The organism is Flavobacterium sp. LHD-85 (assembly GCF_030929595.1).
Lineage (GTDB): Bacteria > Bacteroidota > Bacteroidia > Flavobacteriales > Flavobacteriaceae > Flavobacterium.
On sequence record NZ_JAVFVR010000001.1, the window covers coordinates 346,029 to 576,714 of the forward strand.

Sequence of the window (230,686 nt, forward strand, 5' to 3'; positions counted from 1 at the left end):
AATTGTATACCAATTGGGATTTGGATGAAAAAGAATTTGATGTGAATTCTGTTTTAATTAAAGGCTTCAATCAAAACAAACTAGATAGCATTGTCGAAAATATACAACCAAAAACACAGACATACAAAGAATTACTAAAAGCGCTTGAAATCATCAATACATTTCCCGATGATAATGTAAAAACTATTGAATCTGCCGATAAAATTGTTTTAAACGATACCAATCCCGCTTTAACAAACATTAAAAAAAGACTTTTGTACTGGAACGATATGACAGGAAGAGACAGTCTTTCTAATATTTACAACCACAAAACTTTTGAAGCCGTTAAAAGATTCCAAGAAAGGCACGGTTTAACTTCAGACGGAGTTATCGGGACCGGAACTATTCGTGCTTTAAATTATTCTAAAAAAGATAGAAAAAAACAGATAATTGCCAATTTGGAGCGATGGAGATGGTATCCGTCAGAATTGGCCGAAAACTATTTCATTATAAACATTCCCGATTACAGCTTAAATGTTGTCGAAAGTAAAGACACAACTTTAGTTAGAAATATTGTGGTAGGAACAAGCAAAAGAAAAACACCTATTATCACTTCTTTTTTAAAAACGGTTGTTTTTAATCCGACATGGACTGTCCCTCCAACGATTCTGAAAGAAGATGTCGTTCCTGCAATGAAAAGAAACCGAAATTATTTGGCCAATAAGAATATCACTATTTACGATACTGCCGGAAAGGTAGTTTCTCCAATGGCATGGAATGAAAACAAACCAAACAACTATCGTTATGTACAAAGCCCTGGCTATGATAATTCGTTGGGATTAATGAAAATTTTATTCCCAAATCATCACAGTGTCTATCTTCACGATACAAATCATCGTAATATTTTTGGTCGCAATAACCGTTCTATGAGTTCTGGATGTGTGCGTGTTGAGAATCCAATGGAACTTGCCCAACACATACTGGATGTTGACGGGAACTGGCCACAAGACAGAATTGACACTATTATTGCGAGTAAAACAACAATGAGTTTCAAAATCACCAAAAAGTACGCTTTATATCAGTGGTATTGGACCGCATGGAGCAAAAAAAATCAGCTCATTTTCAGAGCTGATATTTATGATCTAGATTCAGATTTATATGCGCAATTAAGAAATTAGCCTCTCTTCCATCGTAAAGCTTCTTGATGGATGATAGATATATAAACATGATTTGTCTTTTATTAATTGAATAATTTCATTTGTCAATTCAACTGGAACTGCCGGACAGCCCTGGCTTCTGCCTAATCTTTTATGATCTCTAATAAAAGATTCAGAAACGTAGTCTGCGCCATGCATTACAACGCCTCTTTCGCGAGCATTGTCATTTACACCATTCTCTAATCCATCCAAACGCAAAGAAGCACCATGTTTCCCTTGATAAATTTCGCCCGTTGCATAAAATCCTAAACTACTTTTAAATGATGAATTAAGGTTTGAAAATGCTGAAGCAAATTCTTCTCCAGTATTTCTTCCGTGAGCCACAAGAGAATTAAACAAAATAGTATTACTAGTTAAATCAATCACCCACAAACGTTTTGTGTTTGATGACAAACCAAAATCAATTAGTGTTAGAATATTTTTCTTGACCACTCCTCTTTCTTTCAACAGATAAAATCCTTTTAAAGCTTCAGAAAAAGTTTTAAGCTCAGGCATTTTAAAATTGTTTGAATTTAATGAGTTATAAACGCTCTCGATTTTAGAATCTACTGTAACCTTTTCGACTTTAGCAATCGTCTTTACAGTGGCATTTTTTTTCAGATCGGATGTGTTTTTTGAATCTTTTCCAAAAGACAATAGTAAAAACACAAATAACGGATAAATTTTGTAAATCATTGAATTTCTTTAGGTTAAACAAAAAATTTGGGTATCGCAAAAATATAAAAAAATCATACCTTGCAAAATACGAGCCTGATTTTCAAGGCTTTTTTGCTTAAACTTTAACATTATTAACATAAATTTACTTTTTATGTAAGATTTTTTCTTATGCTAAAAATCACAACCTTATTACCCGTTTTCTTAAAAAAAGAAAAACAAAACGAAAATTTTTGAATATTAAACGGCTGCAAGCAGAACAAATTGAACCTATCATTTCTATAAAAGAATGATTGTTAAGCATGAAAACATATATTTCTACAAGTGTAAAATGTTTTATCAGCCATAATGCCGTCAAAAATAAAGTCGAAAAGAGAGCTTAGCGTGAATTAATTTTAAAAAATAAAGGCTTCTTCAATTAAATCAATATTTTTTTTTATAGTTCATTTTATTAAATATAAATGTAACAATTCTCAGTTTTCAAACTTTAGAAATGCCTTATATTTGTAGAAAACAAAAATGCAATGAACAAAAAAGTTATCCTTATGATTTTAGACGGTTGGGGAAAATCTCCTGACCCTAAAGTATCTGCAATAGACAATGCAAATGTTCCTTTTATAAACAGTCTTTACAAAAATTACCCAAGCGCTCAACTTAGAACTGACGGATTAAATGTTGGTCTTCCTGAAGGGCAAATGGGAAATAGCGAAGTTGGACACATGAATCTTGGCGCAGGAAGAATTGTATACCAAGATTTAGCCAAAATAAATTTAGCTGTAGAACACAAAACTTTAGCAAAAGAGCAAGTCCTTATTGACGCTTTTACTTATGCTAAAGACAACAATAAAAAAGTACACTTTTTAGGATTAGTTTCAGACGGTGGTGTTCACTCACATACTTCTCACCTTCGCGGATTAATCGATGCTTCTCAAGAATACGGTTTAGATCAGGTTTATATTCACGCTTTTACAGACGGCCGTGACGTTGATCCAAAATCTGGAGCGAAATATATTCATGATCTTGAAGATTATATTAAAGACACTCCTGTAAAAATTGCTTCTATCGTTGGGCGTTATTATGCAATGGACCGTGATAAAAGATGGGAACGTGTAAAACTAGCTTACGATCTTGTAGTAAATGGTGTTGGAACTCCATCAACAAATGCCGTTGCAAGCGTACTTTCAAGCTATGAAAAAGATGTTACTGACGAATTTATCGAGCCTGTTGTTATCGTTGATGAAAATGCAAAACCTCTTGCTACAATTGTAGAAGGTGATGTTGTAATCTTCTTTAACTTTAGAACTGATAGAGGCCGTGAACTTACTGAAGCACTTTCTCAGCAAGATTTCCACGAGCAGAACATGCACAAACTAAACCTATATTATGTAACATTGACAAATTACGACGAAACGTACCAAAACGTAAAAGTAGTTTACAATAAAGATAATATTACCGAAACGCTTGGTGAGGTTTTAGAAAAAGCAGGTAAAAAACAAATCAGAATTGCTGAAACTGAGAAATATCCGCACGTAACTTTCTTCTTCTCTGGAGGTAGAGAGACTCCTTTTGAAGGTGAATCTAGAATTTTGAGAAATTCGCCAAAAGTAGCAACTTACGATTTAAAACCTGAAATGAGCGCTTACGAATTGGCGGATGCTCTTGTTCCAGAATTAAACAAAGGCGAAGTTGATTTTGTTTGTTTAAACTTTGCAAACGGAGACATGGTTGGACACACCGGAATTATGGAAGCTGCAATTAAAGCTTGTGAAGCTGTCGACGCTTGCGCGAAAAAAGTAATCGACGCTGCTCTTGCTAACGATTACACTACAATCGTTATTGCAGATCACGGAAACTGCGAAACAATGATTAATCCTGACGGTTCTCCAAATACTGCACACACAACAAACCCAGTGCCGATTATTTTGGTTGACAAAGAATTAAAAAACATTCAAGATGGTGTTTTAGGTGATATTGCTCCTACTATTTTAGAATTGATGGGCGTTCAGCAACCAAATGCAATGACTTGTCATTCACTTCTATAATTTTCACCATATAAGTTATATAAGTTCATTAAATAGAACTTAAAAAAAATCTCGCAAAGACGCTAAGTCGCAAAGAATATTAAACTTTGCGTCTCTGCGACTTTGCGAGAACTATTTTACACCAGAATCTAAAGCTTGAAAAAAGCTCACTTGCTTTTTACCTTCTTATATGATTTTTCTTTTCTATAAGAAAACAGGACTAATTTATATTTACTTATATCACTTATATGGTTCAAAAAACAAAATGATAAATCTGCTCCACGCCATAAATCACAAGACCAATAACCCCACCAACTAAAGTCCCGTTGATTCTGATATATTGAAGATCTTTACCTATTTCTAGTTCTAATTTTTCAGAAACCTCTTTCCCATCCCAACTTTTTACGGTTGACGAAATCAAATCTCCAATTACTTTTTTGTTGTTTAAAAGGACCGATAATAAATCATTTTTTATAAAAGTGTTAATTTTATCAATCATAGCAGGATCTTCTTTAATTCCGTTTCCGAAAGTTTGAATTAAATTTGAAATGCTATTTTTTATTGAAGAATCATCGCCTTTATTCAAATCATTTGTGATGGACAATTTTATTTCATCCCAAATCCCGTTGATATAATCCTGAACCTCTTTTTTTCCAACAAAACCCAAAATCATATCGTTGATTTTGACTCTCATCTCTTCAGAGTTTTTTACTTTTTCCAGAAAGTTAAAAATATACTCATCAATTTTTAAACGCACCGCACTTTCAGGTTTTTTGGCTTCATTTAGAAAATCCTGCAAGCCATTAAAAACACCTTCTGTTATGCTTTTATCAGCCAAGCCAAAACTTAATAGTGGTGTCGAAGCTTTAACTTTTTGCCTAATTAAATCTTTATTGTTAGCTAATTCAGTGCTCATTACTTCTAGAAGATTCGTTAGCATCTGATTTTTTAAATTCCCTTTTTGCAAAGGTTCTAGTGCCAATGCCACCCAATCTCCAAAATTAATTTCCTCTATTTTTTCTTTAAATTGAACCTGAATAAATCTTTTGACATCTTCGTCTTTAATAGTTCGTAAAATCCCCGGAATGATATTTACTGCAACAACATCAGCTATTTTATTGGCATTTTCTTCGTGTGAAATCCAATCTGAAGCTTTAACTGCAAAATTAAATTCGTCCAATTTAACCTCCATTTTTTCGCGATCTAGAAATTCCTCAGAAACAAAATTTCCTAGATTCTCTCCAATTTCATTTTTCTTGGTCGGAATAATTGCCGTATGCCAAATCGGAATTCCCATTGGGTGGCGAAAAAGTGCCACAACAGCAAACCAATCGGCTATTCCGCCTACCATTGCAGCTTCGCTAAAAGCCTGCAGCATCGGAATTTTAAAATAAATAGCAATTAAAAACAATAGCACTGCAATACCCAAAAGTCCTAAAGCATTTCGCTTCATTTTCTTAAGAGCTTTTACTTTGGCAATATCTCGATCTATAATAGTCTCCATAATTATAAGCGTTTGTATTACTAATTTACGGCTTTTTTCTGGAGATATTAGTTTTGCCACGAATTCCACCAATTTTCACTAATTGCTTTTGCTTTAAAATTTTGACCAAATCATTCGTGCAAATTCGCGAAATTCGTGGCTAAAAATTTTGCGCAAAAAATGAGATAAAAGTTGTATTTTTGCCAACTGAAAATGGAAAAAATATGATTATCCAAAAAACTAGAGAGGAAATCGAATTGATGCGCGAAAGTGCTTTAATCGTATCAAAAACATTAGGAATGATTGCTTCTGAAATTAAAGAAGGAGTTACAACATTATATCTTGACAAATTAGCAGAAGAATTTATTCGTGATCACGGTGCAGTTCCAAGTTTCCTGGGATTGTACGATTTCCCGAATTCGCTTTGCATGAGTCCAAACGCTCAGGTTGTTCATGGTATTCCTAACAATACACCTCTTAAAAATGGTGACGTTATTTCGGTTGACTGCGGGGCTTTTAAAAATGGTTTCCACGGAGATCATGCATACAGTTTCGAAATTGGAGAAGTTGCACCTGAAGTTAAAAAACTTTTACGTGTTACTAAAGAATCTCTTTACGTTGGAATTAGAGAATTTAGAGCAGGAAATCGTGTAGAAGATGTTGGAAATGCTATTCAAAAATATACTGAAGCTCACGGTTACGGAGTAGTTCGTGAATTGGTTGGACATGGTGTTGGGCAAAAAATGCACGAAGAACCAGAAATGCCAAACTACGGAAAACGCGGACGCGGAAAGCTTTTTGTTGAAGGAATGGTTGTAGCAATCGAACCTATGATTAATATGGGAACCAGAAACATAAAACAGCTTAAAGATGGCTGGACAATCTTGACTGCTGACGGAAAACCTAGCGCACATTTTGAGCACGACGTAGCTTTAATTGATGGAAAACCTGAATTATTATCGACTTTTAAGTACATCTACAAAGCTCTTGGAATCGAGAGTAACGAAGAAGATGAATTCAGACAAGTGCCTTTGGTGTTATAACACAAATTTCACGAATTAACACGAAATATATTTTGTCGAAATTTCACAGAAATGAAAAAATGAAGAATGAGTGATTTGTATTTAAAAGAAGAATCCTATAAAATTATTGGGATTTGTATGGAAGTCCATAAAATTCTAGGAAAAGGACATAGTGAAAAGGTTTATGGTGATGCTTTAGAATATGAATTTAAACGAAATGAAATTCCTTATAATCGAGAATTAAGATATAATATCACTTATAAAGACATTATATTACCGAGTTACTATTTTGCAGATTTTGTAATTTTTGATGAAATTATTTTAGAACTTAAAGCAATTACATCATTGACAACAAGTGAGATAAAACAAACATTAAATTATTTGGCTGCATCAAAAAACAAACTTGGTTTATTAGTCAATTTTGGAGAAGACAGCCTTAAGTACAAAAGAATAATATTATAACCCAAATCAAAGTTCGTGAAATTTCACCACAACGATAATTCGTGGCAATCTGTGAAATTCGTGTTCAAATTTATTTAACTGTGAAAAAACTTTTCAAATTAGTTTTAAATACAATCCCGCGTCCAATATTAATTCGTTTGAGTTATGTGGCGCGTCCAATTTTAGCTTTCTCTTTAAAAGGAGATAAATTTACAGATCCAATTGACGGAAAAAGCTTTAAATCGTTTTTGCCTTACGGATACGGAAAACAGCGTAATAATGTACTTTCTCCAAGCACACTTTCTCTAGAGAGACACCGTTTACTTTGGCTGTATTTAAACGATCAGACTGATTTTTTTACAGCACCAAAAAAAGTATTGCATTTTGCTCCGGAACAAGCTTTCTACAAGAGATTTCGCAAGCAAAAAAACTTAGATTACACTACAACTGATTTGCTTTCGCCTTTGGCAGATGTAAAAGCAGATATCTGCAATTTGCCTTTCAAAGACAATGAATATGACGTTATTTTATGCAATCACGTTTTAGAGCATATTCCAGATGACACAAAAGCAATGCAGGAATTATACAGAGTTTTAAAACCTGGCGGAATGGCAATTTTACAGATTCCTCAGGATTTATCTCGCGAAGTTACTTTTGCTGATGATTCGATTACAGACCAGAAAGAACGCGCAAAAATCTTCGGACAATACGATCATGTTCGTGTTTACGGACGCGATTATTTCGATAAATTAAGAAGCATTGGATTTATTGTAATTGAAGAAGATTACACCAATAAAATTGCACCAGAATTGGTTGAAAAATACTGTTTAGCAAAAGGCGAGATTATTCCGCTTTGCTTTAAACAGGAAAACTAACTTTTTCACCATATAAGTGATATAAGTTCATCTAAAAGGAGTTTTCAGAATAGTAATAATTTGAAAACTCCTTTTATTTTTTTTGCCAAAATCTAAATTACAAGCCTAACCAAATCCCTAAACCTTGGAACCTACAAAATCCTTTCAGTTCTGCTTTGATATCAGTTTTGAAAAAAATCTCAATGCCTATATCCCAACAGCGTATATTGTCGAAAATACAAGCGAAATCAAATATCTTGACAAAAAAGCAACCAAAGGCGTGCTTGAGAGTTTTGGCGTTGATCATGAAACTTTAGATCACAATTCAAAAAAGATTCTTGCTATTTGCGAATCTTTAAAACCTGAGTTTGTATTTAAAAAATTTAGCGCAAAAGTAAAATCAGCGAAGACGATTGCTGATTTACAGAAAGACTCGAAAATTGATTTTGCCATTCGTCAGCATTTAAAAATTAATTTAAGTCCGTTTTACAGTCTAATTGTTCAAGAACAATACCCACTATCTCTTAATTTAGGACCAGAAAAGGATTTTTATCGTTCAAGAGTCAGCATCGATCCTCTAGATTTTGAACCGCAGATTCAATTCGACAAACATTCTGAAGGAATCACTTATACCCTATCATTAAAAGAAAATGAAACTACATTTCTACCAATGGATAATAAAGTTGAGATTCTTTCTGATGAACCAGGCTGGCTGATTGTCAATAAAAAACTAGGACAATTAAAAGAGCTGAACGGTAAAAAACTAACCCCTTTTTTAAAGAAAAAATCAATCGAGATTCCTTCAAAATTGGTCGATGATTATTTTAAAAATTTCATTCCGGAAATTGCTAAAAAAATTGACATTGAAGCCAATGGTTTTGAAATCGAACTTCGAGATCAAATTGCTTCCTGTACAATTCAGCCTATATTTGATTTCTTTAAAAACTGTTATTATCTCAATCTTTATTTTGATTATAACGGATATATTTTTGACGGAAGCAAAACTAAAAAAACACATTCGTTTGTAGATTTTAGCGTAGCAAACGAGCCACGAATAATTCAGTTTAAACGAAGTGCTGGTGAAAATTTATACATCGAAAAACTTTCCGAAATTGGTTTAGAAATAATCAAAAATGAATTGTTTGGATTAAATTCTGATGTTGAAAGTACAGATCCTTATATCAATATTCAATTGATTATCGATAATAAAGAAAAACTGAAGGAGCTTGGTTTCAAAATTGAAAATCTAAAACTGGAAAGCAAAGAAATCATCACTGAAAGCCATACCATTTCTGCTTCTAAAGAAACAACTGGAGATTGGTTTGATATTAAAATCATCATCACGGTTGGAAATTATAAAATCAATTTCAGTGAGATTATTCCAAACATAAAAAGCAAAGAAAGACTTTTTGCATTGCCTGATGGAAACTACTTTTTGATTCCGCTAGAATGGTTTAGTAAATATGGTTCTTTGGCGAAATTGGCTAAAGCAGAAAATGGCGTATTGCTTTTACGTAAAAGCAACTTTACGGCTCTTGACGGAATTTCAGAAATTGACAGTGATTTAGATCAAATTCATCAAGCTGAATTTACAGCTTCAGATTTAATAAAGGCAACTTTAAGACCGTATCAAGTTGATGGAGTAAAATGGCTATTAGGGCATTTCAATTCCAACATGGGCGCATGTCTGGCTGATGATATGGGACTTGGAAAAACCTTGCAAACTTTATCCGTTTTGGTTTCGGTGCAAGAACAATTAGGTTTTACCACCAAAACTACCAATTTTGATTTATTTGCCAACGAAACCACTATAGAAAGGGAACCTCTTAAAGCTTTGATTGTTCTTCCTTCCTCGTTAGTTTTTAACTGGTTTAATGAAGCCGGAAAGTTTACACCTCACTTTTCGAAAATGCAATATGTTGGAAATGACAGAAAATCATTAGCAAGCAGAATCAATTCAACCGATTTGATTTTTACAAGTTACAGCATCATTCACAGAGATATTTCTATTTTAGAAAAATACGATTTCCGTTATTTGATTTTGGACGAAAGCCAATACATCAAAAACAAAAATTCTAAGATTTTTAAAGCCATAAATAAAATAAGCACCGGACATAAAATCGCTTTGAGCGGTACACCGATCGAAAATTCGCTTGACGATTTATGGTCACAAATGCAGTTTATCAATCCGGAGATTTTAGGAAGTTATGCTTTTTTCATGGAAAATTTTAAAAATCCGATTGAGAAGAAACAGAATGAAGAAGTTTTATCCGAATTAAAAAACCTCATCGCTCCCTATATTTTAAGAAGAACCAAAGAGCAGGTTTTAAAAGATCTTCCTGAATTGACAGAGCAGATTTATTATTGCGATATGGATCCTGAACAGGAAAAACTATACGAAAAAGAAAAATCTAAAGCTCGTAATTTCTTGCTCAAAACAGACGGATCTCCAGACAAAATCAGCATTATCAATACTTTGATGAAATTGCGCCAATTGAGTAATCACCCAAAAATGGTCGATCAGGAATCTGAAATTGATTCTGGAAAATTCATTGCCGTTACTAATTATCTTGAAAATTTAGTCAAAGCAAAACAGAAAGTAATTATTTTCAGTTCATTTGTTACCAATTTGAATTTCTATACTGATTGGTGTAAAGAAAACAAAATCGAGTTTTGTGAAATTACTGGAGAAACGCCTGCAGACAAAAGAGAACAGCAAGTGAAGATATTTCAGGAAAAAGAAAATCCGCTGTTATTCTTTATTTCACTAAAAGCTGGCGGAGTTGGTTTGAATATTACAAAAGCTTCTTATGTTTTATTCTTAGATCCTTGGTGGAATCCTTTTGCCGAAAAACAAGGTGTTGGCCGAGCACATAGAATTGGGCAAATGAATAAAGTAAACGTAATTCGATTTATTTCGAAAAACACAGTTGAGGAAAAAATCATCAAACTGCAGGAAAACAAAAAATTATTGTCTGACTCACTTTTAGAAGAAAGTTATATTAATGATGAAATTGAAGGTAACTTAGAGTATATTTTGGGCTCTTAATTGTTAAACCCAATAGATTGGCATCTTTTTCGTTGTATAAAATTGTTATATTTACAAATCTTACAACGAAATACGATGCCAAAATTTTTATATACAAGCTTTATTTTCCTTTTTATTTTCACTTTAGCGAAAGCTCAAGAAAAAGAAATTGACCCTCCTTACAATATCAAAACTGTCTCTTTTATTCAGAATGGCAGTAATGTTGCACCAATTTTCGAATTAGGTTCTCCATTTACCTTTCAATTTGATGATTTGTTTGGTAATGAAGCCAATTACTACTTCGAAGTTATCCATTGCGATTATAACTGGTTTCCAACAGATATTCCAAAAACAGATTATATTTTCGGAATGGATAACCAAAGAATTACAGATTTTTCTAATTCGTTCAATACACTGCAGGTATATACGCATTATAGACTTTCTTTCCCCAATCAGTTTACGCAGCTACTGAAGATTTCTGGCAATTACATGCTACGAATTTTAAATGAAGATAGAGAACTCGTTTTCTCAAGAAAATTTATTTTGCATGAAAATCATTGTACCGTTGGAATACAAGTAAAAAGGAGTCGTAATCTGAGTAATATTGATTACAAGCAGAACTTAGATTTTGCTATTTTATCCAATGATATTGCGTTTCAAACTCCATTGCAAAATGTAAAAGTGCTTTTACTGCAAAACGGAAATTTTCATACCGAGATAAAAAATATTGTTCCTCAATATACTATTGGCAATCAGCTAGTTTATAAATATGATAAAGAAACCCAGTTTTGGGGCGGAAATGAGTTTTTGTATTTTGAAAACAAAGACATTAGAGCTGCCAGTAATAATGTAGCCAAAATAGGCTCAAGCAATGACATTTACAATGCGTTTTTGTACACCAATGCCGCAAGAGGAAATCAGATTTATACTAATTATGAAGATGTAAACGGAAATTTTGTTGTTAAGAACATCAACGGTTCCAACAATGATATTGAAGCCGATTATGCTTGGGTTTATTTTACCCTTTCTGCTCCTGCTTTTAGAATGAACAAAGACATTTATATTTCAGGAATGTTTAACAATTACAGTCTTTCTCCAGAATACAAAATGGATTACAATAACGACAAAGGAGTTTTTGAAAAAGCCATTATGATCAAGCAAGGTTTTACTAATTTTCAGTATACCGTTGCAGATAAAAAAGGCGTAGTTGATTTTGAAAATGCCATTGACGGAAACTTTTATCAGACTGAAAACGAGTACACCATCTTGGTGTATTACAAAGAAGCAACCGATCGTTATCAGCGTGTTATTGGAAAAGGAAATGCAAACTCTATCAATATAGTCAATTAAAACAATGTTAAGGTTTTAGTTTAAACGATTTTTTTTCGTAGCTTTGCCTCTATAACACTCACATATATACGGCGTTAGTATGGTTTCTCAAATTACACGAGGCATAAAAATATCTGTTTTGACTAGTTTTGAAGGTACATACTTCAAAAACTACAAGATTCATTTTGCTTTTAGCTACGTAGTTACCATCGAAAATCATAGTAAAGATTCTGTACAATTAACTTCTCGCCATTGGGAAATTTTTGATTCTTTAAACGATTTAGAAGTTGTAGATGGTGAAGGTGTAATTGGTAAAAAACCAGTTTTAAAACCTGGTGAAAACCATACTTACAGTTCTGGCTGTTTATTATCGTCTCCTTACGGCGCAATGAAAGGTCATTTCAACATGATCAATTTTACTACTACAAAAACATTCAAAGTAATTGTTCCTACTTTTAGAATGTGTGCTCCTTTTGCATTAAATTAAGATATAGTTTACAACTATTGCTTTTATCGTTATCTTAATCATAAAATTGTCAATTTATTAATTTATCCTTTGTACTTTTGTGCAGCATTAGATTATTCGTAACAAAACAAATCGTCTAACTTTAAATTGTCTAATTCACAAAATTTTAAATAACATGCTTAAAGGATTTTTTCATGTACCAAAAGCGGTAAACGAGCCTGTAAAGAGCTACGCACCAAACTCACCAGAAAAAGCTGCTGTACAGGCTGCTTATACCACAATGTGGAATTCTCAAATTGACGTTCCTTTATATATTGGAAACGAAGAAATTAGAACTGGAAATACAAGAAACATTACAGCTCCACACGATCACAAACACGTTGTTGGAAAATACCATTTAGCTGAAAAACAACATATCGAAAAAGCAATTGCAAATGCACTTGAATCAAGAAAAGCATGGGCAAACTTAGCATGGGAACAGCGTGCTGCAATTTTCTTAAAAGCTGCTGAACTTATCGCTGGACCATACAGAGCTCGCATTAACGCTGCTACAATGATTGGTCAGTCTAAAAATATTCACCAAGCAGAAATTGATGCTTCTTGCGAATTAATCGACTTTTTACGTTACAATGTTGAGTTTATGACTCAAATCTACAACGATCAGCCAAAATCTGATTCTTCAGTTTGGAACCGTGTAGAATACAGACCTCTTGAAGGTTTTGTTTACGCAATTACTCCTTTCAACTTTACTGCAATCGCTGCAAACCTTCCTGCAAGTGCTGCAATGATGGGTAACGTTGTGGTTTGGAAACCAAGTGATAGCCAAGTGTTTTCTACAAAAATTATCTTAGAAGTTTTCAAAGAAGCTGGAGTTCCTGATGGAGTTATCAACGTAGTTTTTGGAGATGCTTTAATGATTACAGATACTGTTTTAGCTAGCCGTGATTTTGCTGGTGTTCACTTTACAGGATCAACTCATGTATTTAAAGATATTTGGGCTAAAATTGGTGCAAACATTCACAATTACAAAACATACCCAAGAATTGTTGGTGAAACAGGAGGTAAAGATTTTATCATCGCTCACCCAAGCGCAAATGTAAAACAAGTAGTTACAGGAATTACTCGTGGAGCTTTCGAATTCCAAGGACAAAAATGTTCTGCAGCTTCTAGAGCTTATATTCCACAAAGTTTATGGCCAGCTGTAAAAGAACAGTTAGTTGCTGATGTAAAATCTATGAAAATGGGGTCTCCAGAAGATTTTGGAAATTTCATTACAGCAGTAATCCACGAAGGTTCTTTTGATAAATTAGCAAGTTATATTGACCAAGCTAAAAAAGATGCTGACGCTGAAATTATCGTTGGAGGAAACTATGATAAATCTGTAGGTTACTTTATTGAGCCAACAGTTATTGTAACTACAAATCCTAAATATACTACAATGGAAACTGAGTTGTTCGGACCAGTTATCACTATTTATGTTTACGAAGATGCGAAATGGGAAGAAACTCTTGAATTAGTTGACACTACATCTGAGTACGCTTTAACAGGAGCTGTATTTAGCCAAGATCGTTACGCTATTGAAGTAGCTACTACTAAATTGCAAAACTCTGCTGGTAACTTCTACATCAATGACAAACCAACTGGAGCTGTTGTAGGAATGCAACCATTTGGTGGAGCAAGAGCTTCTGGAACTAACGATAAAGCAGGTTCTGCATTGAACTTATTACGTTGGGCTTCTCCAAGAACTATCAAAGAAACATTTGTAACTCCTGAAGATTACAGATATCCTTTCTTAGGTTAATCTAATTTAAAAGTTATAAATCTGACTATATATAAAAGGCCAATCCTCTTTGAAGATTGGCTTTTTGCTTTTAATTACAATAGTATTTTAAATATTTTGTAATACTTTTCTTATTTATTTAAAAATCAATACTTTAAAAGTTTTAAATACCTTATTTTGATACTTTTAAAACTTTTTTTTCCCATTCAAAAAAACTCATCCTCCTACTTTTGTTCCGATATTAAAAGTTGCAATAAATTAACAGCATAAGTATGAGAAATTTAAACAATGTTCCTAAAGTTATTATGGAATCTAGAAGTATTGGACATCCCATTGATTATAAATGGACAAAAAAGAAAATAAATAATCTTTTAGATCCTATAGAAGGAAATGAAGACCTTGAAGAAGCCTTAATGCAAATAAATCATAAAGGTTCTATAGGTCTAACGGCGGCATTACTAGAATGGGTTTACTGGCGTTTTACAGGTTATACTCAAACAACTAATGACACGCAAAAACGTATTGAAGCACTTTGGTGCTCTATTAGCAATCGTGAGCAAACAAATCCTTTATTATTTGATACCGATTTTGAAGTACCCGCAACTGGCTCTGTAAATGGTGCGCTTTGGATTGCATTAATGAATGTGAGACTGATAGATGTAAGATATCGTAAAGGTTCTTACTTTTTGCAAAATGACCTTGTAGGATTGGTATTATTGGCACGTCATATTACGCCAAAAAAGAAAAACTTCGACAATTGGTTTGCCCACACCATCATCAACTTAACTCGCTCACATCCTAATCCATACAAAAATGATGCTTTAGATGAAACTGATGAAGCCATATACAACTCTTCAAACGAGCCTGTAATTTGCAGAGAGTTTTTCTTCGATGAAAAATTCAAATACTCTGCGGAAGCTTCAGAAGATGCTATTCATGCTTTTATTGATAATTTAGATTGTAAAGCAAACAGCTTTATAAATCTTCCTAAAAAGGCTTCATAATTTTAAACTTTAGCATTGTTCAAAAAAATAACCCGAGTAGAATTTTCCAATCGGGTTATTTATTATTTAAGGTTTAAATTTTAAAGGAAGATGAACCACTTTCTTTGTTTCAAAAAATTCGTCATCGAATATTTCTGCCAAATCATACAAAGTCGCATTAGGAAAATCTTTTAGTTCTTCTGTTAGATCACCCCCTTTTAAATATAGTATTCCATTTTTCAACATGTGTTTATGCTGTTTCTTGATTTTGTCTTTAATCCACGAAACAAAATCCGGCATATTGGTCACGGCACGGCTTACAATAAAGTCGAAATCACCCTTTACCAATTCAGCGCGTTTTTGTTCTGCTTTTACGTTCTTTAGCTCAAGTGCATCAACAACGCCTTGAACCACTTTTATTTTTTTTGTTATAACATCAATCAAATAAAAACGGGTTTCAGGAAAAAGAATTGCTAACGGAATACCAGGAAATCCACCGCCTGTTCCAACATCCAAAACTGTTGCTCCAGGCTCGAATTTCATGATTTTAGCAATTCCTAATGAATGTAAAATGTGTTTTGTATATAATGAATCAATGTCTTTGCGCGAAATAACATTGATTTTTTCATTCCAATCGTGGTATAAAAAGTCTAATTTTTGAAACTGTTCGATTTGAAGATCGGTCAAATTGGGAAAATATTTCAATATCTCATCCATTGCTGTAAATTTTTAACAAAAGTACTACTTTACGATTGAAATATTTAACTCAATTTTGCAAATTGAGAATTTATAATAATTACCTTTGAAACCTATTTAAATTAATTATGAATAACACGGCTCCAACTTTTGCACGGCAAGACAATTTAAAGTTTTTTAGAACGCTTAACTCTCGCGTTAACAATTACTTTAAAGAAAATAATATCAAGAAAACCGGAAACTGGAAGTTACACTTAAAAGCTGTTATTCTATTTGCTGTTTTTCTAACTCCATATTTTTTAATTCTTACTCTCGAAATGCCATTTTGGCTAATGCTATTATTATCTGTTGTAATGGGCGTAGGAATGGCTGGTGTTGGAATGAACGTAATGCACGATGGTAACCATGGTTCCTACTCTACTAAAAGTTGGATCAATAAATTTATGGGTGGTACAATCTACGTTTTGGCCGGAAATGTCTACAACTGGCAAGTACAGCATAATGTATTGCATCATACTTATACTAATATTCCAGGGCATGACGAGGATTTAGATGCAGGAAGGATTATTCGTTTTACAGAACATGCTGAATGGCATCGTTTTCACCGTTTTCAACATTACTACTCTGTTTTCTTATACGGTTTACTGACTTTCAATTGGGCTTTAACAACCGACTTTAAGCAGATGAGAAACTATTTAAAGAGAAAACTATCTTATGGTGAGCCAAAAAATCCAAAAATTTTATGGACAACACTTATCATTACTAAAATGATTTATGTTTCAATCTGGATTGTTTTACCAATTGTAATTGGAATTACTTGGTGGAAAGTACTTGTTGGCTTTTTTGCAATGCACTACACAGCCGGATTAATCTTAAGTATAGTTTTTCAATTAGCACACGTAGTTGACCATACTACAAATCCAACTCCAAATGATTTAGGAGAAATGGATAATACTTGGGCGATTCACCAATTGTACACCACAACTAACTTTGCTCCTAAAAATGCAATTGTAAACTGGTATACTGGCGGATTGAATCATCAAATCGAACATCATATTTTTCCAAATATCAGTCATATTCATTATGGTAAAATTGCAAAAATCGTAAAAGAAACAGCAAAAGAATGCAACTTGCCTTATTACGAATACAAAACAATGCGAAGTGCCGTTGTTGCTCACTTTAAGCATTTACGCAATTTAGGAATGAAACCTGAATTATCAGTTTAGAAACTAGAAAAAAATCTATTAATAATTAACCTTCCTTAATTGACAGCAAATTAAGGACATCAAAAATTTTATAATGAATCATATTCTTTCGGACAGAATCAACAACCTTGCGACATCGCAAACTTTAGCAATGGCCGCTTTGGCAAGAGAATTAAAAGCACAAGGAAAAGACATTATCAGCTTAAGTTTAGGGGAACCTGACTTCAACACACCAGACTTCATTAAAGAAGCAGTAATAAAAGCAGTAAACGAAAATTATAGCACTTATTCTCCAGTAGAAGGTTACTTAGAATTAAGAGAAGCAATTTGCAGAAAATTCAAAAGAGACAATAATTTAGAGTACAAACCAACTCAAATCGTAGTTTCTACAGGAGCAAAACAATCATTATACAACATTGCACAAGTAATGTTAAACGAGGGTGACGAAGTTATTTTACCAGCACCTTACTGGGTTTCTTATTTCGAAATCGTAAAACTTTCTGGCGGAGTTCCAGTTGAAGTTCCAACTTCAGTTGAAACAGATTTCAAAATGACACCAGAGCAATTAGAAGCGGCAATCACACCAAAAACAAAAATGATGTGGTTCTCTTCTCCATGTAATCCTTCAGGATCTGTTTACAGCAGAGAAGAATTAACAGCATTAGCAAAAGTTCTAGAAAAACACCCAAATATTTATGTAGTTTCAGATGAAATTTATGAGCACATCAATTTCTCGGGAACTTTCTGCAGCATTGGTTCAATCCCAGGAATGTTAGAAAAAACAATCACTGTAAACGGAGTTGCAAAAGCATTTGCTATGACAGGATACAGAATTGGTTATATCGGAGCTCCTGAATTTATTGCAAAAGCATGTACAAAAATTCAAGGACAAGTAACTTCTGGAGCAAATTCTGTGGCTCAACGCGCTACAATCACTGCAGTAGATGCTGATCCAAGCGTTTTAAACCACATGGTTGAGGCTTTCCACGGACGTAGAGATTTAGTGGTTGGATTATTAAAAGAAATTCCTGGAGTAAAAATCAACGTTCCAGAAGGTGCATTCTATGTATTCCCAGACGTTTCATCTTTCTTCGGAAAAACTTTAAAAGGACACGAAATTAAAGATGCAAATGACGTTTCTATGTATCTTTTAGCTGAAGCTAATGTTGCAACAGTAACTGGAGACGCTTTCGGAAATCCAAACTGTATTCGTTTCTCTTATGCAACAAGCAACGATATTTTAAAAGAAGCATTACGCAGAATCAAAGAAGCTTTGACTGCATAAAAATATTCGAAAGTTTATTAAAACGGCTTAAGGTTCAAAAGTTTCATCACTTTTATACTTTAAGCTGTTTTTTTTATGAAGTTATTTTGGGCATGAGCCTGTCCCGATAGCTATCGGGAGGCTATCAGCTACAAGTCCTCGCACTTCCTTCGTCAGGCTGTGGGCTTTCCACTTCTATCCCTCACGCAAACCGTAAACGAGAAAAATTCGTTTTCAAAAGAAAACAATATCTGGTTCAATTGCCTCCCGCTTCAGCTGGAGGTTATAATTAAACTTCTATATAGGCTTTAGCCAAACTATGCATTCGGCTAAAGCCACTTACTTGATTCATTTTACTTCCTCCAGCTAAAGCTGGAGGCAATTGAAACAAAAAACAGTTTCAAAATTCCCATTCTACAATATTATAAAACCACGATTGTAATTCTGTAAAACAAAGCACTTAATAAATTGCAAACTTTGTAACATATTAATTTCAAAAATTATATGTCATGATACATACGGAAGAAACCACACATGAAACCATTAAAACTCTTGAAGGATTAATTTCAATTCTTGAAGATGGAAAACTAGGATATACAGATGCAGCCGAACATGTAGAAAATCCAGCCATGAAAACCGACTTTCTTGAATATGCCCGCGAGCGAGCCTTATTTATTATAGAACTGCAAAATCTAATCAACAAACTAGGAAAATCTACAGACACTTCTGGTGGTGGACCGCTTGGAGCCCTACACCGCGCTTGGATTGATATTAAATCGGCATTTACTGGCGGCGACACAGAATCTATTATAAATGCTTGTATTACAGGTGAAGAAGCTGCTGTTGAAAAATACAAAAAAGCACTCGAAGAAAATCATTTAGAACACGATCAAGTGTATATCATTTCAAAACAATTAAACAGTATTCAAAATACTTTATCACAAATTAAAATGAGAGCAAATTAATCGATCGATTCATGCTTTTTTTTTGAAAACTGCTCGGTCTTCGGATCGGGTGGTTTTTTTGTTTGAAAGATTAGCACAAAACCATTTTCCTGGCGTCAGGAAAATGGCAAACCAATTATAGTATAATTAAACCAGAATTAACAACTATCGCTTATCATCATTCCATATTAAGTTAACAATTTCAAAAAAATCGCTTCATCACTAGCAAACTCAAATAATTTATTAGACCTTTGCACACTTTTTTTCGGGAATACCACAAAAGTCTAAAGTTTTAGAAATGAAGAAGAAAATCGAAATATTAGCTCCTGCTAGAGATTTAATTGGAGGAATCGCTGCCATAAATAGTGGTGGCGATGCTGTATATATTGGTGCACCACAATTTGGAGCACGTTCTAATGCCAACAACTCTATTGAAGATGTTGCTGAACTCGTAAAATACGCGCACTTATTTAACGCACAGGTTTTTGTAGTTATGAATACCATTTTGTACGACAATGAATTAGAAACTTGTCGTGCTATGATTTGGGAACTATACGATATTGGCGTAGATGCTTTGATTATCCAAGACATGGCGATTATGGAAATGGACTTGCCTCCTATCGTACTTCACGCCAGTACACAAGCCAATAATCGTGATGCCGATAAAATTAAATTCTTAAAAGACGCTGGTATTAAACGTGTAGTTTTAGCACGTGAATTAAACCTGCATCAAATTAAAACAATATACGACGAAGCTGATGTTGAATTAGAGTTTTTCGTAACTGGAGCTTTATGTGTTTCATTTAGCGGAAACTGTTATATGAGCGTCGCTAACGGAGAACGTAGCGCCAACCGTGGTTCTTGTGCACAAAACTGCCGTTTACCTTATAACTTAATCGACGGAAACGGAGATACTTTAATCAGAAACAGCCACTTGCTTTCGATTAAAGATTTAGACGTTTCAGATCAGATTCCAAATTTAATTGAAGCGGGAATCGTTTCTTTCAAAATTGAAGGAAGATTAAAAGACGTTGCTTATGTTAAAAACAACGTATCTTATCTACGTCAAAAATTAGACAGCTATCTAGAAGGAAGCGATAAATACATCAAAGCTTCTTCTGGAAAATGCACCTATACTTTCGATTCTACTTTAAGCAGAACTTTCAATCGTGGTTATACTGATTATTTCGTAAACGAAAGACACAGCTCAATTGGTTCTTGGGAAAGCCCAAAATCAAAAGGTCAATATATCGGTAAATTAATTAGAACTGTTGGAAACGCTTACGAAATCGAAAACGGCGAATTATTAAACAACGGTGACGGACTTTGTTTCATCAACGAAAATAACGAAGCTGACGGAATCTACGTAAACAAAGCCGAAAACGGAAAAGTTTATCCAAACGTTTTAAAAGAAATCAAAGACGGAACTTTCATCTATAGAAATAACGACGCCGCTTTCATCAAAATTGTAGAGAGAGAAGACAGTGCGATCCGTAAAATCGGAACTACTTTATTACTTACCGAAAACGAGAACGGTTTTGAGTTAATCGCAACCGACGAAGACGGAAACGTAAGTACAGTAAAATTAGAGCATCCGAAAGAAAAAACGAAAACAGGCGAATCAATCGAAGAAAACATCAAAGTTCAATTGGCAAAAACAGGTTTTACACCTTACAGCGCCGATGAAATCAATGTTATGTTCTCTGAGAACTGGTTCCTTCCTATTTCAAAAATCAACGAAATGAGAAGAAATGTTTTCGAACAATTATCAGAAATTCGTTTGGCAAATTACGTTCGTGAAGAGCACCAATTAGTTAAAACATCACATCCATATCCAGAAACCAAATTGGATTTCATGTACAATGTTTCGAACAAAACCGCTCGTAAATTCTACGAACGTCACGGTGTTACTGAAATCGAAAAAGCTTTCGAATTGCAATGGGATCCAGGAAAATCTCGTGTAATGACAACCAAATATTGCATTAAATACGAATTGAAAAAATGCCCGATTCACCAAAAAGATATAGTGGGCGTTAAAGTAAAAGAACCTTTAGTTTTAAAACAGGGCGAATTGGAATACAAACTAAAATTCAACTGCAAACCCTGCGAAATGGAAATCTGGGAAAAAGATGCCGAATTTGAAATTGAAGAAGATCATTTTCACTAAAAAAGTTTAAGCGCAAAGAATTACGCAAAGGTTCGCAAAGATTATTTTAAAATCTTTGCGAACCTTTTTATTTTGGGCGTGTCCCTCCGGGTCGGGCTATCGGCTACAAGTCCTCGCACTTCCTTCGTCAGGCTCCGGGCTTTCCACTTCTATCCCTCACGCAAACGGTTTTATAAGAGAGTTTTCGTTTTTCCAGTATTCATATACACACAATCTTGTCATTTCGAGGAACGAGAAATCTTCGCAAGTAACTCCGTTCCAATAAGCCAATCTTTATAGAGCTACTCGTGGAGATTTCTCGTTCCTCGAAATGACAAACTGTGTGGTTACTTTGTCTTAAAACTAAAATCTAGTACAAAATTAAATCTCCTGAATCTGCAAAATCTGCGTAAAAAATTCTCTGCGCCTTTTTTTAACTTTAAAACAAAAACTTAGCGCTCTTTGCGTTCCCGATAGCTATCGGGATTGCGAACTTTGCGGTTAAAAGCTTTTTCCCTACATTTACTACTCAAACAATACACTACTCCAAAATGAAAATACTACTCCTCGGTTCAGGCGAATTGGGTAAAGAATTTGTTATTGCCGCACAACGAATCGGACAAACCATAATTGCAGTTGATAGTTACGAAAACGCACCAGCAATGCAAGTCGCACACGGCTTTGAAGTAATCAATATGCTCGACGGCGAAGCACTTGACCGAATCGTAGCCAAACACCAACCTGATTTTATTGTTCCCGAAATAGAAGCCATTCGTACTGAACGTTTTTACGATTACGAAAAACAAGGAATTACCGTAGTTCCTTCAGCGAAAGCGGCCAACTTCACCATGAATCGTAAAGCTATTCGTGATTTAGCCGCAAAAGAACTTGGTTTGAGAACTGCAAAATACGAATACGCAACATCTGCAGAAGAACTTCAAAAAGCGGTTCAGGCAGTTGGAATTCCATGCGTAGTAAAACCTTTAATGTCTTCGTCTGGAAAAGGGCAATCGACTATCAAAACAGAAAATGATATCGAAAAAGCGTGGCAATATGCCGTTGCAGGTTCGCGTGGTGATGTTATCGAAGTTATTGTAGAAGCTTTTGTAAATTTCCATTCTGAAATTACACTTTTAACGATTACTCAAAATAACAATCCAACTTTGTTTTGCGCTCCAATTGGACACAGACAAGAACGTGGCGATTATCAGGAAAGCTGGCAGCCTGCTTTGGTTTCAGAAAAAGATTTGTATGAAGCTCAAGATATGGCCGAAAAAATTACTGAAGCACTTGGCGGTGCTGGACTTTTTGGCGTTGAATTTTTCCTAACAAATGAAGGCGTTTATTTCTCTGAACTTTCTCCTCGTCCTCATGATACCGGAATGGTAACTTTGGCTGGAACTCAGAATTTCAACGAATTCGAATTACATTTAAGAGCCATTTTAAGTCTTCCAATTTTCGAAATTACTTTAGAAAAAGCTGGAGCAAGTGCTGTAATTTTGGCATCAGAAGATTCTGCAAACCCAACTTTTACTGGAATCGAAAAAGTAGCCGCTTTACCAAAAACCGATTTCAGAATTTTCGGAAAACCGACATCAAGACCTTACCGCAGAATGGGAGTTGTTTTAAGCCATGATACACTTTCGACTCCAATTAACGAAGTAACAGAACGCGCCAAAGAAACAACAAAATTAATAATTGTAAATTCGTAGAATTAAATTAAAAATTTTCTTTAACACATAGAAACATAGATTTTAATTCTAATAAAAAAGGGAAAAGAAAAAACAAGTTTTCACACATAGCTATGTGCATTGAAACAAGTGAAACGCCTTTATATACAAAGCAGAACTATGATTCTATGTGTTTACATACACACAACAAATTAACTATAAATTCTTAACTATGAAAAATATACTTTTAGCGACTTTCCTTTTTATTGGAATCGCAGTACAAGCGCAAGACAAAAAGAAATTTGACAAACCAACAGTCGTTGAAGCTTCATGCGGAGAATGTCAATTTGGAATGAAAGGCAAAAGCTGTGATCTTGCCGTTCGTATTGATGGAAAATCATATTTCGTTGACGGAACAACAATTCACGATCACGGTGATGCTCACGCTGAAAAAGGTTTCTGCAACGCAATCAGCAAGGCTTTAGTTACGGGAGAGATCAAAGGAGACAGATTCAAAGCAACTTCATTTACTTTAATCGACGATAAAAAATAATGGCATTAATTCTAGAAAATATTGCTAAACACGTTTCTCTGACACCAGAAGAACAAGCGCTTTTTTTATCCAAACTCGAAACCAACACTTACAAAGCCAAAACGGTTTTATTAAACGCTGGTGAAGTCTGCAAACATTCCTATTTTGTAAATTCAGGTATTTTAAGAAGTTTCAACATCAACGATAATATTGTAGAACATGTACTTTCTTTTGCTTGCGAAGGCTGGTGGATGAGTGATATGTACAGTTATTTTTCGCAAAAACCAGGACAACTTTTTATTGAAGTTTTAGAAGAAGCTGAAGTGGTTTCTTTATCCAAAGAAAATCAGGAGCAATTGTATCTTGAAATTCCGAAACTGGAACGTTTTTTCAGAATCTTAATTGAAAACTCTTTAGTAGCAAATCAGCAACGATTAATGGACAACTTGAGTTTGCCTGCGGAAGAGCGTTTTGAAAAATTTACTAAAAAATACGGAACATTGGTTCACAAAGTTCCTCAAAAACAAATCGCTTCTTTCATTGGGGTAACACCAGAATTCTTTAGCAAAATGAAAGCTCGTCTTTTAAAGAAATAAAGTTTTTTTGCCACAGATTTCACAGATTAAAGTGATTTTTTTTCGCCACGAATTTCACAAATTTTCACGAATTTTATTTCAATTTAATTTGTGAAATTCGTGGCGACATTTTTTTAATCCTTTCAATCTGTGAAATCTGCGGCTAAAAAAAACACGGCTCAAAAATGAACCGTGCATAGTGAATTAAAATTGCTCAACCTCAGTAGAATGTTCCATTGCGGTTATAGCTGATTTTCCTAACATCACCGTATTTTGAACAGCATCGAAATATGAAGTTCCTACGAAAGCCTGATGTTTTACGGCTCTGAATCCGTTTTTCTGCAAAGCGAATTCACGTTCCTGCAATTCAGAGTATCCTGCCATTCCTCGTTCTTTGTAGGCTTTAGACAATTCGAACATGCTCGTATTCAAAGCGTGAAATCCTGCTAAAGTGATGAATTGAAAACTATATCCCATTGCAGCTAAATCTTCTCTGAACGTTTCCATTTCGGCAACTGATAATTTTGCTGCCCAATTGAAAGACGGAGAACAATTATACGCCAGCATTTTATCTGGGAATTCTTTTTTCATTGCTTTTGCAAACTTTCTCGCATAATCCAAATCCGGATTACTGGTTTCCATCCAAATTAAATCGGCATAAGGCGCGTAGCTTAAACCTCTAGCAATTCCTTGGTCGATTCCGTTTTTTACATAGAAGAAACCTTCCGCTGTTTTTTCTCCCGTTAGAAATTTTCTATCTCTTGGATCTGCATCGCTTGTCAATAAATTAGCTGCATCAGCATCTGTTCTTGCCACAATTAAAGTAGAAACACCCATAACATCTGAAGCCAATCTAGCCGCAATCAATTTGTTAATGGCTTCTTGAGTTGGCACCAAAACTTTTCCGCCTAAGTGCCCACATTTTTTAGCAGAACTTAATTGATCTTCAAAATGAACTCCAGAAGCTCCGGCTTCAATCATTGATTTCATTAGTTCGAAAGCATTTAGGTTTCCGCCAAAACCTGCTTCGGCATCGGCTACAATTGGAACTAAATAATCTTTTTTATCTTCAATATTATTTACAGTCTGAATCTGATCGGCACGTAATAAAGCGTTGTTGATCTTTTTTACCACCATCGGAACGCTATTTACCGGATAAAGCGATTGATCAGGATACATTTCTCCCGCCAGATTTGCATCAGCAGCAACCTGCCAGCCGCTTAAGTAAATTGCTTCTAAACCCGCATCGACTTCCTGAATCGCCTGATTTCCAGTCAATGCTCCCAAACCTGCAACATAATCCTGACTTTTTAACTTTCTCCATAATTTCTCTGCACCCATTTTTGCAATAGAATGCTCTATTTTATAAGACCCTTGAAGCGTTACTACTTCACTCGCAGTGTATGGACGCTCTACTCCTTTCCATCTCGGGTTCGTAATCCAATCGTTAATCAATTCCTGAATTCTGTCTTCTGTTGTTTTCATAAATGATATAGTTAAGTTGGTTAGTAAGTAAATTAGTGTTATGTGATTTCCTGGAAGGTCTTTTTTTGACCTTGTAGGTATTTGCATTCTCGATCAAAATACCTACAAGGTTTTCAAAACCTTGCAGGAATTCAAATCAATTCTTTTATAAATACTTATAGCAAGGAATAGTTAGGAAATCCACAAAATGCAGGTTCACAACCAGTCTTTCCAGTAATTTTTCGGCTAATGGAAATTGCTGTTTTTCGTGATTTTCTTCTCCTAACTCTTCTTTAATTTTTCGGCATTCATCTAAAGCCAATTCATGATAATACGCTAAGTCCAATTTTCGTCCGTTATCCAAAATCACTTTATTCTGAAGCCATTGCCACAATTGCGATCTCGAAATTTCAGCTGTTGCCGCATCTTCCATCAAATTATGAAGCGCTGCTGCGCCTTGTCCGTTCAACCATGAAGCCAAATATAAAACCGCAACATTGATGTTTTTTCGAACGCCATTTTCTGTGATTAATCCAATTGGCGGTTCGATTAAATCGGCTTCTGTAATTTTTCGATGTTCTCTTTTAATATGAATCTGATTTGGAGTTGGCATTCCTTTATCAAAAACTTCTTTTGCAATGGTAACCAAATCTGGATGCGCCACCCAGGTTCCATCATGACCATTTCGAACTTCGCGTTCTTTATCGGTTTTTACTTTCGCGAAAGCGATAGCATTTGCTTCTTCATTATTACGAATCGGAATCTGCGCTGCCATTCCACCGATAGCATGAATTCCTCTTTTATGGCATCTTTGGATAACCAAATTTGAATACGCATTCATAAAAGGCGAAGTCATATTTACCTGATCGCGATCTGGAACTATGAACTTTGGATTTTTTCTGAACTTTTTAATGTAAGAGAAAATATAATCCCAGCGTCCGCAGTTCAAACCAACAATGTGCTCTTTCAATTCGTAAATGATTTCATCCAACTGAAAACTTGCTGTTATGGTTTCAATTAAAACCGTCACTTTTATAGTTCCGCGTTTCAGATTCAGATAATCTTCAGTAAAATCAATTACATTATTCCACCAGCGTGCTTCCAGATAATGTTCCAATTTCGGAATGTAGAAATAAGGCCCCGAATTGTTTTCTAAAAGTTTTTTATGATTATGAAAAACATACAAACCAAAATCTACCAAAGAACCCGAAACTTCTTTTCCTTCAATCAAAACATGTTTTTCAGGCAGATGCAAACCTCTCGGGCGAACAATCAGTGTTCCAATTTTTTCGTTTAAATGATACGATTTCTGCTTCACCAAATCGGTAAACGTGATGGTTCTGTTTACAGCATCTATTAAATTCATTTGTCCATCCATCAGGTTTTGCCAAGTTGGCGAAGTGCTGTCTTCAAAATCGGCCATAAAAGTTTTGGCACCAGAATTCAGAGCATTGATAATCATTTTGCGGTCAACTGGTCCAGTAATTTCAACTCTTCTATCCTGTAAATCTTTCGGAATTTCTCCAGCTGTCCAATTACTTTCTCTGATGCTTTTGGTTTCCGGAATAAAAACCGGCATGATTCCCTGATCAAAAGTGACTTGTTTCTGTTCTCTCTGTAAAAGCAATAATTTTCTTTGCGATTCAAACTTTTTGTGCAATTCGATAATAAACGCAGTCGCTTCTTCGGTCCAGATTTTTGGATAAGCAAGCTTTTTGTCGGCTAGGAATTCTATAGCCATTTCAGTGATCTCTAATTGGTTTTTCATAGCTGCAGATTTTATTTTTTAATTTTAAAAAACAGATTCTCTGTTTATTATTTTCATTTCATCAAAACGACTCAATCATAACTAATTCATAATTAACAAGTTTCAACGATACAATGTTATAAAAAAGTTTTTTACAAAACAAGCGAACGTTCGCTAAATTTTAAAAATATTTTTTTTTGCGATTATTTTTAGATTACTTACATTTGGATTATGGATATCGAAAAAGACTATATAAAGCTGATTTTTGGGCTAAAAATGAAACAAGTTCGTACACAAAAAAACTTGTCTCTTTTTGGTTTGGCCAAACTGACTAATCTTTCAAAATCGTACTTAAACGAGATTGAAAAGGGAAAAAAATATCCAAAAACAGATAAAATTTTGCTTTTATGCGAACATTTGGACGTGCCTTACGACCAAATGGTATCTTTAAAACTCGATAATAACCTCGCTCCTATTGGCGAAATCTTGAAATCTGGAATTTTAAAAGAGATTCCACTAGAGCTTTTCGGAATTCAGGAGGCAGATTTAATTGATATTATTGCGAATGCTCCAGCCAAAGTCAATGCGTTTATTAGTACCATAATCGAAATTGCACAACATTATAATTTAAGCCGTGAGAGTTTCTTTTTAGCTGCTTTGCGTTCGTATCAGGAAGCGCACAGCAATTATTTTGAAGATTTAGAAGAAAAAGTAATCGCATTTTCGAAGTCATTTCAGATTAATCTGGATTCCAAAATCAGCGTTGAAGAATTGGAAGCGATTTTAAAAGAAGAATACGAATACAATATCAAAGAAATCGCTTTTACAGATCAGGAAGCTTTGGGCGATTTACGTTCTATTTATGTTCCGAAAAGCAAAACTTTATTGCTTTCAACCGAACTTGATGCTCCTCAGAAAGCATTTATTTTAGCTAAAGAAATAGCTTATAATTACCTAAAAATTTCCGATCGCTTGCTAACTTTCAGCTGGATTAAGTTTGAAAATTTCGATCAGGTTCTACATAATTTTTACGCTTCTTATTTTGCCGGTGCTTTATTATTGCCAAGAAAATTAGTGGTCGATAAAATCAATTCTTTTTTAGAAAATGAAAATCCAAAACCGGAAGAGTTTGTTCAATTAATTGAAAGTTTTGAAGTCTCTCCAGAATCTTTTTATCAAAGATTGACCAATTTATTGCCAAAAGATTTTCAGTTGAAGAATCTTTTCTTCCTAAGATTATCACATAAAATCGGTTCTGATTTTTATCAGATAAATAAAGAATTACACATTACGCATCAACAGGAACCGCACGCCAACGAAACCAACGAGCATTATTGCAGAAGATGGGTTTCGGTAAAAACAATTGACGAAGCTATCAAACAAAATAAATCTCACTTTCTTGATGCACAAATATCCAGTTATGCCAATAGCGGCAACGAATATTTAGTTTTTTCATCGGCTACAAAAGATCCTTTTTTGCATGATACCATTAGAAGTATTTCTGTTGGAATTTTGATTAATCCAACCATGAAAAAGAAATTCAAGCTCATTGACGGAAAACCTTTGGTAAAACGAATTGTTGGTGTAACTTGCGAAACTTGTGCAGTTAAAGATTGTCTGGAAAGAGCCGCTCCGCCAATTGTTTTAGAAAGAAAGAAACGCCACGAGAATACGGATGCAGTAGTACAGCAGTTTATGAATCAATATAGCTAGAATGCCATGAAATATTTTGCCTTAATAATCACTTTGTTTTTCATCAACTTCAACCAGAAAACGGATAAACTTACTGGCCGTTACAATTATATGATTGAAGATGAAGGCGCTTATATTCTGAAAGATAAAATTACTTTTAAGGATAGCGTTTTTGCGTTTGATAACAAGTATCTGCCGAAAGGGAGAATTTCTTATGGCAATGCGATATTATTGGATAATTTCATTAATACTGATTTGATTATCAGCATTCCAAAAGATCAAATCGAAAAAGACACTATTCCTTTTTTTATGCATGATAAGAAAAATTCTTCTTCAAATTATCTTGATGAAGTGGTTGGGAAAGGGAAATTGGTTAGGATTAAATAACTACTCCTGCCATTATTAGTTCTTATTTGTCATTCCGAGGTAAAACCTTTGAACCTCTGTACCTTTGTGCCTTTCAACCTTCTTGTAAAAATGAAACTTCTAAAATAGCCCCGATAGAAGTGGAAATCCTTTTGTGGTGGGGTTCACCACAAAAGATTGCAACGGATAGCGGGACTAAACGTCTTTTGAAAACAATACTTCCGCTCCTGAAAAAAACCTTTGGACCTCTGCAACTCTGACCCTTTGCACCTCAAAAAACCTTTCTTAACCTAGATTAAGTGCTTTTCCTTTACATCGACCGTATCTTTGTACTATAAAAATAACAAAAGGACAAAATCATGGAAAATATAGTATTGCACAAAGCAGACACAAGAGGAAACGCAAATCACGGATGGTTGAACGCTTATCATAGCTTTAGTTTTGCGAGCTGGTATAATCCGGACAGAATTCAGTTTGGAGCACTTCGTGTTTTGAATGATGATACGATTGCAGCCGGAATGGGTTTTGGAACGCATCCTCATGATAATATGGAAATTATTACAATCCCGCTTGAAGGTGATTTGGCCCACAAAGACAGCATGGGAAATACTGAAATCATCAAAAATGGAGATATTCAGGTGATGAGTGCTGGAACTGGAATTCAGCATAGTGAGTTTAATCCAAATGCAGATCAGCAGACTAAGTTATTACAGATTTGGTTGTTTCCAAACAAAAGAAATGTTACGCCACGCTATCAGCAGATTACTATGGATGTTGCCGACAGACATAACAAATTGTCTCAGGTTTTATCTCCAAATGCAGATGATGAAGGAGTTTGGATTCAGCAAGATGCTTGGTTTAATATGGGGAATTTCGATTCTGGAGTTACTGCTGAATATAAAATCAAAAAAGAAGGAAACGGAGTTTATGCTTTCATTTTAAAAGGAAATGTTACCATCAACGGTCAGGAATTAAACTCTCGTGATGCGGTTGGAATTTCAGGAACTGATACTTTGAATATTAAAGCCAATACAGATGCTGAATTTTTATTAATGGACATTCCAATGAATTATTAATTCAAACAAAAACAATTAACACCAGCACTTTGAAACGATAATAAACCTGTAAATCAGATTATTATCGTTTCTTTTTTTATTCCATTTCAGAAAAGAAAGACTAACTTTATAAGTAAAAAAAATTGGTCTGACTTTAAAATTAAACTAACTCTTAAAATTTTAAACCATGAATCCAAATAACCTCACTAAAGAATACACAAACGGAGAAGTCACGATTGTATGGCAATCTGGAAAGTGTATTCATTCGGCAAATTGTGTCAAAAACAATCCAGATGTCTTTCGTCCAAAAGAAAAACCGTGGATTACTCCAGAGAAATCTACAACTGAGAAAATTATTTCGACTGTAAACAAATGTCCTTCGGGGGCATTGACATTTTACATGAATAACAAAAGCTAAGCTTTACGCATTAGTTTTTTGCCACAGATTAAAGTGATTTTTTTGCCACAAATTGCACAAATTTTCACAAATTTTGATTCAATTTATTTCGTGGAAATCTGTGCAATTGCTTCGCCGATTCGCTATCGCTCGGGGCGTGGCAATATATTTTTTAATCTGTTTGATCTGTGGCAAAACCATTACATTTTTTATTTCTTAATCTAGGTTAAGTGCTCCAGGACAACTGTCACCGTAACTTTGTCCTATCAAAATGAAACAAATTAATTATTTAAAAAAATAAAATTATGGCAACTACAAAATGGTCAATTGACCCAACTCACTCAGAAATTGGTTTTAAAGTTAAACACATGATGTTTACTAATGTTTCAGGAAAATTTGGAACTTATGACGCTACTGCATCCACAGAAGGTGAAAGTTTTGATAATGCAGATTTCAGTTTTTCTGCCGATATCTCTTCAATCGACACTGCAAACGCAGATCGTGATGGACATTTAAGAAGCGGCGATTTCTTTGATGCAGAGAATAATCCAAAATTAACTTTCAAATCTTCTGCTTTCAAAAAAATTAATGATGGCGAATTTGAATTAACTGGAGATTTAGACATTAAAGGTGTTTCAAAAACAGTGAAATTCCCAGTTGAATTTAGCGGAATCATGACTGATCCTTGGGGAAATACAAAAGTAGGTTTAAGCATAGAAGGAAAAATTAATCGTAAAGATTGGGGTTTAAACTGGAACTCGGCTCTTGAAACAGGGGGTGTTTTAGTAGGAGAAGAAGTTCGTTTGAACATTGAATTACAATTTGTAAAACAAGCCTAATCTATTTGGTTTTAGATTTAATTGGTTGGTTATTGAAGCCCTGCATTTTGCAGGGCTTTTTGTTTGCCACGAATTATACGAATTTCCACAATTTTTTTCTCGCAAAGCCGAAATTTGCCACAGATTTAAAGGATTTCCATAGATTAGAAATCCAAATAATCTTTTTAATCTGTGGCTAAAAAATAATTCGTGGAAATTCGTGTAATTAGTGGCAAACCTCAAAATTCATCTTACTGTGTTTCTAAATTCTGTTGGCGACATTCCTGTTTGTTTTTTGAAGAAACGAGAGAAATAGGAATAATCTTCGTAGCCAACCTTAAAGGCAACTTCGTTTACGGCTAATTGCTTGTCGATCAACATTCTTTTGATTTCCAGAATTACTCTGTCAGTAATGACTTCTGTGGCTGTTTTTTGGAGAATTTCATTGCAGATTCTGTTTAAGTGTTTCAGCGTGATATTTAGTTTTTCTGCATAAAACGAAGGCAGTCTTTGCGTTTTGTAATATTCTTCTAAAAGCGATTCAAACTTATTGATTTTGATATTGTATGAATGCGTTTGATGCGAATAGGTTTCTCCATATTTTCTCGCCACTTCAATGTGAATACAATCCAATAAATTCAATAATTTATCTAATTGGTATTTATTATTTTGAATGTTTTCCTGAATCAATAAATCAAAATAAGGTTGGATTTTTGGAATTTCTTTTTCTTCAAAAACCATTTCAGGTCGGTTTTGAATGGAATGATAAAAATTATAATCGTTTATCTTTTTTTGGCCGAAATACAGATTATATAATTCCTGTGAAAAGATAATTACAAAACCTTCTATGTCTTCAGATAAATTCCAATGGTGCATTTGTCCTGGCTGCAGCACAAACAAGCTTCCTCTTTTGATTTCAAACTGATCAAAATCGACTTCATGTAAGCCAGAACCTTTTGTAAAAAACACCATTAAATACGAATCATGGCGGTGCGGTTCTTCGACAAAACTGTGATTTTTTAGATGTTCCGTAAAAGTATTCACATAAAAATCACGATGAATATCGTTACAGCTGAAATTCTGAACACTATAAATGGGATATTTCTTCATAACAAATGTCTTTATTGTGCTACAATAAGCGAAGATACTAAAAAGACTTTTATAATGCCATAAATTACCTTTGTACAAACAAAAATCAACACTATCATGTCAAGCGCATTAACTCATATTTTAAAAAACGAATGTCCTGTTTGTCATAAAGGAAAAGTTTTTACAGATAAAAATATCTTTCTAAATTTCAGTTTTCCAAAAATGAATGAATACTGCAGTCATTGCAATTATAAATTCCAAAAAGAGCCTGGCTATTTCTTTGGCGCCATGTATGTAAACTACGGATTAACAGTCGCTCAAGGAATTGCAACATATTGTATTGCTCAGTATTTTTTCGAAACAAACTTCGATTTAAGAATCCTTCCTATTATTGCTGTTGTAATTACTTTGCTTACTCCTTTTAATCTTAGATTTTCAAGATTAGCATGGATTTATATGTTTAAGGGGTATACGAGCTAAAAAAATAGTACTTTTGCCTTTCAATTGAAACTAATTTTCAATCCAAAAAATAAAAAACAAATTAGACAAATGAAAGCATACGTATTTCCGGGTCAAGGAGCGCAATTCACAGGAATGGGTAAAGACCTTTATGAAAATTCGGCTTTAGCCAAAGAATTATTCGAAAAAGCAAATGAAATTCTAGGTTTCAGAATTACAGATATCATGTTTGAAGGCACTGCCGAAGAACTAAAAGAAACTAAAGTAACGCAGCCAGCTGTATTTTTACACTCTGTTATTTTAGCTAAAACTTTAGAAGATTTCAAACCGGAAATGGTTGCAGGGCATTCATTAGGAGAATTCTCTGCTTTGGTTGCTAACGGAACTTTATCTTTTGAAGATGGTCTTAAATTAGTTTCTCAACGCGCTTTGGCAATGCAAAAAGCTTGCGAAATTACACCATCTACAATGGCTGCTGTTTTAGGTTTGGCTGATAATATTGTCGAAGAAGTTTGTGCTTCTATCGACGGAGTTGTGGTTGCAGCTAACTATAACTGCCCAGGGCAATTAGTAATTTCTGGTGAAACTACTGCTGTTGAAAAAGCTTGTGAAGCTATGAAAGCTGCTGGAGCAAAACGTGCTTTAATTTTACCTGTAGGAGGAGCTTTTCACTCTCCAATGATGGAACCAGCAAGAGAAGAATTGGCAGCTGCAATTGAAGCAACTACTTTTTCTAATCCGATTTGTCCAGTATATCAAAACGTTACTGCAAATGCAGTTTCTGATGCTAATGAAATTAAAAAGAACTTAATCATTCAATTGACTGCTCCTGTAAGATGGACACAATCTGTACAGCAAATGATCGCTGACGGTGCTACTTTGTTTACTGAAGTTGGTCCTGGAAAAGTTTTAACTGGTTTGATTAATAAAATTGATAAAGAAGCAGCTGTTGCTAACGCTTAATTAGTGTTCAGTCTCAGTGACAGTTTTCAGTTAAAACTATACACATAAAAAAGCTCTGAAAAATAGATTTTTCAGAGCTTTTTGTCATTTCGACGAAGGAGAAATGACATACTAAAAGAAAAATAAAAAAGATATATGCTTTTAGAATTTACATTATAAAGTTTTCTTTTCTTTCTTCTTGTAATTCACAATAAAAACCCCAAGAATAATTAAAGCTGTAGCAATAATAAAATCAATCGTAATTACTTCATCCAAAAGCAACCAGCCCAAGAAAACAGCTATTATTGTATTAATATAGGACAGAATAGAAACTTGAACCGCTGTAACATGTTTTAGTGCATAATTATAACAAAAGAAAGCAATTACAGATCCAAATATTGATAAATACAAAGCCGCAAAAATGCTTTTTGAACTCCACGAGTTAAAATCTGGATTTGGCGAGAATATTGAAGCCAAGACCAACTGAATACAAGATGCAATTGTAAATTGGTAAAATAAATTGAGCGTTATATTTTTCGATTTATTAGCATGCGTTTTGGTATAAATTGTTCCAGCAGCCCAAGCCAAAATTGCAAATCCCATAAAAATCATTCCAGTTCTGTAATTAACATCTAAAAATGATCCTAGTCCATCTTTAAAGATAAAAACTACTCCCAAGAACCCGATAATTACACCTATAAACCCCTTTAAACTCATTTTTTGCAATCCAAACAAAATACTGCCCAAGAAAATAAGAATTGGAGTCAGGGCATTTATAACCGATGCTAGTCCGCTTGGAATATTCTGCTCAGCAATTGTTGTAAAACCATTAGCAATCACAAGCATTAAAACCGAGGCAATAAGCTGTTGCTTAAAATTTCCCCATCCAATCCATTTTAATTCCTTTTTGAACAATAAAATGGTCATCATAATCAATCCCGCCAATCCTTGACGAATTGAAGTTACAAACCAAGGCGGGATAGTCTCAACTGCAACACGAATTCCTAAAAAAGTTGTACCCCAAATAATTCCAACTGCTGCAAGAGCAAAAATTAATTTATAATCTAAACTTTGTTTCATAATAATTAATAGCTAAAAAAAATCCCAAACTATATTGCTATAATCTGGGATTTTAAAAATTTATAATTTTATTAAAAAATTACTTATTCCTCACTTTTTGTTCCCATTTCCAAGCACTTGCCATTGCTTCGTCCAAACTTAGTTCAGCCTTCCATCCTAAGACATTATTTGCCTTATCTGTATTTGCATAAGCTTCAGTAATATCACCTTCGCGACGAGGCATCATCTTATAAGGCAGATTTTTACCGCTGACTTTTTCAAAACTATGAATGACTTCAAGAACAGAACTTCCTTTTCCTGTTCCTAAATTAAAGGTTTCTACTTTTGCTAAATTCTTTTTGTTTAACAAACGCTGTAAAGCAATTACGTGCGCTTTCGCCAAATCTACTACGTGAATGTAATCACGAACAGCAGTCCCGTCTGTTGTTGGATAATCGTTTCCAAAAACCGATAATTCCTGACGCAAACCGACTCCCGTTTGGGTAATAAACGGAACTAAATTTTGAGGAACTCCCAATGGCAATTCACCAATCTGTACAGATTCGTGCGCTCCAACTGGATTAAAGTAGCGTAATAAAATAGCGCTGATATTGGTAACTTTAGCAGTGTCTGTAATAATTTCTTCTCCGATCTGTTTTGTATTTCCATAAGGAGACATTGCAGTTTGCACTGGAGCATCTTCTGTAATCGGCATTTTTTCGGCTTGGCCGTAAACCGTACAAGAAGAACTGAAGATAAAACTTGCTTCGGGTTTTTGCTGTAACTCCTGTAAAAGATAAACCAAACTGCTAATGTTGTTTTCATAGTACAACAAAGGCTGTTCAACACTTTCACCAACCGCTTTTGAAGCCGCAAAATGAATCACACCAGTAACATCATGATGCTTTTTAAAAAAATCCCTAACGGCGCTTTTTTCTCTTAAATCAATTTTTTCGAATAAAGGCGTTTTTCCTGTAATCGCTGTAATCCCTTTTAAAACATCTTCTGAAGAGTTTGAAAGATTATCAATTATCACAACTTCGAAGCCTTCATTTTGCAATTCGACTACGGTGTGAGAACCAATAAACCCTAATCCTCCTGTTACTAATACTTTCATTTTGTGGTTGTTTTCTTGTGGTTATTTTAGTTTAAAGCTTTTTTTATTTGTTCAAAAATTCTAAAACAGAATCTGTAATAAATTTAATTTGTTCGTCATCAAGTTCAGTATGCATTGGTAAAGCAATAACTTCCTGCACTAATTGGTTTGTAACAGGGAATTGCTCCTCTTTGTAACGCGGATCTAAATATGCTTTTTGAGAATGCAATGGGATTGGATAATAAATCGCACATGGAATTCCTTTATCTAATAAATGCTGCATTAAAGCGTTTCTATCTGCGTCTAAAATTCTTAAAACATATTGATGAAAAACGTGATCATTTTCGTTTGCATCAAAATCTGGCGTAATAATTTTTGCATTTCCTGCAAAAGCCGCGTTGTATTTAGTTGCAGCCAAACGACGTGCTTTATTATATTCATCCAAAAGAGGCAGTTTTGCATTCAAAACTCCCGCCTGAATACTGTCTAAACGTGAATTTACCCCCACAACATCGTGGTGGTAACGCTCATACATTCCGTGATTTACGATTCCACGAATAATATGCGCCAATTTATCGTCATTTGTAAAAATCGCTCCTCCATCTCCATAACAACCCAAGTTCTTAGAAGGGAAAAATGAAGTTGCCGCAACGTGACCAATTGTCCCCACTTTTACTTTTGATCCAGATTTCGAAATATAATCTGCTCCAATTGCTTGTGCGTTATCTTCGATTACATATAAATTGTATTCTGCTGCAATTTCCATAATCGCGTCCATATTAGCCGCACGTCCAAATAAATGAACTGGAACAATCGCTTTTGTTTTTGGCGTAATTGCTTTTTTCACTGCATCAATATCGATATTCATATTATGCAAATCAACATCAACCAAAACTGGAGTTAATTGCAATAAAGCAATAACCTCAACAGTTGCAGCAAAAGTAAAATCGGCAGTAATAACTTCGTCTCCTGGTTTCAAATCTAATCCCATCATCGCAATCTGCAACGCATCTGTACCATTCGCGCACGGAATCACATGTTTGGCTCCTAAATAGTCTTCAAGATTTTTTTGAAACTGATGTACTAAAGGTCCGTTGATGTAAGTATTTGTATCTAAAACTTCTTGAATTGAAGCATCTACAGTAGATTTTATTTTCTCGTATTGACTCTTTAAGTCAACCATTTGTATTTTTTTCATTTTCGAATAATATTTAAAAAATTAAAGACTCTATTTTTAACAGAAATCTCTAAAAGGAGGAACAAAAATAGTTATTAATAGCTTCAAACCAATGAAAATAGTCGAAAGAAATGTAATTTAGCTGCAAAAAAAATTACATGCTTTTTTTATACAATCTAACCATTTACATCGCAGGATTTTTCTTAAAAATCATAGCGTTATTTAGTCCGAAAATTAAGCTTTTTGTTGAAGGCAGAAAAAATGTATTTTCAATATTAGAAGAAAAAATTAAAGCAGACGATAAAACCATCTGGTTTCATTCGGCATCCCTAGGCGAATACGAACAAGGGCTTCCCGTAATTGAAAAAATCAAAGAAAAATATCCATCTCATAAAATTGTTGTAACCTTTTTTTCACCATCTGGATACGAAGTGCGTAAAAATAACACAGTTGCCGATGTGACCATTTATTTACCGCTTGACACTAAAAAGAACGCGAAAAGATTTTTAAAGCTGGTTCATCCTGAACTTGCGTTTTTCATTAAATATGAATTTTGGCTAAACTATTTAAAGGAATTAGAAAAAAGCAAAACACCAACTTATCTTATTTCAGGAATTTTCAGAGACAATCAGATGTTTTTTAAATGGTATGGCGGTTTCTACAGAAAAGCGCTAAATGCCTTCACTTATTCCTTTGTTCAGAATGAAAGTTCAAAACAAAAAATTGAATCACTTGGTTTTAAAAATGTAGTTGTTTCTGGCGACACCCGTTTTGATCGTGTAAATGCCATTTTAGCAAGAGACAATCGCTTAGATTTTATTGAGAATTTTAAAAACAATCAGCCAACAATTGTCGTTGGAAGCTCATGGCCTAAAGATGAAGTATTAATTGCAGAATATATCAATCAAGCTCCTGAAAATGTAAAATTCATTATTGCTCCACATAATATTAAGCCAGATCAAATTTCAGATCTTTTGTCGAAAATCACAAAATCGACCATTTTATTCTCAGAAAAAGAAAACAAAGACCTCTCAACCTACAATGTCTTTATAATTGATACAATCGGAATCCTTACTAAGATTTATAGTTACGGAACCATAGCATATGTCGGAGGCGGATTTGGAAATCCTGGGATACACAATATATTAGAGCCTGCTACTTTTGGAATCCCAATCGTAATTGGACCTAATTATTCTAATTTTGCAGAAGCAATTGATTTAGTGAATATTGGCGGATGCATACCAATTTCAACAAACGCGGAACTTAAAGAAATTTTTGACCGATTACTAAACGACAAAAGCTTTTTGGCTGAAAAAAGTGAAATCTGCAGATTATTTATCCAAAATAACAAAGGAGCTACTGAAACAATTATGAAACGCATTTCATAATCTTTTGTAGTAGCAAAAAGTGCTAAATTCTAAAAAACAACAACAAGAGTTCTATTTTTGCTTTTAAAAGATTCTAGCAAATAGTCTTAAAAAACAAAACAAACCATTAGCCAGAGAAATAAAACAGCCTAATTTTGTAAAGATTCTTCAATAAAAAATTATTTCACCAATAAATTAGATAATTTAAGAAAAATTTATAATTTTGGCATATTCTTTGATAAATAAGATAAACGTGAGCAAGGAAAATATTTTAAAAAAAAAGTGAAAAAATATTTTACATATTAAAAAATTTATATCTTTGCCACGAATTAATAATTAACCTTTTATAATAAAGTAAGATGAAAAAAGTATTTTTAAGTTTAGCTGTTGTTGCTGTATTAACTGTTGTATCTTGTAAAAAAGCTGACGCTGCTGCTGAAGCTCCTGCTGTAGATTCTGCTGCTGTTGCTGTTGATTCAGCTGCTGCTGTTGTTGATTCTGCTGCTGCAACTGTTGATTCTGCTGCTGCTAAAGTTGATTCTGCTGCTGCTAAAGTAGAAGAAGTAAAAAAATAATTAGAACCTAAGTTCTAACGATTTTAAAACCATCTTTTTAGATGGTTTTTTTTTATGATTAATTTTTCCATTAATCTACAAGCAATAAAAAAAAGCGTTCATAAATTATGAACGCTTTTTTTTTATTCAGCAGCTTCTTCTATTTCCTCCTCAAGCTCTTCATCTCCAAAAATCGATTCACTCGAAGAAAAATCCAAAATCTCCGACCTCGAAGAATAAGTAACAATTTCTTTTATCCCTTTCTGCAAAAGCAATTCTGTACTGTATTTTCGACTCGTAGCAAAATGAACCTCCCCAAGCATCAGCTTAAAGAAATACTTCCCACCAGAACCTTTAAACTTCAAAAATTTAGCAAGACCAACATTCGCTTTAAACTTCTCAATATCCTCTTCACACTCAAACCTCAATTCATAACTCAAACTCGTAAAGATCACCTTTCCCTTCCGAGAAGTAAACGTAAACTTATATTCATCATTAAACCGCTTGCTAATTACAAAAGCACCCATTTATAAATTTTAGATTTTAGATTGATTTTTTTTGAGATCCTAAGCCGCTAAGCTTCTAAGATACTGAGATTTTTCCTTAGAAACTCAAAAACTTAAATTTTCCCCATAAAAAAAGCCTCTTCAAAAGAAGAGGCTTTAGTACTCAGAGCGGGACTTGAACCCGCACGAACATTGCTGTTCACTGGATTTTAAGTCCAGCGTGTCTACCAATTTCACCATCCGAGCATTGTATGGTTTTTGAGCGAAAAACGGGGCTCGAACCCGCGACCTCGACCTTGGCAAGGTCGCGCTCTACCAACTGAGCTATTTTCGCATTTTCAAATTCTGTTTAAGAACTGCAACACTTGTTTTGTTTCGTATTGCGAGTGCAAATTTAGGACATTTATTCAATTACACAAGCGTTTTTTAAAAAAAAAATCGACTTATTTTATAACCTTCTGATAACCTAAAGTTTAAATTTGAAAAAATTTTGAATTTTATTTTTTTACCAGCATTCTTTTGATCTCATTCAGCTTCATCAACGCTTCTACTGGTGTAATTGCATTAATATCGAGATTAAGAATCTCTTCTTTTATCTCTTCCAACAAAGGATCATCCAGATTAAAGAAACTCATCTGCATTTCTTCATTTGCCGATTTTATTCCGTTTAAAGCATCGCTCGAATGATTCTTTTCCAATTTCTTTAAAAGTTTTTGAGCTTTCGTAATAACCAGCTGAGGCATTCCGGCCATTTTTGCCACGTGAATTCCAAAACTATGCGCGCTACCTCCTTTTACCAGCTTTCTAACAAAAAGAACGGTATCTTTTAACTCTTTTACTGCCACATTGAAATTTTGGATTCTCGGCATCGATTCCGTCATTTCATTCAACTCATGATAATGTGTTGCAAAAAGTGTTTTTGCTCTTCCTGGATGCTCGTGCAAGAATTCAGCAATGGCCCAAGCAATCGAGATTCCGTCATAAGTACTGGTTCCTCTTCCAATCTCATCCAACAACACCAAACTTCTATCTGACAGATTATTCAAAATAGAAGCCGTTTCGTTCATTTCGACCATAAAAGTAGATTCTCCCATTGAGATATTATCTGAAGCTCCAACTCTGGTAAAAATCTTATCTACAATTCCCATTCTAACACTATCAGCAGGAACAAAACTCCCCATTTGAGCCAAAAGCACAATTAGAGCCGTTTGCCTTAAAATCGCCGATTTACCCGACATGTTGGGTCCGGTAATCATAATAATCTGCTGCGTTTCTCTATCCAAGAAAACATCATTGGCAATATATGGCGTTCCAACTGGCAATTGTTTTTCAATTACAGGGTGTCTTCCGTTTTTGATATCCAATTCGAAAGTATCATCTATTTCAGGCTGTACGTATTGGTTTTCGACAGCCATTTGCGTAAACGAACATAAACAATCCAATTGCGCAACCAAATATGCATTCATTTGAACAGGCTTGATGTAAGTAGAAATCCATGCAACTAATTGCTCAAAAAGCTCGCTTTCTATTTTATAGATTTTTTCTTCAGCTCCTAAGATTTTGGCTTCATATTCTTTTAATTCTTCGGTAATATATCGCTCTGCATTTACCAAAGTCTGCTTACGAATCCATTCTTCTGGAACTTTATCTTTATGCGTATTTCTAACTTCAATATAGTATCCGAAAACATTGTTAAAAGAAATCTTCAACGAAGAAATCCCTGTTCTTTCAGATTCACGTTTTTCAATTCCTTCTAAAAACTCTTTTCCTGAAGTCGAAATCGCACGCAATTCGTCCAGTTCTTCATTTATTCCTGAAGCTATTGCATTTCCTTTCGAAATGGCAACTGGCGCATCTTGATTTAAAGTTGTTTTAATTTTTTCGCGAAGCAAATCACAAGCATGCAAACTGTCTCCGATTACTTTAACAGCTTCCTGAGGACTTTCCAACGCAAGGGTTTTAATTGGAATAATGGCATCCAAAGATTCCTTTAAATATACAATTTCACGAGGAGACACTTTTCCTGCAGCAATTTTAGAAATCAAACGTTCTAAATCTGAAATCTGTTTAATCTGATATTGAATATTATGCAGAATTTCAGGATTTGACTTTAAATATGCCACTACTTCATGACGGCTTTTTACTTTGTTTGCGTCTTTTAAAGGCAAAGCCAGCCATCTTTTCAACAGACGCCCTCCCATTGGAGAAAGTGTTTTATCAATAACATCCAAAAGCGTAACTGCATTTGGATTATAGCTATGATACAATTCTAAGTTTCGAATAGTAAAACGATCCATCCAAACATAAGCATCTTCTGCAATACGCTGAATTGCCGTAATATGCTGCACACGATTATGCTGCGTTTCTGACAAATAATACAAAATTGCTCCAGAAGCAATAATTCCTTCTTTTAGTTCCTCAACTCCAAATCCTTTTAAGGAATTCGTTTGGAAATGCTTTGTTAATGTTTCTAAAGCATAATCTTCTTTGTATATCCAATCTTCTAGATAGAAACTATGAAAATCTTCTCCAAAAGCAGTTTTAAAATCATTTTTATTATTCTTTGGAACCAAAACCTCACTTGGATTAAAGTTCTGCAATAATTTATCGATGTATTCTGCATTTCCTTGAGCTGTTAAAAACTCTCCTGTTGAAACGTCCAAAAATGAAATTCCGATATTTTTATTAGCAAAATAAACAGATGCTAAGAAGTTATTAGATTTTGACTGCAAAACCTCATCGTTCAAAGAAACTCCTGGAGTTACAAGCTCCGTTACTCCTCTTTTTACGATTGTTTTGGTCATTTTCGGATCTTCCAACTGATCGCAGATCGCCACACGAAGTCCGGCTTTTACCAATTTTGGCAAATAAGTATTTACAGAATGATGCGGAAACCCAGCCAATGCTGTTTCAGTATCAGACCCTGCTCCTCTTTTAGTTAATGTTATCCCTAAAATCTTAGAAGCTCTAATGGCGTCTTCTCCAAAGGTTTCATAAAAATCTCCTACTCTGAAAAGCAGACATGCATCAGGATATTTAGCCTTGATTTCGTTGTACTGTTTCATTAAAGGTGTTTCTTTCACCACTTTCTCTTTAGCTGCCAAATTATTATATTTTAAATGAAAAAATTAAGACAGCGAATTTATGATTTTTTGACGGCATATCGAAAACTTCAAAAATTAAAATATTTTAAGTTTTTTTTAGTTTACGGTTGGAGAATTTTATATAGCTTTGTTTATCATTTAAAAAAAGACCCTTAAAGATGAAAAAAATAATTTTATTCGCTATGTTAGCTGTTGCTGGTATCACAGTTACTAATGCACAAACAACTAAAAAAGCTAAAGCTGCTAAAGTTGCAAAAGTTGAAGGAGCTGGAATGGTTTTCGAAAACGAAACTATCGATTACGGAACAATTGCACACAATGCTGACGGAAAACGTGAATTCGTTTTTGTAAACAACGGAACAAAACCGTTAATCATTACTAACGCTCAAGGATCTTGCGGATGTACAGTTCCAACTTCTCCAAAAGAACCAATTGCTCCAGGAGCTAAAGGTGTTATTGGTGTAAAATATGCTACTGACAGAGTTGGTGCTTTTACAAAAACTGTAACTATTTCTTCTAACGCTGAAGGACAACCAACAAAAATCCTTACTATTAAAGGTACTGTTTTACCAGATCCAGTAAAAAGCTAATCTGAAAAACATTTAAAATAATCAAAAAGCTTCCTTACCTTTGGAAGCTTTTTTTATGACTAGAATTTAAAACAATGAGAAAACTCGAAAACAGCGAACTAGACCGTAAATCGATTGAAGATTTTAAAAAATCGGAGAAAACCCCTTTAATATTAGTTTTAGACGATATTCGAAGTCTCCACAATATTGGTTCTGTTTTTAGAACAGCTGATGCGTTTTTGATTGAAAAAATAATTTTATGCGGTATTACTGCAACTCCTCCAAACAAAGAAATTCATAAAACTGCTCTTGGCGCAACTGAAACTGTAACATGGGAACATCATGAGAATGTTTTGGAAGTGATTGAAAATTTGAAGAAAGAAAATGTTTTGACTATGGCTATTGAGCAAGTTGAAAGTGCGATTTTTCTTCAGGATTTCAAAATTGAAAAGAACCAGAAATATGCTTTGGTTTTTGGAAATGAGGTTTATGGCGTATCGCAGGAAGCTGTTGCAATCTGTGATGGATGTATTGAAATTCCTCAGTTGGGAACAAAACACTCTCTTAATATTTCTGTAAGTGCCGGAATTGTTGTCTGGGATTTATTTCAAAAAATAAACTGGCCTGAATAAAAATTTATTTTTTTATTCTCAATTAATTGATATTTTTAGCGAATGAAGAATATCAAATTAGCACTCTTTTTCTTTTTATTTTCCGTTTTAAGTTTTAATTTTTCTAATGCAAATGAAAATATAAAAACTTTTAACAAAAAGAATGAATACTTCTCAAAACCAAGTATAAATTCAAAAATAAAAAAACAAAAGAAAAGCAGTTTCGTAATTGACCCTCCAAAACTTATTGCGCACGGAGATCAATTTTATTGCCCACAGACATCAATCAACATTGTAACTGACTTTAGAATTGATCATGACATTGCCGAAAACGGAACACAAGTACTTTATATTCAAATTTCGTCTGGATATTCAAATGGATTTGACCGATTAGAGCTAACAAACCCAACCTTGCATTCTAATATTGTAAGCAGTTGGGACGCTACTTCGGGAAAACTAAGATTGTCAGGAACAACTGCTTCTGAAATTTCTTATGCCGATTTTGTGTCAGCGGTAAAAGATGTTGTCTTTACTAACTCTTCTGCAACAGCTAGCGGAACAAGAACATTTTCTATTACAATTGGACAAGCTAATTATTTGCCTTCTACCGGACATTATTATCTCTTTATTCCAAATATAGGGGTTACTTGGACAAATGCAAGAGATTTAGCCACTTCAAGCACTTACTACGGTCTTCAAGGCTACTTAGCTACCATTTTATCTGCCGATGAAGCCAAACTAATTGGCGAGCAAGCTTCTGGAACTGGTTGGATTGGAGGAAGTGATGCCGAAACAGAAGGTGTCTGGAAATGGGTTACTGGCCCAGAAACCGGAACTGTTTTTTGGAACGGAAATTCAAATGGCTCGACTCCAAATTATGCTTTTTGGAACACAGGCGAACCCAACCAGCAAGGTGATGAAGATTATGCGCACATTACTCAGCCGGGTGTTGGAATACGAGGCTCTTGGAATGATTTATCAAATACAGGTTCACTTACACCTGGAGATGCTTATCAGCCAAAAGGATATATTGTAGAATATGGTGGAATGTCAGGCGAAGCTCCGCTAGAAATTGCTGCTAGCACCAAAATCACAATTCCTATAGCAACTCCTGCTATTGACCCAACCCCAGTTTGTGATTCGGGAAGTTTTACTTTTAATGCAACGGCAACTGCTGGAGCAACAATTAGGTGGTTTGATGCTGCTGTTGGCGGAAATTTATTAGCAACAGGTTCAACTTATACCACAACCACAATAGCCACAACTACAACTTATTATGTTGATGCCGGCTGCGAATCCAATCGCAAGTCAGTAAAAGCAACTGTAAATACAACTCCCGCAACTCCAATAGCAGAAAAAGACACTTATACTAATTGTGGTGCGGGATCTTTAACAATTAAAGCAACTTCAAATATTGGAACAATAAACTGGTTTACTTCTCCAACTGACGGAACAAGTGTTTTTACAGGAACAACTTTTACAACTCCAACAATTTCCTCCAATACATCCTACTATGCCGAGGCATCAAATAATGGATGCACAAATACAACTAGAACCCCTATAAACATTGTAATTAACACACCTCCTGCTGTTACAGATGAAACTTTGCCTTTGTGCCAGTTCCAATCTATTACATTAGATGCAGGAATTTCTGGAATGAGTTATTTATGGTCAAATGCTAACGAATCTACTCAACAAATTACAGTTAGCAAAGGAGGCAAATATACCGTCGTTGTTACGAGCCCCGAAAACTGTTCGAGCACAAAAACAATTATGGTCGAAGAACATATGATTCCTCAAATTGCGCGTATTGATGTTGAAGGAACAAGAGCCATAATTTATCCTGCAAAAGCAGAAAATTATTTTGAGTATTCTGTTGACGGTGTTAATTATCAAGATTCAACTGTTTTTTACGATGTTCCTGGCGGATTGCAAACTGCTTATGCGCGAGAAAAAAATGGATGCGGTGGAACTACTAAACAATTTGTCGTACTTGTTTTTCCTGCTTTTTTTACTCCAAACAATGATACTTACAACGATGTCTGGGAAGTAACCGGAATGGAGAATTATCCTCAGGCTGTAGTTACGATTTTTGATCGCTACGGAAAGCTAATAGCACAATTAAGCCGTTTTAAAATGAGCTGGGACGGCACTTTAAACCAAGTTGCGCTTCCTGCTTCTGATTATTGGTACGCTTTAAAAGTAGATGATTCAATGCCCGTTTTAAAAGGACATTTTACATTAAAAAGATGATTTTTAATTAGTCAATGTGCCAATTTGATAATTAGATAATTTGAAACGATAAATTCAGAAAATTATCTAATTGTCTCATTTTCTAATTATCTAATTGCCCCATTTCAATTAAGCTTCTTCTTAATTTCATTTAAAATATAAAGATAATCTTCGTGTTTTTTCACAAAATCACGGTCAGAAACATCAATGATTAAAACATTCAAATCGGTTTGGGATTTCATGTATTCTAAATAACCATTATTGATTTTTTCTAAATACGCAGCTTCAATATTCTGTTCATAAACTCGTCCGCGTTTTTTGATATTTTGAAGAAGACGATCTGTATTTTGATATAAATAAATATACAAATCTGGTTTTGGCATTTCTTTGTAAATAATATCGAATAGATTTCTGTACAAACGATATTCATCTTCAGCAAGCGTAATTTTTGCAAAAATCAGTGATTTAAAAATATGATAATCTGCAACTATAAAATCTTTGAACAAATCAAACTGCGCCAGATCATCGGCTAACTGCTGATAACGATCGGCAAGAAATGACATTTCTAAAGGAAATGCATATCGGTTTTGATCTTTATAAAACTTTGGCAAAAACGGATTATCAGCAAATCTTTCTAAAACCATTTTTCCGTTAAAATCTTCTGCAATTTTATGCACAAGAGTTGTTTTTCCTGCTCCGATATTTCCTTCAAAAGCCACATAATTAAACTGATTTAGCAGAATTTCACTAATCGGACTTTTCAAATCCTGAACAACTGTGCATACACTCTCATCTGGAGTAATTGCAATCAATTCCGAAACTGTTTTCTGCAAAATCGGGTGTTTCCAATTTAGCTTTAAATCCTGCATTGGCAGCAAAACAAAATTCCTATTTTGCATTAGCGGATGCGGAACCTGAAGTTTTTCGGTATCAATTATTTCAGTATCAAAAGCAATCAAATCAACATCTATAATTCTCGACTGATATCCTTCTTGATTCAAACGGATTCTTCCCAGTTCTTTTTCGACTTTTAAAATCTGATTGAGTATTTTTTGTGCAGATGAATTAGTATGCAAAAGAAGCGCACAATTATAAAAAGCATCACTTTCAAAACCCCATGCAGGAGTTTCATAAAGTTTTGAAACCTGTATAACAGTCCCCACATTTTGGTGTATTAAATCAATACATTTCTGAATGTTTTCTAGTCTGCTGCCTTGGTTGCTGCCTATCGATAAAACGACTTGATGCTGTAATTTCATAATTAATGCAAATTAACTAAAACTATTTTAGAATTAACCAATATATTTGTGAAACGACGTCTCAAATCTAATCCTAAATTTAGATGTCTAATTTGTAACATTTTGCCCTTTTTCGCTACTTATTAAAAAAATATACATATGAAGTTTTTAGGAAATGTAATTGCCACAGTAATTGGTATTTTTGTATTTATTATGCTCTTCTTTTTTGGAGTAATTTTTATTGGAGCCATTTTTGGCGGAGACGACAGTGTTTCTGTCAAATCGGATTCGGTTATTGAATTAAATTTAAAAGAAATTAAAAATGATTACGCGGGGAAATATAAAGATCCTTGGGTAACTGTCTTTTCAGACAAAAAAGGCATCGGATTGACCGATGTTATCAATGCCATTGAAGCGGCAAAAACAGACGACAATATTAAAGGTATTTCGATCTTAAATGATGAATCTTCTCTTGGTCTTGCACAATATAAAGATTTAAGAAATGCTCTAGAAAGCTTTAAAAAATCTGGAAAATTTGTCTGGGCTTACGCTAACACTTATTCGCAAAAAGAATATTATTTAAATTCTGTTGCCAACACCATTTATTTAAACCCTGCTGGAGATCTTGATTTTAAAGGTCTTTCTTCTGAAATTATGTTCTTTAAAGATTTTCAGGATAAGTCAGGAATTCGTATGGAAGTCATTCGTCACGGAAAATATAAAAGTGCCGTTGAACCTTTCTTAGAAAACAAAATGAGTGATGCTAACAGAGAGCAAATCACTGCGCTTTTAAACTCCATCTGGGCAACTGTTTCTACTGATATTTCAAAAAGCAGAAATATTCCGTTGCCTAAATTAAACGAAATTGCAAACGGACTCCTAGCAAGAACTCCTGAAATGGCCAAACAACAGCATTTGGTTGATATTATTGCTTACGAAGATGTTTATCATGATGCTATCAGAAAAGCGCTAAAAGTAGATAAAGACGAAGATTACAATAAAATTTCAATCTCAGATTATACTCAAAACAATGTTACAACAGCATTAGCTAATAGTGCAACAGATCAGATTGCTATTATTTACGCTCAAGGCGAAATTGGAAGTGGTGAAGGAGATGTAAATACTATTGGTGAAGGTTCAATGCGCCGTTCTTTACAAGAAGCAAGAAAAAATGATGACGTTAAGGCAATTGTTCTTAGAATTGATAGTCCTGGCGGAAGCGCATTAACCTCTGATTTAATTTGGAGAGAAATAGAAATTACGAAAAAAGTAAAACCTGTTGTGGTTTCTATGGGTAATTATGCCGCTTCTGGCGGCTATTATATTGCGTGTAACGCCAATAAAATATTTGCTGAAAATAACACTATCACAGGATCTATTGGAGTTTTCGGAATGCTGCCAAACTTTAGCCCATTGGCTAACAAATTAGGAATTAACTCTGAACAGGTTAAAACGCATGAGAATTCGGCAAACTACAGTCCGTTTTTACCAGTCGATGAAAAATTCAAAGCTTTTACCTTAGAAGGAGTTGAAAAAATCTACAACACTTTTGTAAGCCACGTTGCCGAAGGCCGTAAAATGACTTTTGAACAAGTTGATGCTATTGCCCAAGGTAGAGTTTGGTCTGGAACTGAAGCGTTAAAAATTGGTTTAGTTGATAAAATAGGCGGATTGAATGATGCAATTGCCGAAGCAGCTAGAATCGCTAAAGTAAAAAATTACAGTACTCAAAATTATCCTGAATACGAAAAAACCTTAAACGATCTTTTAGGCAATCTTCCTTTTGCAAAATCAAAAGAGGCATTTATAAAAGAAGAAATCGGAGAAGAAAACTACCTTCTTATCGAACAGGTGAAAAAATTCCAAAAACAAAAAGGAATACAAGCGATATTGCCTTACGGAATCAATATTTATTAATTCGGATTAAAAGATGAATAAAGTAATTCTTTTTCTAACGGTTTTGTTTTGGAGTTTCTTAAACGCCCAAACCAAAAAAGAAATCACGTTTAAGGAAACGCCAGCGATTTTAAAGATCAATAACGATCAAATTTTTGGTACATTGACAACGCCAGACTTGACCAAAAAAATTCCAGTTGCTTTAATCATTGCAGGTTCTGGCCCAACGGACAGAAACGGAAATAATCCGATGATGAAAAACAATTCGTTGAAAATGCTTGCAGAGGCTTTGGCTAAAAACGGAATTGCATCATTACGTTACGACAAAAGAGCTATTGGAGAAAGTAAAGCTGCTGGAGGATCTGAAAGCAGTCTGGTTTTTGAAAATTACATTCAAGACGCAAAAAGCTGGATTAATTATTTAAAACAGGATAAACGTTTTTCTAAAATAATTATAATTGGTCACAGCGAAGGCTCTTTGATTGGAATGGTTGCCAGTGCAAAAGCAGATAAATTTATTTCGATCGCAGGTGCAGGCGAACCAGCAGATCAGATTTTAAAAACGCAGATTGGCGCAAAGTCAATGAAACCGCTTAACGATTTAACCTTCCCTATTATTGATAGTTTAAAAAACGGATTTGAAGTAAAAAAAGTCGATCCAATGCTGAATTCACTTTTCAGACCAAGCATTCAGCCTTATCTTATTTCTTGGTTCAAATACAATCCGCAGACCGAAATACAAAAGCTTACTATTCCTGTTTTAATAGTACAGGGAAATAATGATATTCAGATTGCAGTAAAAGATGCCGAAAATTTAAAACAGGCAAACAAAAATGCAGACTTGCAGATTATTGACAAGATGAATCACATCATGAAAATTGTTGATGGTGGCCAAGAGGCCAATTTAGCCAGTTACAATAATGAGACCCTTCCTATTTCAGAAGTCTTAATTGAGAAAATAGTTTCATTTATTCAGAAATAATAAAATAAACACCCTAAAAAATCCGTTTTGAAAATAGTTCTCAACGGATTTTTTTTATTTAACAATTTTAATAATTTTCTTACATAATTAAGAAAACTTTATCTTTAAACTCTAGTAAAAAAAACTATTTTTGCAGGAGTCGATTTTAAAATGTAAACCCTCAAATCTATTTATATGCTAAAAAAAGTTTTAAAAATAAGTGCCATAGTTCTTGTGGTATTTGTTGCTGCATTATTTGCCATTCCGTTTTTGTTTAAAGACCAAATCAAAGCTAAAATTGTTGAAGCTATCAATGAAAGTGTTGATGCCAAAGTCAGTTTTACAGATGCCGATTTAAGTTTATTTAAGAATTTTCCAAACGCAACAGTTGGAATCGAGAAATTAGTTATCATCAACAAAGCCCCTTTTGAAGGCGATACTTTGGTTTCGCTTGGAGAATTGAATTTAAAAATGAGTATTAAAGAGCTTTTCAAAGGAAAAGAAGAGCCTTTAAGCATTCAGGGAATTAGTTCTACAAATGGATTAGTAAATATTATCTTCAACAAAGATGGTGTCGGAAACTTCGATATTGCTCTAAAAGACAAAAAAGAAGATAAAAAAGAGGACGCAAGCAAACCACTTGCATTGAAAATTCAAAACTATAAAATTGAGAATTTTACTTTTAGATACATCGATCAAGGTTCTAAAATTAAAATGGTAATTGACAGTTTAAATCACGAAGGAACTGGAGATTTTACCAATTCAAAACTTGATTTAACTACAAAATCTACAGCAAAAGTTTCATTGGACATGGATAAAATAAATTACATGAAAAATGTGAAACTAACTTTAGATGCTGTTCTTGGAATTGATTTAGAAAAAAGCAAATATACTTTCAAAGAAAATAAAGCTTTAATCAATCAGTTGCCATTAGAATTTGATGGATTCATTCAAATGGCTGAGAAAGCTCAGATTTATGATTTAAAGTTTAAAACTCCTACTTCATCGTTTACCAATTTCTTAGGTTTAATTCCTTCGGCTTACGCTGCTGGCTTAGACGGCGTAAAAACAACTGGAGATTTTACTGTAAATGGTTTTGCAAAAGGTGAATTGACAGACACAACTGTTCCTAAATTCAATATTGAAATTGCATCAAACAACGGCTCTTTCCAATATCCTAACCTTCCAAAATCGGTTCAAAATATTGTAATTGACACAAAAATCATTAACGAAACTGGAATTTTAAATGATACTTATGTAAACCTAGATAAGTTATCTTTTAGAATTGATCAAGATGTTTTCAACGCTAAAGCGAATATCAAAAACATTACTGTAAATCCTATTATTGATGCGGCTTTAAAAGGAACAATCAACTTGGCTAATCTTTCAAAAGCGTATCCTATTAAAATGGATAAACCATTGGCAGGTATTTTAAAAGCAGACGTTACTACCAATTTTGATATGGCTTCTGTAGAAAAAAGCCAATACCAAAACATCAAAAATGCTGGTACAATGAGTTTGTCTGGATTTAAATATACTGACGAAAACAATAAATCGATGAACATCAGCACGGCGCTGGTTGAATTCAATCCGAGCAGAATTAACTTAAAACAGTTTGATGCTACGACTGGAAAAAGTGATATCAGCATTAATGGAGTTTTAGAAAATTTCTACGGTTTTATGTTTAAAAAACAAGAGCTGAAAGGAAACTTCAATATGAGTTCAAACCAATTGGCTGTTGATGATTTTATGACTGCTGGCGAACCTGCTAAAGAGGAAACAAAAACTCCAGCAAAACCTGCTGATGCAATGAAGATTCCTGCTTTCTTAAATTGTACATTAAATGCAAAAGCAACAACGGTTTTATATGATAATCTAAAACTAAAAGACGTTTCTGGAAGATTGCTTATTAAAGATGAAAAAGCAACTCTAGAAAACTTTAAAACAAATATTTTCGGAGGATCTATTGGCCTTAATGGAGCAGTTTCTACAAAAGAAAAAGTACCTACGTTTGATATGAATTTAGGATTTAATCAAGTTGATATTGCACAGACTTTTACGCAATTGGAAATGATGAAAAAAATCGCTCCAATTGCTGGAATCATTAATGGAAAATTAAATTCAACTATCAAACTGAATGGTAATTTGGATGCAAAAGAATTGACTCCAGACCTTAAATCGATTTCAGGAGATTTAATCGGACAATTACTGTCTACTACAGTAAACTCGAAAAACTCTACTTTGCTTACTGCATTAAGTTCGAATGTTAAGTTTCTTGATTTAAATAAAGTGAACTTGAATGACATTAAAGCTGCTTTAACTTTTGATAATGGAAAAGTAAATGTTAAACCTTTTGATATTAAATACCAAGATATTAAAGTAACTGTTGGAGGAACTCATGGTTTCGATCAAACGATGAACTACAATTTAAAATTTGATGTTCCTGCCAAATATTTAGGAACTGAAGCCAATAATTTAATTTCAAAAATGTCTCCTGCTGATGCGGCAAAACTGGATAATATTCCAATCAATGCTTCTTTGACTGGTAATTTTTCAAATCCTAAAATCAGTACAGATATGAAAACTGCTGTAAATAATTTAACAACACAATTGGTAAATCAGCAGAAAGAAAAACTGACTCAAAAAGGGACTTCAGCCCTTACCGATTTGATCAACAAAAACACTAAAGCAAAAGATACGACTCAGGCTGCTAAAACTGAAAAAGAGCAGAAAACTCAAGAAGTAACTAAAAAAGCAAGTGATTTATTGAATGGATTGTTTAAGAAGAAGAATCCTTAAAAAGGTCCTGAGATGCTAAGGTTCTAAGGCGCTAAGCTTTTCTAAAGCTAAAAAAACTTAGAACCTCAGCACCTTAGCATCTTAAAAAACAAGAAAATCCTGTTCGAATGAACAGGATTTTCTTGTTTTTATATAGCTCTTGAATAACTACTTAACCTGCCGTTATTCAAAATTGAATGTATTGTTTTTATGTATTGTTTCTTCGTATAAAGATTTACATCTATACCAAGACTGCAATTATCATAAGGTTCATATTTTTTTAAATTAGATACCGAAAACAGTCCGATCGTTGGTGTATGTACCGAACTCGATAAATGCATAATTCCACTATCTGCACCAATAAACAAATCAGCATTTGCAATAACTGATCCTATCTCGCGAATATCTTTACTATAAAATGTTGGCGCTTTGAATCCAATTTGAGAAACATTTTCTACAGGCAGAATTTCAACAATATTATAGTCTTTATATTCTGCAGTCAGTTGAGAATAGAATTTTTCCCACCATTCTTCTGACAAGCATTTTGTTCCTGTTGCGTAAGTAAAAATGCAAATTGTTTTCTTATCGTTATTCGTCAGTTCGCCTAGTATTTTTCTGCCCTCTACAACTTCCGAAGCAGTTAATTTAAGATCTAAAGGAGCAATTATTTTATTACTATTTGTTGGCATTCTCAGTTTTGACAAATAGTTTCGAAAATTATAAACAGGATACTTTGCAATATGTTCAAAATCATTTTTTTGATTTGCCAATTCTTCACTTGAATCTCCGAAAAACTTGTATTTGGCATTTGAAAACTGAACCGCCAATCGTCCAGAAGAGGAGTTTTGATCAACATTAATTGCTAAATCGTAATGTGCTTTTTTTAATGAAATCCAAACCTTTGAGTATTCCACTAAACTTTTAAATGGTTTTTTAGGCAAATGTATTATTTTATCAACGACATCGTACTTTTCAAAAATAATTGGAGCTAATGTACCTTTTACAAATAAATCAATTTTACAATTTGGAAACATTTCTGACACTTCCTGAACGAGTGGTGTAATCAATAAAAGATTTCCTAACCGTCCATTTGGTCTGCAAATAAGAACTCTTTTGATTTCATTCTTATCGACCAAAATAAAATCGTCCTGCATCTTTGCTTTTCCAACATTCTTGGTCAGATTACGCATTATGCTACGTCTGTGTACATTTATTTTACTTAAAATACTCATTTATGGAATAATTTATAAATTATAAATCTTGATTATATTTTAGAAATAGCGACAGACTCAAATCTACCTCCTTTTCTTTTCTAAAAATAAATTCTTCCAATAAGCATTTGTTACAAAATTGTAATCAAATGTATCAATATTTACATCTCTTCGTTTTTGGAATTGTGTTAAAATTACAACAAATAATAACGTAATTAACAAATTAATAGACAGTTACACAAAAAATATCGACAATTCCCCGATAAACCTAGACGTTTATTGTAACAACATAACCTTCAGAACCACGAACATTAAAAACCGTTCCGTTCTCGAATAACAAATACTGACCTTTAATTCCTGTTAGTTTTCCGCTGAAAGAAGGAGTTTTATCTAAGTTTAAACTATTCACTTTTATAGGATAGTTTAAAACAGGATATTGGAGTTCGTAAACATCGTTTTTTTCAGCATAAAAATAATCTTTGACTTCTTCAGGAATGAGACTTTCTATTTTGGCTTTTTCAGCAATCAAATCAAAACTTTCAACAGAGTTTTGCAGCATTTTTCTCCAATTGGTTTTGTCTGTATAATGATCTTTTAAAGCAACTTCGGTTATTCCTGCCAAATATCGATTCGGCACCTCAACAATTGCAATAGCTTGAGAAGCACCTTGATCGATCCAACGCGTTGGAACCTGTGATTTACGTGTTACACCAACTTTTATTTCGCATGCAGAAGCCAAATATACAATGTGTGGCTGAAGTTGTGCTTTAGATTCATATTCCAAATCTCTATCTGCAATTCCTAAATGTGCAGTGCTCAATTCTGGTCTCATAATCCAATCTCCAACAGCCGGACTCGAATAAAAGCATTCGTAACAAAAACCTTGTCGGTATATTTTTTTCTTTTTACCGCAATTCAAGCATTGGAAACCTACAAAATTGATTTCAATTTCTTTATCTAATAATTGATTCACGTTTAAGAAACTATCTTCGAAAACCAAATAATATTGAATTGGGCTTCCAAGTTCAGTTTGCATTTTTGTCAGTACGCCTTGATATTGCATTCGCTTTTTTATTTATAATTGCTGATTCAGATTTATCAAAAGATTTAAAATTTTTGTGTTAAAATTCGACTTATTAGCTAGAATCTTTACCTTAAATCGGATTGTTTATTACAAAAAAATATTATTTTTGATATGAAGACAAAGTTACTATTTGTCTCTCGATATTCAAATTTTAAGTTTTTTGTTTTACACAGATTGTAAGATTTAAAACCTAAAATCAGTTAACTAAAAAACAGATCCATGCCTTTATCTATTATCAATTCGTTTGCATCTTGGGTCCTTAAACAAAGGATTCATCAAATAGAACTTTTTTTAAAATACCCAAATGAAGTTCAGGAAGAATTATTGCATAACTTATTGACGGCTTCTGAAAATACAGTTATTGGAAAAAAATATGAATTTTCGAGTATTAATTCTTATCAGACATTTGCAGAAAGAGTTCCGATTGCTACTTATGAGGAATTGCAGCCGCTAATTGAGCGTACTCGTTTGGGCGAACAAAATGTTTTTTGGGAAACGCCAATTAAATGGTTTGCCAAATCGAGTGGTACCACAAATGCAAAAAGTAAATTTATTCCTGTAAGTAACGAAGCTCTTGAAGATTGCCATTATAAAGGAAGTAAAGATCTTTTGTGTCTTTATTTGAATAATAATGAAGATTCTGAATTGTTTTTAGGAAAAAGTCTTCGTTTAGGAGGAAGCTCTCAGATTTACGAAAACAACAATACTTTCTTTGGTGATTTATCTGCAATTTTGATTGAAAACATGCCTATTTGGGCTGAATTCAGCAGTACGCCAAGCAGCAAAACTTCGCTAATGAGCGAATGGGAAACTAAAATTGCTGCCATTATCAACGAAACTAAAAATGAAAATGTAACCAGTTTTGCTGGAGTACCTTCTTGGATGCTGGTTTTAATGAATAAGGTTTTAGAAAATACTGGAAAACAAAGTTTATTAGAACTTTGGCCAAATCTGGAAGTTTACTTTCACGGAGGCGTAAGTTTTTCTCCTTATAGAGAACAATATAAAAAATTATTGCCAAGCAAGGATTTTAGATATTACGAAATATACAATGCTTCTGAAGGCTTTTTTGCGATTCAGGATTTGAATAATTCGAGCGATTTATTGTTAATGCTGGATTACGGTATTTTCTACGAATTTATTCCAATGGATACTTTTGGCACTCCAAACCAAAAAGTGGTTCGTCTGGCTGATGTCGAATTGCATAAAAATTACGCCATAGTTATTACTACAAATTCTGGTTTGTGGCGTTATTTAATTGGCGATACGGTTCGTTTTACTTCTTTAAATCCGTACAGAATTAGAGTAACGGGAAGAACCAAACATCATATTAATGTTTTTGGCGAAGAATTAATGGTTGAAAATACTGATCAAGCTATTGCAAAAGCTTGTCAGGTGACTCAAACTGAAGTTATCGATTATACGGTTGCTCCTATTTTTATGCATGATAAAGAAAAAGGTGCTCACGAATGGATGATCGAATTCAAGAAAAATCCTGCCGATGTGGGACTTTTCCAAAAAGTGCTGGATGAAACCTTGCAAACCCTAAATTCAGATTACGAAGCGAAACGCTACAACAACATGACCTTAAATCCTTTGGTGGTTAATGTTGCCCGCGAAAATCTTTTTTACGATTGGCTGAAAGAAAGGGATAAACTTGGTGGTCAGCATAAGATTCCGAGACTTTCGAATCAGAGAGATTATTTGGAACAATTGAAAGAAATGTGCTAAAAACAACTTATAAAATGAAAGACACAAAATTCAGCGAAATGACCACTGAAGAACTGATTAAAAATCAGAAGACATTAAAAACCGTGAATACCATTTTTTGCGTTGTTCTTTTTATGCTGTTCATTCTTAACATATTCATTATTTTCATGAAAGGTTTTAGCGCCATGAATATTGTTCCGATTGCTTTATTGCCTATTCTTTTCTTGAATCTTAAGAGTTTAAAGGAACTGAAAAAGGAATTGGAATCTCGTGGATAAAATAAGCGAAACTAGAATTGGATTAAGCAAAAGAAAAATGACTTTAGCTTTTATAGCTTCCGCAATCTTTGTAATATTAGGAATTCAGTTTATTATAAATTCAGAAAAGTATGTTTCACCTATCTGCAGAAATATTGAATTTATAAAAATTGCTGGTTTTGCTTCGTTATCTTTCTTCGGAATATGTTTGATTTATATTTTTTTCAAAATCTTTGATACAAAACCTGGCTTAATAATTAATGAAATTGGAATTACCGACAATTCCCATTATGGCAGTGTTGGATTAATTGATTGGTCAAAAATCGAAGGGATAAGAATTCAACAAGTTATGTCTACTAAATTTTTATTAATTGATGTTTCAAATCCAAAAGAGTTTATTGAAAAGAGCTCTCGTTTCAAAGGATCATTAATGAAAGCTAACTTAAGAATGTATGGAACACCTCTCTCTATTACTTCTAATAGTTTAAATTATAATTTTGATGATCTTGAGAAATTACTGCACGAAGAATGGAACAAATATAAATCACGATAATTCCACTAAACCCGCATGAGGGATAGAAGTGGAAATCCTTTTTGTTTTTTCTTTAAAAACAAAAAGATTGCAGCGGATAGCCCGACCCGCCTTTTTCTGGCGGGGCATGCCCAAATAAAAAAACCTCAGCTCTTTATTTAAAAGGACTGAGGTTTTGTTTTTCTATTTTGATTGTCGAGTTACTTGCGGAGATCCCTCGTTCCTCGGGATGACAAAAAATGGACGAATTTACTTTGTCAGGCTGAGCGAAGTCGAAGCCCTTTTCTACATAAAGCCCTTCGACTTCGCTCAGGGTGACAACTTGTAGATTACATCATATCAATATATCTGTCGTGATATCCTAAAAGATATAAAACACCATCAAGACCCAAACTTGAAATGGAAGTTGAAGCACTTTCTTTAACTTTTGGTTTGGCATGGAAAGCAATTCCTAGACCCGCTAAGTTTAGCATTGGCAAATCGTTGGCTCCGTCTCCAACCGCGATTGTCTGATTGATGTGAATTCCTTCTTTTTCGGCGATTGCTTTTAGATATTCTGCTTTTTTCTGACCGTCTACAATATCACCCAGATATTTTCCTGTTAGTTTACCATCTTTTATTTCTAATTGATTGGCGTGAACGTAGTCTATTCCTAATTCTTTTTGAAGGTATTCTCCAAAATAAGTAAATCCTCCTGAAAGAATTGCAGTTTTATAGCCGTAGTATTTTAAGGCTTTCATCAAACGGTGTGCTCCTTGTGTTATTGGCAGATTAATAGCAACATTCTGCAAAACTTCTTCGCTTAAACCTTCTAGAAGTGCCATACGTTTCTTGAAACTTTCGTTGAAATCAATTTCACCGTTCATAGCCGATTCCGTTATGGCACGAACCTGATCTCCTACACCATTCAATTCTGCTAATTCATCGATTACTTCAGTTTGAATTAAAGTCGAATCCATATCGAAACAAACCAAACGGCGGTTTCTTCTGTAAATATTATCTTCCTGGAAAGAGATATCAACATTTAGCGTTCTAGAGATTTCCATAAAACTCGCCGTCATGATAATCTTGTTTACAATTTCGCCCGTTACCGACAATTGAATACAAGAACGCGGATATTCTTCTTTTTCTACAACAGAAGTTCTTCCTGTTAATCTAATAATAGAATCAATATTTAAGTTTTGATCTGACAATATTTGAGTTACCGCAGACAATTGTGATGCTGCTAGTTTTTCGCCCAAAATGTTGATGATGTAACGCTGTTTTGATTGTGATTTTACCCACGTTTCATAATCTTCGATAGAAATCGGAATAAATTTTACTTTGATTTCCAATTCGTATGCTTTAAACAAAAGATCCTTTAAAACGGGTGCAGATGAAGATCCCGCAGCAATTTCGAACAAAATTCCTAAAGAAAGGGTATCATGAATATCGGCCTGTCCGATATCTAAAATATTGGCATCGTATGTTGCCAATACAGCTGTTAATCCTGCTGTAACTCCAATTTTATCGTGTCCTGAAACTTTTAATAAAATTATTTCTTTATCTTCTGCTGCCATTTTCTTTCTTAGTTTTGAAGCGACAAAAATCGGCAATCTCGCGTTGATAAAAAAGAATAATCATTGTTTTTTTGAAATGAAAAAGCACATTTTCATGTGCTTTTTCGAGTAATTTAACATTTCTGTTTTATTATTAAAATAACGTAACTTTTTGATTATTTCATTGGTTCATTTTTATCAAAACTTACCATCCAGTTTACGCCAAACTTATCTTTGAACATTCCAAAATAAGATCCCCAGAAAGTATTATCCATTGGCATTTCCACTTTTCCTCCAGCCGAAAGTCCGTTGAAAATTCTATCTGCTTCTTCTGTACTTTCTGTGTTGATCGAAATAGAGAAATTATCTCCAAAACCTACGTCGCCATATCTTGGATGACTGTCGCTTCCCATTAAAACAGTGCTTCCAATTGGAAGTGATACATGCATAATTCTATTTAAAACTTCTTCAGAAAGCACTTCGCCTTCTTCTGCAGGAGCATCTTTAAATTTTCCTATAAAAGTAAAATCTCCGCCAAAAACCGATTTATAAAACAGGAACGCTTCTTCGCATGTTCCATTAAACATTAAGTATGGATTTATTGCTGCCATTTTTTCAATTATTAATTGTTAATTATAAATTGTTAATTCAAAACCAAGTCTTTATTCTTGTCCGCTTCTTTTATGTTTTCTACTTCTCAGACAACTCTTTAATCATGTCCATTCCTTTTGGAAAGGCCTCTTTGAAATAGTCAATATGTTTTTCGATTACATCAACTTCTACATGAAGATCAACCACATCACCTTTTTGATCTAAACGATAGGTTTCCATTGCTCCAATCCACTTTTCTGTTTCTTCATTTGGTGGAACTTCTTTATGATCTTTCAGTTCACCCATATGTTTAAAAGCCATGTATTCGTTTGGAATTTTGGTTTCAATTAAACTATTCATTCCTTCTCCACCTGGTCCTAAAAAATAAATTTTATCGCCTTCGTTCCAACTCGTTTCAACGTAACTTCCTTCGCAAAAAGCACTTGTCCACTTTCTGTAAGTTTCGTCGTCCCATAAGACTTTCCAAATTTTTTCTTTGGGAGCCTTTATATCGATATTAAAAACTAATTTTTCCATATTAATCTGGTAATTTACTAAAGTCCATAAATAAAACATTCCAACGATGACCATCCAAATCGGCAAAACCGCAACCGTACATCCATCCTTGGTTTTCTGCAGGAGGAGCAAAAACATTTCCGCCAGCTTCTTTGACTTTTTCAGCTAGCTCATCAACTTCTTCCCTGCTTTCTGCATCTATCGAAATCAAAACTTCTGAACTCGATTTAGTATCAGTAAGAGTATTTTGAGAAAAACTAGAAAAAAGCATTTCTTCAAAAAGCATTATTACAAAATGTCCTTCACCTACAATCATGCACGTCGAGCTTGGCGTGTCATGCTGTTCATTAAACGAAAAACCAATTTTCCAGAAAAAGTCTTTCGCTTTAGCTACATCCTTTACAGGAAGATTCAACCATATTTGTTTTGTCATTTTTTGTTTTTTTTTGTTGGGTTAGATATTTATTTTTTTTTTAAACCATATAAATAATGTAAGCTAATTTAAGTTTGTAATCGTTTGAATCTTTGTCACTTTGAATCTTTGAACCTAAAATTAATTAGCTTCAATGTAACTTTTAAAATTATCCAAAATTGCCTGCCAGCCAGCGCGCTGCATTTCTTCTGGATTTTGTGTTTCTGGGTCAAAACTTTCAATTATCTCAACACCATCTGCCGTTTCTGTAAAAGTAATTTCAACTTTTCTTCCGTCTCCCATAACATACGAAAGCGCTTGGTTTGGCTTTACTAAAGTAAATTCGCCTTCAAAGTCAAAACTCATGCTTCCGTCTTTTGCAGCCATAGTCGATTTGAATCTTCCACCCTCTCTCAAATCAGCTTCTGCGTAAGGCGTGTGCCAATCTGGAGAAGCAAAGCTCCATTTTGTAATGTGTTCTGGAGTATTCCAAAAATTCCAAACTTTATCAAGAGATGCATTTACGGTGTTTTTAATTGTTATCATTTTTGCAGTTTTTAAATAATTTATTTTGTTTGATCTGTTTCCCATTAATTATTACATATTTTCTGGAATCTGGCTTTCATCCATAAAGAAAACTTCCCAATGATGTCCATCTACATCTAGAAAAGTTCTTTGGTACATCCAGCCGTAATCTTGAGATTGCTGGTAATCTGTTCCACCGGCCTTGACCGCCTTCTCCACCATTTCATCTACTTGCTCCCTTGTTTCTACAGAAAGCGCCATAAGAGCTTCACTGGTTGTGGTAGAATCACAAATTTGCTTTTTAGTAAATGTTTGATAAAACTCTTTTATCAAAAGCATTACAAAGATGCTTTCGCTTATAACGATGCAAGCTCCCTTATCATTAGTAAATTTAGGATTGGTTGGAAAGCCAAGTTCGTTAAAAAAAGATATTGCGCGATTTAAATCTTTTACAGCAAGATTTAAGAAGATTTTTGTTTTCATATCTATAAAATTACGAATTAATTAAAACAAATTTAATTTTTTAAGATTACTTAAAATGTCAATAAAAGCCATTTTTAGGGGCATTTGAGACAATTTGCTTATTTTTGTATGATACTGTAATTCCAAAAAATCAAAATATCATGAGCACGAAACTAGGTTTAATCATACCTCACGATTATAAATTACTAAGCATCGCAGCAATATTAGAGGTATTCGAAACCACGAATAAACTTACTTTGGGAACAGAAAAACCATTTGAAATTATGATTTTTCAGTCGCAAGGACAAACTGATCAAGGAAATCTTTTTGGATATAAAAGCAACGCTATTGAAACTTCAGATAACATTCTCGACTTAATTTTAATTCCCGCTTTTACTACCGATAATATGAGCGAGATGATTAAAAAGAATAAAAGTTTTATTCCGTGGTTGCAAAAACAGCATCGAGCCGGAGCCGAATTGGCCAGCTTTTGTACGGGAGCATTTTTATTTGCGGCCTCAGGTCTACTAAACGAGAAATTAGCTACGACACATGTTGATGCCTGTAGCGCATTTACCAAAGCTTTTCCGATGGTAAAATTAAAACCTGAAGAAACCCTTACTGCCGACGGAAGTTTATACACCAGCGGAGGATCGACCTCAACTTTTCATTTGTTGATTCTTTTGGTTCAAAAATTCTGTGGAAACGAAATGGCTGTTAAGATTGCTAAAATATTTTCTATCGATTTAAACCGATACAAACAAAGCTATTTTAGCACTTTCAGACCAAATCATTTGCACAATGACACTTTAGTCGCAATGCTCCAACAAAAGATTGAAAGCCAATATCATTCTATAGAAAAGCTAGAAGAAATTACTAAAGATATTCCAACAAGTACCCGAAACATGACACGCCGTTTTAAACAAGTGACAGGGATTCCTCCGATTGAATATTTACAGAATATCAGAGTCGAAAGTTCGAAGAAATATTTAGAAGAAACTCAACTTTCAATTTCAGAAATTATTGAAAAAACAGGTTATAATGATCCGAAAGCTTTTAGAAAGGTTTTTTATAAAATGGTAGGTATGAAACCAATTGAATATCGCGAGAAATTTAGAGTGCAGTAATTTTTACTGTAGAGACGCACTGCAGTGCGTCTCTACACTTTAAGACTTAACAATCCAAAGAAGTATTTTTTTATTGGCTTTCAAAAGTTTATCGATTTCTCTCATGCTCTCGTTTGAAACCGCAGGACAACCCCAACCCTCTGGCGTTCCTTCAGGATAAACTTCATCATCTGACACCTCTTCCCAAGAATGCAAAACAATGGCACGTTTTTGTGCATTAAAATTGCTTTTTTCTTTTCCTTGCAAAACATAATTTACCTTTATTCCCCACTGACTTATACCACGATCCAAAACAACATACTTTCCAACCGAAGAACAATGTGAATCAAATTCGTTACTCATCTTTGCATTATCTTTAGAATAAGTTCCTCCCCATTGATTATCTCCGCAACCATGACTTACCAAATAGGATTTCGAAACTTCTTTCTTTTTAAAATCGTAAACAAAAAATCGTTTATAGCCAGAATGCAATCCAAGGTCAATCAAAATAAATTTCTCTTGATTTAAATTATTGACTTTACAATAGTATGCTGCTTCTTTATAATAATTACTGTAATTAACTTCAACACGAGGTTTTTCCAATGAAGCCACTTCACTTTTATGCTTAGTTTCAGAAACAACTATTCTTTTGCCCTCTTTATTGCAAGAAAAAACAAAAGCCAAACAAATTATAAAAAGCATTTTCTTCATATCAAATATTTACTCAAAAGCACAAACGAAAATAAGATTAAAAAAGTGTATAAAAAAAAACCTGCTCAAAAATGAGCAGGTTCTATAATTGAACTTTGTCAAAGTTTTAAACTTTGACAAAGTTATTTGATTACTTTAAGAAGCAATTTCCATACGCTTCAACAAGTTTTTACTTAGCGTATGTTCTGCATATTCTTTATCGATTGTCAAACTAATATCGTCAGATGTTGGCAGTTCATACATCGCATCTGTCAAGATAGCTTCGCATAAAGAACGCAATCCACGAGCACCTAATTTATATTCCAAAGCTTTATCTACAATAAAATCTAAAGCTTCATCTGTAATTGTAAATTCAACATCATCCATCAAGAATAATTTCTGATATTGTTTGATCAATGCATTTTTAGGCTGTGTTAAAATGGCACGAAGCGTTGCTTTATCCAAAGGATCCATGTGCGTTAAAACTGGTAAACGTCCAATAATCTCAGGAATCAAACCAAAATCTTTAATGTCTTTTGGAATGATATATTGCAATAAATTGTCTTTATCGATATTGTCAGTGTTTTTAGAAGTTGAATAACCAACTGCCTGACGGTTTAAACGTTTAGAAATAATACGCTCTACTCCATCAAAAGCTCCACCAGCAATAAATAAGATATTTTGAGTATTTACCTCAACAAATTTTTGGTCTGGGTGTTTACGTCCTCCTTTTGGCGGTACATTTACAACTGTCCCTTCTAATAACTTCAATAATGCCTGCTGAACACCTTCGCCAGAAACGTCACGTGTGATTGACGGGTTATCGCTTTTGCGAGCGATTTTATCAATTTCGTCAATAAATACGATTCCTCTTTCTGCTTTAGCAACGTCGTAATCTGCAGCTTGAAGCAAGCGAGTCAAAATACTTTCAACGTCTTCTCCAACGTAACCAGCTTCTGTTAATACTGTTGCATCAACAATAGCCAACGGAACATCTAACATTTTAGCAATAGTTTTTGCCACCAATGTTTTTCCTGTTCCTGTCTGACCCACCATGATGATGTTGCTTTTTTCAATCTCTACTTCATCGTCTAGTTGCTGTTGCATTAAACGCTTGTAGTGATTGTAAACCGCAACCGACATTACTTTTTTTGTCTGATCCTGTCCAATAACATATTGATCTAGGAAAGCTCTAATTTCTTTTGGTTTCTTCAAAATTAAGTCACCAACTAGTTTTGCGCTTCCGCTAGATTTTAATTCTTCTAAAACAATTCCGTGTGCCTGTTCAATACACTTATCACAAATATGCGCATTGATTCCAGCTATTAATAAATTAGTTTCTGGCTTCTTTCTTCCACAAAACGAACATTCTAATACTACTTTTGCCATTCTTTATTTAAGTTACTAAGCTGCAAAGATACTAAGTTTCTAAGCTTTTTAATTTAATAAAAACTTAAAAACTTAATCCTTTGCAGCTTAAGTCTTTATTTTTTGTTTCAAGTTTCAAGTTTCAAGTTTCAGGTTTCAAGTTGGCGCGTTATTTACGGAACTTGAAACCTGAAACTTGAAACAATTTAAACTTTAAAAATTATCCTCTTCTCAATACTTCGTCAATCATTCCGTACTCTTTTGCTTCGTCTGCTTTCATCCAGTAATCACGCTCACTGTCTTTGTGCACTTTATCAAAAGTTTGCCCTGAATGGTGCGAAATAATGTTATATAATTCATCTTTTAATTTCAACATCTCACGTAAGTTGATTTCCATATCTGTTGCAACTCCTTGTGCTCCTCCAGATGGCTGGTGAATCATTACTCTTGAGTGAGGCAACGCAGAACGCTTTCCGGCTGCTCCTGCACATAATAGAACTGCTCCCATAGAAGCTGCCATTCCTGTACAAATTGTTGCTACATCTGGTTTGATGTATTGCATAGTATCATAAATTCCTAAACCTGCATAAACACTTCCTCCTGGAGAGTTTAAATAAATTTGAATATCTTTTGATGCATCAGCGCTTTCTAAAAACAACAACTGAGCCTGAACGATATTAGCGATTTGGTCGTCGATACCTGTTCCTAAAAAGATAATTCGGTCCATCATTAATCTTGAGAAAACGTCCAATTGAGAAATGTTCAATTGACGCTCTTCGATAATATATGGAGTCATGTTTGTTGGTGTCATCGCAGCTACGATTTTATCGTAATACATTGCGTTTACTCCTTGGTGCTTTGTAGCAAATTTCTTGAATTCTTTACCGTAGTTCATATTTTTAGTTTAAAGTTGAAAAGTCTAAAGTCAGAAATTGACTTAAACGGATAAAACAAAGTTCGTACCTTTTTATAAAGGATGCCAATTTGTCTTCTTTTTTTAAGATGCTAAGATTTTAAGGCACTAAGATCCTAAGTTTTTTTTACTAAGAAACGTTTGCCGATTTAAAATCTAAAACAAAAAAAGAACGCCAATAGAAGAAAAACTTCCATTGACGTTCAAATATAATTATTTTTATCTTTCAGTTTCTGTAATAAAATCTTAATTTTTAAAAAGTATACTTCTTAGCTTTCGACTTTAGAACTTTTGCCTTTCAGACTTAAATTTATTCTCCGTAAGATGCAGCGATAAATTCTTCGTAAGTAACCTCTTTAGTTGTTGGGTTAGCTTTTTCTTTGAAGATATTTAACATTTTAGATGCTACAACTTGCTCAGAAAGTCTTTTCACTTCCTCTTGGTTAGATAGAACTCTAGCCACGATTCCTTGAACTTCCTCGTCAGTTGGGTTTGTTTGTCCAAATTGAGCCATTTGCTGTCTGATAGCGTTTGATGTAAACTCTTTCAAATCTTCAAATGTAATTTGGATATTGCTTTGAGCTAAAGCTTTTCCTTCGATTAATTGGAAACGTAAACCTTTTTCAGATCTTGCGTATTCAACTTCTGCTTCTTCTGGAGTTAATTTTTTCTCTCCTACAGTTTGCAACCATTTTTTCAAGAATTCAGCTGGCAAATCGAATTTTGTGTTTTCGATTAAGAAATCTTGAACGTCTAATAATAATTTTTGCTCTGATTGCTGTGCGAATTGTGCTTCAGCATCTTCTTTAATTTTAGCTTTTAAATCTTCTAAAGAAGCTACTTTTCCTTCACCAAAAAGTTTATCAAACAATTCTTGGTTTAACTCAGCTGGCTCAGAACCATTGATTGCTGAAATAGTAAAGTTTACTTCAACATCTAAACCGTGAACACCTTCGTGACCTACTTTTAAGTAATCCATTAATTGGTGATCGTCATCAAATAAGCCTTTTGTGCTTACTGTAACAACATCTCCAACTTTTTTACCTACAAATTGTTTTCCAGCTTTTTTGCTAAAAGCGCTAACTGAAATTGTAGTTGTATTGTTAATTCCGTTTTCTTCACTTGAGAAAGTTCCAGTTAAATCTGAATCAGCTTCAACTTTATCTTGAGGGATTGCTTTTCCGAATTGTTTTTGGATACGCTCTACTTGTCCGTCGATTAATTTATCATCAGCAGTAACGATATATTTTACGATATCATTTTTAGCTTCTAAATTAATTTCGAAGTTTGGCACTAAACCAATTTCGTATTCGAAAGTTAATTCTTCAGCATCCCAGTTAAAATTTTCGTTTACTTTAGCAAGAGGAGTTCCTAAAAGATTTAATCTTTCAGATTGAATATAACGCTCTAAAGCCAAATCAACTACTTTTTTGATCTCTTCCTGCTTAATAGCTTTTCCGTATTGTTTTTCAACAAGATCTTTAGGCACTGCCCCTTTTCTAAATCCTTTTACTTGCGCTAAAGGCATTTTTTCGTTAATTCTTTTTGCTACTTGACCTTTATAATCCATATGAACAACGTTCATAACGATTGTCTCGTTTACAGCGTCTATTGCTACTCTTTTAATATCCATCTTCTTCTTTAATTTACATAATAAAATTGGGTTGCAAAATTATAAAATTTTTGCAACCCAACCAAGTTTTTAATCTATTGTATTTGAAGCAGTTTTAATCTGCTACATTGTTTTATTTATCGTCTCCCAATATTTTATAAGTAAGAGATTGAAGTATAGACAAAATAATACTGAATATTAAGGCTGTCCAGAATGTATCGACTACAAAACCTCCAACAATTTTTGTGCACAATAAAATAATTACAGCATTTATGACTAATAAAAACAACCCGAGTGTAACAAATGTTACTGGTAGAGTCAGCAATACTAAAATTGGTTTAATAAAGATATTCAGTAATCCTAAAACCACTGCAACAATTACAGCCGTACCAAAACTAGCAACATGCACGCCGGTTAAAATGTTAGACAATAATAAAACCAAGGCAGCCGTAACAAGGAGTCTAAGTAATAATTTCATAGTTCTTCAGGTTTAAAATTTATTTAAAAGTACTAAAAATTCTTATCAAAAACGACTACTCTTTTAAAAACGTAGCAGTCAATTCGAAAAACATCTTCGGATTTTCAGCATGAAGCCAATGCCCAGCATTTGGAATAGTTTCCAGTTTTAAATCTGGAAAATGCTTGCGAATTTCATCCATATCGGCATCTTGAATGTAACCAGAATTTCCGCCTCTAATAAATAATGTGGGTTTATTAAAAACCAAATGATCTGCCAAAGGTTTTCCAATTGCGTCGAGATTATTATTAAACGCTTCAAGATTAAATCTAAAGGCTAATTGTCCAGGTTCTCTCCAATATAGATTTTTCAACAAAAACTGACGTGTTCCAAAATCTGGAACATATTGAGACACTATCTCTTCTACATCATTTCGGCTTGGTTTTACCGAAAAATCAACAGCATTTAATCCTGCCAAAATATCTTGATGATGCTGCTTATAGAATCTCGGGCCAATATCTGCCACAATTAATTTATCTACAATTTCTGGATGTGTTGTTGCAAAAAGCATTGCCACTTTTCCTCCCATTGAATGCCCTAGAATATCAATTCTGGTTAGATTATTCGCCTGACAATATTCATAAACATCCTGAACCATCGCTTCGTAACTCCATTCGTCCGAATGAAAACTACGACCGTGGTTTCTTAAATCTAAAATATGAACTTGAAATCCGGCTTCTACGTATTGCCCCGCAAGTGTTTTCCAGTTGTCAGACATTCCGAGAAATCCGTGCATGATGACAAATGGCTTCCCTTCGCCTTCTATTTTTGAATAAAGCATATTTTTGTTTTTTCCTTTTAAAGAATTATTTCAATTTATTCAGATACATATTGACAGTATTATCTAGACCTAGATAAAGTGCCTCCGAAATTAAAGCATGCCCAATAGAAACTTCCAATAAACCAGGAATATTTTGTTTGAAAAATTTAATATTATCCAAACTCAAATCGTGCCCAGCATTGATTCCTAAACTCAATTCGTTTGCCAACAGTGCAGCTTTTGTGTAAGGTTCAATTCCTTTTTCGTTTCCTAAACTATATTGGTGTGCAAAAGATTCAGTATATAATTCAATTCTGTCAGTTCCTGTTTTTTTTGCTCCTTCAATCATTTCTAAAATTGGATCAACAAAAATCGAAGTTCTGATTCCGTTTCTTTGAAATTCCTGAATTACTTCAGTTAAATATTCTTGATTTTTAATTGTATCCCAACCTGCAGACGAAGTTATTGCACCAATTGCATCTGGAACCAATGTCACCTGATCTGGTTTGCATTCTAAAACTAAATCAATAAAATTATGTTGCGGATTCCCTTCAATATTATATTCCGTTGTAACGACTGCTTTTAAATCGCGTGCATCTTGATAACGAATATGACGCTCATCTGGACGCGGGTGAATTGTAATTCCTTGTCCGCCAAATCGCTGAATATCTGCAGCTACTTTTAATAAATCGGGAACATTTCCGCCACGAGCATTTCGAAGCGTTGCTATTTTATTGATATTAACACTTAATTTTGTCATATAAATAGATATTAATTCTAGTAATCTTATATTTGTTACGACAAAAATACAAAGTAAAACAGAGTGGTTTTCGGTATTTTTTGATTATTTTGCATCAAATATCCTCAATTGATTTATGACAGAAATTACAAACTATATCACAAACGATTTCAGAGCGATTGACAGTCAGGAAACGATAGCCTCGATCCAGGACTTTTTTGTCGATGTAAATTTTTCTCATTTTCCGATTCTAGAAGACGGTGTTTTTATTGGAAGCATCTCTTCTGATGATGTTGAAACATTTGACATTGATAAAAAAGCTATTGACTACAAATATACTTTAGAACGTTTTTTTGCCAGAAAATCAATGATCTGGCTGGATGTTCTAGAAGTTTTTGCCAAAAACCACACCAACCTTCTCCCAATTCTTGATGAAAACAATAACTACATCGGTTATTACGAAATGGAAGACATTATGAAGTTTTTTCAAGAAACTCCATTCTTAAAAGAACCTGGTGCGATTATTATTGTTCAAAAAGGACTTTTGGACTATTCTATGAGTGAGGTGACTCAAATTGTAGAAAGCAATAACGGAAAAGTTTTAGGCTGTTTTGTTTCTGAAGCTGATACCGAAAATGTTCAAATCACTGTAAAAATTGGTTTAGGAGCAATCAATGAAATTATTCAGACTTATAGAAGATACGGTTATGAAATTATTTCAGAACATCAGGAAGACACCTATATTAACAGTTTAAAAGAGCGATCAGATTATTTAGACAAATACCTTAATATATAAGTTATGAATGTGCCAATGAGAAAATTAGTTAATTAGATAATTTTCGCATTTCCCAATTATCTAATTGCCACATTGACAAATTCTCTAATTTAACAACGAATGAAAATAGCCATTTACGGACAATATTATCAGAACAGCACTGAACCTATTATAAAAGACATTTTCAATTTCTTTAATGCCAACAATGTCGAAATGGTAATTGAAGAAAATTTCTTGAACATGCTTTATGAAAAACAACTTGTAAAAAAAGAATACAAAACTTTTTCTCCAAGCACTGCTTTAGACAATAGTTTCGAAATGCTTATTAGTATTGGAGGCGACGGTACAATTTTAAGAGCCGCTGCTTTTGTTCGTAATTCAGGAGTTCCTTTGTTAGGTATAAATGCCGGAAGACTTGGTTTTCTTGCCAAAGTTCAAAAGGAAAACATCGATATTCTACTTCAATATGTTATTGATCAAAACTATACAACTTCAGAACGCACTTTATTAGGAATTACATGCGAACCTTATAATGAAGCATTCAAAGAACTTAACTTCGCCATGAACGAAGTTACTGTGAGCAGAAAAGATACAACATCGATGATCACGGTAGAAACTTATTTGAACAACGAATATCTAAATTCATATTGGGCTGATGGATTAATCATTTCAACACCAACAGGCTCTACAGGTTATTCTTTAAGCTGTGGCGGGCCAATTTTAACGCCAGATGTCAAAAGCTTAGTTATTACTCCAATTGCCCCTCATAATTTAACCGCCAGACCTCTTGTTATTCCTGACGATACCGAAATTACATTGCGAGTAACAGGAAGAGAAGATCAATATTTGGTTTCCTTAGATTCAAGAATTTCTTCGGTGAAAAACGAATCGATTATAAAAATTAAAAAAACAGATTACAAAATTAAAATGGTTGAAATACCAGGAGAAACTTTCTTAAAAACTTTAAGAAACAAACTGCTCTGGGGAGAAGATAAAAGAAATTAAACTCTTTTCTGATTCTTCACTATACGATAATACCACATTTTCTCGTTCTGCATGTAGTGAATCATCATTAAATTGCTCAAAATCACAACATAAAATGAAAAAAGAGCACATTTAACTAAAGGAACTTTGATTCGTATTGATAATTATTATATTTGCACGCAATTTTGAATTAAATGAAGAAAATTTTTAATTTATTGTTATGTTTTTTCCCCTTTATTACACTTAATGCTCAGATCAATGAGCTCGGTGTTTTTCTTGGCGGAAGCAACTTTGTAGGCGATGTTGGAAAAACAACTTATATTGCCCCAGAAAAACTAACCTTTGGAGTTCTTTACAAGTGGAACAGGAGTCCGAGACATTCATGGCGTTTCTCTTATATGCAGTCAAATGTTAGCGGAAATGATTTTAAATCTGATGAGACAGGCAGAAATCAAAGAGGTTATCGTTTTGACAACAATATAAAAGAACTTTCTGCTGGTTTAGAATTCAATTTTTTCGACTTTAATCTGCATGAAGATCGCACAAAGATAACACCGTATGTGTTTACCGGCCTAAGTTACTTTTTCTACGACAACTTATACAGATACACTACAAGCCCTAATACCGTATACGCACAAAAAAACCAAAGCACAGCAGCCATACCTATTATATTAGGTATAAAATCAAATATAACACCGCGTTTCATTTTAGCAGCTGAAGTTGGCGCACGTTATACCTTTACAGATAATATAGACGGAAGCAATCCAAATACAAGCAATCCAAATATCATGAAGTTTGGAAATTTAAATAATAATGACTGGTATATTTTTTCTGGTATGACTTTAACGTATACCTTTGGAAAAAAACCATGCTATTGCGCATACTAAAAAATGAATTTAATAGAATCAATAGATCACACAAACTTACCTAAACACCTAGCCATTATTATGGACGGTAACGGACGTTGGGCAAAACAACAAGGTTTTTTGCGCGCGTTTGGCCACGAAAATGGAACAAAATCTGTAAAAGAAATAATCAAAACCTCAGCTAAGCTTGGAATTGAGTATCTAACTTTATATGCTTTTTCTACAGAAAACTGGAATCGCCCAAAACTTGAGGTTCAGGCGTTAATGAAAATATTGATCAATTCATTAAAAAAAGAACTAGTAACCCTTCAAGAGAACAATATTCGCCTTAATGCAATTGGAAATCTTGACAAATTACCAAAAACAGCCCAAAAAGAACTTTTGGATGTTATGGATAAAACTAAAAACAATACTCGCTTAACCCTTACGCTTGCTTTAAGTTATGGCTCTAGAGAAGAATTGGTAAATGCCGTAAAGTCAATTAGTGATAAAGTTAAAAATAATATAATTTCAATAGACACTATTGACGATTCAATTATAAATGAGCATCTTTACACGCAAAATTTACCAGACGTAGATTTGTTAATACGAACAAGTGGAGAACATAGAATAAGTAATTTTTTGCTATGGCAGATTGCCTATGCAGAATTGTATTTTACTAATGTCTTATGGCCAGACTTTAAAGACCAAGATTTATATGAGGCTATTATTAGTTATCAAAAAAGAGAACGTAGATTTGGAAAAACCAGTGAACAAATTAAATAATTTTTTAGTGTTGCAAAAAAAAATACAAATAGTCCTTACCCTTTTACTTTTGGGTAGTTTTTCACAAATTAAAGCACAAGAAAGAGTTCCTTTTGATCAAGGAAAAAAATATATTCTAGCTAAAGTTTCTGTTGTTGGTAAAATAAGCTTCAATGAGCAGACTGTTGTAACCTTTTCTGGACTTCAAAAAGGTCAAGAAATCACCGTTCCTGGAGAAGAAATCAGTAGCGCAATTAAAAAATTAGGTAAACTAGGTTTATTTGACGAAATCGCTTTCTATGTTAATAAAGTAGAAAACGATAGTATTTATTTAGATTTAGATATCGTTGAACTTCCTAAATTAAATGAAGTTAAAATCGTTGGTGTCAAGAAAAGCAAAGTAGAAGGCTTGATTAAAGATAACAATCTGACTAAGAACAAAATCGTAAACGAAAACTTAATCACTACGACAAAAAATTACATTGAAAATAAATACAAAAAAGAAGGTTATTATAACACAAAAGTTACTATAACAAATACTCCAGACACTATCAATGGACATCAAGTAAATATGCTTGTAAGGATAGATAAAGGAGATAAGGTAAAAATAAGCAGCATTGACTTCATTGGCAACAAACAACTTACAGACAATCAGTTGCGTGCCGCAATGAAAGACACTAAACAGAAAAATTTCATTCGTGTATTTAAAGCTTCTAAATTTATTCCAGAAAAATACAAAACTGACTTAGAAAAAGTAATCGCAGCCTATAAAGAAAAAGGATACCGTGATGCCCGTATTATTTACGATTCTGTACAATACAGCAAGCAAAAAAATGCACTTGCAATCAAGATAAATGTAGAAGAAGGAAACAAATATTACTTTGGTAATATCAAATTCTTAGGTAACACTGTTTATTCAGATCAGCTTTTAAGCCGTTATTTAGGAATTAAAAAAGGGGAAACTTATAATGGAGTTTTACTAGAAAAAAGAATAGCTGATAAGACAAAACCAGACGCAGAAGATATTACGAATTTATACCAAAATAACGGTTATTTATTTTCAAACATCAATGCTGTAGAGGTAAAAACAGTTAACGATACGATCGATTTTGAGATTAGAGTTACTGAGGGTCCTATCGCCTATTTCAACAAAATTACTGTTGTTGGAAACGACAAAACAAATGACCATGTTATTTACCGTGAGTTAAGAACAAAACCAGGTGAAAAATACAGTAAAGAGCAATTAGTTAGAACTATTCGTGAGATTGGTCAATTGGGTTTCTTTGATCCAGAAGCAATTGATCCTAAATTTAAGAATGTAGATGCTGGAGCTGGAACGGTTGATATCGAATACAATGTAGTTGAAAAAGGATCTAGCCAAGTTGAACTTCAAGGAGGTTATGGCGGTGGAGGTTTCATTGGTACATTAGGACTTTCGTTTAACAACTTCTCGGCACGAAAGATATTTGATAAGGAAGCTTACAAGCCTTTACCAATGGGAGATGGACAAAAAGTTGCTCTTCGTTTACAAGGAAGTACTTATTTCCAAACCTATAGTTTATCTTTCTCAGAACCTTGGTTTGGAGGAAAGAAACCAGTGCAGTTTAGTTCATCTATTTCATACAGTAAGCAATTTCTTAACAATTACATCACTAGAACTGTTGATAAAAGCAAAAGTTTTAATATTTTTACAGTCCAAGTTGGTTTAGCAAAAAGATTAACCGTGCCAGATGACTACTTCGTGTTATCACAATCTGTAAGTTATCAGCACTATGACTTGAATAATTATAACACAGGTTTGTTTACTTTTGGTAATGGTGCATCAAGAAACTTAGCGTATACTATTGGACTTTCAAGAAGTAATAAAGGGGTAAACCCAATATTCCCTACTTATGGTTCTGAATTTAGTATTACGGCAAAAGTTACCCCTCCATACTCATTATTTAATGGTATTGATTATGGTGATTTACAAAACCAAAAAGATTACAAAACACAATATACTGGAACATCAGGAAGTGGTGTAGATGGAAAACCGCTTAACAATGGCGATTATGTTAAAACAGAAACTGTAAACGGTCAAACTGGCTATGTAAGTGTTGGTTCTGATTTCGCAAGTGCCGATACGGATGTAGCAAAAGTCGATCAGAAAAAGTACAACTGGTTAGAATATTATAAAGTAAAATTTAAGGGAGACTGGTATACTAAAGTTTATGGAAAACTAGTATTGAGAACTCTAACTGAGTTTGGTTTCTTAGGAGCTTACAATCAAGAAAGAGGTGTAATTCCGTTTGAGCGCTTTTACTTAGGAGGTGATGGTATGGCTAACTACTCAATGGATGGTAGAGAGACTATTCAATTAAGAGGTTATCCAAACAACTCTTTGACTCCTGTAAACGCAAATGGTGATGCAATTGGAGCAACGATTTACAACAAATTCTCTATGGAATTACGTTACCCAATTACATTAAAAGCATCGGCTTCTATTTTTGCATTAACGTTCTTAGAAGCAGGTTCATCATATCCGACGTTTAAAGATTACAACCCATTCGACTTAAGTCGTTCTGCTGGTGCTGGTTTACGTGTATTCATGCCTGCATTTGGATTATTGGGTATTGACTTTGGTTACGGATTTGACGCTCTTCCAGGACAAACAAAAGCTAATGGTTGGGAAACACACTTTATCATTGGACAACAATTTTAGTGAAATAACGTTTGGTTAAAAATCATCAAATAAAGTTATGTTATGAGAAAACAATTTTTATTTATATTTTTAGCCTTGATTGTAGCAAATACAAGTCAGGCACAAGGAAAGACGACTCGAATTGGCTACATCGATATGGAGTATATTTTAGAAAATGTTTCCGATTATAAAGAAGCCAAATCACAATTAGAGCAAAAAGCTCAAAAGTGGAAGCAAGAAGTAGAGGCTAAAAAATTAAATATAAATAATTTGAAGGAAAGCTTGAAAACAGAAAAAGCTTTACTTACAAAAGAATTAATAGAAGAAAGAGAAACCGAAATTAAGTTTCTTGAACAAGAAATGATGGATTATCAGCAGAAACAATTTGGGTCTGATGGAAATCTAATGAGACAAAAAGCAGCTTTAGCAAAGCCTATACAAGATCAGGTTTTTACTGCCGTACAAGATATAGCAGAAGCAAAAAATTATGATTTTGTTTTTGATAAATCATCAGATCTTACCATGCTTTTTAGCAATAAAAGATTTGATATTAGCGATCAGGTTTTAAGAATTTTAAACCGTACTGAAAAACGTGAACAGCTGACCAAAAAACAATTGAAAGAGCAAGAGGCTAAAGAAAATATTGAAAATGCAATTGACGAAAATCCAGCGATGGCCGACCGCCAAAAAGCACTTGATGAGAAAAGAGCAGCGAGAGAAAAGCTAATTCAAGACAGAAAATTAGAGCAAGAAGCTAAGAGAAAAGAATACGAAGACAGAAGAAAAGCTTTACAAGAAGAAAGAGAAGCGAAAAAAAATGGCACGGTTTCTGGAACAGCTACACCAACAGCCGTTCCTGCTGCAACTACGACAACGAGTGGTGATGCCAAAACAAACTCGACTGCAAAAACTGCAACACCTGCTGCCACTGGAGAAACAACTCCTACTGAACAGCCTGCAATGACAAAAGCAGAAGAGAGACAATTACTCTACGAACAACGTAAAAAAGAATTGGAAGAAAGAAGAAAGAAAATTTTAGAAGAAAGAGAAGCGGCTAAAAAAGCAAAAGAAGCCCAAACGCAAAAAACAAATACGACCAATAATTAATTAATATTTTAAAAATGATGAAACAAATCAAAACTTTACTAATTGCTGCAATTCTTATTTTAGGAGCAAGTAACACAATGAACGCGCAAGCGAAGGTAGCTCATGTTGATGTAAGCGAGATCATGTCTAAAATGCCTGCTATGCTAGATGCTCAAAATCAACTGCAAAAATTAAGTGGTACATATGATGCTGAATACAAAAAAATGGTTGACGAATATCAAGTAAAAATCAAAAAGTACGAAGCTGAAGCTGCAACTGTAACTGATGCTGTAAACGGTGAGCGTTCTAAAGAGGTTCAAGATATGCAAAAAAGAATTGTTGATTACAGAGACAATGCTCAAAAAGAATTACAACAAAAAGAAACTGATATCGTAAAACCTTTAATGGAAAAAGTTAGAGCTTCTATCCAAAAAGTTGGAAAAGCTAAAGGTTTCCAATACGTTTTAGACGGTTCTACTTTATTATTAGCTGATGGTCCAAACATCACTGCTGATGTTAAAAAAGATTTAGGATTCTAAGAAATTAAATCTCGATAATTAAACTGCTCAATTTATTCAATTTGAGCAGTTTTTTTTTACAAAAAATTAAAACCAATCTTTGGTATTATTTCAAGATTTCACTTAACTTAGAATATCGAATTTTTATTAAAAAATATTAAATTTGCTTTATGACAAACAATAATCCTATAGGCGTTTTTGATTCTGGTATTGGCGGGACTTCCATTTGGAGCGCCATCCACGAACTTCTTCCAAATGAAAAAACCATTTATCTGGCTGATAATAAAAATGCGCCTTACGGCCAAAGAAGCAAAGAAGAGATTGTTGCATTAAGCAAAAAAAATGTAGAATTTTTACTAGAGAATAACTGCAAACTTATTGTTGTGGCCTGCAATACGGCTACAACAAATGCTATAGTAGAACTTCGTGCAGATTACGATGTTCCGTTTGTTGGAATTGAGCCTGCCATCAAACCAGCAGCAAACAATTCTCAAACTCAGGTGATTGGAATTTTAGCGACAAAAGGCACTCTTAATAGTGAGTTGTTTAATAAAACTGCTGAGATGTTTCATAACACCAAAATCATTGAGCAGGTTGGACACGGACTTGTACAGCTTATTGAAGACGGTAATTTGTACTCGCCAGAAATGACACAATTGTTAGAGTCATATCTGCAGCCTATGATTGAAGCTAATATTGATTACTTGGTTTTAGGATGCAGCCACTACCCTTACCTAATTCCTCAGATAAAAAAAATTCTCCCAGATCATATTAAAATAATAGATTCAGGAGAAGCTGTTGCGCGCCAAACTAAAAATCTACTTAAAGACAAAGTTGGCTTTTCAGAAAGTACAGATATTGATCCTGTATTTTATGTTAATTCTGATCCTAAAGTTTTAGAATCAATTTTAGAATATAAATATCCCGTAATCAAAAAAGACTTTTAAATTATTACTCAAACTTCCGCTTGACGAACCAAATTCCGTCCAACGATAGATTGAGTGATATTTTATGATAGTTTTCTTTTATTAAATCATTTGCGATTCTGCCTTTCTGTCCATAAGAATAGGAAATATTAAGTGACGAAAATGTGTTATCAATTGGCAGATTTAGTCCAATAGAAATAGATGCACTATTTACACGCTGCTTATCGACTTCAAGATAGCCATTGTCAAAGTTTAAACCAGCTGCATACCCGACTCTATCCCAATATCTTCTAACATTCTTACTGGCACTATAGGTGAATCCTAGCGCAAAACGATCTTGATTTACAAATTCGCCATACAGATCAGACTGATTGGTATTCTTCCAGAAGCTTTTTTCATAATCTAAAGTCACATTTACATTGTTTTTAAATCGCTTGCTGGCTCCAAAACCTATTTCTAAAGGCATATAATAATCGTCAGCATCTGAAGCCTTGTCGGTTTCTATAGAAGATTCTACCTCATCTGCAATACTTGTTACAGATTGTACTTTGGAAGCGTTTATTCTTGTAGGAACTTTGAAAGTTGTTCCAATTGTAAATGTAGAATCTATTTTAAACTGAGCTCCTAATGTTGCACGAAGGCCTCTATAATCTGTTTGCTTATGAATGGTAGTAATAGCATTCGAAATTAAAAAAGCTCGATCATCAACTGTGTTACCAAAAAGTACCGTTCCGGTTGCTCCCAGTGTCAGTTTTTTTCCAAATCTATACCCGTATGAAAAATCCAGGTTATTCAAACCTCCAGATCCTTGTGCCGTTACATAATAATATTCTTGACTATCGGCAATTGGAAGTTTTAAATTTGAGATTTTAAATACCGAACTTGAATATGGTCGAAGTGCCAAGCTAAAACCCGAATTTTTAGTAACGGGAAAAGCAAAAGCTAAATGAGAAAACTGAAAATTATTTCGTTTTTCTGTACGAGTATTACTTTGATAAGTTGTAGCAATAGCTTTTCCTCCAATATCAAAAAGAAAATGATTTTGATACATAAATCCTAAAGAGGCTGGATTTAAATTATTGATAAAAGTATCTGAAGGCAAAGCAATTCCTGAACCGCCAATTGAAGGCAGATAACCAAAATCTGAGTCATACAAACTTCCAACACCATAGAGTGAATATGGAGAACTTGAAATACTTTGAGAAAACGAAGTCAGCGACATTAAAAGGAAGCAACTCCATAAAACAATTTTATTTTTCATTTAGTAAGAGATGTAATAAATTTTCAGCTGGATTTTATTGTTCAAGTGCTTTTGATCACCTAACACTATTCGGTTAACAGACTGTGCAATTCCCGGCAAGGTGAGAATAAGTGATGATCTCGAATCGGATTGCTTTAGCATTTCTTTCTGCAGAAAAGTTCCCACAGAAATGTAATAGCCAACATTTTCATTAAACTCATCGCTCTTCTGATTCAGTTTCCCATAGACCGAAGTACCCGCTGCGTTCACTAGAGTGCCACTTATTCGATTCAAATTATCACCCACATAAACAGTGAGAGAATCTGCCAAAGGATATTTCTCTGAATAAGAATTATTGACAGGTTTCAAAATTAATTCGGCATCGACAATTGCCCCATTCGCTGAAATATTTTTAAACTGTTTAATATTCGGAAAATCGACTCGACAAGCCACTCCAGTTCCAGACTGGATGTAACCTTGATTATTTGTTAAAATACTGGATAATTTACTAGACGAAACGGGAAGATTTTGAAGAATAGTCCCTGTTTTATCCGACGAAATAGAGTTAAATTGTTTAGTAGCATCTAAAATTTGAAAATCGAGTATGTAGGACACCTCTTCAACATCGGCCTGATATTTTGAGTAATACATTCGGACCTTACTTGTTGACACGCTAAAACCAATAGCACTTGAGGAATTTGATGTTTCGGGCACAAGCACCAATCCTTTCAAATACTCTGTAAAACTATCGTAATCTGTAATTTCCCTTTTTTTTATTTTTTGAAAAAGTGCCTCTCCAAATTCCTTGCTCATTTTAACATTAATAGAATCTTTATGAAGGGGGCTTGGTCTGTATGAAATTGTCCCTAAACTTTCGGGATTGTAACTCAAGGTTGAATTGTTATAGAAATTATCATCTTCACTATTTGGTTTAACCTTTTGAATTAATCTATGTATATTAAACGTCTGCACCTTTGTTGTATCTCCATAGTAATAACGATCGTATTTAAGAATCATAGAAATAGAGTCAAACACATAATTTACCGACTCTGTATCTGAACCCACACTAGACAAAGCATAATTACTAGTAGAAAGCTGAAAGTAACTATCTGATTTTACTTTCCCAAAAATAGGATCATCGTAATTCCCAATTAATATTCTGCCTCTATTTGAAGTCGCCAGTGAGTCAAAATTGATAGTTGACATTTCTACGGTCACAGTATCTATCATGATTACTTTATTGCTTAACGCGAGATAATCTGATCCAACAGTAAATTCTCCAGTGTCGGTGTCTGTACCACATGAAAATAAGGTAAGTACAAAAAGCAGTATCAATATAAACTTGTGCATAATTAATTTTTTGGGCAAATATAAATTGCCTGCTTTGGCAACACATCATAACATATACTATCACGCTCTTTTAAGCTACAAATTCTACAAAACAATCTATAATCTGAATTCTGCTACCAAATTTTAATTCGACGCGAAAAACAGCGGTTTTGTCTATCAAAACACGTCATATATATATCTTCTTTTTTTAAAGGGGTTCATCCATCTAATTTTGAGCCAATAAAATAAATAATGAAAGTAAGGTTTTTAGTTTGTTCTCTTTTTTTGATTTCATTTTTAGGTTTAAAAGCTCAGGAAAATTTTAACGCTGCTGTTAATTTTAAAACTGAACCAACTGAAAAGATAAATTTTAGCGAAACAAACATTGCTGTTTTTTATCAGAAGAAACTGGGAGCAAAAAGCAAAATAGCAAATACGTTAGAATACTCTAACCTGAAGGTGAATTACGAATTCAATGCCTATAATATGTATGCAGATGAGGATAAATTCAACCAAGTTCAAAACAAGTTTGAGTATTCGTCTGAAATAACAGAAAAAACAAAATGGCAACTTTCTATTATTCCGACAGCAAATTTTCAGAGCAAATTGGATTTTTCAGATGTCACTCTTTTAGGAAGTTTAGAAATCAGCCAACAGCTTAGTTCCAAACTAAATATAATAATCGGAGCTGGCAGAACATCCATTTTTGGAGCGCCAAAATTTACGCCGATTGTTGTTTTTGATTACAAAATGAATGACAAAACCAATTTTAAAATCGGATTCCCAGATTCTAGAATTTCTTATTCTAATAATGATCGAAACAAATTTAGTCTGACAAATAGTTTCAATGGCAGCTTTTATCATTTAGACAAAAAAAACACAGATAGCAATGCCGAAAAAGCTGTTTTATCGCAAATGACATCGGCTTTGGAATATGAAAGAAATGTTGGGAGCAATTGGTTTTTAAATTTTAAAGCTGGTTACGATTTCGATAAAAAATACAATTTAATAGATAGCAGTAACCATAAAATATACGACTACAATAGCGGAAATGGGTACGTTTTAGGAATAGGGATCAAATACAAACAATAAATATTAAATACACTATGATTAATCTAAAAAAAGTAATTTTATTCGCAGCGCTTTTTTCGAGCCTCTTTTTTATAAGCTGCAGCAATGACGATGACGATGATGATTTGGTAGGAAACTGGATTAAAAAATCAGCCTTTGACGGCCCTGCAAGATCTAGTGCCACAAGTTTCGTTATCGGAGATTATGCTTATGTTGTTGGGGGATATACTGGCGATGTTTATTTAAAAGATCTTTGGGTTTACAACTCAAACGGAGATTACTGGGAACAGAAAGCAGATTTTGGAGGTATAGGAAGAAGTTCTGCCTCTAGTTTTGCACTAAACGAAAAAGGTTATGTCGGTCTTGGTTATGATGGAACAAACAAACTGAAAGACTTTTATCAGTATGATCCTTCTGCAAACAGCTGGACACAAAAAACCGATTTTGCAGGAACTGCGCGTTATGCTGCTGTAGGTTTTCAGGTTGGCGGAAAAGCGTATTTTGGAACAGGTTATGACGGAAACTATTTAAAAGATTTTTATCAGTACGATGACCAAGCCAATACTTGGACTCTAGTAAATGGTTTTAGCGGAAACAAAAGACGTAACGCAACCGTTTTTACAATTGCAGACAAAGCTTACTTAGTAACTGGCGTAAACAACGGTGTTTATCAGGAAGATTTCTGGGAATTTGACCCATCAACAGATGTTTGGACAAGAAAACGTGATATCGATAAAGATACTGATGACGATTATAGCTACAATGACGATTATGCTATTGTACGTTCTAATGCTTCAAGTTTCTCTATGAATGGTTTAGGGTATGTTGTAGGAGGTGAAAATGTAAAAACAGTTTGGGAATACAATCCGTCAACTGATTTATGGACAGAAAGAACTCCAATGGAAGGCGCTACAAGAACAGATGCTGTTGGTTTCTCAATAAATAACCGCGGATTCTATATGTTAGGAAGAGTTGGCTCTACTTACTTTGACGATGCTTGGGAATTTAAACCATTGGACGAACAAAGCGACGATGATAATTAATATTAAAAAATTCTTCTGGAATAATATCCAGAAGAATTTAATAGCTTTTATGCTTCTTTTTCTTTTTACTGCATGTTCAAAAAAAGAAACTTTAACAACCGCGTCTTTTAAAACAAATTCTGGATGGGGATATACAATAGCTTACAAAGAAAAAGTTTTAATTAAGCAGTCAATTATACCAGTAATAAGTAACACGAAAAGCTTTGAAACAGAAAGCGATGCCCTAAAAGTTGCTGATTTTGTGAAACAGAAACTTCAACAAAACTTATCTCCAACGGTAACCAAAAATGAATTAATTTTATTAAAAATAAAATTGTAAATGCAGATCGATACCATTAAAAATACAGGCTACAACAAAATACTATTCCATTTTATGATATGGATTTTCTTTATTTTGACTTCTCTAATTCAATTTTACGAAAGTCCATTTAAGCTCGACAACGATTTTTATGCCCAATGGCTTTCAGGAATTTTATTGTTTTATCTGAACTATTTTTATTTGGTTCCAAATTACTTGCTGCAAAAAAAATATTGGCTATATGGTGCATTTGCCATCGGTCTGATTGTTCTATTTATGGTAATAAGATTCAATTATTTTATTCCCGAATTTAGGCATTTAAGACCTGAAAAAATGATACATTCTGAAACCATTATTCGTGACCCCCATTTTTTTCCGAGAGATGGCAAGATGCATCACAGAATAGAAATGAGACAGCCCCTTTTCTTTAAAATTGCGCCATCATTTTTCTATATTTTGATTATTACAATCTCTGCCATTATTCGAACATTGACTGAGTTTTATAATAATCAGCAAAACAAACTGATTGCCGAAACCCATAGAACAAATACAGAATTAATCTATCTGCGTAAACAGACCAATCCGCATTTTTTGTTTAATTCCTTAAACAGTATTTACTCCTTGGCACACAAAAAATCTGATTTGGTCCCTGATGCCATCGTAACCTTGTCTGAACTTATGCGCTATATGCTATATGAAACAGACAACAAAACGGTGGCTTTAGAAAAAGAAGTCAATTATATTCAGAATTATATCGAATTGCAAAAACTGCGATTAAATAATATTGAAGACATTGTGATTAATGTGCACGGAGATACCAAAAATAAGTTTATTGAGCCTTTACTATTAATTTCTTTTGTAGAAAATGCTTTTAAATACGGAACCGATTATAAGGGCGCCGCGCATGTAAAAATCAAGATTCTGATTACAGATCACAACCTTGACTTTTGGATCGAAAATACAATTGAAAACTATGTGAAAGATCCTGAAAACTCAGGAATCGGATTAGTAAATATCCAAAGCCGTCTTGATCTTCTTTACTCAAACGCGCACGAACTAACCATTACTCAAGATAATGAGTATTACCGAGTTCATTTAAATTTAAAGTTAGACGAAATTAAAACCGCAATACACTAAAGAAAACTGATTATGGACAGAAAAAAATTCATCCGAAATGGTATTTTGGGCATTGCTTCATTGGCAACAGCCTCAAAATTTTTAGAATCTTGTTCTAAAAGTGACAACGACGAAACCGACACAAGCAATTCTGGAGACGGGAGCTGCACGGTTTCTCCTTCAGAAACAAAAGGGCCATTCCCAATTAAAACGCCAAGTCAGCTGGTTTTAGAAAACATCAAATCTGACCGAGTTGGAATTGCGTTATTGATTAATTTAAAAATTGAAAACAAGAATAATAATTGCGAACCTCTTTCTGGAGTTTTAGTCGATATCTGGCATTGTGACAAAGATGGAAATTATTCTGAATATGGCGGTACGCAAATGCAGCAGACCGATTATACTTCTGTTCATTTCCTGAGAGGAAGACAAACTTCAAATGCAAGTGGAGAAGTTTCTTTTATTTCAATTTATCCAGGCTGGTACCAAGGAAGAGCGCCGCATGTACATGTGGAAGTTTTATCTAGTACGGGAGCTTCATTATTAGTGACACAGATTGCTTTTCCTGAAACAATTTCAAGTCAGGTATATTCAAGCACCAACTATGCAGCACACGGACAAGCAGATACTGCAAATACAAAAGACAATGTTTTTGCCGATAGCTTATCTGATGAACTCGCTACAATTACAGGAAACCTAACAGATGGTTATACGCTAACAAAAACGATAACCGTTAACGCATAATTTTGATTTGTAAAAACCAGTATTTTATGAAAATTTTAAAACTTAATTTACTGGTTTCAAAGTACTTTTGACTGCGAAATAAATTTAAAAAACTAATTCAGAAAAGATGAAATGTGTAATTATTGATGACGAACCTTTAGCTGTAGAATTATTGCAGGATTTTGTCAAAAAAGTAGATACCCTTGAGCTCGTAAACACTTTCAACAATGCTATCGATGCTGTTTCATTTATCAACCAGAATAATGTTGATTTGGTTTTTCTGGATATTCAGATGCCTCATTTTTCTGGAATTGATTTTTTAAATACAATAGAAAAAAAGCCTCTGGTTATATTTACAACTGCTTATTCTGATTATGCTGTAGAAGGATTTAATCTTGGTGCGGTCGATTACTTGGTGAAGCCAATTCCGTTTCATAGATTTTTAAAAGCTGTAGTAAGAGCACAGCAAGTTTTACAGCCTGTGGCAAATCCTGCAATTGCAGAAAACAATAATGCTCCTGAAATTGACCAGGACTTTATGTTTGTTAGAGCTGAATATGAAAATGTAAAATTGAATTTTGCTGATATTCTTTTTATTGAAGGCCTTAAAGATTATGTCAAAATTTACACCACAGACAATAAATTTACGCTGACCTTAATTAGTTTAATAAAACTTGAAAATCTGCTTTCTAGCAAAGGTTTTGCGAGAATTCATAGATCGTATATTATCAATATCAAACACGTAAAATCGATTCAGAAAAACAAGGTCTTAATAAGCGATAAAAGAATTCCAATCAGCGAAAGCTACAAAAATACTTTCTTCGAAAAAATCAACCTCTAGTTTTTCTAAACTCCAAAAAAAGAAAATTCCAAATTCCAAAAGTCAAACCTTGGAATTTGGAATTTTTTTATTTTTTTTTTAACTTATTCTTCGTTTTTGAACCAGCTTGAATACATCACGTAATTATTCGAAATACGTTCTATTTCGCCTGCAAAATCAGACTGATCAATATCTTTTACTTTTTTGGCAGGAACACCAGCATAAATGCTTCCTGAAGTCACAACCGTATTTTGGGTCACTACTGCTCCGGCAGCAATGATAGCATTGCTTTCTACTACGCAATTATCCATTACAATGGCTCCCATCCCGATTAAAACATTATCATGAATCGTACAGCCGTGCACAATCGCATTATGCCCGATTGAAACGTTATTTCCTATAATTGTTGGATGTTTTTGATATGTGCAGTGAATTACAGCGCCATCTTGAATATTTACCTTATTTCCAATTTTAATAAAGTGAACATCTCCCCTCACAACAGCATTAAACCAAACGCTGCAAGATTCTCCAAAAGTAACATCTCCTACAATAGTAGCATTTTCGGCAACATAACAATCCTCTGGAATAAGAGGCGATTTTCCGTTTACAGATTTAATAAGCATAATAATAATTTTAGTTAACTGCAGGACAATTACAGTCGTAACGTTCTTTTTTGCAGAATAAATTAACTCCTAAAGTAATTTGATGAAAGCCGCCTGTGTCAAACTTAACATCTCCCATGAGCTGAGTATAAGTATAAGCAAACATAAAGTTCTTGAAATTAACCCCAACAATTGGTGTAAAGTATTGCATATTTTGAGATGACACTCCACTTCCAGAAACATATTGCGCACCATCAAAACCTCTTCTATAAGATAAAGCCGCCCATAGACTTCCAAAATCCATGCTTTTGTAGGCTTTCATATTCAAATCAAGCGTTTTTGCTTTTGTCTGATCAAACAGCTGAAAAAGAATAGAAGGCTCCCAAGTCCAACTGCTGTTTTTTCCAAACACATAGCCAGCACTAAATAAAAACTTTCTAAGATTATCACTTTCGTAATCTGTATATAGTTCTCTTCTAGTTTCTAACAGTCCTTGAACTGTTGCATGCGCATAGAAATCCAAATAATTATACGAAGCTCCAATATCAAGATTAAAATATGAATCTTTCTGAATTGATCCAAATACAATTGGATCAAAAGTCCCTCCAAATTTTGTTTCGTCCAGTTGGCTTTGTATTAAACCTCCACTAATACCAAAAGACAACTGATTTAAATCTAGTTCATCTCTCGAAAACATAATATGATGTGCGTAAGTCAATTTTACACCTTTTTGAGAATGATATCCGTTTTTATCATTAAACAGAATTATACCAGCTCCAGAACGTTCCCCGATTCTTCCGTTAAAACTTAAAGTCTGCAGTGATGGAGCTTCTTCTTCTCCAAACCACTGTTTTCTGGCTGTCAATCTTATTTTAGCACAGTTGGCCGCACCCGCCATCGAAGGATGAATTAGATAATAATTATCAGACAAATAATCAGAATAAACAGGTATTCCCTCCTGAGAATAAGAGTAAAAAGCAGTAATGAGAAAAATTAATAAAACCTTGATTTTTAATTTCATAAAGACAATATTGTTTCAATATAATTTTTACTCTTGCAATTTAACACGATTTATTTGAAAAGAGTCTTAATTATTTCATTAAAAAATCAAATATAGCCATTAGTAGAAAATAACTTTAGTAAATTTGCGAAAAATATATTACCATGACTAAAATCACTATAAAAGAGACTCAAAATCCAACTATTTTAAAGTTTGAATTTGAGGATTTCATTACTCAGAATCAAAACTTTGAGTTCAAAAATATCGATGAGGCACAAGCTTCTCCTCTAGCACAACAATTATTCTATTTACCGTTTGTTAAAACAGTTTATATCTCTGGAAATTTTATCGCTATTGAAAGATATAGCATTGTTGATTGGGATGATGTAAAAGATGCGGTTGCAGAACAAATAAGTGCTTTTGTTGACAAAGGTGGTGTTATCATTAAAATTGATGAAACAAAACCAAAAAAGCAGCCTATTACAGTATACGGAGAAACAACTCCAAATCCTTCTGCATTGAAATTCGTTGTAAGCAGAATGCTTACTCGCAATGCTGTAGAATACAAAAATATTGATCAGACTGCTTCTTCTCCATTAGCTCAAGAATTATTCAAATTCCCTTATGTGAAAGAAATTTTTATTGATGAAAATTATATTTCTGTAACAAAATATGAAATCAATAACTGGGACGAAATCACTCTAGAATTAAGAACTTTTATTAAACAATTTATAGAAAACGGAGGAACTGTTTTAGATGAAAGTTTAATTGAAACTAAAGCCAAAACTGAAGCAACAAAAGATGAGGCTTTTGATAAATTGGATGTGACTTCTCAGCAAATCATTAACATTCTAGAAGAATATGTAAAACCAGCAGTAGCTGCCGATGGTGGAAACATTGCTTTCGAATCTTATAATGAAGATGACAAAACGGTAAAAGTATTATTGCAAGGCGCTTGCAGCGGTTGCCCTTCTTCTACATTTACTCTAAAAAGCGGTATCGAAAATATGCTGAAAAGCATGCTTAATGATGATGCGATAAAAGTAGAAGCATCAAATGCATAATCTGGCAAAACTTATTATACAAAGCGTCTCAATGAGACGCTTTTTTTATTATTAATTACTAATTTTCAATTATTTAGCATTAAAAACACAAGTAATTCTATAAAATTAATTAATATTGTATTCTTAACCAATTAATTAAAAACCATGGGATTATCTTCATTTTTTAAAAATTTGTTTGGCTCAACCAAAGAGTCTGTAACTGAATTGGCAAATAACGCCGAAGAGACTTTTGAACAAGCAAAAGAAGCTGCAGCACCTTATATTGAGAAAGCTGAGGCTTTTGCAGAAGAAACAATTGAAAAAGTAAAAGAAGTTTCGGAACCTATTATTGACCGTGCTTCAGAATATGCTGAAAAAGCAAAAGAAACTGTCAGCGAATATGCAGATAAAGCATCTGAAGCTATAAATGATGTTGTAGATTCTGTTAAAGAAAAAACAGCTCCTCTGGCTTCTGAAACCCCAAAAACTATTTCTGAAACAGTTGTCGATTCAGGCGAAAAAACCGTTGCCGAAGTAGAAGAGTTAGCCGACGACGACACTGAGAAAGCATAAAAGCATTTTTAGGATAATACAAATATTTTTATATTTGCACTACTAATATACCTTCTCATTTGAGAAGGTTTTTTATTTTAAAATCATGAATCTTAGTCCAGAACAAGTCAGTAAATACGTTAGTCGATTTATTGACATCTTAGTTGATTATTCGCCAAAACTGATTTCCGCATTTTTAATCTTATTTGTTGGTTTATATGCCATCAGACTGATTAATCGAATCATTAGAAAAATAATGATTCAGCGAAATCTTGATCCGACGCTTACCAAATTCTTATCCGATATTTTATTATGGGCGTTGCGAATATTATTATTTGTAACCTTTATTTCTAAATTAGGAATAGAAACTTCTTCGTTTGTAGCTATTTTAGGGGCAATGGGTCTTGCTGTTGGTTTATCATTGCAAGGATCACTCTCTAATTTTGCCGGCGGAATGCTTATTATTGTTTTCAAACCTTTTAAGGTTGGAGATACAATAGAAGCGCAAGGCGTTATTGCAACAGTTCTTGAAATACAGATTTTTGTAACCAAAATGCTAACGGCAAATAACCAAACGGTATTTGTTCCGAATGGGTCTTTGTCTAACGGAAACATAATCAATTACTCGATGCAGGGAGAAAGAAGAGCCGATTTAACTTTTGCAATTTCTTACGATTCTGACATTAAAAAGGCTAAAGAAATTCTTTTAGATGTTCTAAACAAAAATCCTAAAGTATTAAAGAACCCTGCTCCAGAAGTTTTTGTAAAAAATCTATCGGCAAGTTCTATTGATTTTGCGGTTCGCCCTTGGGCAAAAAATGCTAATTATGGAGTTGTTTTCTCTGAAACATTAGAAAATTGCAAAATAGCATTGGATGAAGCTGGAATTGCAATTCAGCCATATACCATACAGAAATAGCATATTAACTCGTTCGGATATAGAATAAAAAAACTTTATCCAGAGTAAAATCTAATTTAATCTGCTAAAATCTTATCAAATCTGCGTGAAATGCTTTTACGCAGATTTTTTTTCATGCAGATTTAAAAAGATTTTAGCAGATGCAAACAGATTAAATTTAAACATGAGTTAATTTCTTAGTCTTGTTTCTTTGGAGGAGCAATCATAAAATCTTTTAAATAATAAGGTTCAAAATAAGCGACATCTACAGTGTCGCTTTTTTGATACTTATCAAAACTGATTTTGCTCATGGCTTGCGCAGAAGGATATTTTATGTTTTCCAAAAACACAAAATTGTCTTTAGTTAAAACTGGTTTACATTTTTCAGCACAATCGCCAACAAAGTAAAGTTTGTCTGTATATTCCTGAAATGAATTTTCGTCAATGATTTCGGCTTTAATCTCTCTTTCCAGTGTTAAATCTGAATTAAAAATGGCACTGTAAACTTCCATACGGCGTGCATCCAACATTGGTATAATTTTTCCGTCTGTAACTCCTGCTTGCGATGCTAAAGTCTGCAAGGTATCTACAGCAATCAGCGGAATATTTAAAGCATAACACAAACCTTTTGCCGCCGAAACGCCAATTCTCAAACCTGTATACGATCCTGGCCCTTGACTAACTGCAACAGCTTTTAAATCCTGCGCCGTTATTCCTGCTTTTGTGATTACTTCTTCAATAAAAACATGAAGTTTTTCTGCATGCGAATATCCTTCATCTGCCAATTCACTGCAAACAATGGTCTGACCATCTTTTGCAATTGATACTGAACAATTTTTAGTTGCTGTTTCGATATTGAGAATAAAAGACAAAGTATTAAATTTTAAAATTAATGATTTGATGTCAGGCTGAGCGGAGTCGAAGTCTTTCTTGCTTTAAAGCCTTCGACTCCGCTCAGGATGACAATATGCTTAAATATTTTTTATTTCTTTGGAGCTTCAGCTTTTTTAAGTTTTACCTTATCTCCAGAGTTTAGTTCTTTAGAAACGGTTGTATATGGCCCTGTAATAACAACATCGCCAGGTTTTAGTCCAGACGTTACTTCTATATTAGTATCGTCCTGAATTCCAGTTTTAATGATTCGAATTTTAGCTTTATCTCCAACTTTTACAAAAACGCATTCGAATTTTTTATCGCTTTTTGGAGCTGCTTTTTTATCTTCATTTGGATCTTCAACCTTAAATTCTTTCACAGCCGTAGTATCCGATTTTACTACAACAGAACTAATTGGCACTGCCAAAACATTATTTTTTGTTGTTGTAATAATATCAACCGTAGCCGTCATTCCAGGTCTAAAAGGAGAATAGGCACTTGGTTTTCCTTCCAACAAATCTTGATAGGATTCTTTCAGAATACGAACCTTAACTTTAAAATTTGTTACCTGATCTGAAGTCAAAGTTGTACTTGCAGAATTAGAAATACTGGTTACAACTCCCTTAAATTTTTTCTTCAAATAGGCATCAACTTCAACATTTGCTTCATCTCCTATTTTAATTTTTACAATGTCATTTTCGTTTACATCAACTTCAACTTCCATATTGTTAAGGTTGGCCACACGCAAAAGCTCCGTTCCAGCCATTTGCTGTGTTCCTAAAACTCTTTCTCCCAACTCTACATTTAATACCGAAATGGTTCCATCAGCAGGAGAATAAATTGTTGTACGCCCTAAGTTGTCTCGGGCTTCTGTTACAGATGCCGAAGCACTTTGAACATTGTAATAAGCACTTTGTTTTGTTGCTTTTGCAACTTCAAAAGTCGAAATGGCTTTATCCCAATCCGATTTTGAGATCACGCCTTTATCATACAATATTTTATTTCGTTCGTAATTTGCTTTTGCCTCTTTAAAACTAGCGTCAGATTGAGTTAGGCTTGCTTTTGTTCCGGCTAAATTTGCAACAGATCTTTCTAATCCTGAGGTATATAAATCGGGATTTATTTTTACTAATAAATCGCCTTTTTTAACCACTTGTCCCTCTTTTACATTAAGTGAAATAATCTCGCCCGAAACCATCGAAGCAATTTTAACCTCAATTTCGGGCTGGATTTTTCCTGTTGCAGAAACCGTTTCAACAATTGTTGACGCTGTTACTTTTGCAATTTCTACCTCCGTTCCTTCGTCTTTATTTCCTATTATTCCACCATTTTTAAGAGCCACTAAAGCAATGATGAGTATTAACACACCGCCAACTAAGAAATAAACTGTTTTTTTTGACATAATAAATTATTTTGTAATAATTGGAACAATTGGAATTCCGAAATAAAACTCTAATATTTTAATTTTAAACATGTAATCATATTTTGTTCTAATAACATCAGACTGCGCATTAGTCAACAATGTTTGAGCTTGTGTGAAATCAAATGAATTCATTAAACCTACATCGTATTTTTCTTTTGCATAATTGTAAGCCTGCTGTCTCGCTTCTAAAGTTACAGTAGAAGATTCGTAAGTATTTAAAGCCCCTCTTGCATCGGTAAATGCCGTATAAACGTTACGTTGCAAATCTAAACTTTTTTGCTCTAAATCTATTTTAGATTTTTCTAAACTTACTTTATTACGCTCTACATTATTTCTAACTGAGAATCCATTAAAGATAGGAACAGAAAGCTGAAATCCAAAAGATTGTCCTTTATTATCACTAAACTGGTCCATTATTGGATCTGCTTTACCCAAAACTGGCGTATAATTATCCTGAAGAACTGGCTGATTTGTTCCCTGAACATATCCAATCTGCGAAGTTGGGTTTGCTAGATTTGGTGTAGTACCTCTTATAACATCACTGTAACTTGCTCTAGTATTAAAGTTGTAGAAAGCACTTAAAGTTGGCTGAAAAGCTCCTTTTGCAATGGCAACATTTTTTTCAGCGATTTCAAGATTGGTTTGTGCTAATTTTAACTCTGTTCTAGTTTCTTTAGCTTTATTATAGATTTCAATTGGACTCTGAGCTAGAATATTATTTTCATCGGCTACATTAGTATCATCAACAACATCAAAATCTGCAAACTCTTTTAATTGTAAAAGCTGTGCTAAGCTCAATTTAGAAATCAGTAAATTGTTTTCAGAAACGGCAATATTTTGTTTGTCTGTTGCAACAGTAGCTTTCAAATCAAACAAATCTCCACGCGGAATAGTTCCTGCATTTACCATTTCTTCAGAACGAGCAAATCTTTTCTCATCGATTGCCAACTGTTCTTTTTTAACTTTTAAATCTTCTTTATTAGATAATATTTGCAAAAATGCACTAGCCACATTTAAAGAAATATCTTCCTGCATTTTTAACAGCTGATATTGAGAAGAAATGATTGTTAATTTCGCTTTTCTCATGGTATTTTGATTCTGCAGACCTTTGTAAATATCTACACCAGCACTCAAACCAACTGAAGAATATTGTGTCGTTTGATTACGCAAAATACCTGTTGTAACATCCTGGTTCAAACCAACGTTCCAAGAGTGAGAAGCATTTCCGTTTACAGAAGGCAGGTAATTGCCCAATGCTGCTTTTTTGTCTATAGAAGCATTTTTTAAATCCAATTCTGATTGTTTAATCGTGATATTGTTTTCAAGTGCGTATCTAACACATTCTTCTAAAGTCCATTTCTTTGTTTGCGCCTGTCCAGCCAATCCGAAACCGAATAACATTGCAAAAACCAGACTACTATATTTGTTTATTTTCATATACTTTTAATGAAAGCGCAGTAAACCGAACTACGCAAATTTAACATTTTTAAAACCAAAAAAATCCTTAAACACTCAAATTAAATTATTTTTTCTCTCCTTCATTAATCAAGCCTTGATTCCAGATTTTAATTTTATCTGTATCATTTACACCACTTTTAACTTGAACGTAGATTCCGTCGCTAACCCCAAGAACCAAATCTCTTCTTTGAAATTTCTGAGGAGCCGTTTCAACTTCTACATAAGGCTTTTGTGTTTTTTTGTCAAATTGAACCAAAGATTCTTTTATTGCTAGAACTTTCTCTGCTTTTTCTAAAATAATAGAAGCATTTGCACTTAAACCAGCTCTAATAAAAGTATCGTCTCTGTTGATCATTTGCGCTTTTATTTCAAATTGAATTGCACCGTTTTCTGTAACTCCTTTTGGAGCAATATAATTTAAAACTGCATCAAACTTTTTGTTTTCGATTGCACCAATTGTAATCTCAATTGGCATTTTTTCTTTGATTTTTCCAACTTCAGATTCATCAATTTTTCCAATAAAAATCATTCTTCCAACATCGGCAACACTTGCAATTGTAGTTCCTTCATTAAAGTTATTACTTTCGATAACTTGGTTACCTACTTTTACTGGAACGTCTAATACCATTCCGTTAACTGTAGAACGAATTAATGTGTTAGCATAATTTCCTAAAGATGAAGTTGTTCCTGTCTTAACGATATCTAAACCTTGTTTTGCCGCTAAATAGTTTTGTTTTGCTTGATTGTACGATAGCAAAGCAGCATCATAATCATTTGCAGAAATTACATCTTTTTCAAATAATGTTTTCTGTCTTTTATAGATTTTTTCTTGATTATCTAATGCTATTTTTGCAGTCTGTACTTGATTTTGAGAACTGCTTACATTCGAAACATTTGCTACAACTCTAATTTTAGCAATCATATCACCAGCTTTGATTTTTTCTCCAGCTTTGATGTACACTTCTTCAATAATACCTGAGATATTTGGTTTGATTAGAACCTCTTCATCAGGCTGAATATTACCTGTCGCAATTGTATTTTTTACGATGGTCTTAATTTCTGCTTTTTCCGTTTTAAATACAATCGGCGATTCTTGATTTTTAGCGTACAAATAGTAAAGCGCGCCAAAAAAAACAATTGCGATAAATATTAAAATGGTAACGGTTACTCCTTTTTTCATTTGTTTTTGGTTTAATCGATTTATTTTGATTGATAATTTATTCTGTTCTTAATGCATCTACAGGTTTTACATTGATTGCGGTCTGTGCTGGGATAAATCCTGCAAGCAAACCAGATCCGACCAATATAATTAAAGCCACAAATACAACTCCCAAATCTACGGTTGGATTTGCAAACATAGTATTTTGATCGGGAGGCATCGAGTCTAATGCCATATTTAAAACCGCAATAATTCCTGTGGCAACAGCAATTCCTAGCATACCAGAAATAATAGTTAAAAATATAGACTCAGTTAATATTTGACTTCTAATTGCTCCAGGTGTTGCACCTAAAGCTCTTCTAATTCCGATTTCTTTGGTACGTTCTTTAACCACAATCAGCATGATATTCGAAATTCCAATTACACCAGAAATCAAAACTAATGTTCCTACGAAATACGCAATTACTTTCAAAATATTAAATAAGCTTTGCACTTTATTAAACTGCTCGTACAAATCAAAATTTCCAACCGCTCTCTCATCTGTCGGATTTATGGAATGTAATGATTTTATGATCTCTAAAATTTTAGGCTTTAAATCGGTTATAGAAGTTTCATCTTTTGCGGTAAGCGCCATCCATCCCACTTTATCGCCATAATTAAATGCTTGCTGAAAAGTTGTAAACGGAATAAAAATATTCTTCTGTTCTTGTTCTGCATTTCCTCCTTGCTGTTTGGATTTATAAACCCCAACCACCATAAAATTAATGCTGTTAATTTTGATATAAGTTCCAACAGCTTCCTCTTCTTTACCATAAAGTTCGCTGATAACACCTTTACCAATTACACAAACTTTTCTTCTCTGCTCGATATCCTGCTGATTTACAAATCTTCCTTTAATGATATCCATGGGCTGCTGTTTAATCAGCTCTGGGTAATCTCCATAAATTGTAAATGCTGAAGTTTTAGTGCCTCTTACTACATTATTTGTTCCATTAAAATCACCTAACTGATTTCTTGGCGATACATATAATAAATCTGGCAGTGCCGCTTTTAAAGCTGTTACATCACTGTTTCTAAAGTCATAACGTCTTGTTTTTGGCAAACCTTTATAAGCCTTAGAAGTAGTTTGACTCCACATAAACATGGTATTGGTTGCAATTCCATCAAAACCTTTTTTAATACCATTTTCCAAACCATTACCTGCAGCAAGTAAAATCACCAAGATAAAAATACCCCAGAAAACACCAAAAGCTGTCAGGATAGTCCTGAAAGGATTGGCGGTTAAGGCCTGTAAAATCTCGTCCCAATTATCTTTTTTAAACATAATTATTCGTCTCTAAGTGCTACAATAGGTTTAATTTTGGCTGCTCTGTAAGCGGGGAAAAATCCTGCCATTGCTCCCGCAAAGACAAGTAATACCAAAGTAGTTAAAGCAACACTAAAATCTACTTCAGGATTTCTGAAATACTCACTCTGAACCATTGGCCCAACAAACTCCAATAAAGCAAGACTAGCCAATAATCCGACAAAACCTGCAATGGTCGTGATAAAGATCGATTCGTGAAGAATCATCGTGATAATTGAAAAAGGAGAGGCTCCAAGAGCTTTTCTAATCCCAATTTCTTTTGTTCGTTCTTTTACAATAATAAGCATGATATTACTTACCCCAACAACTCCGGCAATAATAGTACAGATACCTACCCACCAGAAAAAGAGTCTAATATATAAGTTTAAATCGTAAAACTGTTTGGCATCTTTAACCGAATTGTAAACCCCTACACCGCCATCATCTTCAGGAGCCACGACATTTTTACTCTTTAATAAGTCTTTTAAATCTTGTGTAAACTTCTCAGACTGAGCCAATGCTTCGTCATAATCTTGTGTCTTTTTTAATGTAAAAAACAAGTTGCTGATTTTATCGCCTCCGCCAAATGTTTTCTGAACCGTAGTCAAAGGCAAATAAGCGCGAGTCTCTTCTCTTTCTCCTCCAGGATCTGTAAAAACACCGACTACTTTAAAGTTAATATTGTTAATTAGGATTTCTTCTCCTATCGCCTCTTTATCTTTAAGAAGATCGGTTTTCAATTTCATCCCAATAACAGCCACTTTTGCGTTACTTTCTAAATCCTTGGCATTGATATAACGGCCTTGCACTATGGTTAAATTTTCGATTCCGCCATAATCTGGATTTACACCTCTAAACTGATAACTTCCCGATTCTTTACCATAAGCAAAAGCCTGCCCCCAGTAATTATTTGTTGAAGCTCTTAGATCTAACTTGTCTTCAAATTTCTGCACCGATTGATTGTAATCGCTATTGCGAAATTGAATCTGTCTTCCTGGATTTAGTCCTTTATATTCTTTGGTAGTTGTTCCAGACCAAACCTCAATAATTCCAGCTGCATCACGCTCAAATTGTTTTTCAATTCCGTTCTGAAGACCTTTACCTGCACCAAGCAGAATTACCAAAATAAAGATTCCAGAAGCCACAGAAACTCCTGTTAAGAATGTTCTTAAACGGTTTTTAGAAATGGCTTCAAATATTTCCTGCCAGCGTTCAATATTAAACATAAGACGAAGCTCTAACTTGTTCTACTTTTTTATCATCGATAATTAATCCATCTTTTAGGACCACATTTCTTTTGCACATTGCGGCAATATCAGGTTCGTGTGTAACAATTAAAATTGTTTTTCCCTCATCATTAATTCCTTGAATAAGCTCCATAACTTCATAGGAAGTTTTAGTATCCAAAGCTCCCGTTGGCTCATCGGCAAGCAAAACCTTCGGATTTGACGCCAATGCTCTTGCAATAGCCACACGCTGTTTCTGACCTCCAGAAAGTTCGTTTGGCAAGTGGTGAACGTGAGAACCTAAACCTACTTTCTCTAAATATTTCATTGCAATATCATAACGCTCTTTTCTTTTAACTCCCTGATAATACAATGGCATTGCAACATTGTCTAAAGCCGTTTTGTAATTGATTAAGTTAAAAGACTGAAAAACAAAACCTAAAAACTTATTACGGTATTTTGAAGCAATTGTTTCGTTTAGCTTTTTTATGGGCGTTTTATCTAAAATATAACTTCCAGAATCGGCTTCATCCAGAATTCCCAAAATATTAAGAAGTGTAGATTTACCCGAACCAGATGACCCCATGATCGCGACCAATTCTCCTTCTTCAATATTAAAATTAATGCCTTTTAATACATGTAATTCTGAACTTCCCATCTTATAGGATTTATGTAAATCTTTAATTTCGATCATGGTATTGTTAAATTTTTTAGACAATAATAACGTTTTTATTAAGTAATTTATGATAACAAAAAGTTAATAATTTGGATTGCATACTTAGTATAAGACTCCCTTTTTTAGTTATTGTTACACTTTTTTTCAGAAAATATGATTGTTTTTATAATTTTACCTTGTCTAAAAATTCATACTAAAATGAAACTAACTTCTATTATTTCAATTTTTTCGGTGCTTGCCGTATTAACAAGCTGCTCTTCAACTTCAAAATTAGAAACTTTAAAACCCGAACCAGACGATGCTAGTCCGTTAGTATATGACAGCAGTCCTTCGTTTATCAATCTTCCGATTACAATAAAATTAAAAGATATTGAAAATCAGACTAACACTCTCCTAAATGGACTAATCTATGAAGACACCAATATCGAAGATGACGATATTGAAATGAAAATCTGGAAGCAGGCTCCAATTAAAATTCAAAATGATCCGTCAAATCCCGATAAACGAATAAGAACCATTCTACCGCTTAAAGCGAATATCAAATACCGAATTGGAACAAAAAAATTGGGTGTAGAATTATACGATGTAAGAGAATTTAACCTTAACGGAGTTATAACTTTATCTAGCGAAGCAGTTTTGACCAATTGGAAACTAACTACAAAAACCGAATTCAAATCTCTAAATTGGAACGAAAGCCCAACAATGACCGTATTTGGTAAAAATATGCCAATTACTTATTTAATAAATCCAGCTATTTCTATTTTTAAAAGCAAACTTGAGAAGGAAATCGATGGTGCAATTGAAAAATCAATGGATTTCAAACCAAACGTACTCCAAGCGGTTGAAAAAATATGCACTCCTTTTAAAATGAGCGATACTTATGAAAGTTGGCTTCGCATTGTTCCAATTGAAATTTACTCTACTAATGCCAAACTAAAAAACGATTCATTCTTGCTTGATATGGGCATGAAATGCAACATGGAAACCATTGTAGGCAAACAGCCAGAATCAAAATACAACGCGAATAAAATCGCTCTAAAACCAGTTGCCAAAATTCCAAACCAGATCTCTGCTAATATTGCTGCGATTTCAAGCTACGTAGACGCCTCTAAGATTATGACTAATAATTTTGCCGGTCAAGAGTTTGGTTCTGGCAGCAAAAAAGTAACTGTAAAAAATGTTTCTATTTGGCATAAAGACGGCAAAATGGTTATTGCATTAGATGTCCTTGGGTCTGTTAATGGAACACTTTATTTAAATGGTTTTCCATCATACAATGCACAGACAAAAGAAATTTATTTTGAAAAGCTAGATTATGTTTTGGACACTAAAAGCAAATTGATGCGCACAGCAAACTGGCTAGCACAAGGATTTATTTTAAGAAAAATGGAAGAAAGCTGCCGCTATTCGATTCAGCCTAATTTGGAAGAAGGCAAAAAAAGCATGGCAGGTTATTTAAAGAATTACACACCAATGCCTGGTGTATTTGTTAACGGAAAAATGGAAGACATTCAGTTTGATAAAATACAGCTAACCAATCAAGCGATTATAGCTTTCATCAAAATAAATGGGACGGTTAATGTTTCAGTTAACGGACTTAAATAAAATAAAATAAAGAAAAAAAGCAGTGTAAATTACACTGCTTTTTTCTTTTTAGAATACATTCGATAAATCAAATATCCTATTATTAATACAAGTAAATATGGAATTACCATTAAATAAACAATCCCATCATTTACTGCTTCGGCCTTTTTAGTATTAGAATCTCCCGATAATGCCGCGCGGCACATGGCACACTGAGCATTCGCTGAAACTCCAATTAAAAAAATACAAATCCCAAATACTATAACTTGGAATTTGGATTTTAAAATTTGAATATTATTTTTTTTAGTGTGCATAATAAGGAGATATCATTAAATAAACAACCACTCCCGTTACTGCAACATACAACCAAAGAGGAAAAGTGATTTTAGCTATTTTTCTATGTCTGTCAAAACGTTTTGCAAGCGCTCTAACATACGTAATCAACACAAGGGGAATAATTGCTATTGACAATAAAATATGTGTTATCAGAATAAAGAAATACACATAACGCAACGCTCCTTCTCCTCCATATTTTGTAGAATCTGAAGTCATATGATACGCTACATACATAACTAAAAACGCAACCGATAATGCAATAGCAAAAGTCATTAATCTTTCGTGCAATTTTTGATTCCCTTTTTTAATAGCTAAAACAGCCAAAACTAACACAACAGCTGTAATACCATTTGTAGTTGCATAAATTGGAGGTAAAAATGATAAAGGTTCGACATCGACACCAAAATCTTTTAATTTAACTCCAAACAAAATTGCCACAACAACAGGAATTATTATTGAAACTGCAATAATGAACTTACTGAATTTTTTCTCTAAAGTATTATCTTCCATTTTTATTCTTCTAATAAAATTTTAATGTCTTGCTGAATATCTCTTACACCTTTTTTATCTAAACCATCGTAGTAGATACTCGGATTTCCAAACTCATCTTTTCTGCAGCGAATGTTCCCATCTTTATCAATTAAAGCAAACAAACCAGAATGCTCAAATCCGCCGCTTACTTTATCATTTTCTCCTGCGTAAAGATTAAATCCTTTATTAGACAAATCCATAATTACGTTTCTATCTCCAGTCAAGAAATTCCAATTAGAAGATTTTACTCCAAGCAATTTTGCATGATCTTTTAAAACTTGTGGAGTATCGTGTTTCGGATCGATTGTAATTGAAACAATTCCAAAGTTCGGATTTCCAAAAAAAGTCTTTTCTATCTCCAGCATACTCATGTTCATCTTTGGACAAATTGAAGGACAAATTGTAAAGAAGAATTCCAAAACATATACTTTTCCTTTGTACGTTTCATTAGAAACTTTTACATTGTCTTGATTCGTCAACTCAAATTTTGGAGCTGGACCAATAGTCAAAAGCTTCGCATCTTTTGAGGATTTTACTCCTACATTATCCAAACGATTTCCTTTTACAACGTCGCCGTTTTTAACCCTATCAACAATTTTAGGAATGGCGTAAATCCCAAAAATTAGAATAACAAAAGAGATTCCGATATATGATTTGTTCTTAAACATTATAAATGATTTTAAAGTTGCTTTGTAGCGTTATGGTTCTTCTTTAAAGCTGCACGGTATTCGTAAAGAATAATCTTGAAGTCATCTAGCATTTCATTGCTTAATTCAGACGGATGAAAAGTATCGTAACCTTCTTTATATTCTTTCGGATCTTTTCTACCTCTCAGATTACGCTCCTTATCGATGATATAAACATTAGAAGTTCCAAGATTCTGATTTAGCTTTACTTTTAAATGCAGTCCGTCATAAAATTTCTGAATTTCTTCTTTTGAAGCAAAAACAAAGTTCCAGTTTTTCACATCTGTAAAAGGAGATAAAGCATCAACAATTTTTTGCGCTTCTTTTTCAGTTCCAGTAGGACATAGAACTACAAACTGAAGATCTTCAAAACCGTTGTAACGCTTATAGATCTTTTCGTTTAGATTAAAATAATTACCTCTATTTTCTAGAATGTTTGTACCCGAAAAACCAAGTACAGTAATTTTTTTATCAAGGGATATTTTTTTTCCGTTTAATGAATTCCAATTTCCAAAATCGGCTACTTTGGGTGTTATTACAGGAAGAGTCGTAAAACTATTTACACCAGAAGCAAAGAATAAATACGCTACAATTGGCAATACAAAAAGTACAAAGAGAACTATATTTTTTTTCATTGTATTAACGGAGAATTATTGAGGTACAAAAATAAAAAAATCCCGATGTTATCGGGACTCTTTTCGAATTAATATCATGTTAAAAATTCCATTTAATAGTAGAATCTTTAAAAACCCCATAAATATAATGTCCTTCTGTTAACAGAATAAACAATAAATATAAAACTAGGAAGATAACAGGAGAAACTACAGACCATCTAAGGCTGCTTTTTTCACCTTCCATGTGCATAAATGCCCATACAATATAATATGCTTTGAAGATTGTTAGGATGTAGAAAATCCAGTTTAACAAATTCAAACCGATAAAATGAGTAAATTCTAATGATGCAGGTTTGTAGATACCCAAGATAACTTCTACTGTAGTTACTACTGAAAGTAATGCGAAAACAAACCAGATTCTTTTTGTATTTGATACGTGCTCGTGTGACATAATAATTAAATGCTAAAAATTAAACTAGGTAGAAAACTGTAAATACAAATACCCAAACTAAATCTACGAAGTGCCAGTATAAACCAACTTTCTCTACCATTTCGTAGCTTCTTCTCTTCTCGTAAGTACCTAATAATACATTAAAGAAAATAATGATATTGATAATAACTCCAGAGAATACGTGGAATCCGTGGAAACCTGTAATAAAGAAGAAGAAATCAGCAAATAATTTATTACCGTACTCGTTTCTGATCAAGTTAGCACCTTCTACTACATATTTAGCATTAGCTAAATGTTTTTCAGATTCTTCTCTTGATAAAACAGTCTTTTTCTTTTTATCTGTAAGTTTTTCCGTTCTGATTAAAATTTCAGGGTGGGCTTTGAAACCAGCCTGAACTTCAGCAACTGTATAAGTTGGAAGAGATTGAGCATCTTCCATAAACCAAGTTGAGTGGCTTCTTGTTAAAGCTTCTCTTTGTTCTGGCAATTTAACAGCAAAATCAGCCAAAGCTACTCTTTTACCATCTTTATCCACAAATTGAAGTAAACTACCTCCAGCAGTTTCAACTGCACCATATTCTCCTTTAATGAAGTTTTTCCATTCCCAAGCTTGAGAACCAACGAAAATTAAACCTCCAATAATAGTTAAGAACATATAGATTGCAACTTTTGTCTTTTTCAATTGGTGTCCTGCATCAACAGCCAATACCATTGTTACAGAAGAAAAGATCAAAATAAAAGTCATTAAAGCTACATAATACATTGGAGCCGCAACACCATGCATAAATGGGAAGTGAGTGAACACTTCATCAGCCAAAGGCCAAGTTTCAATAAATTTAAATCTAGAAAAACCATAAGCTCCTAGAAATCCAGAGAATGTTAAGGCATCTGATACGATAAAAAACCACATCATCATTTTACCATAACTTGCTCCTAAAGGCTCATTGTGACCGCCTCCCCAAGTTTTTTCGTCGTTGTTTGCAGTAGTAACTGTCGCTCCCATAAAAGATATTCGTTAAAAAGTTCCCAAATTTACGTTTTTTTCTTATTTAAAGAAATATAAAAATAAAAATAAATATACCCATAATAAATCCAAAAAGTGCCAATACATCGCACCTAGCTCTATCCCAAGAGTTTGAGTCGAATTGTATTTTTGTTTAAAATGATTATAAATTATAATTAAAAGTGAAATTAATCCGCCAGCCAAGTGCAACAAGTGTGTAACTGTCACCACATATAGAAAAGTTGTAGTAATTGAACTACCTTCCCCAGTAAAGTAATACCCTTCTGCAACGATTTGTCCAAATCCTTTGAATTGTAATACCACAAATAAAACTCCTAATGCTAAAGTTCCAAGAAGCAACCCTGTAACTGCGCTTCTATTGTCTTTCTGAATAGCTTTTTTTGCCAGGTGAAAAGTAATACTGCAAGCAATAATTACTGCTGTACTCCAATAGAAGGCCGAAGGAAGTTCAAAATTCTTCAACCAGTCTGCTCTTGATTTACTTACTACAAATGCACTTGTCAAACCAGCAAACATCATGGTCATACTAACCATTGCGAAAAGCAGAATCAGTTTTGCTGATTTTGATTTTCTTACTTGTTCTTCATTTGTTTTTAATGTCATTTCCATAACTATCTTAAAAATTTATCTACTATAAATACAATCTGCAAAAGTGAGATATAAGAAACACTCACCAACATTAATGTTCTCGCAGCCTTTGGAGTTCTCAGCTTATACAAACGAACTGCATAAAAAAGCATCCAAATCCCCAATAAAAACACCAAAACTGCTGCAATCGGAGAAATAAATAATTGCCCTGTAAAACCTAATGCAGGTAATAATGATGCTATAATAAGCCAAACTGTATACAATATAATTTGTAAAGCTGTTCCTTTATCTTTTTTACCTGTCGGAAGCATAAAGATTCCTGCCTTCTCATAGTCTTCATACAAAAACCATCCAATAGACCAAAAGTGTGGAAACTGCCAAAAAAATTGAATCAAAAATAAAGTACCTGCTTCAATACCAAATTCGCCTGTCGCCGCTACCCAACCTAGCATAAACGGAATTGCCCCAGGAAAAGCTCCAACAAAAACAGATAACGAGGTAACTGTTTTTAATGGCGTATAAACACTTGTGTATAAGAATATCGAAATCGCAGCAAACATTGCTGACTTTGCGTTTATTGTATAAAGAAGTGCAATACCTATAATAGTAAGTAGACTTGCTACTAACAAAGCTACTTTAGGAGACATACGCCCTGAAGGAACTGGACGATTTTTGGTACGATCCATTAGAGAATCGATATCTTTTTCGATTACTTGATTAAAAGCGTTTGATGCTCCAACCATACAGTAACCTCCAACTGCCAAAACAGCCAAAACACTCCATTTAAAAGGATGATCAGAATCTACTCCTAATAAATATCCAGCAATAGAAGAGAACAACACACTAATAGCCAAACCAGCTTTAGTAATCTCTTTAAAATCTAGAAATATTGATTTGATTGATAATGTATTTTTTGCAGCGTTCAATACCGTTGTATTTTGTGTATTTTTTTTGAGTGGTGCAAATGTACAAATTAGATTGTAGAATATTAACCTATAAAAATAGATTTTTTTCAATAAAACCTTTACAAATTAAGATCTCAGCATTCTTTAACACTATTATTTCGAAAAATCTTATTAAAAAGACTAGTAATCAAAATACCAATTAAAAATATCTGAGCGTAAACCAATACTAAACCAAGTCGTACTTTGCTTAAAAGTTGTTGCTGTTTCTTGGGTAGGATCAAAATTTCTGTAGATTAAACTTCCAAACAACTTCAGATTTGTCATCGGATTAATCAAATATCCTCCTTGAACATCAGCAATAAAAACATTTGTTTTATTTCCTTGGCCGATTTTCACACCTGTATCATAAGGGCGTTTTACGTCATAACTTTTATAAATATTCCCTCCATAGTTATAAGAGTCTTCTGCAGTATCAAAATCTAAACCTCTCGTCCCAACTGTCAGCTTAGCATCGGCAAGCCAACGTCCTTTGTGATATCTTGCAATTGCGATAAGTTCATTAAAATTCCCTCCCCACTGATGTCCAACACTCTGATTGTTGTGCCCGTAATTTGTAATAACAGCACTATGTGAGTACACATATGGACGTACACGATTATACTCAATCTGCACCAATAAATCTTTCACATTAAATGCATTGAAATATTTTGCTCCGAACTGAAAGCCAAATTTGTTTTTCCAGCTTTGATTTCCTGCTCCAACATCAGAAACAGAAAACTCGTCAATCAAAAATTGCGAATACAGATTTATGCTATTATTCCATTTGTATTTTCCTGTAATTCCTAAAAGCGCATTTCCGCTTTTAGATGAAGAACCAAATTCTACCGCTCTGTAAAAAATAATCGGATTCACGAAATTAGCATCAAAACCTCTGTTGTTCGTATTTGTCCAAACTACAGATTCAAAAAAACCTAAGTTTACTCTATTCGAAACATTCCAGCTCAAATAATGATTGGCCATAAATTTTGTTGCATAAGTTCTTTCGGCAGTTACTTCTGGACGAACATCTTTCATCCACATGTATGTATTGGTATATTTAATTTTCCAGAATTTGGTATTAAGTTTAAAATATGGGTACGGACTTGCTCCATCGCTTTCCAACAAAGAACGATAACCATCACCAATAAAATTTCTTCCGTAACCTAATTGAAAATCAAATATTTTTCCTGGAGCAAAAGTAATATTCGCTTCCGCTAAAGGAAAATCGTAAGCATCTGTCTTGAATCTTTTCGCAATTCCAATTCCTGGAATTATCGCAGGATTTCCTCCAGATGGCTTAATCGATTCTGCATAATCATTGAAATATCCAGCAAACCTTCCCTGACTTTCAAAAAATGTAGTCGTAAAGTTAATTTGTTTTCCTAAACCTCCTCTAAAATTAAGAGCTCTGGTATTTACATATGTATAAGATGCATCAAGATCTGAAGCTTTACCCATTTGTAAATCTACAATTGGGTTTAAGGCAAACCAATAATCTTCTCCCTGAATCTGAACAAGGTTTTCATTCCACCATTTTCTTCCTAACCAAGTTGAAGTTTTTTTCTGCAACGATTCATTTACTGCTCTTAAATTATAATATTTTGAAACCTCAGCATAAGTATAAGGCTTAGAAGCCGTGTGATTATTACTTCCTACTTGATTCATTTCTGCATCAAATTGTGAATAATAACTGTGAGAAAATGGAATATTTAAATGACTTTCGAATTCTGGATTATTGTATTTTTTATATACAATGCTATCCAATTCTGTCACTGGTTTTGCTGTTTGCTTTACAATTTCTGCCGCGGCTAAAGCTTCTGATTCAAGCTGTGCTGCGCTTTTTAATGGAATATCAATAGAAATCGTATATTTTGAATACGTTGGTTTTCCGTTATAAGTTGAAGGTTTTATTTTTGGAAATGTCCCGAATACTCTTTTAGCTTCTTCAGACAATTCTTCTGTTTCCGCAGAAACGTAAATCACCTTAAATTCTCCTTCGGCATTTACTTCAAAAAGTAATTTTACTGCCCCTTTGTAATTGCTCTGTTTTAATTTTTCAGGAATTTGAAAATTGTTAAATACAAAATCCTGAACTTCTTTATAAAAACAGGTTTCTAATTTTTTACCATCTAGATTTTCGCAGTTAGGAAAAACAGGAAACATTTCTGCTGTAAAACCAGGCTGAACTGAAGAATTACCATTTTGCTGCGCAGAAACAATAAAGAACGAAGAAATTAAAACAAGGGACAAAAAAAACTTATTCACTTAAAATTGGGGTATTTATTTAATATTGATTTGGGGAAATTTCTCCATTGGCAATTGCTTTTGCGGCCGAAGTACCGATACGCTTTACTCCTAAACGAATCATTTCTGCAGCTTCTTCAAATGATCGAACTCCTCCTGCTGCTTTTACTGAAAGCGGCGAAGCATTTTCGAGCATAATAATTATTGCTGAAACTGTTGCTCCATTCGGAAGACCGTTCTCTGTTTTATAAAAACCTGTAGAAGATTTCACAAAAACAGATTCAAAATCATCTTCTTTAAAATTAGAAACCACAACATGTTTTATTAAAGAAGATAACTGAATAATTTCTTTATCTGTTAAGGCAGCAACTTCGATAATCCATTTTACTGTTTTATCATTTGCCAATCCTATCTGTGTCCCAATTAAGATTTCTTTTTTTACTAAATCGAGATCACCGTTTTTGAATGCCTCATAATTACAAACAAAATCTAAATCATCTGCACCGTTAGCAATAGCTTCATTTGCTTCCTTAATTTTGGTTTCTAAACTTGACTTCCCTTCAGGAAAATCAATTACAGTTCCAACCAACAAAACAGAATTGGCCTCTACAATCATTTTTTTTGCCAGAGCAACATGTTCTGGACGAATCATAATCAACTTAAAACCTTCTTGGATTGCTTCGGCAATTGCATTTTTAACCACAACAGTATTTTCCGCTTCCGAAAGACCCGCTTGCGATGCAGTTTTTAAATATGTAGAATCTAAATATTGCTTTACATTCATTTTGTTTGAAGTTGCAGAAAACCAGCACAAAAGTACATTTTAAATTGAAAAAACACAGCTTTTTAAGCGCTTGATTTTCTTGTAATAAAAAACCCACCGAAGTGGGTTTTCTAAATTATATTTTATCGATTTGCTTTTTAAATCCAATTGCAGAAAAAACTGCAACAAAGGCTCCAAGTGCATTTGCCAAAATATCTGTGACATCTGCATTTCTTGTTACCGTCAGAGCATTTTGAAGGATTTCAATTGTAATTCCAAAAAAAACAGAAAATATAAAAGAAATTAAATACGCTTTATATTCGTCTGAATCTTTTCCTTTTAATTCTTTTTTGAAAAACAAAATCCAAGAAATTGTAAATCCAAAATGAAAACAGAAATGTACAATTTTATCAATACTTGGAAAATTAACCGCTGGTATATTACTAGAATCTGTTAAACAAAAATAAGTAATGATTCCCGAGCAGATAATTGCCCAAATTAATAAGAGTTGTTTAGGCACCGATTAAATCTTTATAAGCTTGATCAGATAATAGAGAATCAATTTCTGAAGCATCAGCAATTTTTATTTTAATCATCCATCCAGCTCCATAAGGATCTGAATTTACAGTTTCAGGAGCACTTTCTAAATCATCATTAAAAGCGATAATTTCACCTGTTAATGGCAAGAATAAATCAGAAACTGTTTTTACAGCTTCAACAGTTCCAAAAACCTCATCTTTATCTAGTGTCTGGTCTAAAGTTTCTACTTCAACATACACGATATCTCCTAACTCTTTTTGTGCAAAATGAGTAATTCCTACTGTTGCAACATCTCCTTCAATGCTAACCCATTCGTGATCTTTTGTGTACTTTAAATTTGCTGGTATGCTCATAATAGTTGTGTTTGAAAATTGATTGTTTAAAATTTAAGCCACAAATGTAATAATCTTCTAATAAAATCTAGTTTAGAAACTCAAATTTAATTTCCGAAATTATAACGAAGTGTGAAACCTGATCTTATATTCGTTAAAGGGAAAGAAGTTGAAATAACTGCTTTCGAGAACGAATGATCATAATAAAATATTGCTGTTAAGTTTTTACTAAAAGCGTAATCGGCTGTTAATTTTAAAGTCCAGATGTTCTGACCTGCAGCCAACTGATTATTATCATAATCTAAATAGCGAACTAAAGTTTCGTTATTTCTATATGAAAAATCGGCTTTTATGTTAATATCACTTTTAATAATTCCTGTTGGGTTGTCTGCTAATCTAGATGAAATAATTACGTCTTTAAAACGATATCCTACTCCTACAACATATTCTACTCCTCTAACCTCTGTCAATAAATTATTGTCAAAACTCATAGACAAAGCACGATCTTTTTTAACCTCAGTCAATATACGGAATGAGTTTTTCAACTCAAAATCAACTCTAAGCAGAGGGCTAAACTGCTCTACTAAGTTAACATTTGACATAATCGTTTTATTAAAGAAGTTTGTATTTACATCCTGCCCTGTTGGATTTTCTAAATAATCAAAGTTAGATCTAAACTGGCTGATAGTATAAGACGCCCTATAATTATGCTGTAATGAAAAACGTCTAAAATGATCTTTAAAATACTTATAACGCATTAAACCATTATACTTCACATTCCAGTTTGGAATAGGGAAACTTCTAAAAATACCTGTTGAACTCTTCGACGCATCTGCTCCTGTATATGCCGCCATAAACGAAGGCAATAAAACAGCCTGATTGCTTTTTGAGAAACCAATTGGATATCCTTCATTGGCAACATATATTTTATAATTAGGATCTGTTTCAGCTGGAATAGGATTATTCGCATCTCCATATCTAGGAATCACTGCTCCTGCCCCATAGTGATCTTCAGCCAAACGGTTTGCTATGACTAAACGATTGCTTCTAAAATCATCAAATGCAGCTGACTCAGTTTCTGTACTTGTTGAGAAAGACGTTTTAATTAATACCGTTGAAATAGAAAACATTCCATAAGTATATGGCGACAAAGACACATACTCATTTGTAATCGGGTCAACGCTATATTGCTCTGATGAATTCTCAGAATAAGCACGATCCATAGCCAAATCGATTTTCAAATCTGGCAATAAATCTACGTTTGCCGTTACTTTCAACAGTTTGTTGCTTACTTGCGTAAAGTTCTGATTGAAATTCTGGTAACTCGTCAGCCATCCATTTTTAGCCGCTTCGAAACGTACATCATCTTGGCTACCAAACACAAATCCTAACGAAGGTTTTGATGTTCCAAAGAAACCAACACCTGGAATATAACCCGGTAAAACTGTACCATTATTTTTGGTATAGTTAATCTGAACGTTTTTAATACTTGTCAAAACTCCAATTAAACCATCATAAAAAGGATTACTGCTTGTAACTGGTTTAGCCGTGTTTACAATTTTCTCACCTGGTTTTGGAGGCGCCGCAGGTTTTGCTGATTTTGCTGGTTTTGAACCTGGTGTCAGACCTAAATATTTATACAGTGTATTCATATTTAATGTCGTCGATAGCGTATTCGAATTGGCATTTTGAACCGTATTTCCTAAATCCCATAGCGTTTTCGTTCCATCTGGATTTTCTTCTTGATACTGAGACATTGCCGTAGATGATCTCTGCCAGTTATAATCGGCTGTATACGAATAAGTCGCTTTTACAAAACTAAATATTGGAATTTTATTAATTGGAATATCATAATTCAGAACTAATTGTTGTAAATGCTGATTTGGTATACCAGTATCAAAATAATCATCCCAAATATTAAAATCTTCTTTTGGAGTATTATCGTCGTTCAAAAAGTTTCTTACGATATTATTAGACGCTGCCGTATAGTTTAATTTTAAAGATTTTGTCAAATTAAATCCAAAACCATATTGATAATTAAAAGCAAAGTTTCTTCTGTAAAGAGGATCTAAACCGATACCCTCTACATCAACTTGTCTGTATTGCTGGCGATTACTTTGTCTTAAAATATTAGTATTAAACGAAACATTTGAAGGAAGATAATTAATATTAAAGTCGCTTAACAGTTTCCAATAATCACTTGTTTTCATGAATTTGGTCTGCTTAAACGGAACTACTTCTTTCGGCTGAAAAGTATAAGCATAATTAACCGAAGTATTAGATTGCTCATCTTCATAGCTTTCAACTTCGTAGTCATGTCGTTCTACCTGATTATACGATTGAGAGAATGTAAAGTTTTCTACATCATAAACGTGCGGCTTCTGTTCTGGCGCTCTATCCTTTCTTACCCCAATAAAATTGATACTTTTACGCTTGGTATAATCTACTGCTCGCGTTCTGATATTATCTTTTTCTGCTGGATCTGTCGTTTCAGCTATTAACTGATCTAATTTTATATCCTGATTAAACGGATCATATTCTGGCGTAATAACTTCTTCTCCGATAGCATAATTGAACGGAAGATTAATACCCCATTTTGGAGGCAAAAGTTTTCCTAAATTTATGTTCGTAACTATGTTATACTGCTGAATATCTTCACGGTCTCTTTCGTTTGCTCCCTGCTCCAAAGAACCAAAACCAATCGTGCTCTTTTTACCAGATGCAGACAATGTCATTAAATCGGCCATATTGGTATCTACATTTAGTAATGCAGCCATACCGCCCTTGTTTTCTAAGTCTGACATACGAAGCTCATTAAACCAAACTTCCCCCATAATATCTTTATGGTTTGCCGCACTTTTTACTCCGACCATTAAATTTCGAACTAAACCAAAATTCGGATTTCCTTTAATACCTAAAGTTAATTTACCATCTTGGTCACCGCCTTCTATATCAGGATCTCGGTCTGGATAATAGACACCATTAATATCTCTTTTTGGCGAGTTAATATCGATATTCATTCCTAAGATTTTCATTCTTGTCAATAAAGACAGGGCCAAATCAATATTATTCTCTTCAAGCCAAACCTGATCGGGACTAATTGTACAAGACCCGCCTGTTCTTGTAACTTTTAAAGGAATCTCAACTTGATAAAAGTTTTGCGTAAAGTCGTTACCAAAACGAATAAATCCGATCATCTCATCATCTAAAAGCTGAGTTTCATTTGGAAGCGATTCCGCGTGAAGGAACATTTTCAGTTTTTTGTACTGACGCATATCAACACTTACATTTTTGAAAACTGCTCTTGAATCTTGATATTCTAATCCAGAACCTCCTATTCGAACTGCTAAAGACTGCTCATTTTGGTTAATGATTGTATTGTTATTGTACAATTGTTCTCTTTGAACTCCTGGCGGAATAACATAGTTTACAGGGCATTTTGTACCATTTTCTTGAATATTTACAGCTGCAACATCAAATTGGGTTCCGTCATCATCAGGATTTGTATCGTTAGCATCTAGTGTTCCTGTGTACTTTCTCCATTCACCTCTAACCAAATCTAAAGCTCCAAAACGAACTGTCATTTGCTCATTAAACCCAGTCATAAACATACGCATGAAACGAATCGATCTAAAATCGCTAATATTCCCGATCGTATTTTGCGGTTTTGAAACAGGAATTTTAAACTGAATCCATCTTGCATTGGTTGAACCTCCATTTGGAAGTTCTACATTTTGAACTTCTCTAATATCTGTGATATAATTTTCTCCAACCTGCATGCCTGGTCGTACATCAATACTATACTCATAATATGCATTGATTGTACTCATGGTATTGTCGCGATTGATATCTTCAACGTCTGGAAGAGTTGTAGAACCACGGTTTGGATCATCAACACTTACAGCAGAGTTCCCTTCTGTTCCGTTGTACTTTTTATAGCGGTCTAAAACTCCTCCCTCTGTATTTAAGAAGTACTTATAGTTATCTGCAGCAGGATCTTCTTCTCCAGCATAATTGTTATAAACAGATGCCTCTTTTGCGTCTGGCAAACCATCTAAACCAACATCCTGATTTTTACGATTGTCTGGATTGGTGTCGAATGCATAAATCAATGATTGAGATGCAGGCACATCTCCCCAAATTGGTTGCGGATTCACCATTACCTGATCTGGTCCTAAACCATTTTCATATTGTTTTCTTCCGTCTTTCAGCACATCTTCAGAAACCTCCCCTAAATTGAAATAAATTTTCCCACTATTAGCACCTTGAGCTTGTCCAGTACCAACATAAGGGTCAAGTACCCAAAACTGAATGTATTCGACATTTCCTTGCTCAAAGTTTGTGGAATTTAAAGCACGCATAATCCCTCCAAAATTACTTGACGGGCTGCTGGCTCCAAAATTAGGATTATTATTGTATGGCCCTCTATCTGATGGATAATACGTTAAATCTAATGTATTAATAACCTGAATCTGTCCCTGTGCAATATCTGTATTTGGATAAAGCTCTTTACTGTAAATTCTTCTTGTTGTATTTAATGAAAGATCATCATTTGAAATTCCAGACGGTTTTGAAGTAAAGAAAATTGGATCAATAGTGTACCAAGATAATTTAGCTCGCTTATAACCATACTCTAACGTATTGGAGTTGGCATTAAAAGTATTGTCTGTAGCAGAATTAATAAATGGTGTTGAAGCTAAACTCCATGCATACGCAGATCTCATATCGATTGTAGTCTGAGTACCTTCAAAATCATCAATATAAATAGTAGCTTCTCCTTCAAAATCACTTGCTTTTGGAGCATCTGGTTTCAAAAATGCAATTTCCCCGCGAATAGAAAGATTCGAGGGAACATCTGTATCTATATTTGGCAATTTATTAGCTAATCTTGTCAAAAATGGAACTTCTGTAGAATAGTTTCCGTTGAAACCAAAAATACTGTTATTAACAGATTCTTGCCCGTAGCTTGATTTTTGAGTAAAAGGACGTTCTGTCATTTTTAAGAAAGTACCTCCAACAACAAATTTATCTGAAATTTTATGTTCAACATTGAATCCCATGAATCTTCTTGTCTGCTGCCCAAAAATTGAATTGTTTTCTAATGAAACTTCAATTGGCGTGTTAGACGCTTGAAGCGAAGGATCTAATATCTGTACTCTTCCTAATTGATAATCTACGCTATAATCAATACCTTCTACCAAAACACGTCCTGCAGCAGTTACAACAACAGATCCTTGCGGAACATTGAAAGCACCGATAGGAATACCATTACTTCCAGAAGATTTATATTTTCCTCTTAATAAGAATTTGTTTTTATCACTATCCTGCAATGCACCTGCCTGAGTATTCTTATACATATTCCTAAATACATATTTCTTCTGGTTCGGATTATATGTAGTTGGATCATTATAGTTTTCTCCCGAATTGGTGTTTAATTTTCTAAATAAAAGCTCACCAAAAGGCTCTTTTGTTGTAAAAATAATTCGTGCGTTTTGCACATCAACAGTTACTCCAGGAACATAATCAAAGAAACCATCTCCACCTTTTTGTGGGTCATTGTTATAATTTAACTGATCTAAGTTAAACACATTTAACAATGGTGTCTTTGTAATATAATAATTGCTTGGATCAGGATTTACAGGATCATCATCTGGGAAAAGAGTTCCTTGAACCGGCGTAATGTAATTGATTGGCGAAGGGTCTGTATAAAGAATGTTAAGCCTGAAATCTTCTTGTTTGATCTGATAAGCCTGCGGAATCTGATACACGTTTTTCATCATCAAGTTCCAAACTGGATTCTGCACGTTTGTCAAACTACTTTTCAGCATTTTTAAAACCAAACTCTGCGTTACAATTGCCTGATTGGCATTGTTGTTTCCTGTAACTACAGTTGCATCTACACCATCACTTCCGAACTCCCCTACTTGATAAGTTTTTCCTCCAACAGTATATTCAAATGCAACTGCCAGAATTTCGTCATTGGCCAAACGCTGTTGCAACGAAATATAACCTAACTGTGCATTAAAAGTAAATTCGTTTGCAGTTAACTTTCTAGCATTTTCAAGAACAGAATAATCGGTTCCTTCGTTTACGTTGGTATTATTAAATCCAGATTTTGCTGTTACAATCTCTCGAATATTAGAATTTAGGTAACTTCCTGCTTTTCCAATTGATGCTGGATCGTACTTATTATTCGTGTTGTCAGTTGGAGAGTCAATAGGATTATTAAAGAAACCTGTTGGATCTGTAATTACAACCACTTGGTTGTCTGGCACGCCAGACACCTGACCTTCTCCTAAATCCTGAAGCGCGATAATATTTCTTAAGTTGTTGTTTGATGTCGTTACTCTATTCTGCTTATTTGTTACCCATACTTCGATTCTCGTAACTTGAACACGGCTGTCAATTAATGGGTAATTTTTAAGAGAAGCATCATACTTATTTCTAAAGTATTGCGATAAGAAGAAATGTCGGTCATTATCATAATCTAATGCGAATAAATCAAAGTTCTGCACCGTACCTCCACCTTCTGCGACTATACTTTTGGTTTGCGATTTTTGTTCTGAGAAAACTCCGGTAACTGTTGTCTTACCAAATTGCAATTGCGCTTTGACACCAAACAAACTTTGCGCACCTCGAATTAAAGTACTATTTAATGGCATGCTCACATTACCAACCTCAACTTTCTGAACAATATCGTCTTCTGAAGGTGTGTAAGCTAGTTTAAATAAATTCTGAAAAGCAAACGTTGATTGTGTATCGTAATTGGCATTTACTTCAAGACGGGTTCCTATTTTCCCCATCAAACTCATACTGATTCTTTGATCAAAATCAAAAGTTAGACTGGATCTATTTCTTGGTGAAAAGGAAGGATTATCTTGTTTAGTATAACGCATACCCAAGTCCATTTCTACTGATCCTGTGGGCTTTACATCTATAGTATTACTTCCAAAAATACTTTCAAATAAACTCGAGTTGATATAATATCTTGGCAATAAATCTTTTTTGGCTGCTTCGGCTCCAGCTTTTTTGCCATCAATGGCATCAGATTTTTTTCTAAAATAATCTCTTCTAGATTCTTTTAGAACTAAATCTTCGTATTCTTTTGGAGTTAAAATTAAAGGATAATTGATTGAGAAACCATCTACCGAATTAGTATAGATATAACGATCTGTAATAGGATCATATCTATATGCCGAAAGTATGCTCGGAGGGTCTTCGAGCTCAATCTTACCTACTGAAAATTGAGTTTTAGTTGTATCTTGTGCTGCCGGTGTAACCTGTGCGCGCAAAACATTACCGCAGAGCAATACTAGCAACAAAATACAAATTTTACGCATAGAATTCTTTTATATAAAATGAAATTTATAAGCTTTTTAAAGCCTTTTTGATAATTGTTTCAGCAGTAGCTTCAGGATCTTCTTTTACAATTCTGTCTACCACTTTTTCAGAAGCTTTTCTCACAAAACCTAGAACTTCTAGAGCAGATAACGCTTCATCTCGGTTTCTATTGTTTTGAACAGCAAAAACTTCATCAATATTGTACAATTTAACAACTTTTTCCTTTAAATCAAGTATAACCCTTTGTGCTGTTTTGTTTCCAATCCCTTTGATAGATTGGATTATACCTACATCTCCAGATGCAATGGCATTTATAATTTGCTTTGGCTCTATAGACGAAAGCATTGTTCTTGCGATTCCGGCTCCGATTCCTGAAACAGAAATCAGCATTCTAAAAATTTCTCGCTCCGATTTTTCGGCAAAACCATATAAAGTATGCGCATCTTCTTTGATTTGAAGATGCGTATACAATTTTATATTTTCAGAATTTGGAATTAAAGAGAAAGTATGCAGCGATATATTCACCTGATAACCAACTCCTCCACAATCAATTACAACCTCTGTAGGATTCTTTTCTACTAATCTCCCCTGCAAATGTGCTATCATAAATATAGTTTATCAGTATCAAATATAACAAAAATGCCATAAAACTACGACAAATTTGTTCAATCCTTTGTAAGAACGTTTATTGTGCTATTTTATTCTTTTTGCTTTCTTTTTCCTGTGCATCAATAACAGCAATTGCTGCCATGTTAACCATTTCTTCTACACTTGCTCCTAATTGGAAAATGTGAACTGGTTTGCCCATACCCATCATAATTGGCCCAATTGAATTTACCTTATACAATTCTTTCAACAATTTATAAGTGATATTTGCCGATTCTAAATTAGGAAAAATTAATGTATTTACTTTCTTTCCTGCTAATTTAGAGAAAGGGAATTTTTCTTGAAGCATTTCTGGATTTAAAGCAAAATCTGCTTGAATTTCTCCATCAACAATTAGTTCTGGATGGTTTTTGTGTAAGTAAGCTACGGCTTCTCTAACTTTTGATGCGCTCTCACTTGTTGAAGAACCGAAGTTTGAGAATGAAACCATTGCAATAACCGGCTCAATTCCGAACATTTTTGCAGTTTTTGCCGTCATAATCGCAATATTAATCAAATCTTGTGCAGATGGATTAATGTTGATTGCAGTGTCTGATAAAAACATTGGCCCACGAGAAGTAAGCATCATGTTTGCAGTTGCAATAAGTGAAGCATTTTGTGCTTTTGGAATTAACTGCATCATAGGTTTCACAACAGAAGGATAGCTTCTTGAGTGTCCTGTTACCAATGCATCTGCTTCTCCTTCATTAACCATCATTGCTGCGAAGTAGTTTCTCTCGCGCATGAATTTTTCGGCATCTAGTTTAGAAACGCCTCTTCTTCCTCTTGCTTCCCAGAATGATTTTGCAAATCTGTTACGTCTTTCTGCTTCTTCATCTGTTTTAGGATCAATGATTTCAAGATCTGCATCGAAACCTAATTCTTGTTTCAATTCTAAAATCACCTCTTTGTTTCCTAATAAAATCGGGAATCCAATTCCGTCTTCGTAAACAATTTGAGCTGCTTTTAAAACGTTTAATTGATCTGCTTCTGCAAAAACAATTCTTTTAGGATCTAACTTAGCACGGTTTGTAATCAAACGCACCATTTTGTTATCGTTACCCATACGTTCGCGAAGCACATCTTCGTAAGCTGCCCAATCTGTAATAGGATTTTTTGCCACTCCAGATTCCATTGCCGCTCTTGCAACAGCAGGCGCTACAACAGTAATCAATCTAGGATCAAATGGTTTAGGAATGATATATTCTTGTCCAAAACCAAGTTTTGTTGCGCCATACGCCACGTTTACTTGTTCTGGAACTGGTTCTTTTGCCAAAATAGCTAAAGCTTTTACAGCCGCCATTTTCATTTCTTCGTTGATTTTTGTCGCTCTCACGTCTAGCGCTCCTCTAAAGATATAAGGGAAACCTAATACGTTATTTACCTGATTAGGAAAATCTGAACGTCCCGTAGCCATAATAACATCTTTACGAGTTTCAACGGCCAAATTATAGTCGATTTCCGGATTTGGATTTGCCATTGCAAAAACAATCGGGTTATCTGACATTGTCAATAACATTTCTGGAGACAAAATATCTCCTGAAGACAATCCGATGAAAACATCTGCACCTTTTACGGCTTCGTCTAAAGGAATTTTAGCACCATCAATTGCATATTTTAATTGTAAATCTGATAATGCTGGGTTGTCTTTTGTTAAAAGTCCTTTACTGTTGTACATTAAAATGTTTTCTACTTTTACTCCAAGTGAAACATATAAATCTGTACACGCAATTGCAGCAGATCCTGCACCAGAAACTACCATTTTTACATCTTCAGCTTTTTTACCTGCCAATTCAAGTGCATTGATTAAAGCTGCAGAAGAGATAATTGCTGTTCCGTGCTGGTCATCGTGCATAACTGGAATATCCAATTCCTCAATCAATCTTCTTTCTATTTCAAAAGATTCTGGAGCTTTAATATCTTCAAGATTGATGCCTCCAAAAGTTGGAGCAATATTTTTTACAGTCTGAATAAATTCTTCAACATTTTCAGTATCAATTTCGATATCAAAAACGTCAATGTCTGAGAAAATTTTAAATAACAAACCTTTTCCTTCCATTACAGGTTTTCCTGCTTCTGGACCAATATTTCCAAGTCCTAAAACAGCTGTCCCGTTTGAAATTACGGCTACTAAATTTCCTTTTGCTGTATATTTATAAACGTCCTCTTTGTTTGCTGCGATTTCTAAACATGGTTCTGCAACTCCTGGCGAATAGGCCAATGATAAGTCTCTCTGGGTTGCATATTTTTTTGTTGGAACTACCTGAATTTTTCCTGGAGTTGGTTCTGCGTGATACAGTAACGCTTCTCTTCTTTTACTCTCTTTGTTCATTATTTTTAGCTTTTATTCTAGCTTACAAAGATATAAGTCTTGTTTTAAAATGGCGTGTTTTTAGCGTTTTCTTTTCCTAAAATCTATTTGGATAAATAAAAAAAGCCCAATAGAATTGGACTCATTTTAAATTTTTATCGTTTTTAGGTGTGCTTTATTGAGAAATATAAGAATTCAAATGATTGATTGTATCTTTCTGAATTTCTATAATTGCCTTCACTACATCGCTTATAGAAATGACTCCAACCACATTTCCGTCTTCTAAAACAGGCAGGTGTCTAATTCTTTTTTCGCTCATAAGTTCCATACAATCTTCAAGATTATCTGAAAGTTTTACTGTATAAACATGACTTTCCATAATCTCATGAACAAAAGTTTCTTTTGAAGATTTATCTTTCAGTACAATTTTTCGGGCGTAATCCCTCTCCGACAATATTCCTTTTAAAACATTATCATCCATAACTAAAATTGCCCCAATGTTTTTTTCTCCCATCACTTTTAACGCATCATAAACCGTTAAATTGGAGAAAATAGAATAAACATTTCTTCCTTTTGTTTTAAGTATTTGATCTACAGTCATAATGAAAAATTTTTAGGATTATAAAGTTAAAACAAAAACAAACACGATCTACAACGAAATCGATTTTTTAAACCATAACAAATTCATTTTAAACATAATACACAAAAATTTATGTTTTCAAAATTATAGTGTAAAAAATGAAATTGTTTAGAATTGTTTTTTGAGAAAATTTAGATTTTTTAACGTTCTGATGCACAGACAATAAAATATAAATTACATATTTATAATTGATTTTTATTAACCGATGAAATGTCCCTACAGGACATAATGAACACGGATAATCATTTGCGTTCTACCGATCAATCACTCCTAGCGGAGTGGTTTTTCAACCATTATATATAATTCGAGGCCACTCCGTTAGGAGTGACTGATCGGTAGAAAAAAAAATAATCACACCCAAACCATTATCCCGTAGGGATTATTTCTAAACAAAAAACCCCTTTTCTACAATGTAGAAAAGGGGTTTTGTAATTTATAAAGAAACGATTTTTACATCGCAACAATAATAAACTCGCTTCGTCTATTTTGCATGTGCTGTTTTTCTGTACATTTTACGCCATCAGCACATTTGTTTACTAATTGCGTTTCGCCATAACCTTTTGCAGTTAGTCTATCTTCGCTAATTCCTTTTTGAATAAGCCAATTTTTAGTTGACTGTGCTCTTTTTTCTGAAAGAATCTGATTGCTTTCTGAAGAAGAACGGCTATCGGTATGCGAACGAATATCAAGTTTCATGGTTGGATATTCATTTAAAAGATTGACCACTTTCATTAATTGCGGTTCTGATGTTTTCTTGATTGTTGCTTTACCCAAATCAAAGAAATTCATAGGCAGATTCAACAGTTTTGCAATATCTGCCCCTACTCGTATAGAACCTATTTTTACAGGACTTATTACGGTTTTCTTGATAGCTACAGTTTTTGCTACAAGAGGTTTAAACACTTTATTTAATGAAATAAATTGAGTAGTTTCTCCTTTTTCTCTAAGAATCGTTACAGCAACTTCTTTGGCATTATAATCGTCCTTAGCAGTTCTGATCGTGTATTTTTTACCACATCTTAAATCCGGAAAAATATAATTTCCTTTTTCGTCTGTAGTGATTGTTCCAACTGGATCAAATTTTTCGTTAAACAAAGTCAGAGAAGTATTGGCCAATATCTCATTTGTTTCCGCATCGGTTACTGTTCCAGATAAATTTTGTTCGCAGACTAATCTTCTAGTTTCTGTAAATCTGTAAATATCATCTAAACCTAGTCCGTTTTCTCTGTTTGAAGAAAAATAACCGCTTCTGCTTTTACTGTCAATACTAAAAGCAAAATCGTCTTGTTTACTATTTACTGGTTCGCCCACATTTAAAACTTCATCATAACTCCCGTTTGCTTTTATACGAGAAGCAAAAATATCCAGACCGCCTAAACCTGGACGTCCGTCTGATGCAAAATACAATTCATTATCTCCAGAAATGAAAGGAAAAGTTTCCCTTGCTTCTGTATTGATAGCAGGCCCTAAATTTTCTGGCGTACCAAAAGTTCCGTCTTCATTAATTGCAACTTTATAGATATCAGACTGACCCAACGTTCCTGGCATATCTGATGCAAAATATAATGTTTTTTCGTCAACACTTAAAGCTGGATGCGCCGTGCTGTATTGATCACTATTAAATGGAAGTTCTTTTATATTCTGCCATATATTATCAATAAGTTCTGCTTTGTATAATTTAAGAAGCGTTACGTTTTTATCATTGCTTCTTCTTTTACCGTCTGTAAAATTATTTCGTGTAAAATACATCGTGCGACCGTCTTTTGTAAAAATCGGACTTGACTCATTGAAATTATCTTTTTTTCTTTTTACTAAAAGTTCAGGTTTTCCAACGCTTCCGTCTGGCATTAAATCGGCTGTATACAATCTAGAAAACGATCTGTTTGTCCATTGAAAATTAGCTTTCACCACTCCTCCCGTATCGCGTGCAGAAGTAAAAACAATTTTGTTGTTGTAAACAACGCTTCCGTAATCTGAATATCTAGAATTGACTCCGGCATCGGCAATTTGGAATCGTCCTGAGTTTTCTTTGATATCTTCTAAATAGTTTTTATCACTTCTGATTAAATCTGCTCTTTTCTCTGCAGTTGCCTTTTGATTGAATTTCTGTAAAATCTCATCAGACTTGCGATAATCTCCTGCTGATTTTAATGATTGTGCATATCGATATAAATATTCAGCTTCTTGATTTTCATTTATTACAAATAATTGTTCGTACCATTTTAATGCGCTTTTTAGTTCTCCATTAAAATAATATGAATTTGCCAAACGCTGAATTATTCCTTGATCGGTGGTTTGGTCACTTACCAAAGTCTCGTAAACTTTTATTGCATCCGCGTAAGCGTACTCTTCATATTTTTTATCTGCATATTTTATGTTCATGTTTGTAAATGGGTTTTGCGCATTCACATTTGAAATAAAACTAGACAGTAAAAAGATCAAAATTAATTTTATAGCTTTCATAGGTTGTATTAAAAGAATCTTGGGGATATCATTTTATTGTAATTATTAAAGAATTCGAATCTTAAGAAAATCTCGTGAGATCCAGAATTGTATTTTCTTAATTGCGTCGTTTCATGGTCGTAACCATAACCTATATACATTCCTTTTGTCACTTGAAATCCTGCCATTGCACTCACAGAGGCGCTCCAACGGTAAGCAAGTCCCAAAACAAATTTGTCATTAAACATGAAATTTCCTGAAACGTCAACTTGCAAGGGCGCTCCTTCTACCATTTTTGCCATTAAAGCAGGTTTGAATTTGATGTATTCTAAGCGATCCAGATTAAATACATAACCTGCTATTAAATAATAATTGATTTTCTCTTTGAAAATAGCCACATCATCTGAATCATAACGATTTGTTTCTATAAAATTAGGAACCGATAATCCGATGTAAGCTCTGTCTGAATGATAATAAATTCCAGCTCCAACATTTGGTGAAAATTTATTTTTTAGATTCTGAAATTGCGGATCGTCCTGATCTTCATAACTCAATTTATTAATATCGATATTAAAAAGATTGGCTGTTCCTTTTATACCAAAAGATAAATTCCATGATTCTGAAGTTGGAATTGTATACGACAAATCTGCTGAAAGAGTATTTTCTACCGTAGGTCCAATTTTATCATTTACTAAAGAAACCCCAAGTCCTAAATCACTATTTTTTAAAGGTGTATTAACCGAAAAAGTACTCGTTTCTGGCGCTCCGTCTAATCCAATCCATTGTGTACGATACAAACCAAAAACGCTTAAAGCTCCACGTGAACCTGCATACGCTGGATTGACTTCGATTGTATTGTACATGTACTGTGTGTACTGCGCGTCTTGCTGCGCATTTGACACAATCGAAAAAAACATAAAAACTAAAATTAATTTTTTCATTTATGAAGTTTTAGAACGGCTTAGGGTTAACTAAGCCGTATTCCATTTTATTTATTAAGGTATAAGTAACCAGATTCTTGGTGAGACTTCTGAGCGCTGTCTTTGTATTTTAAGATATAGAAATACGTTCCAACTGGAAGACCGTCTGTTTGTTTGATCGTAGAACGTCCGTTAGAATATCCGACAAAAACTCGATCATTATTGTTATACTGATCAATACTGAAAACCAAAACTCCCCAACGGTTATAAATTTCAACTGTATTGTCTGGATAACATTCTATTCCTCTTATATAGAATCTTGCATTCTTATTGTCTCCATTTGGAGAGAAAGCATTCATTACTTTAATAGAACATCCGTTCAAGTCTAAGACTGTTGGACTATCTCCGCTGTTGCTTGCATCGTCTGACTGATCTTCAACTACAACTCCTCTCACACTGCTTCCTTTAACCGTTGCCTGATTGCTCACACTTCCTCGATTAATATCTTCTTGAGTGATTTTATAAACCGCTACAAAATTCGTTTCGTTAGATTCGTTTACGCCCAAATTAATCGCTTGGCCTGAAACTACTACTCCTGGCAATGGATCGTTTATTGTGATTCCAACAAGAGGCACATTTCCTGTATTGGTTACTGTAAATTTGTACGTAATGGTTTCTCCTGCATTTGCAAAACCGCTCTTGTTTTCGTCATTGAAAACTGCGGTTTTGACAACCGAAATTGCTGGCACTTCAACAAAAACATTTAATGTAGCCGTAGAACAATTTGACGAATTTGCTTTTTCGCAAACCTGATAAGTCAACGGATAATTTCCTCCTGGTGTGTTTGGCTTAACATTTACTGTTCCGTCAGCATTCCATTCAAAATAAGGACTTTCTGTTACAGGTTTAATTATAACATCAGCAGGATTTATTGTCTGTCCGTTTATCAAATCATTTTCTAAAACATTTACAAATTCTAATGAACCATTAATTCCGTCGGCACTAACATCATTATCATTGTTTAACGTAATTTGATTTTCTGTTGGCGGGGCTGGGTCTACAACATTGTCAACTGTAATCTTAATTACCGCCTGACTGCAATTTGATGTATTTGCAGCTTCACAAATCTGATAAGTCAATTCGTAAACTCCATCTGCCGTATTTGCTGCAATGTTGATTGAACCGTCTGCGTTCAAGGTGATATTTGGATGTTCAACTGGAACCGATAAAACAACATCTGAAGGCTTCAATTTTACTCCGTTTAACAAATCATTTTCAAAAATATTAATCGTCGCATCTACTCCTTTTTTCACATTTATAGGCCCTGCTTCGTCATTATTTGCTTTTATGCTAAATGTTGGACGCGCATTACAATCTGGCGTTGCTGGCGGATAAGCAACAGAAACTGTAACCGTTGGATTTAATGAGAATTCCATTTTCACTCCATTTCTGGTAGCTTCAAATCCGTCTGCTCCTTCTGCCCAAATTCCGTTATTTAAAATCCATCCTGGCCAATCTGTTCCGTTTTGGTTACTGTCAATTTCTGCTCCAGGCCATAAAATATTTCCGCTTAATGGCAGATTTGTCTGAGTTGCCACAACACTATTATTGCTGTCAATCCATCTAACAGTTAATAGATTATTTGTTGTGAAATTGTCTGGTGTAACTGTATAATTAACATAAGGAACATTATTCGAACAGTAGCTATTTGCTTTTACTGTCATTTTTGGTTCTGTTACGGTAACTTTTACAACATTAGAATCACAATTATTTGGATTTAATTTCTCGCAGATTGTGTATGTCAATTCATATTCTCCAGCAGGTGCATTAGGTGCTAGTACAACATTTCCGTCTATATCAACAGTTAAATATCCTTTTGGATCTGCTTGAGTTACTTTAAGATCAACATCTGATGGCACTAATTTATTTCCATCTTTAGTATCATTCTCAAAAACGTTAATTACTTTCTGTGGAACGTTTACTCCAACTGCTGATGGCACCAAATCTTCATTCGCTACAAGATTTCCTCCTGTAACTTTTACTACGGTAATTACCGAATCACAATTTGTTGGATTTGTGTTTTCACAGATTTTATATTCTACCTTATAATCAGCTGCCGGCGTATTTGGCGCAACAGTAATAGTGTAATCTGAATTTAAAGTAAGTCCTGAAGGAAGCGTTCCGACGATTTCAAACTTAACTTCTCCTGCTGCTGTTCCAACCACAATTGGACTTCCGTTTAATTTATCATTTGCAATTAACGAAATAGTTTTCCCTCCGATATTTCCGTTTATCGAAACGATTATGTCTTCAACCGCATCAATTACTGGAGTTCCAACTGTCACTTTCACAGTATTTGAACTGCAATTGTCTGGATTTAATTTCTCACAGATTTCATACGTTAATTCATAATCTCCTGCTGGAGGATTAGCTCCTAAAACAATGTTTCCGTCTGCATCTACAGTTAGATATCCTTTTGGATCTGCCGCCGTAGTTTTCAGCGTAACATCTGAAGGGTTTAATGGCTGAGCATTTTTAGTGTCATTATCAAAAACATTTTTGCCTAATGTCTGAGAAACATTCGATCCTAAGACTGAAGGAATAACATCTTCGTTTGCCACAAGGTTTCCTGCTGTTACTGGTACAGTTGTAATAACTGAATCACAGTTTAGCGGATTCGTGTTTTCGCAGATTTTATATTCTACATTATAGTTTCCTTTTGGCGTGTTTGGCGCAACTGTAATCGTATAGTCTGAATTCAGCGTCAATCCTGCTGGAAGCGTTCCGATAATTTCAAACTTAACTTCTCCTGCTGCTGTTCCAACAACAATTGCATTTCCATTCAATTTATCATTTGCAGTTAATGCTATTGTTGTTCCTCCGATATTTCCGTTTATCGAAGCGATTATGTCTTCAACCGCATCAATTACTGGAGTTCCAACTGTCACTTTCACAGTATTTGAACTGCAATTGTCTGGATTTAATTTCTCACAGATTTCATACGTTAATTCATAATCTCCTGCTGGAGGATTAGCTCCTAAAACAATGTTTCCGTCTGCATCTACAGTCAAATATCCTTTTGGATCTGCCGCCGTAGTTTTCAGCGTAACATCTGAAGGGTTTAATGGCTGAGCATTTTTAGTGTCATTATCAAAAACATTTTTGCCTAATGTCTGAGAAACATTCGATCCTAAAACTGAAGGAATAATATCTTCGTTTGCCACAAGGTTTCCTGCTGTTACTGGTACAGTAATAGTTACTGAATCGCAGTTTAGCGGATTCGTGTTTTCGCAGATTTTATACTCTACCTTATAATTTCCTTTTGGAGTATTTGGCGCAACACTTATTGTATAATCCGAATTCAGCGTCAATCCTGAAGGAAGCGTTCCGACGATTTCAAACTTAACTTCTCCTGCTGCTGTTCCAACAGCAACTGGACTTCCGTTTAATTTATCATTTGCAATTAACGAAATAGTTGTTCCTCCGATATTTCCGTTTATTGGAGTTATCAAATCTTCAACCGCATCAATTATTGGAGTTCCAACTGTCACTTTCACAGTATTTGAACTGCAATTGTCTGGATTTAATTTCTCACAGATTTCATACGTTAATTCATAATCTCCTGCTGGAGGATTCGCTCCTAAAACAATGTTTCCATTTGCATCTACAGTCAAATATCCTTTCGGATCTGCCGTCGTAGTTTTCAGCGTAACATCTGAAGGGTTTAATGGCTGAGCATTTTTAGTGTCATTATCAAAAACATTTTTGCCTAATGTCTGAGAAACATTCGATCCTAAAACTGAAGGAATAACATCTTCGTTTGCCACAAGGTTTCCTGCTGTTACTGGTACAGTAATAGTTACTGAATCGCAGTTTAGCGGATTAGTGTTTTCGCAGATTTTATACTCTACCTTATAATCTCCTTTTGGAGTATTTGGTGCAACACTTATTGTATAATCCGAATTCAGCGTCAATCCTGAAAGAAGCGTTCCGACGATTTCAAACTTAACTTCTCCTGCTGCTGTTCCAACAACAATTGCATTTCCATTCAATTTATCATTTGCAGTTAATGCTATTGTTGTTCCTCCGATATTTCCGTTTATCGAAGCGATTATGTCTTCAACCGCATCAATTACTGGAGTTCCAACTGTCACTTTCACAGTATTTGAACTGCAATTGTCTGGATTTAATTTCTCGCAGATTTCATACGTTAATTCATAATCTCCTGCTGGAGGATTAGCTCCTAAAACAATGTTTCCATTTGCATCTACAGTCAAATATCCTTTCGGATCTGCCGTCGTAGTTTTCAGCGTAACATCTGAAGGGTTTAATGGCTGAGCATTTTTAGTGTCATTATCAAAAACATTTTTGCCTAATGTCTGAGAAACATTCGATCCTAAAACTGAAGGAATAACATCTTCGTTTGCCACAAGGTTTCCTGCTGTTACTGGTACAGTAATAGTTACTGAATCGCAGTTTGCAGGAACCGCACCTACTTCACATATTGTATATTCTACTTCATAATCTCCTTTTGGAGTTCCCGAAGCTACTGTTATAGTTCCATTTGCATTTAATGTTAATCCTGATGGTAAAGTGCCAACAATATTAATTGTCACTTCTCCTGAATTGATTCCAATTATTGCTTTGTTTCCGTTTAGTGTATCGTTTCCTATTAGAGATACTGTTGTTCCGCCAATGTTTCCATTAATTGGAGTAATAATATCTAATACCGCATCAATTCTATTTACAACTTTAACCTCTGCAATCGCTGTCTTGCAGTTTGAAGGATTCGCATCTTTCTCACAGATTTCGTATGTAATGCTGTAGGTTCCGCTTGGCGTGTTGGTTGCAAGAGTTACATCTCCGTTTGCATCAACGCTTAATGGACCGTCGCTGTCAATTGTAACAACCGTGTTTCCAGATGTAACATATACTCCGTCTAAAGTATCGTTTGTTTTTACATTTCCGATAATTACAGCTGCCAATCCAGAAGATTTTGTTCCGAAATCATCTTTTACTGCTACTAAATCATTTACAATTTCAACTTTAACCGTAGCTGTATTGCAATTTCCACTATTAGCAATTTCACAAATTGAATAATCAAAAGTATAAGTACCAGTTGGCGTATTCGGTTTTACTGAAACAGCACCATTTGCAGTATTGAAAATTAACACTGAAGGTACACTACCATTTACTGTAACATCAACATCTCCTCTATTTACTTTATTACAATTTAAAGCATCATTATCAAAAACATTAGTAATAACTACTCCTCCAGCTACTCCATTTGATGAAGAAACACTATCATCATTTGCTCTAATTTCAACAATTACTTTAACGATTTGCGTGCAAGTCTCTGTATTTCCTCCTGCATCTGTTGCTGTCCATGTCACCGTAGTGTTTCCCACTGGGAAACTTGAAGGTGCATCATTCGTCACTGTTATAGTTCCAGAGCAATTATCCGATACTACCGGAGAACCTAAAGCAACTCCAGTTGCAGTGCATGAATTCGCATCTGCTGAAACTGAAACTGCCAACGGACAAGTAATTGATGGCTTTTGAGTGTCTTTAATAACAACTTTTTGAGTCGCAGTTTCTACGTTTCCATTTCCATCGCTAAAGCTCCAGTTGATTGTATAAGTTCCCTGAGTGTTATATGTCAATGGATCTGCCGTTGTTCCAGTCACCGTTCCTGCACAGTTGTCTGTGGTTGTCGGAGCTGTTGCTGTTCCAGCGCATTCTCCTGTAATATCTGCCAAAACAGGTTTTACAGGCTTCTGCGTGTCCTTAATGATTACTTTTTGAGTCGCAGTTTCTACGTTTCCGTTCCCGTCGCTAAAGCTCCAGTTGATTGTATAAGTTCCCTGAGTATTATAGGTCAATGGATCTGCCGTTGTTCCCGTAACTGTTCCTTCGCAATTATCCGTCGTTGTCGGAGCTGTTGCTGTTGCAGAACATTCTCCCGTAATATCTGCCAAAACAGGCTTTACAGGTTTCTGCGTGTCCTTAATGATTACTTTTTGAGTTGCTGTTTCTACGTTTCCGTTACCATCGCTAAAACTCCAGTTGATTGTATAAGTTCCCTGAGCATTATATGTCAATGGATCTGCCGTTGTTCCAGTCACCGTTCCTTCGCAATTATCCGTCGTTGTCGGAGCTGTTGCTGTTGCAGAACATTCTCCTGTAATATCTGCCAAAACAGGTTTTACAGGTTTCTCCGTGTCTTTAACAATTACTTTTTGAGTTGCCGTTTCTACGTTTCCGTTACCATCGCTAAAACTCCAGTTGATTGTATAAGTTCCCTGAGCATTATAAGTCAGCGGATCTGCCGTTGTTCCCGTAACCGTTCCTGCACAGTTGTCTGTGGTTGTCGGAGCTGTTGCTGTTGCAGAACATTCTGCTGTAATATCTGCCAAAACAGGTTTTACAGGTTTCTGTGTGTCCTTAATGATTACTTTTTGAGTTGCCGTTTCTACGTTTCCGTTCCCGTCGCTAAAACTCCAGTTGATTGTATAAGTTCCCTGAGCATTATAAGTCAGCGAATCTGATGTTGTTCCTGTAACTGTTCCTTCGCAATTATCCGTCGTTGTCGGAGCTGTTGCTGTTGCAGAACATTCTCCTGTAATATCTGCCAAAACAGGTTTTACAGGTTTCTCCGTGTCTTTAACAATTACTTTTTGAGTTGCGGTTTCTACGTTTCCGTTACCATCGCTAAAACTCCAGTTGATTGTATAAGTTCCCTGAGCATTATATGTCAATGGATCTGCCGTTGTTCCAGTCACCGTTCCTTCGCAATTATCCGTCGTTGTTGGAGCTGTTACTGTTGCAGAACATTCTGCTGTAATATCTGCCAAAACAGGTTTTACAGGTTTCTGTGTGTCCTTAATGATTACTTTCTGAGTCGCCGTTTCTACGTTTCCGTTACCGTCGTTAAAGCTCCAGTTAATCGTATACGTTCCCTGAGCATTATAAGTCAGCGGATCTGCCGTTGTTCCCGTAACCGTTCCTTCGCAATTATCCGTCGTTGCCGGAGCTGTTGCTGTTGCAGAACATTCTCCTGTAATATCTGCCAAAACAGGTTTTACAGGTTTCTGTGTGTCTTTAACAATTACTTTTTGAGTTGCCGTTTCTACGTTTCCGTTACCGTCGCTAAAGCTCCAGTTAATCGTGTAGGATCCCTGAGCATTATAAGTCAGCGGATCTGCCGTTGTTCCAGTCACAGTTCCTGCACAGTTGTCTGTGGTAGTCGGAGCTGTTGCTGTTGCAGTGCATTCTCCTGTAATATCTGCCAAAACAGGTTTTACAGGTTTTTCTGAATCACTAACTTTTACTGTAGAAGCCTCAGAAGTAGATTCACATCCAGAAGAATTCCTAACTTTTACTTTATAATCTCCATCAGAATTTACAACTAACGTAGAAGAAATTTGACTAGGAATCGCAACATTATTTTTATACCATACATAAGTTGGTGAACTGGCATTTGAATTCGCTGTCAAAGTCGTAGTTGAGCATGCGGTTAAATTTCCAGATATAGTCGCTGTAGGTAACGCATTTGTCGTTACTGTATGAGTAGTCGTTACTGGCCCATTACATCCTGCAGCACTTGCTGTAATTGTAGTTGTTCCCGACCATCCAGCAACATAAGTTACTGCTCCTGTAGTAGAATTTATAGTATTCCCTCCTGCGCTACTAGCAGAATCTAGATTATATGTAATGCCTGTTGAATTTGATGCTGTCGTAGTTTTTGTTATTGTTTCAGCTCCTTGACAGCGAGTCGATGTTGCTGCTGAAAATGGAGCAATTGTTACATTTGGTGACAAGCTAACCGTTCCTTGAATTGTTTTTTCTGTACAAGGTGCAGTGTGACCAACCGTGGTAATTGTGTAAGTGCCTCCTGCGGTTGGATTTCCAGAAATTGTCACTGTTTTTGCATTAGTATCAACTGCTGCAGATAATCCTGTTGGCAAGTTAGATACTGTAGCATTTGTAGCGCTTCCTCCAAAAGTATATACTGCATTTGGAACTGATGCTCCAGAACAAACTGTTGGATTTTGAGTACCACTTGTAAATGCAATACTTGAAGCGGTATTTATAACTGCCGCAACAGCAATTCTAGACGTTGATGTACAGCCTGACGATGCTACTGCTCCTACATAGTAAGTCGTAGTAGCTGTTAAAGCAGGAGTATTAAAAGTCGTTCCTGTTCCTAATACAGTCGAGCTTGTAGGATCAGCATACCAATTAATAGTCACTCCAGTTGATGCTGTTGCAGTTAATCTCACTGATCCAGAACCACATATCGAACCTTCTGTTGTCGAATTTATTGTTGGTACTGTATTTATTGTTGCTTTAACTTCAGTTCTTGTTGGTGTAGTACAACCATTTTCTGTTGCGTCAACATAATAAAAAGTTGATGCTGATAAACTTGGCGTCGTAAAACTTTCGCCTGTTCCTAATGATGTTCCTCCTGTTGCCGCTGCATACCAATTAATAGTACCAGCTGATGCTGTAGCCTCCAAAGTTACTTCTCCTGCACCACATCGTGAGTTAGAAGTAATTGTTGTAATTGTTGGTTTTGCATTAACAACAAAATTAACTGCCGCTCTACAATTTGAATTACCTGAACAAGCAGCATAATACGTTTTTGTTGTTGCTGTAGCTGTACTTGTCAATCCAGATCCTGTAACTCCCACTGGATTAAAAGAAGTACCTGTATAAATTGATGAACCACCTGTAGATGTAGTATACCATTCTATCTCACCTATAGTATAACTTACAGTTATTTGAATATAATCGACAGATGCTGTAACAGTATTGCTATTCGATTTGCTAATATTTGCAGATAAAGCAATTCCAAAACCCAAATTATTAATATCTTCAGGCGTCCAAGCTGTAGTCCATAAATCTGTCCCGCCTCCATAATTAAAAATCGCTGTACTACTTGTTGACCAAACTTCTGCACTTTTTTTATTTTCGCCTACAATTGAATTTGCTTTAATTAAACGAACAACATTATCTAATACATTATTATTGTTACTATTTCTATTAGCATAACGACCAATTACTACTTCAATTCCTTTAATCTTAGCATTTGCTGGAATCGAAAATTTAAAATCTGTCGCCATAAGATATTTAGTAGTTGTATTACTGCTGCTACTTGCAGAGGCAATACCTGAACCAATTGAATTAGCACCTGTAGGATTTGACCAATCTAAAGATCCTGATCCTGTTCCTGAAACATTGCTTACGGTTCCAAATAGTGGTCCAACACTACTAGAAGTCGCACATGGAGAAGAAGCAGTCAATGATCCTGATTCACCTTGACAAATAGTAACACCTGTAGTCGTTGGTGCTCCAGCAACAGCATTAATAACAATACCAGTATTAGGAGCAGAAGTACAACCTTCTGCATTTGTCGTTGTTACCGAATAGGTACCTGGAACCAATCCAGAAAAAATACCATTTGTATTATTTATCGCAGCAGAGACAGGATTTGTTCCCTTTAATGTATAACTTATTCCTGAGCCATTTGCAGGAGTATTAACTGTAATTACTCCTGTAGGAGCAGTACAAGTTGCTTGCGTAACACTCACTGTTGGAGCAGCAGGCAATGCTAAGATTGAAATATCATCAACGGTAGTAGCCGTTCCATCAAAATTTACACCTGGAACATTTGATTGGCCTGTACCTTCGTACGTTTTATTTGCACTACCATAAGCATTTGTAAATGCTGTTATTCGTCTAGTAGAATTAGCAGTTGTTCGTGTTGGATCAAGATATAGAGCTTGAGCATTTGCACTATAAGTTCCTGCAGCCATCGAAGTGGCTACTTTTCCAACTAAAGTTATGGTAACAATTCCATTTTGTGCAATATTAAATCCTCCAAATACAGGATTATTAGCTGTGGCTGTAGCCGAATTAGCTAAAGTTCCTGCTGGTCCTGTAGCTCCAATAGAATAGGTTGCAGTAGCCGAATCAAACTCGATACCAGTTGGAAAACTAAAATCTAACATCACTCCAGCAGCATTTCCTGCTCCAGTGTTTCTTATATAAATTTCATAAGAAACTTTTTCATCAATAGCATTACAAATTGCTGTAGTAGACAACGTTTTTACGTTAGTCTCAAGAACAGGGAAACAATTCGCATTAACCTGTAAATTTGGTGGTATGTCATTAACTTTAAAAGTGGATACATAACCAACTGTTCCTGCTACGGCTTCATGATTATTTCCTTTTCCAGCATTAGACTTACCTGCCGCACCACCAAGTACACTTGTTGTAATAGTTACTGTACTTGAAACATTATGACAGATAATTCCACCACCACCACCACCGCCTGGTCCGTGTTCATTATTATCATCATTTTCTGTATTTCCTCCATCACCTCCATTTGCATCTATTTTAATATCTGCGGTGCTATTATTCGAAACATTCAACAAAACTGTTCCTCCGGCACCACCACCACCAGCACCATCGGGTGAACCAGAATAAGCTCCAGGAGCTCCCTTTCCTCCGTTTGCGTAAATAGTACCTTTTCCTAAAACATTACCGGCATTAATAAGTATAATTGCCCCTCCAACGCCACCTTTTACACCAGATGATGCATTATTTGCGTCGCCGGCTCCACCACCGCCTCCCATAATAAGCCTTGGAAATGCTGTAGTTGTAACATAAGATTTTGAACCAGGTCTTCCTCCTCCTGTGAGGGCAGGATAAAGATCTCCACCACCACCTTGCCATCCCGCGCCACCAAGACCACCAAATCCACCATTACCACCGCCTCCACCGCCGGTATTATGGTCATTACCTCCTCCTCCAGCGTTGGCTGCTGCGCCTCTGCCAGAAGATCCTGCAGGCAATCCTTCTGTTGCATTAACTACTTGATTAAAACCATCCCACATATATTTGGGCGTCCCTGCTATTCCTTCACCTTTTCCAGAGATTTTATTATCAGTATAAAGTCCCACATAAGTAGTAGAATTGTTTACTCCAGAATCTGCTCTTGGGCTATATCCTCCTCTAAACCCTCGTGCACTACCATCTATCGTATATCCTGCAAAATTGAATGTTCCGGAAACATTAAATGCAATAACACCTCCAGCCACTCCATTAAAAGGAGGTGTTGTTATATTGGCGGTAAGGGTCAAGTTAGAGTATTGAGGTACTCTAACGACTTGAAATGTTCGTTTTCCTCTTGTTGCAGTTGCATCTGAATTATAAAAAGTATTTAAGATACCTCCGTTCGTGCCAGCGCCTTTAAAAGTTAAGTTCCCTCCAGTTAAGGGTACATTATTTGTTGCGATTACATACTCAAAAACACCACTATTCCCTAGTGATGTAAACCCAGTACCCCCCAAATTATCTGGACCACTATTTGTCGTACCCGAACCATAACTATTTGAATTTGTATAATTTATAGTCGCATCCTGCATTTGAATAATCAGAATTAAATCTCCTGCAGAAATTGCCGTTGTACCAAAATTATTTGAGTACTGATCTGTTGCTGGTACGCCTGCCAGTAAAATAGACTGGGCTCCTGTATTTAATGTAATATTTCCTGCAATTGGGTAATACGTGTTAACAGAAGTTGAGACCGCAACAGGTCCGTCAACTCCAGGAGTTCCGCAAACTTGTGCAAATGAAAACGTTGGTAATGTGGCAAATAAGATAAAAAAGATTAGTCTAGAAAATCCAGACTTACAAAAAGTAAAGTTACGCATAGACGACTTGTGTTTGTGGAACAGAAATTTCGGACACTAAAAAACGGATGATCATTTTTAGCATATAGGAGAGATACGTGAAAAAAAATAAATTGGATTTTGAAAAACTTGAAAAAGTTTTTCTGAGACTTACACAAAAAAAAGATATTATGTAGACCATGACATTGCATTAAAAAGACTAAAAAAGTCTCTTTGGTTTTAAATTAAATAGATTTGGAAAGTGCGAAAGTATATCGCGGAATCAAATCGAACCTTATTATTCCGACAAAGTGCACATAAACTCGTCAAACAACAGTTTTTAACAATTGTTCATCGCTTAAAAATCAAAATTCTATAAATATTTGATAATGAAAGGACTGAATTTTCTTAAATAATTACGATAATTCAAAATTCTTACAGAATTTATTGACAAATAAGTAATTAAACGTAAGAAATAAAAAAGACAAAAAACAAAGTGCATTTTCAATAAAAACACTGAAAATGAACAACATAACAAAAACACTAAAATAGTAAGTGCTATTGCAAAAATTTGATATTACGCTTTAAGCCATCAAATTTGGTTCTTTTAATAGGGGAATTTTTAAAAACTGTTCGAAAAGTTTCCTCTGTAATCTCTAACCAGTCTTTTTTTGTAAAAGAAAGCAAGTCTGGATTCGGATTAAATAAAGGTTCTGAATGCGGTTTTGAAAATCGATTCCATGGACAAACATCTTGGCAGGTATCACAGCCAAACATCCATTCATCAAATTTTCCTTTCATTTCTTCAGGAAGATTTTCTTTTAATTCGATGGTGTAATAAGAAATGCATTTACTTCCATCAACAATGTAGGGAGCTACAATTGCTTGTGTGGGACAGGCATCAATACAGGCAGTACAAGAACCACAATGATCTGTAACAGCATGATCGTATTCTAATTCTAAATCAATAATAAGCTCGGCTATAAAGTAAAAAGAGCCAACTCTTTGAGTAATCAAATTACTATTTTTTCCTATCCAGCCCAAACCGCTTTTAGCCGCCCAAGCTTTATCTAGTACCGGTGCCGAATCAACAAAAGCACGTCCGGAAACTTCACCTATATTTTCTTGAATAGAATGAAGAAGTTCTTTTAGCTTGTCTTTAATTACAAAATGATAATCTTGTCCGTAAGCATATTTCGAAATCTTAAAGCTTTCATCATTTTGAAAAGAATCTGGATAATAATTCAGTAAAAGTGATACAACGCTTTTACCGTCATCAACCAATAAAGTGGGATCTAATCGTTTGTCAAAATGGTTTTCCATATAAGCCATTTGGCCATTCCGATTATTCTTTAACCAATTTTCAAGTCGAGGAGCTTCTTCCTCCAAAAAACCTGCTTTGGAAATACCACAAGAAAGAAAACCAAGTCTTTTGGCCTCTTCTTTTATAAACTTCGAATATTTTTCTTTAGAATTAATCATCATCTTTCAGAAAAAACAACTTCAATACCAACAGGCTTTAAGGTAATTAACGGATTAAAATTGACCGTATTTCGTACTGAAACAACCTTATATTTTTTAACTATATAGGAAATCGCTAAGCACATTTCGTAAACGGCAAAACCAGCACCAATGCACATTCTTGGTCCCGCTCCAAAGGGATAAAAATATTGCATAGAATGTTTTTTCTGCTCCCCTAAAAAACGATCTGGATTGAATTTATCTGGATTATCCCAATATTTTGGATTTCGATGTAATTCATAAAAAGAAACACCAATAAGTGTATCTTTTTTGATATTAAATTTCCCTAAAGCATCATCTTCAACATTTTGTCGGTCTGTAATCCAAGCAGGCGGATATAAACGCATTGATTCATTCAAAACCGCATTTATATAAGTCATTTTTTGGAGTTGCTCTACAACATTCTCACTTTCCGATTCAACTTTAAGAATTTCTTCAAATACCTTTTGCTGGACATCTAAATGGCTTCCCAATAATTGCAATGTAAAAGTCAAAGCATTTGCAGTAGTTTCATGTCCCGCTATAAAGAGAATTTTTATTTCATCTATCAATTGTTCAACAGACATGCCCTCGCCTGTATCTTCATAACGAGTTTCTAAAAGCATGTTCAGTAAATCATTAACTTCACTTTGAGAAGTAACTCTTTCTTCTATAATACCTCTAATAATTGCATTGTTTTCCTCTGCCAATTGAAGATGCTTTTTTACCTGGCCACTAATCGAAAACCACCATGCTTTATGTGGCAATCTAATTTCTTTAATTAGAAAATTCTGAACCGCTTCAATAATATATTTTATCCTATCTAACTTTTCCTCTTCAATAGAAAATTGAAATAATGATTTTGCGACAACATTAAATGCTACTTCACTCATCATAGGAAAAAGATCAACTTTCTTATCTATAACAATTTCTTTTAGCTCAGAAACAATAGTTAGTTTCATGTTTTCAACCAACTGATTCATCTTTTGCTTATGAAAAGCAGGCTGAATAAGTCTTCTTTGTTTAAGCCAAAATTCCCCATCAACCGTTAGAAGACCTTTTCCTAAATACTTAGAAAGATAAACAGATTGGAATTTAGACTTATAATAATTCTTTTGATTTTTTTGCAGTATATATTGAGCAACATCATTATCTCTTGATAAAATAATATGTCTTGATTTTCCAATTCGTATAGAAAAAGAGTCTCCAAAACGCTCAAAATATTTTTGATGATACGGTATAGGGTTTCTACGAACTCCTTCCGCATCCACAAAAAATCTCAAAATAGAAAGCTTTGGCGGATAATTATATTTTTTACTTATAGACATTACTATCAGTGTTAAAACAATTCTCCTTGATTATTTGTATTAACTTTTCCAAGATGTTTATAAGCTTTATCTGTAACTTCTCTTCCTCGAGGGGTTCTCATTATAAATCCTTCCTGAATTAAAAAGGGCTCATAAACTTCTTCTATGGTTTCACTGCTTTCACTAACCGCCGTTGCCAAAGTCGAAAGTCCAACTGGACCACCTTTGAATTTATTGATAATGGTCAGCAATATTTTATTATCCATTTCATCTAGACCATGAGCATCTACATTAAGTGCTTTTAAGGCATATCTCGAAATTTCTATATCAATCCTTCCATTTCCCTTAATCTGGGCAAAATCACGAACTCGTCTTAATAAAGCATTTGCAATACGAGGAGTTCCACGGCTTCTTCCAGCAATTTCAATCGCCGCTTCTAAGTCAATAGGCATTTTTAAAATAGAAGCACTTCTTTCAACAATAGTAGTTAAAAGTTCAGTGGTGTAATACTGTAAACGCGAAGATATTCCGAAACGTGCACGCATAGGAGCAGTTAATAATCCTGATCGAGTTGTTGCACCAATCAAAGTAAAAGGATTCAAATTAATTTGAACCGTTCTAGCGTTCGGTCCCGATTCAATCATAATATCAATTTTGAAATCTTCCATTGCAGAGTACAAATACTCTTCAACAACCGGACTCAATCTATGGATTTCATCAATGAACAAAACATCTCTTTCGTCTAAGTTTGTCAGCAAACCAGCCAAATCACCAGGTTTATCCAATACAGGGCCAGAAGTAATTTTAATACCAACTTGTAATTCATTAGCCAATATATTTGCTAGAGTAGTTTTTCCTAGACCAGGAGGGCCATGAAAAAGAGCATGATCGAGCGCCTCGCCACGTTGGTTTGCGGCAGCAACAAAGACTTTTAAATTTTCCAAAACTTGATCTTGCCCTGCAAAATCATCAAATGACAGCGGGCGCAATCTTTTTTCAAGATCTAACTCTTCTGAGTTATATCCTTTAGTAGTAGGATCGAGATTTTCATTCATCCCACAAAGATATATAAACTAATCAGTTTGTAAAACAGTTAATCAGGACGATTAAAATTTTAACTATACAAAAAAGGCTGTCATTTCTGACAGCCTTTGATTATTTTTAGTGGTGTAGAACTTCTTCACCTTCTTTCATTGGTACATTTTGAGGAACAAAATCTACATCGTGATTAGGGTTACTGTAGTCATACGGCCAACGATATACATGAGGAATTTCTCCTGGCCAGTTTCCGTGGATATGTTCAACTGGTGTAGTCCACTCTAATGTTGTAGATTTCCATGGGTTTTGAACTGCTTTCTTACCGTAGAAAATACTGCTAAAGAAGTTATATAAGAATACTAATTGAAATGCACCTCCAACAAGAGCAAATGTTGTAATTAAAACATTCACATTTTGCAAATCATCAAATAATGGGAAGTTTGTATTAGTATAGTAACGTCTTGGTAAACCAGCTAATCCGATAAAGTGCATTGGGAAGAAAACTCCATAAGCACAAACTGCAGTTACCCAAAAGTGAATATAACCTAAGTTTTTATTTAACATTCTTCCGTACATTTTAGGGAACCAGTGGTAAATACCAGCAAACATTCCGTAAAGTGCAGAGATACCCATTACTAAGTGAAAGTGAGCAATTACGAAGTAAGTATCGTGAACGTTAATATCTAAAGTACTATCTCCTAAAATGATTCCTGTTAAACCTCCAGTGATGAAAGTAGAAACCATTCCGATAGAGAATAACATCGCTGGGTTGAATTGTAAGTTACCTTTCCATAAAGTTGTAATCCAGTTAAACGCTTTTACAGCAGATGGAATTGCAATCAATAAAGTTGTAAAAGTAAATACAGATCCTAAGAAAGGATTCATACCAGAAATAAACATGTGGTGACCCCAAACGATAGTTGATAAGAATGCAATTGCAAGAACTGACATAATCATCGCTCTGTATCCGAAGATTGGTTTACGAGAGTTCGTAGCCATAATTTCTGAAACAAGACCCATTGCTGGTAAGATTACGATGTAAACCTCAGGGTGACCTAAGAACCAGAATAAGTGCTCAAACAATACAGGAGAACCTCCTTGGTAGTGTAAAACTTCACCAGCAATATAGATATCAGATAAGAAGAATGAAGTACCGAAACTTCTATCAAAAATCAATAATAAAGCTGCTGATAATAAAACTGGGAACGAAATAACACCAATAATAGCTGTTACGAAAAACGTCCAAATTGTAAGTGGAAGTCTAGTCATAGACATTCCTTTTGTTCTTAAGTTAAGTACAGTAACAATGTAATTTAAAGATCCCATCAATGAAGATGCGATGAAAATAGCCATAGATACTAACCATAATGTCATACCTGTTCCTGATCCAGGAATTGCTTGTGGCAATGCACTCAAAGGAGGGTAAATTGTCCATCCTGCAGATGCTGGTCCAGCTTCAACAAATAAAGAACATAACATTACAACTGCTGATAAAAAGAACAACCAGTATGAAATCATATTCATAAATCCAGATGCCATATCTCTTGCTCCAATTTGAAGCGGAATCAATAAGTTACTAAATGTTCCACTTAAACCTGCCGTCAGTACAAAGAATACCATGATGGTACCGTGAATTGTAACTAAAGCCAGATAAATATCATTTGCCATTACACCATCTGGTGCAAATTTATCTCCTAATAAAACATTAAATATTTTGAAAGACTCTTCTGGCCACGCTAACTGCATTCTAAAAAGCAAGGACATTGCAATCCCAATTACTCCCATAACAATACCAGTAATCAAGTATTGTTTAGCAATCATTTTGTGATCAATACTAAAAATATATTTAGTAATGAACGTGTCTTTATGATGATGTTCGTGCTCGTGATCGTGTCCGTGATCGTGACCGTGCGCTTCTGCTGACATATATTTGTACTTTAAATTTTCTTAATAATATTATTTCAATGCAACTTTAGCTACAGCTGCTTTAACAGTATCAACAACAGCTTTAACAGTGTCAATTACTTTTGCAGTAGAATCTGTAGTTGGAGCAGTTCCTTCAGCTGGTTTTTCAGCAGCCTTTGCAGCAGCGATATCCTGAGCCAAAGTAGTTTTCTCACTTAACCATTTTTTATAGTCTTCAGGAGAATCTACAACAACTTTCATTTGCATATTATAGTGAGATGCTCCACAGATTTTATTACATAATAATAAATAATCAAATGTGTAAGGATCTAAAGCTGTACCACCTTTTGCAACTAACTCCTTGCTTTTTTCAGCTCTAAGTTTGTTGATGTTAGCAACTTTTTCAACCATAAATGGTAATTCTCTATATTCCGCAGTAGTATAAGTTGGAACGAAAGCAAATTCAGTAACCATACCAGGAACACAGTTCATTTGTGCTCTAAAGTGAGGAAAGTAAGCAGAGTGCAATACATCCTGAGAACGCATTTTAAAGTGAACTTTCTTACCTTTAGGGATATGTAATTCAGAAACTACGATATCATCTTGAGCATTAGGATCTGACATATCAACTCCTAATGTATTTACTCCTTCGATTAAACGAACGTTAGCTTTTCCTAAAACATTGTCTTGTCCAGCATATCTTGCCGTCCATTTAAACTGTTGAGCATATAATTCGATTTCGATTACATCTTCATCTTTATCAACGAACATGATATTATTCCAAGCGTATAATCCGTAAAGAATTAAACAAGCCAAAACAACAGAAGGAATAATACTCCAGATAGCCTCTAGTTTATTACTATCAGCAAAGAATAATGCTTTTTTCTCTTTGTTACCTTTATATTTAAAAGAAAACCAGTATAATAAACCTTGTGTAATTACTTGAACTGTAAAAATTAAAACCCAAGTAATGTTCATTAAATTATCTACTAAACCACCATGCTCAGAAGCAGGGGTATGAAGTGCCAAATTACCCCATTTTAGTAAACCATAAATCGTAAATATATAAATGAAAGCTAAAAAGCCAAACATAATATATCCCTGAACGTTATTGTCATTATCTGATGCAACTTGAGAATCGTCCGAAGAAGCTCCTACTTGAGTAAGATCAAATATCTTCGTCAATTGCCATAATGCAACTGCTAATAAAACTAAAACTATAATTACCAACAAACTTGTCATCTGTTTACTTCTTTAAATATTAATAATGAAAATGTTTACTTTCTTCGATGAAAGGATTTCTTTTTGCAAGCAAAGGAGATTTAGTTAATGCAGTAAATACAACAAATATAAATAGACCTAAGAAGAAAAGAATCGATGCAATTTCAGGAACTCCAATAAACCATTTGTCTCCTACTGTACCAGGCATAATCATATTAAAGAAATCAACATAATGACCTAATAATATCACAATACCAGCCATTACAACAACCCAGTTAAGACGTTTAAAGTCAGTATTGATTAATATTAATAATGGGAAAACAAAGTTCATAACAACCGCTCCAAAGAAAGGAAGGTTATATAACTGAATTCTTGTTACAAAATAAGTTACCTCTTCTGGAATGTTAGCATACCAAATCAACATGAATTGAGAGAACCATAAATAAGTCCAGAATACACTAATACCAAACATGAACTTAGCTAAATCATGGATATGACTTGTATTTACATACTCTAAATATCCTTTTGATTTTAAATAAATTGTTACTAATGCAATAGTTGTAATACCACTTACGAAGAAAGAAGCAAATACATACCAAGCAAACAATGTACTAAACCAGTGTGGATCAAATGACATAATCCAATCCCAAGCCATGATAGACTCAGACACAATGAAGAATACTAAGAATCCAGCAGAAGCTTTGAAGTTCTTTTTGTAGTAAAGATCATCATTTGCCTCATCTTGCTCTAAACAGTTCTTTCTTGAATAGTAACGGTATAAGTTCCATCCTAATAAAAAGATAGCCGCTCTTACGATCCAGAAAGGAAAGTTTAAATAGCCAGATTTACCCGCAATAATTGCGTCATAGTTAGGACTTCCAGGTTTATCAACCCCTTCAGCTAACCAAACAAAGATATGGTTGAAGTGCAATCCACATAATACTAAAAGTATAAAGAAGATAACAGAACCAGCTGGTAAATAAGCTGTGATACCTTGCATAACTCTAAACAAAACTGGAGACCAACCTGCTTGAGCAACTTGTTGGATAGCATAGAAAGCTAAAACCCCCATTGAAAGCAGTAAAAAGAAAATACAAGCTACATATACAGCAGACCAAGGCTTATTTTGCAATTGGTGCAATACGTGCTCTAAATGTTTTTCGTGCTCATTTGCACCAGAAACTTCAGCATGTGCAGCTCCTTTGTGAGCGTCATGTGCAGCTTCAGCAGCTTCATGATGACCTGCTTCTTTGTGAGATGCCTCCGCTTTTTCTTCATGTGCAGCACCATGCGAACCATGTTCATCTGCAGCTAGTATTTTTTCAACTTCTTGAATATCTTTTGGTGCACTTAAAAAACCATACCCAATTCCTAATAAACCAACGGCCATTAAGATGATAGAAAAAGTTTTTAATTTACTTGAAAATGTATACATATCTATTACGATCAGTTTGTTCAACAATTATAATTGGCTTTTTAGTTTCAGAACATAGTCAGCAACTAACCAACGTTCGTGAGCACTTAATTGATTTGCATGTGAACCCATTGCATTTAAACCATAAGTCTCAACATGAAAAATACTTCCTTCAGTGATCTCTCTGTCTTTATAGCTAGGTACTCCAAGAAATTTTTCTCTCTCAACCAATTTACCTTTACCGTTTCCAGTTGCACCATGGCAGCTGATACAGTAAATTTCGAAAAGTTCTTTCCCTTTTCCAGAGTTTTTCTCTTCTTCTGTCAATGGTGATTTTAGATTAGCTTTTGCTAATTCATAACCAGCCGTTGAATTTTCATATTCATAAGGTTCAAAACCTCTATTGATAGTTCCTGCAACAGGAAGCTGTCCTTCTTTTCCTCCCTTAAATATTTTTGCTTCTGAATATGGCTCGTAAGCAACAGACTCATACATATTTGGGAAATACTGATAGTTCGGTGCCGAATTATTGTGGCAAGATGAAACTAAAATAGTTATACCAACTAAAAGTGTTATTTTATATATCCTTTTCATAGCTACAATTAATTCTTTTCTATTACTTTAACTTCAACAGCTCCAGTTCCTTCAAAGAAAGAAACTAACTCAGCTTCGTTATCATTTACAGCAACCTCCATTAAAAAGTGGTCATCAGTTGTTCTTACATCTGGGTTTTCAGCTTCTTTAAAAGGCCATAATCTACTTCTCATGTAAAAAGTAATTACCATTAAGTGAGCTGCAAAGAATACAGTCATCTCAAACATAATTGGCACGAAAGATGGCATATTTTGGATGAAACTAAAACTTGGTTTACCTCCAATATCCTGCGGCCAGTCATGAATCATGATGTACCCCATCATAGTTGTTGCAACAGAAATACCAACACATCCATATAAAAAAGCACATATTGCTAATCTTGTTGGTGCTAATCCCATGGCTTTATCCAATCCGTGAACCGGGAATGGAGTAAAAACCTCTTCAATATGATGATGAGCAGCTCTAGTTTTCTTTACTGCACTCATCAAAACGTCATCGTCATTATAAATGGCGTATATAACTTTATTACTCATGATGTGAATCTTTACTGTTTGCTCTTTCTCTAATGTAATTATCTCCTGTTCCTTTCAAAATTGTTTTAACCTCTGCCTGAGCAATTACAGGGAATGTTCTAGAGTATAATAAAAACAATACGAAGAAGAAACCAATTGTTCCAATGAAAATTCCAATATCAACAAATGTTGGTGAGAACATTGTCCAAGAAGATGGAAGGTAATCTCTATGTAAAGAAGTAACAATAATTACGAATCTTTCAAACCACATACCGATGTTTACTACAATCGAAATGATAAATGAGAACATGATACTAGTTCTTAATTTTTTGAACCACATGAACTGAGGAGAGAACACGTTACATGTCATCATTGACCAATATGCCCACCAGTAAGGCCCAGTAGCTCTGTTTAAGAATGCATATTGCTCATATTCTACACCTGAATACCAAGCTACGAATAACTCAGTGATGTAAGCAACACCAACGATAGATCCAGTAATCATGATAATGATGTTCATTAACTCAATATGCTGTAACGTGATGTATGCTTCAAGGTTAGATACTTTTCTCATAACGATAAGCAATGTGTTTACCATCGCGAATCCAGAGAAAACCGCTCCAGCAACGAAGTATGGAGGGAAAATTGTTGTATGCCATCCAGGAATTACAGAAGTAGCAAAGTCCATAGATACAATCGTGTGTACAGAAAGTACAAGTGGAGTAGCTAAACCAGCTAATACTAAAGATACTTCTTCAAAACGCTGCCAGTCTTTTGCTCTACCGCTCCATCCAAAACTTAGGATAGAATAAACTCTTTTATTAAATGGTGTGATAGCTCTATCACGAAGCATTGCAAAGTCAGGTAATAAACCAGTCCACCAGAAAACTAATGATACCGAAAGATACGTTGAAATCGCGAATACGTCCCAAAGTAAAGGTGAGTTAAAGTTTACCCATAATGATCCAAATTGGTTTGGTATAGGTAATACCCAGTATGCTAACCATGGACGCCCCATGTGAATAATTGGGAAAAGACCTGCTTGAACTACTGAGAAAATAGTCATAGCTTCAGCAGAACGGTTGATGGCCATTCTCCAACGTTGACGGAAAAGTAATAATACCGCAGAAATTAATGTTCCGGCGTGACCAATACCAACCCACCAAACGAAGTTAGTAATATCCCAAGCCCAGCCAACTGTTTTATTTAATCCCCATGTTCCGATACCGGTAGATACGGTGTAAATTATACAACCTAACCCCCAAAGGAAGGCTATTAATGCGATTGAAAATACAATCCACCATTGCTTGTTTGCAGGCCCCTCAACAGGTGCAGCTACATCTACAGTTACATCGTGATAAGATTTATCACCAATAACTAAAGGTTTTCTAATGGGTGCTTCGTAGTGAGACGACATAATCCTTTATATTGTTTCTTAATTAATAATTTTACTAAGTATTTCTAACTTTAACATGGTAAACCACATTAGGTTTTGTACCTACATGCTCTAATAAGTGGTATGATCTTTCGTCAGCAGCTAATTTAGCAACTTTACTTTCTTTATCATTTACATCACCAAATATCATCGCTCCTGAAGAACAAGCACTAGAACAAGCTGTTTGGAATTCACCATCTCTAACTGGACGGCCTTCATTTTTAGCTTTTAATTTAGTTGCTTGTGTCATTTGGATACACATAGAACATTTCTCCATAACACCACGAGAACGTACGTTAACGTCTGGATTAAGAACCATACGTCCTAAATCATCGTTCATATGATAATCGAACTCGCTGTTTTTGTTGTATAAGAACCAGTTAAAACGACGTACTTTATATGGACAGTTGTTTGCACAGTAACGAGTACCAACACATCTGTTGTAAGCCATATGGTTTTGGCCTTCACGACCGTGAGAAGTTGCTGCAACAGGACAAACTGTCTCACAAGGTGCGTGGTTACAGTGTTGACACATTACAGGTTGGAATGCAACTTGAGGATTATCTCCTGCTTTTTCCATTTCATTAAATGTAGATAATGAACTAGATAAACCAGCAATTCCTTCTTTTCTTTCATTATCACCTTCAAAAGTACTTTCAGAAGAGTAGTATCTATCGATACGTAACCAGTGCATATCACGGCTTCTTCTTACCTCTGCTTTACCTACAACAGGAACGTTGTTTTCAGCGTGACAAGCGATAACGCAAGCTCCACATCCAGTACAAGCATTTAAGTCAATTGAAAGGTTGAAGTGGTGACCAGTTGTACGATCAAATGATTCCCAAAGATCTACAGTAGTAGCCTCAACTTCTTGGTGATCTAAAGATACCATTGGTTTTTCGTTCCAATGTTCAGCATCTTTAGTATTGAATATTTCTAAAGTAGTTTCTTTAATAATATCTCCTCTACCCATTAAAGTTTTCTGACCTTGTACACAAGCAAACTCATGTACTCCTCCAGCTTTAGCAATAGATACTGATTGAACATTATTGAAACCTTTATATAAAGCGTAAGCATTTAAACCTACTTGCATTTCTTCTTTAAGAGCTGCTTTACGTCCATATCCAAGAGCTAGACCTAAAGTACCAACTGCTTGACCAGGCTGAACGATAACTGGAACATTCTCTAATTTTGTTCCATCAACAGTAATAGTAGCATAACTACCATTTAAACCTCCGTTTGCAACAATTTCGTTTGATAAACCAAGTTTTTTAGCATCTGCATTAGAAACTGTTACATAGTTATCCCAAGAAACTCTTGTGATTGGATCTGGAAACTCTTGCAACCAAGGGTTGTTAGCGTGTTGTCCGTCTCCTAATCCTGTTTTAGTATATAATACTAATTCAAAATCACCAGCAGATTTAGATTTTGCAACAGCATTTGCAGCAGTAGCAGCATCAATAGCTCCTCCAGATAATGCTGAAGTTCCTAAAACAGCAACACCATCGTGTAAAACTTTATTCCAAGAAGCACCTGCAGTGTAAGCTCCAGAATTTGCTTTTAAATAGTCATAATAAGTACCAGCAGCACCGTTTACTGACAATAAAACATCTTGAAATTGTTTTGTATTAAAAATAGGACGGATTGTAGGCTGAGTTAAGCTATATGTTCCACTTGTAAGCTCAAGATCTCCCCAAGATTCTAAATAGTGAGGAGCTGGTGCAGCAATTGAAACAATTGACGCAGTTTCATCTTCTTTTAATGAAAAAGCAACTGATGTTTTAACTTTTTTCAATCCAGATACAAAAGAAGCTGAATCAGCTAAAGTATAAACTGGGTTAACTCCGCTCATAATTAAAGTGTGAACACTTCCAGCATTCAAATCTTTAATTAACTGTGCAACTGCAGCATTAGAACCTTTTCTAATTTGTCTTGCTCCGGCAGTACTAAAAGCTTCACTAGCCAATACTTGATTGATAGCTAAAACTAATAATTGAGCATTTTTATCTTCAATTCCAGATACTAAAACTCCTTTTGAACCAGCAGCTTTAAGTTGTTGTGCAGCTTTTACTACTTCAGTTTTAAAGTTTCCTTCTAAAGCAACAGGAATAGAAGCACCTACAACAATATTATAAATTTGAACTAAAGCTTGCTTTTGAGCAGCTACAGTCATTGGAACACGCTTATCAGCAGCAGCTCCAGATAATGTCATGTTTGATTCAAACTGAAAGTGGCGAGACATTTTTCCGTTTTGAGGAATACGTCCTTGCGCATATCCAGTATCATATCCTCCACCTTGCCAATCTCCTAAGAAATCAGCTCCAACAGAAACAATTAAAGAAGCTTTTGAAAAATCATAATCAACTAAAGCTCTTTGACCGTAAACAGCTTCAAAAGCATCTAATGCTTCAGATGAAGAAACTGCATCATATACAACGTGCTTAGCGTTTGGATTTTTTGCAATAAACTCTCCAATTAATTTTTCTGTAGATGGACTCGCTAAAGTATTAGTTAATAATACTACTTGACCACCTTTAGCTTTAGCATCTGCTAAACTAGATTTGATTTTCAAATCTACAGCTGACCAAGAAGAATTTTGACCGTCTACTTTTGGCTCTTTCAAACGAGCGCTATCATACAGACCTAAGATAGATGCATGAATTCTAGCATTCGCAGAAAATTTAGCTCCAGCAATTGTATTGTTTTCAATTTTAATTGGACGACCCTCACGAGTTTTCACCAAAAGATTAGCAAAATCAAATCCATCAAAAACTGTAGTTGCATAATAATCCGCAACACCAGGGATGATTTGCTCTGGTTGCAATACATAAGGGATAGACTTGTGAACCGGACCTTCGCAAGCAGCTAATGTTACAGCCGCTGTACTAAACCCTACGTACTTTAAAAAGTCACGACGTGAAGTTCCTGATGTAGCTAAAGCCTCAGCATTACCTAAAAACTCATCAGTAGGAATTTCTTCAACAAATTCGTTATTTCTAAGCGCCTCAACAATAGAGCTATTTTCTAGCTCCTCAACACTTTTCCAGTATTTTTTGTTTGATGACATTGTATATATATATTAAAATCTTAATAAATCGATTAATAGTGGCATTTACCACACTCTAAACCTCCCATTTGCGCTGCAGTTAATTTCTCTACACCGTATTTTTTAGAAAGTTCAGCATGAATTTTGTCATAGTAAGCATTACCTTCCATCTTAACATCAGTTTTTCTATGGCAATCAACACACCATCCCATTGTTAATTTAGAGTATTGCTTCATGATTTCAAATTCTTGTACTGGTCCGTGACAAGTTTGACATTCAATACCAGCAACAGTAACGTGTTGTGAGTGGTTGAAGTAAACGAAATCAGGCAAGTTGTGAATACGAACCCATTTTACAGGCATTGTTTTTCCAGTATAAGCTTGTTTAGTCTTATCCCATCCAACAGCATCATATAATTTTTGGATTTGAGCATCATAGAATGCTTTGCTGTACTCAGGAGTAGCAGTAGTTTCAGCAACCTCTGAAATATTTTTATGACAGTTCATACAAACATTTAAAGAAGGAATACCAGCTGTTTTACTTACACGAGCAGCAGAGTGGCAATATTTACAATTGATTTCGTTATCGCCAGCGTGAATTTTGTGAGAGTAGTGAATTGGCTGAATTGGCTCATAATTTTGATCCACACCTACTTGCATTAAGTATCCGTACACAAAATAACCACTAGCCAAAAGCAAGAAGATTGCAGTTACCAAAACCAAGAACTGGTTTCTAGCGAAAGCTTTCCAGATTGGAAGTCTTTCTTCTTTTGGAGCAACCTCAATACCGTTTTTATTTGCAACTTTAGTTAAAACCTTGTTTACCATAAACAACATCACAACTAAAATAGCCATTACAAGAGCAAGAGCTCCTAAAATAATGTTATTTGAAATAGCACCACCTTCTACGTTAGTTCCAGGAGGAGTTGCAGCACCTCCTGCAACCGCAGCTGGTTCAGCCTTAGGCTCAGAAGTATAAGCTAAAATATTATCAATATCTCCTTCAGACAATTGAGGAAACGAAGTCATTACAGCTTTGTTATTTTCCTCAAAAAGTTTAACAGCAACAGCATCACCTGACTTAATCATGTCAGAACTGTTATGCACCCACTTGTAAATCCAAGCTTTGTCATGCTTATCAGCAACTCCCCTTAAAGCAGGACCAGTTGATTTAGCATCTAATTTGTGACATGCAGCGCAATTTGCATTAAAAAGTTCTTTCCCTTTTACTGGATCACCGCCTCCTGCAGCTGGAGCAGCCGCAGCAGCCTCAGGCGCCGCCGGAGCAGGAGCATCTTGAGCAAATGAAGTTAGGGAGAAAATTAACGTTAGCGATAAGCCAAGCAGCAATTTTCTTGAGATCGAATTATGGTTACCCACCTTTTTCATATAGTATAAATAATTGTCTACTAATTTTTGGTATGATTTTTTCTGTACTAAATCCAGCAAAAACCTATACCCTCTTTTAAAACTTGCACAAAAATACGACTTATGAGCTATTCTCAAAACCTTAAAATAGTCTTAATTATCAATTTATATCAATTCTAAATAATATTAAAATTTCACACTCAAACTTTAAATAGTATTTTTGCATAAAAACCATCACATTATGAGAATTTTAAGTCCTTCTAAAAGCCTTTTATTAACAATTACAACGATTGCTTTTGCACACAATATTAATGCTCAAGACCAAAATTTAACACTGAATCAAGATCCTAAATTTGAGCAGCTACTGAATGAAAAGCGCAAAATTAACACGTCAATAAATACAAACGATACTTACAGAATCCAAATCTTTAGCGGTAAAAGCGATGAAGCAAAAAAAACGTTATCGGATTTCAAAAGAGAAAACTCAAACATTGACGGAACCATTATTTTTAGCACCCCTAATTATAAAGTAATTGTCGGAAATTTTAAAACCAGAATAGAAGCCGAAAGAAATTTGGCAGAAATCAAAAAAAGATACAAAAGCGTCTTTTTACTTAAACCTGGAAAATAATTCATACAGATACAAAAAAAGCGAGATTTTTACATCTCGCTTTTTTTGTATCTATTTCAGAATTACAACTTTTAAATCTAATTTACCACTTTGATCCCAGCCGCTAGAAAACGTATTTCTTCTTTTGGCATTTTAATCGCATCTATTTCTGCCTTTCCTTTCTTAGCATCTTTTGCATAATGTTTAAGCTCTTCAACCGATGTTATTTTCTTTTCGGCATTTCCTTCTAAAACTACATTTTTACCTTTTAACTCAGTAGGCACAAAAAAAGCGTAATCTTTCATTTTCACAAAGAAAGATGAACCATCTTCCGTTTTAAGAGTTATCCAGCATCCTCTTTTCTCACAAACATCCGCCACTTCACCTTTTACTGCAATTGCTTCTAGCTTTTTAGCAATATCTAATTCGCTTTCAAGTTTTTCAACAGAAATCGCATTATTTAAAACAATTTCCGAGACATCTGCTCCATAATAATCACCTACTAAAGCATTCCCTTTTGGCGGAGCAGGTTTCTCAACACTCTCTTGAGAAAAAGATACTGTTGAAAAACTTATAAAAACCCAGATCGCATATATTAAAACTCTTTTCATATTTACATCATTTACACTCAAAAATAATATTAAAATCCGAAAATACCTATTCAAATCCACTACCACTTCAGTTCATTCTGAATTCGAATCTAAAATCTGCCGTAGCTCTTTTTCAACACTATTCCAATCAGCCAAAAAATTTGAATTAGCCCAAAGACAATCAACAGCCGCCTGTCCCATAACCCTGCCCATCTTTACATCACTATCCCAATGCGCATTACAAACAACACGACTCTCACCAAAATCATATCCACGCTTCAAGATCTCCTTCTCTTTCTCCGGAAAAAGCTTAATTAAAACCAATGACCATGCCCAACCAACTGCAGCATGACCTGAAGGAAACGACCCCACTTTGTACAATATATTTTCCTGATCCGGAGTGCATGTTTTTTGATTATTAACCATAAACGGACGCTCGCGCTTATAATGATTTTTTGCTGCATAAGTAGACAATCCTGCATCTGTCATAACTCTTCGCATCAGTATATAAAGCTTAGGAGTTTTTGACTCACTAATCGCTATACCTATAATTGGTTCAAATGATTTAACCGCAAAAGGAAAAGACAGATCTGCATCTCTTGCTGCTTGTAAAAAACGCTCATCATCTTTAGATTCCAAAGCCTTTCTTGCATATTCTAAATCAGATTCAAAAAGACTTGAGTTGTGTTCTGGAGGTGGGGATAACAAAAGAAGACTGTTTGGCATTTCTGATTCAGACAAATACCCCTCTAACAAAGCAGGCATTATTTCTCTTAACTGCTGAACATTAGTAAAATTACTAACAGGATTCTCTGATTTAAAACTCCTGCCAAAAATTGCATTCACAATATGATTTATCCTTATCCTCATATCAGTACAAATATTTTTACCCAACAATATTCTTTCACATACAGTTAATATTTAAAAAAAAGAAAATTATTACGCAAAGAAACAAATAACCTACTAACCAAACCGTCGTTAAATCTTTTATTTAGGTTTCATATTACAAAATGAAACACATTTATAAAAATTGTTCTCTTGATCGCGGAATCAATACATTTAAAACTAAAACAAAAAAAGTCCCAATTTTCATTGGGACTTTTAAACATATGAATTGAATTTTATTTCAATTTCTTCTTGATTGCTACTTCGTGGTAAGCTTCGATAACGTCATTAATTTCGATATCATTAAATCCTTTTATTTGGATACCACAATCGTAACCTTTAGTCACTTCTTTCACATCGTCTTTGAAACGCTTCAAGGCAACTAATTCACCTGTATGAACAACAACTCCATCTCTAATAACTCTAATTTTAGAAGTTCTCAAGATTTTACCATCAGTAACCATACATCCAGCAATTGAACCCACTTTAGAAATTTTAAAAATCTCTCGAATTTCAGCATTACCTAAAACTTCTTCTTTCATTTCTGGCGCTAACATTCCTTCCATCGCATCTTTCAAGTCATCGATAGCAGCGTAAATGATAGAATAGTAACGGATATCAATTTCTTCTTTATCAGCAAGCTGTCTTGCATTTCCTGCTGGACGAACGTTAAATCCGATAATGATTGCATCTGATGCAGAAGCCAAGTTAACATCGGTCTCCGTAATTGCACCAACACCTTTATGGATAATATTGATCTGAACCTCTTCTGTAGAAAGTTTAGAGAACGAATCTGATAATGCTTCAACAGAACCATCCACGTCTCCTTTAAGAATTACGTTCAATTCTTTAAACTGACCAAGAGCGATACGACGTCCAATCTCATCAAGTGTAATATGTCTTTGAGTACGAACTGACTGCTCACGCATTAATTGAGAACGTTTAGATGCAATTTGTTTTGCTTCTTTTTCATCTTCAAAAACGTTGAACTTGTCACCCGCCGTTGGAGCTCCATCTAAACCTAAAACAGATACTGGAGTCGAAGGACCAGCACTTAAAATAGTATGCCCTCTTTCATCATGCATTGCTTTTACTTTACCATGGTGTTTACCAGCCAACATATAATCTCCAATTTTCAAAGTACCTTGCTGCACTAAAATCGTAGACACATATCCTTTTCCTTTATCTAAGTAAGCTTCAACAACAGTTCCTTGAGCCGCTTTATTTGGATTAGCTTTTAAATCTAAGATCTCTGCTTCCAATAAAACTTTCTCTAGCAATTCTTTAACCCCTGTTCCGACTTTTGCAGAAATATCATGTGATTGAATTTTTCCACCCCAATCTTCAACAAGTAAATTCATACCAGCCAAACGCTCTTTAATTTTATCAACATTCGCGTTTGGTTTATCAATTTTATTGATTGCAAATATAATTGGCACTCCCGCAGCTTGTGCGTGAGAAATTGCTTCTTTTGTTTGTGGCATGATATCATCATCTGCCGCAACTACGATAATAGCGATATCGGTAACTTGAGCTCCACGTGCACGCATCGCGGTAAACGCCTCGTGACCCGGAGTATCTAGGAATGCAATTTTTTGTCCGTTATCCAAAGTAACTCCATACGCTCCAATGTGCTGAGTAATACCTCCAGACTCACCAGCAATTACATTTTCTTTACGGATATAATCCAGTAAAGATGTTTTACCGTGGTCAACGTGACCCATTACTGTCACAATTGGCGCTCTTGTTACTAAGTCTTCTTCTCTATCTTCTACAACTTCTATTGCTTCTTCGATATCTACTGTAATGAATTCAACGTCGTAACCAAACTCATCTGCTACAATAGTTAATGTTTCAGCATCTAGACGCTGGTTCATGGTAACCATGATACCAAGAGACATACAAGTTCCAATTACTTTAGTAATCGGCACATCCATCATGATTGCAATTTCACCTACAGTAACGAACTCCGTAACTTTAATTGTTTTACTTCCTTCGTCAAGAGCTCTTTGCTCATCATCAGATTTCTGACGGTGCGTTTCTCTTTTATCTCTTCTATATTTAGCCGCTTTAGATTTTCCTCCCTTACCTTGAAGTTTTTCAAGAGTTTCTCTAATTTGGTTTTTTACTTCTTCTTCTGTTGGCTCAACTTTAGCCACAATTGCAGGACGGTTTCCTTTTACAAAACCAGGTCTTTGGCTTCTGTTAGCATTAAAACCTCCGCCATTGTTACCTTGAGCTGGTTTGTTATTTGGATTTGGCGTTCCAGGCGCATTACCTGTAGCAGGTTTTGGCGCACCAGGGGTACCCGGCTTTGGACCAATTCTTTTACGCTTGTTTTTATTTGCGTTATTATTATTGCCAACTCCAGGAGCTCCAGGTTTATTCTGAGCCGCTTTAGGATCTTCTTTCTTTTTCTTAGGCTTATTAAATTGAGATAAATCAATTGTCTGACCTGTAAGAGTTGTTCCAGTAAGCTTTTGATATTGAGTCGTAATAGTTTCCTCTGAAGTTGTTGGATCAGTAGACACGATAGGCTCCTGAGCAACTTTAGATTCTGCTTTAACTTCTTTTTTCTCAGTAATAATAGGTTCTTCTTTTTTAACTTCAGAAACAGGAGTTGAAACAACTGGTTCAGATTTTACTGTTTCATTTTGAACAGGCTTTTCTGGCTGCACAGGCGCAGCAACAACTTTTGGTTCTTCAACCTTAGCCGTTTCCTCAGAAGGAGTAATCGCAGGCTTTTTTGGATTTAAGTCAATTTTACCAACTTGTACAGGTCCCGAAACAACCGCTCTCGCTTTAATTATTTCTTGCTGTTTTTGACGCTCTTCTTCTTGTCTGCGTTTGTCTTCAATTTCTTTCTCACGCTCTACACGCAATGCTTCTTTTTCCTTTCTTTTCTCTTCTCCAACCTCTTTAGAAGCCTCCTTGTTCCCCTTATCGCCCGCAAATTGGCTTTGAAGGATATTAAATTCGCTATCAGAAATTTTTGCATTTGGATTTGCATCAATAGCAATTCCCTTATCTTTTAGATAATCCACAGCTCTTTCTAACGAAATATTTAATTCCCTTAAAACCTTGTTTATTCTTATTACTCTCTCTTCAGACATATAACCTTTTTATTATTACCTTTTTCGTTGTGTTGTTAGAGCAGACGCAAGCTATTGCTTAATTATCAAACTCTTCTTTTAGTATCTTCATAACATCTAGAATAGTCTCCTCTTCTAAGTCTGTTCTTCTTACTAAATCTTCTACGTCGTGTTTCAAGATACTTTTTGCAGTATCTAAACCGATTTTTGCAAACTCTTCAATTACCCACTCTTCGATCTCATCTGAGAACTCTGTTAATTCAACATCGTCTTCATCTGCAACAGTACCGGCAACATCTCCTTCACGAATAACATCTAGCTCATAACCTGTCAACTGACCTGCTAATTTGATATTGTGACCACCTCTACCAATTGCTTTAGAAACCTCTTCTAATTTCAAGAACACTTCAGCTCGTTTGTTATCTTCATCAATTTTGATTGAAGAAACCTTAGCAGGGCTTAAAGCTCTTGTTATAAATAATTGAATATTGTTTGTATAATTGATTACATCAATATTTTCATTTCCTAATTCGCGAACAATTCCGTGAATACGAGAACCTTTCATTCCCACACAAGCTCCAACTGGATCAATTCTATCATCATAAGAATCAACAGCTACTTTTGCTTTTTCACCAGGAATACGCACTACGTTTTTAACTGTAATTAAACCGTCAAAAACTTCTGGAATTTCCTGCTCAAATAATTTTTCTAAAAACTTCTCTGAAGTTCTAGACATAATAATCTGAGGTTTGTTTCCTTTTAATTCAACGCTTTCAATAATTCCACGAACATTATCTCCTTTACGGAAGAAATCTGATGGAATTTGTTTTTCTTTTGGAAGCACAATTTCATTTCCTTCATCATCAACCAAGATAACTACTCTAGGACGTACGTGGTGCACTTCGGCTGTATAAATATCCCCGATAATATCTTTAAACTGTTTGTATAAGTTTGTATTATCGTGTTCATGAATTTTAGATATAAGATTCTGACGAAGCGCTAAGATAGCTCTTCTTCCTAAATCAATCAACTTTACTTCTTCAGAAACCTCTTCACCAATTTCAAAATCCGCCTCAATTTTTCTTGCTTCAGTCAATGTAATTTCCTCATTTTCAAAATCAAGATCCTCATCAGCAACAATTACTCTTCTTCTCCAAATTTCCATATCTCCTTTATCAGGATTAATAATGATATCGAAATTTTCATCTGAACCGTATTTTTTCTTTAATGCATTTCTAAATACGTCCTCTAAAATTGCCATAAGCGTTACACGATCAATAAGTTTATTGTCTTTAAACTCTGAGAATGAATCGATTAATGCTAAATTTTCCATGCGAATTTTTTAATTAAAATTAAAATGTTACCGTAACAACTGCCTCTTTAATTTCTGTATAAGGTATTTGTTGCTCTTTTTGAACTGTTTCTTTTCCTTTTCCTACTTTTTTCGGTTCTCTTGCTTTCCAAGACAAAATTATAAAAACATCATTAGCTTCTACTAATTCTGCTTCTATTTTTTCCGTATTTGTGGTAACAATCAACGTTCTACCAACATTTTTCTTGTATTGTCTTATCATTTTAAGAGGAGTTCCTACTCCAACCGATGCTACTTCTAGTGAAAAATCCTGCTCTTCACGATCTAGATTATTCTCGATTGCACGACTAATGTCAATACAGTCTTGTAGCGCAACTCCATTATCTCCGTCTAAACCAACACTAATTTTAAAAGAATCCGAAACTGCCAAATCAACCAAAAAGACTGATGGTTTTTCCAGAAGAGCTTCTGTAATTAATCCGTTTACTTTTTCTTTAAATGTCATAATTTTATAAAAAGAGGGGACACTTAGTCCCCTCATTATTTAGATTTTAATAAATAACAGTGCAAATATAGTGTTTTTTTTATAAATCAAATAAATTGATTGCTCTAAAATAATTCCGTATCTTTATTACAGCATTAAAACATAGAATTATTCATATTTTTTAACCCTCAAAATCATGAAACGAATTTTAGTACCTACCGACTTCTCAGAACATGCAGAAGACGCTTTAAGAGTTGCCGCTCAAATCGCAAAAAAGAACAATTCTGAACTCATTCTTCTTCATATGCTCGAATTGCCACAGCAATCAAACGATGCTATAATGGGCGGAACCAGCATTCCTGAAACCATGCTTTTTATGAAGAAAGCAAACGAAACACTAGACGAAGTTGCCTCTAGAGATTATCTAGAAGGAATTCCGGTAACTGAAATTGTAAAAATGGACAAACCCATACACGGAATCACACAAATAAGCAAAGATTACGACGTTGACCTAATTATCATGGGCTCTCATGGTTCTTCTGGCGTTGAAGAACTCTTAATAGGCTCCAACACAGAAAAAGTAGTTAGAAACTCAGAAATCCCTGTTTTAGTCATCAAAAAAAATATTCCAAATTTTAATGCTTCTGATATTGTTTTTGCTTCTGATTTTTCTGATGAAGCAAAAAAACCATTCGAAAAACTTTTAAACTTCACCAAGTTATTTGATTCGAAACTGCATTTGGTTACGATTTGCACGCCCAACAGTTTCAAACCAACTCACGTGAGCGAAGAAGCAATGAATGATTTTGTAGAAGAATTTGATATATCCAATTACACAACTCAAATTTACAACGACACCAATATTGAAAAAGGAATTATAAATTTCTCCAATAGAATAAACGCCGATGTTATCGGAATGTGCACACACGGCAGAACTGGTTTTGCTCATTTCTTTAACGGAAGCATTAGCGAAGGCTTGGTTAATCACGCCGTTAAGCCCGTTATAACATTAAAAATCTAACATATTTTTCTTTCTTATTAAAGCTTCTCCAACGAGAAGCTTTTTTTTTACGCAAAAAAGTGAACTTCTCAACAAAGTTTAACTGAGCTTTTCAACAAAACCGCAAATCCATTTAATGCAGAAATTTGTCAAATAAAAATTCATTAAAAACAACAATATGAAAACAATAGACAAAATTTACATTAATGGAGAATTTGTTACTCCTAAGGGAACAGAATATTTCGACCTTATTAGCCCAACAACAAATAAAAAATTAGGACAAGTTCGTCTAGGAAACACAGAAGACACTCAAAATGCAATTGAAGCAGCCAAAAATGCATTCAAAACTTTTTCAAAAACAACAGCCACAGAAAGAACCCAATATCTCAAAAATATTAAATCTTCTGTTGAAAAAAGAAAAGACGACTTTATCAATGTAATGATCGAAGAATACGGAGGCACATTTCAGTTTGCATCAGTAAGTTATGAATACATGCTAAAAGGATTCGATTCAGCAATCAATCTACTAAACAGCTACGATTTTATCAAAACAATGGGACAATCTGAAGTTCAAATGACTCCAATCGGCGTTGTTGGAATCATAATCCCATGGAATTCCAGCAACGGATTTATTTCTAGCAAACTAGCAACAGCAATTGTTGCGGGATGCACAACCGTTATAAAACCTAGCGAAATGAGCGCGCAACAAACGCAATTAATAACAGAATGCTTACATGACGCGCAACTCCCAAAAGGAATAGTAAACATCGTAAATGGATTAGGAGAAATTGTTGGCGCAGAAATAAGCAGAAACCCAGATATCGCCAAAATATCTTTTACAGGATCTACAAACGTTGGAAAAATCATTTCAAAAGAAGCCGTCAATACCATGAAAAGAATCACTCTTGAACTTGGCGGAAAATCTCCAAACATTATTCTAGACGACGCTGACCTCTCAAAAGCCATTCCGCTTGCGCTTGGAGCAGCATTTATGAATAGCGGACAAGCGTGTATTGCCGGAACTAGATTATTAATTCCAGAAGACAAACTGGAAGAAGTAAAATCTCTTATCAAAGAAACAATCCCAAACTTCATTGTCGGCGACCCAAAAAATCCAAATACTGCAGTCGGACCAATGGTTAGCGAAAAACAATTTAACCGTGTTCAAGATTACATCCAGATAGGAATTAGCGAAGGCGCAGAAATACTAATTGGCGGACTTGGAAAGCCAGAAGGGTTAGAAAACGGAAATTTCGTCAAACCAACAATCTTTACTAACGTAAATAATCAAATGCGCATTGCAAAAGAAGAAATATTTGGGCCTGTTTTATCTGTCATTACTTATAAAACAGAAGAGGAAGCAATCGAAATTGCAAATGACACCACTTATGGATTACAAGCATACGTAAGTTCATCAGATTCAAAAAGAGCCTACAATGTCGCTTCTCAAATTAATGCTGGCCGCGTACAAGTTAATGGAATTGGCCACGACCCAATGGCTCCTTTTGGCGGATTTAAACAATCTGGAATTGGACGTGAATTTGGAACACTTGGCCTTGAAGCTTATTTAGAGCCAAGAGCATTAATTCAGCCAAAATAATCAACATCAATCTGGAAATCTTTATGCATAAAGATTTCCAGATCTTTTAGTATTTTTACAATATGAGCATAAAACAAAATACAAAGCCAAAAATCCTCTACTCGTGCTATTACTCACGCAGTCGAGAAGGCGAGCATTTTATACCTGAACATGTTTTTAGCTATCAGATTTCTGGCGAAATGATCGCTTCAGACAGCAAAAACACTTTTCACACCAAACCAGGAGATTTTCGCTTTAGCAGAAGAAATCATCTAGCGAAGTTTACCAAGATTCCGCCAGAAGGAGGAGAATTCAAAACCATTTCTCTTTTTTTGGATCAGGAAATTTTAAGAGAAATCAGCAAGGAGTACAATTTGAAAGCCGATAAAAAAGCCGATACAGACGCCATGTTTTCATTGGCTCCCAACCCACTCTACAAATCTTTCATGGAATCGCTATTATCTTACCTTGAAGTTGAAGAAGAAAACAACGAAACTTTATTCAATTTAAAAATCAAAGAAGCTATTCACCTTTTATTAAAAGTAAATCCAGAATTAAAAGACATTTTATTCGATTTTAACGAGCCAGGAAAAATTGACTTAGAAGCATTTATGAACAAAAACTTTCATTTCAATGTTCAAATGCAACGATTTGCTTATCTAACAGGGAGAAGTCTCGCTACATTTAAAAGAGATTTTCAAAAAATATTTCAGCAAACGCCTGGGAAATGGCTTCTAAACAAAAGACTTCAAGAAGCATATTATTTAATCAGCCAAGGAAATCCGCCATCAGAAGTATATATCGGCGTTGGATTTGAAGATCTTTCGCATTTTTCTTTTTCATTTAAAAAGAAATTCGGAATCGTTCCTTCTTCTTTAAATCATAAATAGACCTTCAATAGGTTTTCCACAATAAGCCTCCCGTGGTTGAAACCACGGGCTATATTTAAAACAAGACACATAAAGCTTTCGAACTCTGCATTCTTTAAAAAAACTTAGCGAACTTTGCGAACACCTTAGCGCACCTTGCGGTTAAAAAAACATTCCAAATTTAAAGCATAAAAAAAGCCTCTCATTTCTGAGAGGCTTCTCTGTTGGTCTACTAGGACTCGAACCTAGAAAGACGGCACCAAAAACCGTAGTGTTACCATTACACCATAGACCAGCAGTGCGGTTAAGCGGGTGCAAAATTAAAACTTTATTTAATTTATGCAAATTTTAAACAAAACTTTTTTCAAATAAAAAAGCCTCTCATTTTTGAGAGACTTTTTCTGTTGGTCTACTAGGACTCGAACCTAGAAAGACGGCACCAAAAACCGTAGTGTTACCATTACACCATAGACCAGCAGTGCGGTTAAGCGAGTGCAAATTTAAGTCTTTATTTAGTTTGTGCAAACTTTTTGGGCAAAAAAAATCATTTTTTTTGATTTTTTTCACATTCAAATCCACCTCAAAAACAAAAACTACTCATATCCAACACATTACTTCCCTCTTATAGTTTTGTAGAATTTTTTGTTAATGCTCGTTTCTTTAAGTAAAAAAACATTTTCTTTGTAGGATAGAAAAACATTCAAATTTTTAACACCTAAATATGGCACAATTCAATTTCAATAAATGGAATACAATTATTGGTTGGTTTGCATTTGCAATCGCTTTAATCACTTACACCTTAACAGTAGAACCTACAATGAGCTTTTGGGATTGCGGAGAATATATTGCTACCGCAGCTAAACTTGAAGTAGGTCACCCACCAGGAGCTCCACTTTTCCAGATGATGGGTGCATTTTTTGCCATGTTTGCAATAGATGCTCAACATGTGGCTCTAATGGTCAACATGATGTCTGTTTTTTCTAGCGCATTTACCATATTATTTATGTTCTGGTCATCGTCTATGATTTTGAAAAAGATCGTAGGTCGTTTTGCTGAAATTGATCAAAACAATTCGATTGTTATTCTAGGAAGTTCTTTTGTAGGCGCTTTGGCTTACACTTTCTCTGATAGCTTTTGGTTTAATGCCGTAGAAGCCGAAGTTTATGCAATGGCTTCTTTATTAATTGCCTTGCTTTTCTGGCTTGGTTTAAGATGGGAGCAAGACATGGACAAACCAAAAGGAAACAAATGGCTTCTAATTATTTCGTTAGTTATTGGTCTTTCATTTGGGGTTCACTTTATGGCTCTTTTAACTATTCCTTCTATTGGATTCTTGTACTATTTCAAACACTACGAAAAAGTTACCATCAAAAACTTTTTAATTGCCAATGTAGTTGTTATTGGAATTTTATTATTCATTTTTAAATTGCTTTTGCCTTTAACGATGGCATTTTTCGGGAAAACCGAGATTTTCATGGTTAACAGCATGGGACTTCCATTTAACTCAGGAACTATCTTTGTAGCATTATTATTTATTGCTTTCTTCTATTTTGGATTAAAATATACTAGACAAAAAGGTTTAATATTCTACAACACTATTATATTGTGTATATTATTTATCCTAATTGGTTTCTCAACTTGGTTAATGCTTCCTGTTCGTGCAAACGCCAATACGGTTATTAATGAAAACAAACCATCAGATGCTACTGAGGTTTTGGCATATTATAATCGTGAGCAATATGGTGTAAATCCTTTATTTTATGGACCTCAATACACTGAACTTTTTGCTGGTCTTGATGCTAAAACTCCTTATTTAGACAAAAAACCAAACTACGAAAGAGACTATAAAACAGGTAAATATATTATTACCAATAATTATAAAAACGCAGAACAAAATTCTGACGACAACCAAAAAGCTGTTTTACCAAGAATGTGGAGTACAGAAACAGCTCACATTCAAAACTATATCAACTTTACAAATCCTCCAAAGTTCCGAATCAATCCTAATTATAATTATGATGAAGATTTGGCAAAATACGGAATCGATGCAAGCCAATTGAGCGAAGATGAATACAACAAAGCTACAGCTCAATTGCGTAACGAAGTTGAAAAAACAGTTTCTGAGTTTAGAAAAGCTTATGCTCAAAAACAAATCGACAACGAAGGTTACGTAAAATTCTTAAGAAGCTACGGAGAATATTTACTTATCGAAAAACCAACGACAGCTGACAATTTCAGTTTTATGTTTGAATATCAATTTGGTTACATGTACTGGAGATATTTGATGTGGAATTTTGTTGGCCGTCAAAATGATGTTCAAGGTAAATACGATAATTTGGACGGAAACTGGATCAGCGGTATCAAAGCTTTAGATTCTGTACATTTAGGTTCTCAAGACAATCTGCCAACAGATGTTTTAAACAACAAAGGCCGTAATGCTTATTATTTCCTTCCTTTTATTTTAGGATTAATTGGTATTATGTACCACGCAAACAAAGACTTGAAGAGTTTCTATGTTCTTTTGGCTTTATTTTTATTTACAGGAATTGCACTAAAAATATACTTAAATGAAAGACCTTTTGAACCTCGTGAAAGAGATTATGCTCTTGTAGGTTCCTTCTATGTCTTTGCCATCTGGATTGGATTTGGCGTTTACTCGCTCTACGAAAGCCTTCAGAAATACCTAGCTCCAAAAATTGCCGGACCAGTTCTGATTGCAGGAAGTTTATTGGCGGCGCCTGTTTTAATGGCTGCTCAAAACTGGGATGATCATGATAGATCTGGAAAATACACTGCTGTTGCAATGGCAAAAGCTTATTTAAGTTCTTGTGATAAAGATGCAATCTTATTTACTATTGGAGATAATGACACTTTCCCTCTTTGGTATGCACAAGAAATTGAGCATTATAGAACCGATGTGAAGATTGTAAATACAAGTTTATTTATGACAGATTGGTATATCGATCAGATGAAAGCGAAGTCTTATGAATCGAATCCGTTGCCTATTTCTTTTGTACATAGCCAATATGTAGGAGATAATTTAGATTATACAGCTTACATCCAGAAAATTGATACTCGTTGGAATATTAAAGATTTCATCGATTTCATCAAAAATCCTAAATCTACTGTTGGTTTACAAAACGGACAAACAATCCATTTCTACCCAACAAACAAGATTAGAGTAAACGTGGATAAAAACACTATTATCCAAAATAAAGTAGTTAATCCTAAATATTACGATTCTATTGTTCCTTACTTAGATATTGACATCAAAGGAAGCGCATTGTACAAAAACCGTTTAATGATGCTTGATATCTTAGCAAACAACAATTGGAAGAGACCAATTTACTTTAGTGGTGGTGCTTTTGATGATGAAGATTATTTATGGTTAAAAGATTATCTGCAATTGGATGGAATGGTGTATAAATTGGTTCCAATAAAAAATACGCCTTCTAAAGATGGCGGACCATTAGACATGGGACAAATCGATGCAGATAAAATGTACGATATTGTAATGAAATGGGATTGGGGTAATAGCAATGGAAACATCTATCACGACCCTGAAACAAGAAGAAATAGTATTACATACAGAACCAATCTTTCGAGATTAATGAACCAGCTTATTGCTGAAGGCAAAATTGACAAAGCTAAAAACGTAATCAATTTAGCCATGACCAAAATGCCTTTAGACCAATATGGTTATTATTCATTGGTTGAAGCTTTTGCTGATGGTTATTATAAAGTTGGCGAAAAAGCTAAAGCACAAGATCTTTTAAACAAATTGGTTCAGAAATATAAAGAGAATCTAAACTATTACAGTACATTGACTCCTTCTGACCAAACAGATTTAGCGGTAGATATTATTACAGATATCGAGCGTTACAGAAGCTTATTGCATGTAATGGATGATAACAAAGACACTGCTTTTTACAACCAGCACAAAACCACATTTAATACTTACGTAAATGTTTTTGAACGTTTTGGCCGTGAAAAAGAGTAAATAATATACGAAAATCTTACTTATTAAAAAAATGCAGCGCTGTTTGATAAATAGCGCTGCATTTTTTAATTTTATACTTATAATACAATTTTAATTCAAAATGAGCTTCTATTGGGTAAAAACTAACGCATTTATAAAAAAGGTGTTTTCTAAATATTGCTGGGACATTCCTAACAACGAAAAGAAAATATACCTCACTTTTGATGACGGCCCTACTCCAGAAATTACAGATTGGGTTTTATCTGAATTAAAAAAATTTGATGCAAAAGCTACTTTTTTCTGCATCGGAAAAAATATTAAAGCCAACCTCTCTTTATTTGAAAAGTTAATTACCGACGGTCATTCAATTGGCAACCACACCATGAACCATGTGAATGGATGGAAAATCCATACGAATGAATATATCGAAAATGTAAAAAACTGCGCCGCTGTTTTAGATGAGCAAGAGAAAGCGCCACACCGCTTATTGTTTCGTCCTCCTTATGGAAAAATCAAAAAAGCACAATCTAAAATCCTTAGAAGTTTAGGATATAAAATAGTAATGTGGGATGTTTTAAGTGCCGATTTCGATCAAAGCATTACTCCAGAAAAATGTCTTGAAAATGTAACCAAAAATGTAAAATCTGGCAGCGTAATTGTTTTCCATGACAGTATTAAAGCTTCTCCAAATTTAAGATTTGCTTTGCCTCGTACACTGCATTTTTTAAAAGAAAACGGGTATAAGTTTGATATTATTCACTAAATAACATCAATAAAGAGAAGTTATTTAGACGTTAAATTGTTCCTGGACAATTCCGATTATAGTATTGGCATCAAGCTCTCCAGATTGCCTCCAGATCATTTGCCCTTCTTTGTAAATCATTAAAGTTGGAAGTCCTTTAATACGAAGCGCTTCTGCTAGTTCCTGATTTTTATCTACATCAATTTTGATTACTTTGGCTTTATCGCCAAGCGCAGCAGCTACGTCCTTAATAACAGGATGCATAGATACTGAAGATTCATTCCAATCTGTGTAAAAATCAATTAACACTGGAACTTGGGCATTTATTAGTTCTCCAAATTTTGACATAAAACCAAAAAATTAAGTTTTTTAAATCTCTTAAAAGAAATAAATATTATACAAATGTAGCATTTTTAACGAATTAACCGACATTACGGCCTTTTTTTAGTTCAATAACTGTTATTTCAGGCATAATTCCAACTCGTCCAGGATAGGCGTGAAAACCAAATCCGCGGTTAACATAAACGTATCTTCCGACGTTTTCGTACAAACCTGCCCATTGTTTATAAATGTATTGTGCCAAACTCCATTTAAAATAACCTGGAATCTCAATTCCGAACTGCATACCGTGCGTATGGCCTGCAAAAGTCAAATGAAAGTTCTTTGGATGGTCTTTAATTTCAGCATCCCAATGGCTTGGGTCATGGCTCATTAAAACTTTAAAATCGTCTTGATGCACATTTTCAGAAGCTTTATTCAAATCGCCTGCTTTCTTAAAATTCACCCCCCAGTTTTCTACTCCAATCAAAGCGATTTTGTCATCGCCTTTTTGAATATAAGCATGTTCGTTCAGCATTAATTTGAAACCAATCTGACCATACAAATTTTTAATTGCCTTAAAGTTTTCATCCTTTTCTTTTTCAGAAGGCCAAGTCACATATTCACCGTAATCGTGATTCCCCAAAACGGCAAACTTTCCATATTTATAATCTTTAATACGGGCAAAGGTTTCCAGCCAAGGATGCATTTCTTTAGCATGCGTATTTACAATATCTCCTGTAAATAAAATCAAGTCTGATTCTTGTGCATTGATCAGATCAATGGCATAATTTATTTTCTCTGGATTATCAAAACTTCCGCTGTGAACATCAGAAATCTGTGTGATTTTAAAACCGTCAAAAGCATCTGGAAGATCAGGAAAAAATATCGTTTGTTTGATTACTTTGAAATTATACTTCCCTTCAAAAATTCCGTAAATAATAGAAAGAAATGGAATTGCTGCTAAACCTAAAGCGATCTGACTCACAAATTTTCGTCTGTCTGGCATCATTTCTTTTCGAGGGGTATTGTAAACAAAATAATTTAAGATGCTTGCTCCAATTCTAAAAATATCCTCACCAAACATGATTAGTGTAAGCACAATTTTAGGCACATATACTGCCAACATCAATCCTGTAGTAAACATAAATTGCCTAGTCTGACCAACAGAGCGATCAACTTGCGAAAAAGAATATATGATAAAGATTAAGACCAGTAAGCTTATAACTTGATAACTAATCAAAACCCAACGTGTTTTGATTAAAGTTCGAAAAGCCTGATATGAATAGAACTCAACAAATAATAAAAGAGCACATAGAATTACAAAACGAAAAATCATTTAATATATAGTTTTAAACAAAGTAACAAAGAATGAAAATTCTATTTCTTTTTATTATAAAAAATTTAACGCTGTTAAAATAAAAAAGCTGAAAGATCACTCTTTCAGCTTTAACCTACCAACCTTTAAAACTATTTAATCTTAAGACTTAAAATCTTATATTATTTTGCTTTTGGAGTTTCTGTTTTTGCAGCTTCTGCTTTTTTCTCACCTTTAGCTTTTTTGTTTGCTTTTTTATCTTGTTTTTCAGTTTTCACTTCTTTTGATTTTGCTGTTGCTGGAGTTGTTTGTGCACTTGCCATTGCAACTGTTCCTAAAACTGCTACTGTTAAAATTGCTAATTTTTTCATGACTTTAAATTTTTATGATTTATTATTTCATTATTTATAAGTCAAAGGTATATCCACAAAATGAAGACAAAATGAAGAAAAAGTCTTACAGAAAAGTTTAACTTTTAATTGTGATTTTGAAACCATAATTTAAAAGAAGTGCCTTCTCCAACTGCAGATTCTACAGTAATTTCTATATGATGGAAGGAAGCAATACTTTTTGCAATTGCAAGCCCTAAGCCCTGCCCTTCCTGGTCGGAACTTATTCTGGTAAAACGGCTGAATATTTTTTCTAGCTGCGATTCATCCATTCCAATACCAGAATCTCTTACCAAAATAAAATAATGATCATCATCGTAACCGTCTTCAACAATAATCTTTCCTTGCGATTTATTATATTTTATGGCATTGGTAACCAAATTATAAATCAGAATATGAATTAAGGTTTTGTTTCCTGTGAAAACAAAAGTGTTTTGCATTCTATTTTGAAATTGAATTTCTTTATCGTCTATACGATCCTGAAGGTCTTCCTGCAAATCAGAAACGATTTCGCGAAGATTAATCTCTTCATTCAACTCATATTGATTGTTATCTATTCTGGAAATCAGCAATAAATTATTGATAATTTTTTTCAGCATATCTAACGTCTTTAAAGAACCTGCAATTTTATCGACTGCGTTATCATCTAAAGATTCATTTTGAAGCAAATTTTCAAGTTTGTTCTTAAGCAGTGCAATTGGCGTTAAAAGTTCGTGCGAAACATTAGAAATAAACTGCTTTTCTTTTTTAAAAACTTCGGCAATACGGTCCATCATTTGGTTTAAAACAAAATCCAATTCCCTAAAATCTCTTGAAGCCGCTTTTATCGGAGTATGATCAAATGTTTCTGGTTCGTTTACCCGCCTGATTTTAGTATCAATAATTTTATAAAATGGCTTTAAAAGATATTCGATATAAAAAGTGTCGGCCAAAAAAGTAATAAAAAGAATGACCACAAAAACAATTATAATGAAAAGCCTAATTACAAAAGTTAAATCGTTTACCTCGCTTAAACTGCTTCCAATTTCAAGCTGATAATCTTCGCCTTCGTAAGTAAAATGATGTTGTAATATTCTGTACTCGCTTTCTTCGTTTTCAATCTTACGATATTCATTTGTAAAAGTTGTTTTCTTTTGATGTGGTCTTATTGGCACTCTAGAAAGCACTAGAAACTCACTGTGAAGTGTCGAAAACTCAGAAAAAGTCTCTGTTGTATCATCTGGATTTTCTATAAAATCATTGATTTCCTCTTGATTAAGATGCTCAATAAACTTTTTCTTTTTCTCCAGCAGACTATTATTAATATGATGATACACCACATTTTCTACCAAAATAGGAAGCATCAGCCATAAAATCAAAATGACCAGCAGTCTGGTCATGGCATTAAAAATGGCTAATTGATGTTTTATTTTCACAAGAATAATTTTATTCGTTTATACGATACCCCACATTTCGAACCGTCTCAAACCAATCTATAGAAGTATGTTTATCTAATTTTTTGCGAAGATTTCGAACATGAACATCTATAAAATTGGAATCTGAATTCACCTCCAATATATCTCCCCAAATATGCTCGGTCAATTGCAATCTTGTAATAACACGGTTTTTGTTGAGAACCAAATACTGAAAAATATCAAATTCTTTTTTGGTAAGGCTTAACGGAATTTCATTAAAACTCACTTTATAATCCTGAAGCTGCAATAAAAAGCCGTGAATACTTAAATTGTTTAAAGTAAAACCGTGAATCCTGCGAATTACAGCAAACAGTCTTGCTGCTAGTTCTGTTAGAGCAAACGGTTTTGTGAGATAATCATCGGCTCCAAGATGAAGCCCGTTAATTCTGTCATCCAATTCTCCGCGTGCTGTAAGTACTATTACCGCAATCTTTGATTTTGTTTTTCGAATCGTCTGCAAAACCTCAAAACCATCACCATCAGGCAAACCCAAATCCAACAACATGGCATCATAATCATTACTTCCGAATTCTTCCAAAGCATCGGCACAATTATTTGCAATTTTACAGATATAACCTGCTTTGCACAGAAAATCATAAACTTCTACAGCAAGTTCTTTATTATCTTCAACAATTAAAACATTCATAAACAAGGCATTTAAGCACAACTAAAATTAATCAATTATCAAAAGTCCAGCTGCACATTATTAAAAAATTAACGAATGAAAAAAGCTGACAAATTTCTTCATCAGCTTCTTCAATCGCATTCTCATAATCATTATTCCTGTTTTGCCTTCGTTACAATGCTTCGAAAACAAAACGAGAGCAATTTTTATTTTTTAGCTTTTGGGGTTTCTGGTTTAGTCGCTTCTGTTTTTGGAGCTTCAGCTTTTACTGATTTTGCTTTTTTATCAGATTTGTGTTTAGGATGTTTGGTTGCTTTTACTTCTTTTGCAGGAGCATCTTTACCATCTTTTGCAGGAAATGCGTGAACCATTGCACTTGTTCCTAAAACTGCCACTAGTAACATTAATAAATTTCTCATGATTTCTAAGATTTAAGAATTAATACCTTTTATTTTACAGATCAAAATTACCTTCGCAACATGAAGAGAAAATGAAGAAATCCCTGAATAAAAAATTTTAACTTGATATTAACGCTTTGCAGATTTTTACCATATAAGTTATATAAGTTCATTTAAAAATTCTGCGTCAATACTATTTATCATAACGATTAGACGCAATGCGATGTGTCTAATCGTTATGCATATTGCTAAAATGAACTTATATAACTTATATGGTAAAATTTTTCATTTTTGACAATTTTTGAGAACTCAATTGTTTATTTTTACAGACTAATATTTTTAATATGTCAACTCAAAAACGCCTTTTTCTTCTAGATGCTTATGCATTAATTTTTCGCGGTTATTATGCTTTTATAAAAAACCCGAGAATCAACTCAAAAGGAATGGATACATCTGCAATTATGGGTTTTATGAACTCACTTCTAGATGTTATTAAAAGAGAAAAACCAGATCATTTGGCCGTTGCTTTTGATAAAGGCGGTAGTCATGTAAGATCTGAAATGTTTGTTGATTACAAAGCAAACCGTGACGAAACTCCAGAAGCAATTAAAATTGCTGTTCCCTATATTCAAGAGTTATTAAGAGCCATGCATATTCCGATTATCGAACTTGCAGGCTGTGAAGCCGATGATTTGATTGGAACAATTGCCAAACAAGCCGAAAAACAAAACTATCAAGTGTTTATGGTAACACCCGATAAAGATTTTGCACAATTGGTTTCTGAAAATATCTTTATGTACAAACCTGCCCGAATGGGTAACGGAATCGAAATTTGGGGAATTCCTGAGGTTTTGGCAAAATTTGAAATTGAAAGACCTGAACAAGTAATTGATTTTCTTGGAATGATGGGTGACGCTGTAGATAATATTCCTGGATTGCCTGGTGTTGGTGAAGTAACAGCAAAAAAATTCTTGAAAGAGTTTGGCTCTATGGAGAATCTTTTGGCTAATACAGACAAGCTAAAAGGTAAAATGAAAGAGAATATCGAAGCGAATAAAGAAAAAGGAATCCTTTCTAAAAAACTTGCTGCAATTATTACAGATTGCGATGTTACTTTTAACGAAGAAGATTACGAACTTTCTCGCCCAGATATCGAAAAAACAGATGCTATTTTTCAAGAACTAGAATTTAGAAGAATGGCGGAGCAATTTGACAATTTGTTTAAAACAGATGGCGCTCAGACTGCTACTGCAGCTACAGATGCAAAACCAGCTAAAAAAGCTGCCGCTAAAAATGAAGACCAATTTGATCTTTTTGGAGGCACAGAAGAGGAAGACACAGACACTCCAAGAACTTCTTTTTATAATACTTTAGAAAACACCGAGCATTTTTACCAAACCATTCAAGGCGATTTAGGCATTAAAATGCTTTTGCAGAATCTGCAAAAACAATCTTCAGTTTGTTTTGATACTGAAACCACAGGAATCGATGCTTTGCATGCAGAATTGGTTGGAATGTCATTTTCTTACGAAAAAGGAAAAGCATTCTATGTTCCGTTTCCAGAAAATCAGGAAGAAGCAAAAGCTTTGGTAGAAAAATTTGTTCCGTTTTTTGAAAATGAAAACATTGAGAAAATCGGTCAAAATTTAAAATACGATTTAAAGATCCTTTCTAATTACGGCGTAACTGTAAAAGGAAAGCTTTTTGATACTATGATTGCACATTATCTGATTAACCCAGATATGCGTCACAATATGGATATTTTGGCAGAAACTTATTTGAAATATTCTCCAAAATCAATTGAAACATTAATTGGTAAAAAAGGAAAAAATCAGCTTAATATGCGTGACGTTCCTTTGGAAGATATTAAAGAATATGCTGCCGAAGATGCCGATATTACGTTACAATTGAAAGAAATCTTCACAACTCAATTAGACAAAACCGAAACCAAAAAGTTATTTGATGAAATCGAAATTCCTTTAGTAAGTGTTTTAGCCGATATGGAAATGGAAGGTATTCGTCTAGACGTTGATTTCTTAAATCAAATGTCGAAAGAAATGGATGTCGAAATCAAATCTTTAGAACAGAAAATTTACGAAACAGCTGGTGAAAAATTCAATTTGGCCTCTCCAAAACAATTAGGAGATGTTTTATTTGACAAACTAAAAATTGGTGGAGCAAAACAAAAGAAAACCAAAACGGGGCAATATGCAACTGGCGAGGAAGTTTTGACTTATTTGGCAAATGACAACCCAATCGTAAAAGATATTTTGGATTGGCGCCAAATGGTAAAACTGCAAAGCACTTATATTTTAGCTTTACCAGAACAGGTTGACAAAAAGACTTTACGCGTTCATACCGATTATATGCAGGCTGTTGCTGCAACTGGACGTTTGAGCTCTAATAATCCAAACTTACAGAACATCCCGATTCGTACCGAAAGAGGCCGTCAGATTCGTAAAGCTTTTGTTGCACGCGATGAAAACCATACTTTAATCTCTGCCGATTACTCGCAAATTGAATTGCGAATTATTGCAGCTCTAAGTGGCGAAGAAAATATGATTAAAGCTTTCCAAAACGGAGAAGACATTCACAGAGCAACCGCTGCAAAGGTTTTTAATGTTGCTTTAGAAGAAGTTTCCCGCGAACAAAGAAGCAATGCTAAAACAGTAAACTTCGGAATTATCTATGGTGTTTCCGCTTTTGGTTTAAGTAGCCAAACTTCACTTTCTAGAAGTGAAAGTGCCGCTTTGATCGATGCGTACTACAAAACATATCCACGTCTTAAATCTTATATTTCTGAACAAGTTGAATTTGCTCGTGAAAAAGGTTATGTACAAACTATTTTAGGGCGTCGCAGATATTTAAAAGACATTAATTCTGCCAATGCCGTTGTAAGAAGCGCCGCAGAACGAAATGCCGTAAATGCACCAATTCAAGGAAGTGCTGCCGATGTGATCAAAATTGCCATGATCAACATTCATAAAAAACTTCGTGACGAAAACTGGAAGTCTAAAATGCTTCTTCAGGTGCATGATGAGCTCGTGTTCGATGTCCACAATGATGAACTCGAAAAAATCCAACCAATGATTAAACACGAAATGGAAAATGCTTTCAAAATGTCGGTTCCTTTGGAAGTAGAACTTGGTTTAGGAAAAGATTGGTTAGAAGCGCACTAAAAAATAAATTCTTCATATTTAAAAGCTGTTCAATTTTGAATGGCTTTTTTTATTCATTAAAAACAACATTGTAAGAATTTTACTTTTGCTACATTTACAGCTTTATAACCACCTTTTAAGATTTAAAAGAAAATGAAAAAATATTTTTTCTTCCTGTTTCTGCTTTATTCAACAATTGCAATTTGTCAAAGCAAGATTTATTATCTCGAAGGAACTTTAGGTAAAAGCACTATTTTTATGACTGTTCAAGTTTATAAATCGGACAATGAAGCCAATTTAAATGCTGTGTATTTCTACAAAAATTCATTAAAAGATATTAAGCTCGAAGGAAAATTAAAAGACAGTAATAATTTCACTTTCTATTTTAAACCTGGCGATAATATTACTGAAAAATTTTACCTTAAAAAATCAGGTGATAATTTTGATGGATTCTGGTATGATGCCAAAGACAAGCAGTTAGCCGTTCATCTTGAACCTGTAAATTTTGATAATTACAAATCAAATCTCAAAATTAGATTTGATGACGAACGTTTAAATCTAGTGAAATACAAATTTCTGGAATTCAAAAAACAGAAAACAACACTTTATAACAACAAAGAATTTGTATGGTATTCTGAAAAACATTGTGATTCAGATTTCTTTAGATTGGGAAGTAATTTTTCAGAGAAAAATAAAACTTTGATTAATCCTATTTTAGAAAAAATACATATTGAAAACACATTAGCTCAGCTTAATTGTGCGTCTAGTTTCGAATACAGCCAAGGAAAAGGCATTGAAGGCAATTCAACAATTAACTTTTTGAACAATGATTTATTAGGTTTTCAAATTTCAATGTTTTGGGATTGCGGAGGTGCTCATCCAGATTTCGGAAGCAGTGGCTATCTTATTGATTTAAGCAACGGAAAGCAATATGGAATTGATGATATCCTAGCTTTTGACAAAAGCGTGACGGGCGACAGTGAAAATAATTTTGATGCTTTTTCAAAATACAGAAATGATTATTTTGCTCCAAAATTATTAGAAATTATCACTTCAATAGAACAATTTAAGAAACCAGATAGTGACGATGACTGTGATTATACGAATGCAGAATACTGGAGATTTGCGGCTTGGAATTTTACAGAAAAAGGAATTGAATTTACTCCAAGTTTCTACAGAGCGGCCAGAAATTGCGAAGAACCTTATTTAGTTCCTTTTGAAAAATTAAAAAAGTACAAGAATCCTAAATTTCCCTATGAGCTTAAATAAAAAAAATCCATTCGTTGTGGCGAATGGATTTTTAGTTTTATTTTTTTCGAGTTGATTCTCTTTCTTTCAATTTTGTTTTGATGACGATGGTTTCATATTCAGAAACCGTTCCTTCTGGCTCTTCTAATCTTTCAATTAATCTTTTGGCAGCAACTTCCCCAATTTCAACTCCATGCTGACTTACTGTAGTCAAACTTGGCGATAAACGTCTTGAAGCTAAAATACCATCTGCAAAACCAATAATAGAAATATCTTCTGGAACTCTGTATCCTTTTTTCAAACTTACTCGTAAAGCTGCAACTGAATCATTTTCATCCAAAGCAAAAATTCCGTCAATTTTATTGTCAAAAATCGCATCAATTTTACTTTTCATATCTTCCTCAGAATCGGTACGAAGAATGATTTTTTCATTTACAGGAATATTATTGTCCGCTAAAGCTTTCAAATATCCATCCGCTCTTAACTTCCCAACACTCAAGTTATCTACAGAAGATATTAAAGCGATATTTTTACATCCGAGATTAATTAAGTGCTGTGTTGAATTTAATGCTGAATCGAAATCATCTACAACAACTTTGTCGCAATCTACTTCATCAGCAATACGATCAAACATCACGATTGGTGTTCCGTCGTTAATTATTTCAGAAAAATGATTGTAATCTTGAAGTTTTTGAGCTTCTTCAGAAACCGAAAGGATAAATCCGTCAATAGTTCCGTTACTCAACATTTCAAGCGTATGGATTTCCTTTTCTAAAGATTCGTTAGAAATACAGGTAATTACATTATATCCTTTTTTATCGGCAACTTTCTCAATACCGCTAAAAACTTTCGCGAAGAAAGAATTTAGAATATTAGGAATAATTACCCCTATCGTTTTGGTTTTACGATTTTTTAAATTTAGACCAATAACATTCGGCTTATAATTTTTGAGTTTGGCATACTCCTTAATCTTAACCTTCGTTTGCTCACTAATTTCTGGACTGTCATTCAATGCTTTAGACACTGTTGACACAGAAACTCCTAGTTCTTTCGCAATTTGTTTTAGAGTTGCTTTAGCTTTCATCTATAAAAGTTTATGTAATTAATACAAATATAGTAGAATTACCGAAAATAAAACAAAAAACAACCATTTGTCTTTGAAATTATACTACCTATTCGAAAAAAATCTATAAAAGAAGATTATTCTGAAACCGCATCTCCTAAAATTTCGTTAATAATTAAATAGCTAATAACTAAGACCAATGTTGTTAACCTAATAAAAAACTTGATTATGAAAAACGAAGTTAAAATTCATGAAGTTGACCCTTCACTGAATAGCAGAAGGAGCTTTCTTAAGCTCAGTGGATTAACATTAGTTACCACAGGTTTGGTTCTTGCTGGCTGCAGCGATAATGACGATGACAACAATATGGAGGACACATCTTTGCCAGGAGTCAGAAATGGCGTTTTTGACCTAGGCTCAGGTGACTTTGGTGTTCTCACATATGCTTATGCGCTGGAGCAACTAGAAGCAGACTTTTATACTAAGGTCGTAAATTCTACAAGCTTTAATACTGTATTTAATGACACTGAGCGTCAAGTTTTGACTGACTTATATCATCACGAAGTAGTACACAGAGATTTTTTCAAAGCGGCTTTGACTGGTGCGCTTCCAGATCCTAGTTCACAATTGCTTCCTACTTTGTCTTTTACATATGGTTCTTTAAATTTTAATAGCCGTAACGAAGTTTTGGCTACTGCAAAAGCTCTTGAAGATACAGGTGTCGCCGCTTATAATGGTGCCGGAAAATTAATTAAAACTGCAGACTACCTATTATTAGCAGGAAAAATTGTTTCTGTTGAAGCTAGACATGCATCTGCCATAAGAAGTTTGATCAATCCAAATTCTAAAGATTTTGCTGGAGACGATATCATAAATATGTCAACAGGTTTAGATGATGCAAAAGATCCATCTAAAATACTACCAATTGCTGCCAATTTTATTACTACAAAATTTACAGCTAAATACTTGCCTTAATCTTAACCAGTAAAACTTAGAAATTATGAACATTTTAAAATTTATAGAATCCTTTACTGATGACAGCTTAATGAACAGTACTGGTTCACGAAGAGACAGTTTTTCACATTTTGGAAATATTGGAAAAAATTTAGCTTTAGCATCAATTCCTTTCGGATTATCGGCTCTTACCAATAAAGCTTTCGCTAAAGACATTACAGCAACTCCTGCAACTCCAATTGGAGCCCTTCAGTTTGCTTTAACCTTAGAATATCTCGAAAATGAGTTTTATGCCATGGCTTTAGATTCTGGAGTAATTCCAACTTCTGAAAATGGCGGACGCGATTTAAAAGTATTCCAACAGATTGCGGATCACGAATCTGATCATGTCAAATTTTTAATTGCTGGCTTGGGCGGTACCGCAAGCCCGAACTTCGTTCCTAAACCAACTTTTGATTTTACAGTTGGAGGCGCTTTTGATCCTTTTCATGATTACCCAACGTTCTTAGCTTTGGCACAAGCCTTTGAGGATACAGGAGTTAGAGCATATAAAGGACAAGCTGCAAATTTGATAACAACGCCAGATTTATTGACTGCAGCATTGCAGATTCATTCTGTCGAAGCACGCCATGCTTCTGAAGTTAGAAGATTGAGAGGTTTAAAAGGATGGATTTCTAATGCCGAAAGAGGCGCTGGTATGCCGGCCGCAACACAAGCCGTTTATGATGGCGAAGGCGTAACCATGCAGGCGGGATTTAATACCGCAACCGCCTTTGGTGCCGCAGCAGGCTCAGAAGCTTATGATGAGCCACTTACAACACAACAAGTGGTTGATATTGCCAATATATTTATCGTATAATCATTTTTTCTTTCTAAATATTTAACCGTCTTTACTTTATTGTAGAGACGGTTTTTTTATTCATTAAATAATTAAAAAACTGACTACCTGATTTTCAGCAGATAAAATATTCTTTCAGGTATTTGGTTTTAAAATAATTAATTGTACTTTTGCATCCCCTTTATTGGGGATGGAATGTTTAATTAAAATAATATTATGGACGCATTAAGCTACAAAACAGTTTCAGCAAGTAAAGCCACTGTAACTAAAGAGTGGATTGTTGTTGACGCTGAAGGTCATAACTTAGGACGTCTTGCTTCTAAAGTTGCAATGATTTTAAGAGGTAAGTACAAGCCAAGTTACACACCGCACGTTGACTGTGGAGATAACGTAATTGTTATCAACTCAGAAAAAATTAACCTTACAGGTACAAAAATGAATGACAAAATTTACATGCGTCATACAGGTTACCCAGGAGGACAAAGAACTTTAACTGCTAAAGTATTGCAAGCTAAAAATCCAGCTGCATTAGTAGAAAAAGCTGTAAAAGGTATGTTACCTAAAAACAAATTAGGTGCTGAACTTTTTAGAAATCTAAATGTTGTTGTAGGAGCTGAGCACAAACACGGAGCTCAAAAACCTAGAACTGTTAACCTAAATGATCTTAAGTAATGGGAGTTATTCACAAAATCGGTAGAAGAAAAACCGCTGTTGCACGTGTATACGTTTCTGAAGGAACTGGAAACATCACTGTAAACAAAAAAGAATTCGCAACTTACTTTCCAACTGCAACTTTACAATACAAAGTTTTACAACCGCTTTCTATGACAGAAAACGCTAGTAACTTTGACGTAAAAGTAAACGTTTACGGAGGTGGTACAACTGGTCAAGCAGAAGCTGTAAGAATGGCATTAGCACGCGTAATGTGTGAAGTTAACGCTGAAAACAGAGCTATCCTTAAACCAGAAGGTTTATTAACAAGAGACCCAAGAATGGTTGAACGTAAGAAATTCGGTCAGAAGAAAGCTCGTAAGAGATTCCAATTCTCTAAACGTTAATATTACCTGTCTTGTTCAGATGGGACAAGACATTATCAATTATTTATTGAAATTAAAAAACACAGTTATTGTTGCTCTCCTATCGAGGTAGGATATAGTTTAGCATCTAAATGTATGAAGCCAGGGAAACCGCCATTCACACATTGCTAATCAACAGAACGTAAACTAGTACAAAAATGGCAAACAAAATAGAAGTAAAAGAATTACTAGAAGCAGGTGTTCACTTCGGACACATGACTAGAAAATGGGATCCAAACATGGCTCCTTACATTTATATGGAGCGTAATGGTATTCACATTATCAATCTATATAAAACTGCAGCTAAAATCGAAGAGGCTAATGAAGCTTTGAAAAAAATCGCTGCATCAGGTAGAAAAATCTTATTCGTAGCTACCAAAAAACAAGCAAAAGACATCGTTGCTGATAAAGCAAAAGCTGCAAACATGCCTTACATCACTGAAAGATGGCCAGGTGGAATGTTGACTAACTTCGTAACTATCAGAAAGGCAGTTAAAAAAATGTCTTCTATTGATAAAATGAAGAAAGATGGTACTTTCAACACTTTATCTAAAAAAGAGCGTTTACAAGTTGATCGTCTACGTGCTAAATTAGAGAAAAACTTAGGTTCAATTGCTGATATGTCTAGACTACCTGCAGCATTGTTCGTAGTAGATATCAAAGCTGAACACATCGCAATAAAAGAAGCTCAAAAATTAAACATTCCAGTTTTCGCAATGGTTGATACGAATTCTGACCCAAGAGAGGTTGATTACGTGATTCCTGCAAATGATGACGCTTCTAAATCAATTGACAAAATTTTATCTTTAGTAACTACTGCAGTAATCGAAGGTCTTTCTGACAGAGGTGCTGAAAAAGAAGTTGAAGCTGCTGAGGAAGCTCCTGCTGCTGAAGCTGAAGCTGCTCCTGCAACTGAAGAATAAATCAAATTTTAAATTCCAAATTTTAAATTCCAAAGTCCAAATACAAAATTAAAAACGTTATGTTGATAATTTATTAAAATTGGAGTTTGGGATTTAAAAGCTGGAATTTTTTACTTTTAACATTAAAAATTCAAAATATTATGTCAACAATTACTGCTGCAGACGTAAATAAATTAAGACAATCTACAGGTGCCGGAATGATGGACTGTAAAAAAGCTTTAGTTGAAGCTGAAGGAGATTTCGATAAAGCGATACAAATCCTTAGAGAAAAAGGACAAAAAGTTGCTGCTAACCGTTCTGACCGTGAGTCTTCTGAAGGAGCTGCTGTTTCTTTTATCAATGCAGACAACACTAAAGGAGCTATCATCACTTTAAACTGCGAAACTGACTTCGTAGGTAAAAATGAAGCTTTCGTAACTTTAGCTAAAGATTTAGTTGAAAGAGCTATTAACTTCTCTTCTAAAGAAGAATTCTTAGCTTCTGATTTCAACGGAATCACTGTTGCTGAAAAATTAATCGAGCAAACTGGTGTTATCGGTGAGAAAATCGAAATCGGTGGTTTCGAAATTTTAGAAGGTGCATACGTTGGATCTTATGTTCACGTTAATAAAATTGCTGCTTTAACAGCTATTTCTGCTCCAGTTGCTAACGCTGAAGCTTTAACAAAAGACGTTTCTATGCAAGTTGCTTCTATGGGAGCTGATACATTATCTTACAAAGATTTTGATCCTGCTTTCGTTGAATCTGAACTTGCTGCTCGTATCGCTGTAATCGAAAAAGACAATGAAGAAGCTGCACGTTTAGGAAAAACTTTAAAAAATGTTCCTAAATATATCTCTTTCTCTCAATTAACTCCTGAAGTTATCAAACAAGCTGAAGAAGATGCTAAAGCTGAATTAAAAGCTGAAGGCAAACCAGAGCAAATTTGGGATAAAATTCTTCCAGGAAAAGTTCAACGTTTCATTTCTGACAACACTACTTTAGATCAAGAGAAAGCTCTTTTAGATCAAAACTTCATCAAAGATGACAGTAAAAAAGTTGGTGATTACGTAAAAGGATTCAATGTTGAAATTACAGGTTTCAAAAGAGTTACTTTAGGTTAATATATTATTTTCAATATTAAAAAGCCCGAATATTTATTTATTCGGGCTTTTTTATTTTTAGCTTTCAATAGGAAAATTTCTAGCTCGCATCAAAGCGTCAGATTGTGGAGCATGTCCTCTAAAATTCTCATACATTTCCTCATTATCAATCGTATTTCCAACACTTAAAACTGTTTTATAAAGACGTTCAGAGACATTTTTATCAAATGGCCCATCTGCTTCTAGAAAAGCCTCGTAAGCATCTGCATTAATTACATCTGCCCACAAGTAACTGTAATAACCAGCAGCATATCCATCACTCGAAAATATATGTGCAAATTGCGGAATTCTGTGTCGCATCACAATTTCTGACGGCATATTAATTTCATTTAAAACTTTCTCCTCAAATGCATGCGGATCGACTATTTCAGTTGTTAAATGCAGTTTCATATCGACAAACGAACTTGAAATCGTTTCAACCGTTGCAAAACCTTCATTAAAATTGGCGGCCTTTCCTATTCTTTCTACCAATGATTGCGATAAAGGTTCATTAGTTTTATAATGAAGAGCAAACTTATTTAAAACCTCAGGCGTTGCTAACCAATGCTCTAATAGCTGAGATGGAAACTCTACATAATCTCTCGCAACCGAAGTCCCAGAAAGACTCGGAAAAGTAACATTTGAACACAATCCGTGAAGCGCATGACCAAATTCGTGAAATAAAGTCGTTGCATCATCCCACGAAATTAAAACCGGTTCATCGCTATTCCCCTTAATAAAATTGCAATTGTTTGATACAATCGGAAGCACATTTCCTTTTATTTTCTGCTGGTCTCTGTGTGAATTCATCCATGCTCCAGAACGTTTGCCTGTACGCGCATATGGATCAAAATACCATAACCCTATCGCTTCTCCTGTATTTTTATTATTTACTTCCCAAACACGAACATCCGGATGATAAACAGGAACATCAAATAATTGCTTAAAGCCTAAACCAAACAATTCTTCTGCTGTCCAGAACATTCCTTCGCGCAAATTTTCCAACTGCAGATATTGTTTAATTTCATTTTGGTCTAAATCATATTTTGCTTTTCGTACTTTTTCTACATAATAACGGTAATCCCAAGGCTGAATTTTAAAATTGCCACCTTCTCTATCAACCATTTCCTGCATAGCCGAAACATCATTTTTTACTTTTTCTACTGCAGGTTTCCATACCGAATGCATCAAATCGAGCGTTTTTTGCGGATCTTTAGCCATCTTGTTAGACAAACTCCATTCAGCAAAGTTTCTAAAACCTAAAATCTTTGACTTTTCAGCTCTTAATTTTAAAATAGAGACAAGTGTTTCATTGGTATCATTTTCGTTCTTATTATCGCCTCGCTTTACGAAAATATCAAAAGCTTTTTCTCTTAAATTCCTTCTATTTGAAAAAGTTAAAAAAGGCTCAATTGAAGATCTTGTATTTCCAATGCATCCTAAAGCTTTTAGATTTCTTTCTTTCGCTTCTGCAATTGCTGCATTCTTAAATTCCTCAGGCAAACCGTCAAAATCAGCTTCTGTCTCTAACTCTAAATATTGATCGTTTTCTTCTGCCAATAGCTTTTGACTAAAAGCGGTAAAAAGCGTTGCCAATTTCTGATTGATCTTAGCCACTTTAGCTTTCTCTTGTTCATTTAGCTCCGCTCCTTCTCTAACAAAGTCGGTGTAATAAAGCCAAAGCACGCGTTGCTGTTCCTTAGTTAAATCCTTCTTTTCATCCGATTTATACAAGGCTTCAATTCTAGAAAACAGTTTATTATTTTGATATAGTTTGTCATTGATCTCTGCCAATTTTGGCGACATTTCGGTATCAACAGTATTAAATTCCGGGGTACTGAGATTGGATCTGTAAATGCCATAAACCGCATGAATCCGATCTAATTTTTCGCCCGAAAGCTCTAAGGCTTCAATTGTATTTTTAAATGTCGGTTTTTCTGGATTATTGGCAATTGCATCAATTTCTTCTATTTTTTCCCGAATAGCAAATTCTATTGCGGGCTTAAAATCTGAAACTTTGTATGCTGTAAAATCTGGAATTCCTCCATAAGGACCAGACCAACTTTTTAACAGTGAATTATCTAACTCTATTGGTGTTTTCATAACAAATACATTAATTAATTCTGCGCAAAATTTCGATTAGAAAAAAAGCAACAGAATCTCAAAATTAACCAATCGAAAGCAAACTTCATACGCTAACGAATTATAGTTTCAAAGATTTAAAAGAAATAGTTTATTTTTGAAATATCAATATCAAAAATCAAATGTTTAGAACCAGAAAAGAAATTGTTTTTGTAATTTTAGCAGGAATATTTATTACCAATGCCGTTGTGGCTGAGTTAATTGGAGGAAAGTTAATTCAAATTGGCCCCTTTGTAATGAGTATAGGAATTTTACCTTGGCCAATTGTATTTCTTACAACCGATTTGATTAATGAATATTTTGGAGAAAAAGGAGTAAAAAAACTTTCTTTCATTACAGCATGTTTGATTGCTTATGCTTTTTTAATTCTTTTTATGGCCATTACAATTCCTGCCGCAAAAGGAATCAGTCCTGTAAACGATGATCAATTTCAGGCAGTATTTGGGCAGAGTATGTGGATTATTGTGGGGAGCTTAATAGCTTTCATGGCTTCTCAACTTATAGATGTTTGGATATTTTGGTTTTTCAAAAATAGAACTGGCGAAAAGAAAATATGGTTAAGAGCAACAGGTTCTACTGTAATTTCGCAATTATTTGATTCATTTATTGTTTTAGGAATTGCTTTTTGGCTTCCTGGAAAAATTGATTTTGACACCTTTATATCTTCAGGATTAATAGGATATACTTTTAAACTAGCAATAGCCATTTTATTAACTCCGGCAATTTATTTAGGGCATCATCTGATTAAAAAATATTTAGACGAAGATCCTGCACATAAAGGATAAAAAAATAAAAACATATTTAGGTCATGAAAAAAATTTACTTGCTTATTTTATTCTCTGTTACCTATTTCTTTTTCAGCTGTGGCAATGACGAAAAAAAACAGCCTAGAAAGGTCATCCAGTCTGTCAATAAGTTGACACCAGCTACTATGAAAATACCTCGCAAAGTTTCGTCAAAAAGTATTACCGCTCCAAAAGAGTTTGACTCGAAAAAAACTGTCACTCCAAAAAATCCTTTTTCGGTTAAAAATCCAATAGAAGTAAATACGCTAAACCCTCAAATAGCAAATGCTACTGCACCCCAAACAACCTCAATAAAAAAGCAAGCCAACGAAGAATTATTGAACTTTGTCAATGTTCGTAAAATATTAGATAAATGCAAAATGGGCCAGACAATGACGCAAAAACAACTAACGGAACATTTTGAAATTCCGGAAGAAGCTGTTAAACTAGTAAAAAGCGTAACCAAAACTGCAGAAAATGAATTGTCAGTAAAATGGCAGTCTACCTGGTTTGTCGAAAAAGTTTCTGATGCAGAACTTGAAGACGGCAAAATGAAAGTAGTCTTTAAAGCCAATAAAATGTACACTTCTGGCAATGCAATTGGCATAAAATACAACCGGAAAATCTATACCAATTTAATCATTGTCGGACGTTCTGCCTATATCCCGAGTGTAAAAGGATATAGCTGGCAGATTGGAAGATAATGAAAGAGAAATTTTATCAAATCAAAAAACATCAGATTTATCTGAAAGCCAATAGATTACAAAAAAAATGTTAAAATAATGAGAAAAAACTTATTATAAAGGCTTGGTTTTCAAAAGAAAGATTTTATTTTTGCTAAAAATTTAACAAAAACAAATCTACCAAAAATGAAAAAACTAAGTATTTTTTTTGTGTCAGTATTGGCACTAGGATTATCAGTAGCTTGTAGCAGCGACGATGACAACGCATCTATCGAAGGAAAATGGGAAGCCTACCAAGATGGAACTATCGTTAACGGAAAAGAGACATTAGCTCCAATAACTTCTGAAGGAGGTTGCAGCAAGGGGTTTCTTGAAATTCAAGCTGGAGGAAAAGTAATCGATCATTATTCTTCGTATTCGAATTCTAAGTGTGAAGATCACACCGATAACGGAACATGGACTAGAACAGATAATAAAATAACTTTTCAATATGGTGATGATTCACAAGATACTGGAGAAATTTTAGTATTAGATAAAAACACCTTGAAAATTAAATATACTTACACATATAACAACGAAGTATCTGAAATATACATCATTGAATTAAAACGTAAATAGTTATTTTTTTAACTTTTTTAAAACCTCAAACCTCCCTAGTTTGAGGTTTTTTTATATATTTAAAATAAAAAATGGAACCAATAAGATGCGGCTGGTGCTCTGCGAGCGATTTGTATAAAAAATATCATGACGAAGAATGGGGAACGCCTGTTTATGATGACCCAACTATTTTTGAATTTTTAATTCTAGAGACTTTTCAGGCCGGATTAAGCTGGATTACTATTTTAAACAAAAGAGAAAACTTCAAAACGGCTTTTGACAATTTTGATTATAAAAAAATTGCCAATTATTCTGAAGATAAAATCGAAGAATTAATGCAAAATACAGGAATTATTCGCAATAAACTTAAAATCAACTCTGCCGTTTCAAACGCCCGAGCTTTTATGAAAGTCCAAGAAGAATTTGGGACTTTCTCAGATTATATCTGGAAATTTACTAACGGAAAACCAATTGATAATAATCCGAAAACTTTGAAAGACGTTCCAGCAACCACTCCAATTTCTGATGCTATCAGCAAAGATTTAAAAAAACGCGGTTTCAAATTTGTCGGTTCAACCGTTATTTACGCTCACATGCAAGCAACCGGAATGGTCAATGATCATGTCGAAGATTGCTTTACTAGAGCTAAATAGTTTTCAGTCTCAGTCTCAGTTTTCTGCGACTTTTCTCAGTTTTAAAAACTGAAAACTGAGACTGCAACCGAAAACTTAAAAAAATTACATATATTTGCTTCACACTTTAGGGGTGTCTACAACTTGTAGGCTGAGATTTTACCCTCTGAACCTGATCTAGTTCATACTAGCGTAGGGAAAAGTAAGATGACTTCTGCGCGCATTTTTATGCGTTCTTGTAGCCATTCCTAATGTGTATCTATACACTAAACTTAATAAGGAATGGAACTAAAAATCAATCAACAAACCAAACAATTCAATGCTGAATCGCTAAGCGTTCAATCATTGCTCGATCTCGAAATTCCGCATAAACAAAACGGAATTGCCGTTGCTGTTAACAATACCGTTGTTCCAAAACTCAAATGGAACGAATTCTTCGTACAAGAAACTGACGAAATTTTAATTATTTCTGCTACCCAAGGAGGTTAAATTTTAAAATTCCAAAACAGAAAATTATAAATTCCAATTTATAGTTGAGGATAATCATAATTCCAGTTAACCTGAAACTTCAAACCTGAAACAAAATCAACAAAAATGAAAGAAGAACAAATATCCAGAACCCCATTTCCCAATTCTAAAAAAGTTTATATCGATGGAGAAATTCATCCAATAAAAGTAGCCATGCGCGAAATTACTTTGAGCGATACTAAACTTTCAAATGGCGGAATTGAAAAAAATCCCCCCGTAACAGTTTATGACACATCAGGTGCTTACACTGATCCGAATATTGAAATTGACATTAGAAAAGGATTGCCACGCTTACGCGAAAGTTGGATTCTAGACAGAAACGATGTCGAAATTTTAAACGAAATCACTTCAGATTATGGCCAAAGCCGATTAAAAGATGAAAGTCTGAATCATCTTCGTTTTGAGTATTTACATCAGCCAAAACGCGCTAAAAAAGGTGCAAATGTTACTCAATTGTATTACGCTAAACAAGGTATTATTACTCCAGAAATGGAATACATCGCTATTCGTGAAAACCAGCGAATTGAGCTTTTAAACGAACAAACCAAAGCTATGCAATGCCAGCACAATGGAAACAGCTTTGGAGCGAATACGCCAAAAAGTAAAATCACACCTGAATTTGTGCGTTCTGAAGTAGCCTGCGGAAGAGCTATTATTCCAAACAACATCAACCATCCAGAAAGTGAACCTATGATTGTTGGTCGTAATTTCTTGGTAAAAATTAATGCCAATATTGGAAACAGTGCTGTAACTTCTAGCATCGAAGAAGAAGTTGAAAAAGCCGTTTGGGCTTGCCGTTGGGGAGCTGATACGATTATGGATTTATCGACAGGAAAAAATATTCATGAAACCAGAGAATGGATTATCCGTAATTCACCTGTTCCAATTGGAACTGTCCCAATTTATCAGGCATTAGAAAAAGTAAAAGGGATTGCCGAAGATTTAACTTGGGAAATTTTCCGTGATACATTGATTGAACAGGCAGAACAAGGTGTTTCCTATTTTACAATTCATGCTGGAGTTTTGCTTCGTTATATTCATTTGACAGCAAATCGTGTCACTGGAATCGTTTCTCGAGGCGGATCAATTATGGCAAAATGGTGTTTATTCCATCATAAGGAAAACTTCTTATATACTCATTTTGAGGAAATCTGCGAAATCATGAAACAGTATGATGTTGCGTTTTCTCTTGGAGATGGTTTACGTCCAGGTTCGATTGCTGATGCGAATGACGCCGCTCAATTTGCAGAATTAGAAACTTTAGGAGAATTAACCAAAATTGCTTGGAAACACGATGTTCAGGTTTTTATTGAAGGCCCAGGGCACGTTCCGATGCATATGATTAAAGAAAACATGGACAAACAATTAGAACATTGTCATGAAGCTCCATTTTACACTTTAGGCCCTTTAACTACAGATATTGCACCCGGTTATGACCATATAACTTCGGCAATTGGCGCTGCTATGATTGGCTGGTATGGTTGTGCAATGTTATGCTATGTAACGCCAAAAGAGCATTTAGGCTTACCAAATAAAAAAGATGTAAAAGATGGCGTGATTACTTATAAAATTTCAGCCCACGCTGCTGACTTGGCAAAAGGCCATCCAGGAGCACAATATCGTGATAATGCCTTGAGTAAAGCCCGTTTTGAATTCCGTTGGGAAGATCAGTTTAATTTGGCTTTAGACCCAGATACAGCACGAGAATTCCATGACGAAACACTTCCTGCTGATGGAGCAAAAGTGGCGCATTTCTGCTCAATGTGCGGCCCTAAATTCTGTTCTATGAAAATATCTCAGGAAATCAGAGATGTCGCTGCTGCTGAAAAAGGAATGCAAGAGAAATCAGAGGAATTTATTGAGCAGGGGAAAGAGATTTATATTTAAGAGAAAATAGATAAAAGAGTCAAAAAGAAAGATATGATTGTGATTACAAATCCTTTTACTATTGAAGATGAAATAGATATTCTTCATTCTTTATTGGAAGAAGGATTGTCTTTGCTTCATATTCGGAAACCTGATTTTTCAGAATTAGAAATGTCACAATTCATTAATCAGATAAAATTAGAATTTCGAAATAAACTGGTTTTGCACAATCATCATCATTTAGCAGAATATTTTGGCGTTGACCGATTTCATTTTTCTGAAAAAGAGAGAAAAAGTAATCTTAATGATCCTGCAAAGTTTTCAAAACCTTGTAGATCTAGATCAACATCAACACATTCTATCGAAGATTTTAATTCGTTAGAAAATGATTTTGATTATGCATTCTTGAGTCCTGTTTTTAAAAGTATTTCTAAAGAAAATTATCATCCAAAACTTGATCTTTTTGAAGCTATAAAATCAAAAACAAATAGTAAAACAAAAGCGGTTGCTTTAGGCGGAATTAATGCTGAAAATATTCAAAAAACACTTGAAAACGGTTTTAATGAAGTTGCTCTTTTAGGAAGTATTTGGAATAATAAAAATCCGTTAAAACAATTTAAATTATGTCAGAAAATCGTCCATTCGTACTCACAATCGCAGGTTTAGACCCGTCTGGCGGCGCAGGGATTTTGGCTGATGTAAAGACATTTGAACAGCATAAAGTTTCTGGTTTTGCTATTGCAACAGCTAACACCATTCAGACCGAAAATGAATTTCATAAAATTGAATGGATCAATATCAATTTTGTAATACGCTCTATTGAAGTTTTATTTCAAAGCTATAAAATCAGTGTTGTCAAAATCGGAATTGTACCTTCTCTATCTTATTTAAATCGCATTCTTTCAACAATAAAACTAATTTCTCCTGACACAAAAATTGTCTGGGATCCAGTTTTAAAATCGACAACAGAATTTGATTTTCTAAATATTGAAGATCATTCGGATTTAATTCAAATCTTGTCAAAAATTGATCTGATTACGCCCAATTACCTAGAAATCGAACAATTAATACCCGGCTTTGTAAAAGATAATCTTTGGATTGAAAACGAAATTTCAACTGCAATTCTGTTAAAAGGAGGACATAATTTAAATGCTGTTGGAAAAGATCAGCTGTTTATGAAAAATAAAATCTTCGATTTACTTCCAAATGAAAAAAACTGCTCCGAAAAACATGGTTCTGGCTGTGTGCTTTCATCTGCAATTGCATCAAATTTAGCTCTAAATCAAACTATAACAGAAGCCTGTAAAAACGCTAAAATCTATATTGAGAACTATCTAAGTTCAACTACAACTTTAATTGGATATCATTATGTATAACAAACTGCAATACATCTCGCAAGGCGAAACAGTCGAAAAACAATTGTACAACATTCATCAAGCACTTGATGCTGGCTGCAATTGGGTACAAATGCGATTTAAAAATCAAACGCAAAAAGACGTTTTCACTTTGGCAGAAGCAGTAAAACCTTTGTGCGAAGAATATCTTGCGAACTTTATTGTAAACGACGATTTGCACCTCGCAGAGCAAATTGCAGCTGACGGAGTTCACTTGGGATTAACCGATACAAAAATCGACGAAGCAAGAGCAATTTTAGGCTCAACAAAAATTATTGGAGGAACTGCTAATACATTCGAAGATATCGAAAATCACGTAAAAAACGGTTGTGATTATATTGGCTTGGGACCTTTTAGGTTTACAGCTACAAAAGAAAAACTAAGTCCGATTTTGGGTTTGTCGGGTTATTATGAAATTCTTCAAAAACTGAAAAAAAATAAAATCGACATTCCTGTTTATGCCATTGGAGGCATCACAGTTCGTGATGTAAGTCCGTTAATAGAAACGGGAATTTTCGGAATTGCCGTGTCTGGAATCATTACTGAAAGTGATGAAAAAGCAAAATTAATTCAACAATTAAAAGAAAAATTATATGCAGACATCATTGTTTAATATAGGAGATAAAACCTTCAAATCCCGCTTATTTCTTGGAACCGGGAAATTTGGTTCGAATGAAGAAATGGAAGAGGCTGTTTTAGCTTCAGAAAGCGAATTGGTCACAGTGGCACTAAAGCGTATTGATCTTGAAACTGATACTGATGCTATTTTATCGCATTTAAAACATCCTAATATTAATTTATTACCCAATACTTCTGGAGCAAGAAATGCCAAAGAAGCTGTTTTTGCGGCACAACTGGCTCGAGAAGCTCTAGAAACCAATTGGGTTAAACTTGAAATTCATCCTGATCCGAAATATTTAATGCCAGATCCTATTAAAACTTTAAAAGCGACTGAAGAATTGGCAAAATTGGGCTTTATTGTACTTCCGTACATTCACGCCGATCCTGTTTTATGTAAACATTTAGAAAGTGCAGGGACATCGGCCGTAATGCCCTTGGGCTCTCCAATTGGAAGCAACAAAGGCTTAAAAACGATTGATTTCATTGAAATCATAATCGAACAAAGTACTGTTCCCGTTATTGTTGATGCTGGAATCGGAGCGCCTTCTGATGCTGCAAAAGCAATGGAAATCGGCGCCGATGCTGTTTTGGTTAATACGGCAATTGCTGTCGCTGGAAATCCAAAATTAATGGCTGAGGCTTTTAGAGAAGCTGTAATTGCAGGAAGAAAAGCATTTGAAGCCAAAGTTGCCAATCAGCAAAATTATGCTTCAGCTTCTAGCCCATTGACTTCTTTTCTTTATGAGTAATTTTTGGTTTCACGCAGATTTCTGCAGATTGAAGCAGATTTAATTTGATTTTTCATCTCTAAAATCTGCATAAAACCAATTTTCAAAAAGAAAGAAAATTCTTTAGTTTTGTTTTTTTTATAAAAATTAAAGAATTATGACTGAGAATGAAATATCGTATCTGATAAGAGGAGCAATTTTTAAGGTGTATAACAATTTAGGGCCAGGTTTATTTGAATCTGTTTACGAGAGCGCTCTGTTTTATGAATTAGAAAAGCTAGATTTAAAGATTCAAAAACAAGTTGAAGTTATAATTCCATATGAAGAGATAACACTAGATCCCGCTTTTAGAATTGATATTTTAGTTGAAGACAAAGTAATAATTGAATTAAAATCGGTTGAAGATTTAGCTCCTATTCATTATAAACAATTAGCTACCTATTTAAGATTAACAAACAAAAAATTAGGCTTGTTAGTAAATTTCAATACGACAAACATTCTTAATGATATTAAAAGAATAGCAAATAAATTTTAATCATACAGATCAAAAATTAAATCATTTTTAATCAGCTTAAATCTGCCAAATCTGCGTGAAACCAAAATAAAATGAGAACATTCAAATCTATTTTCGAGCAATATAATTGGGATGAAATCCAAACCAGAATATATAAAACCACTTCAAAAGATGTCGAGCGCACTTTGGCTAAAACTAAATACAGTCTAGATGATTTTTTGATCTTAATCTCTCCTGCTGCACAAAATTTTTTAGAACAAATGGCACAAAGATGCCATGAAATCACTAAGAAACGTTTCGGAAAAACGATTCAAATGTATGCGCCACTTTATTTAAGCAATGAATGCCAAAACATTTGCACCTATTGCGGATTTAGTTTAGACAATAAAATCAAAAGAAAAACCCTTACAGATGCTGAGATAAAACTGGAAGTCGAAGCTCTAAAAAAAACAGGCTTCGATCATGTTCTGTTAGTTACAGGCGAAGCAAATTATGCTGTAAATATCAATTATTTTCTGAACGCCATTAATTTAATCAGAAAAGATTTTTCGATTATTTCTGTTGAAGTGCAACCGCTTTCTACAGAAGATTATCAGCGTTTGCATGAAGCTGGCGTATATTCCGTTTTAGTGTATCAGGAAACGTATCATCAGGAAGTTTACAAAAAGTATCATACTAAAGGGAAAAAATCAAACTTCGATTATCGATTAGAAACTCCTGACAGAATTGGAACTGCGGGAATTCATAAAATTGGGTTAGGGGTTTTATTAGGCTTAGAAGACTGGCGAACCGATAGCTTTTTCAATGCTCTGCATTTAGATTATTTGCAGAAGAAATATTGGCAGACAAAATATTCGGTTTCCTTTCCCAGACTGCGTCCTGCCGAAGGAATTATCGAACCCAATTTTATTATGGATGATAAAGATTTAACGCAATTAATCTGCGCTTACCGTTTATGGAATGAAGATTTAGAAATTTCGATTTCAACTCGCGAAAACGAGAAATTCAGAAACCATATTATTCCAATTGGAGTTACGAGTATGAGTGCGGGTTCAAAAACGAATCCTGGCGGCTATGTTGTTGATCCGCAATCTTTGGAGCAATTTGAAATCAGTGATGAACGTTCTGCAGAAGAAATTTCAAAAATTATAAAAAACGCAGGCTATGAACCCGTTTGGAAGGACTGGAGCAAAGCATATAGTCGAAAGTTGGAAAGTCTAAAGTCATAAAGTCCAAAACTGCATTTATAATTTAATTTTAACCATATTCAAAGACTTTCGACATTCGACTTTTCAACTTTAAGACTAAAATCTAAAATGAGCATTATCAAAGAATTCCTCCGTTACAACAGACAAACTATTCTTCCTGAAATTGGCGATGAAGGGCAGGAAAAATTAAAAAAAGCTAGAGTTCTAGTAATTGGAGCGGGTGGTTTGGGCTGCCCGATTTTACAATATATTGCAACTGCAGGAGTTGGTTTTATTGGAATTATGGATTTTGATACGATTGAAATTCACAATCTTCACAGACAGATTTTGTATACCGAAAATGAAATTGGACAACATAAATCTATTGTTGCCAAAGATGTCGTTTCAAAACTAAATCCACTAATTGAAGTTGTTGCGATTAATGAAAAATTAACTGCAGAAAATGCTTCAAAGATTATTCAGCAATATGATATTGTAGTAGATGGTTCTGATAATTTCTCCACTCGTTACTTGGTTAATGATACTTGCGTTAAACTTAAAAAACCGTTGGTTTATGGAAGCATTTTAAAATTTGAAGGTCAGATTGCTGTTTTCAATCATAACGGAAGTAAAAATCTCCGCGATTTATTTCCTGAAATGCCAGACCCAAAAGATGTTCCGAATTGTAATTTAAATGGCGTTTTAGGTACATTGCCTGGAATTATAGGCAATATGATGGCGCACGAAACTTTAAAATTGATTCTAGAATTGCCAACTTTAAATAATGAACTTGTTATTTTTAATACTTTAAACTGGAATTTTATAAAGCTGAGTTTCTAGATAATAACCTTATCGCCTACACTGATAATTCCAGAATTCAGACTCACAATATTGGTTCCGAACAAAACAGAATTATCTACATTTCTGTATTTGCTTAAAGTTTTCAGAGGTTCTTTTTTCAAACGCCCATTTTCCGGATCATTGTTTACCATAATACATCTTCCGCAGGGTTTTATGTTTTTAAACTGAACTTCACCTATCGCAAAAGTCTTAAAATCATCTTCTTCGTGAGGATTTTCAGTACTTATTACAATGTTTGGACGAAATCTTTTTATGGTAATTTTTTCATCCAATTTATCATTCAAAAAAGCCAAGCTTTTAGATCCAATCATTAAATAAGGATAACCATCTGCCAAACTCACATTGAATGTTTCTTTTAATCTGGAGCTTTCATGTTTGCGATCTCCATTTTTTAGTATTTTGACCAATTTACATTCAAAACCTAAATGTTGGCTAAACCATTTTGAAGTTTCCTGATTTACCTCAACCACTTCACTTTTATCATCCCAAACATTTACTTCTATTGCGTTTTCTAAATTTTCGTCAGTAGAAAATTCATGCTTTTGATCCTGAAAAACAATACTAATTTTCCCTTCTAAAATCTGCGGATAAAACTGACTCATGATTCGGTGTTCTCTCTGCGTCAGCATTTGATTTTCTGCATCAATCAGCATCCAACGACGATCGTTTTCAAACCCCATTTCTTCAGCTTTTGCAGACTCCAGACTGATTCCTGCCAAACTTTTTATCGGATAAATATAAATTTCTTTTACGCTGTAAATGGCACTCATTTTCTATTTACTTTTTAAAATGGACATAAATTCTTCTCGATCAATTTCTCGACAGCCTAAACTTTCCAAATGCGGATTGTAAACCTGACAATCCAATAGCTTATAATTTTCTTTCTTCAAATATAAAGCTAAAGCAATAAAAGCTGTTTTTGAAGCATTTGAAACTTTAGAAAACATACTTTCTCCACAAAAAATATCTCCTAAATCAATTCCGTACAAACCGCCAACCAAAATATCATCTTGCCAAACCTCAACAGATTTAGCTATCCCTTCTTCATTCAATTTGCAATATGCTTCAATCATTTCATCAGAAATCCAAGTTCCGTTCTGTCCTTCACGTTTTATCTGCTGGCAATTTAAAATTACTTCGCTAAAATTTTTGTTGTAAGTGACCTTAAACATTTTTTTATTGAGAATCTTTTTCATGCTTTTGGATATCACCAATTCATCAAAAAACAACACCATTCTTGGATCTGGTGCCCACCACAGAATAGGTTCTCCTTCATTAAACCAAGGAAATATACCACTTTTGTAAGCCAATAGTAGGCGTTCTGAACTTAGATCGCCACCAATTGCCAAAACTCCTTCTTCATCTGCTTCTGTTACTGGCGGAAAAAATAAATCGTTGAATAGATAATACATTTTTAAATAATCAATTTTTTAAATTCCAAATTCCAAGATTTGGAGATCAATAAAAAAGAATCAAAAATAAAATTCCAAATTCCAAATTCACGAGAATGAATTGGAATTTGGAATTTAGTAAATTGAATTTTAAACTCTTAGAACGGTAAATCGTCTGGTTCGTCTTCGTTTATACTTGTTGCTGGCGCAAAAGTTTCTGCAGCTGGCATTGGTGCACCTTGAGCAGGTCCTTCTGGAGCTAATCTTTCAATTCTCCAACCTTGAATACTATTAAAATATCTAGTTTCTCCTTGTGGGTTAACCCATTCTCTTCCTCTTAAATTGATAGAAACTTTTACTGCATCTCCTTGCTTATAGCTACTCAATAAATCACATTTATCTTGTGTAAATTCGATTAAAATATGTTGTGGATACTGCTCCTCAGTAGTAACAACTAACTCTCTTTTTTTGAATGAGGCACTAACTTGCTGCTCTGGGTTAACCACTTTTACTTTTCCTGTAACTTCCATCTTCGTCTATTTAATTATTGTTTCTATTTCTTTTTATTTCTTAGCTAAAAGCACTTTCCAAGCCGATTCTACATCGCCATTATCCAGATATTTTTTGGCTTCTAAATGTACTTTTTTCTGGTCGTCTGAGCTTAAAACTCCTTTGACCGCGAAATTTTCTTTCACAAATATAGTAACTTCTTCGATTGTAGGCAAGGATTCTATATTGCCTAATTTGCCTAAATCATTCCCATCAAAAACATCACTTTCTTTTATAAAATTAGGAATCGCATCTACACCAATCCCCAGTGTTGTTAAAGGTTTCGCCACTTCAAAAAGCCCTTGGTTTGATCTTGAATACCAATTATTTCCAAGTCTTGAGACCAAATCAATTTTATGCTGATCGATTGCTCCATTTTCATCCAAAATCGATTCGGCGATATGAATTTTTACTACTTCGCATAAAATCAAATTTCCTGCTCCGCCTTCTGTTCCTAACGGAATAATCTGTGTAATTTTGCATTCAAATTGAACTGGAGATTCTTTTACACGATATGGTTTTACTAAATCTGAAGGAATTTGTGTTAATCCTGCTTTGATGAATTCATTTACTCCATCTCCATATTCTGTACTTGCCAATGAAGTTTGCTGTACAATATCATAATTGACAACATTTATTACAACTTCTCGAGTTGCTTCGGCATTAATTAAAGTATGTTTAATCGTATTATCGCGAACACGTCTTGATGGCGAAAAAACCAAAATAGGCGGATTGGCGCTAAACACATTAAAGAAACTAAACGGAGACAAATTAGGAACTCCACTTTTACTGATTGTGCTTGCAAAAGCAATAGGCCTCGGACCGATTGAACTCTGCAGATAGCCTTGCAATTTGGCCGTTGGAATTTCTTTTGGATTAATGCTAATCATACTTTTTTATTTAAACAGAATCTCACTTTATTCTGCTACAAAAGTATTGAAATCGTTTAATTAGAGGAAATACTTTTAAAAGATAAAACGAAAAATCTTTAAGCTAATGCAAAATATAAAATGTATATATTTCGTTATATTTATACCTCAAAATAACTGATATGTCTTTTTCCGAAAGAACAAATACAATCCGCTGGATTATTATTTCTGTTTGTTTTATAATCATTTCTCTAATTCTTTGGAACACCTATTCTTTTTTCCAAATTTTTAAAAATGAGGAGCGTTTAAAAATGAACCTCTTTGTAAATGCACAAATTACACTGGTGAATGCAAATGAAAATACCGATGTCGAATTGCCTCTTCAGATCTTTAGCAACAATACTTCTATTCCAGGCATTATAATGCTGTATGATAATGTGGTAAGTTCTGTAAATGTTCCTGATGAAATTCTTAATGATAAGAAAAAAAGGACTGCTTTCTTGAACAAACTGAAAAATGAAAATGAGCCTATCACTTTTGAATATGCACCAGGAAAATATCAAACCCTATATTATGGCAATTCTGCATTGCTAAACAAGCTTAAATATTATCCAATTGCGTTGCTTCTTATTATTTTTCTATGTATTGCTTTGATTTACAATTTTTACAAAAGCACCAAAATGGCAACCCAAAACAAACTTTGGGCAGGAATGGCAAAAGAAACGGCACATCAAATCGGAACTCCGCTTTCTTCGTTAATTGGCTGGGTTGAAATTTTAAAAACTGAAGATATAGATTCGTCGATTAGTCTTGAAATTGAAAAAGATATTGAGCGTTTGCAGACCATCACTGATCGTTTTTCTAAAATTGGTTCGATACCTGTTTTAGAACTTCATGATATTGCCGAAGAAACCAAAACAGCTTATGAATATTTACAATCTCGTTTTTCTAAGCAAGTTACATTTTCGTTTCGGGCCCCAAACGAACCTATTTTAGGAATGATCAATCCAACATTGCATAGTTGGACTATAGAAAATTTGGTTAAAAATGCGATTGATGCCATGAAAGGAAAAGGTACTCTCGATCTTCAAATTGAGCAGGATGCACATCAGGTAAAAATAAACATTAAAGATTCGGGAACTGGTATTCCTAAAAAGCAATTTAAAACTATTTTTGAAACCGGGTATACCACAAAAAAACGCGGTTGGGGACTTGGACTTTCTTTAACCAAAAGAATTGTGGAAGAATATCATAACGGAAAAATCAAAGTTTTAAATTCTGAAATCGGGAAAGGAACTACTTTTCAAATTGCATTAAATAAAAAAGTGCAGTAATCAATTTACTGCACTTTAGTTATCTGTTTTGTCAGACTTAGCGAAGTCGAAGTCTTTATAAATTCGATTGAATATCTTTTGCTAAAGCTTCAAATTCTTCTTTTGAAAGAGAAACTTTATCAATAAAACGCATTTCATCCATGTGGTTTAATGGGATCAAATGTACGTGTGCATGAGGAACTTCAAGTCCAACAACTGCAATTCCGATTCTTTTGCATGGAACTGTTTTTTCTAAGGCTGCTGCAACTCTTTTAGAGAATTTCATTAATCCTAAATACAATTCCTCATCCATATCAAAAATCTTATCGATTTCTTGTTTCGGAATGCAAAGCGTATGTCCTTTTGCATTTGGATTTACATCTAAAAATGCTAAATAGTTTTCGTCTTCAGCAATTTTATAAGCTGGAATTTCTCCGTTTACTATTTTAGTGAATATTGAACTCATTGTTTATTTGTGTAATCGGTTAATCATTAAATCGGTTAAACTAAAATTTAGTCTCTCGAAATTTCTAGAATTTCAAATTTCAGAACTCCGTTTGGCACTGTGATTTCAGCTACTTCTCCAACAGATTTACCTAATAAACCTTTCCCGATAGGAGAAGTTACAGAGATTTTTCCTGTTTTTAAATCAGCTTCGCTTTCTGCAACAAGGGTATATTTCATCTCCATTCCGTTACTTTGGTTTTTGATTTTTACATTTGATAAAACCAAAACCTTAGAAACATCCAATTGCGATTCGTCAATTAATCTTGCATTTGCATACACTTCTTCAAGTTTAGCAATTCTCATTTCTAATAAACCTTGCGCTTCTTTTGCTGCATCATATTCTGCATTTTCAGACAAATCACCTTTATCTCTTGCATCTGCAATATCTTGAGATGCCTTTGGACGCATTACACTCTTTAAATGCTCCAATTCATCTTTTAATTTTTTTAATCCTTCAGCTGTATAATAAGATACTTTACTCATAACTTCATCGTTTATATAAATACAAAAAATCCCATCGCGACGGGATTTTCTTACCACAAATATACTATAATTTTTAATAGTACATAATTATATGTTAATCATATAGATTTCAAATCTAAATAAATTATTTTTGTTTTAACTAATTCTTATTCAAATAATGAAAAAAATCTGGTTCTTTATCGCATTTACCGCAGTTTTATTCGCTTGCAGTGACAATAATAGAAGTAATAATAATCCTTACATTCCTAATTATTCTGTAAACGCATATCTTGACACTAATCTGCCAACATACAATAAATTAATATATCCTAGTAATCCAGTCTACGTTGCCAATTATGGAGCAAAAGGAATTATTGTAATGAAAACCGGAGAAGGAACTTATACTGCTTTTGATGCGGCTTGTCCAAACCAAGCATTAACTTCTTGTACTGCTATGACGATAGACGGAATTTATGCGGTTTGTTCTTGCGACAAAACTCAATATAATTTATTTACTGGGCTTGGCGGAAAAGAATATCCGATGAAACAATATCGCGTCGAATCTTCTGGAACTGTTATTCACGTATACAACTAAGAACAAAAAAGCCTGAAAGTAAATTTCAGGCTTTTTTGTGTCTTCGCTTAATTAGAATTTCAAACTCAAACCAATTAAGAAATTTGTTCCAGCCTGCGGATAATAGTACGGATATACATCCCACATATAACCGTTTGAAACATATTTTTTATCGAAAATATTATTCACCAAAGCTGTAATCGTGATCGATTGAAAAATCGTTTTTGGCTTTATTTCGTAAGACGCATTAAAATCGTTTACGAAGTAATCTGCCAGTTTAGCTGCCGGAAGTTCAATATTATTCATGTATTGTTCTCCTACATATTTTTGCAATAATGAAAGATACAATCTCTCTATAGGCTTATACACAATCACGTTTCCTGCAATTACTTCTGGAGAATACGCAATTTTAGTTGTTCCATAATATTCGCCATCAACTGCTAAATCAACATTTTTGTTGCTGCTTAAAGTAAAGTTTGGTCTTAAAGTGAATTTATCAGAAAGCGCAATTGTCGCATCAAATTCAAAACCTAAACGGTAACTTTTCTCAGTATTCGCACGAATTGGATTTCCAACATCGTCTAATCTTCCCGTTAAAATCAATTGATCTTTGTACCCCATGTAATATACATTAGAATTCAATTGAAATTTCTCTGAATTGAATCTCCATCCTAATTCAAAATCATTCAGTTTTTCTGGTTTTACATTTCCGCCTTCGTAATCTGTTCTATTTGGTTCACGATTTGCTCGTGCGTAAGAAAAATACAAAGTGTTTTTTTCGTTGAAAGCATAATTCAAACCAGCTTTTGGATTAAAGAAGTTGAAATTATCATCTACTAGACCCGTTTCTGCACTATTGGCTTTATACTTCACATTTCTGTATTGTAAATCTCCGTAAAAACTTAATTTTTCTGTGAATTGATAATTTGCTTTCGCGAAAATATTACCATCGGTTTTAGACGAATAATCATCGTAGTAATGAGATCCTAATGCTGATTGATCAGAATATTGCGCCCAAATTACTTTTCCGAAATGATCGCCTTCATATTTATTCCAGCCTCCGCCTAAAATAACATTTAATTTCTCTGTTAGATATTTAGCAGAAAAAGTAGTTCCGTAGAAATCGTTATCCAACCATTTTTGACGGATTAAATCGGTTACTGGAACTAAATTCCCATTGTCATCTTCAACTGTTTTTGTTGGCTGAATTGGTCCATAACCTGCAACAGGTTCATCTTCTTTATAATTTTCGTAGTACCCTTTTCCTTTTGTATAATGAAATGCTAGGTTTGTACTCCATTTATCAGAAATCGATTCACTCCAGTGCAATTGATAATGATCTTGATTGTAGTTATCAGTTTCGTTATCATAGAAATGCACATTTCCTGCATCGTCTGTGTACATTCCAGCAGAATTGAAAGTGCGGTCTGTATTAAGAGTTTCTGCATCGATTCCGTTCCAAGATTGATATGTTTTTTGAGTTCCTCCAAAAACCAACGCTTTAATCAAAGTCGTTTTACCAACATAAGTTCCCTGCAAGAAATATGATTTTAAATCGGCGCTTCCGCGGTCAATATATCCGTGTGTTTTTATTGTAGACAAACGTCCCGCAATTTCAAAATGATCATTTAATAAACCAGTACTAAATTTCACTGTATTTTTAAATGTATTGAAAGATCCGGCCGAACTTGAAATTTCACCTGTCGCTTTTCTTGCATAACTATCCGTCAACATATTTAAACTTGCCCCAAAAGCACCAGCTCCATTTGTCGATGTTCCAACTCCACGCTGCAATTGAAGGCTTTCTACAGAAGAAGCAAAATCGGGCATATTTACCCAAAACGTTCCCTGACTTTCTGCATCATTGTACGGAATTCCGTTTATGGTCACGTTTACACGTGTTGCGTCGCTTCCACGAACTCGAATTCCTGTATAACCAACACCATTTCCTGCATCTGAAGTTGTTACGACCGAAGGAAGATAATTCATCAAAACGGGAATGTCCTGACCTAGATTTCTATACTTAATTTCCTTTTTATCCATATTACTGAAACTCACCGGAGTCTTAGAAGTAACACGAACTGCCGAAACCAATACATCATCAAGCTGATTCACTTTTGTAGAATCTTGCTGCTGCGCAAAAGAGAATAGAGAATAGAAGAAAGAGAAAAGAGAAAAGAAAATAGATTTTAGGCTCAACTTTGAACCTTTGTGCCTTTGTACCTTTGTACCTTTAGAAGTACCTTGAAAAATAGTTTTCATTCGTAAAGAATTACGAATAAAAGGGGGAATTATTCTTTGTTAAATTAATAAATGTGTTTCCCGACAAAATAAAGTGTGCACGCTTGATAGTGTCGTTTTTCCCTTAGCAACATTACTCGCTCAGGTTCTTTGGGTATGATCTCAGCTCGTTATTTAGAGCACCCCTTTGAGACAGTGCAAATGTAATGTTAAAAAGTTAAATTCCAATATTGAAAATTCCAAATTCCAAAAATTCAACTAGATTGAAATTAAAATTCCAAATTCCAACATTAACCTTAGTTGTTGGAATTTGGAATTTATAAATTGTTTTTTTTACTCGATGTTCGGTTTCCTTCTTGATTGTTTCAAGTCAGAAATATTCTTTTTGTCTTTGATTCTTTTCTTAATTACCGCTTTCGGGACTTTTGTTGCTTTCCTAACTTTAGGAACATAAAGTCCTTTTTTGATAATTTCCAGAAATCGTTTGGTTACAATTTCTTTATTTTTAAGCTGACTTCTGTCTTCATCGCAATTTAAAATCAGAATATTTTCAGAAGTTAATCTGGCTGAAATGTTCTCTTGCAATAGCAATTTTTCTTCTTCAGTCAAAGCTTGCGAAGCGTTCAAATCAAAATTCAGAACTACTTTAGACGAAACTTTATTTACGTTTTGTCCGCCAGAACCACTGCTGCGAACAGCCTTAAAGTTTAACTCTGATATGATTTTCTCTGAATCCATATTATTGTGGCTGATGCGCCGCTTTCAATAAATCGTTTACCGTTTTTACAGGATTAAAAGTAATCAAAGGAACCGCAACAAAAATAGTTAGCCAATTTGCCATTGATCCGTTCCATAAACCTGGTAATTCATAATTTTTGACAGGCTTGCCATCAACACTTTTTTCCACAATAAAACCAGCTTTTTGATCTACAAACTCTAACAAATCAAACCTTTCGTTTTTGTAATTTTTAATTCCGCAAACTAAATCTACTGGATTAAAATGTGTTGCCTCTGCCAAGATTTTTTCTTGCTTTTTATCCTGAAGATCAATTTGAGATGTTTCTACAATTTGCAACGATTTTATCCCCTTTTTATTCGTAACCCAAAAAGGCCCTCCACCTGGCTCACCTTCATTCTTAACCATTCCGCAAACTCGAATCGGCCTGTTTAAAAGCTCTTTAAGTTTACTTATTTTATTTTCAAAAGTAAATTTATTGAAATCTGTTGTCATCTCAACATTAAAGTCCTTCTCCAAAAAATGGAGCATATCTTCAACATCGTTTTCTTTAATTTTTCCTTGGTCAATTAGCTTTATATTTTCAAAAACTTTCTGCTGCATTTCGATCAAAATACCTGCTAGAGCTTTTTTATACAATGTAATTTGATCAATATGATTTTGAATTACATTATCTATGTTTTTAATAAAAATTATATCTGCATCGAGATTATTAAGATTCTTAATTAAAGCTCCATGTCCTCCTGGTCTAAAAATCAGATAACCATCTTTATCTTTTACCAACTTATCTTTTGCGTCAATTGTAATCGAATCTGTACTCTTGCTTTGATAAGAATATCCGATATCTATGTTAATACCTGACAGTTTTTCGATTTTGTCTTTAATTTCATCAACTGCTAGCTCAAATAAATGCTGATGTATTTCTGAAACTGTAAAATGCAAATTAGACACATTCTTTGATGATGCATAATGTACACATTCATTCAAATGTTCTTCAATCGGATTAGCAATATGCGTATCATATTGATGAAACGGCAAAACAGCTTTGGGTTTATTTGCAGAATTAAAATAGTCTGGAGACAAAAGCAATTTTATAAAATAGTAATTTTTATAATCTCTTTCTAAAGTCTCAAAATCAGGATAAATTTCTCTTAATTTTTTATCTACTGTTTCAAAAAAAGGAAACTTCTCCATACCAACGATAAAAATGGCAAGTTCTTTATCGTTTTTTCTGTTTATGTATGCATTTATTGTTTCTTTTTTAATGTCAAAATCATTCAAAAATGCTATTAAGAATTTATACATCCTTGTTGCAGCACCAGAAGCAGGAACAAATTTTTTAATTTTAAATTTATCTTTCTGCTCATCAAAAAACAAGGCTTTCTGCTGAAATTCGTTATCAGATAAATTTAAAATACCATCATTTATAGTAGCTGGTCTTATGAGATTACTTTTAGCGATTCCCTTTTTAAAACTTTTTAATTGTTTTAAAATAGTTTCAAAAGAAATTCCTCTATTATAGATCTGCACAAAATCGTTAGACGAAAAATCATGCTCTTTAGCAGTAGTAAGTTCATCAATAATTGCTGTTGCTTTTGCTAAACGTGTTTCTTTGTCTCCTGATAACGTTATAAAGGGCTTTTTTGTATCGATCAATGTCTGTTTAAAAACAGAAAATACCGTTTCTCTTCCTTCAGGAGTATCACGAATATCGTCTTTCTCCCAAGGAACATCAATATCTGTAAGGAAAAATAAATCGTATTCATGTTTTAGCGCCGCTTCGTTTAAAAGCGGATCACAAAAACCATAATACATTTCAGAAAATACTTTGGTTACCATTAAGTTGGTGTCACAAAACAAGTATTTATTTGCATTGACCAGTTTTTCGTTCTCTAATGCCGTCTGACCATACGCAATTGGCATCATATCATCGGCTACGCAAATATGCTTATTCTCCTCCCATTTTTCTTGCAGATAGTCACGTGCAAATTCAGGAACCCATTCGGTTTCGTAGTAATCTGCAAGCTGTTTTGCTAAGGTAGTTTTCCCTGTACTTTCAGGGCCAAACAAAGCAATTTTTATGATTGTTGTTTTTTGCTGTCTAAGATCTTTCTCCATTCTAAATAAGCTGAAATAGCCAAAATTGTAAAAATTATATACTGAAGTGACAGCATCCCTAAACCGCGATAAGCGTAGAGAGGCACAACAATAATATCACCAATAATCCAAAGTGTCCAGTTTTCTATTTTTTTTCTGGCCATATACCACATTCCTGCGAAAAATATTCCAGACGAAATCATATCGACATAATTATCCCTATGAATTTCATAATCAAAATATTTATAAATCCCGAAAACTACAAAAACAGTCACAATAAACAGTAAGATTCCGATTATTTTTTCATTAAAATTTGTACGGGTAATTGGCAGATTATCTTCTGCTGTTCCTCCTTTTGCCCAAACATACCAACCATAAATACTCATTACAGAAAAATAAGCGTTAATAATCATGTCTCCTATATAACCTGCCACATAAAGCAGATATACTGATATTGCTGTCGCAATTAATCCTGTAGGGTACACCCAGATATTTTCTTTTTTAGCAAACCAAACACTTAAAATTCCGCAGACAAATACTAGGAACTCCAAAACAATGTGCCATAAGGGTGCATTTTTATAACTTTCTAAAAAAAAATCTATCATGAAAATGTGGTATTTGGCATTTATAACTCAAAAAAACGACTGTTGTTTTCAAACGCAGTCCCGATAACAACCAAATCTGCGCCAGCTTTATATGCTTTTTGAATTCCCTGCAAATCTACAATTCCTCCGCCAACAATAACAGGAATTTGAACATTTTGAGAAATTAGCTTAATCATTTCTGTTGGAACAGACTCTTTAGCGCCACTTCCTGCTTCTAAATAAATGAGTTGATTTCCTAACATTTCTCCTGCTTGAGCTGTAGCTAGAACCAATTCAAGGTTTTCGCGGCTTAGAGGTTTCGTTTTACTTACACGCGCAACGGCTGTCTCATTACCGCTTTCAATTAAAATATAGCCTGTAGAAATGACTTCTAGATTTGTTTTTTTCAGAATTGGAGCAGCCTGAACCTGATATTCAATCAAATAATCAGGATTTCGGCCAGACAATAAAGACAGAAACAAGATACCATCTGCTTTTGGTGAAATCTGAGAAGGATCTCCTGGAAACAAAATAACTGGCAGAATTGTCTTTTGTTTTAATGTCGTAATTAATTCTTCTAAAATATTGTTCTGAACAATACTTCCTCCCACAAAAATGTGAGTTGCAGGCGACTCGTTAATTTTATCAATTAAATGATTCAAATTTTCCAGCACAATTTTATCAGGATCCAAAAGTACAGCCAGCAATTTTTGACTGTTGCTTTTAGCTTCTAAAATCTGTTGTCTAATAGTGAGTATTTGTTCTTGCATATGGGGTGTAAAAGTAAAAGATTTTTAATGCAGAAGAACTATTTTGAATGAATTATATTTGTTCTGCACCTTTTGATAACGTAAATAATACATTATGATTACAGTTGAATTACTAGAAAAGTACAGTGTTTTAAAAAAATCCTTTGATAAAAATGATATCATTTTTGAAGAAGGAAATCTACCACTGCACTATTATCAGATTATTTCTGGCGAAGTAAAAATGAGTAATTATAATGATGACGGACGCGAATTTATTCAAGGCATATTTTATCATGGCCAATCTTTTGGTGAACCTCCATTATTCTTAAATCAAAAATATCCAGCAAATGCAATTGCTGTAGAACATACTGAGATTTTTATTCTTCCAAAACAAAACTTTATGAAGCTTTTAGAAGAAAATCCAAAAGTCAGTATTAAAGTAATTGAGAATCTCGCACAACGATTGTATTATAAATCGGTTATGGCGGCAGAAATTTCGACACACGAACCAGAACATCGTGTATTGAAACTAATAGATCACGGCATTGCCTATTTCAATTTTCAGAAAGATAATAACGGATATCTTATTAATTTTACCAGACAGCAAATTGGAGACTTGACAGGTTTACGTGTTGAAACCGTTATTAGAGCAATAAAAGCATTGGAGAAAAAAGGCGAATTGAAAATTATTAATCGAAAAGTATACAGATAAAAAAATTCCCGTTTTATGATTAAAGTCATAAAATGCAGTACGATTGTGGGTGTAATTTTGTTGGTATAAAAAACTGAATACCATGACACTATATCAAACAACATTCGACATTTTCAATAGAAACTATATGGGCTCTGCTGCAATGGCAGTTATTGGACAAAGCTGTTTAGGAGGCGCTGCAGCTATGTATGTTTTAGCCAACGGAACTTCCATTCCGCAAATGATACAGCTAGGAATTATTGTTTTAGCTTGTGTTTTTGCAAATACATCTATCTTAGCACAAATGAAACACAAAGTAGTTTTCAACCTTATTATGCTAAGTACGTTTTTAAGTTTGTTCTTTATACTTTTGAATAGTTTAATTCTATGAGAAAACAAATAGAAAATAGAGCTGATGTCTCTTTTTTAGTGCATCAATTTTATGCTAAAATAAGAGCCGATCGAGAAATCGGCTTTTATTTTAATGAAATGATTTCTGATTGGGATGCGCATCTCGAAAAACTGACTGATTTTTGGGAGACCAACCTTTTTGGTGTTCGCAAATACAAAGGAAATCCACATGCTGTTCACAATGAAGTTGACGCTCATTTTGATGAAAAAATCACTCCTAATGAATTCGGAATTTGGCTGAATCACTGGTTTCAAACCATTGATGAACATTTTGAGGGTGAAAATGCTGAAACTTTGAAAAGACGCGCTCGTAAAATGAGTACTTTTCTATACATGAGCATGTTTCAGCACAGACAAAAAGAAAGCGAGATTTAAAATTCTTTTATTTAAAGGCTTAAGATTTACTTTGGGGAGTTTCTTGCGAAGGTTCCTCGTTCCTCGGAATGACAAAATTGAAAATAAATCTTCCAATTTGGAATTTGGAATTTGGAATTTTTATATTAAAACTTTATTTCTCAAAAGCATAAACTAAAGTAAAAGTTCCTTCAAAATTATCTGATTTGATTTCCTGATAATGCACATTAAAATCTTTAATCAGGTTATCAAAATGAAGACTTGCCTGCGTTTGTTTTTCTTTTAAAGAGAAGTCGTTTACATTAATATGATCTTTAAAACTAATTCCTTTTTCATTTCTAATTTTAAAGATTGCCTCTTTGGCTCCCCAGATAACGGTAAGTTTTTTTATGTATTCTTCTACAAATTCTGGTTTTAAATAACTGCATTCAAAATCAGTGAATTTATCAGCGATTCTTTGGATTTTCTCTCGTTGCAATTCCATATCAATTCCAACCGTTTCGTGACTTACAATTATTGCTGCAAAATGGTAGGAATGCGTTATTGAAATGTAATTATGGCAATCGAAATACGGTTTTCCAAATTCATCATAATGCAAATCTTTATCCGTAAATCCCATTTCCTGAATTAGCATTCGCACACTTAAAAAAGCACGCTGATGCATCTGAGATTTCATTCCTTCCAGTCTTCGCTGTGTTTTTTCTTTCAAGGTAACACGACTGTACAATTCATCAAATGATTCGGTTATTTCCCAAATTAAGATTTTAGTAGTTTCGTTGAATTGTATAGTCTGAAATAAAGGCATTTCTTTTTAATTATGAATTGTAAATGGTTAATTATAAATTATTGGTGGTAAATTTTAAAGCATATAAGCCATTAAAGAAAATATAGCTGTTGGCTTAAAGAATGCATTAGTAAATATAAGCAATTCGCAACAAAGGTAATAGTTTCAGAATCTTTTTTAAAAGAACTTACATCACTTATATGGTTAAAAACAATTTTCAGAGTAACATTCTAGAGATTAAGAAATTAAAGATTTCACAAATCTGACAGAAATTAGTAAAAATAAAAAGGTATTCCGTAAATTTGCAAAAATTTTACAATTATACAAATATAATATAAATGAGTACTACAACTACGCCTTATGTGGCTTATAAAGTAAAAGACATTTCTCTAGCGGCTTGGGGAAGAAAAGAAATTGAACTAGCTGAAGCTGAAATGCCAGGTTTAATGGCACTTCGCGCTGAATACAAAGACGAACAACCATTAAAAGGTGCTCGTATCGCTGGATGTTTACACATGACGATTCAAACTGCTGTTTTGATCGAAACTTTAATTGCTCTTGGTGCAGAAGTTACTTGGTCTTCTTGTAACATTTTCTCTACTCAGGATCAGGCTGCTGCTGCTATTGCTGCTGCTGGAATTTCTGTGTACGCTTGGAAAGGTTTAAATGAAGAAGAATTTGACTGGTGTATTGAGCAGACTTTATTCTTTGGTGAAGACAGAAAACCATTAAACATGATTTTGGATGATGGTGGAGATTTAACAAACATGGTTATTGACCGTTACCCAGAATTAGTTCCTGGAATTAAAGGTCTTTCTGAAGAAACTACAACTGGTGTTCACAGACTTTACGAAAGAGTAAAAGCTGGAACTTTACCAATGCCTGCTATCAACATTAACGACTCTGTTACTAAATCTAAATTTGATAACAAATACGGATGTAAAGAATCTGCTGTAGATGCTATTCGTCGTGCAACTGACTTAATGTTGGCTGGAAAAAGAGTAATTGTTTGCGGATATGGTGACGTTGGAAAAGGAACTGCAGCTTCTTTTAGAGGTGCTGGTTCTATCGTAACAGTTACTGAGATCGATCCAATTTGTGCTTTACAAGCTGCAATGGACGGTTATGAAGTTAAAAAATTAGATACTGTAATTGCTAATGCTGATATCATCATTACAACTACAGGAAATAAAGATATCGTGGTTGGAAGTCATTTCGAGAAAATGAAAGACAAAACTGTTGTTTGTAACATCGGACACTTTGATAACGAAATCGACATGGCTTGGTTAAACAAAAACCACGGTGCTTCTAAAATAGAAATCAAACCTCAGGTTGACAAATATACTATCGCTGGAAAAGATATCATCATTTTGGCTGAAGGTCGTTTAGTAAACCTAGGTTGTGCTACAGGTCACCCAAGTTTTGTAATGAGTAACTCATTTACAAACCAGACTTTGGCTCAAATCGAATTATGGAAAAACAGCGCAGCTTACAAAAATGAAGTTTATATGTTACCAAAACATTTAGATGAAAAAGTTGCTGCTTTACACTTAGCTAAATTAGGCGTTGAATTGGAAACTTTACGTGAAGATCAAGCTGCTTACATTGGTGTTGAAGTTCAAGGTCCATTTAAACCAGAGTACTACAGATACTAATTAATTTTAGATTGTAGATTTTAGATTTCCTTAAAATCATATATCAAACCCGACAGGTTTTAAAAACTTGTCGGGTTTTCTATTTTTATGTTTTAGGCAAAACATTTCTATCAAAAAATTGCACGTTTATAAATATCTGCTTACTTTTAATAATCAGAATAAGAATCTATTTCTCAAATACTTAAACAGTAAAATCTTGAAAAAAACATCTTATTTATTCGTTTTCTTATTTTTACTTAGCCTCCCACAAATTATTTTTTCTCAGGAAAAAAAACCTAAAGTCGTATTAGTCCTAAGTGGCGGGGGAGCAAAAGGAATTGCACATATCCCGCTTTTGCAAAAACTCGATTCTTTGCACATTGTTCCAGATCTTATTGTTGGAAACAGTATGGGAAGCATTATTGGAGGTTTATATGCTATGGGCTATTCTGGAGATAGTATCGAAACAATGACCAAAAATATTAATTGGGATAAACTCCTTGGCGGAGGTCAATCGTTGCGAGCAGTAAGCGCTGAAGAAAAAAGGGAATTTCAAAGATATCTTGTCGGAATAGGCATTAAAGATGGTAAACTTAACAGTATTGGCTCTCTCTTAAATGATCAAAATCTAAGAGAATACCTTTCTGAATTAACCTTCCCCGTGTATAATGTTAAAGATTTTGACAGCCTTCCGATACCTTTCAGAGCTATGGCAACAGATCTTGCTGAAGGAAAAGAAGTCATTCTAAGCAAAGGAAGCTTGGCTTATGCTATGAGAGCCAGCATGTCTTTGCCTGCTATTTTCAAGCCAATGCCTTATGGAAAATCAGTATTGGTAGATGGTGGAGTGTTAAATAATTTCCCTACTGATGTTGCCAAACAAATGGGAGCCGATATTATTATCGGTAGTGATGTGGGTGGCGGAATGGAACCTGTAGACAAACTGAATAATATTATGACCGTATTAATGCAAACCAGTATGTTTCCGAGTAATATTAAAAATCCCGCAAATCGTGACTTATGTAACATATTGGTCGATCATCTTCCTAACCTACGTTTCTCTACAGCCGATTTCGCCGATAGCAACGAAATCTATAAAGACGGAAAAATAGCAACCAATCAAAATCTTCCTGCACTAATTGCTTTATCCGAAAAGCTAAAAGCTTTTCCACAACGGACTCACAAATTGCCCGATATGCCAAAAGAATTTGTTCTTGACACTATTGTCTACAAAAAAATAAGTCCAGAAAACTTGCCTTTAGTAATTGGAAGAGCAAATCTTAAAACACATATAAAATATACCACAAAAGATTTAATTGCAGGGCTTAATAGAGCTATGGGCACCAATCTTTTTGAAGAGATAACATATAGTTATTTCATAAAAGATGAAGACAAACTCGGAATTACCTTATTTGGATTTGAACGTGCAAAAAATCAATTGAATACCTCAATCCATTACGATACTTATAGAGGCGTTGGAATTATTTTTAATTACACCGGAAGAAACGTCTTGGCAGATGCCTCACGTCTCTTAATAACTGCCGATATTGCAGAACAGCCGAAAGCCAGAATCAATTATCAGAAAAATTTTGGAGGACACAGAGAATGGTGGTGGATGACTGAAGCCTATGGAGCTTTTTTAAGACAAGAAATCTACCTCAATGGCAAAGCTTCAGATAATATACTTTATAATACTTTTGAATTCAACAATGAAATAAACAGAAACTTAAACTCTCTCAAGAGCTATTTTGGTTTTGGTCTAAACTATCATTACACCCATTTAAAACCAAAATACGATCGAGAATACAATCCGAATTCCATTTCAATAAACGATTACAATTTTAATAACATAGAATTCAACATGCACTATTCCTATAATGATATGGATAAAGTGTATTTTGCTACCAACGGAACAATTATAAAATCAAATCTAGCACGATCATTCCTTGCTGATATTAACGCAACTTTCTCAGACCCAGATTTAACAAGTATTTCTGGCGCAACAAATAATTACACTAAATTTGGTTTTACTTTTGAAAAGAGGTTAAGAATAAAAAAGAAAATCACAGGAATTATTGGGTTTGATTCTTATTTTATTTTTCAAGACAAACTTAAAGAAGATCAAATTTCATTTTCAGAATTCGGCTATGCTTCAAAATATTTCTTTGGCGGAATAATTCCAAGCTCCGGAAGTAACCGTTTTCAATTGCCTGGCCTGCACGAAGACGAACTCAATGTTACGCAATATATGGGGCTTAAACTTGGATCTCAAGTAAATCTTATTGGAAAAATTTATCTCACGCCACATTTTAATATTGCAACTGTAGGCTTTGATACTTTTAACAATTATATAGACCATGCATTCAGTCCAAAAGGTAATTGGGATGATAATATTGATCCAAGCTTAGTAATATCAGGAGGCGCGGCAATTTCTTATGAATCTATTTTAGGACCTATTCATTTTGATACTTCATGGATAAACAACATCGACAAAGTGCGATTCTTTTTTAGTGTTGGCTTATCCCTTAATCCTTAAAAAAATGTTTCAAGTTTCAGTTTTCAGTTTTAGCTTATAGTTTTAGCTTATAGTTTTAAACAATCCAAAACCTGAAACTTGAAACAAAAAATAATCTGGGCGTGCCACCATCGCGATAAGAGGGCAAAATACTTTATGCTTATTCGCCCTCTTATCGCAATGCTGTCGGGCTATCCGCTCCGCTGCGGCGGACTACTCCTATCCCTCACGCTCACGTAGATCAAGAACCGATTAATTTAACAAGACCTTTACAGCTTTTATTAGTTTATAAATTTAAATTTGAACTCAAAGCTTTTTAAAATTCAGAAAATGATCGAAAAAATTTCCTGTGACATTCACGGTTCAAAAGAAATGTCTTTTACTTGCATACATATCGCAACGGCAATAGATTCAAAAAATCAAGTTGGCTTTTACTATTCCGAAGCCGAAGAAGATCTTCCACAAATTGCTTGGTGCGGTTCCTGCGAACAATATCTTTTGGATAATGGTGAAGAATGGACAGAGACTTTTCAAAATCTTGCCGATTTCAAAATGCTATGCTCCGATTGTTTTGAAGAATCAAAAAACAACGAACCAGAAGTTCATCTTAGATAAATTCATTTCGCATGAAAAAGATTATTGCTTTTTTTATATTCGCCCTTTTTACTTGTTCAATATTCGCCCAAAGCAAAGACATTTGGACTGCATTTCCCAACAAAGACACCACCTTAATCGGATTTAAAGACAAAAATGGAGTAATCAAAATAGAACCAAAATTTACTGGTTTTACCATTGCGCGTAAGTTCGAAAATATAATTGCTGTTACTGAAGAAGAAAATGGTAAATGGAACAGCTATTATTTAACCAAACAAGAAAAAATTGTAGGGCGAGACAGCTTATATGTATTTGATAATGGCCCAGACTGCGAAAACGAAGGTTTTATAAGATTTACAGATCGTAAAACTGATAAAATGGGTGTATTTAATACGGAAGGAAAAATTGCAATTCCAGCAGAATACAGCGCCTTAACCAAAGTAAGAAACGGGGTGATTACAGTTTTGAAAGACGCCAAAAAACAACAAGATGGAGAACACTTTTTCTGGACTGGTGGAAAAGAGTATTTAATCGACATCAACAACAAAGTCCTGATTGAAGATTTCTCCTATAATGATGATTTGAATTTTTATTCTTTAGAAAAGTCAAAAGAGTCTAGTAAAAACCCAACTAGAGACAGTTTTCTTGGAGTTGACGGACAATACTATTCTTTTATAAATTTCGATAAAGAGTTTAAACATTGGCTAGAAAACACATTGCTAAAAGATTTATCTAAAGCCAATTTAGAGAAACATTCTTTCGATAAAATCACCTATTGGAAAGAACCAGACGGCTGGATCAATGCCCCAAAAACAAAATTTATCAATCAAAATTATATTTACTTAAAACTAAAGCTTCAGGAACTTAAAAATCCAAAAACAGATTATTTTATTTCTTCTGACGGATTGAATCAGTTTATTTTTGAATTGGACGAATACGACGTTTATTTCAACAATTGCAACGAATCTAAAGATTGGATGTACCCAACAATGGATATTGTTATCAATCCAAAAAACAAAATCGATCGCGGGCAAGATCATTTTGAATTTTTAAGAACAGAAAACGGATACAAACTAATAAGTGTTTCTTCTAGAACAGATAATCTTAAATAATTTTCAGCTTTAAAGTTTACCTTTGTAAAAAAGTGAACTATGAAGAATTTTCTATTTTTATTTCTCGCTATAATCTTCGAAATCATTGCTACTTCAGCATTAAAAAAGTCCGAAGAATTCACCAAATTGCTTCCAAGTATTATTACCATAATTGGCTATTGCGGTGCATTTTATTGTCTAAGTTTTGCCATTAGAACCATTCCAGTTGGTTTTGCTTACGCTATTTGGTCGGGAGTCGGCATCGTTTTAATTACGATTATTGGCGCTATTTTCTTCAAAGAAATTCCAGATCTACCAGCCATTATTGGTCTTGCATTAATTGTAATTGGTGTAATTGTAATTAATGTTTTTTCTAAGACTGTAGCGCATTAAATCAAAAAACATTATTTTTGATAGTATCAAATGATACTATCATGAAACCTCCTTACGACATTACACCCTTTATATTAAAACTAATAAGTTCCATATCTGAAAAAATCGGAGCATTGAACGCTGTTTATCTTGATAAGCATTCTCCAAAACTAAGAAAGCAAAATAGAATTAAAACGATACATTCTTCATTACAAATTGAAGGAAACACTTTAACAGAAGAACAAATAACAGCATTAATTGAAAATAAGAGAGTAATTGGCCCTCAAAAAGATGTCTTAGAAGTTTTAAATGCAATTAAAGTTTACGAAGATTTAGAAAAATATAAGTCGACTTCTTCTCAAAGCTTTTTAAGTGCGCATCAGTCATTAATGCGAGATCTTATTCTTGATGCTGGAAAATATCGAAAACAAGGAGTTGGAATTGTGAAAGGAACCGAAGTTGCTCATATAGCTCCTCCTTACGAAAATGTTCCTTTTTTAATGAATGATCTATTTGAATATTTAAAAAACAAAGATGAACTAACCTTAATAAAAAGTTGTGTCTTTCACTATGAAATGGAATTTATTCATCCTTTTTTAGACGGAAACGGCAGGATGGGAAGATTATGGCAAACGGTCATTCTAATGGAAGAATATCCTGTTTTTGAATTTTTGCCTTTTGAAACATTGATAAGTAAAACACAAGACAGTTATTATAAATCTCTGGCTATGAGTGACAGTAGCGGTAAATCAACTCATTTTATCGAGTATATGCTAGATGTGATAAATAAATCATTAGAAAATCTTCTTAATTATGACAATAGAACGATAAAAGACATTGACAGGTTAGAATATTTTTATTCTCTAGGAATTAAGGAATTTACCCGAAAAGATTATATGCATATTTTTAAGGATATTTCTGCAGCTACTGCAAGCCGAGATTTAAAAAAAGGATTGTCACTAAAACTTTTTGATATTACCGGAAATCAGAGAACTGCCAAATACACCTTAATTAACTCTTAGCCTCCTATCAGTTAAAAAATATAAACATGAAAATTCAAAAAGCCACAATCGCGGACCTTCATGAAATGCAAGACTTGTTTGTCCAGACCATTCAGTCTGTTTGCAAAAACGATTATAATGCAGCTCAAAGAGAAGCTTGGATTTCTGGCGTCAAAAATACAGAACGTTGGATTACCGTTATCGAAACACAGTATGTTTTATTAGCGATAATTGAAAACAAAATTGCAGGTTTCGCAACTTTAAAAGATGGAGATTACATTGATTTCTTTTATATTCATAAAGATTTTCAACGACAAGGAATCGCAAATAAACTTTTAGTTGCATTAGAAGTAGAAGCCAAAAATCAGCATTCAAAAATTATAACTTCGGATATTAGCATAACCGCAAAACCTTTTTTTGAAAAGAAAGGATTTGTTGTAAAAGCAGAACAGAAAAATATTCGCTTGGGCGTTGAACTAATTAACTTTAAGATGGAAAAAGAATTGTAAAATTTTGTTTCAAGTTTCAGGTTTCAAGTTAAGCTGGATCTTGAAACCTGAAACTTGAAACAAAAAACTAAGCAAGTTTCGGATTTTTTACCTGCCAAAACCGATCGATCTTTGCCTTATAAAATGGAAGAAAAATGAACACACAAGAAACCATTAATTATAACCGTATTGCAGAAGCGATCGATTATATCAAAGCAAATTTTAAAGATCAGCCCAATCTTGATGAGGTTGCAGAAAAAGTACATCTAAGTCCGTTTCATTTTCAGAGACTTTTTAGCGAATGGGCAGGAACGAGTCCGAAGAAGTTTTTACAATATACAAGCATCGAACACGCCAAAAAATTACTCAAAGAAAATCAAGCAACCGTTTCTGAAACTGCTTTTGAAACAGGATTATCAGGAACAAGCCGTCTTCATGATTTATTTGTAAATATTGAAGGAATGACACCTGCCGAATATAAAAACGGAGGAAAAAATCTTGAAATAAATTACAGTTTTGCCGAAAGCCCATTTGGGAATATTATCGTTGCATCGACTTCAAAAGGCGTTTGTTTTATGGCTTTCGCCGAAGATGAAATCACTGGATTTATTGCCTTGAAAGATAAATTCCCGAATGCTCAATTTTCTAAAAAGCTGGATTTATCTCAGCAAAATGCATTATTCATTTTTCAGAATGATTGGAGCAAATTATCTGAAATAAAACTGCATTTAAAAGGAACCGATTTTCAACTGAAAGTTTGGGAAGCTTTACTAAAAATTCCGATGGGACAGCTTTCTACTTATGGTTCAATTGCGCATCAAATTCAAAAACCAAATGCTTCTCGAGCCGTCGGAACCGCAATTGGCAGCAATCCTGTTGCGTTTTTAATTCCGTGCCATCGCGTGATTCAGTCTACGGGAACTTTTGGCGGTTATATGTGGGGAAATACCAGAAAAACAGCCATTATTGGTTGGGAAGGTGCGCATGTAAATCCATAATTTAAGCCACGACCCGAACAAAAAAACAATTCCAAAACCGCAAGTTTCGGATTTTTTACCCTTTCCTATTTTAGAAACTTTGCATTCTAAAATCATACGAAATGGAAAAACTAAAAAACAAAACTGCTTTTATTACAGGCGGAACCAACGGAATGGGTTTTGCAACTGCTCAGGAATTTATCAATAATGGAGCAAAAGTAATTATAACGGGACGTAGTGAAAAGACAGTAAATAAAGCCGTTGAAGAATTAGGAAAAAATGCAATCGGAATTGTTTCGAACGCAGGACAGTTATCAGACATTTTCGAAATTCAAAATCAGATAAAAAAGCATGCTGATAAAATTAATATTCTGTTTGTAAATGCTGGATATGGAAAATTCAATTCTATTGAAAATGTAACAATCCAAGAATTTGATGAGGTTTTTGATATGTTGGTTAAAGGAACTTTTTTTACCGTACAGCAGGTTTTGCCATTAATGCCTGAAGGAAGTTCGATTATTTTAAATACTACTTTTTTAACCGATATCGGCCAGTCCAATATGTCAATTTATACAGCTGCAAAAGCTGCAATTCAATCTTTCATCAAAACTTTTGCGGCAGAATGTACTTCGAAAAAAATACGCGTAAACGGAATCAGTCCGGGTTATATCTCTACTAATATTTTCAATAATACTGGCATGAATCAGGAAAACATTAAAAATACAATTGACGCCGTTACGTCTACTCTTCCGTTTAAACGTTTTGGAGAACCTTCAGAAATTGCCAAAACAGCACTCTTTCTAGCTTCAGATGATGCTTCTTATATTCACGGAATTGAATTAAGAGTTGACGGCGGTTTATCAAAAACAAAATCATGAAAACAAAAATAGAATCTCTAAATTGGGAAAACATCACAGAATCTATGCACGAAAATGGATTTGCAATTATTCCAAAAGTGCTTAACAACGAACAATGCGAAGATTTAAAATTCGATTATGATAATCCAAATTTATATAGAAAAACCGTCTTAATGGAACGCTACCGATTTGGTTTAGGCGAATACAAATATTTCAATTATCCGCTTCCAGATTTAATTCAGAACATTCGATCTGCAATCTATCCGAAATTAGCACCAATCGCAAATGCATGGATGAAAGCCTTAAATATTGATACAGTATTTCCAATAAAACATGCAGATTTGCTAAAACAATGCCATGACAATAATCAACTGAAAGCTACAGTTTTAATTCTAAAATATGGCAAAAGCGGTTTTAATACTTTGCATCAGGATTTGTATGGCGATATTTATTTCCCCATTCAAATTGTGCTTTTTCTAAATGAACCAGATGAAGATTTTACTGGTGGTGAATTTGTTTTAACACAGCAAACTCCAAGAGCTCAATCTAAAGCGATTGTTTTGAAACCCAAAAAAGGAGATATTTTAATTTTTGCAACCAATTTCAGACCTGTAAAAGGTTCAAAAGACTATTATCGTGTGAATATGAAACATGGAGTAAGTGAAGTTCGATCTGGTGAAAGATATACGTTAGGAATTATTTTTCATGATGCGTTAAATTAAGGTGCAAAGGTACAGAGGCGCAAAGATGCAAAGGTTTCAAAACAACGTATATCTGTAGAGACGCACCGCAGTGCGTCTACACAAAGATTGTCGATAAAGATTGTGGAAATACATGACGTTAGACGCACTGCGGTGCGTCTCTACAGAATAAAATATCTATAAAAATAAATGGTAAAACATATTGAAATTTCAGATTCAGATCTTCGTATTAAAATTAAAAATGCTGAAATTTGTTTCGGCGGCAATCAGAAATTAAAAATCTACGGAACGCTAAAATGTTCTTCGGGAAAAAGAATGAAACGGGAGAATCGTGTCTTCTTTTCCTCTGAAATAGATGCCAAACAAAATGGTTTCAGACCTTGCGGACATTGTATGAAATCGGAATATCAAAAATGGAAAAATGGACTTATTTAATCCTCAAACAGACGAAACAACCAATCTGCTTCCAAAAGATGGAACGGTGAATTATTACGGAAAATTATTTTCGCGAGCAGAGGCCGATTTCTACCGTGACATTTTATTAAATACAATTGAATGGAAAAATGACGAAGCTGTGATCTTCGGAAAATTAATTTTAACCAAACGAAAAGTCGCTTGGTACGGTGATCAAGAATTTGAATATACGTATTCAAATACCACCAAAAAAGCTCTGCCTTGGACATCTGAACTTTTGAAACTAAAAAAAATAATTGAAGAAAAAACAGGAGAAACTTTCAATTCTTGCCTGCTGAATTTATATCATACTGGCGAAGAAGGAATGGCTTGGCACAGTGATGCCGAAAAAGATTTAAAGAAAAATGGCGCAATTGGATCTGTAAGTTTTGGAGCAGAACGTAAGTTTGCATTTAAACATAAAGAGTCTAAAGAAACCGTTTCTCTGATTCTGGAACATGGAAGTTTGTTGGTTATGAAAGATGAAACACAAACGCATTGGCTTCATAGACTTCCTCCAACAAAAACAACTCAAAAACCCCGAGTAAATTTGACTTTTAGAACGATTGTGAGATAAAAATGTTACTTCTTTTTTGTGGCAACATTTTCATACGATCGTATTAAAGCATCTTCAAACATTTCGAGTCTTGCTCTTGAAAGTTCTACAATTGTCCAGCCTTGTTTTCCCCATTTATTTGGAACTTCGTAGAAAATCTTTTCGCTTGACGAACAAAAAACAGATTGATCGATTTCGTTTAATTTTAGAACGGCGTGATTATTTTTTTCGTCAAAAGTGGCAAAAATCTTCTTTTTGATTCGGAAAGAAGTTTTCTCAAAATGAGGTTCTTCTGTTGCATCTGGAAATGACATTGCTAACTTTCTAAATTCTTCAATTGAAACCATACTATCATTTTTAAGATTAAAATTTACTTCTTACCAGCCTTGATTCAGTCCGTTTTTAAGAACCTCATCGTATTTTTCTTTATCAAAAGAATATAAGTTTGGGGCTTTGTGCGCTACATTGCTTTTCTTCTCATCAAGCTTTGTAAGGATTCCAATATTAGTGATTTTACGTAAAAAGTTTCTACGATCTAAGTTTTTATCCAAAATCGTTTCATATAATTTCTGCAATTCTGGAATTGTAAATTTCTCTGGCAATAAATTATAGCCAATTGGCATTAAATTCAGTTCAATTCTTAAAGTATCTAGAGCTTTATCCAGAATTTCACGATGATCTAAAATAAGTTCAGGAACTTCTTTGTGATCAATCCATTCTACTATTTCATGTCTATTTGCAGGATTTGGAAGAATTTTCGAAAAATCTACCAAAGCATAATATCCAATCGTAACAAAACGGCGCAGAAGCCATTTTCCTTTTGCCTCTTCAATTTTAAGGTATTCAAGTGTTTTTTTATCAAAATGCTGTTTGTTACGATCAACTTTTCCAAAGGTTGCAAATTGTCTTAAAAAAACACCGTCAACACCGGTTCTGCTATTCAATACTGTGATTGCAGCCGTATCTATATCCTGATCTACCGGGATAAATCCGCCGGGTAAAGACCATTTATTGGCTCGCTCCACTTTAATCAATAAAACTTTTAGCTGATTATCATGAAAGCCAAAAATGACACAATCTATAGAAAGTCCAGGTTGGTAATTTTCGTTATTATCTATAATGTCTTTTAACATCAAAAATCTTTATAAAATTCTTTCTTTTAATAACTCTGCAATTTACTTCATTTTTATAAAACTTGGGTGTTTTTCTACAGAGATGATTTTCAATTAAAACAGAAGTGTTTAAACTACAATTTTAACGTAAATTTAAAATCAAATTTAAAAAAAATAAGTACATTGCGTCATAATAACACATTAATGGTTTTGATTGTTAAAATTCCAATCAAAAACAAAGAAAAATAATACAAACAACTACCATTTATCTTCAAAGTGAGTGTAGAAATTTAAATGTAGAAAGTTATGAATACCAATACTTTAAAAAATTTTAATCAAAAGATTAGAAGTAAAATTCTAAATTCTTTTGGGTTTGTTTCTAAAACATATCTTTTAGAAGCCTCGTTGAAATATAGTGAAGAACAAGAAAGAATTTTCAATGAGATGATTGTTGAAACTGACGCAAAAAACAAGAAAGCAAAACAAGAAGCTTTTGATAAAGCTTTGTATGCTTCTTATAAAGGAATTGGTGCTATGGATTTTGTAAATACTGTAATAAAATAACCTTGTCCCTGTTTATAATTTATAATTCAGCCTCACTTCGGTGAGGTTTTTTTTATTATAAATTTTACAATAAAATGAAAGAAAATGGTCATTTATTAGTTATTTTAGCTGTTTTAAAAGTAAGAATATACCCCTATAGAAAAAGTACATGGAAAACATCATTGAATCAGAAAGCTACAAAATTCAAAAACCAGAAAACTGGGCGCCTACAATTAACGACGATCAACTTATTGACTATATAAAAGAATCCGATTTCTCTAACAAACAAGTTGAAGAAGGACGAGATTTCTGTTACTTCTTGGACAAAATTTACTACACAAGCGATACCGAAAACAGCGAATATGCATGCGTTGCCTATACGCTTAACGAACCATCAAACCTAGAAAGCGCTTCGGTAAGAGATGTTGTTGTAGAAGAAAATGAAACTTACGTTATTCACCGAATCAGCGTTTTGAGAGATGGTGTTTTGATTAACAAAATTCAAGATACTAAAATTAAAGTTCTAGACAGCGAAAACCAAAGCGAAGGCGGTATTTTGAGCAGCAACAAAAAAGTAAATATTACGATTAAAGATTTGCGTCTTTATGATGTTTTAATTACAGAAGATTCGCGTACAAAGGTTTTTACAGATCGTGATTTTATGCGAAAAGAATTTCTGAAGTATGTGTATGTGACCCCGAGCACTTATTGGGCTTATGGCAAATACAAATTTTCTTTTATTAATGATAGAAAAGAAGCGATTACATATAAAAAAACATTCTTTAGAGATGAAGAAGGAAATGTTTTAGAACCAGAAATTAATTACCTGAAAAAAGGAGAACAATTTGTAATCGAAAAAGACAATTACATTAACTCTTTTGATGCCAACAGAGAAATTGCACCTTTTATTGATTTTGCTACAGACCGTAATTGGAATGATTTATCTAATTATATTTCTCCACTTTACGAAGAAATATACAATAAAGCTTCTCTAAAAGAATTTGCTCCAAACCTTGTTGAAAAACTGGATGCCATTGCAGATCAAGATGAGAAATTACAATTTGCCATTGACTATGTGCAAAATCACGTTTACTATATCTATAACGCTGATGAAATGAACGGCCACAAACCGCAAGAACCATCAGTAACTTATGAAAATAAACAAGGAGATTGTAAAGCAAAATCGGTTTTACTGAAAGTGGTTCTGGATTATATCGGTGTCGATGCTTCTGTGGTTTTGGTAAACTTCAATTCGGATCACTACATTAAATATTATCTTCCTTCCCTATTGACATTTAATCACGTTATTGTAAAAATCAATTACAAAGGTGGAACTTATTTTGTTGATGCTACTTCGAGAGATGAATTTGGATTAGTTGAAAATCGTGGCTACATCTATTTTATGCATTATCTGGAAGTAAAACCAAATCAGGAATTGCAGATTAAAGAGCCTTATAGATTTCCTTATTATGGCATAAATGAAAAAGCAGATTTTAGTGCTCAAAACAATACTGGAACACTAAAATTGGTTTCGACTTACAAAGGAAATCGCGCCAATTATATGCGTAAATATTTCAAAAACACGAACAAAAGAGAAATCATTGACAGTTGGAATAACTTCTTGTTCTATGCTTTAAATTATTCTAGCGATAGAAACGGAACCGATATCAGAACTATCTTTAAAGATGCGTCGATTGAAATTATAAGTGATGATAAAAAGTTGAACGAGTTTACGATTCAGTATAACACTTCGATCGAAAATCCATATTTTACCGATCCTGAAAAGAATCGCTTTTTAATGTATTTTGATAGAAATGTGGTTAAAAATTCGGCTCGTGACTTTATGCATAGCGATCTTTCTTTCTGGCATAATTTTGATAATGAAAAATACGAAATCAATTTAACAACAGATCAAAAAATAGATACTCAGGAAAAATATACTATTCAAGAAAGCACTATTGCAAATCCTTATTTTGATTTTACAAGCCGCAAAAAAGTAACCAAAAATGGCGCTTCTATTTATGTTGATTTTAAACCATTGATCAATCTAGAAATTCCAAGTGAAGATTTTGAAGATTTTAGAAATGCGCATCACGAAGTTGCAGACAGTAATTTCGGTATTGGAATCGATATTATTGAGGACGGCTTATTAAATATGCTGAAATATAGTTTTAAAAAACGCCTTAAATGAAATTTGACATAAAAAAAGCGGGATTTTAAAAATCCCGCTTTTTTATTTAATCCATCATGCTAAATTCTTTCAACACATAGAAACATAGTTAAAGGCTTAAATAAAAGGCGTTTCACTAGTTTTAATGCACATAGTTTTGCTATGTGTGGAAACTTGTTTCTTTTACTCTCTTTTGTACAACACAAAAATCTATATCTCTATGTGTTAAACAGTACTTTTTAATTTCACCCAATGGGCTAATTCAATAATTCAAAATCGGATTTTAATTTAATATCTGCTGATGAAGCTCCAATCATAACTTCGAAATCTCCTGGTTCAGCAACCCATTCTACTTTATTGTTATAGAAAGAAAGTTTCTCTTTGTCAATTGTAAATTCGATTGTTTTAGATTCTCCTGCATTTAATTTCACTTTTTGGAAATCTTTTAATTCTAAAACTGGTCTCACAACAGATCCAAATTTATCTTTCAGATACAACTGCACCACTTCTTCTCCAGCTACTTTTCCTGTATTTTTCAATTGGAAAGAAACTTTAATCGTTTCGTTGCTTTTTATTTTAGTTGAAGATAATTTCAAACCAGAATAATCAAACGTTGTGTAGCTCAAACCATATCCGAAAGGATATTTTGGAGAGTTTTTCAAGTCGATATAAGCTGAAACATAGTTTGTTGAGTTTTCATCTTTGGCTGGTCTTCCTGTACTAAAATGATTGTAATAAATTGGCACCTGCCCTACTTCTCTTGGGAAAGTCATTGGCAATTTCCCAGACGGATTGTAATCTCCAAATAAAACATTTGCAATTGCATTTCCAGCTTCAGTACCTAACCACCAAGTGTAAACAATTGCAGGAACATTATCTGCAGTCCAATTAAAAACTAAAGGTCTTCCTGCATTAATTAAAACAACAACTGGTTTCCCTGTTGCCTGAATTGCTTTTACTAAATCTTCCTGAACACCTGGCAAATGCAAGTCACTTCTACTTTTTGCTTCACCGCTCATGTCACGTCTTTCACCAATACTCAAGATTACAACATCTGCTTGTTTAGCTGTTGCAACAGCTTCTGCAAAACCATCTTTGTTAGTTCCTTCAATCTCACAACCTTTTGCATACAATAATTTAGTGTTTTTACCCACTTTATTTTGTAAACCATCCCATTGCGACACGATCCATTTATTGTAATCTACTTCTGGAAGTTCTACAGACCAAAAGCCCATGTTTTCTTTGTATTCTTTAACCATTGGTCCAATAAATGCAATTGTTTTTACATTTTTTGAAATTGGTAAAGTCTGGTTTTCATTCTTTAATAAAACAATACTTTTCTCCGCAACTTCAAGAGCTGCTTTTCTGTGTTCTGGATTGTTTAATGCTTTTTCTGCACGTTTTTCATCAGAATATCTGTAAGGATCGTCAAATAATCCTAACTCAAATTTCTTGCGAAGAATACGTCTTACTGCGTCATCAACCAAATCAATAGAAACTCTTCCTTCTTTTACTAACTCTGCTAAATTCTTGCGGTAAGCATTGCTTTCCATATCCATATCGCTTCCTGCTGTAATGGCAGAATATGCAGCTTCTTTAAGATCTTTAGAGTAACCGTGCGCCACCATTTCTCCAATTGATCCCCAGTCTGAAACTACGAAACCTTGAAAGTTCCATTTTCCTTTTAAGATATCTCTTTGCAAATGTGCATTTCCTGTTGCAGGAATTCCGTTAATATCGTTGAATGAATTCATAAATGTTGCAGCTCCTGCATCTAAAGCCGCTTTAAATGGCGGTAAATAGGTTTCCCATAACATTCTTTCGCTCATGTCTACAGAGTTGTAATCTCTTCCTCCAACTCCGGCTCCATAAGCAGCAAAGTGTTTAACGCAGGCCATAACTGAGTTTAAGTCTCCCAATTTATTTCCTTGAAAACCTTTTACTCTTGCATAAGCAATTTTAGAACCAAGATAAGTATCTTCTCCTGCTCCTTCCATTACACGTCCCCAACGAGGATCACGGCTAATATCTACCATTGGCGCAAATGTCCAGTGAATTCCGCTTGCTGATGCTTCGGTTGCCGCAACTCTTGCTGCCAATTCAATTGCTTGCAAATCCCAGCTTGCTGCTTCGGCTAACGGAAGTGGAAAAGTAGTTTTATAACCATGAATAACGTCCTGACCAAATAACAACGGAATTTTAAGTCTTGACTGCATCGCCAATTCCTGATATCCTCTGGTATATTTTGTTCCGATTACGTTTAGCATAGAACCAATTAAACCTGCTTTTATTTCAGCTTGTTTGTTTGGGTTTATCGTTATTGGTCCAGTTGCCTGATTGTCGCCAGTATACTGATTTAACTGACCAATTTTTTCTTCGATTGTCATTTTCTTCAACAGATCATTGACTTTCTGATCTATTGTCTGCTGCTGTGCCGACGCAAAAAGCGAAAGCATAAACAGCATAATTGTTGTTGTCTTTTTCATGTGTTTAAGTTGTTTACCAAACGTAAGTTGCTACTGCACCTGCGTTTAGAGTGGTTGTGGTTTGTTTTTGGTTGTATTTAATATTAAATGTTGCAGCTGAAGCTCCGTCATTTTCTACAATTAAAACGGTTTGTCCTGAAGGAGTTTTGAAAGCCAAATTGTATAAGCTTCCCGCAATATTACTTCCAATTCTTACCGAACCTTCTGGAACAAATTTAGAAGCATGCCCGATGATATAATATCCTACTTCTCTTTTGATATTTTGATTTTGATCAATCATTAAAGCACCTTTACAAGTTGAGCATCCTCCTGGTGTGAAAGGTTTGTAGAACTCATCATTTGCCAATCCCCACGAAAGTGCATTTTTACTCCAGTTTCTCATAGAACCAATTACTACATTTTTTACGCTCCATTTCAAGTCAGTTTCAAAATTAGTTCCTGAACCTGTGTATTGTTCGGTAAAATACAAATCTTTATTTGGAAATTCGTTATGAACAGTAGTCAAAGCGCTAATATCTCCTTCGTACAAGTGAAAAGCTGATCCTGTTACAAACGGATTTGCTTTTGGATCTCTTAAAATCGTCAAAGGATATTCTGGTTTGTTGCAATTGTGATCGTAAACAATAATTTTGGTTTTGATTCCTGCTTTCGCGAAAGCGGGACCTAAATGATTCCCAATAAAATCTGCCTGCTGTTCTGCCAACATTAATAAACTTGGATTGTTTCCTGGGTGCAATGGCTCGTTTTGAGGCGTAATCGCATCAATAACAATTCCGTGCGATTTCATTGCTTGAATGTATTTTACAAAATACTGCGCATAAACTCCATAGTATTTTGGCTGTAAGCTTCCGCCTTTTGAGCTTCCGTTATCTTTCATCCAAACTGGAGGCGACCACGGAGAACCCATTATTTTGATTTTAGGATTTATGGCTAAAATCTCTTTTAAAACCGGAATAACATCGTTTAAATCTGGACCAAGATTGAAATGCTCCAAATTCATATCTGTTTGTCCTTCTGGCATATCATCATACGAAAAAACTTTTTCATTCAAATCTGATGCTCCAATACTTATTCTTAAATAACTTAGACCAATTGCATTGTCTTTTCTTGAAAATAATTCCTGAAGTAATGCTTCTCTTTTTGCCTTATCCAATTTTTTGATAGCCTGAGCGCTTCCTCCTGTTAGCGAGAATCCAAAACCTTCTATGGTTTGAAATTTCTCTGCTGGATTTACTTCAATGGTCTGATTTGAATTTGTTTCTGAACTAAAAGCCAAATCAGTTTGTTTTTTAAGTTTTGAAGTTTCATCTGTAGTAGTAATCCAAGATTCTACTTTTCCAGAATTGGCAGTAACACTTTTTGAAGATCCGCAATTGAACTGCATCGCAATTAACGGCAGTAAAACCAGGATTTGAAGTTTTTTGTTGATGTTTTTCATTTTTAATCTATTTCTATTAAGACAGGCAAATGATCCGACGGATATTTTAAATCTTTAGAATCACTTAACACTGCGTGTTTTTGAACTTTTAAACCGCTATTTTTTGAAATAAAAATGTAGTCTAATAATAATGTTACGGGTTCATTGTGTTTGAAATCATTGAAAGTTCCTGAAGGACCAAAAGGTTTCTCTATTGAAACGTCTCTTGTATCATTCATCACATTTTTGATTTCTTTAATCTGTTTTGTATCTGGCTCTGAGTTGAAATCACCCATTAAAAAAGCTGGATAATTTTTAGTATTTAGTTCCTTAATTTTAGAAAGAGCAAGCTGTACGCCTTTCACTCTCGCTTCTTCACCCATATGATCCAAATGCAGATTGAAAACCCAAAATATTTTTTTAGTTTTTAAATCTTTAAAAAGTCCGTATGTGCAAACTCTGTTACATGCCGCATCCCAACCTCTTGACACCACATTTGGAGTTTCAGACAACCAGAAAGTGTTAGATTGTTCGACTTTAAAACGATCTTTTTTATAATAAATCGTACAGGCTTCTCCCAATCCGCCTTCTTCTCTTCCTACTCCAAATCTGCTATAATTTGGCAAAGCCGATGCAATGTCTAAAACTTGATTTGGTGTTGCTTCTTGAACTCCAAAAACATCTGGACTGTAAAACCCAATTTGAGAGGTAAAATAATCCTTTCGTTTTGGCCACGCATTTTCTCCATCTGAAGCAACATCCAAACGGATATTATAAGTCATAATTTTTAAATTCTGACCATAAAATGAGTTCACGGCTAAAAGCAGCATTACTGCAAAAACAAGTTTGTTTATCTTTTTCATGTTAAAAAATTTTAATCTTGTAAATCTAGTGTTTACGGGACTTTAAAGAAAAAAATTTATTTAAAAGTTATGTTAATTGTACACTCTTACGTAATCAATTTCGTAAGTAGCACTTTTAAAATTTGGATCTACAGTTCCTCCAAAATTTCCTCCCATTGCTAAATTTAGAATCACAAAGAATTTGGCATTAAATGGAGTTGTGCTTGAGTTTTTATACGTGTAAAATAAATTATCGTCTACATAAAATTTGATGTTTTCGGCATCCCATTCGGCAGCGTAAATATGAAACTCAGTTGTCGAATTTGCAGCTGTTGTTGTTTTGGTGTCTGGCGTATTTCCTGAACGCCCTGGAGAATGCAGTGACGAATGGATCACATTTGGATTATTTCCAACTGATTCTAAAATGTCAATTTCTCCACATAACGGCCAACCTGCAGTATCAATATTATCTCCCAACAGCCAGAAAGCAGGCCAAGTACCTCCACCAACTGGCAATTTGGCACGAACTTCTGCTCTTCCATATTTAAAAGAAAATTTACCTCTCGTCAGCATTCTTGTAGAAGTATATTGGTTTCCTTGGTAAGCTTCTTTGATTGCTGTGATTTTCAAAAGACCACCTTCGATTTTTACATTTTCAGATCGGTTTGTGTAATATTGTAATTCGTTATTCCCAAAACCATTTCCATTTCCTAAATCATACCCCCATTTTGAAGTATCTGGTGCTCCATCGGTATTAAATTCGTCTGACCAGATTAATTTTCTGGCTACGAAAATATTTACTGTAGTAGAAGTATTAGTATATTTTATTCCATTAAATGCCGTAACATCAATCGTATAAGTTTTGGTTCCTGGCTGAGTAAACTCATAAGAAAAATTGCTGGTTGTAAACTCTTTTGTTTCATTGTTTACTACTATTTTATATGACTTTGCATTAGAAGCGTCGATCTTTAAATTAATTTTTCCGCTTCCGTCTCCATTTGGCATTTCAGCAGTTTTACCAACTACATCGACTTGTACAGAAATTTTATCAGGAGCTACGACAGGAGTATCAGTAGTATCATTATTACTGCTGCAAGACTGGAATACAAACAATAGGATTAAAGTAAATGCTCCTGCTTTATTTGCGAGATTGATTATTTTCATCTTTTTATTATTTAAATGGTTTCGTTAATAAATTGAATATCAAGATAAATATTATTTCTACTACTTTTTGTTTTTTGTTAATAACAAAAAAAATCAGATTAAAAAGAGTTTTTAAATTGAACTCTTTATTAGATTATTTCCAAGTATAAGTTCCAACAGATCCTCCTTCAAGTGAAGTTGTAACCCATTTTCCGTTAAATTTAATATTGAAAGTTTCTGTTGCAGCACCATCATTTTCAACAATTAATACTTTAGAGCCCGAAGGCGTAATAAAAGCAACATTTTGCAAATTGCCAGCTGAATTACTTTCAATTCTAGTTGATCCCATTGGAACAAATTTTGAAGCATGTGCAATAATATAATACGCTACATTACGCTCAAAACTGTTATTAGAAGTTATGGTTATAGCACCTTTGCACATCTCACAGCCTCCATCTGTATGAGGACCAAAATTTGCATTGTTAGCCAAATTCCATTCTAATGCATTTTTACTGTAATTTCTCATCGATCCGATAATTACATTTCGAAGATGCCATTTTAAATCGCCATCAAATTTCCCATCAGAAGAAGTCCATTGTTCTGTAAAATAGACATTTTTGGTCGGGTATGAATTATACACATCTGTTAGTGCACTGATATCTCCAGCATATAAATGAAAAGCCGATCCGTCTACAAACGGAGAGGCATCTGCATCTGCCAAAATTGTTTTTGGATAATTTGGATTATCGCAATTGTGATCGTAGGCAATAATCTTCACACTTAGATTTGCTGCCTTAAATGCTGGCCCCAAACCATTTTTTATGAAACTTGCCTGATCAGCCGCAGACATATACATGCTTGGGTTGTTTCCGTCATGTAAAGGTTCGTTTTGAGGAGTTACAGCATCAATTGTAATTCCTTCTGCTTTCATTTGCTGAATGTATTTTACAAAATACTTAGCGTAGACATTGTAATATTCTGGCTTCAGTTTTCCGCCTTTAAAACTAGCAACATCTTTCATCCAAATTGGTGCAGACCAAGGTGTTGCTAAGATTAGAATTTTAGGATTAATCGCCAAAATTTCTTTCAGCATGGCAATTAGATTTTTGTCTTTTTCTAAACTAAATTTATCTAAATTTAAATCTGTTTCTCCAGTTGCAAGATCATTATAAGTAAAAGGCGCTGCACTTAAATCTGAAGCCCCAATACTGATTCTAATATAACTTACTCCTATTGCGTTTTCTCCAGAACCAAATAACTCCTGCAAAAGAGCAGTTCTTTTTGTCGCATTTAATTGGTTAATAACATCTACGCTCCCTCCTGTCAAAGTATATCCAAAACCATCAATAGTTTGATATTTTTGTGTATCCTTAACTTCAATGTTTGCATATGTATTTGCTGTTGTGCCAAATCCTAATATTACGGATTGTTTTTCCAACAAAGCACTCTGATTGCCCTTTGTGAGCCAGAAATCAACATCTTTTGTAACTTCTACTGGAGGATTTACCACTGGCGGATCTATAGGCGGATTTTCTACCGGATCACTTGAAGAGGAACATTTAACCTGAGCCAATACGACCACCATACAGCAAAACGCTTTTATAGTATTCTTTAAATTAAACTTCATTTTCTGTGGTTTTTAGTTAGTTGGGCAATTAGTATACAATAGTTTGTATTGCATGTGCCGGAATTGTAATCGTCGTTTTTTCTTTTTGATTTTCTAAAGAATAAACAACCTCTTTTTCAGATTGATTCATTACAATCGTAATCAATTGTCCGTCAGAATTTTTAAAAGAAGTACTCAATAAAGATTTATCGCTTGTGGTTTCAAGTACTCTTTTTGCGTTTGGTCTAATGAATTTTGAGAAATGTCCAATATAATAATACATTGGAGTATAAATTAATTCATCTTTTGCAGTATCAGCATGGATTGGTGCAAAACAGAAATTACCAACGTGGTTAGGCCCTCCGTTCTGGTCTAAAAGAATATTCCAGTCTGTCCAGCCAACTGTTCCATTATTAAAATCATGAATCATATTGATTCCGTAACGTTCTGCATTTCCCCAAAACTGATATTTAGAAGCATCAAATTTTTCAATACATCCTTCTGTAAAAAGCAGATTTTTGTTTGGGAACGCTTCGTGAACTTTTGCCACAGACTCAAATTGAGGTGGGCCACCATTCCATGTTTCATACCAATGAAATCCAATTCCCCATGCGTATTTAGAAACTTCAGGATCTGAGAAAACAAGATTAGCTCTTTTGGTTAGCATATCTCCTCGATTATGATCCCAAATAATGACATTTTTAGAACTTAGTCCCTCTTTTTCTAAAGTTGGTCCTAGATGATTTTTAAGAAAATCTCTTTCTGCTTTTGGAGTATAAATGCATGATTCCCATCTTTGTTTGGCCATTGGTTCGTT

The 230,686-nt window shown here is 34.2% G+C and carries 201 protein-coding genes, 4 tRNA genes and 1 riboswitch (2 of these 206 only partly in view); of the genes, 100 read left to right on the forward strand and 105 right to left on the reverse strand.

The window, feature by feature from the left end:
- Positions 1-1,157 carry the 3' portion of a L,D-transpeptidase family protein gene (locus tag RB618_RS01535; RefSeq protein WP_308067182.1) on the forward strand. It extends 427 nt beyond the left edge of the window, so 1,157 of the gene's 1,584 nt are visible here — the last part of the coding sequence; the start codon falls outside the window, past its left edge; the stop codon is at positions 1,155-1,157.
- Here the strand turns inward: RB618_RS01535 and RB618_RS01540 are convergent.
- The gene (locus RB618_RS01540; RefSeq protein ID WP_308067183.1) at positions 1,146-1,871 is read right to left on the reverse strand and encodes a murein L,D-transpeptidase catalytic domain family protein; all 726 of its coding nucleotides are present in this window, start codon (positions 1,869-1,871) and stop codon (positions 1,146-1,148) included. The two genes, RB618_RS01535 and RB618_RS01540, sit on opposite strands and share 12 nt — an antisense overlap.
- Before the next feature lie 503 nt (positions 1,872-2,374).
- Between RB618_RS01540 and gpmI the strand changes: the two genes are divergently transcribed.
- Positions 2,375-3,892, forward strand: a complete 1,518-nt coding sequence (gpmI, locus tag RB618_RS01545; RefSeq protein ID WP_308067184.1) for a 2,3-bisphosphoglycerate-independent phosphoglycerate mutase — start codon at positions 2,375-2,377, stop codon at positions 3,890-3,892.
- Positions 3,893-4,124: 232 nt separating this feature from the next.
- On the opposite strand, the gene RB618_RS01550 is transcribed toward gpmI, so the two are convergent.
- A complete protein-coding gene (locus RB618_RS01550; RefSeq protein WP_308067185.1) occupies positions 4,125-5,375 on the reverse strand; it encodes a DUF445 domain-containing protein in 1,251 nt (416 codons plus the stop codon).
- Positions 5,376-5,578: 203 nt separating this feature from the next.
- On the opposite strand from RB618_RS01550, the gene map reads away from it, so the two are divergent.
- From map to RB618_RS01590, 8 genes are all read left to right on the forward strand, one after another.
- A complete protein-coding gene (map, locus tag RB618_RS01555; RefSeq protein ID WP_308067186.1) occupies positions 5,579-6,397 on the forward strand; it encodes a type I methionyl aminopeptidase in 819 nt (272 codons plus the stop codon).
- A 66-nt stretch (positions 6,398-6,463) separates the two neighbouring features.
- A complete protein-coding gene (locus RB618_RS01560) occupies positions 6,464-6,838 on the forward strand; it encodes a GxxExxY protein (protein ID WP_308067187.1) in 375 nt (124 codons plus the stop codon).
- A gap of 80 nt (positions 6,839-6,918) precedes the next feature.
- The gene (locus tag RB618_RS01565; RefSeq protein ID WP_119789342.1) at positions 6,919-7,692 is read left to right on the forward strand and encodes a class I SAM-dependent methyltransferase; all 774 of its coding nucleotides are present in this window, start codon (positions 6,919-6,921) and stop codon (positions 7,690-7,692) included.
- Between the two features lie 124 nt (positions 7,693-7,816).
- Positions 7,817-10,720 (forward strand): DEAD/DEAH box helicase, encoded by a 2,904-nt coding sequence (locus RB618_RS01570; protein ID WP_308067188.1) that lies wholly within the window; start codon positions 7,817-7,819, stop codon positions 10,718-10,720.
- Between the two features lie 75 nt (positions 10,721-10,795).
- A complete protein-coding gene (locus RB618_RS01575) occupies positions 10,796-12,049 on the forward strand; it encodes a DUF5103 domain-containing protein (RefSeq protein WP_308067189.1) in 1,254 nt (417 codons plus the stop codon).
- 79 nt (positions 12,050-12,128) lie between these two features.
- Complete coding sequence (apaG, locus tag RB618_RS01580) at positions 12,129-12,515, forward strand: Co2+/Mg2+ efflux protein ApaG (protein ID WP_008467225.1); 387 nt, start codon at positions 12,129-12,131, stop codon at positions 12,513-12,515.
- A 154-nt stretch (positions 12,516-12,669) separates the two neighbouring features.
- A complete protein-coding gene (gene pruA, locus RB618_RS01585; RefSeq protein ID WP_308067190.1) occupies positions 12,670-14,295 on the forward strand; it encodes an L-glutamate gamma-semialdehyde dehydrogenase in 1,626 nt (541 codons plus the stop codon).
- Between the two features lie 251 nt (positions 14,296-14,546).
- The gene (locus RB618_RS01590; protein ID WP_308067191.1) at positions 14,547-15,278 is read left to right on the forward strand and encodes a hypothetical protein; all 732 of its coding nucleotides are present in this window, start codon (positions 14,547-14,549) and stop codon (positions 15,276-15,278) included.
- A gap of 66 nt (positions 15,279-15,344) precedes the next feature.
- Here the strand turns inward: RB618_RS01590 and rsmG are convergent, their stop codons facing one another.
- On the reverse strand, positions 15,345-15,974 hold the full coding sequence (rsmG, locus tag RB618_RS01595) for a 16S rRNA (guanine(527)-N(7))-methyltransferase RsmG (RefSeq protein WP_308067192.1): 630 nt from the start codon (positions 15,972-15,974) through the stop codon (positions 15,345-15,347).
- A 107-nt stretch (positions 15,975-16,081) separates the two neighbouring features.
- Here rsmG and RB618_RS01600 point away from each other — a divergent pair, with 107 nt between their 5' ends.
- From RB618_RS01600 to RB618_RS01630, 7 genes are all read left to right on the forward strand, one after another.
- Positions 16,082-17,179, forward strand: coding sequence for an acyl-CoA desaturase (locus RB618_RS01600; RefSeq protein WP_308067193.1), 1,098 nt, complete (start codon positions 16,082-16,084; stop codon positions 17,177-17,179).
- Positions 17,180-17,252: 73 nt separating this feature from the next.
- Complete coding sequence (locus tag RB618_RS01605; protein ID WP_308067194.1) at positions 17,253-18,443, forward strand: pyridoxal phosphate-dependent aminotransferase; 1,191 nt, start codon at positions 17,253-17,255, stop codon at positions 18,441-18,443.
- Positions 18,444-18,931: 488 nt separating this feature from the next.
- Positions 18,932-19,387: a PA2169 family four-helix-bundle protein gene (locus RB618_RS01610; RefSeq protein WP_308067195.1), complete on the forward strand. Its 456-nt coding sequence runs from the start codon at positions 18,932-18,934 to the stop codon at positions 19,385-19,387.
- Between the two features lie 277 nt (positions 19,388-19,664).
- Positions 19,665-21,533 (forward strand): U32 family peptidase, encoded by a 1,869-nt coding sequence (locus RB618_RS01615; protein ID WP_308067196.1) that lies wholly within the window; start codon positions 19,665-19,667, stop codon positions 21,531-21,533.
- A gap of 530 nt (positions 21,534-22,063) precedes the next feature.
- The gene (gene purT, locus RB618_RS01620; protein ID WP_374121099.1) at positions 22,064-23,224 is read left to right on the forward strand and encodes a formate-dependent phosphoribosylglycinamide formyltransferase; all 1,161 of its coding nucleotides are present in this window, start codon (positions 22,064-22,066) and stop codon (positions 23,222-23,224) included.
- A gap of 190 nt (positions 23,225-23,414) precedes the next feature.
- Positions 23,415-23,735 carry a DUF6370 family protein gene (locus RB618_RS01625; protein ID WP_008467236.1) on the forward strand — a complete coding sequence of 107 codons (321 nt, stop codon included), beginning with the start codon at positions 23,415-23,417 and terminating at the stop codon, positions 23,733-23,735.
- Positions 23,735-24,310, forward strand: coding sequence for a Crp/Fnr family transcriptional regulator (locus RB618_RS01630; RefSeq protein ID WP_201998470.1), 576 nt, complete (start codon positions 23,735-23,737; stop codon positions 24,308-24,310). The genes RB618_RS01625 and RB618_RS01630 overlap by 1 nt, the downstream gene beginning before the upstream one ends.
- Positions 24,311-24,493: 183 nt before the next feature.
- Here RB618_RS01630 and aceA read toward each other — a convergent pair whose 3' ends face one another.
- Together aceA and aceB are read right to left on the reverse strand one after the other, a co-directional pair.
- The gene (gene aceA, locus RB618_RS01635; protein WP_274255451.1) at positions 24,494-25,774 is read right to left on the reverse strand and encodes an isocitrate lyase; all 1,281 of its coding nucleotides are present in this window, start codon (positions 25,772-25,774) and stop codon (positions 24,494-24,496) included.
- Positions 25,775-25,919: 145 nt separating this feature from the next.
- Positions 25,920-27,521 (reverse strand): malate synthase A, encoded by a 1,602-nt coding sequence (aceB, locus tag RB618_RS01640; RefSeq protein ID WP_308067197.1) that lies wholly within the window; start codon positions 27,519-27,521, stop codon positions 25,920-25,922.
- A 210-nt stretch (positions 27,522-27,731) separates the two neighbouring features.
- On the opposite strand from aceB, the gene RB618_RS01645 reads away from it, so the two are divergent.
- The 5 genes from RB618_RS01645 to RB618_RS01665 all read left to right on the forward strand — a co-directional run bounded on the left by RB618_RS01645 (position 27,732) and on the right by RB618_RS01665 (position 31,849).
- Positions 27,732-29,213, forward strand: coding sequence for a helix-turn-helix domain-containing protein (locus RB618_RS01645; protein ID WP_308067198.1), 1,482 nt, complete (start codon positions 27,732-27,734; stop codon positions 29,211-29,213).
- Positions 29,214-29,219: 6 nt separating this feature from the next.
- Positions 29,220-29,579, forward strand: coding sequence for a hypothetical protein (locus tag RB618_RS01650; RefSeq protein WP_308067199.1), 360 nt, complete (start codon positions 29,220-29,222; stop codon positions 29,577-29,579).
- Positions 29,580-29,917: 338 nt separating this feature from the next.
- The gene (locus tag RB618_RS01655; protein ID WP_308067200.1) at positions 29,918-30,634 is read left to right on the forward strand and encodes a pirin family protein; all 717 of its coding nucleotides are present in this window, start codon (positions 29,918-29,920) and stop codon (positions 30,632-30,634) included.
- 166 nt (positions 30,635-30,800) lie between these two features.
- A complete protein-coding gene (locus tag RB618_RS01660) occupies positions 30,801-31,031 on the forward strand; it encodes a (4Fe-4S)-binding protein (RefSeq protein WP_308067201.1) in 231 nt (76 codons plus the stop codon).
- A gap of 284 nt (positions 31,032-31,315) precedes the next feature.
- Complete coding sequence (locus RB618_RS01665) at positions 31,316-31,849, forward strand: YceI family protein (RefSeq protein WP_308067202.1); 534 nt, start codon at positions 31,316-31,318, stop codon at positions 31,847-31,849.
- 225 nt (positions 31,850-32,074) lie between these two features.
- Here RB618_RS01665 and RB618_RS01670 read toward each other — a convergent pair whose 3' ends face one another.
- The gene (locus tag RB618_RS01670) at positions 32,075-32,938 is read right to left on the reverse strand and encodes a helix-turn-helix domain-containing protein (protein WP_308067203.1); all 864 of its coding nucleotides are present in this window, start codon (positions 32,936-32,938) and stop codon (positions 32,075-32,077) included.
- A gap of 96 nt (positions 32,939-33,034) precedes the next feature.
- On the opposite strand from RB618_RS01670, the gene RB618_RS01675 reads away from it, so the two are divergent.
- A complete protein-coding gene (locus tag RB618_RS01675) occupies positions 33,035-33,397 on the forward strand; it encodes a DUF983 domain-containing protein (protein ID WP_294960103.1) in 363 nt (120 codons plus the stop codon).
- A 69-nt stretch (positions 33,398-33,466) separates the two neighbouring features.
- Positions 33,467-34,339, forward strand: coding sequence for an ACP S-malonyltransferase (fabD, locus tag RB618_RS01680; RefSeq protein WP_308067204.1), 873 nt, complete (start codon positions 33,467-33,469; stop codon positions 34,337-34,339).
- A 153-nt stretch (positions 34,340-34,492) separates the two neighbouring features.
- Here fabD and RB618_RS01685 read toward each other — a convergent pair whose 3' ends face one another.
- The 3 genes from RB618_RS01685 to RB618_RS01695 all read right to left on the reverse strand — a co-directional run bounded on the left by RB618_RS01685 (position 34,493) and on the right by RB618_RS01695 (position 37,671).
- Positions 34,493-35,398, reverse strand: coding sequence for an EamA family transporter (locus tag RB618_RS01685; protein ID WP_308067205.1), 906 nt, complete (start codon positions 35,396-35,398; stop codon positions 34,493-34,495).
- Positions 35,399-35,477: 79 nt separating this feature from the next.
- Positions 35,478-36,494: a UDP-glucose 4-epimerase GalE gene (gene galE / locus RB618_RS01690; RefSeq protein WP_308067206.1), complete on the reverse strand. Its 1,017-nt coding sequence runs from the start codon at positions 36,492-36,494 to the stop codon at positions 35,478-35,480.
- A 43-nt stretch (positions 36,495-36,537) separates the two neighbouring features.
- Positions 36,538-37,671 carry a DegT/DnrJ/EryC1/StrS family aminotransferase gene (locus RB618_RS01695; RefSeq protein WP_308067207.1) on the reverse strand — a complete coding sequence of 378 codons (1,134 nt, stop codon included), beginning with the start codon at positions 37,669-37,671 and terminating at the stop codon, positions 36,538-36,540.
- Between the two features lie 137 nt (positions 37,672-37,808).
- On the opposite strand from RB618_RS01695, the gene RB618_RS01700 reads away from it, so the two are divergent.
- Complete coding sequence (locus RB618_RS01700) at positions 37,809-39,038, forward strand: glycosyltransferase N-terminal domain-containing protein (protein ID WP_308067208.1); 1,230 nt, start codon at positions 37,809-37,811, stop codon at positions 39,036-39,038.
- 338 nt (positions 39,039-39,376) lie between these two features.
- Positions 39,377-39,592 (forward strand): hypothetical protein, encoded by a 216-nt coding sequence (locus RB618_RS01705; protein ID WP_109191883.1) that lies wholly within the window; start codon positions 39,377-39,379, stop codon positions 39,590-39,592.
- A 122-nt stretch (positions 39,593-39,714) separates the two neighbouring features.
- Here RB618_RS01705 and RB618_RS01710 read toward each other — a convergent pair whose 3' ends face one another.
- The 4 genes from RB618_RS01710 to mutS form a co-directional block, all read right to left on the reverse strand.
- Positions 39,715-40,098, reverse strand: a complete 384-nt coding sequence (locus tag RB618_RS01710) for a DUF1508 domain-containing protein (protein WP_308067209.1) — start codon at positions 40,096-40,098, stop codon at positions 39,715-39,717.
- A gap of 139 nt (positions 40,099-40,237) precedes the next feature.
- A tRNA-Leu gene (locus RB618_RS01715) sits at positions 40,238-40,323 on the reverse strand.
- 15 nt (positions 40,324-40,338) lie between these two features.
- Positions 40,339-40,411: transfer RNA gene (locus tag RB618_RS01720), tRNA-Gly, on the reverse strand.
- 163 nt (positions 40,412-40,574) lie between these two features.
- Positions 40,575-43,181 carry a DNA mismatch repair protein MutS gene (mutS, locus tag RB618_RS01725; protein WP_308067210.1) on the reverse strand — a complete coding sequence of 869 codons (2,607 nt, stop codon included), beginning with the start codon at positions 43,179-43,181 and terminating at the stop codon, positions 40,575-40,577.
- A 158-nt stretch (positions 43,182-43,339) separates the two neighbouring features.
- On the opposite strand from mutS, the gene RB618_RS01730 reads away from it, so the two are divergent.
- The 3 genes from RB618_RS01730 to RB618_RS01740 all read left to right on the forward strand — a co-directional run bounded on the left by RB618_RS01730 (position 43,340) and on the right by RB618_RS01740 (position 46,614).
- Positions 43,340-43,771: a DUF1573 domain-containing protein gene (locus RB618_RS01730; RefSeq protein ID WP_308067211.1), complete on the forward strand. Its 432-nt coding sequence runs from the start codon at positions 43,340-43,342 to the stop codon at positions 43,769-43,771.
- Between the two features lie 74 nt (positions 43,772-43,845).
- On the forward strand, positions 43,846-44,382 hold the full coding sequence (locus RB618_RS01735; protein WP_308067212.1) for an RNA methyltransferase: 537 nt from the start codon (positions 43,846-43,848) through the stop codon (positions 44,380-44,382).
- A gap of 42 nt (positions 44,383-44,424) precedes the next feature.
- Entirely contained in the window at positions 44,425-46,614 is a 2,190-nt protein-coding gene (locus RB618_RS01740) for a T9SS type B sorting domain-containing protein (RefSeq protein ID WP_308067213.1), read from the forward strand.
- Positions 46,615-46,718: 104 nt separating this feature from the next.
- Here RB618_RS01740 and folK read toward each other — a convergent pair whose 3' ends face one another.
- Positions 46,719-47,852, reverse strand: a complete 1,134-nt coding sequence (gene folK, locus RB618_RS01745) for a 2-amino-4-hydroxy-6-hydroxymethyldihydropteridine diphosphokinase (protein ID WP_308067214.1) — start codon at positions 47,850-47,852, stop codon at positions 46,719-46,721.
- A gap of 138 nt (positions 47,853-47,990) precedes the next feature.
- On the opposite strand from folK, the gene sppA reads away from it, so the two are divergent.
- The 3 genes from sppA (at position 47,991) to RB618_RS01760 (ending at position 53,487) form a co-directional block, all read left to right on the forward strand.
- The gene (gene sppA, locus RB618_RS01750) at positions 47,991-49,748 is read left to right on the forward strand and encodes a signal peptide peptidase SppA (protein ID WP_308067215.1); all 1,758 of its coding nucleotides are present in this window, start codon (positions 47,991-47,993) and stop codon (positions 49,746-49,748) included.
- A 13-nt stretch (positions 49,749-49,761) separates the two neighbouring features.
- A complete protein-coding gene (locus RB618_RS01755; protein ID WP_308067216.1) occupies positions 49,762-50,709 on the forward strand; it encodes an alpha/beta fold hydrolase in 948 nt (315 codons plus the stop codon).
- Positions 50,710-50,883: 174 nt separating this feature from the next.
- A complete protein-coding gene (locus RB618_RS01760; protein ID WP_308067217.1) occupies positions 50,884-53,487 on the forward strand; it encodes an AsmA-like C-terminal region-containing protein in 2,604 nt (867 codons plus the stop codon).
- Between the two features lie 128 nt (positions 53,488-53,615).
- Here RB618_RS01760 and RB618_RS01765 read toward each other — a convergent pair whose 3' ends face one another.
- Both RB618_RS01765 and RB618_RS01770 read right to left on the reverse strand, forming a co-directional pair.
- A complete protein-coding gene (locus RB618_RS01765; protein WP_308067218.1) occupies positions 53,616-54,698 on the reverse strand; it encodes a glycosyltransferase family 9 protein in 1,083 nt (360 codons plus the stop codon).
- 247 nt (positions 54,699-54,945) lie between these two features.
- Positions 54,946-55,740: a DUF2797 domain-containing protein gene (locus RB618_RS01770; protein ID WP_308067219.1), complete on the reverse strand. Its 795-nt coding sequence runs from the start codon at positions 55,738-55,740 to the stop codon at positions 54,946-54,948.
- A gap of 240 nt (positions 55,741-55,980) precedes the next feature.
- Between RB618_RS01770 and RB618_RS01775 the strand changes: the two genes are divergently transcribed.
- From RB618_RS01775 to RB618_RS01785, 3 genes are read left to right on the forward strand one after another with little or no spacing between them, the layout of a single operon-like run.
- Positions 55,981-57,492, forward strand: a complete 1,512-nt coding sequence (locus tag RB618_RS01775; RefSeq protein ID WP_308067220.1) for a GH3 auxin-responsive promoter family protein — start codon at positions 55,981-55,983, stop codon at positions 57,490-57,492.
- 14 nt (positions 57,493-57,506) lie between these two features.
- Positions 57,507-57,749 carry a redox-active disulfide protein 2 gene (locus tag RB618_RS01780; RefSeq protein ID WP_308067221.1) on the forward strand — a complete coding sequence of 81 codons (243 nt, stop codon included), beginning with the start codon at positions 57,507-57,509 and terminating at the stop codon, positions 57,747-57,749.
- A complete protein-coding gene (locus tag RB618_RS01785; protein WP_308067222.1) occupies positions 57,742-58,281 on the forward strand; it encodes an STM3941 family protein in 540 nt (179 codons plus the stop codon). Before RB618_RS01780 ends, RB618_RS01785 begins: the two co-directional genes overlap by 8 nt.
- A 308-nt stretch (positions 58,282-58,589) precedes the next feature.
- Here RB618_RS01785 and serB read toward each other — a convergent pair whose 3' ends face one another.
- The 6 genes from serB to RB618_RS01815 all read right to left on the reverse strand — a co-directional run bounded on the left by serB (position 58,590) and on the right by RB618_RS01815 (position 62,325).
- On the reverse strand, positions 58,590-59,819 hold the full coding sequence (serB, locus tag RB618_RS01790) for a phosphoserine phosphatase SerB (protein WP_308067223.1): 1,230 nt from the start codon (positions 59,817-59,819) through the stop codon (positions 58,590-58,592).
- A gap of 155 nt (positions 59,820-59,974) precedes the next feature.
- Positions 59,975-60,409 (reverse strand): VOC family protein, encoded by a 435-nt coding sequence (locus RB618_RS01795; RefSeq protein ID WP_308067224.1) that lies wholly within the window; start codon positions 60,407-60,409, stop codon positions 59,975-59,977.
- Between the two features lie 79 nt (positions 60,410-60,488).
- A complete protein-coding gene (locus RB618_RS01800) occupies positions 60,489-60,926 on the reverse strand; it encodes an SRPBCC domain-containing protein (protein WP_308067225.1) in 438 nt (145 codons plus the stop codon).
- A gap of 1 nt (position 60,927) precedes the next feature.
- Entirely contained in the window at positions 60,928-61,338 is a 411-nt protein-coding gene (locus tag RB618_RS01805) for a VOC family protein (RefSeq protein WP_308067226.1), read from the reverse strand.
- Positions 61,339-61,458: 120 nt separating this feature from the next.
- Complete coding sequence (locus RB618_RS01810; RefSeq protein ID WP_308067227.1) at positions 61,459-61,863, reverse strand: SRPBCC family protein; 405 nt, start codon at positions 61,861-61,863, stop codon at positions 61,459-61,461.
- 51 nt (positions 61,864-61,914) lie between these two features.
- Positions 61,915-62,325, reverse strand: a complete 411-nt coding sequence (locus RB618_RS01815) for a VOC family protein (protein WP_308067228.1) — start codon at positions 62,323-62,325, stop codon at positions 61,915-61,917.
- 140 nt (positions 62,326-62,465) lie between these two features.
- Here RB618_RS01815 and RB618_RS01820 point away from each other — a divergent pair, with 140 nt between their 5' ends.
- Entirely contained in the window at positions 62,466-63,431 is a 966-nt protein-coding gene (locus tag RB618_RS01820; protein ID WP_308067229.1) for a helix-turn-helix domain-containing protein, read from the forward strand.
- A gap of 39 nt (positions 63,432-63,470) precedes the next feature.
- Here the strand turns inward: RB618_RS01820 and RB618_RS01825 are convergent, their stop codons facing one another.
- From RB618_RS01825 to RB618_RS01855, 7 genes are all read right to left on the reverse strand, one after another.
- Entirely contained in the window at positions 63,471-64,121 is a 651-nt protein-coding gene (locus tag RB618_RS01825) for a murein L,D-transpeptidase catalytic domain-containing protein (RefSeq protein ID WP_308067230.1), read from the reverse strand.
- Positions 64,122-64,256: 135 nt separating this feature from the next.
- Positions 64,257-65,489 (reverse strand): ATP-dependent Clp protease ATP-binding subunit ClpX, encoded by a 1,233-nt coding sequence (gene clpX / locus RB618_RS01830; RefSeq protein WP_008467306.1) that lies wholly within the window; start codon positions 65,487-65,489, stop codon positions 64,257-64,259.
- Between the two features lie 199 nt (positions 65,490-65,688).
- On the reverse strand, positions 65,689-66,363 hold the full coding sequence (gene clpP / locus RB618_RS01835; protein WP_129748748.1) for an ATP-dependent Clp endopeptidase proteolytic subunit ClpP: 675 nt from the start codon (positions 66,361-66,363) through the stop codon (positions 65,689-65,691).
- 328 nt (positions 66,364-66,691) lie between these two features.
- Positions 66,692-68,014, reverse strand: coding sequence for a trigger factor (locus tag RB618_RS01840; RefSeq protein ID WP_308067231.1), 1,323 nt, complete (start codon positions 68,012-68,014; stop codon positions 66,692-66,694).
- Between the two features lie 112 nt (positions 68,015-68,126).
- Entirely contained in the window at positions 68,127-68,471 is a 345-nt protein-coding gene (locus RB618_RS01845) for a phage holin family protein (protein WP_111283849.1), read from the reverse strand.
- Between the two features lie 55 nt (positions 68,472-68,526).
- Complete coding sequence (locus RB618_RS01850; RefSeq protein WP_308067232.1) at positions 68,527-69,291, reverse strand: alpha/beta fold hydrolase; 765 nt, start codon at positions 69,289-69,291, stop codon at positions 68,527-68,529.
- Positions 69,292-69,316: 25 nt separating this feature from the next.
- A complete protein-coding gene (locus RB618_RS01855; RefSeq protein ID WP_308067233.1) occupies positions 69,317-70,030 on the reverse strand; it encodes a pyridoxine 5'-phosphate synthase in 714 nt (237 codons plus the stop codon).
- A gap of 115 nt (positions 70,031-70,145) precedes the next feature.
- On the opposite strand from RB618_RS01855, the gene RB618_RS01860 reads away from it, so the two are divergent.
- The 8 genes from RB618_RS01860 to murI all read left to right on the forward strand — a co-directional run bounded on the left by RB618_RS01860 (position 70,146) and on the right by murI (position 78,609).
- Positions 70,146-70,805 carry a CBS domain-containing protein gene (locus RB618_RS01860; RefSeq protein WP_308067234.1) on the forward strand — a complete coding sequence of 220 codons (660 nt, stop codon included), beginning with the start codon at positions 70,146-70,148 and terminating at the stop codon, positions 70,803-70,805.
- A 99-nt stretch (positions 70,806-70,904) separates the two neighbouring features.
- Complete coding sequence (locus RB618_RS01865) at positions 70,905-71,789, forward strand: NAD kinase (RefSeq protein WP_308067235.1); 885 nt, start codon at positions 70,905-70,907, stop codon at positions 71,787-71,789.
- Between the two features lie 173 nt (positions 71,790-71,962).
- On the forward strand, positions 71,963-72,655 hold the full coding sequence (locus RB618_RS01870) for a DUF6089 family protein (RefSeq protein WP_308067236.1): 693 nt from the start codon (positions 71,963-71,965) through the stop codon (positions 72,653-72,655).
- A 3-nt stretch (positions 72,656-72,658) separates the two neighbouring features.
- Positions 72,659-73,399: an isoprenyl transferase gene (locus RB618_RS01875; RefSeq protein ID WP_308067237.1), complete on the forward strand. Its 741-nt coding sequence runs from the start codon at positions 72,659-72,661 to the stop codon at positions 73,397-73,399.
- Positions 73,332-76,079, forward strand: a complete 2,748-nt coding sequence (locus RB618_RS01880) for a POTRA domain-containing protein (protein ID WP_308067238.1) — start codon at positions 73,332-73,334, stop codon at positions 76,077-76,079. The genes RB618_RS01875 and RB618_RS01880 overlap by 68 nt, the downstream gene beginning before the upstream one ends.
- Before the next feature lie 42 nt (positions 76,080-76,121).
- Positions 76,122-77,165, forward strand: coding sequence for an OmpH family outer membrane protein (locus tag RB618_RS01885; RefSeq protein ID WP_308067239.1), 1,044 nt, complete (start codon positions 76,122-76,124; stop codon positions 77,163-77,165).
- Between the two features lie 14 nt (positions 77,166-77,179).
- Positions 77,180-77,683 carry an OmpH family outer membrane protein gene (locus RB618_RS01890; RefSeq protein WP_170830271.1) on the forward strand — a complete coding sequence of 168 codons (504 nt, stop codon included), beginning with the start codon at positions 77,180-77,182 and terminating at the stop codon, positions 77,681-77,683.
- Positions 77,684-77,832: 149 nt separating this feature from the next.
- On the forward strand, positions 77,833-78,609 hold the full coding sequence (gene murI / locus RB618_RS01895) for a glutamate racemase (RefSeq protein ID WP_308067240.1): 777 nt from the start codon (positions 77,833-77,835) through the stop codon (positions 78,607-78,609).
- Positions 78,610-78,613: 4 nt separating this feature from the next.
- On the opposite strand, the gene RB618_RS01900 is transcribed toward murI, so the two are convergent.
- Both RB618_RS01900 and RB618_RS01905 read right to left on the reverse strand, forming a co-directional pair.
- The gene (locus RB618_RS01900; RefSeq protein WP_308067241.1) at positions 78,614-79,849 is read right to left on the reverse strand and encodes an aromatic hydrocarbon degradation protein; all 1,236 of its coding nucleotides are present in this window, start codon (positions 79,847-79,849) and stop codon (positions 78,614-78,616) included.
- On the reverse strand, positions 79,850-81,178 hold the full coding sequence (locus RB618_RS01905; RefSeq protein ID WP_308067242.1) for a DUF4270 family protein: 1,329 nt from the start codon (positions 81,176-81,178) through the stop codon (positions 79,850-79,852).
- A gap of 231 nt (positions 81,179-81,409) precedes the next feature.
- On the opposite strand from RB618_RS01905, the gene RB618_RS01910 reads away from it, so the two are divergent.
- The 6 genes from RB618_RS01910 to RB618_RS01935 all read left to right on the forward strand — a co-directional run bounded on the left by RB618_RS01910 (position 81,410) and on the right by RB618_RS01935 (position 86,249).
- Entirely contained in the window at positions 81,410-82,249 is an 840-nt protein-coding gene (locus tag RB618_RS01910) for a DUF6268 family outer membrane beta-barrel protein (RefSeq protein ID WP_308067243.1), read from the forward strand.
- 14 nt (positions 82,250-82,263) lie between these two features.
- The gene (locus RB618_RS01915) at positions 82,264-83,271 is read left to right on the forward strand and encodes a kelch repeat-containing protein (protein ID WP_308067244.1); all 1,008 of its coding nucleotides are present in this window, start codon (positions 82,264-82,266) and stop codon (positions 83,269-83,271) included.
- The gene (locus RB618_RS01920; RefSeq protein ID WP_308067245.1) at positions 83,261-83,590 is read left to right on the forward strand and encodes a DUF4907 domain-containing protein; all 330 of its coding nucleotides are present in this window, start codon (positions 83,261-83,263) and stop codon (positions 83,588-83,590) included. Before RB618_RS01915 ends, RB618_RS01920 begins: the two co-directional genes overlap by 11 nt.
- A complete protein-coding gene (locus RB618_RS01925; protein WP_308067246.1) occupies positions 83,591-84,706 on the forward strand; it encodes a sensor histidine kinase in 1,116 nt (371 codons plus the stop codon). It begins immediately after the preceding gene.
- Positions 84,707-84,718: 12 nt separating this feature from the next.
- Entirely contained in the window at positions 84,719-85,429 is a 711-nt protein-coding gene (locus RB618_RS01930) for an intradiol ring-cleavage dioxygenase (RefSeq protein WP_308067247.1), read from the forward strand.
- Positions 85,430-85,535: 106 nt separating this feature from the next.
- Positions 85,536-86,249, forward strand: coding sequence for a LytTR family DNA-binding domain-containing protein (locus tag RB618_RS01935; RefSeq protein WP_308067248.1), 714 nt, complete (start codon positions 85,536-85,538; stop codon positions 86,247-86,249).
- An 83-nt stretch (positions 86,250-86,332) separates the two neighbouring features.
- Here RB618_RS01935 and RB618_RS01940 read toward each other — a convergent pair whose 3' ends face one another.
- On the reverse strand, positions 86,333-86,851 hold the full coding sequence (locus RB618_RS01940; RefSeq protein ID WP_129748732.1) for a gamma carbonic anhydrase family protein: 519 nt from the start codon (positions 86,849-86,851) through the stop codon (positions 86,333-86,335).
- Positions 86,852-86,861: 10 nt separating this feature from the next.
- Positions 86,862-87,851 carry a type IX secretion system membrane protein PorP/SprF gene (locus tag RB618_RS01945; protein ID WP_308067249.1) on the reverse strand — a complete coding sequence of 330 codons (990 nt, stop codon included), beginning with the start codon at positions 87,849-87,851 and terminating at the stop codon, positions 86,862-86,864.
- A 143-nt stretch (positions 87,852-87,994) separates the two neighbouring features.
- On the opposite strand from RB618_RS01945, the gene RB618_RS01950 reads away from it, so the two are divergent.
- The 3 genes from RB618_RS01950 (at position 87,995) to RB618_RS01960 (ending at position 90,344) form a co-directional block, all read left to right on the forward strand.
- Entirely contained in the window at positions 87,995-88,894 is a 900-nt protein-coding gene (locus RB618_RS01950) for a NifU family protein (RefSeq protein ID WP_111376655.1), read from the forward strand.
- 144 nt (positions 88,895-89,038) lie between these two features.
- Positions 89,039-89,446 carry a YtxH domain-containing protein gene (locus tag RB618_RS01955; RefSeq protein ID WP_308067250.1) on the forward strand — a complete coding sequence of 136 codons (408 nt, stop codon included), beginning with the start codon at positions 89,039-89,041 and terminating at the stop codon, positions 89,444-89,446.
- An 85-nt stretch (positions 89,447-89,531) separates the two neighbouring features.
- Positions 89,532-90,344: a mechanosensitive ion channel domain-containing protein gene (locus RB618_RS01960; protein WP_308067251.1), complete on the forward strand. Its 813-nt coding sequence runs from the start codon at positions 89,532-89,534 to the stop codon at positions 90,342-90,344.
- 176 nt (positions 90,345-90,520) lie between these two features.
- Here RB618_RS01960 and tsaB read toward each other — a convergent pair whose 3' ends face one another.
- The 7 genes from tsaB to RB618_RS01995 form a co-directional block, all read right to left on the reverse strand.
- On the reverse strand, positions 90,521-91,195 hold the full coding sequence (gene tsaB / locus RB618_RS01965; RefSeq protein ID WP_308067252.1) for a tRNA (adenosine(37)-N6)-threonylcarbamoyltransferase complex dimerization subunit type 1 TsaB: 675 nt from the start codon (positions 91,193-91,195) through the stop codon (positions 90,521-90,523).
- A gap of 110 nt (positions 91,196-91,305) precedes the next feature.
- Complete coding sequence (locus RB618_RS01970) at positions 91,306-92,598, reverse strand: efflux RND transporter periplasmic adaptor subunit (RefSeq protein ID WP_308067253.1); 1,293 nt, start codon at positions 92,596-92,598, stop codon at positions 91,306-91,308.
- A gap of 6 nt (positions 92,599-92,604) precedes the next feature.
- Positions 92,605-94,056, reverse strand: coding sequence for a TolC family protein (locus RB618_RS01975; RefSeq protein WP_308067254.1), 1,452 nt, complete (start codon positions 94,054-94,056; stop codon positions 92,605-92,607).
- Between the two features lie 85 nt (positions 94,057-94,141).
- Complete coding sequence (locus RB618_RS01980) at positions 94,142-95,257, reverse strand: efflux RND transporter periplasmic adaptor subunit (RefSeq protein ID WP_308067255.1); 1,116 nt, start codon at positions 95,255-95,257, stop codon at positions 94,142-94,144.
- A 37-nt stretch (positions 95,258-95,294) separates the two neighbouring features.
- Positions 95,295-96,560: an ABC transporter permease gene (locus tag RB618_RS01985; RefSeq protein ID WP_308067256.1), complete on the reverse strand. Its 1,266-nt coding sequence runs from the start codon at positions 96,558-96,560 to the stop codon at positions 95,295-95,297.
- Between the two features lie 2 nt (positions 96,561-96,562).
- Positions 96,563-97,807, reverse strand: coding sequence for an ABC transporter permease (locus tag RB618_RS01990; protein ID WP_129748723.1), 1,245 nt, complete (start codon positions 97,805-97,807; stop codon positions 96,563-96,565).
- Positions 97,800-98,501 (reverse strand): ABC transporter ATP-binding protein, encoded by a 702-nt coding sequence (locus RB618_RS01995; RefSeq protein WP_177210927.1) that lies wholly within the window; start codon positions 98,499-98,501, stop codon positions 97,800-97,802. The genes RB618_RS01990 and RB618_RS01995 overlap by 8 nt, the downstream gene beginning before the upstream one ends.
- Before the next feature lie 180 nt (positions 98,502-98,681).
- Here RB618_RS01995 and RB618_RS02000 point away from each other — a divergent pair, with 180 nt between their 5' ends.
- Positions 98,682-100,088: a DUF4403 family protein gene (locus RB618_RS02000; protein WP_308067257.1), complete on the forward strand. Its 1,407-nt coding sequence runs from the start codon at positions 98,682-98,684 to the stop codon at positions 100,086-100,088.
- A 29-nt stretch (positions 100,089-100,117) separates the two neighbouring features.
- On the opposite strand, the gene RB618_RS02005 is transcribed toward RB618_RS02000, so the two are convergent.
- From RB618_RS02005 to RB618_RS02150, 30 genes are all read right to left on the reverse strand, one after another.
- A complete protein-coding gene (locus RB618_RS02005) occupies positions 100,118-100,381 on the reverse strand; it encodes a hypothetical protein (RefSeq protein ID WP_111376644.1) in 264 nt (87 codons plus the stop codon).
- Positions 100,371-100,913, reverse strand: a complete 543-nt coding sequence (locus RB618_RS02010; protein ID WP_308067258.1) for a DUF420 domain-containing protein — start codon at positions 100,911-100,913, stop codon at positions 100,371-100,373. Before RB618_RS02010 ends, RB618_RS02005 begins: the two co-directional genes overlap by 11 nt.
- Before the next feature lie 2 nt (positions 100,914-100,915).
- Entirely contained in the window at positions 100,916-101,602 is a 687-nt protein-coding gene (locus tag RB618_RS02015; RefSeq protein ID WP_308067259.1) for an SCO family protein, read from the reverse strand.
- An 11-nt stretch (positions 101,603-101,613) separates the two neighbouring features.
- Positions 101,614-102,255 (reverse strand): hypothetical protein, encoded by a 642-nt coding sequence (locus RB618_RS02020; RefSeq protein ID WP_308067260.1) that lies wholly within the window; start codon positions 102,253-102,255, stop codon positions 101,614-101,616.
- A gap of 79 nt (positions 102,256-102,334) precedes the next feature.
- Positions 102,335-102,685 (reverse strand): cytochrome C oxidase subunit IV family protein, encoded by a 351-nt coding sequence (locus RB618_RS02025; RefSeq protein WP_095927907.1) that lies wholly within the window; start codon positions 102,683-102,685, stop codon positions 102,335-102,337.
- A 19-nt stretch (positions 102,686-102,704) separates the two neighbouring features.
- On the reverse strand, positions 102,705-103,688 hold the full coding sequence (locus tag RB618_RS02030) for a cytochrome c oxidase subunit 3 (RefSeq protein ID WP_308067261.1): 984 nt from the start codon (positions 103,686-103,688) through the stop codon (positions 102,705-102,707).
- A 42-nt stretch (positions 103,689-103,730) separates the two neighbouring features.
- Complete coding sequence (locus RB618_RS02035) at positions 103,731-104,318, reverse strand: cytochrome c oxidase subunit 3 (RefSeq protein ID WP_308067262.1); 588 nt, start codon at positions 104,316-104,318, stop codon at positions 103,731-103,733.
- A 2-nt stretch (positions 104,319-104,320) separates the two neighbouring features.
- On the reverse strand, positions 104,321-105,223 hold the full coding sequence (gene cyoE, locus RB618_RS02040) for a heme o synthase (RefSeq protein ID WP_308067263.1): 903 nt from the start codon (positions 105,221-105,223) through the stop codon (positions 104,321-104,323).
- 159 nt (positions 105,224-105,382) lie between these two features.
- Positions 105,383-107,506, reverse strand: coding sequence for an energy transducer TonB (locus RB618_RS02045; RefSeq protein ID WP_308067264.1), 2,124 nt, complete (start codon positions 107,504-107,506; stop codon positions 105,383-105,385).
- Between the two features lie 19 nt (positions 107,507-107,525).
- Positions 107,526-108,269, reverse strand: a complete 744-nt coding sequence (deoC, locus tag RB618_RS02050) for a deoxyribose-phosphate aldolase (protein ID WP_308067265.1) — start codon at positions 108,267-108,269, stop codon at positions 107,526-107,528.
- Positions 108,270-108,384: 115 nt separating this feature from the next.
- Positions 108,385-108,768 carry a VanZ family protein gene (locus RB618_RS02055; RefSeq protein WP_308067266.1) on the reverse strand — a complete coding sequence of 128 codons (384 nt, stop codon included), beginning with the start codon at positions 108,766-108,768 and terminating at the stop codon, positions 108,385-108,387.
- On the reverse strand, positions 108,761-109,141 hold the full coding sequence (gene gcvH, locus RB618_RS02060; RefSeq protein ID WP_308067267.1) for a glycine cleavage system protein GcvH: 381 nt from the start codon (positions 109,139-109,141) through the stop codon (positions 108,761-108,763). The genes RB618_RS02055 and gcvH overlap by 8 nt, the downstream gene beginning before the upstream one ends.
- An 86-nt stretch (positions 109,142-109,227) precedes the next feature.
- A complete protein-coding gene (gene sprA, locus RB618_RS02065; protein WP_308067268.1) occupies positions 109,228-116,460 on the reverse strand; it encodes a cell surface protein SprA in 7,233 nt (2,410 codons plus the stop codon).
- A 25-nt stretch (positions 116,461-116,485) separates the two neighbouring features.
- Positions 116,486-117,067, reverse strand: coding sequence for a Holliday junction branch migration protein RuvA (gene ruvA / locus RB618_RS02070; protein WP_308067269.1), 582 nt, complete (start codon positions 117,065-117,067; stop codon positions 116,486-116,488).
- Positions 117,068-117,146: 79 nt separating this feature from the next.
- Positions 117,147-119,438: an NADP-dependent malic enzyme gene (locus tag RB618_RS02075; protein ID WP_308067270.1), complete on the reverse strand. Its 2,292-nt coding sequence runs from the start codon at positions 119,436-119,438 to the stop codon at positions 117,147-117,149.
- 154 nt (positions 119,439-119,592) lie between these two features.
- The gene (locus tag RB618_RS02080) at positions 119,593-120,018 is read right to left on the reverse strand and encodes a CBS domain-containing protein (protein WP_308067271.1); all 426 of its coding nucleotides are present in this window, start codon (positions 120,016-120,018) and stop codon (positions 119,593-119,595) included.
- 489 nt (positions 120,019-120,507) lie between these two features.
- Positions 120,508-122,520 (reverse strand): OmpA family protein, encoded by a 2,013-nt coding sequence (locus RB618_RS02085; RefSeq protein WP_308067272.1) that lies wholly within the window; start codon positions 122,518-122,520, stop codon positions 120,508-120,510.
- 8 nt (positions 122,521-122,528) lie between these two features.
- Entirely contained in the window at positions 122,529-123,440 is a 912-nt protein-coding gene (locus tag RB618_RS02090) for a type IX secretion system membrane protein PorP/SprF (protein WP_008467387.1), read from the reverse strand.
- 47 nt (positions 123,441-123,487) lie between these two features.
- Positions 123,488-135,139, reverse strand: a complete 11,652-nt coding sequence (locus RB618_RS02095; RefSeq protein ID WP_308067273.1) for a gliding motility-associated C-terminal domain-containing protein — start codon at positions 135,137-135,139, stop codon at positions 123,488-123,490.
- 516 nt (positions 135,140-135,655) lie between these two features.
- A complete protein-coding gene (queG, locus tag RB618_RS02100) occupies positions 135,656-136,579 on the reverse strand; it encodes a tRNA epoxyqueuosine(34) reductase QueG (protein ID WP_308067832.1) in 924 nt (307 codons plus the stop codon).
- A complete protein-coding gene (locus RB618_RS02105) occupies positions 136,579-137,925 on the reverse strand; it encodes a cytochrome P450 (protein WP_308067274.1) in 1,347 nt (448 codons plus the stop codon). Before RB618_RS02105 ends, queG begins: the two co-directional genes overlap by 1 nt.
- An 11-nt stretch (positions 137,926-137,936) precedes the next feature.
- The gene (gene ruvB / locus RB618_RS02110) at positions 137,937-138,959 is read right to left on the reverse strand and encodes a Holliday junction branch migration DNA helicase RuvB (RefSeq protein WP_111379234.1); all 1,023 of its coding nucleotides are present in this window, start codon (positions 138,957-138,959) and stop codon (positions 137,937-137,939) included.
- 106 nt (positions 138,960-139,065) lie between these two features.
- A complete protein-coding gene (locus RB618_RS02115; RefSeq protein WP_177210952.1) occupies positions 139,066-140,868 on the reverse strand; it encodes a cbb3-type cytochrome c oxidase subunit I in 1,803 nt (600 codons plus the stop codon).
- A gap of 30 nt (positions 140,869-140,898) precedes the next feature.
- Complete coding sequence (locus tag RB618_RS02120; protein ID WP_308067275.1) at positions 140,899-142,089, reverse strand: cytochrome c oxidase subunit II; 1,191 nt, start codon at positions 142,087-142,089, stop codon at positions 140,899-140,901.
- 19 nt (positions 142,090-142,108) lie between these two features.
- A complete protein-coding gene (locus RB618_RS02125; RefSeq protein ID WP_308067276.1) occupies positions 142,109-143,503 on the reverse strand; it encodes a quinol:cytochrome C oxidoreductase in 1,395 nt (464 codons plus the stop codon).
- 27 nt (positions 143,504-143,530) lie between these two features.
- The gene (locus RB618_RS02130; protein ID WP_308067277.1) at positions 143,531-144,076 is read right to left on the reverse strand and encodes a cytochrome c; all 546 of its coding nucleotides are present in this window, start codon (positions 144,074-144,076) and stop codon (positions 143,531-143,533) included.
- An 8-nt stretch (positions 144,077-144,084) separates the two neighbouring features.
- Positions 144,085-144,609, reverse strand: coding sequence for a DUF3341 domain-containing protein (locus RB618_RS02135; RefSeq protein ID WP_111379238.1), 525 nt, complete (start codon positions 144,607-144,609; stop codon positions 144,085-144,087).
- Positions 144,602-146,005, reverse strand: a complete 1,404-nt coding sequence (nrfD, locus tag RB618_RS02140) for an NrfD/PsrC family molybdoenzyme membrane anchor subunit (RefSeq protein WP_008466839.1) — start codon at positions 146,003-146,005, stop codon at positions 144,602-144,604. Before nrfD ends, RB618_RS02135 begins: the two co-directional genes overlap by 8 nt.
- A 34-nt stretch (positions 146,006-146,039) precedes the next feature.
- Positions 146,040-149,090 carry a TAT-variant-translocated molybdopterin oxidoreductase gene (locus RB618_RS02145; RefSeq protein WP_308067278.1) on the reverse strand — a complete coding sequence of 1,017 codons (3,051 nt, stop codon included), beginning with the start codon at positions 149,088-149,090 and terminating at the stop codon, positions 146,040-146,042.
- Positions 149,091-149,122: 32 nt separating this feature from the next.
- Positions 149,123-150,457: a c-type cytochrome gene (locus RB618_RS02150; protein WP_308067833.1), complete on the reverse strand. Its 1,335-nt coding sequence runs from the start codon at positions 150,455-150,457 to the stop codon at positions 149,123-149,125.
- Positions 150,458-150,677: 220 nt separating this feature from the next.
- On the opposite strand from RB618_RS02150, the gene RB618_RS02155 reads away from it, so the two are divergent.
- Complete coding sequence (locus RB618_RS02155) at positions 150,678-151,067, forward strand: SPOR domain-containing protein (RefSeq protein ID WP_111379241.1); 390 nt, start codon at positions 150,678-150,680, stop codon at positions 151,065-151,067.
- Positions 151,068-151,144: 77 nt separating this feature from the next.
- Here the strand turns inward: RB618_RS02155 and RB618_RS02160 are convergent, their stop codons facing one another.
- From RB618_RS02160 to rimP, 5 genes are all read right to left on the reverse strand, one after another.
- On the reverse strand, positions 151,145-151,657 hold the full coding sequence (locus tag RB618_RS02160; protein WP_308067279.1) for a DUF4920 domain-containing protein: 513 nt from the start codon (positions 151,655-151,657) through the stop codon (positions 151,145-151,147).
- Positions 151,658-151,729: 72 nt separating this feature from the next.
- The gene (locus tag RB618_RS02165) at positions 151,730-152,530 is read right to left on the reverse strand and encodes a phosphatase PAP2 family protein (RefSeq protein WP_308067280.1); all 801 of its coding nucleotides are present in this window, start codon (positions 152,528-152,530) and stop codon (positions 151,730-151,732) included.
- A gap of 227 nt (positions 152,531-152,757) precedes the next feature.
- Positions 152,758-155,634: a translation initiation factor IF-2 gene (gene infB, locus RB618_RS02170; protein WP_111379242.1), complete on the reverse strand. Its 2,877-nt coding sequence runs from the start codon at positions 155,632-155,634 to the stop codon at positions 152,758-152,760.
- Positions 155,635-155,692: 58 nt separating this feature from the next.
- Complete coding sequence (nusA, locus tag RB618_RS02175; protein ID WP_095927936.1) at positions 155,693-156,946, reverse strand: transcription termination factor NusA; 1,254 nt, start codon at positions 156,944-156,946, stop codon at positions 155,693-155,695.
- 19 nt (positions 156,947-156,965) lie between these two features.
- The gene (gene rimP, locus RB618_RS02180; protein WP_162536295.1) at positions 156,966-157,430 is read right to left on the reverse strand and encodes a ribosome assembly cofactor RimP; all 465 of its coding nucleotides are present in this window, start codon (positions 157,428-157,430) and stop codon (positions 156,966-156,968) included.
- A 175-nt stretch (positions 157,431-157,605) separates the two neighbouring features.
- Between rimP and RB618_RS02185 the strand changes: the two genes are divergently transcribed.
- From RB618_RS02185 to RB618_RS02195, 3 genes are all read left to right on the forward strand, one after another.
- A complete protein-coding gene (locus tag RB618_RS02185; RefSeq protein WP_308067281.1) occupies positions 157,606-158,430 on the forward strand; it encodes a universal stress protein in 825 nt (274 codons plus the stop codon).
- A gap of 157 nt (positions 158,431-158,587) precedes the next feature.
- Positions 158,588-160,009 (forward strand): aldehyde dehydrogenase family protein, encoded by a 1,422-nt coding sequence (locus RB618_RS02190; protein ID WP_308067282.1) that lies wholly within the window; start codon positions 158,588-158,590, stop codon positions 160,007-160,009.
- 62 nt (positions 160,010-160,071) lie between these two features.
- Positions 160,072-160,878 carry an AraC family transcriptional regulator gene (locus tag RB618_RS02195; RefSeq protein WP_308067283.1) on the forward strand — a complete coding sequence of 269 codons (807 nt, stop codon included), beginning with the start codon at positions 160,072-160,074 and terminating at the stop codon, positions 160,876-160,878.
- Between the two features lie 203 nt (positions 160,879-161,081).
- On the opposite strand, the gene RB618_RS02200 is transcribed toward RB618_RS02195, so the two are convergent.
- Both RB618_RS02200 and RB618_RS02205 read right to left on the reverse strand, forming a co-directional pair.
- Positions 161,082-161,152 (reverse strand) — tRNA-Gln (locus RB618_RS02200).
- 109 nt (positions 161,153-161,261) lie between these two features.
- Positions 161,262-161,332: transfer RNA gene (locus RB618_RS02205), tRNA-Gln, on the reverse strand.
- A gap of 246 nt (positions 161,333-161,578) precedes the next feature.
- On the opposite strand from RB618_RS02205, the gene RB618_RS02210 reads away from it, so the two are divergent.
- Both RB618_RS02210 and RB618_RS02215 read left to right on the forward strand, forming a co-directional pair.
- Entirely contained in the window at positions 161,579-164,857 is a 3,279-nt protein-coding gene (locus RB618_RS02210) for a DUF2723 domain-containing protein (RefSeq protein WP_308067284.1), read from the forward strand.
- 100 nt (positions 164,858-164,957) lie between these two features.
- Positions 164,958-165,599, forward strand: a complete 642-nt coding sequence (locus RB618_RS02215) for a polysaccharide deacetylase family protein (RefSeq protein ID WP_308067285.1) — start codon at positions 164,958-164,960, stop codon at positions 165,597-165,599.
- Positions 165,600-165,623: 24 nt separating this feature from the next.
- Here RB618_RS02215 and RB618_RS02220 read toward each other — a convergent pair whose 3' ends face one another.
- The 6 genes from RB618_RS02220 to RB618_RS02245 all read right to left on the reverse strand — a co-directional run bounded on the left by RB618_RS02220 (position 165,624) and on the right by RB618_RS02245 (position 170,101).
- A complete protein-coding gene (locus tag RB618_RS02220) occupies positions 165,624-165,926 on the reverse strand; it encodes a co-chaperone YbbN (protein ID WP_008466807.1) in 303 nt (100 codons plus the stop codon).
- Positions 165,927-165,999: 73 nt separating this feature from the next.
- Entirely contained in the window at positions 166,000-167,235 is a 1,236-nt protein-coding gene (locus RB618_RS02225) for a metallophosphoesterase (protein ID WP_308067286.1), read from the reverse strand.
- A 161-nt stretch (positions 167,236-167,396) separates the two neighbouring features.
- A complete protein-coding gene (locus RB618_RS02230; protein WP_308067287.1) occupies positions 167,397-167,585 on the reverse strand; it encodes a hypothetical protein in 189 nt (62 codons plus the stop codon).
- A gap of 104 nt (positions 167,586-167,689) precedes the next feature.
- Complete coding sequence (locus tag RB618_RS02235; protein ID WP_308067288.1) at positions 167,690-169,018, reverse strand: HAMP domain-containing sensor histidine kinase; 1,329 nt, start codon at positions 169,016-169,018, stop codon at positions 167,690-167,692.
- 10 nt (positions 169,019-169,028) lie between these two features.
- Positions 169,029-169,703: a response regulator transcription factor gene (locus tag RB618_RS02240; protein WP_308067289.1), complete on the reverse strand. Its 675-nt coding sequence runs from the start codon at positions 169,701-169,703 to the stop codon at positions 169,029-169,031.
- Positions 169,704-169,888: 185 nt separating this feature from the next.
- The gene (locus tag RB618_RS02245; RefSeq protein WP_308067290.1) at positions 169,889-170,101 is read right to left on the reverse strand and encodes a hypothetical protein; all 213 of its coding nucleotides are present in this window, start codon (positions 170,099-170,101) and stop codon (positions 169,889-169,891) included.
- 323 nt (positions 170,102-170,424) lie between these two features.
- Between RB618_RS02245 and polA the strand changes: the two genes are divergently transcribed.
- Together polA and RB618_RS02255 are read left to right on the forward strand one after the other, a co-directional pair.
- Entirely contained in the window at positions 170,425-173,259 is a 2,835-nt protein-coding gene (polA, locus tag RB618_RS02250) for a DNA polymerase I (RefSeq protein WP_308067291.1), read from the forward strand.
- Between the two features lie 132 nt (positions 173,260-173,391).
- On the forward strand, positions 173,392-174,507 hold the full coding sequence (locus RB618_RS02255; RefSeq protein ID WP_308067292.1) for a hypothetical protein: 1,116 nt from the start codon (positions 173,392-173,394) through the stop codon (positions 174,505-174,507).
- 37 nt (positions 174,508-174,544) lie between these two features.
- Here the strand turns inward: RB618_RS02255 and RB618_RS02260 are convergent, their stop codons facing one another.
- Positions 174,545-175,570 (reverse strand): LacI family DNA-binding transcriptional regulator, encoded by a 1,026-nt coding sequence (locus RB618_RS02260; RefSeq protein WP_201998628.1) that lies wholly within the window; start codon positions 175,568-175,570, stop codon positions 174,545-174,547.
- A gap of 207 nt (positions 175,571-175,777) precedes the next feature.
- Here RB618_RS02260 and RB618_RS02265 point away from each other — a divergent pair, with 207 nt between their 5' ends.
- From RB618_RS02265 to tsf, 6 genes are all read left to right on the forward strand, one after another.
- On the forward strand, positions 175,778-176,524 hold the full coding sequence (locus RB618_RS02265; RefSeq protein ID WP_308067293.1) for a ferritin-like domain-containing protein: 747 nt from the start codon (positions 175,778-175,780) through the stop codon (positions 176,522-176,524).
- A 25-nt stretch (positions 176,525-176,549) separates the two neighbouring features.
- A complete protein-coding gene (locus RB618_RS02270) occupies positions 176,550-177,362 on the forward strand; it encodes a ferritin-like domain-containing protein (RefSeq protein ID WP_308067294.1) in 813 nt (270 codons plus the stop codon).
- A 195-nt stretch (positions 177,363-177,557) separates the two neighbouring features.
- Positions 177,558-178,013 carry a 50S ribosomal protein L13 gene (rplM, locus tag RB618_RS02275; RefSeq protein WP_111379262.1) on the forward strand — a complete coding sequence of 152 codons (456 nt, stop codon included), beginning with the start codon at positions 177,558-177,560 and terminating at the stop codon, positions 178,011-178,013.
- Positions 178,013-178,399: a 30S ribosomal protein S9 gene (gene rpsI / locus RB618_RS02280; protein WP_008466792.1), complete on the forward strand. Its 387-nt coding sequence runs from the start codon at positions 178,013-178,015 to the stop codon at positions 178,397-178,399. Before rplM ends, rpsI begins: the two co-directional genes overlap by 1 nt.
- A gap of 176 nt (positions 178,400-178,575) precedes the next feature.
- Complete coding sequence (rpsB, locus tag RB618_RS02285; protein ID WP_012023686.1) at positions 178,576-179,340, forward strand: 30S ribosomal protein S2; 765 nt, start codon at positions 178,576-178,578, stop codon at positions 179,338-179,340.
- 140 nt (positions 179,341-179,480) lie between these two features.
- Positions 179,481-180,443 (forward strand): translation elongation factor Ts, encoded by a 963-nt coding sequence (gene tsf / locus RB618_RS02290; protein ID WP_308067295.1) that lies wholly within the window; start codon positions 179,481-179,483, stop codon positions 180,441-180,443.
- Between the two features lie 57 nt (positions 180,444-180,500).
- Here tsf and RB618_RS02295 read toward each other — a convergent pair whose 3' ends face one another.
- Positions 180,501-182,564, reverse strand: a complete 2,064-nt coding sequence (locus RB618_RS02295) for a M3 family metallopeptidase (RefSeq protein WP_308067296.1) — start codon at positions 182,562-182,564, stop codon at positions 180,501-180,503.
- A 161-nt stretch (positions 182,565-182,725) separates the two neighbouring features.
- On the opposite strand from RB618_RS02295, the gene RB618_RS02300 reads away from it, so the two are divergent.
- The 13 genes from RB618_RS02300 to RB618_RS02360 all read left to right on the forward strand — a co-directional run bounded on the left by RB618_RS02300 (position 182,726) and on the right by RB618_RS02360 (position 192,978).
- Positions 182,726-183,388, forward strand: coding sequence for a queuosine precursor transporter (locus RB618_RS02300; RefSeq protein ID WP_008466784.1), 663 nt, complete (start codon positions 182,726-182,728; stop codon positions 183,386-183,388).
- Positions 183,389-183,411: 23 nt separating this feature from the next.
- Positions 183,412-184,092, forward strand: coding sequence for a hypothetical protein (locus RB618_RS02305; protein WP_308067297.1), 681 nt, complete (start codon positions 183,412-183,414; stop codon positions 184,090-184,092).
- Between the two features lie 165 nt (positions 184,093-184,257).
- Positions 184,258-184,689: a lipocalin family protein gene (locus tag RB618_RS02310; RefSeq protein WP_308067298.1), complete on the forward strand. Its 432-nt coding sequence runs from the start codon at positions 184,258-184,260 to the stop codon at positions 184,687-184,689.
- Positions 184,690-184,760: 71 nt separating this feature from the next.
- Positions 184,761-185,321: a DNA-3-methyladenine glycosylase I gene (locus RB618_RS02315; RefSeq protein ID WP_308067299.1), complete on the forward strand. Its 561-nt coding sequence runs from the start codon at positions 184,761-184,763 to the stop codon at positions 185,319-185,321.
- A gap of 98 nt (positions 185,322-185,419) precedes the next feature.
- Positions 185,420-185,516, forward strand: a riboswitch (TPP riboswitch).
- A 66-nt stretch (positions 185,517-185,582) separates the two neighbouring features.
- On the forward strand, positions 185,583-185,789 hold the full coding sequence (thiS, locus tag RB618_RS02320; RefSeq protein WP_111379268.1) for a sulfur carrier protein ThiS: 207 nt from the start codon (positions 185,583-185,585) through the stop codon (positions 185,787-185,789).
- 105 nt (positions 185,790-185,894) lie between these two features.
- The gene (thiC, locus tag RB618_RS02325; RefSeq protein WP_308067300.1) at positions 185,895-187,715 is read left to right on the forward strand and encodes a phosphomethylpyrimidine synthase ThiC; all 1,821 of its coding nucleotides are present in this window, start codon (positions 185,895-185,897) and stop codon (positions 187,713-187,715) included.
- A gap of 33 nt (positions 187,716-187,748) precedes the next feature.
- Complete coding sequence (locus tag RB618_RS02330) at positions 187,749-188,360, forward strand: thiamine phosphate synthase (protein ID WP_308067301.1); 612 nt, start codon at positions 187,749-187,751, stop codon at positions 188,358-188,360.
- Positions 188,318-189,070 (forward strand): hydroxymethylpyrimidine/phosphomethylpyrimidine kinase, encoded by a 753-nt coding sequence (locus RB618_RS02335; RefSeq protein ID WP_308067302.1) that lies wholly within the window; start codon positions 188,318-188,320, stop codon positions 189,068-189,070. The genes RB618_RS02330 and RB618_RS02335 overlap by 43 nt, the downstream gene beginning before the upstream one ends.
- Entirely contained in the window at positions 189,063-189,701 is a 639-nt protein-coding gene (locus tag RB618_RS02340; protein ID WP_308067303.1) for a thiamine phosphate synthase, read from the forward strand. The genes RB618_RS02335 and RB618_RS02340 overlap by 8 nt, the downstream gene beginning before the upstream one ends.
- Positions 189,682-190,458, forward strand: a complete 777-nt coding sequence (locus RB618_RS02345; protein ID WP_308067304.1) for a thiazole synthase — start codon at positions 189,682-189,684, stop codon at positions 190,456-190,458. Before RB618_RS02340 ends, RB618_RS02345 begins: the two co-directional genes overlap by 20 nt.
- 136 nt (positions 190,459-190,594) lie before the next feature.
- Positions 190,595-190,972, forward strand: a complete 378-nt coding sequence (locus RB618_RS02350) for a GxxExxY protein (RefSeq protein WP_308067305.1) — start codon at positions 190,595-190,597, stop codon at positions 190,970-190,972.
- A 71-nt stretch (positions 190,973-191,043) separates the two neighbouring features.
- Positions 191,044-192,180 carry a 2-iminoacetate synthase ThiH gene (gene thiH / locus RB618_RS02355; protein ID WP_308067306.1) on the forward strand — a complete coding sequence of 379 codons (1,137 nt, stop codon included), beginning with the start codon at positions 191,044-191,046 and terminating at the stop codon, positions 192,178-192,180.
- An 87-nt stretch (positions 192,181-192,267) separates the two neighbouring features.
- Positions 192,268-192,978: a HesA/MoeB/ThiF family protein gene (locus tag RB618_RS02360; protein ID WP_308067307.1), complete on the forward strand. Its 711-nt coding sequence runs from the start codon at positions 192,268-192,270 to the stop codon at positions 192,976-192,978.
- Here the strand turns inward: RB618_RS02360 and RB618_RS02365 are convergent.
- The 4 genes from RB618_RS02365 to RB618_RS02380 form a co-directional block, all read right to left on the reverse strand.
- On the reverse strand, positions 192,975-193,769 hold the full coding sequence (locus RB618_RS02365) for an MOSC domain-containing protein (protein WP_308067308.1): 795 nt from the start codon (positions 193,767-193,769) through the stop codon (positions 192,975-192,977). The two genes, RB618_RS02360 and RB618_RS02365, sit on opposite strands and share 4 nt — an antisense overlap.
- Positions 193,770-193,772: 3 nt before the next feature.
- On the reverse strand, positions 193,773-194,411 hold the full coding sequence (aat, locus tag RB618_RS02370; protein ID WP_308067309.1) for a leucyl/phenylalanyl-tRNA--protein transferase: 639 nt from the start codon (positions 194,409-194,411) through the stop codon (positions 193,773-193,775).
- Between the two features lie 137 nt (positions 194,412-194,548).
- Entirely contained in the window at positions 194,549-194,920 is a 372-nt protein-coding gene (locus tag RB618_RS02375) for a DUF3127 domain-containing protein (RefSeq protein ID WP_095927972.1), read from the reverse strand.
- Between the two features lie 33 nt (positions 194,921-194,953).
- Positions 194,954-195,829, reverse strand: coding sequence for a flavin reductase family protein (locus RB618_RS02380; RefSeq protein WP_308067310.1), 876 nt, complete (start codon positions 195,827-195,829; stop codon positions 194,954-194,956).
- 161 nt (positions 195,830-195,990) lie between these two features.
- Here RB618_RS02380 and RB618_RS02385 point away from each other — a divergent pair, with 161 nt between their 5' ends.
- Positions 195,991-197,142, forward strand: a complete 1,152-nt coding sequence (locus RB618_RS02385) for a HAMP domain-containing sensor histidine kinase (protein ID WP_308067311.1) — start codon at positions 195,991-195,993, stop codon at positions 197,140-197,142.
- Positions 197,143-197,197: 55 nt separating this feature from the next.
- On the opposite strand, the gene RB618_RS02390 is transcribed toward RB618_RS02385, so the two are convergent.
- On the reverse strand, positions 197,198-197,587 hold the full coding sequence (locus RB618_RS02390; RefSeq protein WP_308067312.1) for an HIT family protein: 390 nt from the start codon (positions 197,585-197,587) through the stop codon (positions 197,198-197,200).
- Between the two features lie 47 nt (positions 197,588-197,634).
- Positions 197,635-198,111 carry a transcription elongation factor GreA gene (gene greA / locus RB618_RS02395; protein WP_026728641.1) on the reverse strand — a complete coding sequence of 159 codons (477 nt, stop codon included), beginning with the start codon at positions 198,109-198,111 and terminating at the stop codon, positions 197,635-197,637.
- Between the two features lie 157 nt (positions 198,112-198,268).
- Here greA and RB618_RS02400 point away from each other — a divergent pair, with 157 nt between their 5' ends.
- Entirely contained in the window at positions 198,269-198,685 is a 417-nt protein-coding gene (locus RB618_RS02400; protein ID WP_308067313.1) for a hypothetical protein, read from the forward strand.
- A gap of 51 nt (positions 198,686-198,736) precedes the next feature.
- Here the strand turns inward: RB618_RS02400 and RB618_RS02405 are convergent, their stop codons facing one another.
- The 5 genes from RB618_RS02405 to RB618_RS02425 all read right to left on the reverse strand — a co-directional run bounded on the left by RB618_RS02405 (position 198,737) and on the right by RB618_RS02425 (position 205,092).
- Positions 198,737-200,926, reverse strand: coding sequence for a TonB-dependent receptor domain-containing protein (locus RB618_RS02405; protein WP_308067314.1), 2,190 nt, complete (start codon positions 200,924-200,926; stop codon positions 198,737-198,739).
- A gap of 312 nt (positions 200,927-201,238) precedes the next feature.
- Positions 201,239-201,643 carry an alternative ribosome rescue aminoacyl-tRNA hydrolase ArfB gene (arfB, locus tag RB618_RS02410; protein ID WP_308067315.1) on the reverse strand — a complete coding sequence of 135 codons (405 nt, stop codon included), beginning with the start codon at positions 201,641-201,643 and terminating at the stop codon, positions 201,239-201,241.
- Between the two features lies 1 nt (position 201,644).
- Positions 201,645-203,759, reverse strand: coding sequence for a DUF4301 family protein (locus RB618_RS02415; protein WP_308067316.1), 2,115 nt, complete (start codon positions 203,757-203,759; stop codon positions 201,645-201,647).
- Entirely contained in the window at positions 203,720-204,343 is a 624-nt protein-coding gene (pnuC, locus tag RB618_RS02420) for a nicotinamide riboside transporter PnuC (protein ID WP_308067317.1), read from the reverse strand. Before pnuC ends, RB618_RS02415 begins: the two co-directional genes overlap by 40 nt.
- Before the next feature lie 20 nt (positions 204,344-204,363).
- On the reverse strand, positions 204,364-205,092 hold the full coding sequence (locus RB618_RS02425; protein WP_308067318.1) for a geranylgeranylglyceryl/heptaprenylglyceryl phosphate synthase: 729 nt from the start codon (positions 205,090-205,092) through the stop codon (positions 204,364-204,366).
- A 94-nt stretch (positions 205,093-205,186) separates the two neighbouring features.
- Here RB618_RS02425 and RB618_RS02430 point away from each other — a divergent pair, with 94 nt between their 5' ends.
- The 3 genes from RB618_RS02430 (at position 205,187) to RB618_RS02440 (ending at position 206,548) form a co-directional block, all read left to right on the forward strand.
- Positions 205,187-205,783, forward strand: coding sequence for a Crp/Fnr family transcriptional regulator (locus tag RB618_RS02430; protein ID WP_308067319.1), 597 nt, complete (start codon positions 205,187-205,189; stop codon positions 205,781-205,783).
- Between the two features lie 82 nt (positions 205,784-205,865).
- A complete protein-coding gene (locus tag RB618_RS02435; RefSeq protein WP_111379304.1) occupies positions 205,866-206,153 on the forward strand; it encodes a hypothetical protein in 288 nt (95 codons plus the stop codon).
- Positions 206,150-206,548, forward strand: coding sequence for a group III truncated hemoglobin (locus RB618_RS02440; RefSeq protein ID WP_308067320.1), 399 nt, complete (start codon positions 206,150-206,152; stop codon positions 206,546-206,548). The genes RB618_RS02435 and RB618_RS02440 overlap by 4 nt, the downstream gene beginning before the upstream one ends.
- 133 nt (positions 206,549-206,681) lie before the next feature.
- Here the strand turns inward: RB618_RS02440 and RB618_RS02445 are convergent, their stop codons facing one another.
- Complete coding sequence (locus RB618_RS02445) at positions 206,682-207,332, reverse strand: 4'-phosphopantetheinyl transferase superfamily protein (protein ID WP_308067321.1); 651 nt, start codon at positions 207,330-207,332, stop codon at positions 206,682-206,684.
- Positions 207,333-207,649: 317 nt separating this feature from the next.
- On the opposite strand from RB618_RS02445, the gene ahcY reads away from it, so the two are divergent.
- The 12 genes from ahcY (at position 207,650) to RB618_RS02505 (ending at position 218,571) form a co-directional block, all read left to right on the forward strand.
- The gene (gene ahcY / locus RB618_RS02450; protein ID WP_111426181.1) at positions 207,650-208,966 is read left to right on the forward strand and encodes an adenosylhomocysteinase; all 1,317 of its coding nucleotides are present in this window, start codon (positions 207,650-207,652) and stop codon (positions 208,964-208,966) included.
- Between the two features lie 196 nt (positions 208,967-209,162).
- A complete protein-coding gene (locus RB618_RS02455) occupies positions 209,163-211,481 on the forward strand; it encodes a patatin-like phospholipase family protein (protein WP_308067322.1) in 2,319 nt (772 codons plus the stop codon).
- A 309-nt stretch (positions 211,482-211,790) separates the two neighbouring features.
- Positions 211,791-212,075: a hypothetical protein gene (locus tag RB618_RS02460; protein WP_308067323.1), complete on the forward strand. Its 285-nt coding sequence runs from the start codon at positions 211,791-211,793 to the stop codon at positions 212,073-212,075.
- Positions 212,076-212,086: 11 nt separating this feature from the next.
- Positions 212,087-213,166, forward strand: a complete 1,080-nt coding sequence (locus RB618_RS02465) for a WG repeat-containing protein (RefSeq protein ID WP_308067324.1) — start codon at positions 212,087-212,089, stop codon at positions 213,164-213,166.
- A 39-nt stretch (positions 213,167-213,205) separates the two neighbouring features.
- Positions 213,206-213,538, forward strand: coding sequence for a multidrug efflux SMR transporter (locus RB618_RS02470; protein ID WP_111288101.1), 333 nt, complete (start codon positions 213,206-213,208; stop codon positions 213,536-213,538).
- 41 nt (positions 213,539-213,579) lie between these two features.
- Positions 213,580-214,539, forward strand: a complete 960-nt coding sequence (locus RB618_RS02475; RefSeq protein ID WP_308067834.1) for a Fic family protein — start codon at positions 213,580-213,582, stop codon at positions 214,537-214,539.
- 26 nt (positions 214,540-214,565) lie between these two features.
- Positions 214,566-215,027 (forward strand): GNAT family N-acetyltransferase, encoded by a 462-nt coding sequence (locus tag RB618_RS02480; RefSeq protein ID WP_308067325.1) that lies wholly within the window; start codon positions 214,566-214,568, stop codon positions 215,025-215,027.
- A 134-nt stretch (positions 215,028-215,161) separates the two neighbouring features.
- Positions 215,162-216,004, forward strand: coding sequence for a methylated-DNA--[protein]-cysteine S-methyltransferase (locus RB618_RS02485; RefSeq protein ID WP_308067326.1), 843 nt, complete (start codon positions 215,162-215,164; stop codon positions 216,002-216,004).
- Positions 216,005-216,105: 101 nt separating this feature from the next.
- Complete coding sequence (locus tag RB618_RS02490) at positions 216,106-216,861, forward strand: SDR family oxidoreductase (protein ID WP_308067327.1); 756 nt, start codon at positions 216,106-216,108, stop codon at positions 216,859-216,861.
- Positions 216,858-217,562 (forward strand): 2OG-Fe(II) oxygenase, encoded by a 705-nt coding sequence (locus RB618_RS02495; protein ID WP_308067328.1) that lies wholly within the window; start codon positions 216,858-216,860, stop codon positions 217,560-217,562. The genes RB618_RS02490 and RB618_RS02495 overlap by 4 nt, the downstream gene beginning before the upstream one ends.
- Positions 217,563-217,730: 168 nt before the next feature.
- Positions 217,731-217,976: an Ada metal-binding domain-containing protein gene (locus tag RB618_RS02500; protein WP_308067329.1), complete on the forward strand. Its 246-nt coding sequence runs from the start codon at positions 217,731-217,733 to the stop codon at positions 217,974-217,976.
- Positions 217,963-218,571 (forward strand): alpha-ketoglutarate-dependent dioxygenase AlkB, encoded by a 609-nt coding sequence (locus RB618_RS02505; protein ID WP_308067330.1) that lies wholly within the window; start codon positions 217,963-217,965, stop codon positions 218,569-218,571. Before RB618_RS02500 ends, RB618_RS02505 begins: the two co-directional genes overlap by 14 nt.
- 5 nt (positions 218,572-218,576) lie before the next feature.
- Here RB618_RS02505 and RB618_RS02510 read toward each other — a convergent pair whose 3' ends face one another.
- Together RB618_RS02510 and RB618_RS02515 are read right to left on the reverse strand one after the other, a co-directional pair.
- Positions 218,577-218,897 (reverse strand): MmcQ/YjbR family DNA-binding protein, encoded by a 321-nt coding sequence (locus RB618_RS02510; protein WP_308067331.1) that lies wholly within the window; start codon positions 218,895-218,897, stop codon positions 218,577-218,579.
- Positions 218,898-218,927: 30 nt separating this feature from the next.
- The gene (locus RB618_RS02515) at positions 218,928-219,683 is read right to left on the reverse strand and encodes an NUDIX domain-containing protein (RefSeq protein WP_308067332.1); all 756 of its coding nucleotides are present in this window, start codon (positions 219,681-219,683) and stop codon (positions 218,928-218,930) included.
- A 285-nt stretch (positions 219,684-219,968) separates the two neighbouring features.
- Here RB618_RS02515 and RB618_RS02520 point away from each other — a divergent pair, with 285 nt between their 5' ends.
- The gene (locus tag RB618_RS02520; protein ID WP_111426170.1) at positions 219,969-220,226 is read left to right on the forward strand and encodes a hypothetical protein; all 258 of its coding nucleotides are present in this window, start codon (positions 219,969-219,971) and stop codon (positions 220,224-220,226) included.
- Between the two features lie 148 nt (positions 220,227-220,374).
- Positions 220,375-222,396, forward strand: coding sequence for a hypothetical protein (locus RB618_RS02525; RefSeq protein WP_308067333.1), 2,022 nt, complete (start codon positions 220,375-220,377; stop codon positions 222,394-222,396).
- A gap of 236 nt (positions 222,397-222,632) precedes the next feature.
- Here RB618_RS02525 and bglX read toward each other — a convergent pair whose 3' ends face one another.
- From bglX to RB618_RS02555, 6 genes are all read right to left on the reverse strand, one after another.
- Complete coding sequence (bglX, locus tag RB618_RS02530) at positions 222,633-224,861, reverse strand: beta-glucosidase BglX (RefSeq protein ID WP_308067334.1); 2,229 nt, start codon at positions 224,859-224,861, stop codon at positions 222,633-222,635.
- 13 nt (positions 224,862-224,874) lie between these two features.
- Positions 224,875-226,299 (reverse strand): glycoside hydrolase family 30 beta sandwich domain-containing protein, encoded by a 1,425-nt coding sequence (locus RB618_RS02535; RefSeq protein WP_308067335.1) that lies wholly within the window; start codon positions 226,297-226,299, stop codon positions 224,875-224,877.
- A 2-nt stretch (positions 226,300-226,301) separates the two neighbouring features.
- On the reverse strand, positions 226,302-227,141 hold the full coding sequence (locus RB618_RS02540; RefSeq protein WP_308067336.1) for an endonuclease/exonuclease/phosphatase family protein: 840 nt from the start codon (positions 227,139-227,141) through the stop codon (positions 226,302-226,304).
- A 72-nt stretch (positions 227,142-227,213) separates the two neighbouring features.
- Complete coding sequence (locus RB618_RS02545; protein WP_308067337.1) at positions 227,214-228,284, reverse strand: glycoside hydrolase family 16 protein; 1,071 nt, start codon at positions 228,282-228,284, stop codon at positions 227,214-227,216.
- 133 nt (positions 228,285-228,417) lie between these two features.
- Positions 228,418-229,890, reverse strand: coding sequence for a glycoside hydrolase family 30 beta sandwich domain-containing protein (locus RB618_RS02550; protein ID WP_308067338.1), 1,473 nt, complete (start codon positions 229,888-229,890; stop codon positions 228,418-228,420).
- 28 nt (positions 229,891-229,918) lie between these two features.
- On the reverse strand, positions 229,919-230,686 hold the 3' portion of the coding sequence (locus RB618_RS02555) for a glycoside hydrolase family 30 protein (protein ID WP_308067339.1). The gene runs 684 nt beyond the window's last position; 768 of the gene's 1,452 nt are visible here — the last part of the coding sequence; the start codon falls outside the window, past its right edge — the gene reads right to left on this strand; it ends in the stop codon at positions 229,919-229,921.

Coding starts and splice junctions, on each gene's coding strand:
- RB618_RS01540 (WP_308067183.1), bottom strand. CDS start 1,871: ATGATTTACAAAATTTATCCGTTATTTGTGTTTTTACTATTGTCTTTT.
- gpmI (WP_308067184.1), top strand. CDS start 2,375: ATGAACAAAAAAGTTATCCTTATGATTTTAGACGGTTGGGGAAAATCT.
- RB618_RS01550 (WP_308067185.1), bottom strand. CDS start 5,375: ATGGAGACTATTATAGATCGAGATATTGCCAAAGTAAAAGCTCTTAAG.
- map (WP_308067186.1), top strand. CDS start 5,579: ATGATTATCCAAAAAACTAGAGAGGAAATCGAATTGATGCGCGAAAGT.
- RB618_RS01560 (WP_308067187.1), top strand. CDS start 6,464: ATGAGTGATTTGTATTTAAAAGAAGAATCCTATAAAATTATTGGGATT.
- RB618_RS01575 (WP_308067189.1), top strand. CDS start 10,796: ATGCCAAAATTTTTATATACAAGCTTTATTTTCCTTTTTATTTTCACT.
- apaG (WP_008467225.1), top strand. CDS start 12,129: ATGGTTTCTCAAATTACACGAGGCATAAAAATATCTGTTTTGACTAGT.
- pruA (WP_308067190.1), top strand. CDS start 12,670: ATGCTTAAAGGATTTTTTCATGTACCAAAAGCGGTAAACGAGCCTGTA.
- RB618_RS01590 (WP_308067191.1), top strand. CDS start 14,547: ATGAGAAATTTAAACAATGTTCCTAAAGTTATTATGGAATCTAGAAGT.
- rsmG (WP_308067192.1), bottom strand. CDS start 15,974: ATGGATGAGATATTGAAATATTTTCCCAATTTGACCGATCTTCAAATC.
- RB618_RS01600 (WP_308067193.1), top strand. CDS start 16,082: ATGAATAACACGGCTCCAACTTTTGCACGGCAAGACAATTTAAAGTTT.
- RB618_RS01605 (WP_308067194.1), top strand. CDS start 17,253: ATGAATCATATTCTTTCGGACAGAATCAACAACCTTGCGACATCGCAA.
- RB618_RS01610 (WP_308067195.1), top strand. CDS start 18,932: ATGATACATACGGAAGAAACCACACATGAAACCATTAAAACTCTTGAA.
- RB618_RS01615 (WP_308067196.1), top strand. CDS start 19,665: ATGAAGAAGAAAATCGAAATATTAGCTCCTGCTAGAGATTTAATTGGA.
- purT (WP_374121099.1), top strand. CDS start 22,064: ATGAAAATACTACTCCTCGGTTCAGGCGAATTGGGTAAAGAATTTGTT.
- RB618_RS01625 (WP_008467236.1), top strand. CDS start 23,415: ATGAAAAATATACTTTTAGCGACTTTCCTTTTTATTGGAATCGCAGTA.
- RB618_RS01630 (WP_201998470.1), top strand. CDS start 23,735: ATGGCATTAATTCTAGAAAATATTGCTAAACACGTTTCTCTGACACCA.
- aceA (WP_274255451.1), bottom strand. CDS start 25,774: ATGAAAACAACAGAAGACAGAATTCAGGAATTGATTAACGATTGGATT.
- aceB (WP_308067197.1), bottom strand. CDS start 27,521: ATGAAAAACCAATTAGAGATCACTGAAATGGCTATAGAATTCCTAGCC.
- RB618_RS01645 (WP_308067198.1), top strand. CDS start 27,732: ATGGATATCGAAAAAGACTATATAAAGCTGATTTTTGGGCTAAAAATG.
- RB618_RS01650 (WP_308067199.1), top strand. CDS start 29,220: ATGAAATATTTTGCCTTAATAATCACTTTGTTTTTCATCAACTTCAAC.
- RB618_RS01655 (WP_308067200.1), top strand. CDS start 29,918: ATGGAAAATATAGTATTGCACAAAGCAGACACAAGAGGAAACGCAAAT.
- RB618_RS01660 (WP_308067201.1), top strand. CDS start 30,801: ATGAATCCAAATAACCTCACTAAAGAATACACAAACGGAGAAGTCACG.
- RB618_RS01665 (WP_308067202.1), top strand. CDS start 31,316: ATGGCAACTACAAAATGGTCAATTGACCCAACTCACTCAGAAATTGGT.
- RB618_RS01670 (WP_308067203.1), bottom strand. CDS start 32,938: ATGAAGAAATATCCCATTTATAGTGTTCAGAATTTCAGCTGTAACGAT.
- RB618_RS01675 (WP_294960103.1), top strand. CDS start 33,035: ATGTCAAGCGCATTAACTCATATTTTAAAAAACGAATGTCCTGTTTGT.
- fabD (WP_308067204.1), top strand. CDS start 33,467: ATGAAAGCATACGTATTTCCGGGTCAAGGAGCGCAATTCACAGGAATG.
- RB618_RS01685 (WP_308067205.1), bottom strand. CDS start 35,398: ATGAAACAAAGTTTAGATTATAAATTAATTTTTGCTCTTGCAGCAGTT.
- galE (WP_308067206.1), bottom strand. CDS start 36,494: ATGAAAGTATTAGTAACAGGAGGATTAGGGTTTATTGGTTCTCACACC.
- RB618_RS01695 (WP_308067207.1), bottom strand. CDS start 37,671: ATGAAAAAAATACAAATGGTTGACTTAAAGAGTCAATACGAGAAAATA.
- RB618_RS01700 (WP_308067208.1), top strand. CDS start 37,809: ATGCTTTTTTTATACAATCTAACCATTTACATCGCAGGATTTTTCTTA.
- RB618_RS01705 (WP_109191883.1), top strand. CDS start 39,377: ATGAAAAAAGTATTTTTAAGTTTAGCTGTTGTTGCTGTATTAACTGTT.
- RB618_RS01710 (WP_308067209.1), bottom strand. CDS start 40,098: ATGGGTGCTTTTGTAATTAGCAAGCGGTTTAATGATGAATATAAGTTT.
- RB618_RS01730 (WP_308067211.1), top strand. CDS start 43,340: ATGAAAAAAATAATTTTATTCGCTATGTTAGCTGTTGCTGGTATCACA.
- RB618_RS01735 (WP_308067212.1), top strand. CDS start 43,846: ATGAGAAAACTCGAAAACAGCGAACTAGACCGTAAATCGATTGAAGAT.
- RB618_RS01740 (WP_308067213.1), top strand. CDS start 44,425: ATGAAGAATATCAAATTAGCACTCTTTTTCTTTTTATTTTCCGTTTTA.
- folK (WP_308067214.1), bottom strand. CDS start 47,852: ATGAAATTACAGCATCAAGTCGTTTTATCGATAGGCAGCAACCAAGGC.
- sppA (WP_308067215.1), top strand. CDS start 47,991: ATGAAGTTTTTAGGAAATGTAATTGCCACAGTAATTGGTATTTTTGTA.
- RB618_RS01755 (WP_308067216.1), top strand. CDS start 49,762: ATGAATAAAGTAATTCTTTTTCTAACGGTTTTGTTTTGGAGTTTCTTA.
- RB618_RS01760 (WP_308067217.1), top strand. CDS start 50,884: ATGCTAAAAAAAGTTTTAAAAATAAGTGCCATAGTTCTTGTGGTATTT.
- RB618_RS01765 (WP_308067218.1), bottom strand. CDS start 54,698: ATGAGTATTTTAAGTAAAATAAATGTACACAGACGTAGCATAATGCGT.
- RB618_RS01770 (WP_308067219.1), bottom strand. CDS start 55,740: ATGCAATATCAAGGCGTACTGACAAAAATGCAAACTGAACTTGGAAGC.
- RB618_RS01775 (WP_308067220.1), top strand. CDS start 55,981: ATGCCTTTATCTATTATCAATTCGTTTGCATCTTGGGTCCTTAAACAA.
- RB618_RS01780 (WP_308067221.1), top strand. CDS start 57,507: ATGAAAGACACAAAATTCAGCGAAATGACCACTGAAGAACTGATTAAA.
- serB (WP_308067223.1), bottom strand. CDS start 59,819: ATGGCAGCAGAAGATAAAGAAATAATTTTATTAAAAGTTTCAGGACAC.
- RB618_RS01795 (WP_308067224.1), bottom strand. CDS start 60,409: ATGGCAGCAATAAATCCATACTTAATGTTTAATGGAACATGCGAAGAA.
- RB618_RS01800 (WP_308067225.1), bottom strand. CDS start 60,926: ATGGAAAAATTAGTTTTTAATATCGATATAAAGGCTCCCAAAGAAAAA.
- RB618_RS01805 (WP_308067226.1), bottom strand. CDS start 61,338: ATGACAAAACAAATATGGTTGAATCTTCCTGTAAAGGATGTAGCTAAA.
- RB618_RS01810 (WP_308067227.1), bottom strand. CDS start 61,863: ATGATAACAATTAAAAACACCGTAAATGCATCTCTTGATAAAGTTTGG.
- RB618_RS01815 (WP_308067228.1), bottom strand. CDS start 62,325: ATGAAAACAAAAATCTTCTTAAATCTTGCTGTAAAAGATTTAAATCGC.
- RB618_RS01820 (WP_308067229.1), top strand. CDS start 62,466: ATGAGCACGAAACTAGGTTTAATCATACCTCACGATTATAAATTACTA.
- RB618_RS01825 (WP_308067230.1), bottom strand. CDS start 64,121: ATGAAGAAAATGCTTTTTATAATTTGTTTGGCTTTTGTTTTTTCTTGC.
- clpX (WP_008467306.1), bottom strand. CDS start 65,489: ATGGCAAAAGTAGTATTAGAATGTTCGTTTTGTGGAAGAAAGAAGCCA.
- clpP (WP_129748748.1), bottom strand. CDS start 66,363: ATGAACTACGGTAAAGAATTCAAGAAATTTGCTACAAAGCACCAAGGA.
- RB618_RS01840 (WP_308067231.1), bottom strand. CDS start 68,014: ATGGATATTAAAAGAGTAGCAATAGACGCTGTAAACGAGACAATCGTT.
- RB618_RS01845 (WP_111283849.1), bottom strand. CDS start 68,471: ATGAAATTATTACTTAGACTCCTTGTTACGGCTGCCTTGGTTTTATTA.
- RB618_RS01850 (WP_308067232.1), bottom strand. CDS start 69,291: ATGCTTTATTCAAAAATAGAAGGCGAAGGGAAGCCATTTGTCATCATG.
- RB618_RS01855 (WP_308067233.1), bottom strand. CDS start 70,030: ATGACAAAATTAAGTGTTAATATCAATAAAATAGCAACGCTTCGAAAT.
- RB618_RS01860 (WP_308067234.1), top strand. CDS start 70,146: ATGACAGAAATTACAAACTATATCACAAACGATTTCAGAGCGATTGAC.
- RB618_RS01865 (WP_308067235.1), top strand. CDS start 70,905: ATGAAAATAGCCATTTACGGACAATATTATCAGAACAGCACTGAACCT.
- RB618_RS01870 (WP_308067236.1), top strand. CDS start 71,963: ATGAAGAAAATTTTTAATTTATTGTTATGTTTTTTCCCCTTTATTACA.
- RB618_RS01875 (WP_308067237.1), top strand. CDS start 72,659: ATGAATTTAATAGAATCAATAGATCACACAAACTTACCTAAACACCTA.
- RB618_RS01880 (WP_308067238.1), top strand. CDS start 73,332: ATGAGGCTATTATTAGTTATCAAAAAAGAGAACGTAGATTTGGAAAAA.
- RB618_RS01885 (WP_308067239.1), top strand. CDS start 76,122: ATGAGAAAACAATTTTTATTTATATTTTTAGCCTTGATTGTAGCAAAT.
- RB618_RS01890 (WP_170830271.1), top strand. CDS start 77,180: ATGATGAAACAAATCAAAACTTTACTAATTGCTGCAATTCTTATTTTA.
- murI (WP_308067240.1), top strand. CDS start 77,833: ATGACAAACAATAATCCTATAGGCGTTTTTGATTCTGGTATTGGCGGG.
- RB618_RS01900 (WP_308067241.1), bottom strand. CDS start 79,849: ATGAAAAATAAAATTGTTTTATGGAGTTGCTTCCTTTTAATGTCGCTG.
- RB618_RS01905 (WP_308067242.1), bottom strand. CDS start 81,178: ATGCACAAGTTTATATTGATACTGCTTTTTGTACTTACCTTATTTTCA.
- RB618_RS01910 (WP_308067243.1), top strand. CDS start 81,410: ATGAAAGTAAGGTTTTTAGTTTGTTCTCTTTTTTTGATTTCATTTTTA.
- RB618_RS01915 (WP_308067244.1), top strand. CDS start 82,264: ATGATTAATCTAAAAAAAGTAATTTTATTCGCAGCGCTTTTTTCGAGC.
- RB618_RS01920 (WP_308067245.1), top strand. CDS start 83,261: ATGATAATTAATATTAAAAAATTCTTCTGGAATAATATCCAGAAGAAT.
- RB618_RS01925 (WP_308067246.1), top strand. CDS start 83,591: ATGCAGATCGATACCATTAAAAATACAGGCTACAACAAAATACTATTC.
- RB618_RS01930 (WP_308067247.1), top strand. CDS start 84,719: ATGGACAGAAAAAAATTCATCCGAAATGGTATTTTGGGCATTGCTTCA.
- RB618_RS01935 (WP_308067248.1), top strand. CDS start 85,536: ATGAAATGTGTAATTATTGATGACGAACCTTTAGCTGTAGAATTATTG.
- RB618_RS01940 (WP_129748732.1), bottom strand. CDS start 86,851: ATGCTTATTAAATCTGTAAACGGAAAATCGCCTCTTATTCCAGAGGAT.
- RB618_RS01945 (WP_308067249.1), bottom strand. CDS start 87,851: ATGAAATTAAAAATCAAGGTTTTATTAATTTTTCTCATTACTGCTTTT.
- RB618_RS01950 (WP_111376655.1), top strand. CDS start 87,995: ATGACTAAAATCACTATAAAAGAGACTCAAAATCCAACTATTTTAAAG.
- RB618_RS01955 (WP_308067250.1), top strand. CDS start 89,039: ATGGGATTATCTTCATTTTTTAAAAATTTGTTTGGCTCAACCAAAGAG.
- RB618_RS01960 (WP_308067251.1), top strand. CDS start 89,532: ATGAATCTTAGTCCAGAACAAGTCAGTAAATACGTTAGTCGATTTATT.
- RB618_RS01970 (WP_308067253.1), bottom strand. CDS start 92,598: ATGTCAAAAAAAACAGTTTATTTCTTAGTTGGCGGTGTGTTAATACTC.
- RB618_RS01975 (WP_308067254.1), bottom strand. CDS start 94,056: ATGAAAATAAACAAATATAGTAGTCTGGTTTTTGCAATGTTATTCGGT.
- RB618_RS01980 (WP_308067255.1), bottom strand. CDS start 95,257: ATGAAAAAAGGAGTAACCGTTACCATTTTAATATTTATCGCAATTGTT.
- RB618_RS01985 (WP_308067256.1), bottom strand. CDS start 96,560: ATGTTTAAAAAAGATAATTGGGACGAGATTTTACAGGCCTTAACCGCC.
- RB618_RS01990 (WP_129748723.1), bottom strand. CDS start 97,807: ATGTTTAATATTGAACGCTGGCAGGAAATATTTGAAGCCATTTCTAAA.
- RB618_RS01995 (WP_177210927.1), bottom strand. CDS start 98,501: ATGATCGAAATTAAAGATTTACATAAATCCTATAAGATGGGAAGTTCA.
- RB618_RS02000 (WP_308067257.1), top strand. CDS start 98,682: ATGAAACTAACTTCTATTATTTCAATTTTTTCGGTGCTTGCCGTATTA.
- RB618_RS02005 (WP_111376644.1), bottom strand. CDS start 100,381: ATGCACACTAAAAAAAATAATATTCAAATTTTAAAATCCAAATTCCAA.
- RB618_RS02010 (WP_308067258.1), bottom strand. CDS start 100,913: ATGGAAGATAATACTTTAGAGAAAAAATTCAGTAAGTTCATTATTGCA.
- RB618_RS02015 (WP_308067259.1), bottom strand. CDS start 101,602: ATGTTTAAGAACAAATCATATATCGGAATCTCTTTTGTTATTCTAATT.
- RB618_RS02020 (WP_308067260.1), bottom strand. CDS start 102,255: ATGAAAAAAAATATAGTTCTCTTTGTACTTTTTGTATTGCCAATTGTA.
- RB618_RS02025 (WP_095927907.1), bottom strand. CDS start 102,685: ATGTCACACGAGCACGTATCAAATACAAAAAGAATCTGGTTTGTTTTC.
- RB618_RS02030 (WP_308067261.1), bottom strand. CDS start 103,688: ATGGGAGCGACAGTTACTACTGCAAACAACGACGAAAAAACTTGGGGA.
- RB618_RS02035 (WP_308067262.1), bottom strand. CDS start 104,318: ATGGAAATGACATTAAAAACAAATGAAGAACAAGTAAGAAAATCAAAA.
- deoC (WP_308067265.1), bottom strand. CDS start 108,269: ATGAATGTAAAGCAATATTTAGATTCTACATATTTAAAAACTGCATCG.
- gcvH (WP_308067267.1), bottom strand. CDS start 109,141: ATGAGCATACCAGCAAATTTAAAGTACACAAAAGATCACGAATGGGTT.
- sprA (WP_308067268.1), bottom strand. CDS start 116,460: ATGCGTAAAATTTGTATTTTGTTGCTAGTATTGCTCTGCGGTAATGTT.
- ruvA (WP_308067269.1), bottom strand. CDS start 117,067: ATGATAGCACATTTGCAGGGGAGATTAGTAGAAAAGAATCCTACAGAG.
- RB618_RS02075 (WP_308067270.1), bottom strand. CDS start 119,438: ATGAACAAAGAGAGTAAAAGAAGAGAAGCGTTACTGTATCACGCAGAA.
- RB618_RS02080 (WP_308067271.1), bottom strand. CDS start 120,018: ATGACTGTAGATCAAATACTTAAAACAAAAGGAAGAAATGTTTATTCT.
- RB618_RS02085 (WP_308067272.1), bottom strand. CDS start 122,520: ATGAAAGCTATAAAATTAATTTTGATCTTTTTACTGTCTAGTTTTATT.
- RB618_RS02090 (WP_008467387.1), bottom strand. CDS start 123,440: ATGAAAAAATTAATTTTAGTTTTTATGTTTTTTTCGATTGTGTCAAAT.
- RB618_RS02095 (WP_308067273.1), bottom strand. CDS start 135,139: ATGCGTAACTTTACTTTTTGTAAGTCTGGATTTTCTAGACTAATCTTT.
- queG (WP_308067832.1), bottom strand. CDS start 136,579: ATGATTAATTCTAAAGAAAAATATTCGAAGTTTATAAAAGAAGAGGCC.
- RB618_RS02105 (WP_308067274.1), bottom strand. CDS start 137,925: ATGTCTATAAGTAAAAAATATAATTATCCGCCAAAGCTTTCTATTTTG.
- ruvB (WP_111379234.1), bottom strand. CDS start 138,959: ATGAATGAAAATCTCGATCCTACTACTAAAGGATATAACTCAGAAGAG.
- RB618_RS02115 (WP_177210952.1), bottom strand. CDS start 140,868: ATGTCAGCAGAAGCGCACGGTCACGATCACGGACACGATCACGAGCAC.
- RB618_RS02120 (WP_308067275.1), bottom strand. CDS start 142,089: ATGACAAGTTTGTTGGTAATTATAGTTTTAGTTTTATTAGCAGTTGCA.
- RB618_RS02125 (WP_308067276.1), bottom strand. CDS start 143,503: ATGTATACATTTTCAAGTAAATTAAAAACTTTTTCTATCATCTTAATG.
- RB618_RS02130 (WP_308067277.1), bottom strand. CDS start 144,076: ATGAAAAGGATATATAAAATAACACTTTTAGTTGGTATAACTATTTTA.
- RB618_RS02135 (WP_111379238.1), bottom strand. CDS start 144,609: ATGAGTAATAAAGTTATATACGCCATTTATAATGACGATGACGTTTTG.
- nrfD (WP_008466839.1), bottom strand. CDS start 146,005: ATGTCGTCTCACTACGAAGCACCCATTAGAAAACCTTTAGTTATTGGT.
- RB618_RS02145 (WP_308067278.1), bottom strand. CDS start 149,090: ATGTCATCAAACAAAAAATACTGGAAAAGTGTTGAGGAGCTAGAAAAT.
- RB618_RS02150 (WP_308067833.1), bottom strand. CDS start 150,457: ATGAAAAAGGTGGGTAACCATAATTCGATCTCAAGAAAATTGCTGCTT.
- RB618_RS02155 (WP_111379241.1), top strand. CDS start 150,678: ATGAGAATTTTAAGTCCTTCTAAAAGCCTTTTATTAACAATTACAACG.
- RB618_RS02160 (WP_308067279.1), bottom strand. CDS start 151,657: ATGAAAAGAGTTTTAATATATGCGATCTGGGTTTTTATAAGTTTTTCA.
- infB (WP_111379242.1), bottom strand. CDS start 155,634: ATGTCTGAAGAGAGAGTAATAAGAATAAACAAGGTTTTAAGGGAATTA.
- nusA (WP_095927936.1), bottom strand. CDS start 156,946: ATGGAAAATTTAGCATTAATCGATTCATTCTCAGAGTTTAAAGACAAT.
- rimP (WP_162536295.1), bottom strand. CDS start 157,430: ATGACATTTAAAGAAAAAGTAAACGGATTAATTACAGAAGCTCTTCTG.
- RB618_RS02185 (WP_308067281.1), top strand. CDS start 157,606: ATGAAACGAATTTTAGTACCTACCGACTTCTCAGAACATGCAGAAGAC.
- RB618_RS02190 (WP_308067282.1), top strand. CDS start 158,588: ATGAAAACAATAGACAAAATTTACATTAATGGAGAATTTGTTACTCCT.
- RB618_RS02195 (WP_308067283.1), top strand. CDS start 160,072: ATGAGCATAAAACAAAATACAAAGCCAAAAATCCTCTACTCGTGCTAT.
- RB618_RS02210 (WP_308067284.1), top strand. CDS start 161,579: ATGGCACAATTCAATTTCAATAAATGGAATACAATTATTGGTTGGTTT.
- RB618_RS02215 (WP_308067285.1), top strand. CDS start 164,958: ATGAGCTTCTATTGGGTAAAAACTAACGCATTTATAAAAAAGGTGTTT.
- RB618_RS02220 (WP_008466807.1), bottom strand. CDS start 165,926: ATGTCAAAATTTGGAGAACTAATAAATGCCCAAGTTCCAGTGTTAATT.
- RB618_RS02225 (WP_308067286.1), bottom strand. CDS start 167,235: ATGATTTTTCGTTTTGTAATTCTATGTGCTCTTTTATTATTTGTTGAG.
- RB618_RS02230 (WP_308067287.1), bottom strand. CDS start 167,585: ATGAAAAAATTAGCAATTTTAACAGTAGCAGTTTTAGGAACAGTTGCA.
- RB618_RS02240 (WP_308067289.1), bottom strand. CDS start 169,703: ATGAATGTTTTAATTGTTGAAGATAATAAAGAACTTGCTGTAGAAGTT.
- RB618_RS02245 (WP_308067290.1), bottom strand. CDS start 170,101: ATGAGAAATTTATTAATGTTACTAGTGGCAGTTTTAGGAACAAGTGCA.
- polA (WP_308067291.1), top strand. CDS start 170,425: ATGTCAACTCAAAAACGCCTTTTTCTTCTAGATGCTTATGCATTAATT.
- RB618_RS02255 (WP_308067292.1), top strand. CDS start 173,392: ATGAAAAAATATTTTTTCTTCCTGTTTCTGCTTTATTCAACAATTGCA.
- RB618_RS02260 (WP_201998628.1), bottom strand. CDS start 175,570: ATGAAAGCTAAAGCAACTCTAAAACAAATTGCGAAAGAACTAGGAGTT.
- RB618_RS02265 (WP_308067293.1), top strand. CDS start 175,778: ATGAAAAACGAAGTTAAAATTCATGAAGTTGACCCTTCACTGAATAGC.
- RB618_RS02270 (WP_308067294.1), top strand. CDS start 176,550: ATGAACATTTTAAAATTTATAGAATCCTTTACTGATGACAGCTTAATG.
- rplM (WP_111379262.1), top strand. CDS start 177,558: ATGGACGCATTAAGCTACAAAACAGTTTCAGCAAGTAAAGCCACTGTA.
- rpsI (WP_008466792.1), top strand. CDS start 178,013: ATGGGAGTTATTCACAAAATCGGTAGAAGAAAAACCGCTGTTGCACGT.
- rpsB (WP_012023686.1), top strand. CDS start 178,576: ATGGCAAACAAAATAGAAGTAAAAGAATTACTAGAAGCAGGTGTTCAC.
- tsf (WP_308067295.1), top strand. CDS start 179,481: ATGTCAACAATTACTGCTGCAGACGTAAATAAATTAAGACAATCTACA.
- RB618_RS02295 (WP_308067296.1), bottom strand. CDS start 182,564: ATGAAAACACCAATAGAGTTAGATAATTCACTGTTAAAAAGTTGGTCT.
- RB618_RS02300 (WP_008466784.1), top strand. CDS start 182,726: ATGTTTAGAACCAGAAAAGAAATTGTTTTTGTAATTTTAGCAGGAATA.
- RB618_RS02305 (WP_308067297.1), top strand. CDS start 183,412: ATGAAAAAAATTTACTTGCTTATTTTATTCTCTGTTACCTATTTCTTT.
- RB618_RS02310 (WP_308067298.1), top strand. CDS start 184,258: ATGAAAAAACTAAGTATTTTTTTTGTGTCAGTATTGGCACTAGGATTA.
- RB618_RS02315 (WP_308067299.1), top strand. CDS start 184,761: ATGGAACCAATAAGATGCGGCTGGTGCTCTGCGAGCGATTTGTATAAA.
- thiS (WP_111379268.1), top strand. CDS start 185,583: ATGGAACTAAAAATCAATCAACAAACCAAACAATTCAATGCTGAATCG.
- thiC (WP_308067300.1), top strand. CDS start 185,895: ATGAAAGAAGAACAAATATCCAGAACCCCATTTCCCAATTCTAAAAAA.
- RB618_RS02330 (WP_308067301.1), top strand. CDS start 187,749: ATGATTGTGATTACAAATCCTTTTACTATTGAAGATGAAATAGATATT.
- RB618_RS02335 (WP_308067302.1), top strand. CDS start 188,318: ATGTCAGAAAATCGTCCATTCGTACTCACAATCGCAGGTTTAGACCCG.
- RB618_RS02340 (WP_308067303.1), top strand. CDS start 189,063: ATGTATAACAAACTGCAATACATCTCGCAAGGCGAAACAGTCGAAAAA.
- RB618_RS02345 (WP_308067304.1), top strand. CDS start 189,682: ATGCAGACATCATTGTTTAATATAGGAGATAAAACCTTCAAATCCCGC.
- RB618_RS02350 (WP_308067305.1), top strand. CDS start 190,595: ATGACTGAGAATGAAATATCGTATCTGATAAGAGGAGCAATTTTTAAG.
- thiH (WP_308067306.1), top strand. CDS start 191,044: ATGAGAACATTCAAATCTATTTTCGAGCAATATAATTGGGATGAAATC.
- RB618_RS02360 (WP_308067307.1), top strand. CDS start 192,268: ATGAGCATTATCAAAGAATTCCTCCGTTACAACAGACAAACTATTCTT.
- RB618_RS02365 (WP_308067308.1), bottom strand. CDS start 193,769: ATGAGTGCCATTTACAGCGTAAAAGAAATTTATATTTATCCGATAAAA.
- aat (WP_308067309.1), bottom strand. CDS start 194,411: ATGTATTATCTATTCAACGATTTATTTTTTCCGCCAGTAACAGAAGCA.
- RB618_RS02375 (WP_095927972.1), bottom strand. CDS start 194,920: ATGGAAGTTACAGGAAAAGTAAAAGTGGTTAACCCAGAGCAGCAAGTT.
- RB618_RS02380 (WP_308067310.1), bottom strand. CDS start 195,829: ATGATTAGCATTAATCCAAAAGAAATTCCAACGGCCAAATTGCAAGGC.
- RB618_RS02385 (WP_308067311.1), top strand. CDS start 195,991: ATGTCTTTTTCCGAAAGAACAAATACAATCCGCTGGATTATTATTTCT.
- RB618_RS02390 (WP_308067312.1), bottom strand. CDS start 197,587: ATGAGTTCAATATTCACTAAAATAGTAAACGGAGAAATTCCAGCTTAT.
- greA (WP_026728641.1), bottom strand. CDS start 198,111: ATGAGTAAAGTATCTTATTATACAGCTGAAGGATTAAAAAAATTAAAA.
- RB618_RS02400 (WP_308067313.1), top strand. CDS start 198,269: ATGAAAAAAATCTGGTTCTTTATCGCATTTACCGCAGTTTTATTCGCT.
- RB618_RS02405 (WP_308067314.1), bottom strand. CDS start 200,926: ATGAAAACTATTTTTCAAGGTACTTCTAAAGGTACAAAGGTACAAAGG.
- arfB (WP_308067315.1), bottom strand. CDS start 201,643: ATGGATTCAGAGAAAATCATATCAGAGTTAAACTTTAAGGCTGTTCGC.
- RB618_RS02415 (WP_308067316.1), bottom strand. CDS start 203,759: ATGGAGAAAGATCTTAGACAGCAAAAAACAACAATCATAAAAATTGCT.
- pnuC (WP_308067317.1), bottom strand. CDS start 204,343: ATGATAGATTTTTTTTTAGAAAGTTATAAAAATGCACCCTTATGGCAC.
- RB618_RS02425 (WP_308067318.1), bottom strand. CDS start 205,092: ATGCAAGAACAAATACTCACTATTAGACAACAGATTTTAGAAGCTAAA.
- RB618_RS02430 (WP_308067319.1), top strand. CDS start 205,187: ATGATTACAGTTGAATTACTAGAAAAGTACAGTGTTTTAAAAAAATCC.
- RB618_RS02435 (WP_111379304.1), top strand. CDS start 205,866: ATGACACTATATCAAACAACATTCGACATTTTCAATAGAAACTATATG.
- RB618_RS02440 (WP_308067320.1), top strand. CDS start 206,150: ATGAGAAAACAAATAGAAAATAGAGCTGATGTCTCTTTTTTAGTGCAT.
- RB618_RS02445 (WP_308067321.1), bottom strand. CDS start 207,332: ATGCCTTTATTTCAGACTATACAATTCAACGAAACTACTAAAATCTTA.
- ahcY (WP_111426181.1), top strand. CDS start 207,650: ATGAGTACTACAACTACGCCTTATGTGGCTTATAAAGTAAAAGACATT.
- RB618_RS02460 (WP_308067323.1), top strand. CDS start 211,791: ATGATCGAAAAAATTTCCTGTGACATTCACGGTTCAAAAGAAATGTCT.
- RB618_RS02465 (WP_308067324.1), top strand. CDS start 212,087: ATGAAAAAGATTATTGCTTTTTTTATATTCGCCCTTTTTACTTGTTCA.
- RB618_RS02470 (WP_111288101.1), top strand. CDS start 213,206: ATGAAGAATTTTCTATTTTTATTTCTCGCTATAATCTTCGAAATCATT.
- RB618_RS02475 (WP_308067834.1), top strand. CDS start 213,580: ATGAAACCTCCTTACGACATTACACCCTTTATATTAAAACTAATAAGT.
- RB618_RS02480 (WP_308067325.1), top strand. CDS start 214,566: ATGAAAATTCAAAAAGCCACAATCGCGGACCTTCATGAAATGCAAGAC.
- RB618_RS02485 (WP_308067326.1), top strand. CDS start 215,162: ATGAACACACAAGAAACCATTAATTATAACCGTATTGCAGAAGCGATC.
- RB618_RS02490 (WP_308067327.1), top strand. CDS start 216,106: ATGGAAAAACTAAAAAACAAAACTGCTTTTATTACAGGCGGAACCAAC.
- RB618_RS02495 (WP_308067328.1), top strand. CDS start 216,858: ATGAAAACAAAAATAGAATCTCTAAATTGGGAAAACATCACAGAATCT.
- RB618_RS02500 (WP_308067329.1), top strand. CDS start 217,731: ATGGTAAAACATATTGAAATTTCAGATTCAGATCTTCGTATTAAAATT.
- RB618_RS02505 (WP_308067330.1), top strand. CDS start 217,963: ATGGACTTATTTAATCCTCAAACAGACGAAACAACCAATCTGCTTCCA.
- RB618_RS02510 (WP_308067331.1), bottom strand. CDS start 218,897: ATGGTTTCAATTGAAGAATTTAGAAAGTTAGCAATGTCATTTCCAGAT.
- RB618_RS02515 (WP_308067332.1), bottom strand. CDS start 219,683: ATGTTAAAAGACATTATAGATAATAACGAAAATTACCAACCTGGACTT.
- RB618_RS02520 (WP_111426170.1), top strand. CDS start 219,969: ATGAATACCAATACTTTAAAAAATTTTAATCAAAAGATTAGAAGTAAA.
- RB618_RS02525 (WP_308067333.1), top strand. CDS start 220,375: ATGGAAAACATCATTGAATCAGAAAGCTACAAAATTCAAAAACCAGAA.
- bglX (WP_308067334.1), bottom strand. CDS start 224,861: ATGAAAAAGACAACAACAATTATGCTGTTTATGCTTTCGCTTTTTGCG.
- RB618_RS02535 (WP_308067335.1), bottom strand. CDS start 226,299: ATGAAAAACATCAACAAAAAACTTCAAATCCTGGTTTTACTGCCGTTA.
- RB618_RS02540 (WP_308067336.1), bottom strand. CDS start 227,141: ATGAAAAAGATAAACAAACTTGTTTTTGCAGTAATGCTGCTTTTAGCC.
- RB618_RS02545 (WP_308067337.1), bottom strand. CDS start 228,284: ATGAAAATAATCAATCTCGCAAATAAAGCAGGAGCATTTACTTTAATC.
- RB618_RS02550 (WP_308067338.1), bottom strand. CDS start 229,890: ATGAAGTTTAATTTAAAGAATACTATAAAAGCGTTTTGCTGTATGGTG.